This is a genomic window from Ruegeria sp. AB5 (assembly GCF_056542645.1).
Genome location: NZ_JBQGAE010000006.1, coordinates 111726 through 279952, shown reverse-complemented (window position 1 = coordinate 279952; position 168227 = coordinate 111726). Strand labels below are relative to the sequence as shown.

Genomic DNA, 168227 nt, shown 5'->3' with positions numbered 1-168227 from the left:
CCAAGATCTTTCCTGCGCCGCAGCAAACGCGAAAAGCCTGATCAGAAAGGCGTTCGTGCCGTGCTCAAGTCACCCCACTCTGCGCCAGCAACACGTTGTTTTTCAACAGAATCCCGCCAAAACCGCCATTCGCTGCACGCGCAAACTCCTAGAATGGCAGAACTGATGCAAAGCGGGACAACGAAGCCCTTCGAATTCTTGGTTGCAAGGTCTGCTGTGTGAGCTTTTCTGACTCGAGTCACCGAAGACACAACCCTTTTTGTGATTTTTCCGATCACTAAAGACTTTGTGCCGGAAGGCGGCGGCGGACGGTTTGCCGTAGATGTGAAGCTACCAAAAAGTGCATCCACAGAGTTCCTTTTGCCAGAGCCGCTAGGCAAGGTCTGCGATGAATGGTGAGTAAGTCGCGGTACAGCACATGCATACGATTTGAAGAAAGGCCAATTCGTCCAGATCATTGATATCGAGGGACAGCAGTGTTCGGACTTCATGGCAATGCGAGCATCAAGTCTGGAGGAAAGTATTGAGCGCTATATCGACTCCACAGTTTCACGAACGATGGCGCGTAGCGCGTATCCTCAACCTGGATTGCATGACAAATTCTATGATCAGGATATCAATCCCCTTCTGGCCGTTCGGCAAGACACTGTGGGACGCCATGATACTTTTGCGTTAGCTTGCACGGCGCGTGGATACGAGGATCGCGGGTTCCCGGGGCATATCAATTGCTCTGACAAAATATCCGAGGCGTACAATCCGTATGGAATTGCGCGTCGCGCGGCATGGCCAGCGATCAACTTTTTTTTCAATTGATGGATGCAGGTCACGGTCACCTGGCCTCAGACGAGGCTTGGTCACGACCCGGCGACTACGTCGCAATGCAAGGCCTCACCGATCTCGTCTGCGTCTCAACAGCCTGCCCTGATGATGTAGATCCGATCAACGGGTGGAATCCAACCGACATTCAAGTCCGAATTTATGAAGAGGATACGTCGATTTCACACTCTGTTTCTTGGAGAGCGCAGCCAGAAGACAGCGCGAAGCTGACCCGTTACTCGGCCTTTCACCCGCGCACCTCCAAACTCACTAGCAAGTATTCTGTATCCCGGGATCTTTGGACCCCGATACACTACGATTCAACGGGAGCGATTGAGGAATATTGGGTCTGTAAAAACACGGCCACGCTGCGGGACATGTCCGGCCTGAGAAAGTACAATATTGTTGGTCCCGACGCGGTCGAACTGTTACACCATTGTCTTACACGAAATGTTGAGAAGCTTGCCCAGCACCGGGGATTCTACGCGCTGATTTGTGATGAACGAGGCAGTGTGATGGATGACGGTACGCTATTTTGCTTCGAACCGACGACCTATCGTTGGTGCTGCGGTTCGGACAACTCAGCGCTTCATCTGCGCGAGATTGCTGAAAGACTGGGGCTCAACGCGCGGGTTCTCTCGCTCGGGCACCGCATGGTAAACCTCGCTTTGCAAGGCCCGAAGTCACGCGAAATTCTGAGCAAGATTGTGTACACGCATCCAGCGCGCCCAACGCTCGAGAATATCAAGTGGTTCGGTTTTACAGTGGCGCGGATTGGTGACAGCACCGGGCCCACGTTTATGCTGTGCCGTTCCGGATTTACAGGCGAGCTTGGCTATGAAGTTTTTTGCGACAAAGACGACGCGCTCGAAATCTGGGACGCCACTATGGAAGCAGGCGAAACCCTTGGGCTGGTGCCCATGGGCGGAGCGGCACTTGATATGGTGCGCATCGAAGCCGGACTGATGATAGCGGGCGCTGAATTCGCGCCCGACGTGGACGCAATGGAAATCGGCCTGGGTTTCGCAGTTGATTTCAAGAAAGAGACATTCATTGGAAAGGACGCCCTTGTCCGAAATGCCGACGCGGCCCGGCGTAAGCTTGCTGGCCTGACCTTCGGCGGCAAATAGGCACCGGCCCATGGCGATCCCGTCTTTGTTGGGCGCGAACAGGTTGGAGTAATCACCAGCTGGACGCATTCACCACAATTTGGACATGACATCGCGATGGCACGCATCGCTGTCGAGAATGCAAACGAAGGCAGCCAGCTGGAAGTCGGAAAACTGGACGGGCACATGAAACGCCTACCTTGTACAGTAACAGGGTCGCCCTTTCTCGATCCGAAAAGGGAGAAGGCCAGAGCCTGACAGTTTCAAAAAAGCGAAGTCACAGAGGTGCTTGATGTGTTAGTCTTTTACCGAAAAACCAAATTTCCACGGTGGATGAGCCCGCCAATACTATGACTAACCGGTCGCCTTAGAGGACCTTCAATGCGTTGCAGATAACTAGTGGGTATGGTGTCTCCTGCAGAGTTATTGTCGGCAGGCTAAGAAAAACAACGTTAGTCAAGGCCGAGAGTCCTTAGCCAATATGATCAAAGCGTTTTGTGTTGAGAGTCGTCAAAATCCAAGGAGACATGGAACAATGAAACACGCTTTTACTTGCTTATTGTTCGCAACCGGGCTTTGTTGCAAACTTTTGAGCTAACCGAACTGTCTCGGCGATCGCAACGAAATTAGGCTGCCAGTTCAGCGAATTGTTTAAACGGACAGAGTCCGGGCGTGAATTGGCCCTTTCGGATCATGTGTGACACCTCGACGCCAGCAAGTGTCGCTGCAGCTGAGGCAAAGCTCTTGAAACCGAGCATCGGGCGAGTTCGTCTTTTGATGAAACGATGGTCTCGTTCGACGATGTTGTTCGGATGTTTGCGCCTGACCATCTCGATCGGAATAGGGCAGCCAAAGCACGCAAGCATCTTGTTGATTGCCTTGATACCAGCGGTGTTGGCACGGCTTTTGTCGATAACGATCTGTCGCGGCGGACCGTTGACCTCCAGCGTTCGGGCGAAAAACCTTGTAGCAGCCGGCTTGTTTCGACGCTCGGACAGCATGAAATCAAGAGTTTTGCCGTGCTTGTCTACGGCGCGATAAAGATAAACCCACGTGCCTTTCATTTTGATGAACGATTCATCCAATCTCCAGGAGGGGTCACACGGTCCCTTGCGACAACGCGCTGCATCAGCAGTTGCGCCAGAATACCGCGACACCCAGCGGTTCAGCATGGTGTGATCCACTGTGACGCCTCGTTCGAGCATGATTTCTTCCAGACCGCGATATGACACGCCGAAACGGACGTAAAAGAAGAACGCGGACAGGATCACGTCATTTGGATAATGTGCGCCTTTGAAAGAGGCCATGAACCGACACTCAACTTGAGAATTCCGATAGCCATTCACGCGCAGCGCCGACGAGCGTCAACCGCTAATAGTTGCAACAGGTCCCTTCAAAACCTCAAGGCCCGCCTGAAAGTCAGTAACTTGTCGCATTATGTGCGCATTATTCTAGCATTTTGAATACTACATAAATTTCATGCTCCGTGCGTATTTCCGGGTTCAATTGCCCATACGAACGCTCCAGTTCGGTTAACTACCCATTCAATTCGAGGTGGGCGGAAAGCTGGGCGACCAATGCCTCGGCATCGTCAACAGTTAAATCCCGGCCCTTGATGCGCAACCGCAACTCTCCGGATGCAACTTCCGCCCAGATCTCGCCTCCGCCGGACAGGGGTTTTCTTGGCAATCGCTGCACATTTTGCGGCCGCCCTCCCCGGCTTTTGTCGCGGGAGGGTTCCGGCGTTTCGGTCAGTGCGTCTTCGATCACACCCCATTCCGACTTTGCATCCATCGGTCCGGCGGCCGCAAGAGCTTGTCGGAGAGACGCTTGCGCTCCGCTTCTAAGAGCGGATGCGAGTTTCAAGCCGGCTTTTTCGCTTAGGGCAACCGGGTGCTGCAGTAGATCACCAAGACATTCGTGCACAATCGCAAAGCTGCGCACTTTGGATCGCTTGGCTTTGGACGCTGCCGCGAACAGCACGTCTACGGCCGCTTCTGTTGATGCAAACACCCCCTGCCCTGCCGCAAGGACAGCAATACGACCCCGCTCGTATGGGCTCAGGTTGGACCGCAGCTCGTTTTCCTCAACCATGGAGACATACGCCCCCTGCCCTGTTCCCGCGCTCCGGACAAAGGCTGGGATTTCGGCAAAACGTGAATCCGACCCGGCCAGACGACGAAAGGCATCCAGACGGCGGAACCCCGAGATCAGACCATAGCCATCCCCGTCCTGCGTGACCTCAATCGGAGTTCTCAGGCCATGAACACGCAAGGATTCCAGCAGTTCTGCCATGGCTTCTTCATCTTCGACCATTCGGTCACGTCTGATGAAGTCAGCATCGATTTGGTCCAATGGCAGCATTTCCGCCACCAGCCCGGCCTCCTGAGCATCCCGCCAGCGCGCCGCGTCCCCTTGATCCTGAGCTAAGGCCACACGGTCAGTTACGGATGCCAACCCCCCCAGCGTCGCAGCTTCGGCGGCGACCTGTGCAATTGGCGGTGGTGCGGACTTGGTTTCAAACGGGCTGACCGATGGTTTCGCCGCGAAACCGGCCTCCAACTCTTCCAGTTCGGATGAATCCGGCGCAATCAATCTTCTGCGTTTAGCCATCTGTTTGTTCTCCCATCTGCGCATCGCGCCACCAGCATCCGATCAGGACCTCTTTGAACTCAGCATAGGTCCTGTCAAAGGTTTCCCGACCACGCACATATGTCTCGCGGTTGAAGTCACGATAATCCGCCTCATAGATCCCGTTTACCTGTTCGCCAGCCTGCCCGACCAAAGCCGTATAGTCCTGCCTGTAAGCGTTCATGAAATCGCCGAAATACGCCTGAATGACATTGGCCATGTCTGTCTGTTGGCTGGCGTCGAACCGTGTGATGATGGCCCGCACTACATCCCATTCAAACTTGAGTTCCGGTAAACCTGCAGCTCGTTGCGCAGCATTCTCTCCATCTTCGATGCTGGCAAATGTCGTATAGAGCATGTCAAAGAACCGCCCGGTCGAATCGAACTCCAGAAACGAAGCGCCGAGTGGCACCAGCAGAATGTCTGCTGCCGCAAGCGCATTGATCGTAAGGTACCCAAGAGCAGGAGGCGTATCCAGAAAGACGACGTCGTAGTCGTTCAAAACGCCCTCGTCTTCCAGGAAGTTTGTAAGCCCGTCCCACAGCGGCCAACTGCGAAGCCCCATGCGCCAGACAGGGATCTGGAATTCAGCCCAGTACAGGTTCAACTGCGCCCCGATTAAATCGATGTTGGGCCAGTGCGTTTTCTGAATGACGTCTTGCGGTGAGGTCTTGAGCGCTTCTTGCAGCGTCTCATCCAGCGGAATTTCCGGTTGGTCTGTCGCCGATCTGACCCGGTTTTCCTCCTGCACGGCCCGGGCGTAGTCTTTGGCCACCAGAGGAAAAACCGTTTGCCATTCATCCGCAACCTGACCTCCAAGGATGGATGTCATCGAGCCTTGGCTATCAAGATCAATCACCAGAACCTTGTACCCATCCAGTGCAGCAGACATGGCCAAATGGGCTGCGGTCGAGGTTTTGCCAACGCCACCTTTAAAGTTGGCGACAGCCACAACCTTTGCAGGCAGGCCCTCCGGTCGGTAAGGCAGATACTCCTTGGTGCTTACGCCCTCTGCCGCGAAGTGCTTGCGCAGCACCAACACGTCTTCAAGCGTGAACCATTTCGAGCCGGCCTCGCCTTCACCTTGTGGAAGCTCGGGATGCGCTTTGAGTACGCGTCGTAGATGAGCGGGCGCGACCGGAATGAGGTATTTGGTAATCTCCCAGATCGAAAACCGCCGAAGACGCTTTTCACCGTCAGGCGCATATCCGCGACGCGCAAGATCTTCTCGGCCTTTTGCGCAGAAGGCTGCGGCTTTCGCGAATCGGGAAGTCCCAATAGGATTTGGTAACTTTGTGGCTGCGACCTCGGGATCCAGATTGAGATAAGGGGGCAGGGGAGGTTGGGTGGTTTTGCTCAATGTAGGTGCCTCAGACAATGTTCGCCTTTGCGGCGTATATTTGGGAATGTAGCGAACATTTTGGCGTACGGCTATCCTAGATTTCGAGTTTTTCCATTCCCGAGGGTCTTTGGAGCGGGTTTCGCCACGAAACCAAAGAAGTTAAAGATGAAAAAACCACAAAAACGTTTAGATTCTTTATATGGTTTAAACATTTTGGGTTACGAAAACCCAATTAAAACAAAGAAATAGGTGATACTGGGTACCTATTTTCGGTACAAAGGGTGCCCATCTGCAGGATCAAAGGTACCCGTATTCGGGACGGAAGGAACCTGAGTCCAGTAACTTGGGAGCCGATTCTCGGTGCGATCGGAAAACACCAAAAAAAGACCCTGATGTTGGGGAAAATCGACTCTGAGTTTTGGGAGATGAATTAGAATGGACTTCAATACGAAGAGCCGCCTGGGGATAACTCGGCCTCCTCGTCGCTTAGGTACCTGAATACGGGATTCGATTCGTCCTGTATTTGGGTACCCAAAAACTATTGATGCACAGGTACCTTCTGTGTCAGGGTTTCCAAAATGAGCAGCCAGGCAGAATCATGCCGGATACACAATTGAACATGGATCAGCTCTCAGGCGCATTGCGACGAGAGACAGTAAAAAAGAACGTTGCCGCGATCCATATCAGTGGCAAGCTTTCCCTGCTGCAGAGGAAGCTATCCAACGTTCTTTTGCTGAATGCCTACGATTCTCTGACCACGGCTCAGACCCACACAATTGATGCGCGCACCTTGGCGATGATGGTGGGGTACAACTCCAACGACTTTGATACATTGCGCTCAAGCTTGCGCGCTTTGGCAGAAACAGTCGCTGAATGGGACATGCTGGATGAGCAGGGGCGACAAGAATGGGGCGTTTCATCCCTTCTTAGTTTTGCCAAGTTGAAAAGCGGGGTTTGCGAATACGCGTATTCGCCCGCTCTGGCGCAAAAACTGTACGATCCAAAAATCTATGCGTTGATCAATGTGCAGATCCAGCGGAATTTCAGCTCGGGCCATGGCCTGGCCTTGTACGAAAACTGCTACCGCTTCGTCCGAACAGGGTCGACGGGCTGGTGGTCTTTGGATGTGTTCCGCAAGCTGATGGGGGTCGATGGCAGCGATTACTACGCCAGTTTCAAGCATCTGAATGCCAAGATCATCAAGCCGGCCGTTTCTGAGGTCAACAAAAGCTCGGACATTCTGATCGAGCCGGAATTTCAGAAAAAGGGTCGGACCGTGACCGACATTCGCTTTCTGGTCAAAGGCAATCCCCAGAAAGCCATGTTCGAAATCGATGACAGTGATGGTGTACGCAACCTGCTGGTCTACAAAAAACTGCGTAAACAGGGTGTGTCAGACCGATTGGCACGTCAGTGGATTGCTGAGCACGGCGAAGACTATGTGCAACAGAAACTGGACTATGTCGCCGGGCAGGGCGGGGTGAAGTCAACTTTGGGCTATCTGTCTGCGGCGTTGAGAGATGACTATGGTGCCGCAACGGAAGAGGCGCAGCCTGAACCTGCGCCGGAAGCTGCCGAGGCTGCTCGCAAGCGCGTGCAGGCCCAAATGTCTGAGGACAAAGCCTATGCAGCCCGGACAGCAGAGCGGGAACAGCGAGCCCGGAAACTGGCTATCGTCGAGGAATTGGTTTCGCGGCGAAACCCAACGCAGCGCGATGCTGACAAAAGGCTGTTTATAGCAGGGTTGGACAATGATCTGGATCGAGAACACTTTCGATCTCATGGATGGCGATCGGGACTGAATGCGACGGCAATCTTTGAATTCTGGGAAGATCTAGAACCCGAGGCGTTCAGCGATACGCACAACTTTACGCTTTCAGACGTTGGATAGAATGCCCCGATGGGCCACGCGCAAAGCCGTACTCCCAATAGTGGTCAAAATAGCAAAATTATGAGTATTGTGGATATCCATCTCTGTGCTGCATAGAGGGGTTTTAACCCTCTGGCGAAGCCCGATTTGGTCAAAAACAGCGTAGCGGGTCCGGTAATTAGTCTATCCAACGTTACGACTTGATGCAATGGCGAGTTGGCTGATCCCATTGGTTGACGATGCACCTCTTTCGATGACGTAGACGGAAACTCCTTTGGAAAGACTGGATCAAGCAGCGCCTCGACTATGCAAGTCATTCGAACATTCCCGCAGCTATCAATTGGCAAAAAAAGTAAGAAGGTTGGATCACACAATGGTGGTGGTCCTTTTCTGCTCGGCGCTCCGGCCAAACTCCGTGCTTTGATTCACTTTCCGCAGACCAAATGAGTTGCAACCTCAAAAAAGGGCTTGCTCAAATTGGAACGTTCCACTATCGAATATGGAACGTTCCAATAACGAGGTTGAGCATGAACTGGGTATTTGTCGGCGCTAGCACAATTGCCTCACAACACATGCTGAAGGCAGTCCGTCAGCAGTCCGGGCATGATGTGACCTGGATCGTCAGCACCTCGGCTGAACGTGTACAGGTTTGGGCCAAGGATCATGCGATCGAGAATGCAACAACCGATCTGGCTGCAGCGCTTGCCGATCCAGAGGTTCAATCGGTCTATATTTCGTCGACCAATGAAAAACACCACTCGCAGGCCATGGCCTCGATTGCAGCAGGCAAACATGTTTTGTGTGAAAAACCGCTGGGCATGACCCAGGCCGAAGCGGTTGAGATGGTTCGCGCCGCTGAGGCTGTTGGTGTGACCTTCGGCACCAATCATCACCTGCGCTGTTCAGGCTCCCATCGTGCGATCCGGGAACTTATCGCAACGGGACGTGTAGGCAAGGTGTTGTCGTTGCGTATCCACCACGCTGTTCATCTGCCGGGTCACTTGCAGGGCTGGCGGATCAAAGACGCAAGCGCCGGTGGCGGCGTGATCCCGGATATCGTAGTGCATGACGCGGATGTCACCTGCTTCCTGTTGCAGGAAGACCCAGCCACCGTCGTGGCACAGATGACCAGTTCCGGAATGGGGCAGGGGGTCGAGGATTCCTGTATGTCGGTCTGGACCATGCCCTCGGGCGCAATGGTCATGAGCCATGAGAGTTTTACTCATCCTTTCGCCGGATCGGCGCTTGAGGTACATGGCACCGAGGGGTCGATCTTTGCCAAAGGCGTCATGACTCAGCAGCCGGTCGGCCAGATCACCCTGGTCACCGAAGCGGGCAGTGAGGATATTCCGTATTCCAACCACGACCTCTACGTTCAGGGCGTCTCGGAATTTGCCGCCGCCGCCGCAGGGCAGGGACGGCCTGCCGCCGACGGTCCCGATGGTGTCAAATCCCTGTCCGTCGCGCTGAGCGTGCGCGAAGCAGCAGCAACCGGTCAGCGTGTTGACGTCACCTATGGGGGATTCTGATGACCAAGCTAGTCTCCGTGTCTGAAGCCGTGTCCCGTATCCCTGATGAGGCGATTGTCACGGTCTCGTCCTCCTCAGCTCTGGGATGCCCCGATCTTGTGTTGAAAGCCCTGGGCACTCGGTTCCGGACCGAAGGACACCCGCGCAACATCACCACACTACACCCGATTGCGGCCGGGGATATGTATGGCGTGAGGGGGATGGAGTATCTGGCGCAGGACGGCCTGCTGACCCGTGTTCTGGCCGGATCCTACCCCTCGGGTCCGTCCAGCCTTGAGATGCCTGAAATCTGGAAGATGATCGTTGAAGACCGTGTCGCCGCCTATAATGTACCATCAGGCATCATGTTCGACATGCACCGCGAGGCTGCGGCGCGGCGTCCGGGCGTATTGACACAGGTCGGGTTGGATACGTTTGTAGACCCGATCCGCGAAGGCTGCGCCATGAATGCGCGCGGGGCGGCTGCACCCATCGTTGCGCGGGCCGCGTTTGGCGGCCAGACCTGGCTGCACTTCCCGAACATCATTCCGAATGTCTGCATTCTGCGTGCCACCACGGCGGATGAGTTTGGCAACCTGACCTACGAGCACGAAGGCGCTTATCTGGGCGGGCTGGAGCAGGCGATTTGCGTGCGCAACCACGGTGGGGTGGTCATCGCGCAGGTTCAGCGCGTAACCGCCGAAGGCAGCCTGCGCCCCCATGACGTTCGGGTGCCGGGGCATCTCGTCGATCTGATCGTCCAGGACCCGGATCAGAAGCAGACCACCGAAACACCCTATGACCCAGCCATTTCGGGACAGATCATGCGCCCGTGGGGCAGTTTTTCGGTGGCTGAACACGGGGTGGAAAAGGTGATCGCCCGCCGTGCCGCGATGGAGCTGCGTGCGGGTATGAGTGCAAATCTGGGATTTGGCATCAGCGCCATGGTCCCGCGTGTGCTGTTGGAGGAAGGTCATCCCAAGGCCGTCACCTGGGCCATCGAACAAGGGGCCGTCGGAGGTGTACCGCTGACCGGTTTTGCCTTTGGATGCGCGTCGAATGCACATGCCTATGTGCCCTCGCCCCAACAATTCATCTATTTTCAGGGCGGTGGGTTCGACATGTCCTTCTTGTCTTTCCTCGAAGTCGATCTGGACGGCAACGTGAATGTCTCGAAGCTGGGGAAAAGACCGTATCTGACAGCTGGGTGCGGCGGGTTTGTCGACATCACGGCAAGCGCAAAGAAGATCGTGTTCTCAGGCTGGTTCGAGGCTGGGGCAAAGATCGATCTGGATGCGAACGGGATCAGCGTCGCGGCGCCTGGAAAGTTCACCAAGATGGTGGATCAGGTCGAACACGTCACGTTCTCGGGCCGCCGCGCGCGCGAGCTTGGGCAGGACGTGATTTATGTGACTGAACGCTGTGTCATTCGTCTGACCGATCAGGGTTTGGTGGCGACCGAGATCATGCCGGGGATCAATGCGCAGCAGGACATCGTGGCGGCGTCAGAGGGACGTGTAGTCTTGGCCGAAAATGCAGCTTTGATGCCAAAATCCCTGTTTGCCGAAGGCCCGATGGGGATGACGGTATGAGCGGGATCGGTTTTCATATCGACGGCGCAACTGCTGTTCTGACGCTGGACAACCCGGCCAAGCTGAACGCGCTGACCACCGACATGCTGATTGCGCTGGAAACCCATGTGCAGCACGTCGAGCGCAACGCGGCGATCCGGTCTCTGGTTCTGACCGGGGCCGGAGAGAAAGCATTTTGTTGTGGCGCCGATATCAGCGCGTGGGGCGACCTTGGCCCCGCTGAGTTCGCGCGACACTGGGTGCGGGACGGGCACCGGATTTTCGACCGTCTTGCACGGCTGGGCAAACCGACCATTGCGGCGATCAATGGCAATGCCTTTGGCGGCGGATTGGAGCTGGCAAGTTGCTGCGACCTGCGTCTGGTGGCACCGCATGCGATGCTGGCCTTGCCCGAGGCCCGGATCGGGATCGTTCCCGGGTGGTCGGGTACTCAACGGCTGACGCGGCTGATGCCGGAAGGTGCGGTGAAAGAAATGGCCCTGTTTGGCCGCCGTCTCGTGGCGGACCGCGCGGTTGCCGTGGGCTATGCCGCTGAGATGGTTGATGACGTCCTAACCCGCGCACTTGATATCGCAGCCGAGGCACAGGCCCTGTCCCCGCGCGCCACCGAGATTTCCAAGAACATGATCCACGCGGCGGTCGGCGAAGACAAGGATGCCGTCATCGAGGCGCTGGGTAGTGCCGCGGCTGCCGCCTCGGCAGATCGGGATGAGGGCGTCGCCGCCTTCATGGACAAACGCCACCCTCAGTTTTCAGGGCTTTGATGCAAATGAAAGACATCACGATCAACCCCGCGGTCCCATTCGATCTGCCAGAGTGTTTTGAGGGTCGCCATCTGATCAACGGCACGTGGCAGGATAGCGCATCGGGCAAAACGTTCGAGCGCCGCTCGCCATCGCATGGACATGTCGTCAGCCGCTCGGCCCTGGGGGGAGAGGCGGAAGCCGGTGCCGCCATTGCCGCGGCACGTACAGCATTTGATAGCGGGGTCTGGAGCCGTGCCTCGGGCAAAGACCGTGCTGCGGTCCTGTTGAAAGTGGCGGATCTGATCGAGCGGCATGTCGACCGCATTGCCGTGATTGAAACGCTGGAAAGCGGCAAACCGATTAGCCAGTCCAAAGGCGAAGTCGGCGGGGCCGCCGATCTGTGGCGCTATGCGGCCTCGTTGGCGCGCAGTGCCCATGGCGACAGCCACAATACGCTGGGTGCGGACATGATGGGCGTGGTTCTGAAAGAACCCATCGGCGTTGTATCGATCATCACCCCGTGGAATTTTCCGTTCTGGATTCTCAGTCAAAAGCTACCCTTTGCCCTTGCGGCGGGCTGTACAGTGGTGGTGAAACCGTCCGAGATGACGCCGTCGTCCACGCTGATGCTGGGTGAATTGCTGATCGAGGCGGGACTGCCCGCAGGGGTCTGCAACATGGTTTTGGGTTTCGGCATACCGGTAGGCAGCATCATGTCCAGCCATGATGCGGTTGACATGGTCAGCTTCACCGGCTCGACCGCTGTCGGTAAGACGATCAGCAAGACGGCCTCGGACACCCTCAAGAAAGTCGCGCTGGAATTGGGCGGCAAGAACCCACAGGTGATCTTTCCGGACGCCAATCTGGACGCGGCTGCCGATGCCGTCGTGTTTGGCGTCTATTTCAACGTGGGCCAGTGTTGCAATTCCAGCAGCCGCATCATCGTCCATGAGGACATCGCCGAGGTGTTCTCGGCCAAAGTGGTCGAGTTGTCGCGCAAGGTGAAGTTCGGCGATCCGCTTGACCCGTCGACGCAGGTCGGCGCGATCGTCACGCCCGAACACAACGCCAAGATTGATGGATATGTCACGCAGGCAAAAGAGGCGGGCGCGACGATTGCCTTGGGCGGGAATCGCCTGAGCGTTGAAGGGCTTGGCAATCAGTTCTATCAGCCGACCATCGTCACCCATGTCCAGCCGGATATGCCTATCGCGCGGGACGAGGTGTTTGGCCCGGTTTTAGCCATTCTCACCTTCAAAACACTGGACGAGGCCGTCGCCCTGACCAATGATAGCGTTTACGGTCTGTCCGCAGGGGTTTGGAGTGACGACGTGCACACCTGCCTGGAATTCGCCCGCCGCGCAGAAGCGGGCACGGTCTGGACCAACACCTGGATGGACGGGTTCCCCGAGGTTGCCTTTGGGGGCGTCAAGCAATCCGGGCAGGGGCGGGAAATCGGACGCTACGGGTTCGAGGAATTTTTCGAGGTAAAATCGGTGGTCATGCGCATCGGCAACAGTCGGGCGCATTGGGTGCCGCAGGATTGAGACATGCACCAACCGGTGCCTGAACAAAGAAGAACGCATTAAGGGAGGAAACGATAATGCGCTTGTTGAAGACAAAATCAGTCATTGTGGCCGGGCTTTTGTGTACATCCAGCTTGGCACAGGCCGAAGAGGTCGAGGTTCTGCACTGGTGGACCTCGGGTGGTGAGGCCGCTGCGCTGAACGTTCTCAAGGATGATCTGTCCGGTCAGGGTGTCGGTTGGACCGACATGCCCGTCGCCGGTGGCGGTGGTGAGCAGGCGATGACCGTTCTGCGCGCCCGCGTGACGGCCGGCAATGCGCCAACGGCTGTTCAGGGTCTGGGGTTCGACATTCAGGACTGGGCCGCACAGGGTGCGCTGGCTGACCTGAACGATGTGGCCGCCAAGGAAGGTTGGGACGACGTTGTCCCTGATGCGTTGAAAGCCTTTGCCAAGCATGATGGCAAATGGGTTTCAGCGCCGGTGAACGTACATTCGACCAACTGGGTCTGGGCCAACAAGGCGGTTCTGGATGCAAACGGCATTGCTCAGCCCACGAATTGGGACGAGTTCGTGGCCGCGGTCGAGGCGCTGAAAGCTGCTGGAGTGACGCCGATTGCTCATGGCGGTCAGGCATGGCAGGACGCGACCGTGTTCGACGCCGTTGTCATGTCGACCATGGGACCGGATGGCTATAAGGCTGCGTTCGTCGATCTGGATGAAGAGGCTTTGGGTAGCGACGCCATGAAAGAGGCGTTCGACCGGATGGCCTTTATCCGTGACAACGTTGACGAGAATTTCTCGGGTCGTGACTGGAACCTTGCAACCGCCATGGTCATCAATGGCGAAGCCGGTTTCCAGATGATGGGTGACTGGGCAAAGGGTGAGTTTCTGAATGCGGGCAAAGTCCCCGGTCAGGATTTCCTGTGCTTCCGTTTCCCCGGCACTGCCGATCAGGTCACGTTCAACGCCGATCAGTTCATGATGTTCGATCAGGGCGGTTCAGTGTCAGCTGAGCAGGCCGCATTGGCCAGCGCCATCCTGTCGCCGTCCTTCCAGATTGCCTTCAACAAGGTAAAAGGCTCAGTGCCCGCGCGAACGGATGTGGACGGAAGTGATCTGGATGCCTGCGGGCAGCAAGGCATGAAGGATCTGGCTGCCGCTGCATCTTCGGGCAACCTGTTCGGATCGATGGCCCATGGTCACGCGGCACCGGCATCGGTCAAGAACGCCGTCTATGACGTGGTGACCGCGCATTTCAACGGCGAATATGACAGTGAAACGGCCGTGGTCGAACTGGTTGACGCAGTGTCCATCGCCAAGTGATCACCTGATCCATCCGACGGGGCGGCCACCGGGTCGCCCTGTCACCAGCGGGCACACCCCGCGCCTCAAAACCACCACTCGAAGGAGGGCGCGCCATGGCTGGTTCAGTCGACGCGGATTTCAAGACACGCCTTCAGAACTGGATCCCCAAACTGGTCCTGTCCCCATCGCTGGCGATGATGCTGGTCTTTGTTTACGGCTTCATTCTGTTTTCGGTCTACCTGTCATTCACCGACAGCCGCATTCTGCCATCCTTCGGCTGGGTCGGTTGGGAAAACTACAACAAGCTGTGGCGGCTCAGCCATTGGGAGACCTCGCTGATCAACATGGGGATCTTCGCGAGCCTCTATATCGTGATCTGCACCTGTATTGGTTTGGGACTTGCCATTTTCCTCGATCAGAAAATCCGTGGCGAAGGGGTGTTGCGCCCGATTTACCTGTACCCTATGGCGCTCAGCTTCATCGTCACCGGCACCGCATGGAAATGGTTTCTGGACCCCGGTATCGGTTTGGAAAACGTCATGCATACATGGGGTTGGACCAGTTTCGAGTTTGACTGGATCAAGAACCGTGACTTTGCCATCTACACGGTTGTTCTGGCCGCCGTGTGGCAAACCAGTGGGTTTGTCATGGCCATGTTCCTGGCCGGTCTGCGCGGCATCGACAACGAGATCCTGCGCGCCGCCCAAATGGATGGCGCATCGAACTGGAACCTCTACCGCCGTATCATCATCCCGCAGCTGCGTCCTGCGTTTCTGTCGGCCTTCGTGATCCTCAGCCACCTTGCGATCAAGACCTTTGACCTTGTGATCGCCCTGACCGGAGGAGGACCGGGCCGCGCCACCGAATTGCCCGCAACCTTCATGTATTCCTACACGTTCACGCGAAACCAGATGGGGATCGGTGCGGCCTCGGCCACGATCATGCTAATGACCATCGCGGCGATCATGATCCCTTATCTCTATGCCGAACTGCGGGAGAAACGCTGATGTCTCAGGCAACTCAGGATACCGCAATTCGCACGGGCCGGGTCACGCGTACGCTGATCTATCTGGTACTGGTGCTGTTCGCCTTGTTCTACCTGCTGCCGCTTTATGTGATGCTGGTGAACTCGGTCAAACCGCTGGAAGAGATCACCGGCGGCGGCATGATGAACCTGCCGCAGGTCTTTACCCTTGAGCCATGGCTCAAAGCGTGGTCCTCGGCCCAGATCGGGGTCGATCCGACGGGGCTGAAGCCCTATTTCTGGAACTCCATCAAGATGGTTGTTCCGGCGGTGATCGTCTCGACCATCCTCGGCGCGCTAAACGGCTATGTGCTGACCAAATGGCGTTTCAAGTATGACACCATCCTGTTCGGTCTGATGTTGTTTGCCTGTTTCATCCCGTTTCAGATCGTCCTGATCCCGATGGCACGGATGCTGGGCATCATCGGGCTGGCGGGCACCACCTGGGGTCTGGCCCTGGTGCATGTGGTTTATGGCATCGGTTTCACAACGCTGTACTTCCGCAACTATTATGCCGTGTTCCCGACCGAGCTGATCCGGGCCGCGCAGATCGACGGCGCAGGCTTCTTCCAGATTTTCTGGCGCATCCTGCTGCCCAGCTCTGGCCCGATCGCCGTGGTGTCGATCATCTGGCAATTCACCAATATCTGGAATGACTTCCTGTTTGGCGCGTCTTTCGCCGACGCCAACAGCCAGCCGATGACTGTGGCACTGAACAACCTGGTGCAGTCATCGACCGGTGTGAAGGAATACAATGTTCATTTCGCAGGCGCCATTCTGGCCGCCATGCCAACTCTGCTCGTCTACATCGTGGCCGGTCGATATTTCGTCCGCGGTCTGATGGCGGGTTCCGTGAAAGGATAAGGCCTCATGGGTTTTCTGGACATAGACAACGCGACCAAATCCTACGGAGCGGTCGAGGTTCTGCACAAGGTCGATATCTCGGTACAGGAAGGTGAGTTCCTGGTTCTTGTCGGCCCTTCGGGTTGTGGCAAGTCGACCCTGCTGAACATGATCGCGGGGCTGGAAGAAATCACCAGCGGCGAGATTCGCATCAAGGATCAGGTGATGAACGGGGTCCACCCGTCCAACCGCAACATCGCCATGGTGTTCCAAAGTTACGCGCTCTATCCGAACATGACAGTTGGGCAGAACATCACCTTTGGGCTTGAAATGCACGGCGTGCCCAAAGCCCAACGCGACACGGCGATGCAAGAGGTCGCCAAGCTGTTGCAGATCGAACAGCTGCTGGATCGCAGGCCCGGTCAATTGTCAGGGGGTCAGCGACAGCGCGTCGCCATGGGCCGCGCGCTGGTGCGGGAACCGGATGTGTTCCTGTTTGACGAGCCGCTGTCCAACCTGGACGCCAAGCTGCGTGTGGACATGCGGACCGAGATCAAGAAGCTGCACCAGAACCTTGGCACCACCATCGTTTACGTGACCCATGACCAGATCGAGGCGATGACCCTGTCCAGCCGTATCGCCGTGATGAATGGCGGCTATGTGCAACAGCTGGGTTCGCCGCAGGAGATCTATGACACCCCGGCCAACATCTTTGTGGCAACCTTCATGGGCTCGCCGGCGATGAATGTGGTACCTGCGAAAGTGACCGTGCTGAATGGCCGCCCGCATGCCGAGGTCGCGCTGCATGACGGATCAATGGCGCAGCTGCCTTTCAGTCAGGACAATCTGGCCGCGTGGGACGGGCGGGATATCCTGCTTGGCATTCGTCCTGAAACCATCACCGATATGGATGGTGCGGACCGCAAATCCTCGAACATCGCGCAAATGACCAACCGGATTGTTGTGACCGAACCGGCGGGCTCGGACACGTTCGTGTCGATGCAACTTGGCGGCAGGGATGTAATCGCCCGGATGCGTTCGGATGCCGAGGTCGCGCCCGGTCAGGATTTCGACTTTGCCGTTAACATGGAAAAGGCAGTGGCTTTTGATCCTGACAGCGAGACGCGGATTGTTCCGTGACACAGGCCGATGTCATAATCATCGGATCGGGGATCGGGGGGGCAACGCTGGCTGCAGCTCTTGCGCCCTCGGGCCGTCGCATTCTGATCCTCGAACGTGGGGCGCATCTGCGCCCGTCCTCTGTGGATCGAGACCCAAAGGCGATCTTTGGCGACGGGCATTTTCGCCCCGATGAGACCTGGCTGGACGGGGACGGGCAGCCGTTCAATCCCGGCAATTACTATTGCGTCGGCGGCAACTCCAAGTTTTATGGAGCGGCGCTGATCCGCTATCGGGCCGAGGATTTCGAACCGCGACAGCATATGGGCGGGGGGTCTCTCGGTTGGCCAATCCGCTATGACGATCTGGAACAGGACTACGCGGCGGCAGAGCAGCTATACGCGGTGCGCGGGACTGCCGATGAGGACCCGACCGAGCCTCTCCATAGTGGTCGATATCCATACCCGCCGGTGATGGATGAACCGGATATGGCCGACTTGCGAAAGCGGTTGCGCGGCGCGGGGCTATCCCCGGCATCTGTTCCTTTGGGCGTGGATATCGACCGCTGGCTGGCTGCGGGCCAGACCACGTGGGATGCGTTTCCAAACACATGCGGCGGCAAGATGGATGCCGAAACCTGCGCTCTGGCCAAGGCCCTTGCGCATGACAATGTCACGCTTTTGACCCGATCGTCCGTCAACACATTGCTGAGCGATGATGACGGGCGGATTACCGGCGTCGAGGTCACGGGGCAGGGAACACTCCGGGCACCGCTGGTGGTTTTGTCAGCAGGGGCCGTCCAATCGGCCGTGCTGTTGTTGAAATCCGCGAATGACAATTGCCCAACTGGTCTGGCGAACCGCTCGGATCAGGTCGGGCGAAACTTCATGAACCACAATTGTTCGGCCGTTTTGGCCTTGCATCCATTGCGTCGCAACCGGTCGATCTATCAGAAGACGTTGATGTTCAACGACTACTACAATGGGGGCGGGCAGGGCGGCACGCCATTGGGCAATATCCAGATGCTGGGCAAGATCACCGGTCCTATTCTCGCATCTCAGACGGGATTGCCCGGCCCACTTGCCGCGCTGATCGCAAATCGCAGCTTTGATTTTTATGCTATGTCCGAGGACCTGCCCAACCCCGACAGCCGGGTTACACTCGCAGGCGATCAAATCCGGCTGGACTGGAAACGCTCGAACTGGCAGGCGCATCAGGCACTGGTGGCAAAGTTGAAACAGCATCTGCGCCGGGCCGGGTTTCCGATTGTCCTGTCGCGGCCTTTCGACCGTCGCACCCCGTCGCATCAATGCGGCACAGCGCGAATGGGGGATGACCCGTCCAACAGTGTGGTGACCCCGTTCTGCCGCAGCCATGATCATCCGAACCTGTTCATCGTCGACGCCTCTGTCTTGCCGACCTCAGCCGCCGTAAACCCGGCCCTGACCATTGCCGCATTGGCCCTGCGCACGGGTCGTCACATCCTACAAACGGAGTTTGCAGCATGACCCGAGTTGCCCTGGTCACAGGCGGTCAGCAAGGCATTGGCCTGGGTATCTCGCGCGTGCTGATCGACGCTGGGTACAAGGTGGCGCTGGCGTCGCGTTCCGAGCCGGACAAACCGGCGGTGCAAGGGGCGTTGTCGGCGCTGGGCCCCAATGCGATCTACGTCCAGCACGACGTGTCTGATATCGATCACGTGCCCGTTTTGCTGGATGAGATCGAAGCACAATTGGGTCCGATCACTGCACTGATCAACAATGCCGGTGTCGGTGCGCCCGAGCGGGGCGACATGCTGGAGTTGAAGCCCGAGAGTTGGGATTTGGTGCAGAACATCAATCTACGCGGGGCATTCTTTCTGGCGCAAGCGGTTGGGCGGCGCATGTTGGGCTATCCTCAGGACGTCTATCGCTCGATCACCTTTGTTACTTCGGTCAGCGCCACGATGGTGTCCATCGAGCGCGCGGAATACTGCGTGTCCAAGGCCGCCGCTGCAATGATGGCGCAACTGTTCGCCGTGCGCATGGCCCCGCACGGGATCGGGGTTTTCGAACTGCGCCCCGGCATTATTGCTACTGAAATGACGGCCGGTGTGCGTGACAAATACACTGACCGGATCGAGGGCGGGCTGGTTCCCGCGGCGCGATGGGGTGAGCCGATGGATGTCGGCTCGGTCGTCATCCCCATCGTCGACGGCCAGATGCAGTTCGCCACCGGCGCCGCCATCCCCGTCGATGGTGGGCTGTCCATTCCACGGCTCTAGTTCAGGACACATCAGAATGTCTGACGGATATGATTTCATTGTGATTGGCGGCGGTTCGGCAGGTTCAGTCGTTGCGGCCCGTCTGTCCGAAGAACCTTCAGCCCGGGTGCTTCTGCTTGAGGCCGGCTCGTCAGACCGCCATCCGTTTTTTCACCTGCCTGCCGGTTTTGCAAAAATGACCAAAGGTATCGGCAGCTGGGGCTGGTCGACGGTTCCTCAGACACATATGCGGGGCAAGGTGTTCAACTACACGCAGGCCAAGGTGATTGGCGGCGGGTCGGCGATCAATGCGCAAATCTATACCCGTGGCGCGGCGCAGGATTACGACGACTGGCGACAGATGGGGTGCGAAGGCTGGGGCTATGACGATGTCCTGCCCTATTTCAAGAAGTCCGAAGACAATGACTGCTACGAAAACGAATTTCACGGCAAGGGCGGCCCGTTGGGCGTGTCGATGCCCGCAGCGCCCTTGCCGATCTGCGATGCCTATATCAAAGCGGCAGGGCAGGTCGGCATTCCCGAAACGCGGGACGTGAACGGCGCAAAACAGGATGGGGCAGGGTACTATCAGCTGACGCAACGCAACGCGCGCCGGTCCTCGGCCGCGATGGCGTTTCTGGCACCCAACCGGAATCGCCCGAACCTGACCGTGCGCATGGGGGCGCAGGTCCGCCGGATCGTGGTCGGGAACGGTCGCGCCACCGGCGTTGAGATGATGAGTGGTGAAAGGATCACCGCTGCGCGCGAGGTGATCTTGTCGTCAGGCGCCATCGGTTCACCCCGTCTGCTGCAACTGTCTGGGATTGGTCCGGCGGATCATCTGGAAAGTCTTGGGATCAAGACGATCTACGACCAGCCTCAGGTCGGGGCGAACCTGCAGGACCACCTTGATCTCTATTCGATTTGCGAGGTCACTGGGCCGCATACCTATGACCGTTTTGCCAAGCTGCACCTGTCGGCGCTGGCAGGACTGCAATACCTGTTCACCCGCAAGGGGCCGGTCGCGTCCAGCCTGTTTGAAACCGGCGGGTTCTGGTATGCCGACCCCGATGCGCGTTCGCCCGACATTCAGATGCATCTGGGTCTGGGCACCGGGATCGAAGCGGGGGTCGAGGCGATGCCCAATGGGGGTGTCACGCTGAATGCCTGCTTCCTGCGGCCTCGGTCTCGGGGGACGGTGCGGTTGCAAAGCGCCGACCCGACGGCGATACCACTGATCGATCCGAACTATCTGGCCGATCCGTATGACCGGGAAATGTCGATCCGCGGTCTGAAACTGGTGCAAAGCATCCTCGCACAGGATGCGTTGAAACCCTATGTTCTGGCTGAACGCCTGCCGGGTCCGACTGTACGGACCGAACAGGACTATTTCGATTTCATCTGCGTGCATTCCAAAACCTCGCATCACTGCGCGGGCACCTGTCGCATGGGCAATGATGACCAGGCCGTGCTGGACCCGCGTCTGAGGTTCAACGGGATCGAGGGTCTTCGCGTCGCGGATGCCGCGATCATGCCAACTGTCAACTCTTCGAACACCAACGCCCCCACGATCATGATCGGCGAAAAGGCCGCCGATATGATCAAACAAGATCAAGGATTTGCGCAATGATCCGCCATATCGTTCTGACGAAATTCCGCTCTGACGTGACCGAGGAAACGGTTGCGCAGATCTATGGCAAATTGGCCGAAGTGGCCGAACAGCTTCCCGGAGCCAAAGGCTTTACCGGGGGCCGTAGCCAAAGCCCCGAACAGATCGAACGCGGCTATATGCATGGCTTCGTGATTGATTTCGATGATTGGGATGCCTTGGCGACCTATCAGGTCAACGAAGATCACAAAGCCTGCGGCGCGCAGCTGGTTGCCAACGCCGTGGGTGGGATAGACGGCATTCTGGTGCTGGATCTGGAGGTTTGAGACCATGACACTGACATTGCCAAACCGCGACGGCCAGTTGGAACCTTACACACTGACCGGAACGCCTTTGGTTCCTCGCGCGCCACGGGTGGCGTTGACACGCACCGCTTTTGCCGCGGCACATGTGGTCTCGGACCCTCTGGCCGAGCGGAACCCATGGGATAGCCGCCCGGCGGTAGACTGGGACGCGACCCTGAACTTCCGGCAAGGATTGTGGGACCAAGGCTTGGGCCTGGCCGAGGCCATGGACACCGCCCAACGCGGCATGGGTGTCGATTGGGAAACAGCGCTGGAACTGATCCAACGCACCATGGCGGCGGCCAAAGCGCACCCCTTGACCCCACGTGTGGCCTGTGGGGCGGGGACAGATCACGTGCCCCAAAGCGCGTTGAACACGGCCGGGGAAATCCTGTCAGCCTATGAACATCAGGCCGAGGCCATCGAAGCCGCTGGCGGCCAGTTGATCCTGATGGCCTCGCGCGCTTTCCCGGCTATCAAAGCCGGGCCCGAGACTTACCACGATGTCTATCGCGCCCTGATCGACGGGGCGGCAGAGCCGGTGATCTTGCATTGGCTGGGCGACATGTTCGATCCGGCCCTGGCCGGATATTGGGGCAGTACAGATGTGGATCAGGCCAGCGATTTTGTGCTGTCGCTGATCGCCGAGAACCCGGCCAAGGTCGATGGCATCAAAATCTCATTGCTCGATCAGGCGCAGGAAGAGGCGTTTCGCAGGCGCCTGCCAGACGGGGTGCGTCTCTATACCGGGGATGATTTCAACTATGCTGATCTGATTGCCGGGAACGGGGATTATTATTCTCACGCACTATTGGGCATCTTCGCGGCCATTGCCCCGGCGGCCAGCCAGGCACTTGAGGCATTGGCGCAGAACGATCTGGATCGCTACCATGCGCTCCTTGCGCCGACCGTACCGCTCAGCCGCGAGATCTTTCGCGCGCCAACTCGGTTTTACAAGGCGGGGATCGCCTATCTGGCCTGGTTGAACGGATCACAGACCCATTTCATCATGCCCGGCGGGTTTCAATCCAGCCGCGACATCTGCCACTATGCGGCAGTATTCCGTTTGGCAGATCAGGCGGGTTTGCTTTCCGATCCGGGTTTGGCTATGGCGCGAATGAAAACTTTGCTGAGCCTGCATGGGGTTGATCAATAGGCGGAATGCGCAGACCGACGATCATAGATGTCGCCCAAAAGGCTGGTGTGTCGAAGTCGACGGTCAGTCTTGTTTTGCAGGGCAGCGCGCAGGTCAAATCCGAAACTCGGGATCTGGTTCATGCGGCCATGAAAGAGATCGGATATGTTTACAACCGATCCGCTGCCAACTTGCGATCTTCGGGTACCGCGCTGATCGGACTTGTGATCAACAACCTGAACAACCCGTTCTTCACGGAGTTTGCGACCTCTTTGCAAATGGCACTTGGATCTCGCGGATACGCGGTGGTGGTCGCGAACACAAACGAGGACCCGGAAATTCAGGATCAGGTGATTGGCGCGATGCTGGAACACGGTGTCTCGGCTTTGATCCTGTCGCCTGCCTATGGCGACGCGCAGAACGTCCTGCAAGCGGTTGAGCGCGCCCGGGTGCCCATGATGCAGGTTTTGAGACGGATTGGCAGCCCGTCCGGATCAATCCCTTTTATCGCACCCGACTATGAGCAGGGCGGGCGCATTGCGACACGGTTTCTGCTGGAGACCGGCGCGCGACATATCGCGTTCATCGGTGGGCTTGAGGGGCAGGAGGTCACACATGAACGGGTATCGGGCTATCTGCAGGTCATGAAAGAACAGGGCTTGCCACCACATGTTCTGACCGGTCACAGCAGCCGTTCCTTCGGCCAGTCAATCGCCGCCCGTTTGTTTGCGGAACATCCCGAATGCGAGGCGGCGGTGTGTTTCAATGACCTTGTTGCCTTCGGGCTGATCAATGGCTGCCGCGAGGCGGGCCGCCCGGTTGGCGAAGAATTTCAGATCATCGGGTTTGACGACATTCAGGAAGCCGCCGAAAGCTGGCCCGCGCTGTCGACTGTGCATTGTGGCGTGGATGCATTTGGTAAGCAGGTTGCTGAAACAGTGCTGAAGTGGCTTGAGGACTCGGTCGTGCCGGCCCCCTATCTACGCACACCGGTTCGATTGGTTCCGCGTCAAACGACCAGATAGCGGGGTTTTGGCCGGGCATGGGTGTCGGTGTTGAACGGAACCTGACCATCGCTCATGGGGTTCGACCTGGCAAGACACGCCTGCGTTGATCCCCACTGCCCGGGCTATCGCAGAATGCCAGTTTCATTGAATAAACTGTTGCCTGTATCTAGGACCCCGTGAACAATAAGCCTTGACTACTTGGCAATTATTTTTCCTAACTAACCAGTCAATCAAAAACAGGGATGTATCAATGAAAACTCTGACATCACTTTCCACAATCGCTCTTCTGGCTTCGGTCGGATCGGCATATGCCAACTGTGATGAGGTTGTGTTTTCGGATGTGGGCTGGACCGACATCACCGCGACCACGGCAGCAACCACGACAGTTCTTGAGGCCCTGGGTTATGACACCGAGATCAAAATCCTCTCGGTCCCAGTCACTTACACATCGATGGCCGCGGGTGACATTGACGTGTTTCTTGGCAACTGGATGCCGACCATGGAAGGCGATATCGCACCCTATCGCGAGGCTGGAACGGTCGAAACCCTCCGTGCCAACCTGGAAGGCGCCAAGTACACGCTGGCTGTCAATGCCGTAGCGTCGGAAATGGGAATCAAGGATTTCGCAGATATCGCCGGTCAAGCCGACGCTCTGGAGGGAAAGATTTACGGCATCGAGCCGGGCAATGACGGCAACCGACTGATCCAGTCGATGATTGATGGCGATTCGTTTGGGCTGTCCGGGTTCGAAGTGGCCGAAAGCTCAGAGCAGGGCATGCTGGCGCAGGTCGATCGCGCGTCTCGCAGGGACGAGCCGATCGTGTTCCTGGGTTGGGAACCGCACCCGATGAATGCCAATTTCGAAATGTCATACCTGACCGGCGGGGATGAGTTCTTTGGTCCCAACTTCGGTGGTGCGACCGTGTTTACGAACACGCGCAAAGGCTATGCCGAGGAATGTCCGAACATCGGCGCGCTGCTGAACAATCTGGAATTCTCGCTGGCGATGGAAAACGAGATCATGGCCGCCATCCTGGATGACGGCGAGGATCCGGCAGATGCCGCCAGCGCCTGGCTGAAGGCCAATCCCGACGCCTACACCGCATGGCTGGACGGTGTGACCACGCGTGATGGTGGTGATGCAGTCGCCGCAGTGAACTCAGCTGTGGGTCAATAAATCTGAACGCCCTTCGCTGCGGGTTCGTGGCGGAGGGCTTTTTTTGGCCTGATCGCAGGCCCGAAATACACGGAAAGGCGGACAGATGGATTGGCTGACCGACAACAAGATTCCCGTCGGAAAGACGGCCAAAGCGGTTTTTGAATGGCTTCAGGAGGTTGGGGAACCGTTTTTCGATTGGCTGTCCTGGGTTCTCGAAGGGTTGATCGATGGCATTCTGTGGGTGATGCAAACCCCGCATCCCTTGATCGTCGTAGCCGTTTTTGTTGGCATCACATGGCTGTTGCAACGCAATTGGAAGATTTGCCTGTTCGTGGCGCTGGGCTTCCTGTTCATCCTTAATCAGGGTTACTGGGAGGAAACAACCGAAAGCCTTACGCTGGTTTTGTCATCCTGTCTGGTCTGTATGGCCATTGGGGTGCCCATTGGTATCGCGGCGGCGCACCGGCCCAGGCTTTATATCGCCATGCGGCCGGTACTGGACCTGATGCAAACGCTGCCGACTTTTGTATATCTGATCCCGGCCATCGTGTTTTTTGGCATCGGCATGGTGCCGGGTCTGATCGCGACAGTGATCTTTGTTTTGCCCGCACCGATCCGTCTGACCCATCTGGGTGTGTCCTCGACCCCGACCCCGCTGCTGGAAGCCGCCGAGGCCTTTGGGGCCACCAATTCCCAGACACTTTGGAAGGTCGAACTGCCTTATGCCCTGCCTCAGATCATGACCGGTCTGAACCAGACCATCATGCTGTCGCTATCCATGGTCGTGATCGCGGCCCTTGTTGGGGCAGACGGTCTGGGTGTCCCCGTTGTCCGGGCGTTGAACCAGGTGAACACGGCCCTTGGCTTTGAATCCGGTTTTGTCATCGTTGTTGTTGCGATCATCCTTGATCGCGTCCTGAGAGTGGAGCGCTAGGCCATGACCGCAGTTGAGTTTGACAACGTCTCGATCGCATTTGGTGAGAACCCCAAAAGTGCTTTGCCCTTCATGGACAAGGGACAGGACCGCGCGACGGTCAAAGAGGCCTGTGGTCAGGTGCTGGGCGTCCACAATTGCTCGCTGACCGTTCAGGAAGGCGAAACCCTGGTTCTGATGGGGTTGTCGGGGTCCGGAAAATCCACGCTGCTGCGGGCCGTAAACGGGTTGAACGCGGTGATCCGCGGGGCTGTTCGGGTATCGGACGGTGCGGGGATGGTGGACATCACCAACGCCGATGCCCGCACTCTTCGACGCATGCGGCAGAACCATATTGCGATGGTGTTCCAACAGTTTGGTCTGCTGCCCTGGCGCTCGGTTCGTGAAAATGTCTGGCTTGGGCTGGAACTGTCGGGCATGTCCCGGGCCGACCGGATGCAACGAACCGACGAACAGCTTGCCTTGGTCGGTCTGTCGGACTGGGCGGACCGCAAGGTCGGAGAGCTATCTGGTGGCATGCAACAGCGTGTCGGACTTGCCCGCGCGTTTTCCACGCAAGCCCCGATCCTGCTGATGGACGAGCCGTTCTCGGCGCTGGACCCGCTGATCCGAACCAAGTTGCAGGACGAGCTGCTGCGATTGCAGGAAAAGTTGAAGCGCACGATCATCTTCGTTTCGCATGACCTGGACGAAGCCTTCAAGATCGGCAACCGCATCGCCATCATGGAAGGGGGCCGCATCGTGCAATGCGGGACGCCTTCGGAAATCTACTCAAAGCCCGAGGACGAGTATGTGGCGGACTTTGTGGCCCATATGAATCCATTGGGTGTTTTATGTGCCCGGGATGTCATGGAACCGGCAACGGGTGTGCCCGCGCGCTCGGTCGATGCGGGCACCGATATCCGTTCGGTTATTCAAGGCTTTGAAGACGACAACGCGCCGGTTGGCGTGACCGAAGATGGGGCGATCATCGGTCAACTGACAAAAGACCGCGTGCTGAACAAACTTGTCGATCCGATGGGATAGCAAAGCTGGCCCCGGCCGTAAGGTCGGGGGTTCAGTGTGGCCTCGGCTCGGATTGGGCAATGCATGCGAAATTCAAACGCATTGCCCCAGATTTCTTTGTGAGCATTCGCGGCACCTGCGGATTATACCTGCACGGTAGGTGATCCAAGTGCTGCGAACAGGGCCCAAATGCCGCAAATCCAGATACACTCTCGGCGCAAAGCTCTGCACGCTTCGGTGCGAGACTTCGTTTATTTGCACGACAGCGCAGTGTTGGCGGTCCGTTTTCTTGGAAAAGTGAAGCCCGTAGCAGCCGTACCGGCGGGAGGTTTTAGATGAAGAGTCACGCACAGGCTGTTGTGATTGGAGGCGGTCTTGTCGGCTGCTCGATCCTGTATCACCTGGCTAAGCTGGGTTGGACGGATGTGGTTCTGCTTGAGCGGGATGAGTTGACCTCGGGCTCGACCTGGCACGCAGCGGCGAACATCCATGGGCTGCACGACAACAACAACGTCACGCGTATCCAGCACTATACTATGAACCTGTATAAAGAGCTGGAGAAAGAAACCGGACAGGGTTGTGGCGTGTTTCAACCCGGCTCGCTGTATCTGGCCCAGACTGAAGACCGCGAGCATCAGCTCCGCCTGCAAGAGGCCAAGGCGCGGTTTTATGGACTGAACTTCCACGAGATCAGCCGTGAGCAGGCCAAGGATCTGCATCCGCTGGCCCAGTTCGACGACATCCGGTGTATCATGTACGAACCCGACGGCGGCAATGTGGACCCGTCCGGCGTAACCATGGCCTATGCCGCCGGTGCGCGCGCGATGGGTGCCACTGTTGAGCGGTTTTGCCCGGTGATCGGGACCCAGCAGCAGCCGGATGGCACGTGGATCGTACGCACCGAAAAGGGCGATATTCACACGCAATGGGTGGTCAATGCGGGTGGTCTTTGGGGGCGCGAGGTCGCGGCGCTGGCCGGCATCGAACTGCCGCTGCAACCGACCGAACACCAGTATTTCGTCACAGAATCCATCGATGAAGTCGCCAGGCTGGGCCGCCGTTTGCCCTCGATTGCCGACCGGGACGGGGAATACTACTTCCGGCAGGAAGGCAATGGTCTGCTGATTGGCGCTTATGAGAAGGACATGAAGTTCTGGGCTGAAGGCGGTACACCGCTGGATTTTGCCCATGACCTGTTTCCTGACGATCTGGACCGGATCATGGAAAACGTCATTCGCGCCACTGAACGGGTGCCTGTTGCGGCCACCGCCGGGGTCAAGCGGGTGATCAACGGCCCAATGATCTGGTCGCCGGATTCCAACGCGATCTGGGGGCCGGTACCCGAGTTGAAGAATTATTTCTGCTGCACCGGCATCATTCCGGGTTTCTCGCAATCCGGGGGGCTGGGTCTGTTGGCCGCACAATGGATGATCGAGGGCGAGCCGCAATACGACATGTTCGCCTGGGATTTGGCGCGGTTCGGCGATTGGGCCGACAAGACCTTTACCAAGGCGCGGGTCGAGGACCAGTATACCCACCGGTTTGCCATCCATTTCCCGAATGAAGAACGCAGCGCAGGCCGTCCGGCGCGTGTGCGCCCGGCATATGAGATGCAAAAAGACATGGGGTGCGTCTTTGGACTGAACTGTGGCTGGGAACATCCGCTTTGGTTCGCGGGTCAACCCGGCACGGTCGAAACCAACGGCTTCACTCGCCAGAACTGGTTTGATCCGGTTGGGCGCGAGGTGCAGATGCTGCGCGATCATGTGGGCGTCATCGATATCTCGAATTTCGCAAACTACGTGATCAAGGGACCGGGGGCCAATGACTGGCTTGACGCCCTGGTTGCCAACCGGGTGCCAACCGAAGTTGGCCGGTCTTGCCTGACGCCTCTGATCTCGGTCCGGGGCGGTGTGGCGGGTGACTTCACCATCACCAAAGTGGCCCAGGACGAATACATGATGATCGGTTCGGGCATGGCCGAACGCTATCACCAACGCTTTTTCAACATGGTGGACCTGCCCGAAGGCACCACGCTTGAGGTCGCCACCAACCGGATCGCGGGGTTCAACGTGGCAGGGCCGAAATCGCGCGACCTGTTGCAACGCCTAACCAATGCGGATCTTTCGAATAATGCGTTCCGCTTTATGCGCTCACAGACCATCGACGTGGCGGGGGTCAGCTGCCTTGCCATTCGCGTCAGTTTTACCGGCGATCTGGGATGGGAGTTGCATTGCGCCGAAGCGGACCAGGTTCGCCTTTACATGGCGCTGCTGGATGCGGCCAAAGACCTGGGTGGCGGTCCGGTCGGCGGTCGCGCGCTGGGCGCGTTGCGTATCGAAAAAGGCTATGGCTCGTGGGGTCGCGAGTATTCTCAGGAATACTGGCCGCAAGAGGTTGGACTTGCGGGCCTGATCAAGCTCGACAAGGATTTCCTGCACAAAGACGCTTACCTTTCAGTCAAGGACAACCCCGCGCGCGAAGTATTGTCGATCTTCGAGGTCGAGGTGTCCGAGGCAGATGCCACTGGTGGCGAGCCGATCTTTACCCCGGATGGCACACCCGTAGGCCGGGTGACATCGGGGGCCTACGGGTATTCGGTTGGGAAATCTCTGGCCATTGGCTATGCCAATCCGCAAGTGGCCAAACCCGGCGACACGGTCGAGGTCTTTATTCTGGGCACACCGCATCAGGCCAGAATGCTGGCTGAACCGCCATTCGATCCCAAAGGTCATCGCCTGCGCGACAGTCAACCCGCGCTGGCCACCGCACCCTGAATACACATTGTCGGGAGGGGCCGAGCGGCTTAGCCATCCATCCGCGTTGTTGCATCCAACAACCAATCCTGAAACAGACGGACCGAGGGGCTGGCTGTCTTGTTCCTGAGCTTTGCATAGTAGGCCCAGGGGCTGTCCAGATCGAAGGCGAAAGGTTCAACCAGCAAACCGCGCTCGACATAGGATCGGGTCAACGCTCGGGGCAACGCCACGCAACCCAAAGATTTGGCCGCAAGCTCCAGGGCCAGATTGGAGGAATTTGTGCGGTGTCCTTCTTTCTGGTTGAGATCCTGAAGTTCGAAATGGGCGGCCACTTTTTCCCAATACGCCGGACGACCCAGAATGTGGATCACGCGTGCATCTTCCAGTTGCCGGGGGTCTGCCAGAGGCTGCCCCTCGACCAGAAAATCGGGTGCGCAGACAACCGACAGCTTTTCTGTCCACAGCTTTGTCATCCCGTCCACCGCATCATCGACATGGTTAATCGTGACGGACAGATCCGATACGTTCGCCTCGACATCGGTCCAGATGGTGCCATGGATGGTCAGGCTGATATCGGGATGGCGCGCGGAAAACCCCTTGATGATTTCGGGCAGCCAATTCTCGGCCAGGCTGACCGGACAAGAAATCACGACCGAAGGCGTGTGCGATCTCAGGACAATCGATTGGGTTGCCACGTCGATCTCTTGCAAGGCGTGGCGCACCGACGGCAGGTAGGCCCGGCCAACGTCCGTCAGAGACAGGGACCTGGCATGGCGCACAAACAGGGGGCGTTTGATGAAGTCTTCCAGCGACCGCACATGGTTGCTGACGGCCGACTGGGTGCAGTTCAGTTCTTCTGCCGCGCTGGTAAAGCTCAGATGACGTGCTGCGGCCTCGAACGAGCGCAAAAAAGAAAGGTGAGGCAGGTTCATCATTTTGAGCGTCTTTCGGCTGGACTACCGTATTCCATATAGCGGTCCTTGCCCGGTGTCTTGCGTCATTGCAACACGCGGGTTGTCCTGTTTGCGACAGCTTGGACCGGTCAGCCACAAAAAATCCAGCATCATAGCCCCCTCAATGTTTTCGTGCCGTCCGGTATGAAAGACCGTACCGTTGTGCCCAACTTCGGCGTTTTCAAATATGTTTCAGCGGGCGGGCCGTGGCAGAGACGTTTCAAAAGGTTGCAGATTTCACCCTTGGCAGCGCTGTCGGGGATTTTCCCGAGTCGACGCGGACTGCAGCGGCGCTGATGCTGTTGGATACATTGGGCATTACCATCGGGTCCGGCCCGATGGAGGCCGGGACGATAGCGCGCGACGCTGCGGTTGCGCTGTATGGTGCTGGTGAAGAAGGGCTTGGTGCGCGGATGTTGTTTGATGGCCGTCGGGTCAGTGTGGCAGGTGCCGCCTATGCTGCTGCAACCCAGACCGACAATCTGGACGGGCATGACGGATACAACCCGACCAAAGGTCATATCGGCGTCGCGATCGTTCCTGCGCTGGCTGCCTTGGCCGAGACGGTTCCGGATTTTTCAGGCCCCGAGGCACTGGCGACCGTGATTATAGGGTATGAGGTGGCCGGGCGTGCGGGCATTTCGTTGCACAACACGGTCAGCGACTATCACACCTCGGGCGCGTGGAATGCTTTGGGGGTCGTCGCTGTGGCCGCCCGGCTGCGCGGCCTTGGCGCGGAACAGCTGCGACAGGCCATGGGGATCGCCGAGTATCACGGCCCCCGCAGCCAGATGATGCGCGAAATCGCCAACCCGACCATGCTGCATGACGGCTCGGGCTGGGGCGCCCTCGTCGGCATCTCGTCGGCCATTCTGGCCGAGAAAGGCTTTACCGGCGCGCCCGCGATCACCATCGAAGCAGACGAGGTCTCCCCGCACTGGCAGGATCTGGGCAGGTTCTGGCAGATGGAACATCAATACGTAAAGCCCTATCCGATCTGCCGTTGGGCGCACGCTGCCATCGACGCCACCCGCGAACTGATGCGTGACCATGACCTGAACCATGAGGACATCGCCTTGATTCAGGTGAACACCTTCAAGGAAAGTGCCTGCCTGTTTCGGGGTATGCCTGACGACACTTCAAAGGCGCAGTATTCCCTGCCCTTTGCCGTCGCCACGATGGTGGCCTATGGGCGCATTGGAGCAGAGCATATAACCGGGACCGGCCTGTCCGATCCGTTGGTGGCATCGATTGTCGAACGCATCGCTGTCACCGAAGACGCGCGCCATTCGGATCGCTTCCCTCAAAGTCGTTTCGCAGATGTCCGCATGACGCTCAATGACGGGCGCGTTTTGGAATCGGGCGACGTTCACGCGCGCGGCGGGCCTGAGGCCCCGATGGATCGATCCGACGTGGTCGACAAGTTCATGGAATTCGCCTCTCCGTCGCTCGGCCACACCCGCGCTGCGGCGATCCGCGATGCGGTGCTGGGCTTGACCGATCCGACATCAAAATTCTCGGACCTCGGTGCACTGATCTACTGTCCACCCGACACGGCGTAGAAGGGCTGTCTAGGTAACTTTGGACGTACCGACCGTCAGTCATCCCAACCTGTGACAGAAAACGTCCCTGTTGGGTCCAACGGACGCTCAGTCAAAGATGCTGTATTCCGGCCAGTGATGAAATCGATATCGATGCGCCCCTCAGAGGTGATCAAACAAACGTCCCGGCAACCTGTCATGGCGAGGCAGGTTGAGCGCTTGCATCAGGCGGAACATCATCGCCTGATTTGACGTGACCACCGGTTTGTTCAGCTTGGCCTCGATCCGGCCAATGGTCTCGACCGAGCGCATGTCGGTGCAGCTGAGGACGATGGCCTGCGCCTGTACGTGGTCGGCCTGACAGGCAAGGTCGAACACCTCGTCTGGCGTAAGTTCGCCTTGGCCATAATTGCCCAACTCGCGGCCTATATCGGCGCACTTGACGGTCTCAATGCCGTTTTGGGCCAGGAAATCCATCGCCTGTGTGTTGATCTCACCCAGATAGGGCGACGAGAACCCAACCTTGGTGGCACCAAGCGCGTGAACTCCGGCAATCAGCGCCCCCGCCGCCGTTACCGACGCGGCGTTTGAACCGGATTCAATCCGGTCCGCCAGATCAGCGTCAAAGGATGGTCCATGGGTCAGCGTGGCAGAGGTGCACCCATAAAGCACGATATCGGGCCGCACCCCGGATATCATCCGCAGATCGTGGCTGATATCCGATGCGCCCAACCCCGCCATCTGGTCCGAGCCGGGAGTTTCATCGACGTCATACCCGCCCATGCGCTGAAAGTGCAGGGTGGTGTTTGGGGGGCGCATCAACGCCATATCCGGCTCCAGATTGGTGTTGGTGAAGGGCACCAGAACGCCGATCCTGGCCGCGGTTCGGGTGTCGGTCATGTCAACACTCCTTTCAGCACATCGCGCGCCCGGTTCATGACTTCAGGTGCGCAAATCGTGGCGCGCAGACAGTCGCCAAGGCCATAGCTGCCCATCCCCCGCATCAGCAGATTTTCCGCGCGCAAGGCTGCATCGGCCTGTTGCGCCTGTTGGCTTGACGCAAAGCGCAATAGAACGAAATTTGTGTGGCTTTGCGGGACAGTCAGCCCCAAGGCCCGGCAGTCTTTGGTGAAAACATCGCGAATATGGGCGGTCTTTTTCACGACGTTTCGCATATGTGCCTGATCGCGCATGGCCGCCGCGGCAGCGTCCTGCGAGGGGATCGAGACATTGTTTGGGTTCAACACCTTGCGCAGCTCTCGGGCAATGTCAGGCGGTGCATAGGCCCAACCGACCCGCGCGCCCGCCAGACCATAGGCCTTGGAAAAAGTGCGAGTAACGAGCGTGTCACCCCTATGGGTCAGGGCAAATATCTCTGCCGGATCATGGGGTTCATCCGAAAATTCAGCATAGGCTTGATCGACCACCAGCAAAACGTCGCCGGGCAGTTTGTCCCGCAGTCGCACGATCTCGGCATTCGCGATCACCGTGCCCGTCGGATTGCCGGGATTGCAGACGAAGACAATGCGTGTTTCGGGTGCGACGGCCCGCAAGATGTCGTCGACCGAGACGGTCAGATCAACCTCGCGTGCCTTAACATAGTCCGCTTGTACCTGCGCGCTGGCTGAGGCGACAAAGGCATAGCCGTAATCCGTACCCAGCACCCGATCTCCCGGCCCTGCATAGGCGCGGATCAGGCTGCCGATCAGTTCCATGGACCCCGCCCCGCACAGGATGTTGACCGGGTCCAGCCCATGGACCTGGGCAATCACAGCACGCAGGTTGGTCCAGTCCGGATCGGGGTACAGACGCATGTCGGCCATCGCGGTCTGTCCGGCAGCGACAGCAGCGGGGCTGGGAGGAAAGGCGCTTTCGTTCTGTGCCAGTGAAATTGTCTGAGGACCACCAAGATCAGCCAGCGCGTAGGCGGCCATGGCACCGACATGGGGAACAGGACGGATCATGAAGAACCCCCGTAGGCTTTAGCCCCTTTGTCAGTGACCAAGCCCCGTTTGAGGTCCAAGGCCAGCGCGTCCCGGTCTCGGTCTTCCGGATCGCCAAAGCCACCCCCACCGGGGGTTTCGAAAATCAGGTAGTCACCGTCTTCGACACGCAGCTCACCCTTGCCGGCGATGTCACTTTTGCCTTCGCGGAACCGGATACGTCCGGGGGCTCCGGGCAGCCCGCCCATCCGGCCAAGCGCGGGGAATTTCAGCCGCTCGACCGACAGGAACACAATGAATGGCGCACAATTCGCCGAGGTCATCTCGATCCGTTGCCCCAGCCCGCCACGGAATTTTCCCGCACCACCCGAGTCGGGCCGCAACTCGCGCCGCCAGATCGTGACCGGGGCGACGCTTTCGGTGATCTCGACCTGGCTGCCGAACACGCCCGAGGGATACGCTGTTGCAGACAACCCATCCGCATGAGGTCGCGCACCTGTGCCGCCATTGTGAACCGGCTCAACTGCGAATTCGCGTCCTCCGTCGCGCGCCACCTCGGGGGCATGGCGCATCGGCAGGTCGAACATGCAGGATGCGCCTTCGGCGGGCACCTGATCTGGTAGCGCTTGATGCAGGCAACCCAGAACCAGATCGGGGGTGACCTGCCCCAAAGTGTGCCGCATCGCCACGGGCACTGGGCGCTGCGCATTGAGGATACAGCCTTTGGGGCCGTCGACCGTGATCGGCTCCAGCGATCCCGCGTTGTTGGGGATGTCCGACCCCACAATGCAGCGCAGGGCAAAAACGGTGTAGGCGGTGGCATAGTTCAGAGGCACATTGATACCCTTGCGCGAACAGCCGGACGTGCCGGTGAAATCCACGTGCATCCTCTTGGCGGTGACGGTCAGGGTGGCGTGTAGTTCCAACTCACTCTCATAGCCATCCATCTTCAGGACGTTCTTGTAGACCCCGGCGGGCACTTGTGCGATGGCCTCCAATGTACCTCGGCGCGAGGTGTCGATGATATAGGCCCCCAGCGCATCCAGATCGTCGATGCCGAATTCGTCCATCATCGACACGAGCCGGGTCACTCCGGCCTCGCAACAGGCGATCAGAGCGTAGATGTCACCTTCATTCGCGACCGGTTCACGGCTGTTGGCGCGAATGATGTCCAGCAGCAGCGCGTTCGGCATGCCTTCCTCGACCAGTTTGCAGGGCGGGATCAGCAGACCCTCGTCATAGATATCTGAGCCTTCGGGGCCCATGCCCAGCCCACCCAGATCGACCAGGTGCGAGGTGCAGGACGTAAAACCCACAACCTTGCCATCCTTGAAGGCGGGCATCATCAGCAGAAAGTCGTTCAGGTGACCCGAGGCCAGCCAGGGGTCGTTGGTCATATAGATGTCACCGGGTTTCATGGATTGAACCGGGAAGGCTGCGCGCAGGTGCTGGACCGCCTCGGCCATCGTGTTGATGTGGCCCGGCGTGCCGGTCACGGCCTGCGCCAGCATCCGGCCGTCCACGTCAAAAATCCCGGCAGAGATGTCGCCGCATTCGCGCACAATCGGGCTGAAGGCGGCGCGGATCAGGGTCTGGCCCTGTTCCTCGACAACAGCCAGCAGGCGGTTCCACATTACTTGCAGGCGGGCGGGGGTCAGATCGGGGATCATTCTACATCTCCTTTCCAGTCCTGAATCAGGACAAGGTTTCCGATGGCATCCACATGGGCGGAGAAATCAGCCGAGACGAGAGTCGTGGTCTGCGGTTCGTGGATCAGCGCGGGGCCCCGGACGTGGTCACCGGGCTGGAGACTTGCACGCGCGACGAATCCGGCCTCTTTCGCTTGCCCATCCACATCGCAGGTGATGGTCCGTTTTTCCGTCGGGATCAGCGTGGTCAATGCCGGGATAGCGGGTAGACCGGATACAGCAGCGTCGGGTGTCGCGACGCGGACCGCCCAATTCAGGATCTCTATCTGCATACCCGGAACGGGGCGCGAGAACTGTTTGCGGTATTCCGATTCAAACGCCTCGGTCAAAGGAGCAAGGTCTTCGACAGTCAGGAAACGGTTGGGCAGGGGTATTTCGATCTCGTGCCCTTGACCACTATAGCGCATAAAAGCAGAGCGCAGGGTTTCAGTTGAGGCACCGCCTGCGCCTTGTGCAACTACGGCACTGGCCTCGGAGATCATGTCGTCGAAAAGGGTGTTTATCGCCGCAAAATCCAATGCGCCCAGCAGCGAATAGTATGAGCGCACGATCTCAAACGAAACGGGCGCAAACAGGAACCCCACCGCCGAGCCGACGCTGGGGTTGGGTGGGATCACGATGCGGCTGACGCCCGCAGATCGCGCCACGCGACTGGCGTGAAGCGGGCCGTTGCCACCAAATGCGATCATTGTGCGCGGGCCGAGGTCCTTGCCCGATTCAACGGCATGCATCCGCCCGGCACTGGCCATGCTTTCGTCGACGATACGGCTGACCCCGTCAGCGGCACCTGTAGCGTCAGTCTCAAGCGCCGCGCCGATCACGTGCTGCAACGCCTCGTGCGACGCGTCCGCATCGATTTTGATGAACCCTTCGGCAAAAGTGTCCGGCACGATATAGCCCAAGGCTATATCGCTGTCGGTCACAGTCGGCTCGGTTCCGCCGCGACCGAAGGCCACCGGGCCAGGCTCGGAGCCAGCCGATTCCGGCCCAACAGTCAGGCGGCCCAGCCGGTCGACACCGGCGATAGAGCCACCGCCTGCGCCGATCTCGATCATCTCGATGACAGGAATGCGTACTGGCATGCCCGAGCCCTTGATGAACCGGGCGGCCCGCGCGATCTCGAACTGGCGCGAGGTCTGGGGACGGGCGTTGTCAATCAGACACAGCTTGGCAGTTGTGCCGCCCATGTCGAAGGACAGTACCTCGTTGATTCCGGCGCGGGCTGCAATGCGGGCGGCCAGAATGGCACCTCCGGCGGGTCCGCTTTCCACCAGCCGGATCGGGAAGCGGGCAGCGGTTTGCAGCGTGCACATCCCGCCACCGGCGGTCATCATCAGGATTGGGCAGGCAATCCCCCCCGCTGTGAACCGTTCGACAAAGCGCGTCAGGTAGGTCTCCATCAGCGGCTGGATATATGCATTGGCAACCGTCGTGCAGAGACGGTCAAACTCGCGCGCCTCAGGGCTGACGTCGGACGAGATCGACACGGTCAGGTCGGGGCGTTTGTCGGCCAGCACGTCCCGCACCCGGCGTTCATGCGCGGGGTTGGCATAGGCATGCATCAGGCAGATCGCCACCGCATTGGCTCCGCTGTTGTCGATCTCGGACAGCAGGTCGTCGATGGCGCTGTCCTGCAGACCGATCAAAACCTCACCGGTCGCCGAGACACGCTCGCGTAGGGTCAGCGCGCGTTCGCGCGGGACCAGAAGATCAGGTTTTTCAAGGTTGATGTCGTATTGTGCGTAGCGGCGTTCGTAGGCGATTTCCAGAATATCCCGGAACCCTTCGGTCGTTACGGTTGCCACGGTTGCGCCGCGCCGCTCGATCAGGGCGTTTGTGGCCAAGGTCGTGCCGTGAATGAAGCCCGTCACGTCGGCCAGCGACCGGCCGGTGCTTTCCATGACCCGTCGCGCGCCTTCCATGGCACCTTCAGCCGGGTTCTGATGCGTGGTCAGGGTCTTTGTCGAGGCCAGAACCGTCTCGTCACCCGAGGCAAGCACGGTATCGGTAAATGTGCCACCGATGTCGATGGCAAGGCGCAGTGCGGTTGTCATGAAGTGGTCCGTTGTCGTCTGAAACAGTGATGGCAGAGCACCCGAACGGGTGACTACCGTCGCGGCACGACAAGATCGCAGCCGGTTGCGCGGCGATCCAGACGGTTTGGAACACACAGACAAGTCATAAGAAATTGTCGGGCGAATTCGCCCGATGCACTAGCAGTTTTGCGACATGACGGCCCCCAAACGACAAAAACCGACCTTGTGCATGTTTTGCGGGCAGCGGTTTCTATCCTGACAGCTGAGCCAAATCTGCACTGAGTGCGCGCGCCTCAGAGATGCTGCGTTGCAGCGCCTCAAGCTGAGCCTGCGCGGTTGTGCCTTGCGGTTTGGCGTTCAGGACCCTGTCGATCCGGGCCGATGTGGCGGCATCCGCGCCCCCGATTGCATCACGCTGTTGCAGGATTTTAAGCTTCAGCTGGGCCAGTTCGGTTTCGGATGCCCGTATCTGCGCTGCCAAAGCATCATTGCGCGCCTGCGCAGCCGCAACGTCACTTTCAGCGGCGGTGATCTGGTCGTCATAGGCCCCGGTCGCAATGCCGGACACCCCAGCAAAGAAACCACCGTCAGCCGGGTCGGTTGTGGTTTGGCATGCCACTAGGAACAGGCAGGGTAGAACGGCCCAACGGGTTATCTGCGGCCCCTTCACAGCGATGACGCCAGATCGCTTGCAATCCCGCGCATCTGCGAAATCTGATTGGACAGGGCTGCCAGATCACTATCAATGGGTGAGGCGCTTTGGCCCCGTTTGATCGTCAGGTTGCGGGCTTCGGAAAACTCGGCCTGCCGCCTGGTAGCCCCGTCAATAGCCAGTTCCATCTGCGCCAGATTGCCATTGGCCTCGGTCAATTCGCGCTGCAATTCAGCCTGATCGACAGTGCCCGCCGCCGCGCTTGCTTTCAGCGCGCCAAGTTCGGTCTTCTGCGCCGCCAGAACCTCATTCATGACATTCAGCGTGGTCTGCATCTCGGCGGCGTTCTTGTCGAGATCCTTTTCGATCTGCCGCAATCGTGCTTTGCGACCCGCATAGTTGCGCTGCACGAAGGCCACGTAGGTTCCGGCCAGGGCTCCGGCCCCCAGACCAATTGCGACGCCCGACCCGATATCATCGGTGCCACCAAGGCCGAAGCCAATCGCCCCGCCGGTCACCCCCCCGGCAACCGCACCTTGCAGGATCGTCTTCTGCATGGCGGCGGCTTGTTTTGCCAAATCTGCCTCGGCCTGGGTCGAGCCGCCCCGCACGGCGGTCAGGGTTTCGGGTGCGCTGCCACCGCCACCACAGGCCGACAGGACCAGTGATGCGCTCATCAAAGCGACGATCAGCCCGGTGGAATGAGATCTGCCAGCCATTGGTAACTCCCTTTTTTACTCTCTTCGGCCTGCGCGACATGTCGCAGGAACAATGCGGCATCTTCGTTCAACCGCGCATTGGCTTGGCCGAGGTTACGCGAAGTTTCCGTAACGTCAAAGGCATCCGATCCGGGATCTGACGGAAAAAACACCACGGCACGGGTCAACAGCTCGTCATAGTAGCTGCGGCTTTGGTCCAGCCGTCGAAGTATGACCCCGCGCGAGCGGTAGATGTCGTAGATATCGTTGCGCGCTTGTTGCAGTACCGGCAAAGCGTCCGGGTTCGAGCGCGCGATCTCTTCGATCTGCCCCAGAGCGTTTTCGGCGACCGACAATGTGCGTTCGACGCTGCGCAGGGCCACGATATCGGTGCGCAGGCTTTGCAGCGTGGTCGCGGCCAGAAACACAGAGACCTCAGCCGCATCCTCGAACAGCCGTTCGGCGGTTGCGGTTTCCTGCACGGGCAGGCGGCGGCGGTATTGATCCAGCGCAGGAGTCAGATTGCGACTTGGTCCGTCCGGCATCAGGCCAAGCGTCGACAGCGCGGCAGCCAGCTTGTCGGGCTCGGCATTGGCCAAGGTGGCGCTGATTGGTGCGGCAGGGGCTGCCGCGGTTGTGTTCAACAGTGCGATGCGATCCCTGGCGAAGGCGGCAAACAGGCCGTCAGGATAGGTCTGCAGATAGGTTTCGAAATCCTGTGGGTCACCGCTGGCGGAGACGCTGCGCCAGTGGGCCATATCGGCCTCGATCTCGTCCTGCGGTCCGTCCGAGAGCAAACCGGGGGCAAAGCTGTGTTCGTCCAACACCGATTCCTCGACCCAGGGAATCTGGCGTCCTTCGGTTTCCAGAACCACCTGTTGCCGGACCCGTCCCAGCATCAGCCGCACATCCAGATCAGGCGTCGCGATATGGTCCAGCAGACTTGAGGTGAAGACGCTGTTGTCGCCCAGCCCGTCATAGGCAACGTTGCCGGGGTCGGTCGCATAAGCGATCAGCAAACCAGCCCCACCCCGAATACGCACCAACCCTTGTTCGACAATGCCCTTGTCCGAAAACGGATTGTTCCGGCAGGCGTCAAGCAGCAGGATGCCCACCTCAGGCCCGGCCTTGGCCATCACATCGCGCACCCGGTCCATGGTGACCGAGCTGCGCCGCAGGGCGGTCAGGTCGTTTCCTTCGAATTCCGTGCCGATCAGATGATTCTGACCGCCAATCTGTACCCCGTGGCCGGCATAGAAAAAGACGGCCATCTCTGCGCCCTGCGCGGCCTTGCCAAATGCTGTTAACGCCCGATCCATCGCGGCAGCATTCTGGTCAGTGGCCTCGGCAACAGTGAAACCCAGTTCTCGCAGGGTCGCCCCCAGTGCGACCACATCATTGACCGGATTGCGCAGGGCCATGTCTGGTGCGTTGTAGTCAGAGTTTCCGATCAACAATGCAACGCGATCGGCAGCATGGACCGGGCCAATCGCCAGACCCAAGCCAACGAACGGCCAGATCAGCAACAATCGGAAACGACAGGAGACAGCCATGCGATCACTCTAGCGTATGGGTCATGCGATGCACAGACGGCTTTGTATCGACGGGCCAATAGTCTGACTTGTACAAACCGGCGTCCTCACCATGTTGAGAGTGTCCGTTGATCCGCGACGATCCGGGCTACCCTTTTACCTGTCTGCAGCCTCAGGTATGAGGTTTTGACCGGCAAAAATAATCGGGAGCTTGTCCATGTCGTTTCATCGCCTTGCCTGTGCGGCACTGCTTGCGGGGGCGCTGCCTGTGGGCGCGCTGGCGCAATCCGACAGCCCGTCACCCAAGGTTCTGTCAGTCGAACTGAATACGGTTCAGAATGTCGGCAGCGCGTGCCGGTTGACCTTTCTGGTGAATAACGGAACCGGAACTGCCATCGACAAGGCCGTTTTCGAAACGGTGATTTTCGATACCAATGGCGGGGTGGTCAGCCTGTCGCTGTTCGATTTCCGTGACCTTCCGGCCGACCGGCCCCGCGTGCGCCAGTTCGACCTGCCGGGCATGGATTGCGCGGCGGTTGGGCGGACCCTGATCAACGGGTCCAATACCTGCGTGGTCAATGGCGAGGATAGCGGTATCTGCCATGAGGCGCTGCGCCTGAGCAGCCGGGTCAAAGTGGAGCTTTTGGGATGAATATCTTCGGCGCGTTGCGCGAAATTCTTGCTTTGGGCGGACCAGTGGTGGCGGTTCTGATCGTGATGTCAGTTCTGACGCTGGCGGTCACGCTCTACAAACTCTGGCAATTCGCAGCCTGCGGGGTCGGGCGTCACAAGGTCTTGTCCGAGGCTCTGGCGGCCTGGGATAGGGGCGACCGCACGGTCGCGCGGGCGAGGCTGCGCGACAGCAGCAGCTATCTTGCACCGATTGTCAGCGCGGCAATGGATGCGTCTGACGTGCCCGGCATGGACGACCGTCTGGATGCAGAGGCGGGGTTGGCACTGGCCGGTCTGGAACGCGGTTTCCGCCTTTTGGATACGGTGGCGCAACTGGCACCGCTGTTGGGTCTGTTTGGCACTGTTTTGGGCATGATCAACGCGTTCCAGAGCTTGCAAACGGCAGGGTCATCGGTCGATCCCTCCTTGCTGGCTGGTGGTATCTGGGTGGCTCTGGTCACAACGGCGGTGGGTCTGGCGGTGGCCATGCCGACCTCGATGGTGTTGTCCTGGTTTGAAAGCCGCACCGCGCGCGAACGTGTTTTTGCCGACAAGGCCTTGCGGACGGTTCTGGTCCCCGGCCAGCCTATTCGTGCGATGGCCGAGGCACCCGCCACGTCATCAGCGCCAGAACATGCGTAGCTCGGCACCCTTTGTCAGACGCCCTTTGTCGATGACGCCGCTGATCGACGTCATTTTCCTGTTGTTGTTGTTTTTCATGCTGTCTTCGACTTTTTCGCGGTTCGGCGAGATCGAGCTGACGCAAGCCACCGCCGGAGGCAGCGGAACCAGTGCCCCGGCCGACCGGTTGTTTTTGCAGCTCGGCGTGGACCGGTTGGTCCTGAACGGAACGCAGGTGACGCTGGGTGATCTTTTGGCACAGGTGGAAACAGGCCAGGTGTTGATCAGTCTGGATGCCGATACGTCTGCACAACGCCTTGTGGACATACTGGTGCCGTTGCGAGGGCGCGACGGGTTGACTGTCACGGTGCTGGAGTAGTCCGATGATCCGTCACATTCCCCAACGCCGCAGACGCGACTCGACGATCCCGCTGATCAATGTGGTGTTCCTGATGCTGATCTTCTTCCTGATCGCAGGCACTGTCGCGCCACCACTGGACCCTGATCTTGAACTTGTGGACACATCCGAGCTGGACGGGCGCGATCCTCCGGATGCCCTGGTGCTGCACGCGGATGGCTCGCTGAGTTTTCGGGGCGCGCCCGTCGACGCTGAATCTTACATGGCCGATCATCAAGGCGACGCGGTGCGGATCGTGCCCGACCGGGCCGCCTCAGGCCCTCGCTTGATCGAGGTCACCGGAGCGTTGCGGCGCGCGGGGGCCACATCCGTCTTTCTGGTGACCCAGCAGGCGCTGGAATGATCCGGACCTCGGTCATCGTGGCCCTTGTGGCCATTCTCGTGTCGCTTTTGGTGCACATTTTGGGGCTGACACTGACGTCTTCAACTCTTTCGGAACGCCCAAACGCGCCGGGCGATCCCGAAGACAGCATCGCCTTGGGAACGGCTTTCGAAGAGTTGGCTGAGACGCCACCCGAACCGATTGAACCGGAAGAGGCCCCGGTGCCTGAACCGCCGGTCGAGACATCTCCGGAACCTGAACTGGCTGAGGTCCCGACGAGCGATGCGCGGGTCGCCTCGCCCAACCCGCAGGATCAGGTCCGCGCACCGGATACCGGCAGCGCAAACGGGGCCGAAGCTGAAGTGCCAGAGCCCGAAGTGACCCAATCCGTGGATCAATCGGACACTGATGCAGCGGCCAGTGACGACACCGATACAACACCGCCGGTCGATCCTGCTGAGCTTGCCGAGATCCCTGAGGCCAGTACCGCAGATCCCGTGGAACCGGTTGAAACGCCGCAACCCGAGCAGCTTGCAGCGCTGCCGCCGACAGAGGTTGCTCCGGTTCCTGTCATCCCCCTGGACCAAGACACGCTTGAGCCCGATATCGCCGTCGACACTGTCCCCGAAGAGACAGAGCCCGTTGAGGAAAGCACCGAGTCGGAACGGGCGGTCACAACCTCATTGCGACCACGCCTGCCCAGCCAACGACCGTTGACAGACCCTCAGCCGACGCTTCCGGGTTCGCGCAATTTCGACAATCTGAAATTCCCTGAACAGACAATCGAGTCCCCCTTGGCCCGCTATCAGCGCGAAGGTGTGGACGCGTTTACCCAAGCGGATCGGGGCAACAGCGCAGGTGGACGGGGCCCGGGCAATGCAACAACGACAAACTATGCCGGTCAGGTCTTGGTGCATCTGAACCGCGCGCCGGTGGTTTATGTACCGGTACGGGGCTATGCGCAGGTGTTTTTTGAGATCAACCCGGACGGTTCGTTGGCATGGGTGGATATCATCAGCAGTTCAGGGTCGGAACGGGTAGAGCGGGCGGCCAAGGAGCAAGTCAGAAGCGCCGCGCCTTTCCCGCCTCCGCCAGGAGGCGCAAGCCGCAAGCTGTCTTTCTACTACCAGAACAGTTGACCCGGCAGACCGGTCAGAACTGCAATCGGTGTGCCCGGCCACGCTCGGCCAATCGGCGATTTAGATCGTCCGCTTCCGGTGCGCCGGTTTCCAATGCGAATACAAAGGCCTGAGTGAGAAAGAAGCAGGCAGCATCAATATCCTGCGCCTGCTCTCGGTCCTCAGCGGCCAGCGTGTAAAGATGCACCAAAGCCCCGTGATCGCCACAAGCATGGGCATCCAGCAGATCACGCTCAAGCGCAGCCCTGTCGATGCACCACGTGTCAGCTGCTGAGCCTACTGTCACGCATTTCGGCCCTTTTCGATCTGGGTGGCAACCCAGTGGTGGAAGTTATGGGTTGGTCCGTCCATGGCAGGCGAAAAGCGACCGCCGTCAAAAAACGTTCCGTGGCGGCCTTTCTGCATCCCCTCTACCACAAACACGTCTTCTTCGAACACGGTCTTCCACTGTTTCGCATTGGTGCTGCGGAGCCCGTCCAACTCGGGCGTGTCGCCTTCGGGATTGGCATAGTAGAGCTCGATATGTTCGATGGTGTGTTCCTGATCAACCGGCTCAAGAACAATGGCGAACGCGTGATCGCGCTGCACACCCAACAGAACATTGGGATACAGCGCGACATACTCGGCCCCTTCATCCCATTGCGTGCCCAGCCCGACGAAATCCGGCAGGCGTGCGCCGGCCTCGTCGGTCAATTGGCGATAGACCAGCGTACCTTGCCCGGAATAGTGATCGCGCAGTTCGATGTTATAGTGATCTTCAAGCCGGGAATAGCTGTTCAGCCCGGGATGTACCCAAGGCAGGTGATAGCTTTCACAGTAGTTTTCGACGGCCAGTTTCCAGTTGCTTTTAACCTCAAGCTTGAACGAGGACTCAGCACCGCCGTGGAAGACCGGTTGCTCGAACTCTGACCACCGTTCGATCAGCGCCCCATGGGCAGTTCCAAAATCCGGGGCGTTGCCGTCCACATTCACGAAAATCACGTCTCGCCAGACATGCGACCGGATGCGGATCAGGCCCAGCTCGTCCAGTTTCACATCTTCATGGGTATTGTGCCCCGGGCCACCGACATGCGGCGTGCCGCGCAATGTACCGTCCAGCCCGTAGCACCAGCTGTGATAGGGGCAGCGGATCACGCCTGCGATCTTTCTGGGTGCGTCGACAAGGATCATGCCCCGGTGGCGGCAGGTGTTCTGGAACACACCAATCGCCCCGTCCCGGTCGCGGACGATCAACAGTGGCATTCCCAGAAAATCCACCGGCCTCGCATCCCCGGCTTCGGGCACATCTTTGCCAAACCCGATGCCCGACCAGTTGGCAAACAGGACCGATTGCTTTTCTTCGGCAAAGACAGCCGGATCGATATAGTGTTCGTTCGGCAGGCCGTTTGCGGTGTTCACGTCGGACAAAACAGACGAGAGCGGGGTGTGGGTGTTCATCAGATCCTCCTGCACGCCGGGGTTGGGTCTATTGCTTCTGACCGAGAGAGCGGGTGTCACTCAATACCAGAAAAGCTCATCAACGATTGAGTGTGATTAAACCGAACCTCGATGCACTTCGTCAATAATCCAGCTTTTCAATGCCTGTGCATTGTCCGACAGCTGATCGTCCGCACGACCAACCAGGTAGAATTGATTGGGGGCTTGCAACTGATGGGTTCCAACCGCGACCAGCTTGCCCGAGGCCAGCAAGGGCTGGATCAGCCTGCGCCATCCCAGGACAAGCCCCGCCCCTTGGCTGGCCAGTTGCAAAGCAACGGAATAGCTGTTGACGCGCGCCTCGGTGGCGATGGGCTGGGTGCAGCCGAGATGCTGAAACCACTCGGGCCAGGTGGTCCAGCTCTGGTCCTCGCTGTCGAGATGGATCAACCGCTGCCGGGCAAGCGTGTCAAGATCAGCCCCGGCCAGATCCTGGGCCAGTCCAGAACCCGCGACCGGGATCAGCATGTCGCGGAAAAGGGGCGTGTGGGTCAGTTCCGAATTACTGTCACGCCCATATCGAATAAAGAAATCGATGTCCGGCCTGTCGCGAAAAGGGCGATCCTGTGAAAGTTGATTGACGTTCAAATCCGGCGTTTCCCGCCAAAACCGGATGAGGGACGGGGACAGCCACAGCGCGGCCACCGCCGTCGTCGAACCAACCGTGACCTTGCTGTTCGAACGCCGATCACGGATCGTTTCAAGGGTTTTGGAAATCCGACCAAAACTGGAGGACAGCGCGTCCAACAGGGCGCGGCCATCTTCCGTCAGATCGACACCGCGATGTTTGCGTTGAAAGAGTGGGGCACCCAGATCACCTTCCAACGCCTTGATCTGATGGCTGACGGCTCCGGGTGTCACCGAAAGCTCGGCCGCGGCGTCCTTGAAGCTCAGATGCCGCGCGGCGGTTTCGAAGGCGGACAGGGTCGCCAACGGGGGTAGATTGTAGTGGCGTCTGGACATGGCGGCGGGCTTTGTCGCTGAGTACAGTTGAGTAGGCGTCACGCGAATATGACGTGTTTCAACACCCAAAACCAGCCTTGTTTCGCGTCAGGATTGTCTGCGCTGCGCGCCGCCGTCCTTTCGCAGGCTCAATCCGATGCGCTTGCGCGGCACATCGACATCGACCACGCGCACTTTCACGACCTGACCGGTTTTGACCACCTCATGCGGGTCCTTGACGAAACGGTCCGCCAATTGGCTGACATGGACAAGCCCGTCCTGATGCACGCCGATATCCACAAACGCGCCAAACGCGGCCACGTTGGTCACTGTCCCCTCCAGAACCATGCCGGGTTTGAGGTCGGTAATCTCTTCGATGCCGTCCCGGAACGCGGCCGTGACAAAGCTGGGACGGGGATCGCGGCCGGGTTTTTCAAGCTCGGCAAAAATGTCTCGCACCGTCGGCAAGCCAAAGGTTTCATTGGCGAACTGTTCGGCCCGCAGACCCTTGAGCGCGCCATCGTGCCCCATGATCTGACGGATATCGCGACCACACGCCGCGACCACCCGTCGCGCCACATCATAGGCCTCGGGGTGTACCGAGGACGCATCAAGCGGCTCGGCACCATCCCGGATGCGCAGGAACCCGGCGCATTGCTCGAACGCGCGCGGGCCAAGGCGGTCGACTCTCAGCAGATCCTTGCGGGATTTAAACGCGCCATTGCGATCTCGGTGCTGCACGATGGACTCGGCCAGACCAGGCCCAAGGCCCGATACATGCGACAGCAGCGGGGCCGAAGCGGTGTTCAGATCGACACCGACGGCATTCACCACATCCTCGATGACCAACGCCAGCGATTGCGACAGGCGATGTTGATCGACATCGTGCTGGTATTGTCCAACGCCAATGGATTTGGGTTCGATCTTCACAAGCTCGGCCAGCGGGTCCTGCAGGCGGCGCGCGATCGAGACCGCCCCGCGCAAGGACACGTCCAGATCCGGGAATTCCCGCGCCGCCAGTTCCGAAGCGGAGTAAACCGAGGCCCCGGCTTCGGACACGACGGTTTTGGTGGGCGCCCTGACCGATTTGGGCAACAGACCAAGGGTCTCGGCGACCAGCCGTTCCGTTTCGCGACTGGCGGTGCCGTTGCCAATCGCAATCAGTTCGATCTTGTGGGCCGAGATCAGGTTCAGGATCGCGGCCTGTGCCCCTCGCAAATCATTCTTCGGCTGAAACGGGTACAGCGTATCCGTCGCCACCACCTTACCGGTTGCATCGACCACGGCGGCTTTGACACCGGTGCGAATGCCCGGGTCCAGCCCCAGTGTTGCGCGCGCACCAGCAGGGGCGGCGAACAGCACGTCCTTGAGATTGCGCGAAAACACCTGAATCGCCTCATCCTGCGCCCGGCGGCGCAGCTCTGCCATCAGTTCAACCATCATCGACAGTGACAGCTTGACCCGCCAGGTCCAGCCCGCCACCTTGCGCAACCAGGCATCGCCCGGACCGTCCCCACGCGTTTGCAGATGGGACGCAACGATCGTTTCGGCCCGCACTGCACCCGTATCGGGGTCCAGGGCGATATCCAGTGTGACGATCCCTTCCTTCGACGCGCGCAGCATCGCCAGTGCCCGGTGCGACGGGGTTGTCGCCCAAAGCTCGGTGTGGTCAAAATAGTCGCTGAACTTTGCGCCTTCTTTCTCTTTGCCATCCACGCACTTCGAAGACAGTAGCGCTTCGCGTTGCATGAAACTGCGCAGCTCACCCAGCAGGCGGGCGTTTTCGGTCAGCCGTTCCGCCACGATGTCCCGCGCGCCGTTCAGAGCGTCTTTGGCCGTGGGCACGGCCTCGGACAGATAGCCTTGCGCCAGCGTTTCAGGATCAGCGTTGCGGTCGGCCAGAATCGCATCAGCCAACCGCTCCAACCCGTTTTCGCGGGCAATCATCGCCTTGGTGCGTCGCTTGGGTTTGTAAGGCAGATAGATGTCTTCCAACTGCGCCTTGGTCTCGGCCTGAGCGATCGACTTTGCCAGATCCTCGGACAGCTTGCCCTGATCCTTGATGGATGACAGGATCGTGTCCCGCCGTGCCTCTAGCTCGCGCAAATACGTCAACCGCTCCGAGAGGGTCCGCAGCTGCGTATCATCCAAACCACCCGTCGCCTCTTTGCGGTAGCGCGCAACAAATGGCACCGTCGCGCCTTTGTCCAGCAGGTTTACTGCGGCCACGACCTGATCGGCACGTGCGTTGATTTCGGTAGCGATCGTGCGGGCGATACGGTCCAATGGGGCCTCCTGTTACCGGGTCGGAGGGACTTTTTAGACAGCTGTTTTGGGGATGGGAAGGGGATCAGCGCATTGCCGTGTAAATTCTCGAAACAAGCCGGAGAACGCGCGCTGAAAGTAGCGACCCGGTCGGACAGCCGACCGGGCGCTTTGCTCGGGCTAGAGGCACTCTGCCAGTGTGTCCGCCATATTGCGCAGTAGCTGTGGATAGAGTGCCGCACCGGGTTCGAGTTCGGCACCCAGCGGGTCGATCACACCGGTGTTTGCTTCGGACCCTTCCATGACGGTTTCGATCATGCCGGGATTGAACTGCGGTTCGGACAGAACGCACTTGATCCCTTGGTCTTTGATGCGCGTCTGGATTTCTGCAATTCGTGCCGGGCTTGGGTCTGACGCGTCGCTCAGGGAGATTGCCCCCGAGGCCGGGAAATCAAACGCGTCTTCGAAATACTGGTAGGCATCGTGAAAAACGACAAAGCTTCCGCCTTGAACAGGTGCCAGTTTTTCGGCGATCTCCTCCGACAAGGCACCCATTTCCTCACGCGCAGCGGCCGCGTTTGCGAAATAAGTTCCCGCATTGTCCGGATCGGCGGCAGATAATTGTGCCGCGATGACGTTCAGCCAGGTCTCGGCATTGGCAGGAGACAACCAGGCATGCGGGTCGTGTTCGCCATGGGCATGGTCGTGGTGATCGTCATGCCCATGATCGTCGTGCGCGTGCTCGTCTTCCTTGTCATGATCGTGGTCATGATCTTTATCCGCATGTTCGTCTTTGTGGTCGTCATGATCATCGTGGTCGTCGTGCCCATGGTCATCGTGATCATCGTGACCTTCTGCGCCACCGTGATCATGCGCTTCGAACAGAGCGTTTTCACGCAAGTCCAGCAAGACGGTTCCATCCGCTTCCGACAGCGTCGTGACGGTTGCACCATCAGCTAGTGTCGCGACGGCATTCTCCATCCAGGGGGTTAGATCGTCGCCGATCCAAAACACCAAATCCGCTTCCTGCAGGGCCGAGGCTTCGGACGGGCGCAGGTTGTATTCATGTGGTGATGCACCCGGTTGTACGATCAAACTGGGCTGGCCCACGCCGTCCATCACACGGGCAACAAGCGAATGGACCGGAGCGATGTCGACCGCCACATTGGGGGCATTCGCCATGGCCGTACCGCCCAACAAAGCGGCTGTAATCGAAATTGGAATGAGCTTTCTGGACATCAGACCCTCTGTGTGATTTTATAACATTATGCGGCGGCATATATGATATGGAATAACATGACAAGTAAGATGCAACCTGTTCCCGCAGACAATGCGGCCTTTTTGGGATTTCACACCCACGATCACGCCTCCTGCGTGGAAACAGGCCTAGGTGTTGCCGAAGACAGCTGCAGCGCGAAAGGGCTGCGCTTTACTCCGGTCCGCCGGAAAGCGCTGGAAGTGTTATTGCAAGAGCACAAGGCGCTTGGGGCTTATGCCATTCTGGACCGTCTGCGCGAGGCGGGGTTCGGCTCGCAGCCTCCGGTGGCATACCGTGCGCTGGATTTTCTGGTCGAGAACGGGTTCGCGCATAAAGTCGAACGCCTGAATGCCTTTGTCGCTTGCGCACATCCCGGGGCGACGCATTCCCCCGTATTTATGATCTGCCGGAGCTGTGACGCCGTGGCCGAAACGTCTTCGGCGCTGGACAGCGGTGCGCTTGGCGAAGCAGCGCGTGCTGTGGGTTTTGAAATCGAGCGTACTGTTGTAGAAGCCGAAGGTCTCTGCCCCGATTGCTCTGAGAAGGCCTAGCAATGTCCCTTGTCACCGTCGAAGACCTGAGCGTGCGCTACGGGGCCAATACCGTGTTGCGCAAGGTGGATATGACCATCGATCCTGGTGAAATCGTCACTATTGTCGGGCCGAACGGGTCGGGTAAGACCAGTTTGCTCAGGGCTATTATCGGGGCCACCAAGCCCGCGGCCGGGCGAATTGCGCGCAAACCAGGTTTGAAGATCGGGTACGTTCCGCAAAAGCTGCATATCGACCCGACCCTGCCCATATCCGTCGAACGGTTTATGCGTCTGACAAGCCGGGTCAGCCGGGCACGCTGCTCTGAGGTCCTTGAAACCGCAGGTGTGCCCGATCTTCTGGACCGGCAGATGTCGCAATTGTCCGGCGGGCAATTCCAGCGCGTTCTGCTGGCTCGGGCGCTCATCAACCGACCAGAGATTCTGCTACTGGACGAAGCAACACAAGGGCTGGATCAGCCGGGGTCAGCGGCGTTCTATCAGCAGATCGAGGCCGTGCGGCGCGAGACCGGCTGCGCCATATTGATGATCAGCCACGAATTGCACGTCGTCATGAGCGCGTCTGACAGGGTGGTTTGCCTCAATGGCCATGTCTGTTGCCAGGGATCGCCCGCCGTGGTTGCGTCCGCACCCGAATACCGGGCCCTGTTCGGTACTGGAACCGGGGGCGCGCTTGCGCTTTACCGACATGACCATGATCACCACCATGATCATGACCATGATCGCACCTCTCAGGAAGCCGCTGAATGATGCTGGATGATTTTATGACCCGCGCCACACTTGCCGGTATTGGTGTGGCATTTGCGGCGGCACCGTTGGGTTGCTTTGTCGTCTGGCGTCGTATGGCCTATTTCGGCGACGCAACGGCCCATGCCGCCATTCTGGGCGTCGCGTTGTCCCTGACCTTTCAGATGTCGATCTTCGCAGGTGCTTTGGCCGTTGCATTGGCGATGGCATTGACGGTGACGGTGTTGTCCAGTCGAGGATACGCGATGGATACGCTATTGGGCGTGCTGGCGCATTCGGCGCTGGCGTTTGGTCTTGTGGCGGTATCGTTCCTGTCCGGTGTGCGCATTGATTTGATGGCTTACCTGTTCGGTGACATCCTGGCTGTCTCACGGTCGGACCTGGCGGTGATCTGGGGTGGCGCAGCCCTGGTTGTTGCGCTGATTGGTTGGCGGTGGTCCCAGCTTTTGACCGCGACGTTGAACGAAGAGTTGGCCTATGCCAGCGGCTATGACCCCAAACGCGAACAGTTGATCCTGACCCTGTCGCTGGCGGTGACCGTAGCTGTCGCCATCAAGGTTGTCGGAGTATTGCTGATTGCGGCCCTGCTGATCATCCCGGCCGCTGCAGCACGCAGCTTGGCGCGGTCACCGGAGTCCATGGCACTGATTGCTGCCGCGATTGGCACGGTTTCGGCTGTGGCAGGATTGCGGGCGGCCTATGTGTTGGATACGCCCGCCGGTCCCTCAATTGTCTGTGTGGCCGCTATCCTGTTTGCCTGTTTCAGTCTGTTGGGATGGCAGGGCCAGAGGCACTAGCCTTGCCAAGGCCCGCAATTTAGCACGGGCGCAGAGCTTGTCATTTGATGTGGGCCCGGCCCATCCTGATCCTCATTCAGCGCGACAGGGTGTGTGTTTTTTCTGGCGCGCCTATTGCTCGGAAGTGGTGATGAAAAAGTAGACCCATTCGCCTTTGAATTCCGGATCAGCAGCGCGGGCGGCGGACACGCGATCCTTGAGAAAATCTAGATAGGGTGCTGCGGGTTCCACCAATGGACGGTCCCCAGGATACAGCTGTGCCGAGGCCGCAAAGGCCACTGCAATTTCCTGCCCGAAAGGTGGTCCGATCGTGATGAACAGGCCCGGGTCCCCTCGGGTCTCGGCCCCAATTCTCAACTCGGACTTGGCGGGTGTTCGGGACAGCGGCACCGAGGCATTTGGGCTGAGGTGGATCACCTGTCCCTCGGCGTCGAAATAGTCGACATATATATAGGCGTCATAGTCAGCGCCGGTCAGTTCCAGCACAAGTTGTTGTCCGTTGGTGTAACGAAACTCGCGGGTATGAATGTCTTCTCCGACCAAAAGCGGGTTGGTGATCTGATCCGTGGATTGGGGAAGGCCGACATCGGCAATCCCGCTGAGCGCCCCGCATTGCGGACGCGGAAGGATCAGCAGGTTATCCGCAACCTGAATATTGGCCCCCATCTGTGCCTGTAGCGCCGATAGAACGGGCGCGCGCAGGCCGTCTTCCGGGATATGACCGATCAGGTCCAGCGTATTGGTCTGGGGTCGGAACTGCACCTGCAGCCGCGAACAGGGCACCTGCGCCAATAGCCCGTCTATTCCGTCGCGCAGATCCTCAGCGGCTTGTCCGGCGTCTTCGGGGCGCATGAAGCTTTGGAAGGCGGCGAGGCTTACGGGATCAATCGGGGCGTCGTCGCCAGCCGAGAACACGTCGGACGCCTTTGCCCTTGGCACATCCGGCACCGTCTGGGTGAGGGCGACCGGCTGTGCCTGAACAGCGATTGCCGTGTCGGTTGTGGGCGTGGCCAATGCGATCGGCTGAGTCGGAACGCTGCCCGATGCCAATACGGCGGCAGGCAGCGCCGATGAGGCGACGGCCACAGCACTGGCTTGTTCGGCAACCAGTGCCTGGGCTTGACCCTGCCCGGCAAGCAGCGTCTGCGTTCGCGCCGCAGCCTGATCGGTGAGATCCACGCCAATGGTCGCCGCGTCCAGTGCGGTAGCAAGACTTTGCGGAATGGTCCCTTGATCCAGACGTGCGCCGGTTGGGTCTTTTTCCGGCACAGCCTCAGTGTCCGGCTGGGCTTCGTTGGCCGTGCTTTGTGTGACCTGATGCGCCGAGAGCTGCATGCGGGTCTCAGGCACGGGCTGTTCGACTACCGGGTCGGGTTCGGTCGACCACAACAGAACCACCCCGGCCCCGGCATGAATTGCGACAGAGCAAAACAGGGCGCCTCCCCATATCAGCGGTGTGCGACTCACCGAACCGGACCCGGCGGTGTGACAACCAGCACGACATCCCGCGCGCCCATGGCCTCGAACCGGGCAATCAACGGCAATACGTCGCGCAGGGCGGCATCTTGATGGGCATTGATACGGATGAGCACATCCGGTTGTTCTGACAAAGCGGCTTGGACCGATTGTTCGATCTCGCCGGGTGCAAGTTCTGTTCCGTCCAGGGCCAATTGACCGTCGGCCCCGACCGACATGGTCAACCCGCCCGCGGGCATATCCGCCCCGGTCTGTGAAACCGGCGGAGCAACGTCAAACGGGGCGGTGGCGTCCATCCGACCGATCAGCATGAAAAAGACCAGCAAGAAAAAGACGACATCAATCAGCGCGATGATTGTCTCCGGATGATGGCGCTGGGCAGGGCGGGTGATCTTCACGGGCGAGGCTCCAGCCGCACAACACGCATATTCGTCACGCCCGCGCGGGTGACGGCGTCCATCACCGTAACCAGGGCCTGCATCCGTGCGCTGCCGGTGGGCAGCAGGACAACCGGCGTGGCAGGGGCTTGGGCCAATCGGTCAGAGAGAAGCACCTCCAGCGCCTCAAAGGTGAGCGTCTGGCCTCGGTAGTGCGGCGCCCCATCCGCACCAATGCGGATGAGCAAAGCGGTTGCCGGGGTGGATTCGTTGGACACCTCGGTCGGGGCCGGGCGGTCTGATTGCGCCAGCGCCGGGATCATGTCCAGGTTCAGATAAGTAGACGTCACCATGAAGAACACCAGCAAGATCAGCATCACATCGATCATCGGCACCAGCGAGATCAAGGGCCGCGTCGGTGTGCGTCTGTTCAGGCTGAGCTCCTCAGACATGTGCGTCCCCCTATTGTGTGCCGCGTTCCTCGATGACCATGAGCTGTCCGATGGCGTTTTCGATTGCCTGCGCGCCTGCTTCGGCCCGGCCCGACAGCAGCGAAGCACCGACAGCGGCGGGAATCGCGACAAGCAATCCGGCGGCGGTGGTCAGCAAGGCCTGCCAGATCCCACCCGCCAGGACCGAGGCATTGGCTGCACCCTGCGCCAGCTCGAGTTCCTGAAAGGACTGAATCATTCCGGTGACAGTGCCCAGCAGTCCCAGCAGAGGTGAGATCATCGCGATCAATTCCAGCACACGTATCCAGGTGTTCATCGCCGCAAATTCCAGATTGCCGCGCCGTGTCAGTTCTGCCAGCAGGGCCGGCCCCTTGAACCCGTCGATCAGTGCCTGCATGGCATAGCCGCAGACCCGGTCGGCCGGAGATTTCCCCGCCGCCACCGCAGCCTGAGCAGGTTTCCGGTCTCCCTTGGACCATTGCACCAAAGCCGCATCGCGGGTCGCCCTTCCGGCCCGGACCGCGGCCAGTTGGATGGTCTTGACCACGATCAGCGTCAATGACAGCAGTGAAAGTGCGGCGAGAAGTGCGATGATTGGACCGCCAGCGCCCAGAGTCTCGAACCCGAACATGATCTATTGCGCCAGGGTTGCTGTGGTTTTGCTGTCCAGCGCCAACAGCGGGAAGCAATCCAGTGGTTCGGCGTTCTGCGGTTTGCAGGCGGGCAGGTCGTGCAACAGAATCTCGGATATGTTCGAGCAGTCGATGTCAGGGATTTCGAACAGCTTCAGCACCGTGCGCTGAACCGGCAACGGGGCCGCATCGATGGACAGCAACCGGTCGATCACGCCATTGCTGTCAAGGATGGCCAACGACATCTCGAATTCTTCAAAACTGTTGTCGGTCTGGTTCCGAAACAAAAAGAAAGCGCGGCATCCGCCGGTTTCGGCAGGTTCGAATTTGTTCAGTTCGACGGCAAGGCGACCATCGTCTGCTTGCGCCGTGGCAGCCATCAGTATCAGAGCGGTAGCACCGAATATGGTCTTTCTCATTTTCTTTCCCCTGCGGCCTGTTTCTGCAGCCACGACCGGTATTCCGGCCGCGCTGGCTCAGCCCTGATCATTGCAGCATCAGCAGGTACCCGGGAAGACAAAATTTCAGCTCATCTCATTTGCGCGATCTTGTCGGCACATATCGAATTCAAACAGTCGGTACGACGTTTGCGAAAAACATGTATAATGGATTTGACATTGGATGCTCTATGCGGCTGATTAACCACACAAGCAGCAGACTAAATGCTAAATGTTTGCCTGTCTCGCGATCATGTGAACTAATTCATACACAGGTGGCGGACGCTAGGGTAAGCGAAGCAACAAGAACAACAAGCTGCGATTGAACAGGACGGTATTAGGGACATTATGGATCTTTCATCTTATCTGGAACCCAGAGACGACGAGCCTCCTAGCGGAGAGAATCTGGAATACGATCCGGCCTTTACTGATCTTGAGATCGCGGCCCAGCCCGGCGAAGAACGCCAGATGGGCGACGAGGTTGTGGCCGCCGAAGAACAGGATTGGAAAGATGTTCACGACAAGGCGCTGGCCGTCATGGACAAAAGCCATGACGTGCGCGCGGCGATCTATCTGGCCGAAGCTGTTCTGCACACCAAGGGTCTACCTGAGTTTGCAAGTGCTATCGGATATGTGAAATCCCTTCTGGAAGAGTTCTGGGATAGCTGTCATCCCGAACTGGATGAGGATGACGGGGACGCAACGATGCGCATCAATGCGGTGCGCGGACTGGCGTCGTCTGACCGGATGGTGCGCGCATTGCGCCGCACGGCTTTGACCGACAGTCGCATGTTCGGGCGCATGACCTTGCGCCATTTGGATGTGGCCGAGGGTCGGATCAACATGCCGGCGGATCTGGATGATGCGCCGGATGCGACAAGCGTCGCAGCCGCCTTCAAGGACACCGAGGAAGAGGTGCTTGAGGCCAACAGTGATGCAATTGCGTCTGCACTGGATGATGTGGCTGCAATCGACGCGGTGTTCAGCGACAAGACACCCGGTGAAGGCCCCGACCTTGAACCGCTGACAGAGGCTCTCAAAAGCATCAAGAAGGCATTGTCCAGCTATGCCGATGTCGGCGAAGCGGATGAAGACGATGCCAGTGACGATATGGTCTCGGACAGCGCGCCTGCGGGGGCTGCGTCCGCTGGCCCTTCTGGTGGCGGGGCGATCAATACACCCGAAGACGTTACCCGGATGCTTGACCGGATCATGGACTACTATGCGCGGTGCGAGCCTTCAAGCCCGCTGCCCATTCTGCTGGAACGCGCCAAGCGCCTTGTTAATGCCGATTTTCTGACGATTATCGAGGACATGGCGAAGGACGGTCTGGATGAGGTGCGCCAGATTGGCGGCATTAAAGAAGACGACGACGAGTTTTGATCCGCTTTGGCCACGGCCGGATAGCGGATTTTAGATAAACACTGATGGATGAATCGAGGAGCATCAGATGGCTGACAGTTCACAAAAATTTATAGCCCGGAACAGGGCTCCGAGGGTTCAGATCGAATATGATGTTGAGCTCTATGGGGCTGAAAAAAAGGTGCAGCTGCCCTTCGTCATGGGCGTCATGAGCGACCTGGCCGGGAAATCCGAGGTCGAACAGCCCGCAGTGGCGGACCGCAAGTTCCTGGAGATCGATGTCGACAATTTCGACGACCGGATGAAGTCGATGGCCCCCCGTGCTGCGTTCACCGTACCCAACACGTTGACGGGCGAGGGCAATCTGGCCGTCGATATCACGTTCGAAAGCATGGATGATTTCAGCCCGGCAGCCATTGCGGCAAAGGTTGAACCGCTCAAGGAACTGCTGGATGCGCGCACGCAGCTATCCAACCTGATGACATATATGGACGGCAAAACCGGGGCCGAGGATCTGATTTCCAAGATCATGCAGGACCCGTCGCTGCTGAAGACATTGGCAGCCCAGCCCAAGCCGGGCAGTGACGCCGCCGAGGAGGAGTAAAAGATGGCCGAAGAAGAAGCCAAGGTAGAAGCCGCCGAAGGCGCAACAGCATTTGGGTCCTCGGAATTCGAAGCGCTGCTGACCAAAGAGTTCCGCCCAAAATCAGATCAGGCGAAAACGGCTGTTGAAAGCGCCGTCAAAACGCTGGCCGAACAGGCGCTGGCCAATACCGGCCTGATTTCGGACGACGCGCTGCGGTCGATCGAGGGCATTATCGCCGAGATCGACAAGAAGCTGACCGAACAGGTCAACCTGATCCTGCACCACGCCGAGTTCCAGCAGATGGAAAGCGCGTGGCGTGGTCTGCATTATCTGGTGAACAACAGCGAAACCGACGAGATGTTGAAAATCCGCGTGATGAACATCTCGAAAAAGGACATGCACAAGACCCTGCGCAAGTTCAAAGGAACGGCATGGGATCAGTCGCCGATCTTCAAGAAGCTCTATGAAGAAGAGTTCGGTCAATTTGGTGGTGAACCCTATGGTTCGCTGGTGGCTGATTATCATTTCGACCACAGCCCGCAGGATATCGAGCTGCTGGGCGAGATGTCCAAGATCGCAGCCGCGGCCCATGCTCCGCTGATCACTGGTGCCAAGCCCAGCCTGTTCCAGATGGACAGCTGGTCGGAACTGGCCAACCCGCGTGATCTGACCAAGATCTTCCAGACACCGGAATATGCCGCATGGCGTTCGCTGCGTGACAGCGAAGACGCCAAATATGTCGGTCTGGCAATGCCGCGCTTCCTGGGTCGTATGCCTTACGGGTCCAAGACCGAACCGGTCGAGGAGTTTGCGTTTGAGGAAGATACAACTGGTGCAAACAGCGACAGTTATAGCTGGGTCAACGCGGCCTACGGTATGGCGGTGAACATCAACCGGTCCTTCAAGGAATATGGCTGGTGCTCGCGTATTCGCGGTGTGGAAAGTGGTGGTACGGTCGAAGGCCTGCCAGCGCATACTTTCCCAACCGACGATGGCGGCGTGGACATGAAATGCCCGACCGAGATCGCAATCTCGGACCGTCGCGAGGCTGAGCTGGCCAAAAACGGCATGATGCCTCTGATCCACCGCAAGAACAGCGATTCGGCGACCTTTATTGGCGCGCAGTCTCTGCACAAACCAGCGGAATATGATGACGCGGATGCCACTGCGAACGCCAATCTGGCCGCGCGGTTGCCATATCTGTTCGCGACCTGCCGATTCGCGCATTACCTCAAATGTATGGTGCGTGACAAAGTCGGGTCGTTCAAAAGCCGTCAGGATATGGAATCCTGGCTGCAGGGCTGGATCAACCAATACGTGGACTTCAACGCCGATATTTCGGCCGAAGCGGAAAAAGCACGCAAACCTCTGGCCTCTGCCGAAGTGGTTGTCGAGGATGTGGAAGGGAACCCGGGCTACTACACGTCCAAGTTCTTCCTGCGCCCGCACTATCAATTGGAAGGCCTGTCGGTCTCGTTGCGTCTTGTGTCGAAACTTCCGTCCGAAAAAGCGGGATAAAAGTCGAAAAAAACCGGCGGCGTGTGATGTGTTTCACTGCCGCCGGGATGGCCCCCCGGTAAAACGGATTTAGAAATCACAGAGGAAGACAAAAATGGAAAACGTATTTGTAGAAATGGACTTCCCCGGCGAAGCACGGGAAAAGCAGCACAACAACTGGATCGCGGTAAAGTCGATCTCGTGGGAGGTTGCACGGACCCTGGACATGTCCGACATGGGCACCACCCAGCGCGGGTATGCCAACGCCAATTTCGGCAAGGTCACGCTGGAAACCGAGTTGAGCAAAGCCTCGGCAAAGCTCATGACCTATGTCGCGTCGGGCAAATCGAATTCGGAAATGACAATCCACATGTGCCGGGCCGGTGACGACGAGAAGAAAGGCATGGAACCCTATCTGATCATCAAGCTGCGCGACGCAATTGTTGACAGCTACTCGGTCAGCGGTGGTGAAGACTCGATCCCGTCGGAAAGCTGGACCGTCGCGTATCGCGGTATCTCGATCAAGTACAAGATTGCCGACTTCAAGACCGGCAAGCTCAGCGACTGCAACGAGTTCCTGTGGAATCTGGAAACCGGCGACGTCAGCTAAGGTTTCGACAGTGTTTGGTCCCGGTGGCTGCGGCTGCCGGGGCTTCGCCTTTTCTCCATCCTGACTGCGTGAGGGTTACATGACGCCGGAAGAGCATCTTAAATCAGGCGATCTGGCGGCCACATTGGCCACTCTGCAAGACAAGATCCGTGCCAATCCCGCAGATGCCAAGCTGCGGATTTTTCTGTTTCAGCTGCTCTGTGTCATGGGCGACTGGAAACGCGCGATCACCCAGTTGAAACTGAGCGCGGAAATGGACGAAGCGGCCACGATGATGGCCAAAACCTACCGCGAGGCCATCATCTGCGAAGTGTATCGCGAAAAGGTATTTGCCGGGGAGAAAACCCCGATGATTTTTGGTGAACCCCAGGAATGGCTGGCGCATCTGATCGAGGCCCAAAAGCTGACCGCAGGGGGGCATTTCGATCAGGCCGCCGAATTGCGCGGAAAAGCCTTTGACGCGGCGCCGACAACATCGGGCTCAGTCAATGGCGAGGCATTCGAATGGATCGCCGATGCCGATATGCGGCTGGGTCCGGTCCTCGAAATCATTGTGAATGGCCGCTATTTCTGGCTGCCATTTTCGCAGATTGTACGAATTGAAATCGAAGCCCCAAGTGACCTGCGCGATGCGGTTTGGACAGCCTGCACATTGACCGTCGCCAGCGGCGGGGAAATCGCGGCGCTGATCCCGACGCGCTATGCCGGGTCAACGGAACTGGGTGATGATGCTGCACGCCTGGCACGGGCGACCAGTTGGGTCGATGCCGGGGGCGAGACCTTCGTGGGGCTGGGTCAACGGTTGTTGACCACGGATAAATCCGACGTTGCGCTGCTGGACATTCGCGAACTGGTTCTGGACGTGGCTGTCGAGGCCGGGGAAACGGCGGGAGATGGCTGAGAAGACGCTTGCCGAACGCCTGCAGCCTTCGCTTCTCGATCGATTGACCGATGATGCACCGGATCAGATCAAAGAGGGGCGGGATGCCCGTGTGATTGATGTCGGGCGCTTGCGCGAAATCATTCAGCGCGATCTGTCCATGTTGCTAAACACAACAGATCAGTCAGACTTGATTGATGAGGACGTCTATCCGTATGCGTCCAAATCTGTTCTGAACTATGGCATCCGTCAGACATCGGGGTCGTTCTCAACGGTGCGACAGGCGCAGCGCATTCAGAAGTCCATCGCTGAGTCCATCGAAGTGTTCGAACCCCGAATCGTGAAAGGCTCGGTCGCTGTCGATCTGCGTTCAGAACAGCAATCGGGCGAGATGCATGTGGAATATGACATCCGTGCGGTGATGTGGGCGCAGCCCATGCCCCTGGAACTGTATCTGCGCAGCCGGGTCGATGTGACCACTGGCGAAGTCGCGATTGAGCGGAGCTAGGCGCGATGGATACACGGCTGCTGAAACACTATGAGACGGAATTGGCTTTCCTGCGCGAGATGGGGGCCGAGTTTGCCAATGCCTATCCCAAAATCGCCTCGCGCTTGGGGATGGAGGGGATCGAGGTCGTCGACCCCTATGTGGAGCGTCTGCTGGAAGGCAGCGCGTTTCTGGCCGCTCGGGTTCAGTTGGAACTGGACATGCAGTTCCCGACCTTCACCTCGAACCTGCTAGAGATCGTCTACCCACACTATCTGGCCCCGACGCCTTCGATGATGGTTGCGCAGTTGGAACCTGATATCGGAAATGCCGCGCTGAAAGAGGGCTACCCAATTCCCCGAGGGACCACGCTGCGCGCTCGGCTTGCCGAGGGCGAGCAGACGGCTTGTGAATTTACGACCTCCTCTGACCTTACCTTGTGGCCGATCGAGATCACCGAGGCCGAATACATTGATGGTCGGGGTGAACTGGTGGCTGCGGGTGTTGCGCGCGACACGGATGCCCGCGCGGGCATCCGATTGCGTCTGAACCGCACCGATGGCGAGCCGATGGCCGAGCTTGGCATGGACAGTCTCGTGCTGCATCTGGATACCCAAAGTGGCAAGGCGTGGGCCTTGCACGAACTATTGGCCACACAATGCGTAGGGCTGACGGGTCGCTCGACGGATCGCCGCGCCGACTGGACCACGCGGCTGGCGCATGCAGATGTGGTGCCAAAAGGGTTCGAGCCGGATGAGGCCTTGTTGCCGACCCCGCGCCAATCCTTTGATGGGTACCGTCTGTTGCAGGAATATTTCGCGATGCCGGAACGTTTCCTGTTTGTGGAACTGACCGGTCTGCGCCCCGCGCTTGAACAATCCGCAGGCACGGATGTGGACATTTACATCCTGTTGCAGGAGGGAATGCGTGATGTTGCCCCCGCGGTGACGCCTGCGGCCTTTGCCCTGAATACGGTGCCCGCCGTGAACCTGTTCCACCGGCGGTGTGACCGGGTTCATATCACGCAGATGGACACGCAGCACCATGTCGTGCCCAACCGGACAGCGGGTTTGGACTATGAGATTTTTGCGATCGAACGCGTCACCGGCATTCAGTCCGAGGAAGAGGGCGACATCCCTTTCCGCCCCTTCTACAGCGACACAGACCTGACGGCAGCTGGCGACAATCATGCTGCCTACTACACGATCAAACGCCGGATGCGGCAGCGCAATGAAAAAGAGCGGCTGCGCGGCGTGCGCACCTCTTACCTGGGATCAGAGGTCTATCTGACCCTTGTTGACCGGGCGCAGGCCCCGTATCCGGGATCGCTGGACCAATTGGCCGTCGAAGCGCTTTGTTCCAACCGAGACTTGCCCTTGTTGCTGGCGGCAGGTGGCGAAGATGTGTTCCACCTGCCAGACGGTGGACCGGTCAAAACAATCCGAACCCCTGTCACGCCGACGCGACCCCATGCGACGTTGGCGCAAGGTGATGCGGCGTGGAAGCTGATCAGTCACCTAAGCCTCAACTACCTCTCGATTGCTGGTGACGGCAAAGAGGGTGGGGCGGGCGCTCTGCGCGAATTGCTTGGTATCTATGCACCGCTCGGCAATCGCGTGACCGAAAAACAGCTTGAAGGCGTTGTGTCCGTCACCAGCCGTCCGATCGTGCGCCGCATGAGTGATGAGGTGCTCAGCACTGCGGTTCGCGGATTGGAGATCACGCTGGGCTTTGACGAAAGCTTCTACGAAGGCACCAGCATCTACGTGTTGGGTGCTGTGTTGGAACGGTTCTTCCGAAAATACACGACAATCAACAGTTTTACGGAAACGGTTCTGAAAACCGAACGACGAGGAGAGATTGCCAGATGGCAACCGGCGGCCGGCCTGGGCAGGATCATCTGAGCCTGCTTGCCGCTCTGGCGGCCAACCCTGAAAGACATCACGTCTTTCAGGCCCTGCGGGTGATCGAAGCACATTATGGGGATGCGCCACGGCTGGGTGAATCGCGCCGCCCGCGCGAGGATCGCGTGCGTCTGGGGCAGGATGTCTCGCTGGCGTTTCCGCCCAACACCCTGACGCGGTTCGAACCTGCGACGGACACGGCCCCGGGCAAGCTCAACAACCTGTTCTTTGGCTTCTTCGGTCCGCAGGGCCCGTTGCCTTTGCACCTGACCGAATTCGCCCGCGACCGGCAGCGCAATCACCGCGACCCGACCTTTGTCGCCTTCGCGGATATGCTGACTCATCGGATGATGAGCTTGCTCTACCGCGCCTGGGCAGCGGCAGAACCCGCGCCCAGTTTTGATCGCGGCGATGATCCGTTTGAACAACGGGTGGCGGCCCTGGCCGGATTCAAGGGCGCTGATTTTGGTGACCGCGATGCGATGCCCGATATGCTGCGCCGCTTTTTTGCGGGGCATCTGGGGTCGGGAACCAAAACGGTCGAGGGCCTGATTGCGATCCTGTCGGACTACTTTGGTGTCGAGGCGCATGTACAGCAATTCGTGGGCTCGTGGTTGGAGCTGGAGCCGGATGACACGTGGCAGTTGGGTGCGCCCGCGCGACTGGGACAGTCGACCAGCATTGGCAATCGTGTCTGGTCGCGCTCGGCCAAGTTCCGCATTCGGATCGGTCCCTTGTCGCTTGAGGATTACAAACGTCTTCTGCCCGGCGGCGTGTCGCAGCAGCGGATGGAATCGATCCTGCGCACCTATGCGGGCGACACGTTGGATTGGGAAGTCAATCTGGTGCTGTCCGGCGACGAGGTTCCGCGCGCATCATTGGGCGGGACGACTCAGTTGGGCCAGACCAGCTGGGTGCGCACCCGCGATGACCCTGAAACAGATCGCCCCGATGCGGACGATCTGATCCTGTACCCGGGATATGTATCACAAGAATTCGAGGCCGAGGAACTGGCCCACAGCGAGAGGTATTGAAGATGACGGAAATCAGCCGTGTGTCGCTATTCGGCAAGCTGAACAAGCTGGGCTATCAGGCCATCGAAGGGGCCACCGTGTTCTGCAAGATGCGGGGAAATCCGTATGTCGAGATTCAGCATTGGCTGCATCAGATCCTGAACGGGCAGGACAGCGACATTCACCGTATCATTCAGCACTATGATCTGGACCCCGGCAAGATCGCGTCGGAACTGACACGCAGTCTGGACATGCTGCCGCGCGGGGCGTCTTCGATCTCGGACCTCAGCGATCACCTGATGGACGCGATGGAGCGGGGATGGGTTTGGGGCTCGCTGCTTTATTCCGACAGCAAAGTGCGCACGGGTTATCTGATTTTGGGCATGCTCAAAACGCCCGCGCTGCGCAACATTCTGGCCAGCATGTCGCCGGAACTGGCCACAATCGGCGCTGATGATCTGGCGGATAGTTTTGCGGAAGCCACCGATGGCTCGCCCGAGGATACGCTGGGCGCGCAGGACGGCTCGAACGTGGGCGGTGGCGCAGAACCCGGCGAGGCCAGTGGCGCAATGGCCCCCGGCGCGATGGGCAAGGGCGAGGCGCTGGAACAGTTCTGCACCGACCTGACCGAACAGGCCCGCAATGGTGAGATTGATCCCATCGTGGGTCGCGATGAGGAAATCCGTCAGATCGTTGACGTTCTGATGCGCCGTCGCCAGAACAACCCGATCCTGACGGGTGAGGCCGGAGTGGGTAAGACCGCCGTGGTCGAAGGCTTTGCCCTGCGGATCGCGCGTGGTGATGTGCCACCGGCGCTGAAGGATGTGCGCCTGCTGGTGCTGGATGTGGGCTTGTTGCAGGCGGGTGCGTCCATGAAGGGCGAGTTCGAAAACCGTCTGCGTCAGGTGATTGACGAAGTGCAGGCCAGCCCGACGCCGATTGTGATGTTTGTCGATGAAACGCACACTCTGGTCGGGGCAGGCGGGGCTGCCGGAACCGGCGACGCGGCCAATCTGCTGAAACCGGCGCTGGCGCGTGGCACGCTGCGTACGATCGGCGCAACCACCTGGGCGGAATACAAGAAATACATCGAAAAAGACCCGGCCCTGACCCGGCGCTTCCAGGTCGTGCATGTCGAGGAACCCGACATCCCAAAGGCGGTTTTGATGATGCGCGGTATCGCCTCGATGCTTGAAAAACACCACCGCGTGCAGGTTTTGGACGAAGGGATCGAGGCCGCGGTGACACTGTCCGCGCGTTACATTCCAGCGCGACAGTTGCCGGATAAGTCGGTCAGCTTGTTGGATACGGCTTGTGCACGGGTTGCAGTGTCTCAGCATGCGGTTCCTGCCGAGGTCGATGACAGCCAACGCCGGATTGAGGCGCTGACGACCGAGTTGGAGATCATCGAACGCGATGAGACCGCAGGCTATGACGTAGCGGACCGACGCGAGGCCGTGAATGCCGCGAAAGAGGCCGAAGAGGCGCGGCTGCAAGAACTCACCGGGCGGTGGGAGGCCGAGAAGAAGGTCGTCGAAGAAATTCTCGACTTGCGGGCCAAGCTGCGCGCAGGAGGGCAGGAGGTCGAAGGTACCGGTACCGTCGAAGGCGAAGCCGCGACCGAGGAAGCACCGGAGACCGAGGCACAATCCATCGACCGCGCCGCTTTGCTGGCAGACTTGAAGGCCAAGAACGCCGAACTGGAAGAGTTGCAAGGCGATAGCCCGCTGATCCTGCCGATCGTCGACCATCAGGCCGTGGCCAGCGTGGTCGGCGACTGGACCGGCATCCCGGTCGGTCGCATGGTCAAGGACGAAATCGAAACCATTCTGAACCTCGAAGAACGTTTGGCCAAACGGGTCATCGGTCAGGACCACGCGATGAAGATGATCGCCAAGCGGGTTCAGACCAGCCGCGCGGGGCTCGACAACCCCAACAAGCCAATCGGTGTTTTCATGCTGGCGGGCACCAGCGGCGTCGGCAAAACCGAAACTGCTCTGGCGTTGGCCGAGGTTCTGTATGGTGGCGAACAGAACGTCATCACCATTAACATGTCCGAGTACCAGGAGGCGCACACCGTCAGCAGCCTCAAAGGCGCCCCTCCGGGCTATGTCGGCTATGGCGAAGGTGGTGTGCTGACCGAAGCGGTGCGGCGCAAACCGTATTCGGTGGTTCTGCTGGATGAGGTCGAAAAGGCCCACCCGGATGTGCACGAGATCTTTTTCCAGGTCTTCGACAAGGGCGTCATGGAGGATGGCGAAGGCCGTGTGATCGACTTCAAGAACACGCTGATTCTGCTGACGTCCAATGTCGGCACCGAGATGATCATGGACATGTGCGCCGATCCGGACTTGATGCCGGACCCCGAAGGCATGGCCAAGGCCCTGCGCGATCCGCTGTTGAAGGTCTTCCCGCCGGCGCTGTTGGGCCGGTTGGTGACGATCCCCTACTACCCGCTGAGCCCGGATATGCTGGGCGAAATAACCAAACTGCAACTGGGCCGCATCCAGAAACGGGTCCAACAGGCCCATGGCGTGCCATTCGAATATGGTGATGACGTGGTGGATGAAATCGTCAACCGCTGTCAGGAACTCGACAGTGGTGGCCGCATGATCGACGCCATCGTCACCAATACGATGCTGCCGGATATCTCGGCGGAGTTCTTAAAACGTATGATGCAAGGCGAAGAAGTTTCAAAAGTCGTAATCAATGTCACAGACGGCGACTTCACTTATGGGTTTGACTGAGTGTGACCTGATTCAACGGGCAATTGAACGACAGCAAATCCCGATAGCGGAGGAACGCCGATATGGCCAAGACCACGGACAGAACATTCAAGTTTTCTATTGTCGATCTGGTGCGATCGAAGCCGAAACTCGAATACATCGAAATTCCGGCCTACAAGGTTGATGTCGAGTTTACGATCACGACGACTTCGAAATTCAAGAAGCCTGCTGAAGCACCGGATATTGCCGGCAAACGCATGCGCGCGGTCGGCGAAAAAGAGCTTGAGCGCTATGAGAAGATCATCAAGGAAGAGTCGGTAAAGCTCGACAAGAAAATCGGCGTTCTGATGAAGACGCCAGGCAAGAAAGCTCAGGACGAAGCTGAAAAGCTCATTCAAGGCACCAACCAGTCGATCATGAACGCCCTGAACTCTGCTCAGGGTGCGGCGCAGGTAGCCATTGCAAAGCAGCTGAAGGTTGAAGCCAACAAAGACAAGCTGCTGACCGAGGCACGCGTCAAGACGACGTTGAAGGTAACCAAGTCTTTTATCAAGATCGGCACCAGCGTGACCCGCGCAGTTGCATCGTCTGGCGCGGATGTTCTGGCGTACAAGACCATCGCCAAGGAAATCTACAATCTTGGCAAAGAGATTCAGCAACAGCGCAAGGGCGAGGAAAAGTTGCGCAAGGATCTGTACGAAGCGATCCTGAAATACATCAAACTGCGTGGAACGACGATCATGCAGGCTGCGGAACGTCAGGGCATCACCGACACGAAAGGCCTGTCTATCAAAAAACCGCTGGAGGCGATCTCGACCCTTGCGGACAAGGCGCTTGCAATGGGTGATGAAGTCGCCAAGGGGCGCGACAAAAAGCAGATCGCAAAGGAAATCGCCGATTTTGCGATCAAAGGGTATTCAAGCTACCAGAAAAGTGCTGAAACGAAACGTCAAAAGTATCGCGAACACACCACCAAGACGCGCCAGAAGGTCGACTCTATGGGCCAGAAGGCGGACAAGATGTGGAAGATTGTCAAGAAACAGAAGACCCTTGAAGAAGGTGTCAAGCTTGGCGCCGAATGCATGGGGCTGAAACGGGACGCGAGTGCCATGGCGGCCAAACTGGAAGAGCGCCAGAAGTTCCTTGGCGAAATGGAAGCGCTGATGGCAGGCAACGGTTTGAAAGTGGATGACACCACAATTGTCGACAAAATCAAGAAACTCGACAAGATGACCGTTCTGAAAGAAGGCGCGGCGATGGTGACGTCGGTCAAGGGTGTTTACACCTTGGTGGACGAAATCAGCGACCTCGTCGGTTGATATGTGAATTGCGGGCCGGGCGCGGAGTCTCTGCGCCCGGTTTCAGTAGATGACAGGAGGTTTTTGGTGGCTACCGGCAACGAGAAGAGCGAAGTGCTCCGCGATACGGTCCGCGAGTTTGTCGAGCGGCGGGCTGTAACCAACACCATCTTGGGCGTGATCATTTTCAACGCGATCACGCTGGGTCTGTCCACATCGCCCTCAGTTCAAACCAGCATTGGTCCTGCCCTGGTCACGATCGACAAGATCGTGCTGGGTATTTTCGTCGTCGAGTTGCTGTTGAAGTTCTATGCCTATCGCTGGAATTTTTTCAGTAACGCCTGGAACATCTTCGACCTTGTGGTTGTGACCCTGGGGCTGTTGCCCAACCGGGACGGGCTGTCGGCGTTGCGGGGGCTACGGGTCATCCGGGCGATGCGCCTGTTGTCGGTCATCCCGCAAATGCGGGCGGTGGTCCAGGCCCTGCTGGATGCGTTGCCGGGCATGGGCGCGGTCATCATCATGATCTCGATTGTCTTCTACGTCTTCGCCGTAATGGCGACATTGATGTACGGGCCGGACTTTCCGGAATGGTTCGGCACGCTGGGACGCTCGCTGTATTCGCTGTTCCAGATCATGACGCTGGAAAGCTGGTCCATGGGCATTGTCCGTCCGGTGATGGAGACCCATCCGACCGCCTGGATTTTCTTTGTCCCCTTCATCGTGATCACCGCGTTTTCAGTGCTGAACCTGTTCATCGGCCTGCTGGTCAACACGATGCAGTCCGCGGTCGAGGATGACTCGGTCGAAGAGTTTTCACATCTGCGCGAACTTGTGCGCAGCGAGACGGACATCGTGGATGATCATGTAAAGGAACTGTTGCAAGAAGTCAGGGCGCTGCGCCGTGAGGTCGCAGAGCTGAAAGGACAGGCAGATGGCTGACAGTTCACAGAAATTCATTGCCCGCAACCGCGCGCCGCGTGTTCAGATCGAATACGATGTCGAGCTTTATGGGGCCGAGAAAAAAGTTCAGTTGCCCTTTGTCATGGGCGTGATGAGCGATTTGTCCGGCAAGTCCACAGTCGAAACGCCTTCAATTGCGGATCGCAAATTCCTTGAGATTGATGTCGACAATTTTGACGACCGTATGAAGGCTATGGCCCCGCGCGTCGAATTTTCCGTTCCGAATACGTTGACCGGCGAAGGCAATCTGGCCGTTGATCTGACCTTTGAAAAAATGTCGGATTTTTCCCCCGCGCAGATCGCTTCCAAGATTGAGCCCCTGCGCAAGCTGCTTGAGGCGCGCACCCAGTTGTCGACGCTGATGGCGTATATGGATGGCAAGACAGGGGCTGAAACGCTGATCGAAAAGGTGCTGGCCGATCCCGCGCTTTTAGGTGCGATTGCAGGCAGTTCAGTGCCAGAGCAAGACAGTGAGGCCACATTGGACGCCCTGCGCGACATGGCCCCCGAGGATACGCCTCAGGACCAATCGGTCGAAAACGCGCTGGCATCCTTGCCTGAGGTTGAAGCCGACGTGGAAAAGGATAACGCGGGCGATGTCCTGTCCGAACTTGCCGCCAATGCGCCTGCAGGTGACAACAAGGACACATCAGTAGCGGACGCGTTGTCGTCGTTGCCAGAGGTCGAAACCCAAGAAGAGGTGGACAGCAGCGGCGACATTCTGACCGAATTGGCACATGCAGCGCCCGCAGCCGAGATTGAAGACACGGCGACACAAGACATCCTGTCGAGCGTGCCGACGGTTGAAGAGGTCGAAGACCCGGACGTTGCTGGTGACGTCTTGTCCGAACTTGCCGATGCTGCACCCGATGAACGCCCCGAGGATACGTCAGTGGCGGATGCTCTGTCGTCTGTGCCAGAGATCGAAATCCCGGACGTGTCGGATCGAGCCGACGACGTTCTGTCAGACCTCGCCGATGCGGAACCCGCTGAGATACCCGAAGACACCTCGGTCGTGGATGCCTTGTCTTCTATACCCGAGGCTGAGGTCGCTGAGGACCAGAATGATTCTGAAGATATTCTGTCAGACCTTGCAGAGGCTGCACCCAATGAAGAAGCGACGGACGCCTCACTGAGTGCAGCATTGGCGTCCGTTCCCGAGGTCGAAGACACCCCCGAGGGTGATCAAAGCGACGATATCCTCTTGAACCTCGCCGATCTGGAGCTGGAAGAGACCGAAGAGGGCGGCGCGCTGGACGAAGTGTTGTCGTCTCTGCCGGACGCCGCAGAGGAAGTTCACGAAGACCATTCGGATGTGCTGTCCGATCTGGCAGACGCCGCCCCGCCAGATGACGCGGACGAAACCGATCTGGATGATCTGCTCGGGGATCTGGCGGATATGGCACCGGATGAGGCAGATGAAACAAGCGCCGAAGATGTTCTTGCCTCGGTTCCGGAACTTGACGATGCCGCCGAGTTGGATGTGTCAGACAGTGTCTTGAGTGAACTGGCTGCTTCTGAACCGCAAGAACAAACGGACGGCGAAACCGATCTGGACGATCTGCTCGAGGATCTGGCGGCCTCGGACGTCGAGGCAGAGCCGGAAGAGGATACATTGGACGACGTTCTCGGAGATCTCGCCGACACGTCTCTTGACGCCTCTGAAAATGATGAGACCGAACTCGAAGACGTATTGGCGGACCTGACCGAGGATTCGGACAATGATCTGGATGATCTCTTGAATGAGTTGGATGCCGACAATGACGAAGCATCGACCTCGGATGATGAGGCAACAGATGATCTGGATGACCTGCTGAACGAGCTAGAGTCGGATGACGAGGACGCATCGGCTGTGGATGACGACACCGCAGATGATCTGGACGATCTCTTGAACGAGTTGGAGGTCGACCAGGATGAGGCATCGACCTCGGATGGTGAGACAACAGATGACCTGGATGACGTGCTGAACGAGCTGGGGTCGGACGACACGGATGCGGATGACGACACCGCGTATGATCTGGATGACTTGTTGGCCGATCTTGATCTGGATGACGATACCGAGACCGAGGACGCCGGGGCAGATGACCTTGATGACTTGCTGAGCGACTTGGGGTCGGATGACGAGGATGCACCGACCTCGGACGGCGATACTGCGGATGATTTGGACGACCTGCTGGCCGACCTCGATTCAGATGATGAGGCCGGCGGTGATGATCTGGATGACCTCTTGGGCGACATAGAGGCCGATAAAGCGACTGCCGAACCGGCAGAGGCCGCCGAGATGGACGGCGCACCGCAATTGGCTTTCGGACGGATGAGCGCGGATCGACCTGACCCGGAACGGCTGAAACGCACCCGGTTTCGAATTGCGATTTTCGGCGATTTTTCTGGCCGATCGGCTCGGGGTCAAGTTGAAACCGGCGATGCGCTGGCCGCGAGCAAGCCGATCATAATGGACCCGGATACAGTCGAGGATGTGATCGAAAGCTTCGCCACCACGCTAGTTCTGCCAATCGGCAAGGATGGGGCCGGAATAGAAGTTCAATTGAAGGGGCTTGATGACCTGCATCCCGACGAGCTGTACGAAAAAGTCGAGTTGTTCGATGGCCTATCAGGTCTGAAAAGCCAATTGAGTGCAGGGGCAACGGCAGATCATGCGGCCAAGCAATTGATCGGCTGGGGTGAAGAGTTCGGACAGGCCGTTGTGCCGCCGCGAAAGACCTCGGGCGGGAATACCGTGCGCGCCGATCTGAAGCTGAGCGACTTTCAGAAACTGATCGGGGACACCGGCGGCGCGTTGGCGCAAGCGTCACCCGTGGATGATCTGTTGAAACGCGTGGTTGGCCCGCATATCCGCAAATTGCCCAGCCCGGACGTGCAGGCGATGCAGACAGCCGTCGACGAAGCGCTCAGCGCGGCCATGCGCATGGTGCTGCATCACCCCGAGTTCCAGTCGGTCGAGGCGCAATGGCGCAGCCTCGATCTGATCGCCCGAAGTGTCGAGGATGATGATACGCTGGACGTGGTTCTGTATGACGTCTCGGCCGAGGAAATCGCTGCAGATCTGGCTGCCGAGGAAGATCTGGCAAAAACCGGTCTGGTTCGGTTGCTGACTGAAGAGCCGCTGGACGAAGAAAACGGGCGCGGTGGGTATTCTGCCATGATCGGGCTTTATACTTTCGAAGAAACGCCTCCGCATGCCGAACTGCTGGGCCGCATCGGTCGTGTTGCTGCCCATGTGGATGCGCCATTCATCAGTGCGATTACACCAGCCTACCTGGATGTGAAGAAAGAAGATCGACACCCGCTGGTGGTCGAGGCCTGGGATACGCTGCGTGCGATGCCCGAGGCCGGGCATATCGGGCTGGCCTCGCCCCGGTTCCTGCTGCGGCGCCCCTATGGGGCCAAATCCGAGCCGATATATGAATTCGATTTCGAGGAATTCACCGAGACCGAAGGCCTGCGCGGTATGCTCTGGGCCAACCCGGCGGTTCTGGTGACGATCCTGCTGGCGCAGTCTTTCAAACAGCATGGCAAGGGGATGAAGCTGGGCTCGGTCATGAGCCTGGGCGGCATGCCCTATCACTTTGTCAATGACCGCCATGGCGATCAGGTGGCGCTGCCCTGCACGGAACGCAATATTACACTGGCCAAACACGAACATTCGGTACAGCGCGGTTATATGCCGGTGCTGTCTGTCAAAGGTCGGGATGAAATCCGCCTGGGGTCGTTCAACTCGGTCGCCGGGCAGGAGATACTGGGTCCCTGGTCTGGTGTGCCCGTCCCGGAACCCTCGCCCGATGTGCCCCCCGCGCCCAAGGTTGCGGAGGAGACAGAAGACGACCTTGATTTGGATCTGGATCTTGATGCGGGGGATGATGACGATTTCGACCTCGACGATCTGGATCTGGACCTCGATGACGATGACAGTAGTGACCTGGATGACCTGTTGGCGTCGTTTGGCGACGATGACGACGACGATGGCGACGATGATGATGAAATGGACCCCGAACTTGCCGCCCTGCTGGACGATCTGTGACAGCGCGGTGAACGAGAAATGGAAGGAACGGTAAATGGCTGAGAGTCTGCAAAGTAAAGAGTGGCCGCTTCGGATCACGGGGTCGTACGGCTATGATGAGGATGAACTTGTCATCAGGCGGGCCATCGTCTCGGAAGAGCTGGGGAAACTGACCGAAATTCAGGTCGAATTCCTGTCGGAAAAGACCACGATTTCGTTGGACAAGCTGCTGGGCAAGGTAATGACCATCCATCTGGCCGCTGACGGGGCCAAGCGCAAATTCACCGGCACTATCGTGAGGGTGGAGCGGCTGGCGCTGCGCGATGGCTATGTGCAGTTTCTGGCCGAATTGCGCCCTTGGTTCTGGCTGCTGACGCAGACCACCGACAGCCGCATTTTCCAGGAGATGACCGCCGTGCAGATCATCGAAAAGATTTTCGGTGAATACGGGCTCACGGATTTCAGGAAAAGCCTCCGCGCCACTTATAAGCAGCGCGAATATTGCGTGCAATATCGCGAAACGGATTTCGACTTCATCTCGCGCCTGATGCAGGAAGAGGGCATCTACTACTATTTCGATTACGCGAATGCCGAAGACAAGAATGAGACGCTGGTCATGTGCGACGGACCCTCCGCGCATGCGCCGATTGCCGGCGAAGCAAAGGTCGAATTCCGGGGCGGGGATGACTACAGCCAGCGTCTTGGTGACTCGGTCACCGAATGGGCCGCGTCTGAGACGATCCGGCCCGGGGTGGTCTCGCTGGGCGATTTTGATTTCGAAAAGCCCAAAGCGTCGCTGGATGCGCGGGCCAAAACGCCGACCGGGGCAAAGCACGGGTTCAAGGACAAGCTGGAACTTTACGATATTCCAGGTCACTACAAGGAAACCGGGCCCGGCAATACGCTGGCCAAGGTGCGGATGACGGCCGAGGATGCTCTGTTCAATCGGCGGCGCGGGCGGGCCTCAGTCCGGGCGCTGGAAACCGGGCGCAAGTTCACGCTGAAGGATCATCCCGACAAGGCAGAGAACGCGGAATACCTGATCACCAAGGCGCGGTATTATCTTCAGACCACCGAAGGGTATGGATTTGCCAAGAACGACAAGGATCTGGACACCGGCGCGCTGGAGTTTCCTGATGACAGCAATGAGATGTTCATGGTCGAGTTTGAGGCCCAGCCCGGCAAAACCGACTTCAAATCGCTGCGCACGATCCCATGGCCCGAGATCTCGGGTCTTCACACGGCCATCGTGACCGGCAAGGCCGGTGAGGAAATCTGGACCGACAAATACGGTCGCATCAAGGTTCAGTTCCATTGGGACCGCGAAGGCAAGAAGGACGAAAAGACCACGTGCTGGGTGCGGGTTGTCACCCCTTGGTCCGGCAAGAACTGGGGCATGGTCAGCATCCCCCGGATCGGGCAGGAGGTTGTGATCCAGTTCGAAGAAGGCGATCCGGATCGGCCGATCTGTACCGGCATGTTGTACAATGCCGACACCATGCCGCCCTATGCCTTGCCCGCGAACCAGACGCAGACCGGGATCAAGACACGATCCTCGAAGCAAGGCAGCGCCGAGACGTTCAATGAACTGATGTTCGAAGACAAGGTAAACGCCGAGTTGGTGCGCTTTCAGGCGCAGAAGGATCACGAGAAGCTGGTCAAGAATATGTCCACGATCACTATCGGCTATGACAAGCTGGACAAGGGCGGCAATGGCGGTGACGGCTGCCTCAGCCAGGTGGTCAAGAAGAACGTGGATGAGACGATCAAGGAAGGCGATCATACCTTCACCATCGAGAAGGGTAACCAGACGATCAGCATCAAGACCGACCAGACAGAAACCATCGAGGGCAAATCCACCCGCACTGTCACGGGCAACCACGCCGAAACGATCAAGCAAGGCAATCTGACGACCGAAGTCAGTCAGGGCGATAAGTCCACCACGGTCAAGATGGGCAACATTCAGGTTGATGCCAAACTGGGCAAGATCACAATGACCGCGATGCAGTCGATCGAGTTGAAGGTTGGCTCGTCGTCGATCAAACTGGATCAAGCCGGTGTCACGATCAAAGGCATAATGGTCAAATCCCAGGCTGAAGCCATGTTGGAGGCGAAAAGCCCGCTGACCACAGTGAAGGGCGATGGAGTGCTGACCCTCAAGGGCGGCCTGACGATGATCAACTAAGGGGGTCGACAGATGAGCGATAGATTTTCTGGAATGGCCAAAGTGCCTCAGGTCCCTGCCGCGCGGATGCTGGCGGATGCGAGTGCGCGACTGGCCACCAAGTTGGAGGCGCCCGCGAGTGCGCCATTGGATGTGGTTTTGAACGAATTGGAAGAGAAAGGCGCGGTGATCGACATCCTGCGCCTTTTGGGCGTGGCCCTTCCGGCGCGCGAACGGGTCTGGTGGTCCTGTCTTGCGGCCCGCGACTATATCGGTGAGGCGCCGGACAACAATACACCCGCGCTGGCGGCGTCCGAGGAATGGGTGTTTCGCCCCACGCCCGAGAATCGCGACAAGGCGGGTGCGACGATCGAACTGGCCGACCCCGATGACGAGACGGTAAACTGCGCCATGGGTGTGCTATACTCGGATGGAACTCTGGGTTCAGGTGATCTGGCCACCATGCCCGCACCGCCGGGCGCGGCCGAAGTATTGGCCTTTGCGATGAATGTTGTTGCAATGGACAAACATGAAGAGGATTTTGATGCCTACGTGCAGTTGCTGATCGACCGCGGGGTCGATATTGCTCGGGGTGGAAATGGTAAGCTGGACCGCGAGAAGGCCAGCGCTGAGACAGAGGAGTAGGCATGGGATTCCCGCAAGCACGAATCTTGGACTTGCATGCGTGTACGCTGCCCGCTCCACCACCGGCTCCGCCACCGCCAGCTCCGGTGCCGATGCCGATCATGCCGCCCTGCTGTCCGACTGTATTGGTGGGAAAACTGCCCGCAGCGCGTCTGTCCGATATGGCGACGCCGGCATTTCCGCACCCGATCATCAAAGGTTCGGCCACCGTTCTGATCAGCAAGCTGCCCGCTGCCCGCGTGACGGATACCTGCGCTTGTGGTGGTCCGATCATCAAGGGCGAGTTTACCGTACTGGTCGGAGGATGAAGACAAACGAATGACGGTCACTTTGAAATTCCAATCCACCGGCGTGGTGCCGGGCGATGGGCGCCCGGTCTCGATGCAGGGGGGCTCTTTGACCGTGGGCCGTGGCCCGGCCAATGATTTGGTGTTGCCTGATCCCGAAAAGACACTCAGCAAAAGCCATTTCGTGATCGAGGATCACAATGGCAATGTCGTCATCGTGGATCTGTCAACGAATGGCACGTTTCTGAACTATTCGAAAATCCCCTTGGGCCGGACACCAACCCCCTTGAACAACGGCGATGTGTTGGTTGCTGGCGGGTATGAGATGGTCGTCGAAATCGGCGCGGACCTGCCCAGTTTCGAAGAGTCGATCCCGCAGCCGATGCAGCAGGCAGGGGTGTCTCCGGGTATGTCCCAGAACGCGCCGGATCCGATGGCGTTGCTTGACGATGCCGCTCCGGGCGGGGATTTTCTGGATGATCTACTGGGTGGTGATGCCAAGGGACCGGGGCAAATCGCGACGCCGGACCCGATGGATGAGCTGTTGCCTCCGCTGGACGATGACGATCCGTTTTTTGCCAAGCCCAAGGATGTGCATGCGGACATGGGCGCGAGCGATGCGATGCATAACCCCTCGGCCAGCGATGCTTTCAGTGCGCCGCAATCCGGCGGAGGGGCCAATCTGATCCCGGATGATTGGGACGATGATCTTCTGTCCCCGTCCGGTGGGTCGGGTTCGGACCCGTTTGCCGCACCGGACCCAGCAAAGGCTGAACCGCCAGCGCCCGCGACTGCACCGCCGCCTCCGGTCAAGCCGACGCCGGGTGGTCAGGCCGATATCGCGCCAGCCGGCCCCGAGCCTGTGTCCGAATCCGCCAAGCCGGCTCCTGTCTCGGCTGGAGATCAGGCCGCCGCGCGTGCCCTTCTGGAAGCGCTCGAGGTGGATGATCTGCAGATCGAAGACGCCGACCTGCCCGCCACGATGGGGCGAATGGGCCGGGTGTTGCGTGTGATGATCACGGGCTTGCGGGAAATCCTGATGACCCGCACCTCGATCAAGTCCGAGTTCCGCATTGAACAGACGATGATCAATGCGGGTGGCAACAACCCGTTGAAATTCTCGATCAGCCCGGAACAGGCCATCGAGGCTTTGGTCAAGCCCCGCGTCAAAGGCTATCTTGCTTCGGAGGAGGCGACCGAGCAGGCGCTCAATGACATCAAGGCGCACGAAGTGGCGATGGTCACCGGCATGGAGGCCGCGCTGAAAGGCGTGCTGGCCCGGCTGGACCCCGAGGTGCTGGCGGGAAAAATTGAAGGCTCCGGCAAACTTGGGTCACTTTTCAAGGGTAAGAAAGCCCAATATTGGGAAGTGTACGAGAAAATGTATGCGGATATCTCGGATCAGGCAGAGAATGACTTCCACGAACTCTTCAGCCGGGAATTCGCGCGCGCATATAAAGAACAGCTGGAAAAGCTGAAGTAACGCCCCGCTTCGGGCGACAAGAACAAGGGAGGGCAGCCATTGTCCTGGGACAGCAAGGTGCTTTGGACCGAAGGGTTGTTTTTGCAGCCCCATCACTTCCAACAGGCGGATCGGTATACCGAGGCGCTGGTGGCTGGCCTCGCGCGGCGTGTCACGCCCTATGCCTGGGGCGTCAGCGCCCTGGAGATAGATGATGAGGTGCTCAAGGTTGGGCAGTTCGCTCTAAAGTCGTGCTCGGGGCTTACGCAGGACGGGCAGGTGTTTCGCGTGCCGCAGGCCGAGGATCACCCGCCTGCGCTGGAAGTGCCCGAGACGATCAAGGACTGCGTCGTCTACCTGACGGTTCCGCAGCGCCGTCAAGGTGCGTCCGAGGTGGATCTGAGCGGGGCCGAGCAATCGGTCAGCCGTCTGCGCCCGGCGGAACAGGAAATCACCGATGTGATGAGCCAGCAGAAAAAGCCGGTTACAATGGGTGTTGGCAAACTGCGCCTGCAGTTCGCGCTGGCCGTTGATGATCTGGCCGACAAACTGGCCATTCCGATCGCCAAGATAATCGAGGTGCGGCCAGACAAAGAGATCATTCTGGATCGCGGCTTTATCCCGACGGTTCTGGATGTCCGTGCGGCGGCGGCGTTGGCTGGGTTTATGAACGAGCTTGAGGGCATGCTGTCACACCGGATGCAGGCTCTGGCCGGGCGTTTGTCGGATGGGGGCCCTGCGAAGGGCGCTGCCGAAATATCGGATTTTCTGCTGCTCATGACCATCAACCGCAACCTGCCTCTGGTGCGCCATTTCGCCAATGTCGAAAACGTTCACCCCGAACATGCCTATCGGGTCTGTGCGTCGCTGGCTGGCGAGTTGGCGACGTTCATGAGCACCGAGAAAGAAGCCGTGCAATTCCCGGCCTATCAGCATGACGACCTGACTGAATCGTTCGCGCCGGTCATCCGGACCTTGCGGCAATACCTGAGTTCGGTTCTGGAACAGACTGCGGTTTCGATCCCGCTGGAGGCGCGGAAGTACGGTATCAGCGTTGGTGTGATCGCAGACCGCAAGCTGATCGGCAATGCCGGTTTCGTGCTGGCCGTGAACGCCGATATCCCGGCCGAGGACGTGCGACGCCATTTTGCCGGTCAGGCCAAAACCGGCCCGGTCGAAGAAATTCGCCAGTTGGTGAACTCGGCCCTTCCGGGTATTACCCTGCGCCCGTTGCCCGTTGCGCCCCGGCAGATCCCTTATCATTCTGGTGTCGTCTATTTCGAACTGGATGCCGCCAGCCCGTATTGGGGCAAGATGACAACTTCTGGCGGAATTGCCGTGCATGTGTCAGGGCAATATCCGGGGTTGGAAATGGAGCTGTGGGCGATCCGCAACCAATAAGAGTGAACGTGATCACTGGCGGTGCCGAAACAATTTGATAGGGCTTTGGATGTGGGTCACACTCGTGCCGCGGAAGCCTTGAGGAAACAGGTCAAAGAATGTCCGACAAAGATCCATTTGCCGAACCGGACGACACCGACAAGACAGTAATCCGCCCCAATCCGGGCGGACGGCGTCAGTCGGGCGGGGCCCCACAGCAGCCTGCCCCCCAACAACCTCCGGGCTTTCACGATCCGATGCAGGTCCCGCAACCGCCAGCGGCTCCGCAACCGGGGCAAGGCGGTGCAGGTTACGGTGTTCCTGATCCGCAGACACCTCAGTCGCGACCTGCGCCGGGGGGTGAGGATGTCGCGATTACCGGCATGAACCGGTTGAATGCCTGCGCGGCATCGCTGTTTTCGCTGATCAGCCGTATACGAAACCGGGCCCAGCACATGGACCCGGACAAGCTGCGCCAAAGCGTTGTGGCCGAGGTGCGCGCATTCGAAAATGCGGCATTGCAGGCAGGAATTGCCGCGCAAACCGTCAAAATCGCGCGCTATGCGCTGTGCGCGACGCTTGACGATGTGGTGTTGAACACCCCGTGGGGCGGTCAATCCAGCTGGGCCACACAGTCATTGGTGGGCACCTTCCACCGCGAAACCGTGGGTGGGGATCGGTTCTATGATCTTCTGGCCCGGTTGGAACAGGACCCGGCCAACAATATTGAGTTGCTGGAATTCGTATACATGTGCCTGTCGCTGGGGTTTGAGGGGCGTCTGCGCGTTGAGCAGGGCGGCTCGGACAAACACATGCAAATCCGTCAGGGTCTGGCGCGGATCATCCGGGCGCAACGCGGAGATGTGGAGCGGGATCTTGCCCCCCATTGGGAAGGCGTCGACAAACCCTACCGTGCACTCAGCCTGTGGAAACCGGTCTGGATCGCGGTGGGTGTGACCGCGTTGCTGCTGCTGATCGAGTTCGGTGGCCTGTCTTATCTACTGTCGAACCGAACCGAGAACCTCGTGGGCCAGATGTCCGTCATCGACGCGGGGCCAGTCACCGAATTACAGCGCAGGGCCCCGCCGCCACCGCCACCGCCACCGCAAGCTCAGCCACAGGTCGAAAAGGTTGTTGCCTTCCTGCAGCCCGAAATCGATGAGGGGCTGGTTGAAGTGTTCGAGAAAGGCAACACCCTGATCATACGCATCAAGGGATCGGGCATGTTCGGCTCGGGCTCGGATCACCTGCAGGACAAGTTCAAGGAACCTGTCCGTCGCGTCGCTGTTGCCCTGAACGAAGAACCCGGGTCCGTGATCGTGACCGGGCATTCGGACAACGTGCCGATCCGGTCCTCCCGCTTCCCGTCCAATTTGGCGCTGTCGCTGGCGCGTGCAAAATCGGTGATGAACCAGATGGCGGGTGAGATTTCGAATCCCAACCGTCTCAGCGCCGAAGGCCGCGCGGACAACGAACCGATTGCCGATAACTCGACCCGCGAAGGCCGGGCCACGAACCGCCGGATCGAAGTCCTGCTGGTTCAGGAGGAGAACTGATGTTTCGTCGTGTTCTGAGATACGTGTTCATGTCGATCTACACCGTGCTGTTCTTCACTGCGACGGTTCTGGCCGGGTGCTTGTATTACTTTGGACCGTGGGTAGGGTCGGACGATTGGCGACCTTTGGACGGGGTCGGAACACGCTTGATCTGGTGTGGAGTGACTTATCTGATCTTTTTCCTGATTGGATTGACCATCTTCCTGCTGCGGCGTCGGCGTGAAAAGAAACTGACCGAAGAGATCACGGAATCGGTCGCCGATGGCGGCGACATGATCGACAGCGAAATCACTGAACTGCGTGGCAAACTGAAAACCGCGATGGCGGCGCTGCGCAAGTCCAAGAACGGGCGGCGGCACCTCAACGAACTGCCTTGGTACGTGATGATCGGCCCTCCGGGGGCTGGCAAAACGACAGCGATTGTGAACTCGGGCCTGAACTTCCCCTTGGCCGATGAGCTGGGCAAGACGGCGATTGGCGGCGTTGGCGGCACGCGAAACTGTGACTGGTGGTTCACCGAGAACGCGGTTCTGATCGACACCGCAGGGCGCTACACGACCCAGGAAAGCGATGCCGAGGTCGACAATGCGGCCTGGATCGGGTTTCTGAACCTGCTGAAAAAATATCGCAAGCGCCAACCGATCAATGGTGCGATGATCGCGATTTCCCTATCTGATTTGTCCTTGCAGGATGAAGTGACACAGAAGGAACATGCCAAGGCCGTGCGCCGCAGGCTTGAAGAGCTACGTGAAAAACTGGGCGTGCGGTTCCCGGTGTATATCCTGTTCACCAAGGCCGACCTGATCGCTGGCTTTGCAGAATTTCATGACAACCTGGGCAAGGAAGACCGCGAGCAGGTCTGGGGCTTTACCCTGCCTATGGACAAATCGCGCAGCGAACAATCCCCGGTGGCAGCCTTTGACGAGGAATTCGCACTGCTTCTGGGGCGTCTGAATTCGCAATCGTTGGAGCGGATGCAGACCGAGACAGACCCGCAGCGCCGGGCGCTGATTGCTGGGTTCCCGATGCAGGTCGCCTCGGTTCGAAAGGTCGCGCACGAGTTCCTGACCGAAGTTTTTCAGGACAGCCGCTATCAGCACCGCCACATGCTGCGCGGGGTCTATTTCACCTCTGGTACACAAGAAGGCACACCGATCGACCGTCTGATGCTGGGCATGGCTCGGACCTTCGGCATCGGACGTCAGGCCATCGGCTCGGGGCAGGGATCGGGCCGGTCGTACTTCCTGACCCGCCTCTTCGATCAGGTGATCTTCCGCGAAGCCGGGTTGGTCAGTGCCGATGACAAAGTAGAGAAGCGCTACAAGATCACCAAATGGGCCTCGATCGCAGCCACTGTTGTTGCGGCTGTCGCGGTTGGCGCTTTGCTGGTGCGCAGCTTCATGGGCAACACTGACCTGATCGCCGAAGCGCAGGAGGGTGTTTCGGCCTATCAGGCTGCTGCGGCGACTTTGCCGCCCAGCCCGGTGGGCGATACCGATCTGGTGCCCGTGGTGCAGGCGCTGAATACGTTGCGTGATCTGCCGGCGAATCCCACGCTTTCGGACCCCGAGCCTGAAACGCGTCTGACTTATGGCCTGTACCAGGGTGATGTGATCGGCACCCAGGCGGCACAGACCTATCGCGCCGCGCTGAACCAACGCCTTCTGCCGCGCCTATTGCTACGTCTCGAAGAGCAGATGAGTGCCAACATCAACAACCCCGATGTGTTGTACGAAGCGTTGAAGGTCTATCTGATGCTCGGTCTGCAAGGACCGATGAATCAGGATCTGGTCAAGGAATGGATGAACATAGACTGGACCGTGTCTTTTCCCGGCCCGTCCCGAGAACAATTCCGGGCCGATCTGAATGATCATCTGGACGCCATGCTCAGCCAGCCGATGCAGGAGATTGCGCTGAACGGCCCGATGGTGGATCAGATTCAGGGTATTCTGTCCGAACTCCCACTGGCACAGCGGGTGTACAACGGCATCGTCTCAAGCCCGGCGGCCACGGCATTGCCGGAGTGGCGGATCACCGAGATCGGAGGCCCTGCTGTCGGTCGCGTTCTGGTTCGGTCTTCGGGCAAGCCGCTGAACGACGGAATTGAGGGCATATTCACCTATGATGGCTTCAACAATGTCTTTTTGGGTGAAGCCGTCGGTGTCGCGAAACGCGTGCAAAAAGAAAGCTGGGTCCTGGGCCCGCGTGGTGAGGCCGAGCAAACGGAACAGGCGCTGGCCGCGCTCAGCCGGGATGTGCTGGATCTGTACTACAACGACTATATCGCGCGGTATGACGCGATGCTGGGGGATATTGACATCGTGCCGATGGAAAGCCTCAGCCATGCGGTCGAAGTTACCAATGTGCTCTCAGGGCCAACGTCGCCTATCGTGAATGTTCTGAACTCGATCTCGGATGAGACCAAGCTGACCGAAAACCGGTCTGTTCTGTCCGGAAACGGTGCAATCAGCGAGGGCGTGTCCGGGGCCGCCGCAATCGAATTGCAGTCGTCCACCTCGGCCCAGACACAGATCTTACTGGAAGCGTTGGCCAAGACGAGCGGTGTGACCACGGGTGAGCCCGTGCAAGCGCCGGGGCAATATGTCGAGGACCGCTTCGATTGGCTGCACCAGCTGGTTGAACAGCAGGAAGGTCAACCCTCGCAGCTGGATATGCTGATCGGATCGTTGACCGGAGTGTATCAGGAGCTGAACAAGATGTCGTTCAGCGGGGTCTCGGGCGGGGAAACCGGTCAGGCGCTGCAGCAGTTCCAGCAGGAAGCCGCACGCATTCCCGGCCCGATGGAGCGCTGGGCGATCCAGATCATCGATGGGTCATCCGGGATCACGTCCGACAGCACCCGTTCGTCGATCAATGCGCGGTGGCAATCAACGGTTCTGCCCTTCTGCGAACAGGTTGTCGGGGATCGGTATCCGTTCAACCGTCGGTCCGGTGCGGATGTCGCCATGGGAGATTTTGGTAAGCTCTTCGGCCCGCAGGGCCTGATAGATGCGTTTTTCAACGAGAATTTGGCGAAACATGTGGACATGCGCACACGGCCCTGGTCGTGGAAATCCGGTGTGAATGCCACGGACCTCGGTATTAGCCAGGCGGTCCTGACCCAATTCCAGAACGCGGCAGAGATCAAAGAAGCGTTCTTTGCCGCCGGACCGCAGCCACAGATCCAGTTCCAGATCATGCCCGAGGCGCTGGACCCAAAAGCCAAAGGCGTCAAGCTTGAGATTGACGGCCAGACGCTGGAGTTCCGCCACCGGGGCGGTTTGCCCTCGCCATTGGCGGTGACATGGCCGGGGTCTGTCGGTCTTGCTCGGGTCAGTTTCGAGCCCGAGAAACGCAACATCGAAAGTGTTCTGTCCAAGGACGGCCCGTGGGCTTGGTTCCGCCTGTTGGATGCGGCCGAGGTTCGGCGAACCAATGTCTCGGATCGCAAAAAGGTAATTTTCAACGTGGGTGGGCGTATCGCTATCTTCCAGTTGCAGTCCGGTTCGGTGATCAACCCGTTTGCCCTGCCGGCGCTGCAGAAGTTCAGCTGCCCCAAGTCGTTCTGATGCAAACGGACGGGTTTGGCGCATTCGGTAAAATGCCCTCGGTAGGTGACTTTTTCCGGTTGGCAGTTTCGCCCGCCTTTGTTCAGGCGTGGGACGCTTGGATTCAACGCAGCATGCTGGAGGCGTCGCACGCATTGGGAGAGGCATGGGATGCGCATTATATGTCGGCACCGATCTGGCGGTTCTGTCTGGCACCCGGATTGGCCGGGCCACAGAAGATGCTGGGGGTTCTGATGCCCTCGGTTGATCGGGTCGGGCGGCGGTTTCCCCTGACGCTGGCGGCGGCGGTGTCGAACGAAGGGTCGGCAGCGTTGACTCATTTTCGGGCGGCGGATGTCTATCGCCAGCTTGAAGACCTGGCGCTGGCCGCGCTTGAGGATGACATGACCCGCGACAAGCTGGCCTCAACTCTGGCGGATCTGGCTGTGCCTGTACAACAGCCCACCGCGCCGGTGCGAGTCCATGGCACCACGACGGTGCTGACGCGAGGCGAGGTGTCCGACAGCCTGTTGCCTGATCTGGCAGCAGGGTTGATGTCGCAAAGATATCGCACCCCCAGTGTTTGGAGTACCGAAATTGGCGGCGTTCCCCGGATGATGATCTGCGAAGGTTTACCGGATGGGGCAAACATGCAAGGCTTGTTCAACCTGCATGCCGCTCTGTGGACCGAGGCAAGACCAGTATGAATTCAAGTTTCCGCGTTCGGTATAGTGCTCGCAGCCATGTGGGACTCAAGCGCAAGGTCAACGAAGATTCCGTGCTGGCACTGCCCGAGGAAAGCCTGTGGCTGGTGGCGGACGGTATGGGTGGGCACGAAGCGGGTGACTATGCCAGCCGCTTGGTGGCCGACATGGTCGCATCCATCCCTCCGGGGTTGGCCCCATCGGACCGGTTGGTTGCGTTGCGCGATGCAATCCAGCGCGCCCATGGCGTGATCCGCCAAGAAGCCGCGGCGCGCGGGGGGGGCACGATTGGCACCACGGTGGCCTGCATGATGCTGGCCAACGGGCATTTCGTTGGGCTTTGGGCCGGAGACAGCCGCATCTACCTGCTGCGTGAGGGCAAGATTCAGATGCTCAGCACCGATCACTCGGTCGTGGCCGATCTGGTTCTGGCCGGACAGATGAGTTGGGATGAAGCCGAACAGCACCCGCAATCCAACGCGATCACACGGGCCGTAGGTGTGGGCGAGGTGCTGGAACTGGACAAAATCCGCGGCGAGGTTCAGCCCGGCGACCGTTTTCTGATCTGTTCTGACGGGTTGAGCAAATATGCCACCTTCCCGATGCTGGAAAAGGCGCTGTCCGAGATGCCGATCGAGACGGTGGCCGATCAGTTGGTTCAGGTTGCGCTGGATGGTGGCGGAGCCGACAACATCACAGTGGTGGTGGTCGATACTCTCTAAACTCAAAAAACGGACGACAGCGTCCGAACCGGCGGTGCGGGCGGTCGTTGCATGCCTGCCAATCCGTCCTTGATCGACCCAATATCGAAATTGCAGACGTTGCAGGGCCAAAGTGGCAGTCCGGGCAGGGACTTCCCAAGCTTCGACAGCGATTGCAGCGTGGGCAGGATAGGAACAGGCGGAACCTGAGCGTTCATGGACATGGCAAGGTTCGTTGCGCCGCTTAGTGCGGTCTGTGCACCTTGGGTGATGTCGCCGATCTTGGGCAACGCGTCCAGTTGCATTTGCAGGGCTTGCGCCTCAAGCGGAACGGGGACGTTCTATTGCGCCACGCAGCTGAGCCTTGCATTGACACGGGCGGCCCCACCTGGGGTCGGCACGTCGGGACCAAGAGCGTCCTGGATCGTCGTAAGGCCTTCAAGCTGATTGGCCATGGCCTGCAACTCATCCAGTGAAATCGGCAGATCGGGCACTGGAACGGTTGCCAGCGCGGCCAGTTGCGTCATCATCGAGATCGCGCCGCCACCATCACCGGGCAGAACGGCGGGCAAGGCAGAATTGGTGGCCTTTGCCTGCATCGTGGCCGCATTGGACTTGAAAAAGCAGGGCATCGTTCCGTCCTACTGCTCCAGCGTCGTCAAAATGCGACTGTCCAGAGACAGGATCTGCGTTTCGACATTGCGGTCCTGTTCGCGCAGCGCTTCGGCATAACCCGCAGCGGACTCGGCCGTGGGGCGAATCGTGCTGAATAACGGGTTGTCTGTATGCAGAACGATCACTTTGCTTTTGCCCAAGGTGCTGTCATCGACCTGAAACGCGATGCCGCCATTGTCCTGACTTTCATCAATCGAATAGGCCACACGTATGGAAATCGGTCCTGTTTCGCCGTTCCGCAGCGCTGCAATATCGTTGTCCTGACGGGTGACATTGGGAAGCAGGTGGAACACGTTGCCTGAAACATCCAACACGGAAACAGACAGGTATCCGTCCTGAATGTCATCCGGGAGGTCCACATCAATCACAGGGTTTTGCCCGACAAGGAATTCGCCACCTGGATTTGGCGAATTGTTCTGTTCCCCGTTGAAGAACTCAATCGAGATGTCGCTGGTTGGTGCCGTAGGCAGAAAGTTCTCGATCAGGCACAGCGTTGGGTTCAGCAGAATGACCTGATCCAGGTCTATGGGTCGCGATCCCGCCAATGCGGTGAGCGCGGTGTCCAGCCCCACAAGACTGTCCCGTGACGCCAGCGTGCCACTGACCTGAATCGGCGTCTCAGGCCCATAGCCCGTGCTGGGCGCGTCGATCAGTTTCAGTGCGCCGCAATCGGCCAGTCCAGACAAGATCGGTCGCACCTCGTCAGGGGACAGGAACAGCGATTCCAGCTCGATATCCGCCGTGCCCTGCAACCCGGCTGGCAGACCTGCGGAATAGAGTTGTTCCAACTCGGCATGTAGGGTTTGATCCGTGGTTTGCCCGGTCAGCCTGGCCTCATTGCCCTCGACCACGAACCGCCATTCATCCAGGCCCATGGCGGCGTCGATGACGTCAGTTACCGCTGTGCCCCAAGTGTCCGAGATGTCGCCGGACGCCAGGGTCAGATCGACCTCGCCGCCTTCCGAGGTGATCTCGCCCGTCATGGCGTCGCGCACGGTTTCCGAGGGGACAAAACCAACGGCGCGCGGGGGCTGTCCCGCGCGTCTGTCGGCCACCAGTGTATAAGGTGAAACCGGCGGGTATTTTGGGCCAAGAAAGCTGTCGAACGCGCCGCCGAAATAGCCACCAGCGCCGATGCCCGCAACGGCAAGAACCCCGACAACAGCCACCAGCCCACCGCGTGAAGATTTGGCCGGCTCGGATTTGGTTGACGCAGGTTGCGATGCCTTCGGTTCCGGTTGACCAACCGGGGCTGCAGGCGCGGAGGCAACGGGGGTCGTGCGTGGTGCGATCACCGTGGCATCATCCAGATCGTCTGAGACAGGTGCCGCGGACCCGTTTCGCGCCGCCGCCAAGGCCCGTAGCACGTCGCTGGCGCTTTGATATCGGTCATCCGGGTTCGGCGCCGTCATCTTGTCGAGGATCGTTTTCAGCGGCTCGGGCACAGCATCGGTGTTCAGAGCCGCTTTCTTGTTCTCGACCACTTCCAGCAGGTTGCGCCCGGCATCTGCCTTTTGGCCCCGGAAATTTGCAAGCAACAGCGCGCCCAACGAATAGATATCGGTGCGTTGGTCGGTTTTGCCCGAAAGTTGCTCGGGGGCGGCATAGGCATATTTTCCGGCAAATTCCCCGCCAACAATGGTTTCAGCACCGGGATTGGTGTCCTTGGCAATGCCGAAATCAATGATTACGGCCTGCGCCGGATCGCCATCGCGCAGGATTATGTTGTCGGGGCTCAGATCGCGATGAACGATGTTGCGGGCGTGGGCGGCCTCAAGACCTTCACACACCCGTTTGCACACGGTCAGAACATCGCCCGCCGACATGGGCCCGTCCTTGAGCTTTTGATCAAGGCCCGGCCCGTCGACATAGTCCATCACCAGGTAGACATGCCCGTCGCCGGTGCGGTTATTCTCGGAATAGCGGACAACTGCGTCGTGACGAATGTCACGGATTTCTTCTTCTCGCGTCAGCAGAACCAGATAGTCGTCATTGCTGGAAAACTCTGCTTTCAGAACCTTCAATGCGGCAAGCCGCCCCGAAATCTCGGAGCGGGCTCGATAGACGTCAGAAGTACCGCCCCGCCCAAGTATCGCTTCGATCCGATAGGTATTGTTCACCAGATCGCCCGGCTGAAACAGGTCGCCTGCGCGGGAGTCCGTCATGCTGTCCTCGGTTTTGTTTTAGAGTGGTGGTGTGGTAATCAGCCGAGGGCCTGGAATTCGACGCGGCGATTTTCATCCGCGCGCGGATTGTCCTTGTTCAGAGGTTCGGCCTCGCCTACGCCCAGTACCTCAAGCCGTTGTTCCGAGATGCCGCAATCACCAACCAGGAAGCGTTTGACTTCTTTGGCGCGCAGCAGCGACAGGTTTTGATTGTACTCGGCTGACCCGGCGCTGTCTGTGTGGCCGATGATCTGGAACACGTTCACATCGACGTTCTTCATCGCCTGACACAACGAAGACAGTTTTGGCTTTTCGTCCTCGCGCAGTGCCGCGGAAGCAAAATCGAACCGGATCTGAATGTTGACCTGCTCTTCGGCGGCGACCGGCTGATATTCGGTTGGTGCTGCGGCGACAGTGGTTTCAGCCTCGGCCCCGGCTGTTTCGCCCGAATTCGACGGAACGATGACCAGACCGCGTGTCTTTTGCTTGTTGAACGCGTCGGTGATTTCATCTGCTGTCAGTTCGCTGGACTGTGCCAGAGCGATCTGTGTCGTACACAGGACCGCAAATGCCGAGGCCCCGATAAATTTCAGTGATGCTAATGCGGACATAACCCTAACCTTTCCGTGTTTGAGCAGCAGACTACCCCCCTGCCCAACAGCCGACAATGAAGAAAGTCACACATGTGATCGACATTTTTAGGGCAATCGCGTGACATCCTGCCGGTCGGCTTTTAGGTTTGTCGGGTAAGGTGGCAGAATACAGGACACATCGAACACATGCGCATCGTTCCAGCGATAATTCTTGGGGTGGCCATCATTCTCGCCCCGATCATCTGGTATGTCTTCCCGTTGATCGTTCCGCTCGAAGAAAACTTCGAAGGCCCTGCCATCGACTCGGGCGCGCGGATCGAGATCGAAATGCTCAATCAACAGGTGGACGATATGCGAAACCAGATCGAACGCCTGTCGCTCGAGGTTTCACGCGCCCAAAGCGGTTCCGTGGCGCTGCCTCAGGACAATGCGGCTGCGGATAATTACGGTTTCGACAGCTCTTCCCCGAACGAGATCATAGATGCCTATGCGCAGGTCGTTCTGATCGCCAACCGCAACAAGGTCAATAGAGAACTCGAGCTTGCGAATTCGTCTTTCCTGCGCGACACGTTTGGTTTGCCGCGCGAGGAATTGACGGATGAGTGTCAGTCGATGACCAACCCGCGTCTCGAACAGCTGCTGGTTTTGGAAGAAGTCGGCCCGGTGCGTGTCCGGATGCTGAAACCTGCGGTTGATTCGCTCCGGACCGTGTTCGAAAACATCCAGCGCACCGACCCGGACCTCTACGCCCGGATCAACACTGCGGGATCGCTCTGTGTGCGCCGCATCCGCGGAGCAACGTCTTCTGCCTCGGCACATGCTTACGGGTTGGCGGTCGATCTGAACATCGATGGGGTTCTGGATACGCTGGGCGATGGAAAAACCCAGCTTGGCCTGACTATTCTGGCAGATTTCTTCCGTGAGGAAGGTTGGGTTTGGGGCGCTGCCTGGGGGCGGGAAGACTCGATGCATTTCGAAGTCAGTCGCAACAAGATCGAAGAATGGCTTGAAGCTGGAATGATCTGACCCTCTCAGTCCGGTATTGCCCCTTTGTTTTGTGAAATCTGCCACAGACAGACTAAGATGCAGGCGCGATAGACTATTCCAATTCCAAAGGGGGCTTAGGAATGTTTAGATCGACCTTGCCAAGGTCCCGTCTGTGGGGCTGTTTTTCGTTTTCATCAGTCCAACGGAAAAGTCGGATTTGGTCAAAGGTTGCCCGGTGATATGATACTTGTCCGAACGTGTCTCAAAGTCGTTGCATGTGCCACGATTGCGCTGACCAGCGTCACCGGTGCAGCGCAGGCGCAAAGCGCGTCGAACCTTGCGCCATCCACGTTTCAGCCGCAGAATCAACGCAGTACCGGCCCGGTGACCGTTGCACGCGATCCCGGCGCAGCTGTGCCTGAAGGGGCCGATCGGCTGTTTGTCTCCGTCGGGCAGGTCCGGATCGAAGATGCTCTGCCCGATATGTCGGCAGCAAACGAGGCTTTCATTAAGCGGCTGACCGGAAAACGCGTTGCCGTTTCCGAGATTTTTGCAGCCACCAATCAGTTGGAAAGTGCCTATACCAATGCCGGTTTCGTATTGAGCCGCGTAGTCCTGCCTCAGCAGACGCTGCGGGACGGAGGCACCCTGCGCATTGTGGTGATTGACGGTTTCATCGAACGGATCGATGCCGAGAAAGTACCACAGCAGGCGCGCGACAGGGTGGTTATGATCACCAAACCCCTGATCGGTAAACGCGGCATCAAACTGCAACAGATCGAACGCGCCCTGCTTTTGGCAGGGGATACGTTTGGCGTGCGTCTGGCCTCGACGTTGTCTGCCGGGGATGCGCGCGGCGCAACGGTGCTGACCCTTGACGGCGAGTTCAGGGAATTCACCGGTTCTTACGGGTTTGACAACACGCTGTCGGATGATCTGGGCCCGGTGAACCTGAGCCTTGGGTTGGAAGTCAACGGCGCGCTGGAGATGGGCGAAACCTTCTATTTTCGCGCCGGCGGGTCTCCCACCAGATTCTTCTCAAGCGATGCACAATATCGGATCGCAGCGTTGGGTACGGTGTTCCCGATTGGCTATGACGGTTTGACCATCAATGCCGAGTATACCCTCAGCGAGGCGCAGCCGGACTCTGATCTGGTGCCAAACACCAGCACGTTCGAACGTTTTGCGCTGCGGCTTTATTATCCATGGGTGCGTACCCGCCGCTACAACCTGTCATCCCAGCTGATTCTGGATCGTGTCAGCGATTCGCAGGATCTTCTGGTCGGATCCTTCGAATTGCCGGTCTATGATGACGACCTGAGCGTGCTGCGGGCAACGGTGGATGCCAGTTGGACCTATGACAACGGCGCGTTTCTGACCGCCGGTGCGGTTCTGTCACGTGGCCTGGATGCGTTTGGGGCCAGCGCCTCGGCCGGACCGACGGACACGCCTTTGTCGCGGCAGGGTGCTAGTGCCGAGTTTACCAAGCTTGTATTGTCCGCGCAGTATCAACGTCCGTTGAACGCCAATTGGTCCGTGAATGTGAACGGCCGCGTGCAGACCAGCTTTGGAGACCCTCTGGTCACGTCGGAACAATTCAGCATCGCCAGTTCCAGCGAGTTGTCGGCTTTTGATGCCGGTGATCTGCGCGGGGATGATGGTTGGGTGGCCCGGGCCGAACTTGGCCGGTCGCAGCAGACGCAGGTGGCCGGTTTCCCGATTATTTTCAAACCATATGTGTTCGGGGCCTACGGTGTGCTAGGCTTGGAGCAACCAACGATTTTTGAGCAGAGCACGACCACGGCCTATGCCTATGGTCTTGGCTTTGATGTTTTTACGATTGAGGACTCGACCTATAGGTCCGGGTCAGTACGAGTGGAATATGGGAGAGGCGAACGTGATGACCTGGGGGCAGACGGAAACCGATTCAGCATCGTGGCCAATCGTCGTTTCTGACGGAACAGGGCCCGCCAGAGCAGGGTGGCGAATCCTGCTGTCCGCCTCGGCACTGCTCTGGGGCACGACCGCACTGGCGCAGTCTTTGCCGACCGGCGGGTCTGTGGTTGCCGGGGATGTGGCCATCGGTCAGCCCAGTGGCAGCCAATTGAACATCACACAGGGTTCAAACGCGGCCATCGTGAACTGGAACGGGTTCTCAATCGGGTCGGGGTCTACGGTGAACATCAATCAGCCGGGTGCGCAGAGTGTGATCCTGAACCGGGTGACCGGCAATACGACCAGTCAGATTCATGGTCAGTTGAACGCCAACGGTCAGGTGCATCTGGTCAATCCGAACGGGATTTTCATAGGCCCGAACGGCCACGTGAATACGGGCGGCTTTCTCGCGTCAACGCTGAACATCACGGACGAAGACTTTCTGAACGGCCGCTATCACTATCAAGGCACTGGTGCGTCGGCCCCGGTCGAGAATGCGGGCACGATCGAGAGCGTGCCGGGTGGCTATGCGGCCCTGATCGGCGGCAAGGTTTCGAATTCCGGTGTGATCCGCGTTCCGATGGGCAAAGTAGGTCTGGGTGCGGGTGAACAGGTGACTCTGGATGTATCCGGTGACGGGTTCCTGCAAGTCGCCGTTCCTTCGGACAGCGGCGATGCGGTCATGGACGCCTTGGTTTCAAATTCCGGGCGGATCGAGGCTGATGGCGGTATCGTCCACCTCAAAGCCGCCAGCGCCCGTGATGCCGCGCGGCAGGTGGTCAATATGTCCGGCGTGATTGAGGCGCGTTCGGTCGGTGGCGTTTCCGGAGCCGTTGTGCTGGGCGGTGGCGGTGGTGCTGTGCTGGTCACGGGCCAGATCGATACCTCGGCCCGGGCGACTTTGGTAGAAGCCTCTCCGCGCCCGGTCGCGCGCGGCCAGACTGGTGGATCGATTACCATCACAGGGGACGCCATTGCATTGGCCGGAGCGGCGCTCAGCGCCGATGGTTCAGGCGACGGGCAAGGTGGCGAGATCCGTGTGGGCGGTGATCTGCAAGGCGGGGGCGACGTGCAACGTGCTCGTACGACCTTGGTCGATGAAGCAACCACGATCAGTGCGGATGGCGGCGAACAGGGCAATGGCGGTCTGATCATTGTCTGGTCTGACGACTATACCTCGTTCTCCGGCTTTAACTCGGCCCGTGGGGGTGATTTGGCCGGGGATGGCGGTTTTGTCGAAGTATCGGGCAAGCTGGCACTCGACTATGATGGTGTTTCAGATACGCGAGCACCGTTTGGCGCGTTCGGCACTTTGCTCCTGGACCCGACAAACATCACCGTTTCCAATACGGCAACTGGCCCCGGTTCGATTACTCCGGGCACGATCCAAACCAACCTTGGCTTTGGCAACGTGGTTCTCACAACCGTTGGAAATGGAACGCTGCAGCCGAACGGAGACCCAATCGATCTTGGCGGGGACGACTCGCAAGTGGGAACCATCACTGTCGACGACCCGATCACCTGGTCCAACGGGTCTCGGCTGACGCTTCTTGCCAACAATTCGATCACGCTGAACGCAGCAATCACCGCGACCAGTGGCGAGTTGGAGCTAAATGCCGCCACGACGATCGGCACCGGGGCCGGTGGTGCGGTCAATGTTGGGACATTTACTTTGACCAATGGTGCATGGTCTCAAGTCAGCGCAACATTGCCCAGTTTTTCCGCGGGAACCCTCGACATCAATTCCGGGGCGACATTCACGCGCGCGATTGGGGGCACTGGGGGCGCTGCGACACCATACCTGCTGACAGATGTGTTTGGCCTGCAAGGTATTAGCAATGGAAACAACTACGCTTTTGCAAACAGTATCAACGCAGCGCCGCTGAGTGGGTTCGAACCCATCGACTTTTCTGGCGGTACGCTGGACGGCAACGGCTTTGCGCTGAACAATCTGTCCATCACCACGTTCGGTATTGGAGGTTTGTTCAATACGCTCAACGGCACAGTACAGAACCTGAGCATCGACGGCGCAAGCGTAACCTCGGGTGGGGGCGGCATTGTGGCGGGGACAAACGGAGGCACGATTTCGGGTGTCTCGGTGTCCGGCAGCTTCAACAGTACTGACGAACAGGCGGGCGGCCTGGTCGGCTTCAACGATGGTATTATTCGTGACAGCTTTTCGTCAGCCAGCGTGAGCGTTTCCACCACCGAAGCAGACTTTGCAGTCGCGGGCGGCCTTGTGGGCGAAAACAACGGTACCATACGACGCTCACACAGCTCGGGAACAGTCAGTGGGTCCACGGCCGGGGATCATGCCGTTGGCGGGCTGGTGGGTGACAACCGGGGCAATGTCCTGGATTCTTATGCAAACGGAAGTGTTTCGGGCACCAATCAAAACTCGGGACCCGGAGACGCGGCAAGCCTTGGTGGCTTGGTTGGCGCAAACAACGGCGGCACGATTGCCCGCAGCTATTCGACCGGCACGGTCAGCTTTTTCGGACCCAATACGCCGGCAATCGGCGGACTGGTTGGCGGCAATTCAGGGTCGGTCTCCGGGTCCTTCTGGAACACCGATACGTCTGGCCTTGCCTCCAGCGCCGGAGGCACGGGCCTCACCACGGCAGAGCTTCAGGACACGGTCGGGTTCTTCAACCTTGCTTCGGCACAAGGGTGGAATTTCAGCACAACCTGGGCGCCGGGGACGGGCAACACCAACCCCCTGCACTATTCGACTTCGCCGGTCGTTTTTGCGGTCCCGGATGAGTTGGCAGTGCCCGAGGGCGGGACGGAAACAGCGACGGCGACGGGTTCGGTCTTTGGCGGACCTTCTGCCTATCTGTTCGGACCTTCGGGTGACGTGCTTAACACGTCGCCGATCTTTCAAACCCTGACATTCGAGAGCACCGAAGTGGGGGTGACCACCTATACTGTGGATACGTCGCAACTCGGCAGCACGTTTGATGTGACGTATACCGTCTCCGCGGTACCGGGGATCGCCGTCATCGGCGATAGTGGCACGACCATCATTCCAGTGCCACCGACGCCAACGATCGAGATCACGCCCACGGTGGACACAACCATCACGGGCGGTGGTGGCGGTGGTGGTGGGACAACCACAACGACCACAACAGAGGCCGAAGCTGCACTGGGAACGGTCGAAAACGCATCGCAGGATTTCGATCAGATCATTTCCTCCTGCGCGGAACAGGGCAATGATGTGAGCGCTTATCTGTCCTGTATCGCCGAGGCGATGGATGACTATGCCTCGGATCTGGATGCGGTCGTCCAAGGGTTGCCGCCCGGACTGGAATCCGTGGGCGACATCATTCGCGGCGCAAGCGCTGGCATTCGTGCGGCAGGTGAGGATGCCAACCGTCGCCTTGCCCTGGCAACAACCGACGAGGAACGCACCGCGATCCGTCGCGAAGCGGTGCAGGAAGCGCGCCGCCAGATCCGTCAGGCGCAACGCGAGATCCGCAAGGCCATCACGTTGATACGAGCAACCGACCCGGAACTTGTCAGCATCCAGAACCAGCAGGTAGAAACAATCGTGGCCGCTGTTGGTCAGGCCGAGATCGGTCTGTCCCGAGCCATCGGTCTGTAAACTTTCGGAGGCTGTACACCCATGCTCCTGTTCCGTCTATGCGCGGCCTTGCTTGCGCTTTTTTTCAGTGCCTGTGTCGCGTTGGCCGACAAGCGTGTTGCGCTGATCATCGGGAACTCGGACTACGAATCCGTGAGCGCTCTGGACAATCCGATCAACGACGCCTCTGATCTGGCCATCGCTCTGGAAGGTCTGGGTTTCGATGTGTTCCTGGGGACGGATCTGACGCGGGATGAGATGTTGTCGTTGGCAGAATCCTATGGGGCGACTGCGGCGGATTCAGATGTTTCGCTTCTCTTTTATGCAGGTCACGGGTTTCAGGTGGGTGGGCGAAACTATCTGGTGCCGGTTGATGCCAAACTGACCAGCGCCGCCGATATCCCGGAACAAACCGTTGCGATGGAAGAATTCGTCACCCGGATGGAGCGGTCCGATGGCATTCGGTTGGTGTTTCTGGACGCCTGCCGTGACAACCCGTTCGAAGATGGCGGCATCAGTGTCGGCGAAGGACTGGCCCGTATCGGCAGTGCGGCGGATTTCCTGTTTGCCTACGCAACCCAGCCGGACAATGTGGCCTTTGATGGGACCGGGCGAAACAGCTTTTTCACCGAAGCATTGCTGAGCCATATCTACACGCCGGGTCAGGATATCTCGGACCTGCTGATCTCGGTGCGCAAGGACGTTTTGGCCTCGACCGGGGGACGACAGATACCGTGGGACAACTCGTCCTTGACGCGCCAGTTCCGCTTTGACAACAGCCCGGTGACGGCCTCGGAAGAAACTTTGCTGTGGCAGGTTGCGGCAAATGCGCAAGATGCGTCTTTGATGCAGCTGTACATCGATCGTTACCCTCAAGGCGCGCACGCAACTGAAGTTGTCGCCTTTCTGGATGAGGCCGGGCAGAGCGGTACGCAAACCCGAGCTTTGACCGTCGAAGATCAGGATGAGCAGGCCGAACGCTTGTGGAAACTTGCGCAGCGCAGCCGCATGCGGCCCCTGTTGGAGTTTTATCTGGAGCAGTATCCAGACGGCACGCACGCCGCACAGGCACAGCGTCTGATCGTGTCGATTCCGCGACCCGAGGACAGCACCCCGGGCGGTATCTGCGAGCGTCTGGCGACCCACCCAAGGGATCGTACGGCCAGCATTCCCGGCGTGCCGTTCAATCGGTTGCAGCAAAACGCGTTGACCGCGATTCAAGCCTGCAGCGCGGCAGCGGCGCAATCGCCCGAGCTATCGCACTATGTCGCCCTGCTGGCGCGGGCGACGATTGCGGCAGGAGATGTGGATCGGGCGGTGACGTTGTACAATCAGGCGGCGGCAGAGGGTGACCTGCGCGCGATGGTGTCGCTGGCGCAACTGCACGAAAGCGGCACCGGTGTACCACAGGACATGGCGGCCGCATTGGATCTGTATGAACGCGCCGCAGCGGGCGGCAGCGCTGACGCGATGATCAACCTCGCCGTGACACTGTTTGAAGGTCAGATTGTTCCCAAGGATGAAGCCCGGGCGATTTCCCTTTTGCAAAGCGCTGCCGATGGGGGGTCGGCCAAGGCGACCTTCAACCTTGGTGTACTGGCGCAGGACGGCGTTGCAGGTGTCCCCGCACAGGCGCTGGGCTATTTCCAGAAAGCGGCCCGGGATGGCGAATATCAGGGTTATCTGGCCTCTGCGATCCTGCTGGACGAAGGGCGCGGCGTTCCCCGCGATCCGTCCGAGGCCGCCCGCATGCTGTTGCGCGGGGCTGCCGAGGACAACGGAGCGATCCTTGACCAGTTGTCACTGGCCTCGGACCAGTGGTCACGCGAAACGCTGATGGAAGTGCAAAGGCTGTTGCAAAAGGCCGGGTATTACACCAGCACCATCGACGGTGTGCCGGGGCCGAATTTCATCTCGGCTCTGCGGCAATGGCGCAGCGGCGGTTTCGACCCGATCATTCTGGCCGAAAACTGATCCCTTCTCAGTTCAACGGCACAAACTCGATCCGGCGGTTGCGGCGTTTGCCGTCCACCGTGTCGTTCGACACCACTGGCCGGCTTTCGCCATAGCCAACGGTTACCAGTCGTTCGGGGGCGATGCCTTGATCGACCAGATAGGTGTTGACAGCCTGTGCCCGACGCTGGCTGAGGACACGGTTGGCTTCGTTTGACCCGTCACTATCCGTATGGCCACCAATTTCAATCTTCAGATCCGGGCATCGATCCACGATGTCATGCAGATTGGTCAGCAGCGGGATCGAGTCATTCGTCAACCGGGCGCTGCCCGAGTTGAAGTAGATATTGCCAGTGCGTGACAAAATCTCCATCCGCCCCTCGCAAGCTTCCCGGTCCAGATTGCCCTTGGTTTCCAGCGCCGCCGCCCCTGGGGTTGCTGATGCAACCTCAATCTGTGGCAATGTGCCCGGCTGGGCGCGGTCAAAGACAAAGCCAAAGCTGATAAAACCAAAGGGCAGAATATCGACACCGGCTGCCTCTTCCAGCTTGCCGCGCCCTTCTTCGAGGTTGAAATCAGGCAGGGCGATGGCAATCGGCGTGGTGTTGGCGACGGCGACCCGGTCATTGTCAACCAGAGTGATGGCGACCTGCGCAACGCTGTCTTTCTTCACCCCATGCAGGGTCAGCGTGTAGGGCAGATCGATGATCTTGTGCCGCGTCTGATGAAGATCGAACAGTTGATCGGGCGGCAATTGGGCGGTGATCACCGCTTCGGGGAAATTGAAGGTCTCGAAGAACAAAAACCGCATGCGCACGTTGCGCAGATCGATCTTGGTATCAACGCTGTCCATTTGAACCCGGATATCAGCCCCTCCTTCCGGGGTGATCACACCGGAAAGGGTGGCAAAACCGCTGTTTTCGGCGACCGAATTCTTTTTGACCGACAGGAATTGCAGTTCGGAAGCCTCGGCATCCAGTTTCCAGCCATGTTCGAACGGATCAACGCTTTGACCCCACGCCATATTTGCAAACATCAGTCCTGCTATGGCAAGAACGTTTCGCATCAAGGTTGAATGCGGCATGTGTGAACCTCTTCCTATTCTTGATACCATTTTCGGGATATTGCAGGCAAAGGCCATAAGAAAGCCAAAAAAGAAGTATAAAGGAATTCCGGGTCAGATGGTGCCCGGCGGGTCACGGGCCCGGATGCTGAAAAAGACAAAGGACTAAAGGTGCTGCGCAGTTGTAGAACTCTGTTTGCGATGATGGCGATGTTCTGGGCCGTGCAGGCCTGGGCCGAGCCGCGAATCGCGCTGGTGGTTGGCAATTCTGCTTATGGTTCGGTGTCGGCGCTGGACAATCCGGTAAATGACGCAAAGCTGATGGCTGAAAAGCTGACCGAGATGGGATTCGATGTCCGGCATCTGTCAGACAGTCATCAGGTCGAGATGAAGCGTGCCATCGCGCAATTCGGTCGCGATCTGCGCTTGGGTGGCGAAACGGCTGTGGGTCTGTTCTACTATGCGGGGCATGGGGTGCAGTCCTTTGGCTCGAACTACCTGCTGCCGATCGATGTTTCGCTGGATGATCCGGCGGATCTGGATTTGATGGCGGTCGAGGCGCGGTCGGTGTTGCATCAAATGGCATCGGCCAACAACAAGACGAACATCGTCATTCTGGATGCCTGCCGGAACAATCCGTTCGAGGATCTGGCCGATATGGACGACAACGGTCTGGCCGAAATGAAAGCCCCCACCGGTACGTTTCTGGCATATGCCACTGATCCGGGCGGCGTCGCGCTGGATGGAGAGACCGGCAACAGCCCGTTCACGCTGAGCCTGGCCAACCACATCGACACGCCCGGCATGGCAATCGAACAGCTGTTCAAAAAGGTCCGTGTCGACGTGTTGAGAGAAACGCGCGGTTTGCAGACGCCGTGGGACACCTCGTCCCTGACGCAGGATTTCGCCTTCGCGCCTAAGATGGAAACTCAAATTGCTCAGCCGCTCAAAAGCGAGGAAGAACAGTGGCAGGACGCGGTGAATGGCCGCGATCCCGTACAGCTTATGCTGTTCATGCGGGCCTTTCCCGACAGCATTCACGCGGACAAGGCCAGTGATCTGTTGCAGACTCTCTTGGCCGAATCCTTCGGAACCGTACCTGCCCCTGAACCCAAGGAAAAGGTCGCCGAAGTCACTGAAGCCGATCGTTTGATGTTCGAACTGGCACAGTCCGATGATTCAGTTCATTCGTATGAGGTTTATCTGCACAGTTTCCCTAACGGTTCGTTTTCCAATCAGGCGGTCGAGCGTCTTGCGGCATTGCAGTTGGAACAAGAGACCGTAACCCGCAAGGCAGAGCCAACCGCCACTGCCCCGGAGACGAAGAACTCTGGCAGCATCGATGCAAGTGCCGCAGTCACGATGCAATCCATCCTGACATTCGGCAACACGCATGTTCGGGGTAAAACGATTGAAGAATTGGTTGCAGGCTCGCCCCAATTTCCGCCGATTGACGGATTGCCTGATGAGCTTTGGAAGAATCAGAGTTGCGCGAATTGCCACCAGTGGACGCAGGACGCCCTGTGTGAGCAGGCGCAGACCTATGTCCAACGTCCGGCGGCCGGAAACGTGGCCAAGCAACATCCGTTTGGCGGCGGTCTCAAGGTCAATCTGCGCCGATGGGCTATGGGCGGGTGCCAGGGATAGGTTTTGAGGCCGGTCCAGCCGGTCTCATGGGCCCCCGTTTCGACAAACGGTGTCGGACCTACGAAGAAACAGCTGTCTGCCTTTGCGTTCCCAATCCTTCTATGCCCAACTCCATCACATCGCCGGGCTTCAGATAAATCGGCGTGGGTTTTTGCCCCATTCCAACGCCCGGAGGTGTGCCCGTGCTGATGACATCGCCAGGGTGCAGGCTCATGAATTGCGACAGGTACGACACGATTGTCGCCACATCGAACACCATTGTCGCGGTTGATCCCTTCTGCATTCGCGTGCCGTTGAGATCCAGGTACATCGCCAGGTTTTGCGGGTCCGGAACCTCGTCGCGGGTCACGAGCCACGGACCGATGGGGCCGAACGTGTCACAAGATTTGCCTTTGACCCACTGCCCCTCGCGTTTGAACTGAAAGTCGCGCTCGGACAGATCGTTGACCACGCAGTACCCGGCCACATGATCCAGAGCGTCTTCTTTCCGGATATACTTGGCGTCCTTGCCGATCACGACGCCCAGCTCGACCTCCCAATCGGTTGCAGCCGAGGTGCGGGGAATTTCAACAGTGTCATTCGGACCACAGATGGCAGAGGTGGCTTTGAAAAAGACAACCGGTTCGCTGGGGACGGGCAAGCCGGATTCTGCGGCGTGGTCGGAATAGTTCAGGCCGATACAGATGAATTTGCCGACATTGCCGACGCAGGGGCCGTAGCGTTCGACCTCAACAACCGGCAGCGATGACAAATCCGTTGCGGACAGCTTCTTCAATGCCGCGTCGGATAGCGATTCACCCGATATGTCAGTCAGGACCGAAGACAGATCGCGTACCGTACCATCGGTTTCCAAGAGGCCTGGTTTCTCGTGCCCTTTTGGGCCAAATCGCAATAGTTTCATTGTGTCTCCGATTGGTTGGTCCGGTCGCATTCGATAATACGGGTTGTGCCTGTCGCCAATCCTCTGAAACCAGCTGCAGGGGGTCGGCTTTGATCTTGGCTTCGAGTGCAACAGCTGTGAAGCCTCGGACAGGGATCTATGTCTCTAATAGACCTTTGATCTTGGTCAGAAGGTTCTCGTCCACGGTGCGGGGGCCGACGTCCTTCCGACTGGCAAAGCGGCGAGCCCCGGGCAAACGGGCGCCGTCGATCACAGAGTATCGTTCGATAAAGCGCTCGGTTTGTGCGGCCCATTCCGTTGCCGAGAAAACTTCGGGGGACAAGGCCAGCAAAAACTGGCCCCCTTGCGCCGGACCGCCGTCGCGATTGTCGCGCTCGAGCGTTTCATACGAGAATGTCTCGCCCACCATAGGGCCAGCCAGAAGTTCGACCATCAGTGACAATGCCGACCCCTTGTGTCCGCCAAAGGGCAGCAAGACACCATTGGCGATGGCTGCCGCGTCCGTGGTCAGTTCGCCTTCGGCCGACAAACCTGTTCCCAAGGGGACTTCATGGCCTTCGCGGGCCGCAATCTGAACCTCTCCCATCGCCATTGCTGCGGTGGCCATGTCGATGACGATCGGGTCCTGTCCGGGGCGGGGCCATGCAAATCCAAACGGGTTTGTGCCGAAGATCGGCTTGCGTCCCCCATGCGGGGCAACCGCTGGCAGATACGAGACGCAGGTTACACCGACCAGCCCGGCCTCGGCCAGTGTTTCGATTTCAGGCCAGAGGGCTGCGAAGTGATGGCTGCGCTGGATCGAGACCCCAGCCAGCCCGTAGGTCTTGGCAGCTTCGATCAGCGGCGGGATGCAGGCCCTGTGGGCCATGGGTGCAAAGGCGTTCTGGGCATCGCAACTTAGCACAGCCAGAGTCCGGTTCGACACAACAGGTCGCGCTGTTCCATCAACCTTGCCGCTTTTCAAGGCAGTGACATAGCCGGGCACGCGGAACAGACCGTGTGACAGGCCGCGGTCGCGTTCCGCCCGGGTCACGGTTTCCGCCACGGCTTCGGCGTTTTCAGTGTCTGCGCCGTTTGACATCAACACGGATCGTGTCAGTTCGAAAATCTCATCCAGCGACATTTCGACGGTCGGGTTCATACGCGGCTCCAAACTCAAGAATTCTGACTGTATAGAACCAGTGGACGCCCAAAATTGCCAGTGCCGACCAGTGTTAGGCTGTATCGCAAACGAAAACCCCTTGTGGACCGGTGAAATTGGTCGAAAATGGGGGGATGAAATCCAAGACTGTCACACCTGATCCAGATGATGACGCCGCAGAGCTGGGGCCGCGCAGCATCTATGACACCGATCCTACGGAGGATGAAGATCTTTGGTTTCTGCCGCCCGATGATGAGGTCCCGGAAGATGATTTCCTGACCCTCGGCCCGCGGGCGGATCGCCGGCTGTTGTTTGACCCGAAAGAGTGGCGCCAAGCACAATCCGAGCTTTCGGCGGAACTGGCCGATCTTGCGGTCACTTTTGGTGCGCTGGACGAACGGTTGCGCGCTGGCCCCGAAGGCTGGACCCACCGTCTGGCCCTGATGGAGGTATCGGATCTTGGCTGGTGGACCGGTGATCGGATCAGTGTCGACCGTCTGGCTTTGTGGACCGGTTTGCGGATCGGTGCAACAAGTGACGATGTACAGGCCCTGTTCCGGGCCGGTTGGGCGGTGCGCCGCCTTTCGTCAGGTGTCGGGCCGTCGCACGGAGGCTGGGAAACAGGCCTGACCGCGTTTCTGGATCGAGTGGCGCAAGGGATCGAAGAGGTTCCGGAAACCATTGCCGATCTTGCCGATGTGATGCGAGCCGCCGAGGTCTTGCATCCGGTCACTCAGGCCGCGATCGCCTTTCATGCCTGGCGCGCTGTATCGCAAGGGGCCGGTCAGGATACCGAGGCCGCCGTCATTGCCGCGCGCCACGCGGCCTCGATGGGTCGAGGGGGCGCAGGCTTCATGCCGCTGGCCCTGTCCGGTCCGGGGGCCTTGCGCGGGGTCGGAGACCCAAAGGAAAAACTTGCCGCCTGGATTCAAGGGGCGAGTCAGGCCGCTCTTGCCGCTTTGTTGCATCTGGACCGCATCAACGCGTGGGAGGCCCGCGCTCGGGACGCGACCGTGGATCTCAGCGGGCGGACACCGCCGTTGCTGATCGAAATCCTAAGGGCTTGGCCCATGGTCTCGGCCCCACTTGCCGAGGATCTTTCCAAAGCCTCTCGTGCGGCGGCGCAGCGCAATATTGACCGTTTCATGCGACGGGGATTGATCCGGGAAGTGACGGGGCAGGGACGTTACCGCGTCTGGACGGCGGCGCTGTAATCCAGCAGCCAGTCGCGAAATACACGCGCCGGTGGTCTTAGGCCCGTGCGCGAAGGGTAGATCAGATGGTAGGCTTCCTGCCCGGTGACCTGTGCATCCGGCAAACAGGGCACCAGTCCTGAAACGGCCATGATCCGGTCAGAAGCGGGCGCGCGCGCAAGGGCAATGCCTGTGCCGCTGGCCGAAAGCTCAGCCGCCATAATCGAGTTATCCGCAAAGAAAAATCGGGCTGGTCCGACAGGCAGGCGCATGCTTTCAAACCAATGCGGCCAACTGGCGCGATGGGTCGAGACCTCGATCAAAGGGAACTGGAACAGATCTTGTGGGGTTTGGATCTGCTTGGATATCTGAGGCGGCGCGACAGGGTACAGAACCTCGCGGATCAATTCATCGCCTTCGGTGCCGAACAGGGCGGGGTTGCCGAATACAATCTGAAGATCGGCAAAGCGGTTTGAAAAATCCGAGACGATGTTCCCGGTGGCCAAAGACAGGTTGATCTGAGGCTGCAAAATCTGGAAATCAGGGAGACCCTTGGCCAGAATTCCGTGGGCAAAAAGCAGCACGGATTGAACATAAAGCCGCTGTTCCCGTGTTTCGCCGAACAGACCGGTAGTTGCCGTTTCCAGCATCAACAGAGATTGCTGGACTGACGGAAGGTAGGCGCGCCCGGCCTCGGTCAGTGTAACCGCATGGGCATGGCGATGAAACAAAGGCGTGCCCAGCCGGGTTTCCAGTGCCTTGACCTGCTGGCTGACAGCCGCCGGGGACATGTTCAACTGTGCTGACGCCCTGGCAAAGCTCTCGGTGCGCGCCGCTGCTTCGAACACGCGCAACCAGTTGAGAGAGGGGATGCGGGACGCCATAAAGATAGGCTAAGCAAAACTTACCCTGACCGGCAAGACAAACTGTGCTGGGCCCGGACGATTGCGCAGTAGCGTGGTGGTTGCGAACAGAATGAACGAGCCCCGCCATGTCCGATCCGGTCGTAACTCCGCGCTCAAAGCGTAAAATCTGGAACTATACACCGCAACTGCCCATCCAAACCTCTCCTTACTGGGATTGGCCGATGAAGCCTTTGGCGGCTATGCGCTATCTGTTGCAAAGCTGGAACCCGCTGGCGTTGCGGGCCTTGCTTTTGGTCTTTGCCATCATCACCTGGAATTTCCTGACGCCATCTTTGGCGCGGATCGAGACATTCAGCTGGGATTGGGTGGCCGAGATCTGGTTTCGAAATTTTTGCATTCTGATGGTGGTGGCCGGTGGTCTGCATCTGGCGCTTTGGAAATTCCGCACGCAGCAGGACGAATACCGCTACGATATGCGCCCGATGATGAAGGGCGCGAAGGTTTTTACCTTCAAGAATCAGGTTTGGGACAACATGTTCTGGACCCTTGGCCCGGCGCTGACCTTCTGGACCTTCTGGGAATGCCTGATCCTGTATTCTTATGCCAATGGCTGGATTGCGATGATCACCTTCGACAGCAATCCGGTCTGGTTCGTTGCGGTTGTGATCTTTGTCCCGATCTGGGCAGGTTTCCATTTCTACTGGCTGCACCGGCTACTCCATGTCGGGCCGCTCTACACCAAAGTCCACGCGTGGCATCATCGCAATATCAATACCGGACCGTGGTCCGGACTGGCCATGCATCCGGTCGAAAGCTTCTTTTTGATGTTCGATACGATGATCTTTTTCCTGCTGCCGTCGCACCCGATCCACGCGATCTTTCTGCTGTTCCATCACGGGATCGGAGCACCTACATCTCACGCCGGGTTCGAACATGTGAAGCTGGGTACCAAAGCCAGGTTCCAAGTGGGAGATTTCTTCCACCAGCTGCATCACAGGTTCTTCGACTGCAACTATGGAACTTGGGAAACGCCGTGGGACGAATGGTTCAACACGTTCCATGACGGTACCGACGACGGCAACGATCTGGTCAGAGAACGTCGTCGCAAAATCTGGCTGTCTGAATGATGTCTGGGGTGTCGGAAACGCTCAGCGCCCGACACCGACATAGGTTACAAAACCGGATTTCAAAGCATGGCCTTCGCCGTATATATTGCGCAGATCGACCATGTGGGGCGTTTTCATTGCCCTGGCCAAGTCCGTCAGGTTTAGCGCGCGAAACTCGTTCCATTCGGTCAGCAAGACAACAGCATCGGCATCCCGAACAGCCGCATAGGGGTCTTCGCACCATTCCACCCCCGGAAGCAGCGCCTCGCCTTCGGACCGGCCTTGGGGATCGACCACGCGTACCTTGGCACCGCCACCGATCAGGGCCGGGACAATGGTCAGTGAAGGCGCATCTCGCATATCGTCCGTGTTGGGTTTGAAAGTCACGCCCAGCACAGCTACGGTCTTGCCGTTAAAGCTGTCGCCGCATGCTTCGCGGATTTTTTCGATCATCCGCTTTTTCACTTCGTCGTTTACGCGAATAACGGTTTCAGTGATCTGCATCGGATAGGCATGATCCTGTCCGATCCGCGCCAGTGCCGCCGTGTCCTTTGGAAAACACGAACCTCCATAGCCGGGTCCTGCGTGCAGGAACTTGTTCCCTATGCGTCCATCCAGACCAATGCCGCGCGACACTTCCTTGACGTCGGCGCCCACACGCTCGCACAGGCCTGCAATTTCATTGATGAAGGTGATCTTGGTCGCCAGAAAGGCGTTGGCCGCATACTTGATCATTTCGGCGCTTTCCAGATCGGTGGTCAGGATCGGGAAGTCTCGCAAATAGAGCGGGCGATAGATCTCGGACATGACCTCGGCTGCCCGATCGTTTTCGACGCCGACGACAACCCGGTCCGGGCGCATGAAATCGTCGATCGCCGCCCCTTCACGCAGGAATTCAGGGTTCGAGGCCACGTCGAACTCTGCGTCTGCATTGGCTGCTGAAATCACCTGCTGTACCTGTCGGTTGGTGCCAACGGGCACAGTCGATTTGGTGACAATCACTGTATAGGCGGTCAGTGCGTTGGCGATTTCTTCGGCAGCGGCCATCACATAGGTCAGATCCGCATGACCGTCGCCCCGGCGCGTAGGTGTGCCCACCGCAATGAACACAGCATCAGCACCATCAACGGCGTTTTGCAGATCAGTGGTGAAGCTAAGCCGTCCCGCCGCGACGTTCTTGGCCATCAAAACATCAAGGCCAGGCTCATAGATCGGAACATCGCCGGTTTGCAGCATTTGGATTTTTTGCTCGGACTTGTCGACGCAGATTACGTCGTGGCCAAAATCCGAAAAACACACGCCTGACACCAAACCCACATAGCCAGTACCGATCATCGCAATACGCAAACCGAAATCCTTCTGTCTTTGTGCCGAAATGCGCCTGCACAATCAAAGAAATTGCGATCCGGTGCAATAGCAGACTTGTGCCCTGGGTTGCATTCCCAATCTTCTTGCTGTTTTTGAGACAACAAGCAGATGCATGAATGGATACGAGGCATAGTCATGACCAAAACGGCATTGATCACCGGCATTACCGGTCAGGACGGTTCCTACCTGGCCGAATTCCTGTTGGACAAAGGATACGAGGTGCATGGAATCAAACGCCGGGCGTCCTCGTTCAACACGCAGCGGATTGATCACATCTATCAGGACCCACATGAGCCCAATCCCAAGCTTCACCTGCACTATGGGGACCTGAGTGATACGTCGAACCTGACGCGGATTATCCAGCAGGTTCAGCCAGACGAAGTCTACAATCTTGGGGCGCAATCGCATGTGGCCGTCAGTTTCGAATCTCCGGAATACACGGCAGATGTTGACGCCATTGGCACCTTGCGCCTCCTCGAAGCGATCCGGTTTCTGGGGCTTGAAGAAAAATGCCGGTTCTATCAGGCTTCGACCTCGGAGTTGTATGGACTGGTGCAGGAAACGCCGCAGCGTGAAACCACGCCCTTTCATCCGCGGTCCCCATATGCGGTGGCCAAGCTGTATTCCTACTGGATCACCGTGAACTATCGCGAGGCTTACGGCATGTATGCGTGTAACGGCATCCTGTTCAATCATGAAAGCCCACGCCGGGGCGAGACCTTCGTGACCCGCAAGATAACGCGTGGGCTGGCCAACATCGCACAAGGCCTCGAAGACTGTCTGTATATGGGCAACATCGACAGTTTGCGGGACTGGGGCCATGCCAAGGACTACGTGCGCATGCAGTGGTTGATGTTGCAGCAGGATACCCCGGAAGATTTCGTGATTGCGACCGGCGTGCAGTATTCCGTGCGCCAGTTCATCGAGTGGTCGGCGGCCGAGTTGGGCGTTATACTCGAGTTTTCCGGCGAGGGCGTGGATGAGATTGCAACCGTCAAGGCGGTCGATGGCGACAACGCACCGGCGTTGAATCCCGGAGACGTGGTTATGCGGATCAATCCCCGCTATTTCCGCCCGGCCGAGGTTGAAACTCTGCTGGGTGATCCTTCGAAAGCGAAGCAAAAGCTAGGGTGGGTGCCTGAACTCACCGTACAGGAGATGTGCGCCGAGATGGTGCGCGAGGACCTCAAGACAGCCAAGCGCCATGCCTTGCTCAAGCAGCACGGGTATGAGTTGCCGGTATCTTTGGAGAACGGATAGGGCAATGCGCAAGATCTACGTTGCAGGCCACCGCGGCATGGTCGGAGGTGCCATTCTGCGAAAGTTGCAACACCGGCAGGCAGCGGGTGAAGATCTGTCGGTGATCACACGGACCCATTCCGAACTTGATCTGACCGATCAGGCAGAGGTGCGCAGCTTTATGCAGACCGAGCAGCCGAATGTCGTCATTCTGGCTGCGGCGAAGGTCGGTGGCATTCATGCCAACAATACCTATCCCGCTGACTTTATTTATAAAAACCTGATGATCGAATGCAATGTGATCCATCAAGCGTTTGAGGCCGGTGTCGAGACCCTGTTACAGCTTGGCAGTTCCTGCATCTACCCGCGCGAGGCGGACCAGCCGATGCGAGAAGATGCGTTGTTGACGGGCGTTCTTGAGCCGACGAACGAACCCTATGCCGTCGCCAAGATCGCCGGGATCAAACTGTGCGAAAGTTATAACCGGCAGCACGGGGTCGACTATCGTTCGGTCATGCCGACCAACCTCTATGGGCCGGGCGACAACTTTCACCCGGAAAACAGTCATGTGCTGCCCGCTTTGATCCGCCGTTTTCACGAGGCAAAACGAGACGGTCTGAACGAAGTCGTGATCTGGGGAACCGGCAAACCACGGCGCGAGTTCCTGCACGTGGATGACATGGCCGAGGCGTCATTGTTCGTTCTTGATCTGCCACGGGATGTTTATGAGGCGAACACTCAGCCGATGCTGAGCCATATCAATGTGGGCTGCGGCACAGATGTTTCGATCGCTGAACTTGCGGCCTTGGTGGCCAAGGTGACCGGCTATCAAGGGCGTATAGCGCAAGATACCTCGAAACCAGACGGAACACTGCGCAAGCTGATGGATGTGACGCGTCTGTCAGATATGGGTTGGAAGGCGTCAACCGGTCTAGAGGACGGCATTCGCGAAACCTATGCGTGGTTTCTGGCGCAGGCCGACAACGAGCTGCGGGCGCAGTAGTAACCCGGGCGCATGGCCCGGGCCGCGAAATTTCAGAACCAGCGACCAATTGCTGTTACGGTTGGTGCGTGAAGCGTCGTATCCGAGGTCGCTGACAAAGCTTTGCACGTCACCTGGGTCGAAGATGGGCCATCAAACGCCACAAACCGACCCAAGCTGCCACCACTGCCGCTGACGCTCGGCGATGAGGCGAAGAGTTTCGGGAAGGTCCAGCTTATTGCGTTGCTTGCGAACAGGGGCCCTTCGCCCGCTGTGCATTCCACAGCCGACAGTGTGGCTGAACAGATTTGAGTGCCATCGGCAAAGCGCACATACTCTCCTTCTGCCGTGCTACCGCGTTCGATCACGGCACCGGTTGGGGTCCCCGTAGCTTGAGAAACCAACCCCAAAAGATTGCCCGGCCCGTACCCAAAATCGGCACGCATAAGGCGACCGGCTGTGGTGTCGGCGGGGCTCTGCTGTACAGACGAACCGCTGGCCGTGGCCGTGGCCGGGTCAATGCGCAAGGCCTCGGTCCAGGTGCCGCCGTCGGGGGAGACTTTGATCGAAAATCCGGTGTCGCCAGACAGGCCCATTTCAGCGTGCCCTGTCCAGTTGGACTGAAACAACAATGACGCGGTTTCGCCAGCCGCTGATTTGTTGATTTTCAACTGATGACCGCCGCCATCATGGCTCAGCAACGTGGCGGGCCCGCGTACGGACAAGCGGTTTGTACTGTCATAGCCCGTGGCAATACCGACACCGTCCAGATTTGCCGTCTCGACTTGCGGGTCGATCCAGCCCGTTCCGTCCCAGACCCTGAGCTTTGCGTTCGCCTGATCCCAGGCACGCCAACCGGTGTCGGGAGTTACGAAATGCCATGCGTTGTCCAACCAAGCCGCCAGATCTCCGGCATGCCCGTCCCAGTCTCCGGTCGGGGCCGCACCCAAAGCGTGGGTTTCCCCTTGGTCCGGGGCTGCAGGCGGGTTGGTGCTGCCGGTTGACGCAACGCTCAACTGCACCACAAGGTCCAGCTGACGCAGGGCTTCGTTATGCGTGACGTGTTTTTGCGCTTGCGACGGTTGCAAAAACGGTAGGTTCAATCTGGGTGAGGTCTGAGACACGGGCGTCCTCCTGTGGCTGTCGGTCCGACGATTTGATTGCGCGCCACCCTGCCGTGCAGCGCGTGAAATCTGTCTGACCGGAGCGAACGCCCGGAGGTATTCCTGTTAACTTTTCTTTCAGTGGGACGCTCAAGTCCCAAAAACACATCGCGTTGGATCGAAGTCCAAACTGGTTCAGTCGCGCGCGTAAATATCTTCGTATCGGACGATATCATCCTCACCCAGATAGGTGCCTGTCTGAACTTCGATCAGGACCATGGGCACTTTGCCCGGGTTTTCCATCCGGTGCACCGCGCCAAGCGGGATGTAGACCGATTGATTTTCGGAAACCAGACGTTCTTCCTGATCAATCGTGACTTTTGCAGTCCCTTCAACAACGATCCAATGTTCTGACCTGTGATGATGTGATTGAAGGCTCAGGGCTGCGCCCGGATGTACGTGGATGCGTTTGACCTGAAACCGGTCCCCAACCACCAGGCTTTCGAACCAGCCCCAGGGGCGATGGTCCACCGGCAGCTCTTCTGCCTGTTTTGCGCCTTTGGCTTTCAGCGCTGTGACGGCTTTTTTGACGTCCTGGGCCTTGTCCATACTCGCGACCAGAACCGCGTCAGGCATGGCAACGGCAATAACGTCCTGCAAGCCCATGGCGACGACTTCTAGAGCTGGAGATTCAGACCGTATCAGGACGTTCTGACAGTCTATGGCTGTGACTTCTCCGGTCGTTGCAACGCCGTCTGCATCCGGATCCGTCAGGTCCTGAACGGCAGACCAGCTGCCAACATCTGACCACCCGGCGGCATAAGGCACGACGCTCAGGTTCTCGGCCTTTTCCATCACAGCGTAGTCAATCGAAATGTCTTCGATGGTCGACCAGGCTTGGGCATCCAACCGCAGGAAACCAAGATCCGTCTTTGCATCGGCCACGGCCGATTTGACCGGGGCCATCAAGGTGGGTGCGTGTTGTTCAAAGGCCGCGATGATATCGCGGACCGCGAAGAGGAAAATACCCGAGTTCCACAAATAGCTGCCATCGGCCAGCATGGTTTTGGCCGTCTCCAGATCGGGCTTTTCGACAAACCGGTCCAATGGAACTGCGCGTGTGTCCGGGGTGTCGCTGAGCTTTAGATAGCCATATCCTGTCTCCGGTCGATCCGGGGTAATGCCAAAGGTCACCAGATCCTGGCGTTCGGCTATCGTGCGCAGGCCTTCGGCAACGGCGGTGTGAAAGGCCGTATGATCGGGCACGACGTGGTCTGAGGGGGCAACTAGTATGACCGCATCCGGGTCGGTTTCGGCAAGAAACACAGCTGCGGCAAGCACCGCCGGAGCAGTGTTGCGCCCTTCCGGTTCAATCAGGATGGGTCCGGGATCAATCCCGATGGCTGCTAGCTGTTCCGGCACCACAAAACGAAAGGCTTCGTTGGTCAGGATCATGGGTTTGGCGTAGGGCGCGTTTTCCGGGCCACGCATCCGGTCGGCACATTCCTGCAATAGGCTGGTTTCACCGATCAAAGGCACGAACTGTTTCGGGTAGCTCTTGCGGGACAAGGGCCACAACCGCGTGCCGGACCCTCCACACAGAATCACTGGATAAACGGTGGTCATTGTGTTCCGGCCTTTAACACTGCGTCAGATGGAATTGATTTCGATGTCGCGCTCAGTATTCAGTGATCATTGCGCCGCTTTGTCTGCTGCGACGATGTCGTGCAAATACGCGCTCAGGTCATCCCGCAGGTCGTTCCGGGCAAGAGCAAAGGCGACAGTGGCTTGCAAGAATCCCGCCTTGGAGCCGCAGTCAAACCGCTGACCTTCAAACTTGTACCCAAAAACGGGAACCCCGTTTCCGATATCTTCTGCAATCGCATCGGTCAGTTGGATCTCTCCGCCACTGCCCTTTTTCTTCTGGTTCAGATTGTAAAGCACAGACGGTCCAAGAACATAACGTCCGATTACCGCGAGGTTTGACGGGGCCTCATCGGGTTTGGGCTTTTCGACCATACCCCGCGTGCGGACCACTGTCCCGACATTATCACCAACATCCAATACGCCATAGGAACTGGTCTGCTCGGGCGGAACTTCCATTGCGGCGACCATGTTACCGCCCGTTTCTGCGTAGGCTTCGATCATCTGCTGTAGACAGGGTTTGTCGGCAGCAATCACATCATCGGGCAGCATAACGGCAAAGGGTTCGTCTCCGATCAAGCGGCGCGCGCACCAAACGGCGTGCCCCAGCCCAAGTGCCTTGTGCTGACGAATATAGGCAATGGCGCCGCTTTCCATGTTTGTCGCGTTGAGCGTTTCCAGCAGCTTGTCCTTGCCCTTCGTCTTAAGCTCTTGCTCCAGAACAAGATTGTGATCGAAGTAATCCTCAAGCGCGGATTTCCCGCGCGAAGTGACAAAGATGAATTCGGTGATCCCAGCAGCGCGCGCTTCGTCGATGGCGTATTGAACCAGAGGGCGATCAACCAGTGTCATAATCTCTTTCGGGACAGATTTTGTCGCTGGCAAAAACCGTGTGCCAAGCCCTGCCACAGGAAAAATCGCCTTGGTGACCTTACGTGTCATAGTGCCTCTCAATCTAATTGCGCCGCGCGGCAATCGCCAATCGGGTTCTTCCTCTTAGGCTGCGCGACCGGATCATTCAATATTGTCCGGCTCTCAAAGCTATAATCGGACAGATCGTGCCATGTTGGTGGGAACGTGTCAAAGTCCACTTTCTGAGGCATCGCATCATTCTATGGCACGGCAATGGCAGCAAGAGGCTTTTTCCGGGTCATTCTGATCCAAACCGGCAAGTCGCGAGTGGGTTGGGGTTGCTGTGCAATTCAGTGAGCCTCTGGTTCAACGAGCTATCGCATCAATGATCTTCTTGTTGGGAAAGCATGTGTGCTGTTTTCCTTCAGTTTCTTGCCAGCGCCCAATGGATCGGCGCGTTTTAAACCCCGGCAGCCCGTCAGCGCCACCTACATCATGTCCCATAGCCTCGAGTACCTGCTGCATGGCTGCGATATCGGATCGGTAGAGACGATCGATCTGGTCCCAGCGCGCGTCGAAATCCCCAACACCAAACGCAATACGGTCACCAACGTGACCCACGAACAAGGCGTAGAGATCGCTTTTGTTGTATTCTTTGAGGACATAAAAATTCGGCGTCACCAGAAATCCGGGCCCGTGTCGTCCAGCGGGCATCATCAGATACCCTTCGGCTGCCAATTCATGCTTTGGAAATGCGCGGCCTGAAACGCGTGTGACGCCCATCGAGACCCAATCCTGAACCAGACGCCCCTGGTCAGGCCCTTCCAGACCGCAACTGACCGACTGCGGAACGCGCACTTCAAATCCCCAGTCACGGCCCGCGACCCAGCCATGTTGCGCAAGGTAATTTGCGATCGACGCGATCGTATCGTCTGCGGACCCCCATATGTCGGCCTTGCCGTCGCCGCTGCCATCTTTGGCATAGTTCAGAAAGTTCGATGGCATGAATTGCGGCTGCCCCAGCGCACCCGCCCAACTGCTTTTCATTTTGTGACCGGCTTGATGGCCTGCCTCGGTAATCTGAAGGGCGGCTATCAACTCATCGGTAAAGTACTCTGCCCGGGTACTCATGAAACCCTTGGTGGCCAGAACCTGAAAAGCGTTGTGCGGGATCGCGGCCCGGCCATACGCACTCTCCCGGCCCCAAATAGCCAATATGATATGGGCGGGAACGCCGGTATCTGCCTCGACACGCGCAAGCGTTGCGGCATGCCGCTTGGCCATTTTGCGCCCTTGGGATGTAGCACCCTGAAGGGCACCCGCTTTGAAGTAGCGTGCAGGCGCACCAAACTCGGCCTGAGACTGCGGTTCTGGTGCCTGCGAAGAACGACCTGGTGGCACCAAATCCGGCAAATCCCAATTCAATCGGACCCCGGCAAATGCCTGCTCCATTGTCTTTCGCGAGACACCTCGGGCACGGGCTTGGGGCCAGACGGTTTCTTGCAGCCAGATTTGAAACTGCTGTTCAACTTCGGCACGATCCTGAGCGGCCACGCCGTCGGCCAGCAAGATCGCGCAAAGGGTCAGAACGAACATACGCATGCCGTTCAATCTCTGTCCTGCGATCCGGCGCAAGTCAACTGAAACCGTGACCCTCAGCCCCGGTCATGTGGGTCCGGCGAAGGCCATGGGTGAGCAGACCGGGGGTAAAGCAATCATCAAGGTAGAAAATCCCTTGAGAAAATTCCTGTATCTGCCGATAGTTGACACGAAAGTGAGGCAGGAGAGGACAGTCGCCTATGACCATGGTCAGAACGACCCTCATGTCAGTTGCGATGTGGGTAGCCCTTTTGGCTCTTATGACATCGGCGCAGATGGCCGTTGCCAGCGACAGTTTCATGGATCCCCAAGGTCCCATTGCAGCGCTTCAGAAAACCCATTTGCTGCGCGCGACAGTGCTGATCCTGATTGCAGTTGTTCCTGTTCTCGTGCTGGTGCCACTGATTGCGCTGCGCTACCGTCGCCGCAGGGGCGGGACGGCCGCCTACCGACCGAATTGGGCGTTTTCGGGCCCATTGGAAGTGCTGATGTGGGGTGTTCCGGTAGCTATTGTGGCGATTCTATCCTTCTACCTTTGGAAAACAACCTATCGTTTGGATCCGTATTCCGCCCCGTTCGGAGAAGAGCCGGCCATACAGGTTCAGGTTGTCGGCCTGGATTGGAAATGGCTGTTCATCTACCCCGATCTGGGCATCGCCAGCGTTGGTGAATTGGGTATTCCCGTCAAACAGCAGATTGCCATGACACTGACGACGGATACAGTGATGCAGTCCTTCATGATCCCTGCGCTTGGAGGTCAGATTTACGCCATGCCAGGGATGACCACGCAGTTGCATCTGGTTGCCGACCATGCCGAAAGGATGCAGGGCGAAAACACACAGTACAACGGGCGTGGTTTCACCAAACAGAAGTTCGAGACCGTTGCCATGCAGCCCGATGACTTCGACGCTTGGGTCGCGCAAGTGCGTCAGAACGGCATTGTCCTGGATCAGGCGACCTATCAGACCCTAGCCATGCGCACGGACCGGGATGAGGTACAGGCCGCTCTCGGCACGGATGCCATGCCGGACAATGCCTTGTATTTCCGACTGGATGACGGGGATCTGTTCCGCACGATCCTGCACCGCTATCACTCCGGCGCGGCCTTGCCTTTGGATCAGCAACCGGGAACAGCCGCGTTTGGGCAGGAGGCAGGCCAATGACATCAGAGACCGGTTTTTTCGGTCGCCTCGGTTGGGACGCGCTACCCATCACCGGCTTGATCCAGAACCCCAATACAAACGAGATCGTTGCCAATGCAGCGGCTGCGGTGGTGATAGTAGGGGCGGTCGTCGTGGTCTTTCTGTTGTCGTGGTTTCGCCTTTGGGGACCGCTATGGCGCGATTGGCTAACAAGCGCCGATCACAAGAAAATCGGAATCATGTACATCGTCTTTGCCATCGTGATGCTGGCCCGGGGTGTACTGGAAGGCGTCGTCATGCGCGCTCAACAGGCTGCAGGACCGGGCGAAGGGTTCCTTGAGGCCGAACATTTTGCCGAACTGTTCAGCACGCACGGCACGATCATGATTTTCTTCGTGGCTGTCCCCTTTGTCTTTGGCATCGCCAACTATGTCATTCCGCTGATGATCGGCGCGCGGGATGTCGCGTTTCCGGTCATGAACCAGATCAGCCTCGGTCTGACCGTCTCGGCGGGCATGATGCTTATGGTGTCGCTGGTTGTGGGGAATTTTTCGACCGGGGGCTGGACCGCCTATCCGCCCTACACCGGGGCTGCGTTTAATCCGGGAGTTGGGCCTGATTACTGGATCTGGGCCATTGTCGTCTCGGGTATCGGGACAACGCTGACGGGGATCAACTTTGCCGTGACGCTGTACAAGCTGCGGGCACCGGGCATGACCTTCATGCGGCTGCCGATGTATTGCTGGACGATCATCTGCAGCTCGATCCTGATTGTCTTTGCGATGCCGCCCTTGGGGGTGGCCGCATTGATGTTGGCCGCCGACCGCTATCTGGATTTCCATTTCTTCACCAATGACCTCGGCGGCAACATGATGAATTACGCCAACCTGTTCTGGCTGTTTGGTCATCCCGAGGTCTACCTGCTGGTCTTGCCTGCCTACGGTATCTATTCCGAGATCTTTGCAACCTTCTCGGCCAAGCGGCTGTACGGCTATACCTCACTGGTGATCGCCACCATGTCGATCGCGGTGCTGTCTTTCACCGTCTGGCTGCATCACTTTTTCACCATGGGCCAAAGCGCGTTGATCAACGCGGTGTTTGGCATCGCAACCATGCTGATCGCCATTCCAACCGGCGTGAAAGTCTATGACTGGATGGCGACACTGTGGCGCGGGCGTATCCGATTCTCGGTGCCGATACTTTATGGTCTGGCCTTTCTGATGCTGTTCGTCATCGGTGGGCTCAGCGGGGTGATCCTGGCCAATCCGACCATCGACTATCAGGTGCACAATACACTGTTTCTGGTGGCGCATTTTCACAATGTGCTGCTGCCGGGTGTCCTTTTTGGGTTGTTGGCCGCCTACAATTATTGGTTTCCCAAGGCCTTCGGATTCCGTTTGCATGAGGGGTGGGGCAGAGTGACGGTTGTGCTCTGGACCGTTGGTTTCATGCTCACCTTCCTGCCGCTGTATTTCGTGGGACTCATGGGAATGCCGCGCCGGTCATTCAGTTGGGAAGACCCAAGCTTTCACCCATACATGATTGTCGCCGTAATTGGCGCACTGGTCATAACGGCGGCGCTTTTTTCGGTTCTGGTCCAGCTTTGGGTCAGCATCCGCGATCGCGACAAAACCCGTGTGCCTGTCGGCGATCCGTGGGACGGGCGCACATTGGAGTGGTCAATCCCTGCGCCGCCACCGCCCTATAACTTTGCCATCATTCCGCAGGTGACCGGGCGCGACGATTTTGCTGCCGCCAAGGAACGCGGGGCAGCGTACCCGACGCCTGATGCCTATGAGGACATAGAAATGCCGCGCAATACAGGCATTGGGTTCATCCTCTGTGTAACCAGCGGCATCTGGATGTTTGCACTGGTCTGGTGGATCTGGTGGCTGGCTGCACTGATGACCGTTGTCATGATTCTGGCCTTGATCCTCTGGACATTCGACACCAGCACCGAAATCACCATTCCCGCTGAACAGGTGCGTGAAGAGCATGAGGCCTGGTTGGCACTGGTACACAGCGAAACTGCCGTGGACCGCGATCACGAAACAACGCCGGAAAACCGCGGCCTCGCCCGCCCTGACATGGAGGCGGTGACATGAAACGTGCCCCAACCCACAGCTATCCGGGCATAAACCTGGGCGACCGCCATGCCAGTGCTCATAAGGCGTCCGAAGTTGTCACCTTTGGCTTCTGGGTCTTTTTGATGAGCGATCTGGTCTATTTCGGCCTGATGTTCGCCATCTACATCACCATGATCGACGCGCAGGCCGGTGGTCCGGGTCCGCACGAGCTGTTTGATCTGACCAGCATTTTCGCCCAAACCATGATCCTGCTGACCAGCAGTCTGACTGTTGGGTTGGCAATGCTGGCCCTGAAATACAATCTACCCCGACCCAGAATCATTCTGTGGTTTGGGGTCACGCTACTTTTGGGGATAAGCTTTCTGGTTCTGGAAATCCGGGATTTCATGGCGATGGCCGAAAAAGGTGGCGTTCCGCAGCGCAGCGGGTTCCTGTCTGCATTCTATGGTCTGGTTCCGCTGCATGGGTTGCATGTGGCGGCAGGGTGCGTGTGGTTGGTTGTGCTTGGCATTCAGTTGCGGGTGATGGGCATGACCGATCTGGTCATCTCGCGCGTGGTTCGGTTGGCGCTGTTCTGGCACTTCCTCGACCTGATCTGGATTGGCATCATCACAATCGTCTATTTCGGAGGGCTCAGCTATGGATAGGCGTTCCGAGATGCACAGACGCGAGCGGCGGCGCTACATGATCGGCTACGGTGGCTCGCTGTTGCTGACATTTGCGATGTTCGGAGCTGCCTATCGTTTCGGAATTGAAACGACCGGAGTGTATCTGACCATTGGTCTGCTAGGTCTGGCACAGCTTATTTTTCAGCTGGTTTATTTCCTGCATATCGACCGCCGACGCAGCAGCCGCGAGGATCTGGATCTGATCCTGTTCTCAACCCTTGTCTTGCTGATCATCATTCTCGGGACGGTCTGGATTCTGGGCAACCTTGCGATCCGAATGCACATGCACCCAATGTAGAACGAAGGTCTGAGTCATGAAATCTCTCAAGCTGGTCGCAATTCTTGTCATGCTGGGTGCGATTGGCGTGGGCCTGTACCTGTTCTGGCGCCATGAAGAGCGTTATCCCTCGACCCAGGACGCCTATATCGGGGCAAACATCATTTACATCGCGCCACAGGTCACGGGGCAGGTGGCACAGGTACATGTGAACGAAAATCAAACCGTCAAAAGCGGCGATCTGCTGTTCACCATCGATGACACGCAGTTCAAGGCGGCGGTGGATCAGTCCAAGGCCAACCTGGACAGTGCCGAGCAACAAGCGAAGTCATACGCGACACAGATTGCAGCGGCTGAGGCGTCGGTGGCGAGTGCGCAATCCGCTTACGATACGGCGCAAAAGGCACTTAATCGGGCCAAGGCACTGTTTGCAACTGGGGATGTCGCCCAGTCTTCGCTGGATCAGACGACCTCGGACTTTGCTCAGGCCTCTGCACAGTTGACCAGCAGCCAATCCAACCTGTTGGCCTTGCAGGGCGGACTGGCGGCGAAGCAGGATGACATTTTGTCGGCGCGCGCGCAGTTGGAGATCGACAAGGCCAATCTGGCCTGGACCAAGGTTTACGCTGCCGCTGATGGTTGGATCGCCAACCTGACCTTGCGGCCCGGATCTTCGGTATCGGCAAATGCCCCGCAGTTTTCAATCGTCGAGTCCTCAGAGTGGTGGGTGGATGCCAATTTCAAGGAAACCTCGCTGCCGGGCATTCGTCCGGGTCAGCCGGTCTCGGTGCAAGTGGACATGCTGCCGGGTTTGACCTTGACCGGCAAAGTCGCCTCGATCGGGCGCGGGTCGGGGGATACGTTCTCGTTGTTGCCCTCCGAGAACGCCAGTGGCAACTGGGTCAAGGTCACCCGCCGCTTCCCTGTACGGATCGATCTTGATCCGACCGACGCGCCCCTGCGGGTCGGGGGCAGCAGCAAAGTGGTCGTGGACACGACGGCGGCAGCGTCGGGTCAATGACTGCGTTGACCAGCCGTCACGTCAATCCGGTGATCGTGGTCGCCGTGGTCTGCAGCGCAATTCTGGAAGTTTTGGACAGCACGATCGTCAACGTGGCGCTGCCCCATATTCAGGCGGCATTTGGCGCCACGACCGATCAGGCGACGTGGATCCTGACCAGCTATATCGTTTCCGCCGTTGTCGTGATGCCGCTGACCGGTTTTGTGGCGCGTAGGGTCGGGCGCCGCCGCTTGATCCTGACCGCCGTGACCGGCTTTGCCAGTATGTCGATCATGTGTGGGCTATCGTGGAGCCTTCAGACCATCGTGTTCTTCCGCCTTGCGCAGGGCATGTTCGGGGCCTTCCTGATCCCGCTGTCCCAATCCATCCTGTTTGATGCCTTTCCGCGCGAAAAACGGGGGCAGGCCATGGCCGTGTTTGGTCTCGGGGTTGTTGTGGCCCCGGTTCTGGGTCCTACCGTGGGTGCGATCCTGACCGAGTATTTCTCGTGGCGGATGGTGTTTTTCGTGAACCTTCCCATCGCGGCTATGGCGCTGCTGTTGCTGGCCGGTGAGCTGCCGAAAGATGAAACCGAAGAGGTGAAGATAGACTGGCAGGGATTGGCGCTGTTGGCGCTTGGGATCGGATGCCTTCAGTTCATTCTGGATCAGGGCCAAACCAAAGACTGGCTGACCTCGCGCATCATACAGGTTGCGGCGATCGCGTCGGTTCTGGGTGCGTTGGGGCTGATCGTGCACTGCCTGACGACAAAAACACCGGTGGTGGATTTGCGCCTGTTTACGGATCGCAACTTTGCCCTGTGCAATATGGTCATCGTCGGTTTTGCGATTTCACTTTATGGAGGCATCGCCATTCTGCCAACCTTTGTGCAAACCCTGCTGAACTATCCGGTGATTGAATCCGGCCATCTGTTTATCCCGCGCGGTCTGGCAGCCGGTGTATCCATGGTGGCGACCGGGGCGGTTCTGGTAACACGCTTTGATCCACGGGTGCTGGCCGGGATCGGAATGACACTGACGGCCATCAGCAATTTCATGATGGGTATGCTGAACCTGAACGCAGGTTTCTGGGAATTGGCCATTCCCGGCATCATCAGCGGTCTGGGTATGGGACTTGTCTTTGTGCCGATGTCCATACTGGCGTTCGAAAGCATCAGCCAAAGGCGGCAGGACGAGGCCTCGGGGCTATTCAATGTCACCCGCCAGCTTGGGTCTTCGGTTGGCATTTCGCTTGTTGGTACGTGGGTGGTGCGCGGGTTGCAGACCAACACCGCCGTGCTCAGCCAGAATGTCACGCCGTACAACCCGGCGGCACAGGCCTATCTGCAACCGTTGGGTCTGACACCGGACAGCGCTCAGGGGGGTGCGATTCTGGGGCAGGAAATTGCGCGGCAGGCTGAAATGATCTCATACCTGACTGTGTTCAACAATTTGGGGCTGTTGGCTCTGGCTACGCTGCCTTTGTTGTTGTTTTGCCGGGCACCTAAGCCGGGCACCGCAACCCAGGTACACTCACATTAATGTGTCAATTCCAACCCTAGCCACAAAGCACCCCAACACAGAACCAGGCTGAGTAGAATATTGCCAGCGGCGAGCGCAAGGGTATGGTCTCGGCGCAGTTCCAGCGATTGGTAGGCAAAGCTGGAGAACGTGGTGAACCCGCCGCAAAACCCGAATACCAGACGCTTCTGTTCTTCACCCATTTCCACAGGCCCGCCCAGGTAACCGATCCACAGGCCCAGCAGCAGGCTGCCCAGAACGTTTACGATCAAAGTGGATACGGGGAAGGTATGGGTAATTCGCAAGGTAAGCCAATGTCGCAGCACCGCGCCAAGCCCGCCGCCCAACCCGAACATCGCATGCAGGTAGAGCTCAGTCATTGTTGCCCCGTCCCGCATGAATGTGACGGCCCAGAGTTTCGCCTGCAACGGCAGCAGCCAGACCAAACGCGATTTCCAAACCGGCGGCTGCGGGCGCGGTCCACACCGCGGTTGAGGCCATGCGCTCAAGCTCGGCGACAAAGGACGAGAATGTCGACAACCCGCCGCAAAATCCGACTGCACCCAGATGCAGCACATGGACGTGAACCCGGTGGCGAATGGAATAGAGCCAGCCCAGTACAAAACAGGCGACCATATTGATACCGAACGTGGCGGTCAGGACCGGAGCGCCGGGAATCTCGAGCGCGAAAAGCTCGCGCAGCAGGGACCCCAGCGCACCGCCCACAAAGACGGACAGGATCATCCAGAAACGTCCTCGTCGTTCAGTGTGGGGTTCAGATCTCGCCAAAATCGATACCTTATGTTGCGATTGGACCGGCACGCGCGCGATCAACACTCTCTGTAACGCGGTTTCACATTCGCGTCCGGTTTGTATTCAGTTTGTCTAAAGGCTTGCAATCAAAAGCCAAGCTGTTTCACTTTGACTTCAACATTTTCGGTTCCGATCTGTCTGGATTTCGGACCGCACCCGGTAGCAACCCACCCAAGGAGATCAGGAATGGTTGTACGCAGGCTCTATTATTTTCTGAGTTTCGTCTGTCTGCCCTTGGTGGCGGTCTTGGGTTTTTTCTGGCCGCCTGCGCATTGGCTGCTGCTGCTGTTGGTCCCTTATGCAGTGATTGGTATGTATGACATGCTGACCACCAAGCACAATGTTCTGAACAACTACCCGGTTCTGGGGCATTTCCGCTACATGCTGGAATTCGTGAGCCCCGAGATTCGACAGTATTTTGTGGAAACCAACGAAAGCGGACGGCCCTTCAACCGGATCATTCGCAGCCTGATCTATTCTCGCGCCAAGGGTCAGGTCGACACGCAGGCCTTCGGAACGCAATACGATATCACGACCGTAGGGTATCACCGCGCCAACCATTCCCTGGCGCCCAAACATGTGGACGAAAGCGAAGAACGTGTGATCTTGGGCGGTCCGCAATGCGAAAAGCCCTACAGCGCCTCCCGTCTGAATGTGTCCGCCATGAGCTTTGGCGCGCTCAGCGCCAATGCAATCCGCGCCTTGAATGGCGGAGCCAAAGACGGCGGCTTTGCCCATAACACAGGCGAAGGAGGCCTGTCACCGCATCATCTGGCTGAGGGCGGAGACATCATCTGGCAGATCGGTACCGGGTATTTCGGGTGCCGCACCCATGATGGCGGGTTCGACAAGGATAAATTTGCTGAACGCGCCAAGCTGGATGTGGTCAAGGCGATCGAGATCAAGCTGTCTCAGGGTGCGAAACCCTCGCACGGGGGCGTGTTGCCCGCTGCCAAAGTCGACAAAGAGATCGCCGAGATCCGCGGTGTGCCAGAACATAAGGACGTGATTTCACCACCGATCCATTCCGCCTTTGAGGGTCCCACCGGGTTGATGGAGTTTGTGCAGCACTTGCGCGAGATGTCGGGGGGCAAGCCGATTGGCTTCAAGCTCTGCATCGGGAACCCGTCGGAATTCATGGCAATCTGCAAAGCGATGCTTGAGACCGGCATCCTGCCGGATTTCATCACCATTGATGGGTCTGAGGGTGGAACAGGCGCTGCGCCGGTTGAATTCACAAACCGTCTTGGAATGCCACTGAACGAGGCACTGATCTTCGTGAACAATTGCCTGCGTGGAGCGGGTCTGCGTGACAAGATACGCGTTATCTGCTCAGGCAAGGTCGCGACCGGCTACGACATGGTCGAGAAATTCGCGCTGGGCGCGGATATGTGCAATGCCGCCCGTGCGATGATGTTTGCCGTGGGCTGCATTCAGGCTTTGCATTGCAACACCAACCGCTGTCCGTCGGGCGTGGCCACGCAAGATCCGATCCGAGGGCGCGCAGTGAACGTGCCACAGAAACGCCAGCGGGTTCATCGATACCACGACGCCACATTGGAAAGCTTCCGAGAGTTGTTGGGCGCCATGGGCAAAGAGAAAGTATCAGAGCTGACACCGGGCGATATTCTCCGCCGGACTGCGGATGAGCGGGAACATTCCTATGCCCAACTTCACGCGTTCCTCGATGACGGGGTGTTGCTGACCGACGATATCCCCGCCGAGTTCGCAGCGGATTGGAAACGCGCCTCGGCCCAGTCGTTCTAGCTGGATATCCTGACCCTATTGCAGTGAGGGTCTGGGATTGTTGGCCGCGTGCGTGTGGATCCTTCGCACGCTCCACTCCACCGCGTCGCGCATGGTTTTACCAAGGGCAATGTCGAATGCCTCGACCAGATCGGGGGTTTGGTCGCTGGCCGCAACGACATACTCGCGGAAGGAATCTGAGGCGATAATCTTGTCTTCGAACTCATCAATGATCTTGATGTTCATACGCACTTCGACACGCACGGTTTTGGAGTCTTCGGTTTCCGAGACAACAAGCCCCTGAAACTCGCGCAGATCGGGCTGGATGACGTAGTCGGCGCGCAGGCCAACAGTGGATCGACCCACCGCTGCCACTTTGCCCGAGTTCTCAAAGCTTTCGACCATCAGTGCCTGCACGATCAGTGGCGCGCGATCGACCCAACGCGCTTGCGGCAGGTATTGCACTTGCAGCGCGGTGGGCTGGATGGCGATCTGGTCGGTGTTGACGGCGGCGGTGGCCGTTGGCTCTTGCACCACGACCTGCTTCTGAACCCGGGGAAGCGAGGAAGAGAACGTGCTTTTTGGCGTCAGCAGATACAGATCATTGGGCTTTGACGCCTGCCGCAACGTGTCCAGCCCGGTACAGGCCCCCAGCAACGGCAAGATCAGGGTTAATAACAGGGGCCTAATCATTGACGGAACTCCGATGCTTGGGTGCCCAGCAGAAAGCGTGCCGGGTCGCGTTCGATCTTGTCGGCCAGCCGGTCAAGGGTGATGACCAGCCGCTGCGCCTCTTCCACAAAGCGAACGAATTGCGGCAGACCGACCCGCAGGAAATTCGAAACCTGCCGGCTGTTATCCTGAACGATGTTGTCGACTGTGCCCAACAGCTCTTTCGCCGAGTTTGACGCGCTGAGAACATCGTCCGAGATTTTGTCGATCTTCTCGGTGATATTCGAGACGGTTTCAGTGACTTGATTGGCCGCTTTGCGGATGTCTTCGGCAACGGGGGCCACGTCCTCTTCCATCACGCGATTGGCTGAATCAAAGGCACGCTCGGCCGAAGCCAGGGCACCTTTTGTCGACTCCATGGCCGTGGTGATGGAGGCGAGTGTTGTGTTGGCGTTCAAAACAGTCTCGGTGATCACCCCCAGCGAAACACTGGCCTCATTCGTCAGCCGCGTAAGATGATCGGCCAATTCCGACCCGCGTTGAATCAAGGGTTGGATATCCTCATCAATCACGCGGTTGGCGGTTGCCAGGGTCGTTTTGGCCTCATCCAACGCACCCTTGGCCGATTCCGAGGCTGTTTTGACGGATTTCAAGGTTTCGGTTCCCGTCTTCAGCGTGGTCTCTGCCGTCGTGATCAGTGGGTCCAGACGTTTGGTGAATTCGCCGATATCCTTGGCCGCACTGCCGATATCGCCAGACAGGGTTTCGAAGTCAGACATCGTTTTATCCAACTTTCCGGTGGCCGAGGCCAAATTCTCCAGTATGTCAGACACGGCCTTGCGGTTTTTTTCGTCCACGACCGAATTCAGTTCCTGCAAGAGGGTCACCGCCTCATCCAGAACTTTCGGCGCACCCTCGAACAGGGTTTGGATCGTGCTGCGTTTGCTTTTGATGACGCTTTCTTGCGGTAGGCGGGCGGCAGTTGCCGATCCTCCGGTCAATTCGACATAGCCGACACCAGTGACGCCAAGCGACTGCAGTTGCGCAATAGTATCCTCGGTTACCGGGATGCCGGCGTCCACTTCGATGCGTACCCGAACCTTTGACGGGTCATCCTGATCCAAATTCAACGAGATCACCTGACCGACCGGCAGGCCGTTAAAGCTGACGCCACCGGCCGCCGACAATCCCGACACATTGTCGAACAACACGTCATAATAGGCGTATTGGCGGGTCACCTCGAATTTGGCGAGCCAGAGGAAAAAGCCGAACGCGCCCAAAAGTCCCGCAAGGGTGAACGCGCCGATCAGGATATAGTTCGCTCGGGTTTCCATAGCCTTACCTGCTCTACCCCTTCTGTTGCGCCGCACGGGCGCGGGGGCCTGTGAAGTATTCCCGGACCCAAGGATGATCGACCTTGGTCATCTCTTCTATTGGACCTTCAACCAGTACGCGTTTTTCTGCAAGCACCGCGATGCGGTCGCAGATGGCATACAGGCTGTCCAGATCGTGGGTAACCATGAAAACCGTAAGCCCCAGTGCTTGCTGCAACTCTCCGATCAGATCGTCGTAGGCAGCGGCGCCGATCGGGTCCAACCCGGCGGTAGGTTCGTCCAGAAAAACGATCTCGGGGTCGAGCGCCAATGCCCGTGCCAGCGCTGCCCGTTTGCGCATCCCACCTGAAAGTTCGGATGGAAACTTACCGCAACTCAGCTGTGGTAGACCCACAAGGCTGATTTTGAGCGCCCCCAGGGATTCCATCAGTTTCTCGCTGAGGCCCGTGTGTTCGCGCAGCGGTGCCATGACGTTCTGCAAAACCGTGAGCGAGGAAAACAGTGCCCCGTCCTGAAACGCCACGCCCCAATGACGTTCAATGCGGCGGCGGTCGGCCTCGGGACCATTCAACACGTCGACGCCCAGAACCTCGATGCTGCCGGCGGCGGGTGTGTTTAGCCCCACGATCGTCCGCAGCAGCACCGATTTACCTGTGCCCGACCCGCCGACGATGCCCAGAACTTCTCCGCGCCAGACGTCCAAGTCCAGATTGTCATGCACCACTTGCGGCCCGAATTGGTTGCGCAGCCCGCGCACACGGATCACGGCCTCGCGTTGCGCATCTGCCTGAGTGGCCTGATGTTGAACCGTACCGTCCATGTCAGACCCCGATCTCGGAGAAGAAGATCGAGAACAGCGCATCGATGGCGATCACCATGAAGATCGACTGTACGACAGAGGCGGTCGTGCGTTGACCAACGCTCTGGGCCGAGCCTTTGACCTGCATTGCCTGCCAGCAGGCGATCACGCCGATGACCAGCGCAAAGAACGGTGCCTTGATCAACCCGACCGCAAGCTGCCAGACGTCCGTGCTTTCATTCAACCGCGTGACGAACATGCCGGGACTGATGCCCAGATCGATCCAGCTCATCAATCCACCGCCGAACAAACCAGCAATATCAGCGACAAACCCCAGAATGGGAAGCATGATCAACAGCGCCAGAACGCGCGGGACCACCAGAACCTCGATTGGGTCCAGGCCCAGCGTCCGCATGGCGTCGATCTCTTCCTGAACCTTCATTGACCCGATTGAGGCCGTGAAGGCCGAGCCCGACCGACCGGCCACAATGATGGCGGTCAGCAGAATCCCCAACTCGCGCAGAACGGATATCGAAATCAGCTCGACCACAAATATCTCGGCCCCGAACTGCTTCAATTGGGTCGCACCCTGAAAGGCCAAGACAACACCAATCAGGAACCCCATCAGTGCGACAATCGGCAGGGCCTTGAACCCGGTTTCTTCCATATGCGTAAACAGCGCCGCGCGGCGCAGGCGCCAGGGCATGATCAAGGTGCGCCCGAGACGATGCAATGTCAGGCCCAGAAACCCCAGGATCGACAGCGTATCCTTCCAGGAACCGACGGTTCCTTGACCAACATCCGCAACCCAATCCACGAAACTGCGCGGTTCTGCGAGTTTTCCGGGTTTTTCCGGTATGTTGTGTGACACCGTCTCGATCAGCGCCGCGTGCGCGGGCTGGACGCCTTTGTACCGAAGCTGCGCACCTGTCCCCGTGAAGCGCTTTGCCAGATCGGCAACCAGCCAGGCCCCACCCGTGTCCAAAGCCTCGACATCGGACAAGTCCAGCGTAACGCTGCCGCCTGCGGGCTGGATGCCTGCGAATGCGCTCTCGACCATTGCCAGCGATTGCGTCAGCATTTCGCCTGCAATCCGGACCAGAGTGCCATCACCTTCACGTTCGGCTGTTATGGTTGGGCGCGTCATGAGGTCATGTGATGCAAAACACCCAGAGGCTGCAATGACTTTGTGCCCCTGCCTTGGGATTTCTCTGTCCGGGATTGCGTTGCTGCGACACTTGCACAAAGGGTAAAGACTAATCTGTTGCACGGGTCCAGAAACCGCGACACTGTGCGCGTGAAACCGCGGCAGGGGGCATGTCATGCAGAAAGCCGGCAATGTCTTGTTCATAATTATTGACCAGCTGCGCGCCGATTGCCTGAACGGAGCGTTGGCCGCGCATGTCGATTTGCCGAACCTGCGGGCCTTTATGGGCGAGGCGGTCACCTTCAACCGTCATTTCTCGGTCACCAATCCTTGCGGGCCGTCGCGCGCGTCGCTGCTGACGGGTCAATATGCGATGAACCACCGGTCTGTGCGCAACGGAACGCCGCTGCGCCATGACACGCCAAACATCGCCACCGAAATGCGAAAGGCCGGATATCTGCCGATGCTGTTCGGATACACCGACACGCCCGCAGATCCTCGCGCGTTTGACCCGAACGACCCGATGGTGAAAACCTACGAGCAGGTGTTGAACGGCTTTCACGAAGTTGTCGAAATGCGGCTGGAAGAATCCTATCCGTGGCGCGCGCATCTCATGAAGCAGGGCTATGCGTTTGATACCTACATGGATGTGTACAAGCCCGTGTCGCCATCCGGCAAGATGCCCAGGCTGAACGATCCGGCGCTGTACAGTGCCGACGACAGCGATACCGCATTCCTGACCGATGCTTTCCTGAGCAGCCTTGCGCCCTATACGGGGCAGAACTGGTTTGCGCATCTGACCTATATCCGCCCGCATCCGCCATTGGTCGCGCCGGCGCCGTACAATGACATGTACGACCCGAGCAAGGTTCCCTTGCCCGCGCGGCTGAAAACCTTGGCAGAAGAGACGGCGCTGCATCCGTTCTTCGGCCCCATGCTGGACACCTATACTGCCCGCGCGTTTGTGCAGGGTTTTGATCAGGTGGACCCGACAGATGAGAACATCCGCACCTTGCGAGCAGTGTACCTGGGGCTTGCAACTGAGGTGGATCATCACATCGGGCGCGTGGTCCAGTCCCTCAAGAACAGTGGCCAATATGATGACACGCTGGTGGTGATCACGGCCGACCACGGTGAGATGTTGGGCGACAGGCATAGCTGGGGCAAAATGACGGTCTATGACGCGGCCTATAACACACCGCTGATGATCCGGTTGCCGGGCAACCAGTCCCGCGCGGGCAGCGTTGTCGACATCCCCACCGAATCCATCGACGTTACGCCAACCATTCTGGATTGGGTTGGTCAATCCGTTCCGAACTCTATGGATGGCCGCTCATTGCTGCCACTTTTGCGCGGCGACAGGCCTAAGGATTGGCGCAGCTATACGTTCAGTGAACTTGATTTTTCCGAGCCTGAGGCTCCAACGCTGTGGCAAAAGCAGTTGGGAACCGGCACCAGCGATTCATGTCTGGGCATCCTTAGGGATGGGCGGTTTACCTTGGTTGAATTTGCGGCTGATTTGCCCCCGCTTTTGTTCGACCACGCGGCGCAAGGAGAGTTTGCAAATGTTGCCAACAAACCCGAATTCGCCGCTGATCTTGCCCGGCTCGGTCGTCAAATGCTGCGGCATCGGATGCGCAACATGGACCACACGCTGTCGCTGCATTCGATTACGCGTGAGGGGGCAAAGTCCCGTCAACGCTTCCAATAGGGGATCGCAAGAATCCTAGACAAATTCATATCTTACGATATCGTCAGCTTTTAAAACTCTGTTTGAATTTGTCCGGCCGGATACCAGTTGTTGTCAGACGCGCTCAATTCTAGGTGGAGCGTTTGCACATGTAGTTGGCCGTGTCGGGAGATTGGCGATGATCGACTGGTTTGTGCATGTACTGCAAACTTACCCCGAACTTGCCGTGTTTTTGTCCATTGGCATTGGGTTTCTTGTCGGACCGTGGAAGGTCATGGGATTCAGCCTGGGAACGGTCACAACCACGTTGCTTGCTGCTGTGGTCATCGGACAGGTGCATATCGACATAGATTCGGCTGTCAAATCGACTTTTTTCATCATGTTCATTTTCGCCGTCGGTTACGGCGTGGGACCTCAGTTCATACGTGGCCTGAAAGCTGACGGGGCACGGGAAGTTCTGTTTGCCCTGAGTGTTTTGGCCCTGTGTCTGATCATTCCGGTTGTGGCTGCCAAAGTGGCCGGGCTGGAACTGGGCTTTGCCGCCGGTCTCTATGCGGGATCACAAACCATCTCGGCCGCGATTGGGGTGGCGACAGATCAGATCAGCCAACTGGGCCTGTCCAGTGAGCAGGCGCAGACCTATGCCAACCAGATCCCGATCGCCTATGCAGTGACCTATATCTACGGCACTATCGGGTCTGCCATCATTCTGGCCAAGATCGGGCCGCGCCTGATTGGTGTGGATCTTGTTGCCGCCTGTAAGGAATACGAGGCCAAGCTGGGTGGCGGTTCAGCTGTGGACACCGGTGAGGGCATCGTCTCGGGCTATCGCGCCATCGAATCCCGCGCCTTTGTCATTCCCGACGGCAGCGATCTGTTGGGGCAGCCGGTGAAAGACCTTATGCCCGGCATCCGCATCTATGCCGAACGGATCAAGCGCGCCGACCAGATCGTTGAGGTCGAAGACACCACAATCCTGCAGGCAGGCGACACGGTCATGTTCTCGGGTCGTCGCGCCGACCTTGTCGGTCTGCTTGAATCAAAACTGAAAGAGGCCGACGCGCCGGACCTGTTGAGCATCCCGTCCGAAAAGCTGGATGTTCTTATCACCAACAAGGACGTGCATGGCAAAACATTGGAAGACCTGGGCAAGCTGTCCTTGGCGCGCGGGGTCTATGTCTCGAAACTGATGCGCAACATGGTTGAACTGCCTCTGTTGCCCGGCACCGTCCTGCATCGCGGTGACATCCTGACCGTTCTGGGCAGCAAGCGCCATGTTGAGGCCATGATTGCCGAGATCGGCTATGCAGACCGCCCTGTCGACACTACCGATCTGGCTTTTGTCGGTTGGGGTATTTTCCTCGGTGGATTGGTGGGCACACTTGCGATCACCATGGGTGGGTTTCCAATCAGCCTGTCTACCACAGGTGGCGCATTGCTGTCGGGGCTGCTGCTGGGCTGGCTGCGCACCGTGCATCCGACCTTTGGGCGGATTCCCGGCCCGTCGTTGTGGTTGATGAACACCTTGGGCTTGAATGTATTCATCGCCGTGATCGGGATCACCGCCGGGCCAGGCTTTATTGCTGGCCTGCAACAGGCTGGCATCGCCTTGCTGCTTTGGGGGATCGTTGCGACGTCTTTGCCAATGATCTTTTCGGTCTATGTCGGTCACTATGTGTTCAAGTTCCACCCGGCCATCCTATTCGGGGCCTGTGCCGGAGCCCGGACAACAACGGCGGCATTGGGCATGATTCAGGAAGCGGCGCAAAGCCGAATACCTGCGTTAGGGTATGGAATGCCTTATGCCATCGGAAACACTCTGCTGACCATTTTTGGGATGGTCGTTGTTTTGATTCTCAGCTGATTTGGAAGGTTTGGATTCATGGACAGACTGAAACTGCATGACTACGAAGCACTCAGCCCTTTTCAGATCAAGGATGAGCTGATCAAACTGGCCTCGGACGAGGCGCACAAGTCAAACGCGGCCTTCCTGAACGCAGGCCGGGGCAACCCCAATTGGATTGCCACCCGCCCGCGTGAAGCCTTTTTTGCACTTGGCCAGTTTGCGGTGACCGAGGCCAAACGGGTCATGAACCACCCCGCCGGTCTTGGGGGAATGCCTGCAAGGCAAGGGTGCCATGACCGCCTGTTGGCGTGGGCCGAGGCACATGCAGATATGCCCGGCGTCGATACGCTGCTTGAGGTGGTCAAACACGCCGTCTTTGCCTTCGACTTTGATGCCGATGCCTTTGTGCATGAACTGACGGATTCCATCATCGGCGACAACTACCCGGTGCCGGACCGTATTTTGGAGCACAACGCAGCCATCGCGCATGAATATCTGATGTGGGCCATGTGCTCGGGCCAACGCCCGGACGCCAAATTCGACCTCTTCGCGGTCGAGGGGGGCACAGCAGCGATGTGCTATATCTTCAAAACTCTCAAAGCCAACAGGCTGTTGAATGCTGGCGACACTATTGCGCTGTGCACGCCTATCTTTACCCCCTATTTGGAAATGCCCGAGCTGGAGGACTACAGTTTAGAGTCCGTGCATGTGGAAACAGATGAAAAAGATGGGTTCCAGCTGACCGATGCTGCTGTGGAAAAACTAAAGGACCCAAAGGTAAAAGCGTTTTTTCTGGTCAACCCGGGAAACCCGTCCTCGGTCGCGCTGAACGATGCCTCGCTGCAAAAGCTGGCCGATCTGGTCGAGAACCATCGGCCTGATCTGTTTGTTCTGACCGATGATGTGTATGGCACATTTGTTCACAGTTTTACGTCAGTGATGGGGTATCTGCCGCGCAACACGATCGGGGTGTACTCTTACTCGAAGTATTTCGGCTGTACGGGGTGGCGTCTTGGCGTGATCGCGGTCGCGCAAGACAATATCTTTGACCTGAAACTGGCGGGTCATTCAGAAGACATCAAAGACGCTTTGGACAAACGCTATGGGACCCTTAGCCTGACGCCGCGCGACATTCGGTTCATTGATCGGTTGGTCGCCGACAGCAGGGATGTGGCCCTGAACCATACCGCAGGTCTGTCGCTGCCTCAGCAAGTGATGATGACGCTGTTTTCGCTGGTCGAACTGGTGGACACCAAGAAAGCATATCAGACCGCTTGTATGGAATTGGTTCAACACCGCTTCAAACTGTTGACAGAAGCATTGGGGATCGAGGTCTCGCCGGGCGAAAACTACGATGCTTACTATGGCATTCTGGATTTCGAATACTGGCTTCGGAAATATGTTGGTGAAGAGGTTGTCGACTGGATCAAGCAGAACGTCCATCCGTTGGATATCGCCTTCAAACTGGCCGAAGACCACGGCATTGTTCTGCTGAACGGTAGCGGATTTGACGCACCCGATTGGTCGGCGCGCGTGTCCTTTGCCAATTTGCCGGATGAAGCCTATGCACAGATCGGTCGCGCCGTCCGTTCGGTTGCGCGCGGCTATGTGCAAGCCTATCGCGCAGCCAACAATCAACCGTTGCACGGATAGAACCGGGCCGTTCGATCACCTCTACACCTGCGGAAGATCTGGTGCTACGGATATGCCGCAGGAGGGGGGAACACTTGGACGTCAACGAACAGCGCCTCAAGGCAATGACAATCGCCGGGCTGAACCTGATCGGTCAGGCGCTTTCGATCTATGACAGCAAGCTACGTCTGGTTCTCAGCAATCGGCGTTTTCAAGAGATGTTCGATCTTCCTGACGAACTTCTTCAACCCGGTGCGCTGTTTCGCGACACCATCCATTTCCTGGCCAGTCGTGGCGAATATGGAGAGGACGGTGATATCGAAGAAATGGTCCGCCTGCGCGTCGAACAGGCGTTGGCGTTCGAGTCTCACTATATGGAACGTGTGCGACCCAACGGTCAGGTCGTCGCCGTCGAAGGCGCCCCGTTGCCACAAGGCGGTTGGGTGGCCGTATACACGGATATCACCGGGACCAAACGGGCTGAGAACCTGCTGCGCGCACGATCCGAGGAATTGTCTGGCCAATTGCTGAGTCACGCCGAAGAACTGTCTGCCACCAACCGAAAACTGGCGGCCACAATCACCGCTTTGGAAGAAGCCAAACGCGAATTGACCGAGATTGAAGCCCGCACACGCATGACAACCGAGATGATGCCCGCCCATATCGCGCATCTCGACGAAGCCGGGCGGTATGACTACTCGAACCGGCGCCTGAACTCGGTGATGCCGGGACGCCCGTCCGAGATTCTGGGTCTTCATATCTCTGAAGCTCTGGGGCCAGCGGCCTTTGCGCGCGTCGAGGAACATTTGCAAAAGGCGTATGATGGAGAGACTTCGGTGTTCGAGTTTACCGAAGATCAGGATGCGCGTCGTATCCGCGTATCCTTTACACCGGATGGAGACGGTGGCGTCTATGTGATGTCGGTGGACATCACAGAAGAAACGCAGGCGCGTGTAGCCTTGCAACAGACCCGCCGCCGGGAAATGGCCGCTCAGATGACCAGCGGTCTGGCGCATGATTTTTCGAACCTGCTGACCATTATTCTGGGTATGCAGGGACGGCTTGAGAAAATGGGCCTGCCCGACGAAGCCCGTGCACTTGTCGCGGCCACTCGCCAGACTGCGCGCCGAGGCGGGCAATTGCTGAACCGAATTGCCGATATGACGGGAACCCGGACCCCGCAACCGCAAGCCACGGATATGCGCAGGCTTTTGGAGGACTTGCGTGTCCTTGCCTCACCCTCTCTGCCACGTGGGGTCGGCCTGTCTTTGGTCAATACCTTGCCGGAACAGGCGCTGATGCTGGACCCCGGTATGCTGCAGGATGCGCTTCTGAATCTGGTTCTGAACGCCCGGGATGCCTGTGGTGTAAACGGTCAAATCACCATAAGCGCGCATGCCATTGGGGATATCTGGGTCGAGATCACTGTGTCGGATACCGGCCCCGGGTTTTCGACCGAGGCATTGGACAAGGCGCTCAATCCATTCTTTACCACTAAAGGCAGCCAAGGTTCCGGTCTGGGTTTGCCGATGGTCTATGACACGGTGAAACTTGCCGGCGGCTCTCTGAACCTGAAGAACACGCCCTCAGGCGCGTCCGTCAACTTGCGCTTACCATACCGCCCCGCGCCGCCGATCCGTGGAGGGTTGGTTTTGTTGGTGGAAGACAACGAAATTCTACGCGGTCAGTTCAGGGATATGCTCATAGATCTGGGATTCTCGGTGATCGAAGCAACTTCGGTGGACGAGGCGCTGGCGCTGGTCGAAGACGTAGAAGATATTGCGCTGGTTCTGTCCGATATTCGACTGGAGGGCAACGCCACGGGGCTGGATTTGCTGGGGCGTCTCAAGACTGGTTTGCCGTGCATTCTGATGACGTCGCTGGCACCCTCTGATCCCGAATTGCAACGCGCACGTAAGCTTGCGCCAGTGTTGCACAAGCCATTCACGCGCAAGCAACTTTCCGCACTGATTCGAACTGAGGCTGTCTGATGAACCAACCGCTGGTGACCATTTTGGATGATGAGCCCGAGATCCGCCACATCCTGACGGATGCTCTGGAAGAGGCCGGGTTTCGAACTCAGAGCTTTTCACGGGCAAGGGAATTCGAGGCCGCTTTGAACCGCGTGACGCCGGATGTGTGCCTGGTGGATCTATCGTTGCCCGATACGGACGGGCTGGCCCTTGTTCATCGTTTGGCCTTGGAACAAGGGGCGGCGGTCATTATTATCTCTGGTCGGGCGCAGGTACAGGACCGGGTGACGGGGTTGGAATTGGGAGCGGACGACTACATCACCAAACCTTTTGATCCAGCCGAAGTGGTTGCTCGTATCCGGGCGCGGCTACGGTCTCCACGCGGGCAGGTAAGCCATTCGGAAGTCGCGACTTTCAACGGATGGGTGGCACATTTTGATCGCTATGTCCTTGAAGATGACAAAGGCCATGAAACGCCGTTCAGCCATGCAGAAAGCGAGGTTTTGCGCCTGTTTCTCGAAAGCCCAAAACGGCTGATAAGCCGAGCCCAGATGCAAGAAGCCTTGGGTGGCGCAGCGGGTGACAGTTTTGACCGAGCGATGGATGTCCGTGTTTCACGGCTGAGAACAAAGCTGGGAGAGGATCCGAAGAACCCCCGCCTGATCAAAACCATCTATGGCGCCGGATATATTTTCCTCGGCGATGTTGTGTGGGGCTAACATCAACTGAAAACCGGTGCGTCGTGCCGTTTTGCGCTGTACGGGACGTTATCTTTCCGGGTGGGCTGGAATCTCAGGCTTGTCCTGCTTAACTAACAGCAACTCGAATTTCGGGTTGCAGGGTTCCGAAGGAGCTTTGGGCATTGTAAGGATGCGACGGCCCCTATGCAGGGGTCAAACGAGGGTCTGGAGAGCGGAATGATCGGCAAAGCCTGGGCGAAATGGCGATCCGGCTATATTGGTCGGCTTGTCGGGGAAAGCCTGCGCAAGCAGGGTTGGCTTTACGGCATCGCGATGTTGGCCATGGTGGTCTCAGCGGCCGCTACTGCGGGTACAGCATGGATGATGGAGAACATCATCAATACCATGACAGACCCCGAAATGAGATCAAAGGCACATCTGGTGGCTTTGGTCGTTGTGATTCTGTTTGGGTCCAAGGCCTGTGCATCCTACATTCAGGCGATTTTTCTGGCACGCGCCGGAAACCGCATTATCGCAGTTCAGCAATCGCGCCTCTATGACAGGCTATTGAGACGCGGTGTGGGCTATTTTGCCGAGATTGAGTCCTCAAACCTTTTGATGCGGGTTACTGCAGGCGCGCAGGCTGCGCGACGGCTCGTGGATGTGATCGTTACCAGCTTTGTGCGCGATCTTCTGACGCTTGTCGGTCTGGTGTTTGTGATGGTCTATCAGCAACCCTTGCTGTCAGTTTTGTTTTTTGTTGTGGGACCGGTAGCGCTGATCAGTGTCCGCTATCTGCTTAAGAATGTCCGCAAAATCATGCAGGCCGAGTTAAAGTATCTGTCTGAGATCATTCAGGTTTTGCAAGAGACGTCGAACGGGATCAAAGTCATCAAGGTCTTTGGTTTGGAAGGTCGGATGACCGACAGAATGAACATCGCGATTAAACGGGTTGAAAAACGGTCGAATGACATCGCGTCGTTGCAATCGATCGCAAGCCCCTTGATGGAGTTTTTGGCCGGCCTTGCGGTCGCTGGCGTTTTGGTGGTCAGCACACTGGGAATTGGGGGCTCGGAACCTCCTACGGCCGGCCAGCTGATGTCGTTTATTACCGCTCTTCTAATGGCTTATGAACCTGCAAAGCGTCTTTCCAAAATGCGCGTCGTGATTGAAACATGTATGGTTCCAATCGGTCTGATGTTCGAGTTGCTGGACGAAGAAGACTCCATGCGAGAACACGCGCAGCCCAAAGATCTGCGCGGCGGACCCGGTGAGATCCGTATGCGCGATGTAACGTTCGGCTATCAAGGGACATTGCCGGTCATCAAGGACATGAACCTTACGTTCGAGGCAGGAAAAACAACTGCATTGGTAGGTCAGTCAGGGGGTGGTAAATCCACGATTTTTGGTCTGATCATGCGGTTCTATGACCCGGACCAGGGCAGTGTCGAGATTGATGGTCAGGATCTGCGAGAGGTTAGCTTTGCGTCGCTGCGGCGCAAGATTTCCTATGTCGGTCAGGATACTTTTTTGTTCTCAACCAGTATCATGGACAACCTGCGATACGTGGCCCCGGACGCAACGGATGAAGAGATCATAGCGGCGGCGCAAGCGGCTCATGCTCATCAATTTATCAGCGAATTGCCTCAGGGGTACGACACCCAAGTCGGGGAAAACGGCGCGTTTCTGTCCGGGGGACAGAAACAAAGGCTGGCCATTGCCCGAGCGATCTTGCGGCGGGCTGAAATTCTGTTGCTGGACGAGGCAACCAGTGCGCTTGACGCAGAATCGGAAACGCTGGTGAAAGAAGCGCTGGATAAACTGACCGAAAGCGTCACCACGATCGTGATCGCGCATCGACTTTCGACGGTTCTGGAGGCTGACAATATCATGGTTGTTCAGGATGGAGAGATCGTTGAACAAGGTAACCTGAATGCACTGATCGAGCAAAACGGCGCGTTTCGACGCTTGTTTGATCAACAGTTCAAGCAACCTGTCTCATGAACTCCTGATATTTTGCACGACGCCATGAATTGGTTTCGTTGTTCGGCTTATCCCGCTATCGGACTATTCGCGCAAAGCCTGCTCTTTGATCTTCACAACGGGCTGGATCAGATAGTCCATTACAGTCTTGCGGCCTGCCAGAATGTCGACCTCGGCGATCATACCGGGGATGATTTCCACCGCGATGCCATCCGCGTCCAGCATGGTGCTTTTGGTTCGAATCTCGACTACAAAGACCTCTTCATCATTGCGGTTTGAGCGTGTGATCGTATCGGCACCAATTCTGACAATCTCACCGTCCAACCCCCCATAGCGCGCGAAATCGTATGCGGTGATTTTGACCTTCACCAACTGGCCTGCGTGGAGAAAGGCGATGTCTTGCGGACGTACATAGGCTTCGACCAGCAAACTATCGTCCAGCGGCACAATTTCGATCAATTCTTCACCGCTGCGCGCCAACCCGCCTAACGTCGTACGATGGATGCGGTTTACGATTCCGCGTACAGGAGACCGCACCTGTGCCCGCGCCGCCCGGTCCTGCAAGGCGGGTAGCATTGGTTGCAAGGCGGCCAGTTCGGCCGTGGCAAGAGCCAGATCTGTCAACGCAGCACTGCGGAACCGGCTGCGCGCGGCTCGGATGCGATCATCAATTTCCTCCAAACCTGTTTTCAGCCTGTTGGTCGCCGCGACGGCTCTGACTTTGCGTCCTTCCCATTCGGCTTCGCTGCGCCGCAACGCCAATAGGGTGGTTGCAGGTTCCATTTTGCTTTCCACCAAAGGGGCCATCAAGGCGCGCTCTTCCGCCAACACCCTGAGCGTTTCCTGGGCTGTCACTTGGTCCACCAACCCTTCTTCGTATTCGCGATGACGTTGTTGCTGTTGACGCAGCAAAATGTCGATTTCCGACTGCAGTTCTGCCTGTCTGCCTTGAAAAAGAGCGGTCTCAGATTGGACGACAGTAGGTGCCCCATCCATCAAAACCGCGTCGAATAGCAGATCGCGCCCATCAATCTCGGCCTGCAAACGCTGCATTCTTGCCATTAAGCCGAAGGCGCGTTGTTGTTCCTGGCTCAACTGGCTGTCGATTTGCGTGGTATCGAACTCCATCAGAAGGCTGCCTGCATCCACCAATTGCCCTTCCTGCACGTATAGAACCTGCAGAACTCCGGGTTCCGTCGCGTCGATCAGCTGCACATCTCCGGACGGGACAATACGACCATCCACCCGCGTGACGTCGTCCAACTCTGTCAGATAGGCCCAAAGCCCAGCGGCAAGCAAACACGCAAGAATAACCATGAGTAGGATAGAGCCCCGCAATGGTGTGGTCCCCCGCATCTCGCGTGCCAATGAAGCCAAGTCACGATGCTGCGACATTCAGGTGCCTCCGGTTGCGCCGCACGTGTTGGGACAGAAGACTCTTGGGTCCATCCACCTCGACGGTTCCGTTTTCGACTACGATCACTCGATCCACAAGCTCCAGCAAGCTCGGACGATGAGTGACAACGACCATTGTCGTATCAGCCGTCGCCTGCTTGAGACGCTGTAGAACCTGTGCTTCGGTTTGTACGTCCATCGCGCTTGTGGGCTCATCAAACAACAAAACCGGAGGTTTTCCTATCAGGGCACGGGCCAAGGCGATGGCTTGTCGCTGGCCCCCGGACAGCCCTTCTCCGCGTTCGGCAAGAGTTTGATCATAGCCCGCAGGAGTGCGAGCCACAAAATCCTCGACCCCTGCTATCTGCCCGGCCTCGACCAGGTCCTGATCACTGGGCCGGATCGCGCCACTGGCGATGTTTTCCCGGATTGTACCGGAAAATAGCCAGACATCCTGCAAGACGGCCCCGATGTTTCGACGCAGATCGCCAGGATCGATTTGCCGGATATCCAGCCCGTCCAACATCACCGATCCGACGCGTGGCGTGTACAGGCCCAGCAGCAGCCGGGCTATCGTGCTTTTTCCGGACCCGATCTGCCCCAATATCGCAACTTTTTCACCGGGATTGATGGTGAATGAGACCCCATTCAACGTGTCATCTGTTTGATCAGGATAGGCGAAATGAACATTGCTGAAGGTAATCGCACCGCTGAAACGTGTGCGACTGATCCAGCTTTTCCCGTCCGGTCGCTCGCTTTGTGCCTGCATAAGATGATTGAGGTTTCGATATGCGCTGCGGGCTTGGTGGACCCGGGTCAAGGCCTGAGCCAACTGTCCCAATGGCGCCAGCGCCCGCCCCGTCAGCATAACCGAAGCGACCAAGGCCCCCATGCTGGCTTGTCCGTCCGTGATCAGAAACACACCATAGAAAACTATCAATACCTGTGCCGCTTGCTGGGTAAAGCCTGTCAGGTTGAGCGCAAACTGAGAAATGGCCCGACTGCGCATCCCGTGCACTGATTGTCTTTCAAGCGCACCTTCCCAGCGTGCGCGCATCTGGCGACCAGCAGACGTTGTCTTTATGGTTTCAAGGCCCGATACAGCTTCGACCAAAACCGATTGTTTGGACTGACCGTTGTTGAATTGTTGTTCGGCCAACCGGGACAAGAAAGGTTGCACAAGCAGCCCTGTCAACAACACAACGGGAACCGCCATGGCTGGAACAAGGGCCAACGGTCCGCCGACCAGGTAAATCACAAATACAAAGAGACCGATGAACGGCAGGTCGACGATGGCAACCAATGTGGCGGATGTGAAAAACTCGCGCAGGGTTTCGAACTCGCGAATTGTACTGCTCATGGCCCCGGTCGAACCCACGCGAGACTTCATTTGAATGTTGAGAAGTTTGTCGAAAATTCGCCGACCCATCAGCATGTCGGCTTTCTGACCCGCATGGTCAATAAACCCGGCCCTCAACAGCTTAAGGATGAAGTCGAAACCAAGTGCAACGCAGACGCCGATGGTCAACGCGATGAGCGACTCTGTCGCTTCATTTGGAAGAACACGATCGTAAACCACCATAATGAAGACCGACGTTGAGAGGCCAAGTATGTTGGCCAACGCCGCAGCCAATGCGACCTGAAAATAGGACCACCGACTGGCAGAAAGCGCTGACCAGAACCAGTGTCCGGTTTTGCCGACCGTGCCCTGCACCGTCTCTTCCTTGTAGCTACGGCGAAACAGAACAGCATAGCCCGTATAGACATGTTGCAATTGGCTTTCGGAAATCGTGCCAACCCCGGCACCCATGGCCGGGTCGAATATCAGCAAGCGGCCATCTTCGCTGCGTCCTTGAAAGACAACCGACCTGTCATTTTCCAACAGCAGGATGGCAGGCGACAGCGTGTCATCGAATTTGTTCAGGTGGCGGGCACCATATCCCGCCTGCAGCCCGATCTGACTGGCCAGCGTAACTACATCTCTTACTGACAGTCCTGTCTCAGTGTCAGTTTGCGCGGCCTGCAACGTCGCCATGGTCACGGGCCGCTCGAGGGTTTCGGCCACGTTCATCATGCAAGACTCAAGTTCCGTCAGAGGTGATTTTTCGGAAACATGTTGGTATTGCGTCATGGGTCTGAACCTCAGATGCCGAATGTAATAGTGCTGAGGTCACGAATAGGCATGTTGATCCCTCGCGCTTCCCGACAGAAACCCTTCGGCGATTTGCGCGTTCGCGATTGCACCTAAAAAACGACCCGCATCTGGAGTGAGGTCCAGTTTGGCAAGATGTTTGTTTTGCAGAACTTGCGTTTGCGCATGCGCCAACCACGGAACGTGAGACAAAGAGATTTGGTGGGCATGAACCAACCGAAGCGCACCACAAACAGCCAATTGCGTCTTTTCCTCTGGGGAAAGAGCATCCAAATGCGTTTGCGAAATGCCTAGAAATCCCGGTGGAAGATTGTACCCTTCGTGTTCTTGCAAATCGTCAAACAAATTAAGATCGGACAGGACTTCACATATGGCGCGTGTTCTTTTGACCGACGCAAGACGGGCTTGGAAAAAGGACTGAACTTTACGCAGTTCCGAAGACAAGGCCCCAGTTTTGTCAAAGAAGACCTCATCCTTCGGATTGTCGGAAACCAGACCAAGACTTTCGTCCACCATCAACAGGAATTGGTTCCCAGCACGATTTGAGACCCTATCTGCAAAAAACGGAAGGCAACGCAGTGCAGATGGCACATAGGGCGCCACCCATGCCCCCGTGTCCGAAACAAAGGGATTGGGTGACTTGGCATGAAGCGTGAACAGAGCCACCGGTTCGACCTCTTCACCCGTTCTTCGAAACGCGGTCGGAAAAGCGGCTGCGACAGGAAAAATCTCGGTCTCAACCACAGGGCAATCCGAAACGGTTTGCGCGAACTCAAACGAGGTAAATCGCTTCCAATACTTGTTTCCGTAGTTTTCGACCGTGACAGGTTTGCATTGATTTTGCGTCATAGAAGCCTCGTAGATCGTCTTTTGTCCCACCAGTGGTTCAGGCCGTTGCGCCAGTTGGATCAGTGTGCAGGATGTTGTCTGCATTCAGGTTGCCGAGGTCATTCAAGCCATCGAAAACCGCAAGCGTATCGACCGATGCATTGTCTGAGGCCGAAAACACTGCCTTCACCAATTTGCTGTCGATGCCATCAGTCGCCAGAACATAGAGTTCATCGCCAGATTGCGTCCCCAGAAGGCTTTCAAGTGCTGTTTCGATCGCATCGTCGGTCAGTTCGGCCAAGACCGTGGTCAATCCAACGAAACCAGTGTTTGTACCCAGGTTTTCGCCTGAACTCAGAAACTCAACATCTGTTCCGGTGCCTCGAAGCGTTTCCACACCCAAGCCACTGAACATCAAGGCGTCTGAAACCTCGGATGCGGGGCCAAGACTGAAGCCGGTGATGACATCGCTGCCGTTCACTGCCGGGTCTGCTTCGAAAATGACAATGTCGCGTCCTGCATTAGAGACATCGATCGCATCATTTCCGTCACCGCCACGAATGAAGGTATCCACATTCGATGCAGTCAGCATGTCGTCACCGGCAGTACCCAGTTGATAAACCGTCGGTCCGCCAAACGGTGTCGTAAGCGTCAGTTCAACCGGGCTGTTCAAATCCTGAACCGTCATTTCAAAGCTGACGAGTGGCTCCGAAAGGTCAGAAAAAACCACAGAAGCCCCTGAAAAATTTACGAAATCTGGGTTTGAAGCGTTCACCGCAAGAGGCAACTGTGCGTTGCCTACGACGGATCCGCCATCAAATGTAACCAGCGACGAGTCAAACTCCAACCTCATATCCACGGCAATGCCCAAAGAGATATCCTGATCGGTTTCAGCGTAGATCGCGAACTGAACAGTGGACCCACTGCGTCCGATTTCGGAAATGACATAGATAGCGGATGTGTGGGCTGTGGCCTCGGCATCAACTGGTAGCGGGTTGGGACCACCAGTCACATCAGCCTCGGCGGTGAAACTCAACACATCCCCTTCGGTTGTCGCCGCAAATTCCGACGCCGCAATTGTCGTGGACCACGTCCCGTTCGCGGCAACAGTGGCGGTGCCAACGGGATTTCCGCCAAGCAAGACATCCACGACCTGTCCCGCACCCAGTCCAGTGGAGGATCCGGTGATCGTAACCCCCGCGCTTTGAGCTTCAGCCAGCGAGACGGCGCTATTGTTGCCGACACCATCCATTGACAGGGTTGGGCGAAAGTCTGTGGTGAACGAGCTTGTCGCTGCAGTCGACACGTTTCCGGCAGCGTCTTCCACCGAAGCCGAAACCTGGAAGCCGGAACCGTCCGCCAGCGCTGCCAGATCGGATGACGGTACGGTGGTGGCCCATGTGCCGTTGGCTACAACAGCAGAATAAGTTTGGCCGTTCAAAGTGAAAGAAACGGTCTGGCCGTCTTCGGCGGTTGTCGTTCCCGAAACTGCGAGGTCACTGTTGCGCTCGGTCACATCAAGTACTGCGCCAACTGACAGGGGATCCAAAGTGATGTTCGGGGCTGAAAAGTCGGTTGCAAGACTTGTCGTTGTCTGGGTGGTGTTGCCAGCCGCGTCCGTAACCGATGCCGTGACTGTATAAGTTTCCTGATCTTGCAGCGCCACCAGGTCCAAGGCATCGGTGGTCAGGGTCCAGACACCGCTATTCACCGTCGCAGTGTTGCTGACGTCGACGGTTCCGTCTGCACGCGCAATTGTGACTGAGACAACGGCTCCGTCGGCCGCGTCCGAAGTGCCGGAGATTGTCAGATCCGTCGCTTGTTCAGCGGCGTTCATCACCGGGCCGTCAGACAGGTTGGTGACGGCAATGGTGGGGGCAGTGAAGTCCGTATCAAAGCTGTTGACGGCCTGAACCGCAGGGTTTCCAGCTGTATCAGAGACGTCCGCAGTGACGGTGATTGTCGCGCCGTCGGTCAGACCCGCCAAATCTGTAGCAGGAACTGTAGCCGTCCAAATCCCGCCAGAGGCCTGACCTGTGTATGTCTGGGCATTCAAGCTAACTGTGACGGTCTGACCGGCTTCTGCTGTGGTCGTTCCAGAGATAGTCAGATCCGTTCCCTGTTCCATCGCGTTCATAACGGTGCCATCCGAAAAGTTGTCGATGCTGATCGATGGCGCGCTTGCGTCCTTGGAAAGCGAAACGTTCACTTGAGGGGCCGCGAGGCCGTCCGCGTCAGAGACATCTGCCGTGATGGAAAAGTCGTCGCCATCAGCCAGAGCGATCAAGGCAGCAGAAGGGATCGTTACGCTCCAGCTGCCTCCGGCAACTGAGCCTGAATAAGTCTGGCCGTCCAGAGTGAGGGTCACCTGCTGCCCGTCCCCTACATTTCCGGTTGTACCTGTGACGGTCAGGTCCGATCCGGCATCAACGGCGTTCAGGACAGCGCCGACCGATAGCGGCGCTATCGAGATCGAAGGGCCGGACAGATCCACCGGAACAGACAAGCTGACCGGACTGGCAGTGTTTCCTGCGGCATCTTCAACCGAGACGCTGAATTCCGCCGGGGTGCCTGTGTTCAACCCCGCGAGATTTGCATTGGGAATGGTCACGCTCCAACTGCCTCCCACAGCAGTTCCGACAAAGGTCTGACCATCCAGTGTTACGGTTACCGGTTGGCCATCTTCTGCCGTTGTTGTTCCGGTGACGGTCAGATCGCCTGCCACGTCAATCAGGTCGATGGACCCGCCTGCCACCGGGTCGAGCGAAACGGTCGGCGCGCTGAAATCGGTATCGAAACCGCTGCTGACCTGAACGGCTGGGTTCCCGGCGCGATCCGAAACGTCCGCCGTTACGGCAATCGTCGCGCCATCCGGCAAAGCTACCAGATCGGCTGCCGGGACCGTCGCGCTCCACTTCCCGTTGGACACTGTGCCGCCATAGGTCTGGCCGTCGACGGTAATGGTCACGGTTTGACCGTTTTCTGCATCTGTTGTCCCGCTTACTACAAGGTCTGTCGCTTGCTCGCTGCTGTTCAAAACGGCACCGTCCGAGAAGCCGCTGATGCTGTGAGTTGGCGGAATCGTATCCACGGTGACAGTCACCGTAGATGCGGAGAGTTCCTGCCCACCGCTATCCAGTGTTCGCACCTCAACCGTGGATGTGCCTTGGGGCAAGGCGCTGGCTTCTGATGCGCTTAGCGACACGCTCCAATTTCCATCCGCATCCGGGGTCACGGATTTGGTAACCGATCCGATCGTGACCTCGACCGAGGCCGCGCCGTCAGGTGCAGTGGCTTGGGTCAGAGTGTTGTTCAGAGACGTCGCCTGCAATTCGGTCAGGTTCAACGTCGGATAATTGGGTGTTGGGGCGCTGTCATCTCCACCACCGCCGCCCCCGCCACCAGCGGCGGCGGCTCCGGCAAGGCCAATACCGCCCAACACGGCACCTGTTCCGCTTATGCCGCCTGCAGCAGCAACGCCCCCAGCCTCGGCGACGGCGCTAAACTCGACGATTTCTGATACTACGGCTTCTGCGATCATGATTGAGCCGCTATCGAGAACCTGAACATGTTCGGCCGCGACGGTTACTGTGCGGCCATCGGCCAATTTCAGTAGAACATCCCCATTTTCCATGACCTTGGCTGACCGCACTCCAGGGATCGTGTCTGCGAACTGAAATGCGTAGAGTTCTTCCACTGTGGCCTGCGAGAAGGCCGGAAGCGCCATCAGAGTCGAAACCAGCCCACCAGCGAAACCGCGTCCGGCCCATTGCTGCAGCCTGCGGTCGATCCACTTGCGGATGGTCCGGTTTTTGTCTGCAGTTGTTGGACTGGCAACCGGATTTTTATGGCGTTCAGGTGTCTTCATCGTCTTGCCCCTCAGATTTGGTTCCCGTCATCCTTCGAAGACATCGCCAGCAAAAACTGCCGGTCATATTCATCTGTCTTGCCTTCGGGTTGCGACTGCGGTCGGACCAGAAAAATTGAGTTAAACTGGAACCGAACTCCTCGTTTTCACCACATTCCCGCTTTGGTTTCGGTCTGAGCATCGGATCATCCTGTGTGCAGTGCCGGGGTGGCGTTGGGGGTGATCAAGGTGATGCTTCAATTCGGAACTGTGGTTGCAACGGGGAGCACGGCGCTCGATTCAGGTATCGGCGATACGGCTTTAAAAACGTTTAACGGGGATACGTTCCTCTATTCCGTCACCGGCCCGTTCGGTGGCGTTGCCGTCTGGCGGCTGACCGAGGGGATGGGGCCGCAACTGATCGATTCCGAATATCACAGCGGTCCAATCCTGTATCAGGTCGGTCGGACGGGGGTGCCGGTCACACTGGCGGGCGAGGACCAGCTGGCACTGGACATCAACAACGCAACGGGTTTGGTAGGATATGTGCTGAACGCGGACGGGACCATCGGCGACCTCAAGGAAACCGATACACTTGACGGAGGCGGCGATATCTCTGCCATGGTGCAGCTGTCGTTGGGCCCAAGTGACCTGCTGACCCTTGCTCATCACGATACCGGCCAGATCGGCAGCTACCACGTCAACGGGGATGGCTCCCTCAGCTTGGCGTCACTGGTGACGGGACGGGCTGATTCGATGCAGGCTATCGAGTCTGGGGCAGAGCAGTTTGTGATCGCTGCCAATGCCTCGGACAGTACACTCAAAGTTTTTGAAGTCGACGAAACCGACGGTAGCCTCACCACAGTCGACAATAGTGCCGCAATTGGGACCTTGGGTATTGCGACGCCCACAGCGATAGAGGTAGTCCAAGCCTACGGCCATTCCTGGGTCGTGGTTGCGGGTTCTGGCAGCAATTCGCTGAGTGTGATGGGGCTGCGCAGTGATGGTCGGTTGATCCCGACGGATCATGCTGTGGATACGTTGAATACGCGGTTCGAGTCCGTTCAGGACCTGTCTGTGATCGAAGTGAACGGTCGCGCTTTTGTTGTTGCGGGCGGAGGCGACGACGGCATCAGCCTTTTCACACTGACCCCGGACGGGAAACTGATCCACTTGGACAGTTTCGCCGACACGCTGGACAGCGGTTTGCAAAATGTCCAGACATTGAGCGTTGCGCATGTTGGGGATGAATTGCAAATTCTCGTCGCATCTCAGCAGGATCCGGGTTTGACGCAGTTGACCGTCTCTCTTGCTGATCTCGGTATCGTAAGGGAAGGGGCTGGTGCGGTCGATGGCTCGGACCTGGATGATATGCTCAGTGCAACCGTACTTGACGGGACTTTGTCGGGTGGAGCAGGTAATGACATCCTGATCGCGGGCAGTGCAAAGACCACCATGACGGGCGGGGCAGGGGCCGACATTTTTGTCATGCAATATGGCAGCGGGCCCACTACGATCACAGATTTCCAGGCAGGTATCGACCGGTTGGACCTGTTTGACTACCTGATGCTGCGCAATCCAGATCAATTGACGTTCACGACAACAGCGCAGGGGGCGGACATTCAGTATATCGACGAGATCGTGCATATCACATCCCAAACCGGTGATCCCTTGACACGCTACGACGTGTTTGGTGTCGGATTTGATGGACCGGATCATGTTCCAGTTGATTTTGGTACATTTGGAGGGCTGGAGCCCCCGAGTTCGGACGGTGTTCTGGGTTTGGTTTCGGTGGATTCCCAGACATCCAATCCAAGTCTCGCCGACGCCGAGATCAGATTTACACCTGATGGTTCGGGAACAGTCAGCTCTGTCGCCGACGGCGAAGGCCGGTTCGATCTGGGTCTGCCGTCAGGCGTTTTCTCTGGCGAGTTGGAAATCCTCAAGACGTATTCCACGGCCAGCGGCAAGGTTAACGCGCTGGATGCTTTGCAGGTTCTTCGAATATCGGTCGGATTGGACCCGACCTGGGGGCCTGCAGCGCCTGAAAACCTGATTGCGGCCGACGTTACTCAAGATGGTACAGTCAACGCACTTGATGCCCTGACTATCTTGCAAGTCGCTGTGGATCTCGCACCAGCCACTCCGGCAAAATGGGTCTTTTTGGATTCCGATGCGGATTTATCCGGAATAACGTCGAACTCGGTCGACTACAGCACGAGCATGAACATCGTGGTGGAAGATGGAGCCTTTGCTACCGATATGACATCTATCTTGTTGGGAAATCTAGAGGTTGTGTAGGTCAACGCGTGCCAAGGCGAGCGCGACTTTGTGACGGTGGATGAACGCACCCGTGTCTCATAGGCGTCCGGACAAAGGGCGCACATTTATTTGATCTGTGCGGGTTCTCAGAGCGATAATTGCAACCTTTTGCCCAGGCGGTTGTAAGTTGGCCTGCTACAAATCTCGGTATATCCCCGGCACTTGAAGTGCGTTTTTCCGACAAAAACGCCCCGACACATCTTTCGAACGTGCCAGGGCGGAAGGCCCCACAAACCTGGAGCTTAGCAACCGCGTGGGGATCAGCTGCGACCTTTCCAGGGCACCAGCACGTTCTCAGCTTTGCGCATCAGGATATCGATTCCATAGCCGATGATCCCGATCAGCACGATGCCCATGATAACGATGTCCGTCAGCTGGAATTTGGACGCGGCAATGATCATCATGCCGGCACCTTTTTGTGCTGCGACCAGCTCGGCCGCAACCACCGTGCCCCAACAGACACCCATCGCCACTCGCGCGCCGGTGAAGATTTCCGGCAGTGAGTTCGGGACAATCACATGGCGCATGATCTGCCACTTTGAGGCTCCCAAGGAATAGGCCGCGTGGATCTTCGAGATGTTCACGCCCGACACGCCCGCTCGGGCTGCGATGGTCATGATCCACAAAGCCGCCAGGAATAACAACACGATCTTTCCGGTTTCCCAGATGCCAAACCAGATGATGACCAGTGGGATCAGTGCAAGCGGCGGAACCGGTCTCATGAATTCAACGATCGGGTCGAACCAGCCTCGGAACCAGCCGGACAGACCCATTGCGTAGCCAAGAGGAATGCCAACAAGTGCACCAGCGATAAAACCAGCAATGACGCGCAGCAGGGACCATCCCAGATGTTCCCAAAGCGAGAAGTTCTGATATCCTTCGTTGGCGATCTCAAAGAAACGAGCGACCACGGTTTCCGGTGCGGGAAGCCAGATGGGGTTCATCTGCAAACCCTGCGCCGGGGTAAAGCTGATCGCTCCTTTGCCGGTCAGCGATACGGAACCGTCGCCGACATCGACACTGGTGCCAGGCCCGATAGGGGTGCCGTTGATCGCAACGATCTTTGCTCCGTCGGCGCGCTTGGCCTCGTCATTTTTGTCGAACAGAATGGTCGATGACCGTCCGGTTGGCGCAGCAAAAGCATCGTCCTTAGCAAACCCCTGGCCCGGATCGACTTCGAAATCTTCTGTATCTTCGCCGAAGGGCGGCACGCGAATGAATACGGTCGCCTCGTCTTGGGTGCCGTCCGCATTCTCAAGTGTATAGGTGAATTGGGTGTTGCCGACGAACGGGCCGGGTACGTGCAAAGGGATCAGTTTTGATCCGGTAAACGCCGCCCAGATCAGGAAGATAACAAGTATCGATATGATCGAGGCTGCTCGGTCCGAGCGCACAGCGCTTTCGTCGCCAAAGGTGACGGTCTTCAGGCTGGTGAAATCCTGACGGCTTTGCAGGCCCTTGCGCAAAAGATGGACGATCATGAACGCGCCGCCGAAGAGGCCGATGTAAAAGAGAAGTACGATCATGATGCTTGCTCCGTCCGGCCCATGATTTCCTCTTCCATTTCCCAAATCATCGACAGGATTTCATCTCTTGTTTCGGCAAAACCCTCGGATTTCTTCACGTCGCGAAGATCGGCGTTCACCCCACGTTCGGCAAAGGGAAGGTTGTATTCCTTGTGGATGCGTCCCGGACGCGGAGCCATCACGATCAGGCGCTCGCCCAACAGCAAGGCTTCTTCCACCGAGTGAGTAATCAGGATGATGGTCTTGCCGGTCTCTTTCCAAAGTTTGAGGACCAGACCCTGCATTTTTTCGCGGGTCAGTGCATCCAGAGCACCCAGAGGTTCATCCATAAGGATTACGTCTGGCTCGTTGGCCAGACACCGCGCCAAGGCGACCCGCTGCTGCATCCCACCGGACAGTTCGTAGACGGCCTTTTCCTTGAAATCCTGCAGTCCGACGACCTCAAGCAGATGGTCCGAGATCTTGTCGCGTTCTTCTTTCGGCATGCCCTTCATGCGCGGGCCGAATTCCACGTTTTCGCGCACATTCATCCACTCGAACAAAGCACCCTTCTGAAACACCATACCGCGTTCCGCATCCGGGCCTTCGACGAAATGACCATTCAGCTCGATACGGCCAGAGGTCGGTGCGAGGAATCCAGCGACAATGTTCAGCAATGTTGTCTTACCGCATCCTGACGGACCAAGAACCGAAACCAGTTCCCCTTCCTTCAGGCTCAGCGATACGTCCTGCAATGCCTGCACAGACGAGCCGTTGGGTAAGTCAAAACGCATGGACAAATCGACTATGTCCAGTTCAGGCATTCTGTTTCCTTCCTGCTGTTTCATCTGGGGACCGACCCGAGGTACAGGCCAGCCCCCAAATTCCTTTATTTTATTGTTAGTTGGACGCTGTCGACAAAGGCGCGGAGTTCACGGCGCCTTCATAGGAGTCCAGTGCCGAGTCAATGCTGCCTGCCGTAACAAAGACCTCAGCGACGCCTTTCATAAACTCATGCGCGCCACCGCCCAGCCATTTGGCAGACAATTGTTCGTCTGCCGACGGGAAGGTGAAGGTTGCGATGGTCGCTTCGGCATCGGCCGGATCCATACCGGCATCCTTGGCAATAACGGCCAGCATTTCGTCCTTGTTGTCGCCTGCGTTCCACTGCGCATTCGCATCAGCCGTCACTTTCAGGAACGCGGACAGCAGTTCGGGCTCTTCCTGAATGAACGAAGACGGCGCACTGGTCACATCAAAGACCAGAATACCCAGTTCTTCTTTCTCGGCGCCGGTCAGAAGAACATTGCCATGCTCGGTCATGCGACGCAGTGCGCCGCCCCAGCCGCATACCATGTCCAGGTTGCCCTGAGCAAAAGCGGCCGCACCATCGGCGGGAGCCATGTCAACGATCTCGAGCGAACTGGTGTCGACGCCAAAATGCGCCATCTGGGACAGGAAACCATAGTGCGCAGCGGTCCCGATCGGGACGCCGACCTTCTTGCCGTTCAGTTCACCGGCATTGGTCTTGTCGATTTCCAGCGCTTCAGCCACAACGCAGTTGTCGTTGTCTGAATAGCTGACCGCTACATCCACGGCTTGCAGATCCTGACCTGCCGAGGTTGCGACAACAAACGGAGGAACACCCTGGCTGACGGCGATCTGAACGTCGCCGGATGCCATTGCGGCGGACATTGCAGTCCCGGTGTCGAACGAGACCCAGTTGATTTTGACGCCCATTTCTTCTTCGTATGTGCCATTGGCCTTCGCGTACTGGAACGGCATTGGCCATTCGAGGAAATAGGCAACGGTGATTTCATCAGCGGCAGCCGCCTGCGATGCGGTGAGGGCTGCGATACCGGCGCATGCCGTCGAGAGCAAATATTTCTTGATCATTTTGGCTACATTCTCCCAGTTATGGTGGTCTTTTTTGTGTGATCCCGCTTTTCCGCAGGTCAGTGGTCAAAACCTTAGACACAGGATGCGGTATCCGCGAAACAAATTACTCATTGCGAAAAAAAAGAAAACTAGTTTCTATAAACTGAAAAGTATTGTGGGAAACTGATGTAGAATGAAACAATCTCTCAGTCTGAAGTGGTTGGAGGTCTTCCAGCAGGTGTCAAAGCTTGGGTCGATTCAGAAGGTTGCAGATGAATCCGGCCTTTCTATCAGCACTGTGTCCAACCATTTGCGCAATCTGGAAAAAGCACTGGATGTCGATCTGGTGGATCACAATCGCCGTCCGATGGTTCTGACACCTGCAGGCAATGTGTTTGCACGCTATGTCGCTGAAGGTCTTACGTCTTTGCGTCGCGGCGAGGCAGAGCTGAGGTCAGGGCGTTGGCGCCATGCGGCCGAAATGCGGCTGGCGCTGGTTGATGATTTCGACAATGAAGTCTCGCCCGAGCTGTTCCAGATTCTCCATTCTTCATTGCCGCGGTGCAGTTTTCGCCACTTCACCCGTCCCAGCCATGAGATCATAGCGCGGCTTCAGGCCCAAAAGCTTGATGTCGGGATTGCAACGCGACCCGAGGGCAATGTGGCCGGGCTTATTGAATACCCTCTCATGAGGGACCCGTTCATCGTGGTATTGCCCAAGACATATTCGGGTGAAGTCGGAGACCTGACAAAGTCCAGTGCCACCTTGCCTTTTTTGCGGTATTCGCGCGAACACACGATCGGACAGCTGATCGAAACGCAGCTGACGCGGAACAAACTGAATATTCCCAACAAATTCGAGTTGGAATGCAATCAGGCGATCATGGGAATGGTGGCAGAAAGCAGCGGGTGGGCGATCACCACAGCGGCAAGTTATCTACGCGCATCCGACGTCTTTGAAAACACTCGCGTCATTTCCCTTCCGGGCAAGATGTTCGTGCGAACCGTGTCCCTTTTCACCTCAGAAGTGTACCCGGCTGCGACCTCGCGGCTTATCTACAGCACATTGCAGAATCTGATTGCGCGCCACTTCATCACGCCGATGACCTTGCGATTCCCGTGGCTCAAGGACGAGTTTCGGACGCTCTGATGTCAGAGCAAATCCCGCTCCTCCAGAACCTTGCGTGCGACCCGGAAACACTCCAGCGACTGCGGCACCCCGCAATAGATTCCAACAACATGTATGATCGACTGGATTTCTTCTTTTGTGACACCGTTGTTCAATGCGCCTTTGCAGTGGATCTCCCACTCGTGCATCTTTCCAAGCGCACCCAGCATGGCGAGGTTCATCATCGAGCGGGTTTTGGCGTCAATCGTGTCATCGCCCCAGCCGAAACCCCAGCACCAAGCTGTCATCGCCTCCTGAAACGGACGGGTGAAATCATTCGCTGCCGCAAGGTTCTTTTCAACATATTCAGCGCCAAGCGTTGATTTGCGCTGCTTCAACCCACGTTCGAACAGGTTGTCATCCATCTTTGTACTCCTTCATCAAGCTGGCCGGGCCCGTTTGAGGTTTGCCGGATGCAGCTTTAGGTTCAAGTTCTTAGCCGGAACTTCCATAGCCACCAAACGGCGTTTCGACGCCGCCTGCAAACCACTCGTTGACAAATACCTGTCCAACGCGGATTTGCTGTGCGGCCCGGATTGCGCGGCGGATGTCACGGGTAGAGACTCCCCGCCAGACCATATGGCGTCCCATGGGCGATTGTCATTTCAGGAGAAAGGTCCAACAGAATGGTCGGCTCGAAAAACGCGCCGCCATCGACCCAAAGGCCGTCAATATAGTTCTGCCAATAGGGTTTCACATCGTGCATGCCCTGCTTCTCCAGCAACTTGGGAATGAACCCGCACTCCCCCAGCCCGTGTGGTGACGAGTGCAAAGGGTCAGTCGACCGCTTCGCGCATCCATTGTTGCAGCCGGGCGATGGAATGCTCGCTCATCACGCCGGAATTGGGATCTATGACGAGCGGGCCCGGGACATACCCTTTGGATTTCAGGCCGCGATGGACAGATTCGACCAGCCGGATATCCTCTTCGACCGTGGTCTGGCGATCCTGTATGGCAAGCCCGCGGATCACATCGCTTTCGTGGCCGCCCTCGGTGTACCAACCGCGCCAGACGGTGCAGGTGTCGACGGTGTTGGCTCGCCAATGATAGGTGTTGAGAACGTTCCCCGGATAGCATTGGAACGAGAACATCGGCCACAGAAACCAGGACTGGTAGTCCCCCGCATGTGTGTTGCTGTCCAGATCGATTGGATAGGTCATCTTGTCCAGCGCCTGACATTCTGTCGTGTGTCGCAGCACATAGCCACCGTTTGCGTCAGGCTGAATGTCATAGGTCTCGGGCTTGACGACCCCTTCGGCAAACGTGGGGTGGTTCGAGGGGCAATGGTAGCATTCGGAATAGTTCTCGATCGAAACCTTCCAGTTGCAGTTTTCAGGAATCTCGACCCATTCCAGCGGTGCCAGATTGTCGATTTGGGGAACGAACTCTGCGATCTCTTCGCGCACGCCGGGATACCATTCGTCCATCGGTTCGGCATCCTTGTCGAGGTTGACGAAGATAAAGCCCAGGAAGTCCTCGGTGCGAACCTCTGTCAGGCAAATTTTCTCGCGCTGAAAGCCGGGGACGTTTTTCACGTTTGGGCCTGCGCGCAGCCCGCCGGTCAACTCATAGGACCATTGATGGTAGGGACAGACCACGACACGGGTGTTGCCAGTGCCAGTCACCATCTCGTGGGCGCGGTGCTGACACACGTTGTAGAAAGTGCGGATGACGCCATCGCGGCCACGGATCGCGAACAGGTTCTGGCCGGCGATTTCGAACGCGAAATAGTCACCGACATTGGGAATGTCGTTGGCATGACCGGCATATTGCCAGGTCCGCATCAGAAGCCCGTTCATTTCATTCTCGAAAACGGCGGGATCCGTATAGTATCTGGCGTCCAGCGAATGCGTGAGTGGCTTATTCATGATGGGTCCTCATAGTAGAAACCAAGTTGCTTTCGGCGATCGTGGAACGTTTCGACGCGCGCGACAACTTCGTCGGATGCGGTGGCAATCACAAAGCTGAGCAACGTCTCAAGCAGAGCCAGAGTCGATACGGATGAGGGAAAGAACTGTGGTGTTTCGACAGCGATCGTAAAGCTGTGATCGGCTATGCGCGCAATCGGAGAGGCCGGGGAATCTGACAGCGCGATCAGCATAACGCCCTGATCCTTGGCCTGTCTCGCCGCCGTCACAACCTCGTTGCGATAGGGGCGGCTGGTGATGGCGATCAGGACATCCTGCTCGGTCGCCCAGGCCAGGTCGTCTATTGCAGTCGATCCTGTTTGGGGAATGGCGTAGAACTGGGTCATGCCCGTTGACGCCAGATAGGTGAAGTTGTTGACGTTTGAATGGTGCACACCGACGCCCAGAGTATAGACCTTTCGCGCCGACCAGATTGCCTTGGCGGCGGCGGTCATCTGGGACTCTTTGATCCCGGCAAACGTTTTTTCCAGATTGCCGAGGGCGCTGGTCGCCATCTCGGCATAGAGCCGCCCCATCTCACCGCGTTTTTGAACGTCTTGAAGCCACCGCGCGCGATCCTGTGGTTTGATCTGACCCGTACGAATCGCCTCGCGGAAAGGTTCTCGGAAATTGTCATAGCCGTCGAACCCGACCTGTCGGGCCATGCGGACGATCGTGTTTGGCTTTACATTGGCCGCATCCGCAAACTCGCGAACCGTCAGAAACCCCACATCACGCGGATTCTCCAATACAAATCGCGCGGCTTTGCGCGCTTCGGGGGTCAGGTCGTCCAGCTCAACCGACAAGCGGTTCAGGACTGATTTTGATACAACCGTTTGTCCCATTCGGCCTCATGGTACGATCATTTGTTTCGTTTATTGTTGACCGTGGTACATTTGTTTGATTATCAAATCCACAGAAATCTGCGACTCTCGAACAGGAATTTTGCGATGTCCAAGGAAGAACTGCCTCAACGCGCCAAGGTCGTTATTGTAGGTGGTGGTGTTATGGGCTGCGGCCTGGCGTACCATCTGGGTCACGAAGGCTGGGGCGATGAGACCATCCTGCTGGAAAAGGCAGAACTGACCAGCGGATCGACATGGCACGCGGCGGGTCAGATCACCCATTCCACCAGTTCTTATGGGCTGGGCCGCATGGTGGACTACAATATCAACCTGTATTCCAAAACGCTCGAGGACGAGACCGGTCAGGCGGTGACCTGGCACGGCTGCGGTTCGTTCCGTCTGGCCTATACAGAAGATGAGATGGACTGGCTGCGCCACACTTTGTCCGTGGGCCGCGCGCTGGGTTTCAATATCGAGCTGGTAGGGCCCGAGTTCATCGCGGAAAAACACCCGTTCTACAATCTGGACGGTGTTCTGGGCGCGCTCTACACCCCGGATGACGGCCACGTGGACCCGTCGAACGTAACCATGGCGATGGCCACGGGTGCGCGCAAAAAAGGTGTTGGAATCTTCCGCCACTGCCGCGCGACCAACATCACGCAAAACGATGCGGGCCAATGGGTGGTCGAAACGGAAAAAGGCACGATCACCTGCGAACATGTGGTCAACGCGGGCGGCACCTATGCGCGCCAGATGGGCGAATGGTCGGGTCTGCAGCTCCCCATGACGTCCATGACACACCATTATTTCGTCACCGAGGATGTGCCGGAATTCAAGAATCTGGGCGTGGAATTGCCAGTGATCCGGGACGACAAACAGGTCTCGGGCTACATTCGGATGGAGCAGAAAAAGGGTCTGATCGGGATTTACGAAAAGGACAACGTGAATTCGGTCTGGCATGATGAATGCCCGTGGGACTACGAGAACTGGTTGTTCGAGGCTGACTATGACCGGGTGATGCCGTGGCTGGAAAACGCGCTCGACCGGATGCCGATCTTTGCCGAACTGGGTATCACCCGCGAAGTGCACGGTGCGATCAGCCATCCGCCTGACGGCAACCCGATGGTTGGCCCGGCGCCGGGCGTCAAGAACTACTGGTGTTGCTGCGGTACTCAGATCGGTATTGGTTGGGGCCCGGGACTGACGCGCGAGCTGGCCAAGTGGATGGTCCATGGTGCGGCCGATATCTCGATGCGCGACTATGACCCCCGCCGCTTTGGCAGCTATGCCAAGAAGGATTGGCAGGTCATCAAGGCACACGAAGACTACAAACTGCGTCACGAGATTCCCTTTCCGCACTTCAACCGTCTGGAAGGGCGTCCGATCAAGCCGTCACCGCTCTATGAACTCCTCAAGGACAAGGGTGCGGTGTACGAAGAGGTCTATGGGTTTGAGCGCCCTCGCTGGTTTGCGCCCGAGGGTGTCGAACAGCGCGATCACTACAGCTTCCGCCGCAACGTGGTCCATGATGTGGTCGGTGCCGAGGTCAAAGCCGTCCGGACCGGCGTTGGCATCATGGACGTGACCGCCTTTACCAAGGTCGAGGTCGCAGGCCCTGACGCATACGTCTTGCTGGACCGTTTGACCGCTAACAAGATGCCGCAGAAAACCGGTTCGATCACTCTGACCCATATGCTGAACCGCCGGGGCCGGGTTGAGCTGGAGACCACGCTGGTCCGCATGGCGGACGACCGGTTCTATCTGGTCTGCGCCGCCTTCTTCGAACAACGCCTTCTGGACCATCTAAACCACAACCGCGCAGATGAGGACGTGACCATAACGGCCCTGTCCGCAGGTTGGTCGGCCCTGTCCCTGAACGGCCCGAAATCGCGCGATGTGCTGGCGCAATGCACCGATGCGGACCTGTCCAATGCGAGGTTCCGGTGGTTGTCGGCGCAGGAAATCACCGTCGCGGGCCACAAAGTCTGGGCGTTTCGCATGTCCTATGCGGGTGAACTGGGCTGGGAATTGCACATGCCGGATGCCGCCTGCGTTGACGTCTATTCTGCGCTTTGGGCAGCGGGCGCACCTTATGGCATCGTCAACTACGGGTCATTTGCAATGAACGCCATGCGGATGGAAAAAGCCTTCCCCGGCGCAGGTGAATTGACCAACGAGGTCACGCTGCCCGAGGCCAATGTGGGCCGCTTCATGACACTGGACAAAGACTATCTGGGCGTTGAGGCCACCCGCGTCAGCGCAGAACAGGCCGAACACGGCGAAATGCCGTGGATCTGCGCCTATCTGGAAATCGAACCCGATGGGGTCGAGGACGGCAATGGCGGTGAAGCTGTCGTTTTGGATGGCAAAATCGTCGGTGCCACGGCCTCGGTCGCCTATGGCCATACGGTCGGCAAGATCCTGGCCTTCGCCTATGTCAAACCGCCGGCAAATGTTCCGGGCACCGAGGTTGAAGTGATCATTGCCGGTGCGCCACGCAAGGGGCGCATCCTTGGTGAACCGGCCTATGACCCGGCCAGTCTGCTGCCTCGTACCGATGCGCCAATGCTTGAACAAGTAGGGGAAGCCTGACGTGAGGATCACGCGCATCGCGCTGTGGGAAGTCCCGCTGACCAGCCATGAGACCTACTATATGGCCGATGGCAAGACCTGCGACACCACCATATCGGTTGTGTTGCGGATCGATACGGATACGGGACATCACGGATGGGGTGAGGTTTGCCCGATCCCCCACTATCTGCCGGCCTATGCAAAAGGCGTGGCCCCCGTGGTGACAGAGCTGGCACCGGTTCTGATCGGTGCCGACCCTATTGGCCCCGAAGCCCTGATGGAGCGGCTGAACACATACCTGCACGGCCACGGCTACGCCAAGTCCGCCATCGACATGGCCCTGTGGGATTTGACCGCTCAGGCGGCGGGTCTGCCTCTTCACCGTCTGTTGGGTGGACGACAGGTCAGGGACATGCCTCTCTATCACTCGATCACCTGCGTTGCCCCGGAGGAAATGGCACGTATGGCGCGCGACGCGTATGATACAGGCATGCGCCAGTTCCAGGTCAAACTCGGTGCGGATGACGATTGGCAGGCGGATGTGGAACGATTGGCCAAAGTGCGCGAGGCGGTCGGGGCAGGGCCTCTGGTCTATGGCGACTGGAACTGCGGCACCGACGCACTGACCGCAATCCGGGTCGGGCGCGCGGCGGCGCATCTGGATGTGATGCTGGAACAGCCCTGCGCCACATTGCAGGAATGTGCCCATGTACAGCGCACGACGGGCCTGCCGATGAAGATCGACGAAAACGTCCACGATATCGCCTCGGTTCTTGAGGCACATAAACTGGGCTGTATGCAGGCGGCGGCACTGAAGCTGTCCAAAATGGGCGGCCTGTCCGCGATGCGGCAGATCCGAGACCTTTGTCTGATCCTGGGCACACAGATGTGTATCGAGGATACCTGGGGCAGCGACATCACGACCGCCGCGCTTCTGCATCTGGCCGCATCCACACCTGCGCGTGGTGTCATGAACACCTGCGACCTCAGTCACTATGTCAGCCCACGCCTCGCGCCTGATGGTCCAGTTCGCGAAAACGGCCGCATCACGCCGCCGGACGGCCCTGGTCTGGGCGTCACGCCTGACGCCGATGCCCTGGGCCAGCCCATCCAGATCATCGATTGATTCACACCTGACACCGCAGATTCCAGCATGTGTCATGACCTTTGAGCACACTACCCACCGCCTGCAACGGCAGCCGGTTGCCAAAGTGATACCCGGCCGTCCTGAACATTCTCGAACGAATGGGAATCCTCAATCGAAGGCCCGGTCACGCTGAACAAGTTGTTGCAGGCCGACGCGATTACCCGGCGGCAGTTTGCCAAGCATCTGAATAGGACACCTGCGCCCTACTACGGCAACCTGAGACTCGGGGATGCCCAAGGCCTATTGCATGAAACCCATTTGTCTGCTCAAGAGGTTTCCCGTGGTCACCGGCTTTTGTTCAGCCAACAATTTCTCAGAACCGTTTCGAAGTCGTATTGGCATCAGCCCGCATGCGGCGCGGCGGTCGTGACGTCAACGTGAATCAGGGAACGCATCCAGCTTTCAAAAGCTGCTTTTTGTTCGGCTGATCACAGGTACAAGAGCAGGTAGCAAGCGCGGGCGTCATTTCTAACCTTGCGCAGACGCTCTGATAATGGCGTTGTTGGGCTGTGACGAAGGTACTTGAAAATGACGGATCCGAAATGACAGAACGAAATGGCGGAACACTTCTTGTAGAATGCTTGCAGGCGCTTGGGGCACGGCACAGTTTCGGTGTGCCTGGGGAAAGCTATCTGGCGGTGCTGGACGCGCTGCATGATACCACCAGCGCCCGCAAGGACACCAACAGCGCGTTGGACTTTACTCTGTGTCGCAATGAAGGCGGGGCGGCTTTCATGGCCGCCGCATACGGCAAGCTGACGCGTCAGCCGGGCATCTGTTTTGTGACCCGTGGCCCGGGGGCCACCAATGCCTCGATCGGGGTACATACGGCTATGCAGGACAGCGCGCCGATGATCTTGTTCGTAGGTCAGGTGGGTACCGATATGAAAGGCCGTGAAGCGTTTCAAGAGATCGACTATCGTGCTTATTTCGGGACCGTCGCCAAATGGGTGACCGAGATCGATACGGTGGACCGCGTGCCCGAGATCCTTGCCCGTGCCTGGACCACGGCCCTTTCCGGTCGTCCGGGTCCTGTTGTCGTCGCCTTGCCCGAAGACATGCTGACCGATGTGACCGATGTTCCTGCGCTGACAGGCCCTGCCAAGATTCACGAACCTGGCCCGACACCCGACGCGATTGCGGGCGTTCTCTCGGCCTTGTCGGGTGCCGAACGCCCGCTGATCCTGATTGGCGGCGGCGGGTGGCATACCGGCGGCAGCGCAGCCCTGCAGCGCTTTGCCGAAAGCTCTGATATTCCTGTGGTCGCCGCGTTTCGGTTTCAGGACCTGTTCGACAACCATTCACCCAGCTATGTCGGAGATGCCGGAACCGGCATGACCCCAGCTACGAAAGCTCAGATACAGGGTGCGGATGTAATTCTGGCGATTGGTGTTCGGTTCGGAGAGATGACCACCGAAGGCTACACGTTGCTGAACGTGCCCAAACCGGACCAAATGTTGATCCACGTTCACGCCTCGGACCGGGAGCTCGGCAAGGTCTACATCCCCGCTCTGGGCATTCAATCCGGACCGAACGCCTTTGCGACCGCTCTCTCTCAGCACGTGGTTGCCGGAGGTTGGGCGAGCTGGCGCGCCAAGGCACGGGCGGACTATGAGGCCGGTTTCCAACTGCCCGATCTGCCCAGCCCGGTTGATATGGGACAGGTCTCGGCCTATCTGCGGGATCGTTTGCCTGAGAATGCGATCCTGACCAATGGCGCAGGCAACTTTACTGTCTGGCCCAACAAGTTCTTCAAGTTTGGCCCTGGTCAAAGGCTGCTGGCCCCTCAGTCTGGCGCAATGGGCTATGGCCTGCCTGCCGCCGTGGCCGCAAAGACTGCGCATCCTGATCGAACCGTTGTCTGCTTTGCCGGAGACGGCGATTTTCAGATGAATTGTCAAGAACTTGGCACAGCAATGCAGGCCGGAGCCCAGCCCATTGTGCTGATCCTAAACAATGGGACCTATGGCACCATCCGGATGCATCAGGAAAAGACCTACCCCGAGCGTGTTTCGGGTACGACATTGGAAAACCCAGATTTCGCGGCACTTGCGCGCGCGTATGGCTACCACGCTGAGCGGGTAGAAAAAACCGAGGACTTCGAGGCGGCGTTTGAACGGGCTCTAGCATCAGAGACTGGCGCAGTTCTGGATCTCAACATCTCGTCCGAGGCACTGACCCCCCGCCAAACCCTCAGCCAGATGCGGGACGCTGCAAAAGATGCGCAATCATGACAAGTTGGGAAGGCTAGGCTCTGGACCCACTGATTTGGTTGCAGTCGACGCACCGAGGTGCTTCAAGTTCCTGAACTTCAGGAGGCGCGATGAGCAACTTGTTTTGGTTGCCGACGAGCAGATGGCTCGGTTGAGACCGTACTTTCCGAAAAGTCATGGCAAGCCACGTGTGGATGACAAGCGTGTGTTGAGCGGGATTATCTTCGTCAATCGCAATGGCTTGAGATGATCGGATGTTCCAAGGGAGTATGGCCCGCCCAAGACCCTTCTTACCAGCTGGGAGCGTTGAAGCAAAAAGGGGGTGTTTGCTCGGTTCATGGAAGGGTTGGTCGCCGAGCATTCCGATCACAAGGCGATCAGGATCTACGCAACCTATCTGAAGGCACATCGCACGGCCTCAATCCTGCGGCTGAAAAAGGGGGGCGTTAACGTCTGCTCCACTGCCCGGCAGTGCATTGCGAAGCAATGTTCCGAGAGGAGTCGCACCAATGGTGGCAAGAACACTAAGTTGTACACCGTAACGGACGCCTCTGGTCGTCCCCTTCGGCTTTATAAGACGGCCGGTCAGGTAAGTGACTACACGGGTGCCTACGCACTCCTGAGTAACCTGCCAGCCGCCGATTGGATGATCGCTGACCGCGGTTTCGATGCTAACTGGTTTCGAGAGGCCTTGAAAGACAGGGGATGCGGACCCGCATCCCAGGCAGGAAGTCTCGCGAAAAGCCGTTGCGATACGACAAGCGCAGTTACAAAAGACGCAAACTTATCGAGATCATGTTCGGCAGTTTGAAGGACTGGCGCCGAGGAACAACCCGCTACGATGGATTCCCGAAAGTGTTCCTATCAGCAATCGCACTCGCAGCCGCCGTCACCTTCTGGCTCTGAAACTCGATGAGTCTGGAACCTAGGCAAAGCGATCCGCGATTGATCGAAAAACCCGCGTGACTCGAGTCACGTTCTCAATGTTTGGGTGCGCCAATTCGCACCAATTCACCAATCGCGCAACGGAGGCGCCGTTCAATCTTTCGGCTCGAGTGACCGTCTTTGACAAGCCCGGTACTTCCCCGGTCTGATGTCAAAATGTGCATTGAATGCCTCTGAGAAATGAGAGGTGCTGCGATAGCCGCTCGCTTCTGCGATATCCGGCAGGCTTTTGGTTGAAGACTTCAGCAGACTGGCGGCGTAGGTCAATCTGATCCGGGTAGAAAGTTCACCGGGGGCACAGTGGAATGCAGTGTGGGTCAGACGGGAAAGTGTGCGGGCGGAAATGGCTAACGAGGCGCAAACCTCATCCAAGGGCATTGGGGTTGACAGGGTCTGCTCGACCAACAGAATGTAACGGGCGAGCCGTGGATCGAGGTCTTCCAGAGATCCTTCAAGTCCAATCGAGGTGACCAAGTTTTCTGAACGCTCGGGTTTGAGAAGCACATGGCGACGAACATTTTCGGCGATTGCCGGATCGAAGGCTCGCGACAAAAGTTCAAGCATCATATCGGTAACCGCATCCCCGCCGACACAGGTTGCAATACGCTGGTCTATCAGAAAGGGCTGGAATGTGAACTGTGTTTCGGGAAAGGCATCTTCCAGCACGGAAAGCTGTGCCGGATGCGCTGTGGCCCGCCTGCCAGTCAACAGTCCCGCCTCACCGAGAGCGAAGATACTGGTGCCAAGACCGATGACCCAACCGCCATGACGGTGGCAAGCCCGTAGATTGGCAAGCACCGCAGCCGGGAACTTTGCAGGAAACAGGTTACGGGACGAGCATACAAACACATAGTCTGCCTCCGAGATCGCTGATAGGTCCTGGTCGGCCAATACGGCCGCTCCGCAAGAACTGTGAACCGGGCCGGTAACGGCGGCAGCGGTTACTGCTTCGATCTGAACGTTGCTGCCAGTGTCATTGGCCATGCGGATCAAATCCCGTGCAACGCCATATCCAAACAGGGAAAACCCGTTGTGAACGGCAAAGACTGCAAGACCCTTGTGTGACATTGGCAGGATTCCATACTATTTTGGCAGAATAGCGCATTACTGTTGTGTCGCGCCATGCAAATCTGAGGCCAATCATTCATCAACGTGGGCTGATCATGCTAAAAATTCTTGGCTGGGCAGGGTATGACACAGGTCTGAAGCGCACGTTTGACCGATTTACCCGCGACACTGGAATTGCCGTGTCGTTCAGGGGGGTGCGCAATCAGGATGAGATGCATCATGTGGCGCAAACCGAAGACTTCGATATCGCCTGCCCGACCACCGACAGGCTTGTCAGTTGGTTTGACAGCGGGCTGATTGCCCCGCTGGATGATGACCGGGTCGGCTATGGACGGATCGACCCGACCTTTCACGCCGACGCCCACACGATCATTCAAGGCGAGCGCTATGGCGCGCCCAATCTCTGGGGCGGTGCCGGTATTGGCTATCACTCAGGCTTTGTCGCGCTGGGTGGGGCGGAGATCAGCCTGATGACGCTGTTTGACCCTGCCTATGCCGGCAAGCTGGCCATGCGAGAAGACACAGCCTTCGTCGCCGCCGGGCGGGCGCTGGAGGCGGCTGGCAAGCTACCCCACCCGTTTGACGAGTCCTATGCGTTCGAGGACCGGATGATCGCCAACTATGATGTTATCACCACATTCCTCTGTGGACGCGCAGCCCATGTTTCCCGATTCTGGTTTAGCGAGGAGGAAGGTATCGATGCATTCCGCTCTGGTGATTGCGGGATCGGATACAACTGGGACACGACAATGGCGGCTCTTCAGCGGCAGGGAATGGCTTGCGGCTTTGTTGCGCCTTCAGAGGGCGCCAACTGCTATCTGCAGAATTTTGTTCTTGGTTTCAGGGCCGATCACGGCCCCGCGCAGGACTGGATTTCATGGGTCAACACACCGGATGGTTCAGCGCTCTATGCCACCGCGTTCGGGGCCAACCCAACTGCAACAGGGGCAAAAGACTTGCTTCCCGCAGAGAGTCAGGCGTTTCTTGCCGCCAGCTATCCCGACAAGTCTCTGGACAGGCTTTGGTGGCAGCCCGAACAACCCGTGTGGTTTGTGAAAAATCGCGGCAGCTATGCCCGAAAGTTCCGCGCGGCCGTTGAAGGATGACAAGCTGGGCGGCGCAAAAGATCAAGGTCGGTGCACTATGTGCTACGGTCTTGCCTTTGGGAGAAATTAGGGACGATCTGCGCGGCTGGTTCCCACCGGGTACGTTGGCTGTTCCAGACGGTAGATCGCGCCTGCCGATAAATTGCCTGCATGTGGCAGGACCCGGCCTTTCAGTCCTGATCGACGCGTGCGATCCACAACGCTATCCTGATTTCGAACATACGGGCGACAGCATGGTCCGACGTCTGGAACGGGCCGGAATATCCCCGTCGCGTGTATCGCATGTCCTGTTGACACATGGGCATCACGACCATTTCTGCGGTGTGACAGGCACCGGCAATAGACCGACTTTCCCAAATGCGCGGCATATTCTGTCGCCGCAAGACTGGAGCAACGGCACTCTGACGCCCGAGGCACAACAGGCGGACGGCCTTGCCGCCGACGCGTCGCCACTTGAAGTGTTGTTTCGGATGGGATTGCTGGACCTTGGTGAAAGCGCCGTCCCTATGCCGCAGGAAATCTGCCTGATCGACGCCCCCGGCGAGACCAAAGGACATCGTGTGGTGCGCCTCTCCTCAGAAGGCGAGGTTTTGTATTTTTTAGCCGACCTGTTTCACGTGCCGGCCGAGATTCACGATCCTTCCCTGTGTCCCCTCTGGGCGGACCGGTTGACGCTAGAGGCAAGTCGCAGCCAGATTATCGCTGACATGCGCCGGGAAAATGCGCGGTTTCTATGCAGTCACATCTCAGGTGTCTTCGCGGCAGACATTTTTTCCACACATCCCTCCAATTTTCATGAGGCATTGAAATGACGACCTCAGGCCAACCGAATATCCTGCTGATTATGGCGGATCAGATGACCCCCTTCATGCTTGAAGCCTGCGGCGGCATCGGCGCGAAGACCAGAAATATGACCGCCCTAGCCAGACGCGCGACCAATTTCACCAACACCTACACGCCAAGCCCGATCTGTGTGCCCGCGCGGTCCTGTTTCATGACCGGGCTCTATACGTCGACGACGGGCTGCTATGACAACGGCGACCCCTATCACAGTTTCATTCCGACATTCGCGCACTACCTGACCAATGCCGGGTACGAAACCGTTTTGGCAGGCAAGATGCACTTCATCGGCGCCGATCAACTGCACGGTTTCCAACGCCGCCTGAATACGGATGTTTATCCGTCCGGATTCATATGGTCCTACCCGTTACCCCCGGAAAATGACCCGGGTTTCAAGGCGTTCGACTTCACACCGCAATATCTGGCGAAAAACATCGGGCCGGGGTGGTCCAAGGAACTGCAATATGATGAAGAGACCCATTTCAAGTCTCTGGAGTTTCTGCGCGCGCCCCGTGACAACCCCTGGCTGCTGACGGTCTCGTTCACCAATCCCCACCCGCCCTACACAGTCCCAAAAAGATACTGGGAGATGTACAAAGATGCAGACATACCCCTACCTGACTATCCCGATGACATGGATACCAGGTACTCCGACTATGACCACGCATTGCGCCGCTGGCATGGGCTGCACATCCGGGGCGGTGAAATCCGCGACCCGAAGAACCTGATTGCGATGCGCCGCGGCTTTGCCGCCCTTGCCCACTACGTAGACGACAAGATTGGTGAACTTCTGGAGGTGCTTGAAGACAACGGCTTACGAGACGACACAATTGTCATCGTCACATCCGATCACGGAGAAATGCTGGGCGAAAAGGGTATGATCCAGAAAAGGGGATTGTACGAATGGTCTGCCCGGATCCCGCTTTTTATCGACATCCCGGGCGTCGAGCCCCGGCAGATCGAAACACCGGTTTCCTTGCTGGATGTGCCCGCAACCCTGATTGACATCGCAGGGCAGACACCAGTGCGGCCACTAGAAGGCAGATCCCTGCTACCGGCTATTCACGGCGCTGCGCTGGACGACATTCCAGTGATTTCCGAATATCACGGCGAAGGCATCATGCGCCCCAGCTTCATGGTGCGGCTGGGTGATTGCAAATATCACTATTGCCATGGTTCGCCTCCGCAACTGTACAATCTCGTGCAAGACCCAGGTGAATGGAGCAACCTCGCCGGGGATCCAGATCTTGCTGAAATCGAGGCAAAGCTGAACCACGAGATCACGGGCGGGTCCTTCGATCTGGAAAGAATTGAATCCGAAGTTTGGGAGCGCCTCGCCCAGAAGCAGGTGGTTAATGAGGCAATGAGGGCCAACGGCACCGCGTGGGACTATACCGCTGACCAGAACGCCGCGAACCAGTACATTCGCACCTGAGACGCCTGTTTGACCAGTCATAGTGGCAAAAACCCATTGGCAAATCGCCAGACCGCCAAATCTGCTCGTAGTCTGACATTGCCGTTGGTCTTCCTGTTACCAAAGCAGTAAACGGACAGCTCCGGTGGGCCTTATGATTTTTGGGCTGAGTTGGAGACATTCAGGATTGTCTAGCAGATTGGTGGTATTTCCTGTTCGGCCCTGTCTTTAGCGCTACTAAAAGGGGGCAGGGTGCCATCCTTTTTTCAAAACGCCGTTTCACATGGTCATTCGGTGACTCCAGCGGTCAGTCGCGTGATGCCAATCCCGGGGCCGCAGCAGGTGAGGTGCGGTTATTCTTTCATATTTTCAGATCGAGCCTCGGCTTCCAGAAGGGGCGGAATAACTCGATCTTGGGGCAGCGATTCATCACGACCTTCAGACCTGCATCCTCGGCCAGTTTTGCGGCCCTGTCGTCGTAAACGCCGATTTGCCCCCAGAGGACTTTGGCGCCAATGGCGATCGCTTTTTCGGAGAACCCGTAAAGCTCTTCTTTCGGGCGGAATACGTCAACCATGTCGACCGGTTTGTCGATCTCTTCCAGCGCATGATAGACTTTCAGCCCCCGGATTTCTGTGACATTGGGGTTTGGGTTCACCGGCAAGATATCATAGCCGATTTCGCTGAGCTGACGCAGTACGCCATAGCTGAACTTGGTCTTGTCCGCGCTGGCCCCGACCATGGCGATGGTTTTGACCGACTTGAGGATATCGGCCAGGTATTCGGGATCATAATCGTAGATGCGATCGATATCTGCTTCGGGCATTTACGTCTCCTTTGGCGTTGCGATATCTGCCTTGAGTTCATGAGGTTCAAGCGGATCCAGGAACGGATTGCGGTAGAGTCTGTCGTGGCTTTCGACACCAATCTCAAGGGTGATGTCGGATGTTGCGCGCGCCACGCACAAGATCACATATCCGTTTTCGATCTGGCGGTTGTTGAGGGCGACCTGCCGTCGTTGGTCAATCTCACCCTTGGTCAGTTTGGCCGCGCAAGTAATGCACCCACCGTATTCGCAGCCATAGGGAAGATCGACGCCCTGATCCCTGAGTTGTTCCAGCAAGGGACGGCGAGCGTTGACCTTGTAGGTTGCGCCTTCCCGGTTCGTGATGGTTACGGTATGGATCGTCATAGCCAGATGTCACTTGTGCAATCGCCGCCGGGATACCGCATTTCGTGGCACCGTGCCGGACCGCCCGGTTCTTGGCCGAAATCAACCATGAACTTTTTGTTGATGGTCATGCCGCCGTTTTCCGGATCACAATCAATCATCACCATGACCCCGCCTTTTTCGCGGATTTCGGGGTAGAATTGATTGTCCCAGGTGGAAAACAGGCTGGTCGTCACATAAAGCCTGCGCCCGTCCAGGCTCAGCTGGAACATCTGCGGACCACCGGCCATTTCAACACCGTTCACCACCGGTGCCTTGCCAAGCAATCCCCCCATGAAGACCTGGCCGGTCAACTTGGGGTTATGCGGGTCAGTGATGTCATATTGGCGCATGTCGCCATGCAGCCAGTTGTTCAAGTAAAGATACCTGTCATCCATCGAGATCAGGATCGCCGACATGACCCCGGGCAGCGGGATCGGCCATTCCGGGTGCATTTCGTTTTCAACATCGACGATCTTTTCCCATTGCCACTTGCCGGTGTCATCCTTCCACCAGTGGATAACGTTTGAAGACAGCGCCGCCCCGCAAAACCCGTGCGTGCTGTCGGGGTTGTGGTGAAACTTAACCTCAAGCGGGACCAGGCCGTCTTCACCAAGATAAAAACTCTCAACCGGTTCGCGTTTTTCGAAATCCCAGAAGTGCAGCTCGCGCCCGTATTTCAGGTGGCCCACTTCTTCCAGATCGAAGCCGGGCATGAACGTGTTGGGCGCGGCCCATTCGCTGCTGACCATCACATTGTGGCGCGGCTGGTACCAGAAATCGTAGCCGAATTTGATGTCGCCCATCGAGCTTTCCCAGCGGCCGACGATGTTGAAGTCTTTGTCCAGATGCAAATAGCCCCCCGGCGCTTCGCCTTTGGCGTTTCCGAGAAAGGAAATGATGATCTCGGACCCCAGACAGTGCACAGTATGCGGGCCGGACAGATCAGCCTTGGCCTTGATCTCAGCACCTTGGATCACCTTGTGCAGCCGCGGTGCGCGCGGGTCGGCGGCGGTGTCGACAATGTGCAGGTTGTTCGAACGCACCCCCGGCAGGATCAGGTATTTGCGGCTCATGGAATTGTCGTCATGGCACGAAGAACAGGCATTCCAACCCATGTGATGCAACTCATCCCCGATCCCAGGCATCTCTAGCCGGTGGATCACTTGCGAATAGGTCGGACTGTCCGGGTCGACATC

138 protein-coding genes and 2 pseudogenes (1 of these 140 only partly in view) are annotated in these 168227 nt (G+C 58.1%); 84 read left to right on the top strand and 56 right to left on the bottom strand.

All coding sequences use genetic code 11. The annotated features are described in order from the left end of the window. Window positions 1–429: 429 nt before the first annotated feature. Genes ACR0L4_RS13375 through ACR0L4_RS13365 form a run of 3 tightly spaced genes read left to right on the top strand, consistent with a single transcriptional unit; the run spans window position 430 to window position 2183 of the window. Window positions 430–813: a DUF1989 domain-containing protein gene (locus ACR0L4_RS13375; RefSeq protein ID WP_170749750.1), complete on the top strand. Its 384-nt coding sequence runs from the start codon at window positions 430–432 to the stop codon at window positions 811–813. Continuing rightward, on the top strand, window positions 783–1946 hold the full coding sequence (locus ACR0L4_RS13370) for a hypothetical protein (protein WP_170749749.1): 1164 nt from the start codon (window positions 783–785) through the stop codon (window positions 1944–1946). The genes ACR0L4_RS13375 and ACR0L4_RS13370 overlap by 31 nt, the downstream gene beginning before the upstream one ends. A 51-nt stretch (window positions 1947–1997) precedes the next feature. Further along, window positions 1998–2183 carry a glycine cleavage T C-terminal barrel domain-containing protein gene (locus ACR0L4_RS13365; protein ID WP_170749793.1) on the top strand — a complete coding sequence of 62 codons (186 nt, stop codon included), beginning with the start codon at window positions 1998–2000 and terminating at the stop codon, window positions 2181–2183. Between the two features lie 368 nt (window positions 2184–2551). On the opposite strand, the gene ACR0L4_RS13360 is transcribed toward ACR0L4_RS13365, so the two are convergent. The 3 genes from ACR0L4_RS13360 to ACR0L4_RS13350 all read right to left on the bottom strand — a co-directional run bounded on the left by ACR0L4_RS13360 (window position 2552) and on the right by ACR0L4_RS13350 (window position 5916). Then, window positions 2552–3232 carry an IS6 family transposase gene (locus tag ACR0L4_RS13360; protein WP_480513585.1) on the bottom strand — a complete coding sequence of 227 codons (681 nt, stop codon included), beginning with the start codon at window positions 3230–3232 and terminating at the stop codon, window positions 2552–2554. Between the two features lie 229 nt (window positions 3233–3461). Next, a complete protein-coding gene (locus ACR0L4_RS13355) occupies window positions 3462–4538 on the bottom strand; it encodes a ParB N-terminal domain-containing protein (RefSeq protein ID WP_170749747.1) in 1077 nt (358 codons plus the stop codon). After that, window positions 4531–5916: an AAA family ATPase gene (locus tag ACR0L4_RS13350; protein WP_480513583.1), complete on the bottom strand. Its 1386-nt coding sequence runs from the start codon at window positions 5914–5916 to the stop codon at window positions 4531–4533. Before ACR0L4_RS13350 ends, ACR0L4_RS13355 begins: the two co-directional genes overlap by 8 nt. A gap of 580 nt (window positions 5917–6496) precedes the next feature. On the opposite strand from ACR0L4_RS13350, the gene ACR0L4_RS13345 reads away from it, so the two are divergent. The 19 genes from ACR0L4_RS13345 (at window position 6497) to ACR0L4_RS13255 (ending at window position 29645) form a co-directional block, all read left to right on the top strand. Next, window positions 6497–7789, top strand: a complete 1293-nt coding sequence (locus tag ACR0L4_RS13345; RefSeq protein ID WP_480513581.1) for a replication initiation protein — start codon at window positions 6497–6499, stop codon at window positions 7787–7789. Between the two features lie 506 nt (window positions 7790–8295). Next, window positions 8296–9297: a Gfo/Idh/MocA family protein gene (locus tag ACR0L4_RS13340; RefSeq protein WP_480513579.1), complete on the top strand. Its 1002-nt coding sequence runs from the start codon at window positions 8296–8298 to the stop codon at window positions 9295–9297. Further along, window positions 9297–10868 (top strand): acyl CoA:acetate/3-ketoacid CoA transferase, encoded by a 1572-nt coding sequence (locus ACR0L4_RS13335; RefSeq protein WP_480513577.1) that lies wholly within the window; start codon window positions 9297–9299, stop codon window positions 10866–10868. Before ACR0L4_RS13340 ends, ACR0L4_RS13335 begins: the two co-directional genes overlap by 1 nt. Next, window positions 10865–11632 (top strand): enoyl-CoA hydratase/isomerase family protein, encoded by a 768-nt coding sequence (locus tag ACR0L4_RS13330; protein WP_480513575.1) that lies wholly within the window; start codon window positions 10865–10867, stop codon window positions 11630–11632. The genes ACR0L4_RS13335 and ACR0L4_RS13330 overlap by 4 nt, the downstream gene beginning before the upstream one ends. A gap of 5 nt (window positions 11633–11637) precedes the next feature. Beyond that, a complete protein-coding gene (locus tag ACR0L4_RS13325; RefSeq protein WP_480513573.1) occupies window positions 11638–13161 on the top strand; it encodes an aldehyde dehydrogenase family protein in 1524 nt (507 codons plus the stop codon). A gap of 56 nt (window positions 13162–13217) precedes the next feature. Next, window positions 13218–14465, top strand: coding sequence for an extracellular solute-binding protein (locus ACR0L4_RS13320; protein WP_170749741.1), 1248 nt, complete (start codon window positions 13218–13220; stop codon window positions 14463–14465). Window positions 14466–14560: 95 nt separating this feature from the next. Continuing rightward, on the top strand, window positions 14561–15454 hold the full coding sequence (locus ACR0L4_RS13315) for an ABC transporter permease subunit (protein ID WP_170749740.1): 894 nt from the start codon (window positions 14561–14563) through the stop codon (window positions 15452–15454). After that, window positions 15454–16335 (top strand): ABC transporter permease subunit, encoded by an 882-nt coding sequence (locus ACR0L4_RS13310; protein ID WP_170749739.1) that lies wholly within the window; start codon window positions 15454–15456, stop codon window positions 16333–16335. Before ACR0L4_RS13315 ends, ACR0L4_RS13310 begins: the two co-directional genes overlap by 1 nt. A gap of 6 nt (window positions 16336–16341) precedes the next feature. Continuing rightward, entirely contained in the window at window positions 16342–17454 is a 1113-nt protein-coding gene (locus tag ACR0L4_RS13305; RefSeq protein ID WP_480513570.1) for an ABC transporter ATP-binding protein, read from the top strand. Beyond that, a complete protein-coding gene (locus ACR0L4_RS13300; RefSeq protein ID WP_480513568.1) occupies window positions 17451–18941 on the top strand; it encodes an FAD-dependent oxidoreductase in 1491 nt (496 codons plus the stop codon). The genes ACR0L4_RS13305 and ACR0L4_RS13300 overlap by 4 nt, the downstream gene beginning before the upstream one ends. Continuing rightward, window positions 18938–19696, top strand: coding sequence for a 3-ketoacyl-ACP reductase (locus ACR0L4_RS13295; protein WP_480513566.1), 759 nt, complete (start codon window positions 18938–18940; stop codon window positions 19694–19696). The genes ACR0L4_RS13300 and ACR0L4_RS13295 overlap by 4 nt, the downstream gene beginning before the upstream one ends. A 16-nt stretch (window positions 19697–19712) precedes the next feature. Beyond that, window positions 19713–21305, top strand: a complete 1593-nt coding sequence (locus ACR0L4_RS13290) for a GMC family oxidoreductase N-terminal domain-containing protein (protein WP_170749735.1) — start codon at window positions 19713–19715, stop codon at window positions 21303–21305. Continuing rightward, window positions 21302–21610 carry a Dabb family protein gene (locus ACR0L4_RS13285; protein WP_170749734.1) on the top strand — a complete coding sequence of 103 codons (309 nt, stop codon included), beginning with the start codon at window positions 21302–21304 and terminating at the stop codon, window positions 21608–21610. Before ACR0L4_RS13290 ends, ACR0L4_RS13285 begins: the two co-directional genes overlap by 4 nt. A 4-nt stretch (window positions 21611–21614) precedes the next feature. After that, on the top strand, window positions 21615–22784 hold the full coding sequence (locus ACR0L4_RS13280) for a dihydrodipicolinate synthase family protein (RefSeq protein ID WP_480513563.1): 1170 nt from the start codon (window positions 21615–21617) through the stop codon (window positions 22782–22784). A 5-nt stretch (window positions 22785–22789) separates the two neighbouring features. Continuing rightward, the gene (locus ACR0L4_RS13275) at window positions 22790–23788 is read left to right on the top strand and encodes a LacI family DNA-binding transcriptional regulator (protein ID WP_480513561.1); all 999 of its coding nucleotides are present in this window, start codon (window positions 22790–22792) and stop codon (window positions 23786–23788) included. Between the two features lie 232 nt (window positions 23789–24020). Further along, a complete protein-coding gene (locus ACR0L4_RS13270; RefSeq protein WP_480513559.1) occupies window positions 24021–24947 on the top strand; it encodes a choline ABC transporter substrate-binding protein in 927 nt (308 codons plus the stop codon). A gap of 85 nt (window positions 24948–25032) precedes the next feature. After that, complete coding sequence (choW, locus tag ACR0L4_RS13265) at window positions 25033–25863, top strand: choline ABC transporter permease subunit (protein WP_480513557.1); 831 nt, start codon at window positions 25033–25035, stop codon at window positions 25861–25863. A gap of 3 nt (window positions 25864–25866) precedes the next feature. After that, complete coding sequence (gene choV / locus ACR0L4_RS13260; RefSeq protein ID WP_480513555.1) at window positions 25867–26889, top strand: choline ABC transporter ATP-binding protein; 1023 nt, start codon at window positions 25867–25869, stop codon at window positions 26887–26889. Between the two features lie 314 nt (window positions 26890–27203). Next, entirely contained in the window at window positions 27204–29645 is a 2442-nt protein-coding gene (locus tag ACR0L4_RS13255; RefSeq protein ID WP_480513553.1) for a GcvT family protein, read from the top strand. Between the two features lie 29 nt (window positions 29646–29674). Here the strand turns inward: ACR0L4_RS13255 and ACR0L4_RS13250 are convergent, their stop codons facing one another. Next, on the bottom strand, window positions 29675–30562 hold the full coding sequence (locus tag ACR0L4_RS13250) for a LysR substrate-binding domain-containing protein (RefSeq protein WP_480513551.1): 888 nt from the start codon (window positions 30560–30562) through the stop codon (window positions 29675–29677). Window positions 30563–30786: 224 nt separating this feature from the next. On the opposite strand from ACR0L4_RS13250, the gene ACR0L4_RS13245 reads away from it, so the two are divergent. After that, complete coding sequence (locus ACR0L4_RS13245; protein WP_480513548.1) at window positions 30787–32142, top strand: MmgE/PrpD family protein; 1356 nt, start codon at window positions 30787–30789, stop codon at window positions 32140–32142. Between the two features lie 141 nt (window positions 32143–32283). Here ACR0L4_RS13245 and ACR0L4_RS13240 read toward each other — a convergent pair whose 3' ends face one another. From ACR0L4_RS13240 to ACR0L4_RS13210, 7 genes are all read right to left on the bottom strand, one after another. Continuing rightward, entirely contained in the window at window positions 32284–33021 is a 738-nt protein-coding gene (locus tag ACR0L4_RS13240; protein ID WP_480513546.1) for a maleate cis-trans isomerase family protein, read from the bottom strand. After that, complete coding sequence (locus ACR0L4_RS13235) at window positions 33018–34085, bottom strand: pyridoxal phosphate-dependent aminotransferase (protein WP_480513544.1); 1068 nt, start codon at window positions 34083–34085, stop codon at window positions 33018–33020. Before ACR0L4_RS13235 ends, ACR0L4_RS13240 begins: the two co-directional genes overlap by 4 nt. Continuing rightward, complete coding sequence (locus ACR0L4_RS13230; protein ID WP_480513542.1) at window positions 34082–35734, bottom strand: hydantoinase B/oxoprolinase family protein; 1653 nt, start codon at window positions 35732–35734, stop codon at window positions 34082–34084. The genes ACR0L4_RS13235 and ACR0L4_RS13230 overlap by 4 nt, the downstream gene beginning before the upstream one ends. Beyond that, window positions 35731–37827 (bottom strand): hydantoinase/oxoprolinase family protein, encoded by a 2097-nt coding sequence (locus ACR0L4_RS13225; protein ID WP_480513540.1) that lies wholly within the window; start codon window positions 37825–37827, stop codon window positions 35731–35733. Before ACR0L4_RS13225 ends, ACR0L4_RS13230 begins: the two co-directional genes overlap by 4 nt. 232 nt (window positions 37828–38059) lie before the next feature. Then, the gene (locus ACR0L4_RS13220; protein WP_480513538.1) at window positions 38060–38479 is read right to left on the bottom strand and encodes a hypothetical protein; all 420 of its coding nucleotides are present in this window, start codon (window positions 38477–38479) and stop codon (window positions 38060–38062) included. Further along, entirely contained in the window at window positions 38476–39180 is a 705-nt protein-coding gene (locus tag ACR0L4_RS13215) for a hypothetical protein (RefSeq protein ID WP_480513536.1), read from the bottom strand. The genes ACR0L4_RS13220 and ACR0L4_RS13215 overlap by 4 nt, the downstream gene beginning before the upstream one ends. Then, on the bottom strand, window positions 39150–40712 hold the full coding sequence (locus ACR0L4_RS13210; RefSeq protein WP_170749719.1) for a caspase family protein: 1563 nt from the start codon (window positions 40710–40712) through the stop codon (window positions 39150–39152). The genes ACR0L4_RS13215 and ACR0L4_RS13210 overlap by 31 nt, the downstream gene beginning before the upstream one ends. Before the next feature lie 196 nt (window positions 40713–40908). Between ACR0L4_RS13210 and ACR0L4_RS13205 the strand changes: the two genes are divergently transcribed. The 5 genes from ACR0L4_RS13205 to ACR0L4_RS13185 are packed head-to-tail and all read left to right on the top strand — an operon-like array spanning window position 40909 to window position 43863. Then, complete coding sequence (locus ACR0L4_RS13205) at window positions 40909–41343, top strand: hypothetical protein (RefSeq protein ID WP_170749718.1); 435 nt, start codon at window positions 40909–40911, stop codon at window positions 41341–41343. Continuing rightward, a complete protein-coding gene (locus tag ACR0L4_RS13200; protein ID WP_480513533.1) occupies window positions 41340–42005 on the top strand; it encodes a MotA/TolQ/ExbB proton channel family protein in 666 nt (221 codons plus the stop codon). Before ACR0L4_RS13205 ends, ACR0L4_RS13200 begins: the two co-directional genes overlap by 4 nt. Next, window positions 41998–42363 carry an ExbD/TolR family protein gene (locus ACR0L4_RS13195; protein WP_480513531.1) on the top strand — a complete coding sequence of 122 codons (366 nt, stop codon included), beginning with the start codon at window positions 41998–42000 and terminating at the stop codon, window positions 42361–42363. The genes ACR0L4_RS13200 and ACR0L4_RS13195 overlap by 8 nt, the downstream gene beginning before the upstream one ends. Window positions 42364–42367: 4 nt before the next feature. Beyond that, the gene (locus ACR0L4_RS13190; protein WP_480513529.1) at window positions 42368–42745 is read left to right on the top strand and encodes an ExbD/TolR family protein; all 378 of its coding nucleotides are present in this window, start codon (window positions 42368–42370) and stop codon (window positions 42743–42745) included. After that, window positions 42742–43863 carry an energy transducer TonB gene (locus ACR0L4_RS13185; protein WP_480513527.1) on the top strand — a complete coding sequence of 374 codons (1122 nt, stop codon included), beginning with the start codon at window positions 42742–42744 and terminating at the stop codon, window positions 43861–43863. Before ACR0L4_RS13190 ends, ACR0L4_RS13185 begins: the two co-directional genes overlap by 4 nt. Before the next feature lie 13 nt (window positions 43864–43876). On the opposite strand, the gene ACR0L4_RS13180 is transcribed toward ACR0L4_RS13185, so the two are convergent. From ACR0L4_RS13180 to ACR0L4_RS13160, 5 genes are all read right to left on the bottom strand, one after another. Next, the gene (locus ACR0L4_RS13180; RefSeq protein WP_480513525.1) at window positions 43877–44149 is read right to left on the bottom strand and encodes a hypothetical protein; all 273 of its coding nucleotides are present in this window, start codon (window positions 44147–44149) and stop codon (window positions 43877–43879) included. Beyond that, a complete protein-coding gene (locus ACR0L4_RS13175) occupies window positions 44146–45300 on the bottom strand; it encodes an aromatic ring-hydroxylating oxygenase subunit alpha (protein WP_170749713.1) in 1155 nt (384 codons plus the stop codon). Before ACR0L4_RS13175 ends, ACR0L4_RS13180 begins: the two co-directional genes overlap by 4 nt. 96 nt (window positions 45301–45396) lie before the next feature. Then, window positions 45397–46302, bottom strand: coding sequence for a LysR substrate-binding domain-containing protein (locus ACR0L4_RS13170; RefSeq protein ID WP_480513522.1), 906 nt, complete (start codon window positions 46300–46302; stop codon window positions 45397–45399). 87 nt (window positions 46303–46389) lie between these two features. Further along, a complete protein-coding gene (locus ACR0L4_RS13165; RefSeq protein ID WP_480513520.1) occupies window positions 46390–48567 on the bottom strand; it encodes a Tex family protein in 2178 nt (725 codons plus the stop codon). Between the two features lie 159 nt (window positions 48568–48726). Then, the gene (locus ACR0L4_RS13160; protein ID WP_480513518.1) at window positions 48727–49785 is read right to left on the bottom strand and encodes a zinc ABC transporter substrate-binding protein; all 1059 of its coding nucleotides are present in this window, start codon (window positions 49783–49785) and stop codon (window positions 48727–48729) included. 69 nt (window positions 49786–49854) lie between these two features. Between ACR0L4_RS13160 and ACR0L4_RS13155 the strand changes: the two genes are divergently transcribed. Genes ACR0L4_RS13155 through ACR0L4_RS13145 form a run of 3 tightly spaced genes read left to right on the top strand, consistent with a single transcriptional unit; the run spans window position 49855 to window position 51898 of the window. Beyond that, on the top strand, window positions 49855–50355 hold the full coding sequence (locus ACR0L4_RS13155; RefSeq protein ID WP_480513516.1) for a transcriptional repressor: 501 nt from the start codon (window positions 49855–49857) through the stop codon (window positions 50353–50355). A gap of 2 nt (window positions 50356–50357) precedes the next feature. Next, window positions 50358–51104, top strand: a complete 747-nt coding sequence (locus ACR0L4_RS13150) for a metal ABC transporter ATP-binding protein (RefSeq protein WP_480513514.1) — start codon at window positions 50358–50360, stop codon at window positions 51102–51104. Then, a complete protein-coding gene (locus ACR0L4_RS13145; RefSeq protein ID WP_170749790.1) occupies window positions 51104–51898 on the top strand; it encodes a metal ABC transporter permease in 795 nt (264 codons plus the stop codon). Before ACR0L4_RS13150 ends, ACR0L4_RS13145 begins: the two co-directional genes overlap by 1 nt. A 111-nt stretch (window positions 51899–52009) precedes the next feature. On the opposite strand, the gene ACR0L4_RS13140 is transcribed toward ACR0L4_RS13145, so the two are convergent. Genes ACR0L4_RS13140 through ACR0L4_RS13120 form a run of 5 tightly spaced genes read right to left on the bottom strand, consistent with a single transcriptional unit; the run spans window position 52010 to window position 55254 of the window. Further along, a complete protein-coding gene (locus ACR0L4_RS13140) occupies window positions 52010–53365 on the bottom strand; it encodes a DUF4384 domain-containing protein (protein ID WP_480513512.1) in 1356 nt (451 codons plus the stop codon). Further along, entirely contained in the window at window positions 53362–53772 is a 411-nt protein-coding gene (locus ACR0L4_RS13135; RefSeq protein WP_170749706.1) for an ExbD/TolR family protein, read from the bottom strand. The genes ACR0L4_RS13140 and ACR0L4_RS13135 overlap by 4 nt, the downstream gene beginning before the upstream one ends. Next, window positions 53769–54203: an ExbD/TolR family protein gene (locus ACR0L4_RS13130; RefSeq protein WP_170749705.1), complete on the bottom strand. Its 435-nt coding sequence runs from the start codon at window positions 54201–54203 to the stop codon at window positions 53769–53771. The genes ACR0L4_RS13135 and ACR0L4_RS13130 overlap by 4 nt, the downstream gene beginning before the upstream one ends. A gap of 10 nt (window positions 54204–54213) precedes the next feature. Continuing rightward, complete coding sequence (locus ACR0L4_RS13125; RefSeq protein ID WP_170749704.1) at window positions 54214–54834, bottom strand: MotA/TolQ/ExbB proton channel family protein; 621 nt, start codon at window positions 54832–54834, stop codon at window positions 54214–54216. A 3-nt stretch (window positions 54835–54837) separates the two neighbouring features. Beyond that, a complete protein-coding gene (locus ACR0L4_RS13120; protein WP_170749703.1) occupies window positions 54838–55254 on the bottom strand; it encodes a hypothetical protein in 417 nt (138 codons plus the stop codon). Window positions 55255–55620: 366 nt separating this feature from the next. Here ACR0L4_RS13120 and tssA point away from each other — a divergent pair, with 366 nt between their 5' ends. The 22 genes and pseudogenes from tssA to ACR0L4_RS13010 all read left to right on the top strand — a co-directional run bounded on the left by tssA (window position 55621) and on the right by ACR0L4_RS13010 (window position 85084). Next, window positions 55621–56655 carry a type VI secretion system protein TssA gene (tssA, locus tag ACR0L4_RS13115; protein ID WP_170749702.1) on the top strand — a complete coding sequence of 345 codons (1035 nt, stop codon included), beginning with the start codon at window positions 55621–55623 and terminating at the stop codon, window positions 56653–56655. A gap of 67 nt (window positions 56656–56722) precedes the next feature. Next, on the top strand, window positions 56723–57238 hold the full coding sequence (gene tssB, locus ACR0L4_RS13110; RefSeq protein ID WP_170749701.1) for a type VI secretion system contractile sheath small subunit: 516 nt from the start codon (window positions 56723–56725) through the stop codon (window positions 57236–57238). A gap of 3 nt (window positions 57239–57241) precedes the next feature. Beyond that, complete coding sequence (gene tssC / locus ACR0L4_RS13105; protein WP_170749700.1) at window positions 57242–58738, top strand: type VI secretion system contractile sheath large subunit; 1497 nt, start codon at window positions 57242–57244, stop codon at window positions 58736–58738. A gap of 94 nt (window positions 58739–58832) precedes the next feature. Further along, window positions 58833–59327, top strand: coding sequence for an Hcp family type VI secretion system effector (locus ACR0L4_RS13100; protein ID WP_170749699.1), 495 nt, complete (start codon window positions 58833–58835; stop codon window positions 59325–59327). 79 nt (window positions 59328–59406) lie between these two features. Beyond that, on the top strand, window positions 59407–60228 hold the full coding sequence (locus tag ACR0L4_RS13095) for a type VI secretion system accessory protein TagJ (protein ID WP_480513507.1): 822 nt from the start codon (window positions 59407–59409) through the stop codon (window positions 60226–60228). Then, on the top strand, window positions 60221–60715 hold the full coding sequence (tssE, locus tag ACR0L4_RS13090) for a type VI secretion system baseplate subunit TssE (protein ID WP_170749697.1): 495 nt from the start codon (window positions 60221–60223) through the stop codon (window positions 60713–60715). Before ACR0L4_RS13095 ends, tssE begins: the two co-directional genes overlap by 8 nt. Window positions 60716–60720: 5 nt before the next feature. Further along, window positions 60721–62598, top strand: a complete 1878-nt coding sequence (tssF, locus tag ACR0L4_RS13085; protein ID WP_480513505.1) for a type VI secretion system baseplate subunit TssF — start codon at window positions 60721–60723, stop codon at window positions 62596–62598. Next, window positions 62562–63632 (top strand): type VI secretion system baseplate subunit TssG, encoded by a 1071-nt coding sequence (gene tssG, locus ACR0L4_RS13080; protein ID WP_170749695.1) that lies wholly within the window; start codon window positions 62562–62564, stop codon window positions 63630–63632. Before tssF ends, tssG begins: the two co-directional genes overlap by 37 nt. A gap of 2 nt (window positions 63633–63634) precedes the next feature. After that, window positions 63635–66358 (top strand): type VI secretion system ATPase TssH, encoded by a 2724-nt coding sequence (tssH, locus tag ACR0L4_RS13075; RefSeq protein ID WP_170749694.1) that lies wholly within the window; start codon window positions 63635–63637, stop codon window positions 66356–66358. Window positions 66359–66420: 62 nt separating this feature from the next. Then, window positions 66421–67656 (top strand): hypothetical protein, encoded by a 1236-nt coding sequence (locus tag ACR0L4_RS13070; RefSeq protein ID WP_170749693.1) that lies wholly within the window; start codon window positions 66421–66423, stop codon window positions 67654–67656. 63 nt (window positions 67657–67719) lie between these two features. After that, the gene (locus tag ACR0L4_RS13065; protein WP_170749692.1) at window positions 67720–68577 is read left to right on the top strand and encodes an ion transporter; all 858 of its coding nucleotides are present in this window, start codon (window positions 67720–67722) and stop codon (window positions 68575–68577) included. After that, window positions 68570–69070: pseudogene (gene tssB / locus ACR0L4_RS13060) on the top strand (type VI secretion system contractile sheath small subunit); the annotation flags it as partial. The gene ACR0L4_RS13065 and the pseudogene tssB (ACR0L4_RS13060), both read left to right, overlap by 8 nt. Window positions 69071–69097: 27 nt before the next feature. Further along, window positions 69098–72637 (top strand): type VI secretion system contractile sheath domain-containing protein, encoded by a 3540-nt coding sequence (locus ACR0L4_RS13055; RefSeq protein WP_480513595.1) that lies wholly within the window; start codon window positions 69098–69100, stop codon window positions 72635–72637. 34 nt (window positions 72638–72671) lie between these two features. After that, entirely contained in the window at window positions 72672–74801 is a 2130-nt protein-coding gene (locus ACR0L4_RS13050; RefSeq protein WP_170749690.1) for a type VI secretion system tip protein TssI/VgrG, read from the top strand. Window positions 74802–74813: 12 nt separating this feature from the next. After that, window positions 74814–75425, top strand: coding sequence for a DUF6931 family protein (locus ACR0L4_RS13045; protein ID WP_480513501.1), 612 nt, complete (start codon window positions 74814–74816; stop codon window positions 75423–75425). Window positions 75426–75427: 2 nt separating this feature from the next. After that, window positions 75428–75733, top strand: a complete 306-nt coding sequence (locus ACR0L4_RS13040; protein WP_170749688.1) for a PAAR domain-containing protein — start codon at window positions 75428–75430, stop codon at window positions 75731–75733. A 10-nt stretch (window positions 75734–75743) separates the two neighbouring features. Further along, entirely contained in the window at window positions 75744–77195 is a 1452-nt protein-coding gene (tagH, locus tag ACR0L4_RS13035) for a type VI secretion system-associated FHA domain protein TagH (RefSeq protein ID WP_480513498.1), read from the top strand. Window positions 77196–77234: 39 nt separating this feature from the next. Further along, a complete protein-coding gene (gene tssK / locus ACR0L4_RS13030; protein WP_480513496.1) occupies window positions 77235–78575 on the top strand; it encodes a type VI secretion system baseplate subunit TssK in 1341 nt (446 codons plus the stop codon). Between the two features lie 98 nt (window positions 78576–78673). Then, window positions 78674–80110: a type VI secretion system protein TssL, long form gene (tssL, locus tag ACR0L4_RS13025; RefSeq protein ID WP_480513494.1), complete on the top strand. Its 1437-nt coding sequence runs from the start codon at window positions 78674–78676 to the stop codon at window positions 80108–80110. After that, the gene (tssM, locus tag ACR0L4_RS13020) at window positions 80110–83679 is read left to right on the top strand and encodes a type VI secretion system membrane subunit TssM (RefSeq protein ID WP_480513493.1); all 3570 of its coding nucleotides are present in this window, start codon (window positions 80110–80112) and stop codon (window positions 83677–83679) included. The genes tssL and tssM overlap by 1 nt, the downstream gene beginning before the upstream one ends. Next, window positions 83679–84365, top strand: coding sequence for a type VI secretion system-associated protein TagF (gene tagF / locus ACR0L4_RS13015; RefSeq protein ID WP_480513491.1), 687 nt, complete (start codon window positions 83679–83681; stop codon window positions 84363–84365). Before tssM ends, tagF begins: the two co-directional genes overlap by 1 nt. Then, window positions 84362–85084: a PP2C family protein-serine/threonine phosphatase gene (locus tag ACR0L4_RS13010; protein WP_480513489.1), complete on the top strand. Its 723-nt coding sequence runs from the start codon at window positions 84362–84364 to the stop codon at window positions 85082–85084. The genes tagF and ACR0L4_RS13010 overlap by 4 nt, the downstream gene beginning before the upstream one ends. Before the next feature lie 2 nt (window positions 85085–85086). Here the strand turns inward: ACR0L4_RS13010 and ACR0L4_RS13005 are convergent, their stop codons facing one another. From ACR0L4_RS13005 to ACR0L4_RS12990, 4 genes are read right to left on the bottom strand one after another with little or no spacing between them, the layout of a single operon-like run. After that, a complete protein-coding gene (locus tag ACR0L4_RS13005; protein ID WP_480513487.1) occupies window positions 85087–85368 on the bottom strand; it encodes a hypothetical protein in 282 nt (93 codons plus the stop codon). Between the two features lie 36 nt (window positions 85369–85404). After that, the gene (locus ACR0L4_RS13000; RefSeq protein ID WP_480513485.1) at window positions 85405–85695 is read right to left on the bottom strand and encodes a hypothetical protein; all 291 of its coding nucleotides are present in this window, start codon (window positions 85693–85695) and stop codon (window positions 85405–85407) included. Window positions 85696–85704: 9 nt separating this feature from the next. Further along, on the bottom strand, window positions 85705–87903 hold the full coding sequence (locus ACR0L4_RS12995) for a protein kinase domain-containing protein (RefSeq protein ID WP_480513483.1): 2199 nt from the start codon (window positions 87901–87903) through the stop codon (window positions 85705–85707). A gap of 38 nt (window positions 87904–87941) precedes the next feature. Further along, window positions 87942–88514: an OmpA family protein gene (locus ACR0L4_RS12990; RefSeq protein ID WP_170749678.1), complete on the bottom strand. Its 573-nt coding sequence runs from the start codon at window positions 88512–88514 to the stop codon at window positions 87942–87944. 168 nt (window positions 88515–88682) lie between these two features. Here ACR0L4_RS12990 and ACR0L4_RS12985 point away from each other — a divergent pair, with 168 nt between their 5' ends. The 4 genes from ACR0L4_RS12985 to ACR0L4_RS12970 all read left to right on the top strand — a co-directional run bounded on the left by ACR0L4_RS12985 (window position 88683) and on the right by ACR0L4_RS12970 (window position 96975). Beyond that, entirely contained in the window at window positions 88683–89522 is an 840-nt protein-coding gene (locus ACR0L4_RS12985) for a M15 family metallopeptidase (RefSeq protein ID WP_480513481.1), read from the top strand. Between the two features lie 201 nt (window positions 89523–89723). Then, window positions 89724–91439 carry a ShlB/FhaC/HecB family hemolysin secretion/activation protein gene (locus ACR0L4_RS12980; protein WP_480513479.1) on the top strand — a complete coding sequence of 572 codons (1716 nt, stop codon included), beginning with the start codon at window positions 89724–89726 and terminating at the stop codon, window positions 91437–91439. Next, window positions 91366–95022, top strand: a complete 3657-nt coding sequence (locus tag ACR0L4_RS12975) for a two-partner secretion domain-containing protein (protein ID WP_480513477.1) — start codon at window positions 91366–91368, stop codon at window positions 95020–95022. Before ACR0L4_RS12980 ends, ACR0L4_RS12975 begins: the two co-directional genes overlap by 74 nt. 21 nt (window positions 95023–95043) lie before the next feature. Further along, a complete protein-coding gene (locus ACR0L4_RS12970; RefSeq protein WP_480513475.1) occupies window positions 95044–96975 on the top strand; it encodes a caspase family protein in 1932 nt (643 codons plus the stop codon). Between the two features lie 7 nt (window positions 96976–96982). On the opposite strand, the gene ACR0L4_RS12965 is transcribed toward ACR0L4_RS12970, so the two are convergent. Next, window positions 96983–98038, bottom strand: coding sequence for an OmpA family protein (locus tag ACR0L4_RS12965; RefSeq protein WP_170749673.1), 1056 nt, complete (start codon window positions 98036–98038; stop codon window positions 96983–96985). Between the two features lie 150 nt (window positions 98039–98188). Between ACR0L4_RS12965 and ACR0L4_RS12960 the strand changes: the two genes are divergently transcribed. Further along, the gene (locus ACR0L4_RS12960) at window positions 98189–99664 is read left to right on the top strand and encodes a caspase family protein (protein ID WP_480513473.1); all 1476 of its coding nucleotides are present in this window, start codon (window positions 98189–98191) and stop codon (window positions 99662–99664) included. A gap of 58 nt (window positions 99665–99722) precedes the next feature. On the opposite strand, the gene ACR0L4_RS12955 is transcribed toward ACR0L4_RS12960, so the two are convergent. Together ACR0L4_RS12955 and ACR0L4_RS12950 are read right to left on the bottom strand one after the other, a co-directional pair. After that, complete coding sequence (locus ACR0L4_RS12955) at window positions 99723–100565, bottom strand: fumarylacetoacetate hydrolase family protein (protein ID WP_480513471.1); 843 nt, start codon at window positions 100563–100565, stop codon at window positions 99723–99725. Window positions 100566–100701: 136 nt separating this feature from the next. After that, complete coding sequence (locus ACR0L4_RS12950) at window positions 100702–101706, bottom strand: Ldh family oxidoreductase (protein WP_170749670.1); 1005 nt, start codon at window positions 101704–101706, stop codon at window positions 100702–100704. Between the two features lie 134 nt (window positions 101707–101840). On the opposite strand from ACR0L4_RS12950, the gene ACR0L4_RS12945 reads away from it, so the two are divergent. After that, complete coding sequence (locus ACR0L4_RS12945; RefSeq protein ID WP_480513469.1) at window positions 101841–102920, top strand: helix-turn-helix domain-containing protein; 1080 nt, start codon at window positions 101841–101843, stop codon at window positions 102918–102920. Here the strand turns inward: ACR0L4_RS12945 and ACR0L4_RS12940 are convergent. Further along, a complete protein-coding gene (locus tag ACR0L4_RS12940) occupies window positions 102893–103783 on the bottom strand; it encodes a LysR family transcriptional regulator (protein ID WP_480513467.1) in 891 nt (296 codons plus the stop codon). The genes ACR0L4_RS12945 and ACR0L4_RS12940 overlap by 28 nt on opposite strands. Before the next feature lie 107 nt (window positions 103784–103890). Here ACR0L4_RS12940 and ACR0L4_RS12935 point away from each other — a divergent pair, with 107 nt between their 5' ends. Beyond that, window positions 103891–104892, top strand: a complete 1002-nt coding sequence (locus ACR0L4_RS12935) for a sterol desaturase family protein (protein WP_480513465.1) — start codon at window positions 103891–103893, stop codon at window positions 104890–104892. A gap of 21 nt (window positions 104893–104913) precedes the next feature. Here ACR0L4_RS12935 and ACR0L4_RS12930 read toward each other — a convergent pair whose 3' ends face one another. Further along, entirely contained in the window at window positions 104914–106218 is a 1305-nt protein-coding gene (locus tag ACR0L4_RS12930) for a UDP-glucose dehydrogenase family protein (protein WP_480513463.1), read from the bottom strand. 156 nt (window positions 106219–106374) lie between these two features. Between ACR0L4_RS12930 and gmd the strand changes: the two genes are divergently transcribed. Then, the gene (gmd, locus tag ACR0L4_RS12925; RefSeq protein ID WP_480513461.1) at window positions 106375–107499 is read left to right on the top strand and encodes a GDP-mannose 4,6-dehydratase; all 1125 of its coding nucleotides are present in this window, start codon (window positions 106375–106377) and stop codon (window positions 107497–107499) included. A gap of 4 nt (window positions 107500–107503) precedes the next feature. Further along, window positions 107504–108481, top strand: a complete 978-nt coding sequence (gene fcl / locus ACR0L4_RS12920) for a GDP-L-fucose synthase (RefSeq protein ID WP_480513459.1) — start codon at window positions 107504–107506, stop codon at window positions 108479–108481. A gap of 32 nt (window positions 108482–108513) precedes the next feature. On the opposite strand, the gene ACR0L4_RS12915 is transcribed toward fcl, so the two are convergent. The 4 genes from ACR0L4_RS12915 to ACR0L4_RS12900 all read right to left on the bottom strand — a co-directional run bounded on the left by ACR0L4_RS12915 (window position 108514) and on the right by ACR0L4_RS12900 (window position 113661). Further along, the gene (locus ACR0L4_RS12915; protein WP_480513457.1) at window positions 108514–109584 is read right to left on the bottom strand and encodes a DUF2793 domain-containing protein; all 1071 of its coding nucleotides are present in this window, start codon (window positions 109582–109584) and stop codon (window positions 108514–108516) included. A 174-nt stretch (window positions 109585–109758) separates the two neighbouring features. Next, on the bottom strand, window positions 109759–111189 hold the full coding sequence (locus tag ACR0L4_RS12910) for a mannose-1-phosphate guanylyltransferase/mannose-6-phosphate isomerase (protein ID WP_480513455.1): 1431 nt from the start codon (window positions 111187–111189) through the stop codon (window positions 109759–109761). 66 nt (window positions 111190–111255) lie between these two features. Beyond that, window positions 111256–112149 carry a UTP--glucose-1-phosphate uridylyltransferase GalU gene (gene galU / locus ACR0L4_RS12905; protein ID WP_170749661.1) on the bottom strand — a complete coding sequence of 298 codons (894 nt, stop codon included), beginning with the start codon at window positions 112147–112149 and terminating at the stop codon, window positions 111256–111258. Between the two features lie 276 nt (window positions 112150–112425). Next, window positions 112426–113661 (bottom strand): lytic murein transglycosylase, encoded by a 1236-nt coding sequence (locus ACR0L4_RS12900; RefSeq protein ID WP_480513452.1) that lies wholly within the window; start codon window positions 113659–113661, stop codon window positions 112426–112428. A 197-nt stretch (window positions 113662–113858) separates the two neighbouring features. Here ACR0L4_RS12900 and ACR0L4_RS12895 point away from each other — a divergent pair, with 197 nt between their 5' ends. The 6 genes from ACR0L4_RS12895 to ACR0L4_RS12870 are packed head-to-tail and all read left to right on the top strand — an operon-like array spanning window position 113859 to window position 120373. Next, window positions 113859–114821, top strand: coding sequence for a cytochrome ubiquinol oxidase subunit II (locus ACR0L4_RS12895; RefSeq protein WP_480513450.1), 963 nt, complete (start codon window positions 113859–113861; stop codon window positions 114819–114821). Continuing rightward, complete coding sequence (locus tag ACR0L4_RS12890; protein ID WP_480513448.1) at window positions 114818–116905, top strand: cbb3-type cytochrome c oxidase subunit I; 2088 nt, start codon at window positions 114818–114820, stop codon at window positions 116903–116905. The genes ACR0L4_RS12895 and ACR0L4_RS12890 overlap by 4 nt, the downstream gene beginning before the upstream one ends. Then, window positions 116902–117534: a cytochrome c oxidase subunit 3 gene (locus ACR0L4_RS12885; protein ID WP_170749657.1), complete on the top strand. Its 633-nt coding sequence runs from the start codon at window positions 116902–116904 to the stop codon at window positions 117532–117534. Before ACR0L4_RS12890 ends, ACR0L4_RS12885 begins: the two co-directional genes overlap by 4 nt. After that, window positions 117527–117853, top strand: a complete 327-nt coding sequence (locus tag ACR0L4_RS12880; RefSeq protein WP_480513446.1) for a cytochrome o ubiquinol oxidase subunit IV — start codon at window positions 117527–117529, stop codon at window positions 117851–117853. The genes ACR0L4_RS12885 and ACR0L4_RS12880 overlap by 8 nt, the downstream gene beginning before the upstream one ends. A gap of 16 nt (window positions 117854–117869) precedes the next feature. Further along, window positions 117870–118853: an HlyD family secretion protein gene (locus tag ACR0L4_RS12875; protein ID WP_480513444.1), complete on the top strand. Its 984-nt coding sequence runs from the start codon at window positions 117870–117872 to the stop codon at window positions 118851–118853. Beyond that, entirely contained in the window at window positions 118850–120373 is a 1524-nt protein-coding gene (locus ACR0L4_RS12870) for a DHA2 family efflux MFS transporter permease subunit (protein ID WP_480513442.1), read from the top strand. Before ACR0L4_RS12875 ends, ACR0L4_RS12870 begins: the two co-directional genes overlap by 4 nt. On the opposite strand, the gene ACR0L4_RS12865 is transcribed toward ACR0L4_RS12870, so the two are convergent. Both ACR0L4_RS12865 and ACR0L4_RS12860 read right to left on the bottom strand, forming a co-directional pair. Then, window positions 120370–120732 (bottom strand): fluoride efflux transporter FluC, encoded by a 363-nt coding sequence (locus ACR0L4_RS12865; RefSeq protein ID WP_480513440.1) that lies wholly within the window; start codon window positions 120730–120732, stop codon window positions 120370–120372. The genes ACR0L4_RS12870 and ACR0L4_RS12865 overlap by 4 nt on opposite strands. After that, entirely contained in the window at window positions 120725–121096 is a 372-nt protein-coding gene (locus ACR0L4_RS12860) for a fluoride efflux transporter FluC (protein WP_480513438.1), read from the bottom strand. The genes ACR0L4_RS12865 and ACR0L4_RS12860 overlap by 8 nt, the downstream gene beginning before the upstream one ends. 255 nt (window positions 121097–121351) lie before the next feature. On the opposite strand from ACR0L4_RS12860, the gene ACR0L4_RS12855 reads away from it, so the two are divergent. Next, window positions 121352–122932, top strand: coding sequence for an FMN-binding glutamate synthase family protein (locus tag ACR0L4_RS12855; RefSeq protein ID WP_480513436.1), 1581 nt, complete (start codon window positions 121352–121354; stop codon window positions 122930–122932). Window positions 122933–122947: 15 nt separating this feature from the next. Here ACR0L4_RS12855 and ACR0L4_RS12850 read toward each other — a convergent pair whose 3' ends face one another. Genes ACR0L4_RS12850 through ACR0L4_RS12835 form a run of 4 tightly spaced genes read right to left on the bottom strand, consistent with a single transcriptional unit; the run spans window position 122948 to window position 126863 of the window. Then, complete coding sequence (locus ACR0L4_RS12850; protein WP_480513434.1) at window positions 122948–123604, bottom strand: ABC-type transport auxiliary lipoprotein family protein; 657 nt, start codon at window positions 123602–123604, stop codon at window positions 122948–122950. Next, window positions 123601–124917: an MlaD family protein gene (locus tag ACR0L4_RS12845; RefSeq protein ID WP_170749650.1), complete on the bottom strand. Its 1317-nt coding sequence runs from the start codon at window positions 124915–124917 to the stop codon at window positions 123601–123603. The genes ACR0L4_RS12850 and ACR0L4_RS12845 overlap by 4 nt, the downstream gene beginning before the upstream one ends. A gap of 13 nt (window positions 124918–124930) precedes the next feature. Next, window positions 124931–125737: an ATP-binding cassette domain-containing protein gene (locus ACR0L4_RS12840; protein WP_170749649.1), complete on the bottom strand. Its 807-nt coding sequence runs from the start codon at window positions 125735–125737 to the stop codon at window positions 124931–124933. 1 nt (window position 125738) lies between these two features. Next, window positions 125739–126863 (bottom strand): ABC transporter permease, encoded by a 1125-nt coding sequence (locus tag ACR0L4_RS12835; protein WP_170749648.1) that lies wholly within the window; start codon window positions 126861–126863, stop codon window positions 125739–125741. A gap of 175 nt (window positions 126864–127038) precedes the next feature. Here ACR0L4_RS12835 and ACR0L4_RS12830 point away from each other — a divergent pair, with 175 nt between their 5' ends. The 6 genes from ACR0L4_RS12830 to ACR0L4_RS12805 all read left to right on the top strand — a co-directional run bounded on the left by ACR0L4_RS12830 (window position 127039) and on the right by ACR0L4_RS12805 (window position 136688). Then, a complete protein-coding gene (locus tag ACR0L4_RS12830) occupies window positions 127039–128574 on the top strand; it encodes an alkaline phosphatase family protein (protein WP_480513431.1) in 1536 nt (511 codons plus the stop codon). A 157-nt stretch (window positions 128575–128731) separates the two neighbouring features. Further along, entirely contained in the window at window positions 128732–130417 is a 1686-nt protein-coding gene (gene aspT, locus ACR0L4_RS12825) for an aspartate-alanine antiporter (RefSeq protein WP_480513429.1), read from the top strand. Window positions 130418–130435: 18 nt separating this feature from the next. Continuing rightward, window positions 130436–132052 carry a bifunctional aspartate transaminase/aspartate 4-decarboxylase gene (locus ACR0L4_RS12820; RefSeq protein WP_480513427.1) on the top strand — a complete coding sequence of 539 codons (1617 nt, stop codon included), beginning with the start codon at window positions 130436–130438 and terminating at the stop codon, window positions 132050–132052. A gap of 104 nt (window positions 132053–132156) precedes the next feature. Further along, window positions 132157–134022, top strand: coding sequence for a PAS-domain containing protein (locus ACR0L4_RS12815; RefSeq protein WP_480513593.1), 1866 nt, complete (start codon window positions 132157–132159; stop codon window positions 134020–134022). Further along, the gene (locus tag ACR0L4_RS12810) at window positions 134022–134723 is read left to right on the top strand and encodes a response regulator transcription factor (RefSeq protein ID WP_170749643.1); all 702 of its coding nucleotides are present in this window, start codon (window positions 134022–134024) and stop codon (window positions 134721–134723) included. Before ACR0L4_RS12815 ends, ACR0L4_RS12810 begins: the two co-directional genes overlap by 1 nt. A 198-nt stretch (window positions 134724–134921) precedes the next feature. Further along, a complete protein-coding gene (locus ACR0L4_RS12805; RefSeq protein ID WP_480513425.1) occupies window positions 134922–136688 on the top strand; it encodes an ABC transporter ATP-binding protein in 1767 nt (588 codons plus the stop codon). Window positions 136689–136751: 63 nt separating this feature from the next. Here the strand turns inward: ACR0L4_RS12805 and ACR0L4_RS12800 are convergent, their stop codons facing one another. Genes ACR0L4_RS12800 through ACR0L4_RS12785 form a run of 4 tightly spaced genes read right to left on the bottom strand, consistent with a single transcriptional unit; the run spans window position 136752 to window position 144910 of the window. After that, on the bottom strand, window positions 136752–138062 hold the full coding sequence (locus ACR0L4_RS12800; RefSeq protein ID WP_480513423.1) for an HlyD family type I secretion periplasmic adaptor subunit: 1311 nt from the start codon (window positions 138060–138062) through the stop codon (window positions 136752–136754). After that, window positions 138046–140193, bottom strand: coding sequence for a type I secretion system permease/ATPase (locus tag ACR0L4_RS12795; RefSeq protein WP_480513421.1), 2148 nt, complete (start codon window positions 140191–140193; stop codon window positions 138046–138048). Before ACR0L4_RS12795 ends, ACR0L4_RS12800 begins: the two co-directional genes overlap by 17 nt. Window positions 140194–140232: 39 nt before the next feature. Continuing rightward, window positions 140233–141063: a SapC family protein gene (locus ACR0L4_RS12790; protein WP_480513419.1), complete on the bottom strand. Its 831-nt coding sequence runs from the start codon at window positions 141061–141063 to the stop codon at window positions 140233–140235. 37 nt (window positions 141064–141100) lie between these two features. Then, window positions 141101–144910 (bottom strand): beta strand repeat-containing protein, encoded by a 3810-nt coding sequence (locus ACR0L4_RS12785; RefSeq protein WP_480513417.1) that lies wholly within the window; start codon window positions 144908–144910, stop codon window positions 141101–141103. A gap of 231 nt (window positions 144911–145141) precedes the next feature. On the opposite strand from ACR0L4_RS12785, the gene ACR0L4_RS12780 reads away from it, so the two are divergent. Further along, complete coding sequence (locus tag ACR0L4_RS12780) at window positions 145142–147190, top strand: dockerin type I domain-containing protein (protein ID WP_480513415.1); 2049 nt, start codon at window positions 145142–145144, stop codon at window positions 147188–147190. 281 nt (window positions 147191–147471) lie between these two features. Here the strand turns inward: ACR0L4_RS12780 and ACR0L4_RS12775 are convergent, their stop codons facing one another. From ACR0L4_RS12775 to ACR0L4_RS12765, 3 genes are all read right to left on the bottom strand, one after another. Beyond that, window positions 147472–148737 carry an ABC transporter permease gene (locus ACR0L4_RS12775; protein ID WP_480513413.1) on the bottom strand — a complete coding sequence of 422 codons (1266 nt, stop codon included), beginning with the start codon at window positions 148735–148737 and terminating at the stop codon, window positions 147472–147474. Then, window positions 148734–149540 carry an ABC transporter ATP-binding protein gene (locus ACR0L4_RS12770; protein ID WP_170749635.1) on the bottom strand — a complete coding sequence of 269 codons (807 nt, stop codon included), beginning with the start codon at window positions 149538–149540 and terminating at the stop codon, window positions 148734–148736. Before ACR0L4_RS12770 ends, ACR0L4_RS12775 begins: the two co-directional genes overlap by 4 nt. 76 nt (window positions 149541–149616) lie before the next feature. Then, a complete protein-coding gene (locus ACR0L4_RS12765; protein ID WP_170749634.1) occupies window positions 149617–150612 on the bottom strand; it encodes an ABC transporter substrate-binding protein in 996 nt (331 codons plus the stop codon). 175 nt (window positions 150613–150787) lie between these two features. On the opposite strand from ACR0L4_RS12765, the gene ACR0L4_RS12760 reads away from it, so the two are divergent. Then, window positions 150788–151744, top strand: coding sequence for a LysR family transcriptional regulator (locus tag ACR0L4_RS12760; protein ID WP_480513410.1), 957 nt, complete (start codon window positions 150788–150790; stop codon window positions 151742–151744). Window positions 151745–151746: 2 nt separating this feature from the next. Here ACR0L4_RS12760 and ACR0L4_RS12755 read toward each other — a convergent pair whose 3' ends face one another. The 5 genes from ACR0L4_RS12755 to ACR0L4_RS12735 all read right to left on the bottom strand — a co-directional run bounded on the left by ACR0L4_RS12755 (window position 151747) and on the right by ACR0L4_RS12735 (window position 154514). Beyond that, window positions 151747–152127, bottom strand: coding sequence for a carboxymuconolactone decarboxylase family protein (locus ACR0L4_RS12755; RefSeq protein ID WP_480513408.1), 381 nt, complete (start codon window positions 152125–152127; stop codon window positions 151747–151749). A gap of 70 nt (window positions 152128–152197) precedes the next feature. Next, on the bottom strand, window positions 152198–152341 hold the full coding sequence (locus tag ACR0L4_RS12750; protein WP_480513406.1) for an aldehyde dehydrogenase family protein: 144 nt from the start codon (window positions 152339–152341) through the stop codon (window positions 152198–152200). Beyond that, entirely contained in the window at window positions 152313–152468 is a 156-nt protein-coding gene (locus ACR0L4_RS12745) for a hypothetical protein (RefSeq protein ID WP_480513404.1), read from the bottom strand. Before ACR0L4_RS12745 ends, ACR0L4_RS12750 begins: the two co-directional genes overlap by 29 nt. A gap of 70 nt (window positions 152469–152538) precedes the next feature. Then, a complete protein-coding gene (locus ACR0L4_RS12740; RefSeq protein WP_480513402.1) occupies window positions 152539–153630 on the bottom strand; it encodes an aromatic ring-hydroxylating oxygenase subunit alpha in 1092 nt (363 codons plus the stop codon). Continuing rightward, window positions 153627–154514 carry a MurR/RpiR family transcriptional regulator gene (locus tag ACR0L4_RS12735; RefSeq protein ID WP_480513400.1) on the bottom strand — a complete coding sequence of 296 codons (888 nt, stop codon included), beginning with the start codon at window positions 154512–154514 and terminating at the stop codon, window positions 153627–153629. The genes ACR0L4_RS12740 and ACR0L4_RS12735 overlap by 4 nt, the downstream gene beginning before the upstream one ends. Window positions 154515–154619: 105 nt before the next feature. Between ACR0L4_RS12735 and ACR0L4_RS12730 the strand changes: the two genes are divergently transcribed. The 4 genes and pseudogenes from ACR0L4_RS12730 (at window position 154620) to ACR0L4_RS12715 (ending at window position 161351) form a co-directional block, all read left to right on the top strand. After that, window positions 154620–157106 carry an FAD-dependent oxidoreductase gene (locus ACR0L4_RS12730; RefSeq protein WP_480513398.1) on the top strand — a complete coding sequence of 829 codons (2487 nt, stop codon included), beginning with the start codon at window positions 154620–154622 and terminating at the stop codon, window positions 157104–157106. Between the two features lies 1 nt (window position 157107). Then, entirely contained in the window at window positions 157108–158211 is a 1104-nt protein-coding gene (locus ACR0L4_RS12725) for a mandelate racemase/muconate lactonizing enzyme family protein (protein WP_480513396.1), read from the top strand. A gap of 563 nt (window positions 158212–158774) precedes the next feature. Beyond that, window positions 158775–160466 (top strand): thiamine pyrophosphate-binding protein, encoded by a 1692-nt coding sequence (locus tag ACR0L4_RS12720; RefSeq protein ID WP_480513394.1) that lies wholly within the window; start codon window positions 158775–158777, stop codon window positions 160464–160466. A gap of 89 nt (window positions 160467–160555) precedes the next feature. Continuing rightward, window positions 160556–161351 (top strand): annotated as a pseudogene (locus ACR0L4_RS12715) (IS5 family transposase). Window positions 161352–161483: 132 nt separating this feature from the next. Here ACR0L4_RS12715 and ACR0L4_RS12710 read toward each other — a convergent pair. Further along, the gene (locus tag ACR0L4_RS12710) at window positions 161484–162458 is read right to left on the bottom strand and encodes a GlxA family transcriptional regulator (protein WP_480513392.1); all 975 of its coding nucleotides are present in this window, start codon (window positions 162456–162458) and stop codon (window positions 161484–161486) included. A 95-nt stretch (window positions 162459–162553) separates the two neighbouring features. Here ACR0L4_RS12710 and ACR0L4_RS12705 point away from each other — a divergent pair, with 95 nt between their 5' ends. The 3 genes from ACR0L4_RS12705 to ACR0L4_RS12695 are packed head-to-tail and all read left to right on the top strand — an operon-like array spanning window position 162554 to window position 165839. Continuing rightward, the gene (locus ACR0L4_RS12705) at window positions 162554–163564 is read left to right on the top strand and encodes an extracellular solute-binding protein (protein WP_480513390.1); all 1011 of its coding nucleotides are present in this window, start codon (window positions 162554–162556) and stop codon (window positions 163562–163564) included. Then, complete coding sequence (locus ACR0L4_RS12700; protein WP_480513388.1) at window positions 163561–164376, top strand: MBL fold metallo-hydrolase; 816 nt, start codon at window positions 163561–163563, stop codon at window positions 164374–164376. Before ACR0L4_RS12705 ends, ACR0L4_RS12700 begins: the two co-directional genes overlap by 4 nt. Continuing rightward, window positions 164373–165839, top strand: a complete 1467-nt coding sequence (locus ACR0L4_RS12695) for a sulfatase-like hydrolase/transferase (protein ID WP_480513386.1) — start codon at window positions 164373–164375, stop codon at window positions 165837–165839. Before ACR0L4_RS12700 ends, ACR0L4_RS12695 begins: the two co-directional genes overlap by 4 nt. A 340-nt stretch (window positions 165840–166179) precedes the next feature. Here the strand turns inward: ACR0L4_RS12695 and ACR0L4_RS12690 are convergent, their stop codons facing one another. The 3 genes in view from ACR0L4_RS12690 to ACR0L4_RS12680 are tightly spaced (each overlapping or abutting the next) and all read right to left on the bottom strand, a layout consistent with a single transcriptional unit that may run on beyond the window. Then, window positions 166180–166644, bottom strand: coding sequence for a CoA-binding protein (locus ACR0L4_RS12690; protein ID WP_170749621.1), 465 nt, complete (start codon window positions 166642–166644; stop codon window positions 166180–166182). Further along, on the bottom strand, window positions 166645–167010 hold the full coding sequence (locus tag ACR0L4_RS12685; protein WP_170749620.1) for a 2Fe-2S iron-sulfur cluster-binding protein: 366 nt from the start codon (window positions 167008–167010) through the stop codon (window positions 166645–166647). Further along, a protein-coding gene (locus tag ACR0L4_RS12680; protein ID WP_480513384.1) for a selenium-binding family protein crosses the window boundary here: on the bottom strand, window positions 167007–168227 show its 3' portion. 129 nt of this gene lie beyond the right edge of the window; only the last 1221 of its 1350 coding nucleotides appear in the window; its start codon lies off the right edge, out of view; the stop codon is at window positions 167007–167009. Before ACR0L4_RS12680 ends, ACR0L4_RS12685 begins: the two co-directional genes overlap by 4 nt.

Bases quoted from the DNA above. Each gene is read 5' to 3' on its own strand.
- ACR0L4_RS13370 (WP_170749749.1), top strand. From the start codon at position 783: ATGGCCAGCGATCAACTTTTTTTTCAATTGATGGATGCAGGTCACGGT.
- ACR0L4_RS13360 (WP_480513585.1), bottom strand. From the start codon at position 3,232: ATGGCCTCTTTCAAAGGCGCACATTATCCAAATGACGTGATCCTGTCC.
- ACR0L4_RS13355 (WP_170749747.1), bottom strand. From the start codon at position 4,538: ATGGCTAAACGCAGAAGATTGATTGCGCCGGATTCATCCGAACTGGAA.
- ACR0L4_RS13345 (WP_480513581.1), top strand. From the start codon at position 6,497: ATGCCGGATACACAATTGAACATGGATCAGCTCTCAGGCGCATTGCGA.
- ACR0L4_RS13340 (WP_480513579.1), top strand. From the start codon at position 8,296: ATGAACTGGGTATTTGTCGGCGCTAGCACAATTGCCTCACAACACATG.
- ACR0L4_RS13335 (WP_480513577.1), top strand. From the start codon at position 9,297: ATGACCAAGCTAGTCTCCGTGTCTGAAGCCGTGTCCCGTATCCCTGAT.
- ACR0L4_RS13330 (WP_480513575.1), top strand. From the start codon at position 10,865: ATGAGCGGGATCGGTTTTCATATCGACGGCGCAACTGCTGTTCTGACG.
- ACR0L4_RS13325 (WP_480513573.1), top strand. From the start codon at position 11,638: ATGAAAGACATCACGATCAACCCCGCGGTCCCATTCGATCTGCCAGAG.
- ACR0L4_RS13320 (WP_170749741.1), top strand. From the start codon at position 13,218: ATGCGCTTGTTGAAGACAAAATCAGTCATTGTGGCCGGGCTTTTGTGT.
- ACR0L4_RS13315 (WP_170749740.1), top strand. From the start codon at position 14,561: ATGGCTGGTTCAGTCGACGCGGATTTCAAGACACGCCTTCAGAACTGG.
- ACR0L4_RS13310 (WP_170749739.1), top strand. From the start codon at position 15,454: ATGTCTCAGGCAACTCAGGATACCGCAATTCGCACGGGCCGGGTCACG.
- ACR0L4_RS13305 (WP_480513570.1), top strand. From the start codon at position 16,342: ATGGGTTTTCTGGACATAGACAACGCGACCAAATCCTACGGAGCGGTC.
- ACR0L4_RS13295 (WP_480513566.1), top strand. From the start codon at position 18,938: ATGACCCGAGTTGCCCTGGTCACAGGCGGTCAGCAAGGCATTGGCCTG.
- ACR0L4_RS13290 (WP_170749735.1), top strand. From the start codon at position 19,713: ATGTCTGACGGATATGATTTCATTGTGATTGGCGGCGGTTCGGCAGGT.
- ACR0L4_RS13285 (WP_170749734.1), top strand. From the start codon at position 21,302: ATGATCCGCCATATCGTTCTGACGAAATTCCGCTCTGACGTGACCGAG.
- ACR0L4_RS13280 (WP_480513563.1), top strand. From the start codon at position 21,615: ATGACACTGACATTGCCAAACCGCGACGGCCAGTTGGAACCTTACACA.
- ACR0L4_RS13275 (WP_480513561.1), top strand. From the start codon at position 22,790: ATGCGCAGACCGACGATCATAGATGTCGCCCAAAAGGCTGGTGTGTCG.
- ACR0L4_RS13270 (WP_480513559.1), top strand. From the start codon at position 24,021: ATGAAAACTCTGACATCACTTTCCACAATCGCTCTTCTGGCTTCGGTC.
- choW (WP_480513557.1), top strand. From the start codon at position 25,033: ATGGATTGGCTGACCGACAACAAGATTCCCGTCGGAAAGACGGCCAAA.
- choV (WP_480513555.1), top strand. From the start codon at position 25,867: ATGACCGCAGTTGAGTTTGACAACGTCTCGATCGCATTTGGTGAGAAC.
- ACR0L4_RS13255 (WP_480513553.1), top strand. From the start codon at position 27,204: ATGAAGAGTCACGCACAGGCTGTTGTGATTGGAGGCGGTCTTGTCGGC.
- ACR0L4_RS13250 (WP_480513551.1), bottom strand. From the start codon at position 30,562: ATGATGAACCTGCCTCACCTTTCTTTTTTGCGCTCGTTCGAGGCCGCA.
- ACR0L4_RS13240 (WP_480513546.1), bottom strand. From the start codon at position 33,021: ATGACCGACACCCGAACCGCGGCCAGGATCGGCGTTCTGGTGCCCTTC.
- ACR0L4_RS13235 (WP_480513544.1), bottom strand. From the start codon at position 34,085: ATGATCCGTCCTGTTCCCCATGTCGGTGCCATGGCCGCCTACGCGCTG.
- ACR0L4_RS13230 (WP_480513542.1), bottom strand. From the start codon at position 35,734: ATGATCCCCGATCTGACCCCCGCCCGCCTGCAAGTAATGTGGAACCGC.
- ACR0L4_RS13225 (WP_480513540.1), bottom strand. From the start codon at position 37,827: ATGACAACCGCACTGCGCCTTGCCATCGACATCGGTGGCACATTTACC.
- ACR0L4_RS13215 (WP_480513536.1), bottom strand. From the start codon at position 39,180: ATGGCTGGCAGATCTCATTCCACCGGGCTGATCGTCGCTTTGATGAGC.
- ACR0L4_RS13210 (WP_170749719.1), bottom strand. From the start codon at position 40,712: ATGGCTGTCTCCTGTCGTTTCCGATTGTTGCTGATCTGGCCGTTCGTT.
- ACR0L4_RS13205 (WP_170749718.1), top strand. From the start codon at position 40,909: ATGTCGTTTCATCGCCTTGCCTGTGCGGCACTGCTTGCGGGGGCGCTG.
- ACR0L4_RS13200 (WP_480513533.1), top strand. From the start codon at position 41,340: ATGAATATCTTCGGCGCGTTGCGCGAAATTCTTGCTTTGGGCGGACCA.
- ACR0L4_RS13195 (WP_480513531.1), top strand. From the start codon at position 41,998: ATGCGTAGCTCGGCACCCTTTGTCAGACGCCCTTTGTCGATGACGCCG.
- ACR0L4_RS13190 (WP_480513529.1), top strand. From the start codon at position 42,368: ATGATCCGTCACATTCCCCAACGCCGCAGACGCGACTCGACGATCCCG.
- ACR0L4_RS13185 (WP_480513527.1), top strand. From the start codon at position 42,742: ATGATCCGGACCTCGGTCATCGTGGCCCTTGTGGCCATTCTCGTGTCG.
- ACR0L4_RS13175 (WP_170749713.1), bottom strand. From the start codon at position 45,300: ATGAACACCCACACCCCGCTCTCGTCTGTTTTGTCCGACGTGAACACC.
- ACR0L4_RS13170 (WP_480513522.1), bottom strand. From the start codon at position 46,302: ATGTCCAGACGCCACTACAATCTACCCCCGTTGGCGACCCTGTCCGCC.
- ACR0L4_RS13160 (WP_480513518.1), bottom strand. From the start codon at position 49,785: ATGTCCAGAAAGCTCATTCCAATTTCGATTACAGCCGCTTTGTTGGGC.
- ACR0L4_RS13155 (WP_480513516.1), top strand. From the start codon at position 49,855: ATGCAACCTGTTCCCGCAGACAATGCGGCCTTTTTGGGATTTCACACC.
- ACR0L4_RS13150 (WP_480513514.1), top strand. From the start codon at position 50,358: ATGTCCCTTGTCACCGTCGAAGACCTGAGCGTGCGCTACGGGGCCAAT.
- ACR0L4_RS13145 (WP_170749790.1), top strand. From the start codon at position 51,104: ATGCTGGATGATTTTATGACCCGCGCCACACTTGCCGGTATTGGTGTG.
- ACR0L4_RS13130 (WP_170749705.1), bottom strand. From the start codon at position 54,203: ATGTCTGAGGAGCTCAGCCTGAACAGACGCACACCGACGCGGCCCTTG.
- ACR0L4_RS13125 (WP_170749704.1), bottom strand. From the start codon at position 54,834: ATGTTCGGGTTCGAGACTCTGGGCGCTGGCGGTCCAATCATCGCACTT.
- ACR0L4_RS13120 (WP_170749703.1), bottom strand. From the start codon at position 55,254: ATGAGAAAGACCATATTCGGTGCTACCGCTCTGATACTGATGGCTGCC.
- tssA (WP_170749702.1), top strand. From the start codon at position 55,621: ATGGATCTTTCATCTTATCTGGAACCCAGAGACGACGAGCCTCCTAGC.
- tssB (WP_170749701.1), top strand. From the start codon at position 56,723: ATGGCTGACAGTTCACAAAAATTTATAGCCCGGAACAGGGCTCCGAGG.
- tssC (WP_170749700.1), top strand. From the start codon at position 57,242: ATGGCCGAAGAAGAAGCCAAGGTAGAAGCCGCCGAAGGCGCAACAGCA.
- ACR0L4_RS13100 (WP_170749699.1), top strand. From the start codon at position 58,833: ATGGAAAACGTATTTGTAGAAATGGACTTCCCCGGCGAAGCACGGGAA.
- ACR0L4_RS13095 (WP_480513507.1), top strand. From the start codon at position 59,407: ATGACGCCGGAAGAGCATCTTAAATCAGGCGATCTGGCGGCCACATTG.
- tssE (WP_170749697.1), top strand. From the start codon at position 60,221: ATGGCTGAGAAGACGCTTGCCGAACGCCTGCAGCCTTCGCTTCTCGAT.
- tssF (WP_480513505.1), top strand. From the start codon at position 60,721: ATGGATACACGGCTGCTGAAACACTATGAGACGGAATTGGCTTTCCTG.
- tssG (WP_170749695.1), top strand. From the start codon at position 62,562: ATGGCAACCGGCGGCCGGCCTGGGCAGGATCATCTGAGCCTGCTTGCC.
- tssH (WP_170749694.1), top strand. From the start codon at position 63,635: ATGACGGAAATCAGCCGTGTGTCGCTATTCGGCAAGCTGAACAAGCTG.
- ACR0L4_RS13070 (WP_170749693.1), top strand. From the start codon at position 66,421: ATGGCCAAGACCACGGACAGAACATTCAAGTTTTCTATTGTCGATCTG.
- ACR0L4_RS13055 (WP_480513595.1), top strand. From the start codon at position 69,098: ATGGCCCCCGAGGATACGCCTCAGGACCAATCGGTCGAAAACGCGCTG.
- ACR0L4_RS13050 (WP_170749690.1), top strand. From the start codon at position 72,672: ATGGCTGAGAGTCTGCAAAGTAAAGAGTGGCCGCTTCGGATCACGGGG.
- ACR0L4_RS13045 (WP_480513501.1), top strand. From the start codon at position 74,814: ATGAGCGATAGATTTTCTGGAATGGCCAAAGTGCCTCAGGTCCCTGCC.
- ACR0L4_RS13040 (WP_170749688.1), top strand. From the start codon at position 75,428: ATGGGATTCCCGCAAGCACGAATCTTGGACTTGCATGCGTGTACGCTG.
- tagH (WP_480513498.1), top strand. From the start codon at position 75,744: ATGACGGTCACTTTGAAATTCCAATCCACCGGCGTGGTGCCGGGCGAT.
- tssL (WP_480513494.1), top strand. From the start codon at position 78,674: ATGTCCGACAAAGATCCATTTGCCGAACCGGACGACACCGACAAGACA.
- tssM (WP_480513493.1), top strand. From the start codon at position 80,110: ATGTTTCGTCGTGTTCTGAGATACGTGTTCATGTCGATCTACACCGTG.
- tagF (WP_480513491.1), top strand. From the start codon at position 83,679: ATGCAAACGGACGGGTTTGGCGCATTCGGTAAAATGCCCTCGGTAGGT.
- ACR0L4_RS13010 (WP_480513489.1), top strand. From the start codon at position 84,362: ATGAATTCAAGTTTCCGCGTTCGGTATAGTGCTCGCAGCCATGTGGGA.
- ACR0L4_RS13005 (WP_480513487.1), bottom strand. From the start codon at position 85,368: ATGCAACTGGACGCGTTGCCCAAGATCGGCGACATCACCCAAGGTGCA.
- ACR0L4_RS13000 (WP_480513485.1), bottom strand. From the start codon at position 85,695: ATGCCCTGCTTTTTCAAGTCCAATGCGGCCACGATGCAGGCAAAGGCC.
- ACR0L4_RS12995 (WP_480513483.1), bottom strand. From the start codon at position 87,903: ATGACGGACTCCCGCGCAGGCGACCTGTTTCAGCCGGGCGATCTGGTG.
- ACR0L4_RS12990 (WP_170749678.1), bottom strand. From the start codon at position 88,514: ATGTCCGCATTAGCATCACTGAAATTTATCGGGGCCTCGGCATTTGCG.
- ACR0L4_RS12985 (WP_480513481.1), top strand. From the start codon at position 88,683: ATGCGCATCGTTCCAGCGATAATTCTTGGGGTGGCCATCATTCTCGCC.
- ACR0L4_RS12980 (WP_480513479.1), top strand. From the start codon at position 89,724: ATGATACTTGTCCGAACGTGTCTCAAAGTCGTTGCATGTGCCACGATT.
- ACR0L4_RS12975 (WP_480513477.1), top strand. From the start codon at position 91,366: ATGGGAGAGGCGAACGTGATGACCTGGGGGCAGACGGAAACCGATTCA.
- ACR0L4_RS12970 (WP_480513475.1), top strand. From the start codon at position 95,044: ATGCTCCTGTTCCGTCTATGCGCGGCCTTGCTTGCGCTTTTTTTCAGT.
- ACR0L4_RS12965 (WP_170749673.1), bottom strand. From the start codon at position 98,038: ATGCCGCATTCAACCTTGATGCGAAACGTTCTTGCCATAGCAGGACTG.
- ACR0L4_RS12955 (WP_480513471.1), bottom strand. From the start codon at position 100,565: ATGAAACTATTGCGATTTGGCCCAAAAGGGCACGAGAAACCAGGCCTC.
- ACR0L4_RS12950 (WP_170749670.1), bottom strand. From the start codon at position 101,706: ATGAACCCGACCGTCGAAATGTCGCTGGATGAGATTTTCGAACTGACA.
- ACR0L4_RS12945 (WP_480513469.1), top strand. From the start codon at position 101,841: ATGAAATCCAAGACTGTCACACCTGATCCAGATGATGACGCCGCAGAG.
- ACR0L4_RS12940 (WP_480513467.1), bottom strand. From the start codon at position 103,783: ATGGCGTCCCGCATCCCCTCTCTCAACTGGTTGCGCGTGTTCGAAGCA.
- ACR0L4_RS12935 (WP_480513465.1), top strand. From the start codon at position 103,891: ATGTCCGATCCGGTCGTAACTCCGCGCTCAAAGCGTAAAATCTGGAAC.
- gmd (WP_480513461.1), top strand. From the start codon at position 106,375: ATGACCAAAACGGCATTGATCACCGGCATTACCGGTCAGGACGGTTCC.
- fcl (WP_480513459.1), top strand. From the start codon at position 107,504: ATGCGCAAGATCTACGTTGCAGGCCACCGCGGCATGGTCGGAGGTGCC.
- ACR0L4_RS12910 (WP_480513455.1), bottom strand. From the start codon at position 111,189: ATGACCACCGTTTATCCAGTGATTCTGTGTGGAGGGTCCGGCACGCGG.
- galU (WP_170749661.1), bottom strand. From the start codon at position 112,149: ATGACACGTAAGGTCACCAAGGCGATTTTTCCTGTGGCAGGGCTTGGC.
- ACR0L4_RS12900 (WP_480513452.1), bottom strand. From the start codon at position 113,661: ATGCGTATGTTCGTTCTGACCCTTTGCGCGATCTTGCTGGCCGACGGC.
- ACR0L4_RS12895 (WP_480513450.1), top strand. From the start codon at position 113,859: ATGACCATGGTCAGAACGACCCTCATGTCAGTTGCGATGTGGGTAGCC.
- ACR0L4_RS12890 (WP_480513448.1), top strand. From the start codon at position 114,818: ATGACATCAGAGACCGGTTTTTTCGGTCGCCTCGGTTGGGACGCGCTA.
- ACR0L4_RS12885 (WP_170749657.1), top strand. From the start codon at position 116,902: ATGAAACGTGCCCCAACCCACAGCTATCCGGGCATAAACCTGGGCGAC.
- ACR0L4_RS12880 (WP_480513446.1), top strand. From the start codon at position 117,527: ATGGATAGGCGTTCCGAGATGCACAGACGCGAGCGGCGGCGCTACATG.
- ACR0L4_RS12875 (WP_480513444.1), top strand. From the start codon at position 117,870: ATGAAATCTCTCAAGCTGGTCGCAATTCTTGTCATGCTGGGTGCGATT.
- ACR0L4_RS12870 (WP_480513442.1), top strand. From the start codon at position 118,850: ATGACTGCGTTGACCAGCCGTCACGTCAATCCGGTGATCGTGGTCGCC.
- ACR0L4_RS12865 (WP_480513440.1), bottom strand. From the start codon at position 120,732: ATGACTGAGCTCTACCTGCATGCGATGTTCGGGTTGGGCGGCGGGCTT.
- ACR0L4_RS12860 (WP_480513438.1), bottom strand. From the start codon at position 121,096: ATGATCCTGTCCGTCTTTGTGGGCGGTGCGCTGGGGTCCCTGCTGCGC.
- ACR0L4_RS12855 (WP_480513436.1), top strand. From the start codon at position 121,352: ATGGTTGTACGCAGGCTCTATTATTTTCTGAGTTTCGTCTGTCTGCCC.
- ACR0L4_RS12850 (WP_480513434.1), bottom strand. From the start codon at position 123,604: ATGATTAGGCCCCTGTTATTAACCCTGATCTTGCCGTTGCTGGGGGCC.
- ACR0L4_RS12845 (WP_170749650.1), bottom strand. From the start codon at position 124,917: ATGGAAACCCGAGCGAACTATATCCTGATCGGCGCGTTCACCCTTGCG.
- ACR0L4_RS12840 (WP_170749649.1), bottom strand. From the start codon at position 125,737: ATGGACGGTACGGTTCAACATCAGGCCACTCAGGCAGATGCGCAACGC.
- ACR0L4_RS12835 (WP_170749648.1), bottom strand. From the start codon at position 126,863: ATGACGCGCCCAACCATAACAGCCGAACGTGAAGGTGATGGCACTCTG.
- ACR0L4_RS12830 (WP_480513431.1), top strand. From the start codon at position 127,039: ATGCAGAAAGCCGGCAATGTCTTGTTCATAATTATTGACCAGCTGCGC.
- aspT (WP_480513429.1), top strand. From the start codon at position 128,732: ATGATCGACTGGTTTGTGCATGTACTGCAAACTTACCCCGAACTTGCC.
- ACR0L4_RS12820 (WP_480513427.1), top strand. From the start codon at position 130,436: ATGGACAGACTGAAACTGCATGACTACGAAGCACTCAGCCCTTTTCAG.
- ACR0L4_RS12815 (WP_480513593.1), top strand. From the start codon at position 132,157: ATGACAATCGCCGGGCTGAACCTGATCGGTCAGGCGCTTTCGATCTAT.
- ACR0L4_RS12810 (WP_170749643.1), top strand. From the start codon at position 134,022: ATGAACCAACCGCTGGTGACCATTTTGGATGATGAGCCCGAGATCCGC.
- ACR0L4_RS12805 (WP_480513425.1), top strand. From the start codon at position 134,922: ATGATCGGCAAAGCCTGGGCGAAATGGCGATCCGGCTATATTGGTCGG.
- ACR0L4_RS12800 (WP_480513423.1), bottom strand. From the start codon at position 138,062: ATGTCGCAGCATCGTGACTTGGCTTCATTGGCACGCGAGATGCGGGGG.
- ACR0L4_RS12795 (WP_480513421.1), bottom strand. From the start codon at position 140,193: ATGACGCAATACCAACATGTTTCCGAAAAATCACCTCTGACGGAACTT.
- ACR0L4_RS12790 (WP_480513419.1), bottom strand. From the start codon at position 141,063: ATGACGCAAAATCAATGCAAACCTGTCACGGTCGAAAACTACGGAAAC.
- ACR0L4_RS12785 (WP_480513417.1), bottom strand. From the start codon at position 144,910: ATGAAGACACCTGAACGCCATAAAAATCCGGTTGCCAGTCCAACAACT.
- ACR0L4_RS12780 (WP_480513415.1), top strand. From the start codon at position 145,142: ATGCTTCAATTCGGAACTGTGGTTGCAACGGGGAGCACGGCGCTCGAT.
- ACR0L4_RS12775 (WP_480513413.1), bottom strand. From the start codon at position 148,737: ATGATCGTACTTCTCTTTTACATCGGCCTCTTCGGCGGCGCGTTCATG.
- ACR0L4_RS12770 (WP_170749635.1), bottom strand. From the start codon at position 149,540: ATGCCTGAACTGGACATAGTCGATTTGTCCATGCGTTTTGACTTACCC.
- ACR0L4_RS12765 (WP_170749634.1), bottom strand. From the start codon at position 150,612: ATGATCAAGAAATATTTGCTCTCGACGGCATGCGCCGGTATCGCAGCC.
- ACR0L4_RS12760 (WP_480513410.1), top strand. From the start codon at position 150,788: ATGAAACAATCTCTCAGTCTGAAGTGGTTGGAGGTCTTCCAGCAGGTG.
- ACR0L4_RS12755 (WP_480513408.1), bottom strand. From the start codon at position 152,127: ATGGATGACAACCTGTTCGAACGTGGGTTGAAGCAGCGCAAATCAACG.
- ACR0L4_RS12750 (WP_480513406.1), bottom strand. From the start codon at position 152,341: ATGGTCTGGCGGGGAGTCTCTACCCGTGACATCCGCCGCGCAATCCGG.
- ACR0L4_RS12745 (WP_480513404.1), bottom strand. From the start codon at position 152,468: ATGCACGATGTGAAACCCTATTGGCAGAACTATATTGACGGCCTTTGG.
- ACR0L4_RS12740 (WP_480513402.1), bottom strand. From the start codon at position 153,630: ATGAATAAGCCACTCACGCATTCGCTGGACGCCAGATACTATACGGAT.
- ACR0L4_RS12735 (WP_480513400.1), bottom strand. From the start codon at position 154,514: ATGGGACAAACGGTTGTATCAAAATCAGTCCTGAACCGCTTGTCGGTT.
- ACR0L4_RS12730 (WP_480513398.1), top strand. From the start codon at position 154,620: ATGTCCAAGGAAGAACTGCCTCAACGCGCCAAGGTCGTTATTGTAGGT.
- ACR0L4_RS12720 (WP_480513394.1), top strand. From the start codon at position 158,775: ATGACAGAACGAAATGGCGGAACACTTCTTGTAGAATGCTTGCAGGCG.
- ACR0L4_RS12710 (WP_480513392.1), bottom strand. From the start codon at position 162,458: ATGTCACACAAGGGTCTTGCAGTCTTTGCCGTTCACAACGGGTTTTCC.
- ACR0L4_RS12705 (WP_480513390.1), top strand. From the start codon at position 162,554: ATGCTAAAAATTCTTGGCTGGGCAGGGTATGACACAGGTCTGAAGCGC.
- ACR0L4_RS12700 (WP_480513388.1), top strand. From the start codon at position 163,561: ATGACAAGCTGGGCGGCGCAAAAGATCAAGGTCGGTGCACTATGTGCT.
- ACR0L4_RS12695 (WP_480513386.1), top strand. From the start codon at position 164,373: ATGACGACCTCAGGCCAACCGAATATCCTGCTGATTATGGCGGATCAG.
- ACR0L4_RS12690 (WP_170749621.1), bottom strand. From the start codon at position 166,644: ATGCCCGAAGCAGATATCGATCGCATCTACGATTATGATCCCGAATAC.
- ACR0L4_RS12685 (WP_170749620.1), bottom strand. From the start codon at position 167,010: ATGACGATCCATACCGTAACCATCACGAACCGGGAAGGCGCAACCTAC.